The organism is Paenibacillus sp. BSR1-1, from assembly GCF_030403775.1.
Taxonomy (GTDB): domain Bacteria; phylum Bacillota; class Bacilli; order Bacillales; family Cytobacillaceae; genus Neobacillus.
The window spans coordinates 1-184,543 of sequence record NZ_JAQMWQ010000007.1 but is presented as its reverse complement, the minus strand read 5'-3'; the positions used below and the strand labels follow the sequence as shown (position 1 = coordinate 184,543).

Genomic DNA, 184,543 nt, shown 5'->3' with positions numbered 1-184,543 from the left:
TTGTAAAACAGAGGAAGAGTTAATACAAGCAATAGATACATATATGTATCACTACAATTATAAAAGATTCCAAAAACGACTAAACCATCGTGCTCCAGTTGAATATCGGATCACGATGGCTGCATAGTCTTTTTAGAGCTGTCTACTTGACGGGGTTAAGTCCAGGAATCTGGACACTTCCAGGCGGATTGTTAGAACTAGGAGAATCCGCAGAAGAAGCAGCAAGAAGAGAGGTGTTGGAGGAGACTGGTATTGAAATCGGCCAGCTGAAATTAACCGCTGTTTTTTCAGGTAAACAGTATTTTCGAAAGCTGGAAAATGGAGATGAATTCTATCCTGTTACAATTGCCTATTTTTCAAAAGATATTAAGAATAATACTCTCAAAATTGATGGGCAGGAAACGATTGATGCCGGATTTTTCCCAATTCAAGAACTGCCTGAACATACAAGCCCATTAGTTATGAAGATAATAGAAAGTATTGAAAAGGATTAAAAACCAAAAGCCGCAGATAAGGGAGTCAACTCCTGACTGCGGCTTATTTATTCTGAAACTACATGTAATCATAAACGATTTTAATCTATAAGTCTCACTTCAAAATCTTTAACGTAAACCGCACTTCCAGTGATTTCAATATCAAATTGATCTTTATTTTTCGTAACATGAACCATTACCCGGCCATCCTTATCCATTTCCTGACCCTGTTCTACCAAGAGTTCTAACGTTTTTTCAAAATGGCTGTTTATGTAAGAGGCAAAATAAGCTCCCATCACTCCTGAAGCAGTGCCAGTTACAGGGTCCTCGATTGTTCCGGAATAAGGGGAGGAAAAGTGCCGGGCATGCATATGGGCATTCGCATCATACGTTTCTAAGCAAAAGGGATGAAGTGATGCTTTGGGCCTTTCCTTTAACAGAGAAGGGAATAACTCATTATTCGGCTTCATCTTTTTAAAGGTCTCGAGTTTTTTTATTGGAAGCAATAAAGTCCAGACACCTGTACTGCCATATAGGATGGGCAAAGTGTCATCAATATCTTCTTTAACCAGCCCAATTGAGTCAGCTAAAGCTTCTACTGGTCCTGTAAAATCCGCAAATTGTGGTGAGGCCTGCTTCATTGTAATCTGAATGTCAGCATCTGAAAGGGCATCAATCTTTATGGGCAAAATACCTGCAAGTGTTTCGATTGTTAAGGGATCTTTTTGCTTTAGTAATCCCTTCTTTTTTAAAGCATAGATGGATGCCATTGTCCCATGGCCGCAAAGGTCCATCTCATGGCCAGGTGTAAAATAACGGATTCTAAGATCAGCTGCATCCGAATTCATGATAAAAGCTGTTTCATTAAAGCCTGCTTTAAAGGCTATTTCTTGCATTTCGTTATCTGTCAGGTCGTCTCCGTAAAAAACTACCCCCGCTGGATTTCCTTTATTAGGTTCTGTACTAAAGGCATCATAATGATAAACTGTCACTGATTTCATGCTTCATTTCCCCCTGGTTCATTTGTTAACCAAACACTATCGAACTATTATATTTTTTGTCAACATGTTTAATACATAGTGTCTGTCAAAACTAATCAATTTGTCCAACAACTATAAATTAGGTAAAATATAGAGACTATACTTCGAATAATTAGTGGGAGAGGGCATTAAATGAATAAAAGAGTAGTGATTACAGGTGTTGGAGCAGTCACTCCTTTGGGGAATGATGCTCATTCAACATGGGATAAGATTAAAAGTGGTGTGTCAGGTATTGGCCCTGCCACCATATTTGATGTGGAAAAAGTGGATATCAAAATCGCCGCGGAAGTAAAAGACTTTGCACCAGAAGCATTTATGGATAAAAAAGAATCGAGGAGAATGGGCCGCTATAGCCAATTTGCTGTGGCTGCAAGTAAAATGGCGGTAAAAGATGCAGGCATTCAAATCGGTGTCGATGTTCAACCTGAACGGGTCGGGGTTTGGATTGGATCAGGAATCGGCGGTTTAGGTGAGTTCGAGGAACAACATCAAAAATTTATTGAAAAAGGTCAAAGAAGGGTCAACCCGTTTACGATTCCGATGTTTATCCCGGACATGGCAGCAGGACAAGTATCTATTGAACTTGGAGCAAAAGGAATCAACAATTGTTCCGTTACGGCCTGTGCGTCCGGAGCGAATTCTATCGGGGATGCATTCCGCGTTATTCAAAAAGGGGACCTGGACATGATGATTGCCGGCGGTACAGAAGCAACGATTACAGCAATGACCGTTGCAGGATTTTCGAACATGACGGCTCTTTCAAAAAATCCAGACCCGAAAACTGCCAGCCGGCCATTTGATAAGAATCGTGATGGATTCGTCATCGGAGAAGGTGCTGGAATTGTCATTCTGGAAGAATTAGAACATGCCTTAGCCCGTGGAGCGAGCATCTATGGTGAATTGATAGGCTATGGGGCTACAGGTGATGCCCATCATATAACAACACCCGCACCAGACGGAGCAGGTGCCCAGCGAGCGATGCAATTAGCGTTAGACGATGCGGACATTTCCCCTGAACAAGTCGATTATATTAATGCTCATGGGACGTCCACTTATTATAATGATTTGTATGAAACGGTAGCGATCAAAGAAGTGTTTAAAGAACATGCTTATACGCTATCTGTAAGCTCCACGAAGTCGATGACAGGCCATCTGCTGGGCGCAACAGGTGCTCTAGAGGCTATTTTTTCTCTGTTAGCGATCAAGGAAGGGATTATTCCCCCAACCATCAACTATGAAACACCTGATGAGGAATTGGATTTAGATTATGTTCCCAACGTGGCAAAGAAGAAGGATGTCCAAGTGGTTCTTTCAAACTCATTAGGGTTTGGCGGTCATAATGCCACATTGATTTTTAGAAAGTTTACCGAATAACATTCGCCGGCACATAAGCTGAGGAAAGTAAAAAAAGAGGGTGTCTTTTTAGATACCTTTTTTTGTGATTTTGAAGTTCAATTTTTACATGCATCGACTTTTTCCACCTATAAAAAAACTAATTAAACGTTTGATTAAATAGCCTTAGCAGCCTAAAAATAAAGTCTTTTAACATAATAATGAAACAAAACTTTGTCGACACAGTAATGTTTCTCTTCTATTAAAATTAAAAAATAGGTCGATAAAAGGAATTCCTTCGGTAATTAATCACACTTCGACAAGTACTACCATCATTCCTTACTAATCAAACGTTTAATTAGAAAGTAAATAAATCCTTTTATCAAAAGGATTTTTCCCGGGAAATGGAGAAAAGAATGTCGAAAATCGTATCGACAAAATTTCCCGGATTTCTTTTGTCCTAATCAGGTACATACAATTACTTCTCGGATAAATGTCCCTTTTTTCGCAACAGCCCGATCGATTATCGTAAAACCTGCATTTAAAAGGATTTCATCGATCGGCTCAACCGTAACCACGACTACTTTGCTTGCAAACCTCCGTGCACTTTGGAGCATTTCCAGTTGTTCTTCTGGGTTTATCACCGAACACAAATTATATGGCAGATCAATAATAGCTACATCGTAATGTTTGGTGATATCACGAATATCGGCTCGATTGATTTCTGCAAAAAGTCCAAAGTGTGCCAAGTTTTTTCGTGCTCCAGGGAGAATCAGTGGATTTCGGTCGCTTCCGACAATATCAATTCCCATTGAGCATGCTTCCACAAGGACGGTCCCAATTCCGCAGCAAGGATCGATGGCCTTAACTCCGATTGGATTGGGGATGGCGATATTTACGACCGCTCTAGCAACACGTGTACTTAGAGCAGTAGAATAATCATTTGGTTTCTGTTGATGCCGAAACCATATGGACTCACTTTTCACATACTCTCCGAATATCCATCTTCCGTTTACATACATAATGCCAAGCAATTGATCGGGCTCGCGAAGATCTGCTTTCCCATTGACATGTAAACCAATCTCTCTTTCAATGGCCCGCCGATTTTCGAAGCTTTCCTGTTCATTTTTTACTTGACCATTGTTTTTCACATAAGTAACTTTAAACGTTTCGCCGCTTAGTTGAAAAGATTCAATCTGCTTCAATAGGCTCTCAAGGTTTTCCGCCTCATACCTCACCGAAATTCTTTCCTTAATAAAAGGGCTTCGACTTGGATCAATTTTTACGGAGCTTTCTAAGACGTTAGAGTTTGAATCCTGACCGAATAATGATCGCATTTCTAAAGCACAAAGAGAGCGTTCATCCTCATAGTGGGCATAAGTATATATATAGGTCGTGCCTTTTTGTGGAGTGATATCCAATTCGTTTTCTATTTCAACTTCACCTCAAATGTTAACTGATAAACATATTTCATTATATCAAGAAAAATGGTTGTTACGAAAACTTGTGCTTCCGGCGAATCTAATCATCTTAATGCCCGTCCATCTGTAGAAGTGGGGGGGAAGGGAATTAAGAGAGGTTTCTAATGCCCGTCCGGTTGTAAAAGTGGAGGAGAGGGGAATTAGGAGAGGTTTCTAATGCCCGTCCGGTTGTAAAAGTGGAGGAGAGGGGAATTAGGAGAGATTTCTAATGCCCGTCCGGTTGTAAAAGTGGAGGAGAGAAGAATTAGGAGAGGTTTCTAATGCCCGTCCGGCTATAAAAATGGAGGAGAAGGGAATTAGGAGAGTGTTCTAATGCCCGCCCTACCAAAAAAACGATAGTGACGGGCATTTAAAAAAAGGTTTCTTGATCCTAACTATCTTATTAAAAAGTACTCATGACTCTAGTAATCCATAATCCTTTAAGGTTCCAACAAGCGAATCTTTAGGTCCGAAACCCGTTATTCTCCCCACAAGCTCGCCATCCTGAAACAGCAATAAGGTAGGCAATCCCAGTACTTGAAACTCGCTGATAAACTCGGGATTTTCATCCGCATTTACTTTGACAATTTTCAAATCAAAATCTAGATCGATTTCCTCCAAAACGGCTCCAATTAACCTGCAAGGAGGACACCATGGGGCCCAGCAATCAACAAGCACCGACTTGCTTGATTGAATTTCCTTCAGAATGTCCTGTCCTTCAGCCTGTAAAATACTCATGAAGTTCATCACCTTTCATATCGTTTGATTGTAGTATATGACGGGTTGTGATATAAGTAAAATTAATACTTTGAATATTAAGTATTAGTAAATACTAATACATCGAAAAGAGGTGCCACATGACCTTATTTCAATTAGAGGTTTTCTTAAAGGTAGTGGAAACGAAAAGCTTTACAAAAGCTGGCGAACAAATCGGGCTTTCACAATCGGCTGTCAGTCAAGCTGTAGCCGCGTTGGAATCAGAACTGAATATTAAACTATTGAACAGGCACAGGAACGGAGTCAGCTTAACAAAAGTAGGCGAACGTATCACCAGCCTGATAAAGGATTTAATCACGATTAAAACAAAGATTATCAATGAAGCAACAGGAATCACAGAACTTGAAGCAGGAACGATTAGAATCGGGAGTATATCAGGCATGTCCGCTAAACTATTGCCAGGGATGATTAGCTCTTTTAAAAAACGGTTTCCGGGTGTAGAAGTTGTTTTATATGAAGGGAATTATGAGGAAGTAAAAAATTGGCTTAAATTATCAGCTGTAGATGTTGGTGTGGTAACGGAAGAGAAAAGTGAATTTGAATTTATTCCTTTGCTGCAGGATAAGATGGTGGTTTTTGTACCAGAAAACCACCTGTTGAGTCACCAATCCTATATCGAGGTAAGGGATATCGCTGGTGAACCCTTCATCATGCCAAAAGAATGCAGTCATATTATTCGAGACATTTTTAAAGAACATGGGTTATCTCCTAATACTCATTTCGAAGTAAGTGACATCGCAACAATCATGGCTATGGTTCAAGAAGGGGTTGGAAATACGATTCTTCCGGAGTTGGCCATTCCTTCAACCTTATCCAAAGTCACTGCTTCCTATTTAAATCCGCAAGTGTACCAAAATTTAGGGCTTGAGGTGCGTTCAACAGAATATGCGAACCCAGCCATAAATGCATTTATTCATGAAGCACAAGAATTCACCAAGAATTTGTCATTAAAATTGTTTAATAGCTATCATTCCGTAATTTTAAGAAAAGGTAAATAGTGGTTAGGGATTGTGAATATAAAATGCCCCAAAATTAACTTTTTGGGGCATTTTTGTGCTTGCATTTGTTTTTTCGAGAAATAATAAATTAGAAAAGTTTCTTAAGAAGTTACAATATAATCTTCAAACATTATAACGTTATATTGACCAAAGTGAAAATACGTGGTAACCTAATCGTGTAAGAAAAAAAGAAGTAGATGAAACCGAATACAAGTACCCATTTTATTAGGTTTACCGAAAAGGATGAGGGAAATGCAAGAATGTTACGTATTACAAAATGTAAAACTAGTTGATGGCAATTCTGTTGACATCATCGTAGAAAATAAAAAAATCCAAAATATTGTTCCAGCGGGAACTGGAAAAAGCGGGAATGTCATTGATTTCAAGCAGAAAGTAATGATTTCAAGCGGCTGGATTGATATGCATGTCCATGCCTTTTCAGAATTTGAGCCGTATGGCGATGATGTTGATGAAATTGGCTATAAAACAGGGGTAACAACGATTGTGGATGCCGGAAGTACAGGCGCTGATCAGTTGCCTGACTTAGTGAAAAGCTGTAAAAAGTCGAAGACGAATGTTTTTGCCTTTTTAAATATTTCACGAATTGGTCTAAAGCGAATCGATGAACTATCAAACCTTACATGGCTTGATGAAGACGCACTAAAAAAGACGATAGCCGAACACAAAGATTTTATTGTCGGACTAAAAGCGAGGATTAGTAAAAGTGTCGTCGGTCCAAATGGAGTCGAACCATTAAAAGTGGCCAGGAAGTTTTCAAAGGATACTGGGCTGCCGCTGATGGTTCATATTGGTTCCGGACCGCCGGATATTAATGAAGTCCTCGATTTGCTTGAAAAAAAGGACATTGTCACCCATTTCTTAAATGGGAAGGCTAACAATTTATTTGATAAAACGGGAAAACCTCTTCCGAAATTGCTGGATGCAATTAAACGGGGAGTACATTTAGATGTTGGGCATGGGAATGCCAGCTTCTCTTTCCAAACGGCAGAGCAGGCGAAAGCCCATGATATTCACTTTGATACCATCAGCACGGATATCTATCGCAAAAATCGCTTGCATGGTCCTGTGTATAATATGGCCAGTGTACTTACTAAATTTTTGTATCTCGGCTATTCCTTAAAAGAGGTCATTGATGCCGTTACGGTTAAGGCAGCAGAGTGGTTAAACAAGCCTGAACTAGGAAGAATTTCTCTGGGAGATCCAGCAAACCTCACACTGTTTTCAATAGAGGATTCCGAAACGAAGCTAATGGATTCTGAAGGAGAAGAACGAACGGCGGAACAGAAAATTGTCGTAAAAGGAGTGGTCATCAATGGAGAATACATTGAATGCTAAATATGGCTTAAAAAGGGTTATCAATGCTAGCGGCCGGATGAGTATTTTAGGTGTTTCGGCTCCAACAGATACCGTTATGGAAGCCATGAAAATAGGCGGGCAGAATTATGTTGAAATCGCTGATTTAGTCGATAAAGCAGGACAGCATATCGCTGGGCTCCTTCATTCGGAGGCAGCTGTTGTCGTGAACTCGGCATCGAGTGGAATCGCTCTTTCGGTTGCGGCAATCGTGACAGAAGGAAATAGAAGAAGAAGTGAAAGGCTCCACCAAGAAACAATTCAAAAAAATGAAATCATCATGCTGAAGGGCCATAACGTTCAATACGGGGCTCCAGTGGAAACGATGGTTTTCCTCGGCGGCGGAAAATTAGTGGAAGTCGGTTATGCCAATGAGGGCAAAGCGGAGCACATTGCGGATGCCATTACGGAAAATACGGCAGCAATTCTTTATGTTAAATCCCACCACACTGTTCAAAAAAATATGATTTCGGTGGAAGAAGCATGGGAAGTGGCGCAAGCGAACAATGTCCCATTGATTGTCGATGCAGCTGCAGAGGAAGACGTAAAGAAATATGTTCAAGTTTCTGACTTAGCGATTTACAGCGGCTCGAAAGCCATTGAAGGTCCGACGTCTGGAATCGTGGCCGGAAAACAAAAATATATCGATTGGGTAAAGGTGCAACTGCACTGTATCGGACGAAGCATGAAGGTCGGCAAAGAAACAACCTTTGGCTTATTGCAGGCTTTGGATGAGTATTTTGTCAAAACCGACAATAGCGAAAAGGAAAAAGCCAGCCTGGAGGTTCTCAAGTCACTGGATTCCATTGATGGTGTAAGAGTAACGATTGTTCAGGACGAAGCTGGCCGTGCCATTTTCAGAGCTCGCATTCAAATCGATCCGGCTGTGACGAAAACTACGGCGAAGGAAGTAAATGACAAACTAAGAAATGGTGAAATTGCGATTTATACCCGTGATTACGGAATTCGCCAAGGCTTTTTCGATCTTGATCCCCGTCCATTACAGGGTGACGACATTTACGTAATTGAAGCGCAACTAAGAGCGATTTTAGGAGGAAGCAAACAATGACAAACATTGAAAAACGTTTTTATCAGAACCGTGTCGCCTTAAATGTTCTAGCGAATAGCATTGAAAATGCTGTTGAAGTTTTTGAAGCGGCGGAAGGGCATGTACTAGTCGGGGTGCTTTCCAAGGATTACCCTACAGTAGAGGTTGCCGTTACTGCAATGAAGGATTACGGTGCAGCAATTGATGAAGCCGTATCAATTGGCCTTGGCGCTGGGGATAATAAACAAGCGGCAGTTGTAGCGGAAATCGCCAAATACTATCCGGGAAGTCATATCAATCAGGTGTTTCCTGCAGTTGGTGCAACTCGTGCCAATTTAGGAGAGAAAGATAGCTGGATTAACTCTTTAGTATCTCCAACAGGAAAAGTAGGGTATGTAAATATTTCTACCGGTCCTGTAAGTGCAGCAGCAGGTGAAACTGCTATTGTTCCCATCAAAGCAGCAATTGCGTTAGTCCGGGATATGGGTGGACAGGCCTTGAAATACTTCCCAATGAAAGGCTTAAAGCATGAGGAAGAGTTCCGTGCCGTTGCGAAGGCATGTGGTGAAGAAGGGTTTGCGTTAGAGCCGACTGGCGGAATTGATTTAGATAATTTTGAGACCATTTTAGATATTGCCTTGGAAGCAAAAGTGCCTAAAATTATCCCTCACGTTTATTCTTCTATTATCAATAAAGAAACTGGGAAAACAAATCCGGAAGATGTGAGGACCTTATTAGCTATTACCAAAAAATTGGTTGAAAAGCATGCCTAAACAAATTGTTGCTTTCGGGGAAGTAATGATGCGTTTGCAGGTGCCGGGATACGAATTACTGACTCAGGCTAACACATTACAATACTCTTTTTCAGGCACGGGAGTAAACGTTGCTTCTGCGATGACCAAGCTAGGCTATGATGGTTATCTTGTAACAAAATTGCCAGAAAACCCATTAGGTGAGGCAGCCATTTCCTTCTTACAGCGTTTGGGAATCAATCGGAGATTCATTTCCAAAGGCGGAAAATATCTGGGCTTGTATTTTTTAGAAAATGGTTTTGGACAGCGGGCAAGCAGGGTTACTTATACGAATCGCTTAGAAAGCAGCTTTAATACCGCTCACATTTCGGATTATGATCTCGATTTGATTGCAGAACAGGCAGATATCATTCACTTTTGCGGTATTACGCTTGCCATGACAGATGGTGTCCGTGATAGTATGAAAGTGCTGGCTAAAAAGGTTAAAGAAAAAGGCGGATTGGTTTGTTTCGACTGTAATTACCGCCCTTCCTTATGGGAGGGGGGCTACAGTGTGGCTAAACCCCATTATGAAGACATGCTGGCTTTGGCTGATATCGTCATGATGAACGAGAAAGATGCGATGTATATATTAGGAATGGAGACAGCAGAAACTTCCCGGGAGGAGCAGCTGAAGGACCTCATTCCTAAGGTGGCAAACCGATTTAATATTCAAACGATTGCAGGAACACACAGAGGGATTAATTCTGATAATACTCATTCTTTACGGGGATATTTGTATAAGGATGGGCTGTTACACTTCTCAGAAAAGATTTCTTTTTCCGTATATGATCGAATTGGAGCCGGAGATGCGTATACTAGCGGGATTCTACATGGCGAGCTGGCTGGATTTTCACAAGAGAAAACAGTCCAATTTGCAGCAGCAGCAGGAATGCTTGCCTGCACCATCGTCGGAGATACCCCGATGTCGACGGAAGCAGAAATCCTATCCGCCATGGCCGGAACCATTGATGATATAAAGAGATGAAGGAGCGAATAGGGAATGAATGTGAATCGAAAAAAGGGACCTATGTACTTACAAATTAAAGAAATTTTGAAGGATCGTATTTTACATGGTGTCTATGCGATTCACACGAACATTCCCTCTGAGCCCCAATTAGAAGAAGAATTTAATGTGAGCAAAATTACAGTCCGTAACGCCATTAAAGAATTGGTTCAAGAAGGATATCTGGAGAAGAAAAGCGGTAAAGGAACAAAGGTCATCGCGAATGTTTCAACTGCGAAGCTTTCAAAAGGGAAGCGCTTTACAGAATTATTAGTAGAAGAAGGCCACCATATCACCAAAAAGGTGTTAAGCATTAAGAGGCTGGAATTGTCTCCGGAATCCGAACTTTATTCTTTATTTGGGGAACATTGTATTCAAATAGAACGACTCTACTTATTGGACAACGAGCCTTATATTCATTTCACTCATTACATCCTATTGGACTTAACTGAGGATGAAGTAGAAGATGTCCGTATCGGATCGTTGTACCGCTTTTTAGAAGAGCAAAATATTCGACTGGAATCATTCCGAGATGAGTTTGCGGTTTCAAATGCACCAAGTCATGTTATTGAAAGATTACATTTGGAAAAAGAGACAGCAGTTTTAAAAAGGATTCGCCGTTCCAGTGATGATGAAGGAAATATATTGGAATACAGCGAGGGTTACTATAATACAGGGAAGCAGAATTATATTGTTACCTATAATGATTCCATTCAGTGACCAGCTTTTTTGTAAGTAATGTAAGCGATTACCTAGGGAGTGTGAAAAAGATGAGTTTATATTTAATAGGGATTACGTTAGTAGCCATTGTGATCGTCATTTTAGGAGTATCATGGTGGAAATGGCATGCATTCATCAGTTTAACAGTTGCAGGCTTGTTCCTAGCAGTGTTTTCGGGTGTGCCAATGGACAAAATTGTCACAGCCTATGAAACGGGAGTGGGCGCAGTCCTTGGACATTTGATTGGGATTTTAGCGCTGGGAACGATTTTAGGTAAAATGATGTCCGACTCAGGTGCGGGCATGCAAGTAGCTGATTTCTTTATCAAAAAATTCGGTGTGAAATACCTGCCATGGGCGATGCTTCTATCTGGCTTTATCATTGGGATTCCTGTATTTTTTGAGGTTGGTCTAGTAATCTTACTGCCTTTAGTTATTTCGATTCGCAAATCTACGAAACAAAACATTTTGTTAATTGGTATCCCGGTGCTTGCCGGATTGTCGATTGTACATGGATTAGTTCCTCCTCATCCTGGTGCGATGACGGCGATTGGAATTTATAATGCAAATCTAGGACATGTACTGCTTTATTCATTAATTATTGCTTTTCCGACTGCCATTATTGCCGGACCTTTATTTGCAAAGTTTATTCATAAACGAGTTACTCCTGAGGGTGAACCAGAGTTAATCCGTGTAGCGACTAAGTCAAGCGGATTACCAAGTACAGGGATTTCGTTTTTCATCATCCTGCTGCCTGTTTTATTAATGTTGTTAACAGTTATTGCTCCCTATCTTTCACTTCCAGGTGCAATAGAAAAATTCCTAGTGTTTATTGGAAGTCCGGTAATTGCCCTTCTAATCTCCTGTTTTGCAGCCTATTACTTCTTGGGCTACCGCCAGGGCATGGACAAGATGTTACTTAAAAAATTAACGGAAGAATGTTTATTGCCATTAGCATCGATTATTCTTATTATTGGTGCAGGCGGTGCCTTCAAGCAAATTTTAATTGAAAGCGGTGTCGGAAATGCTATTGCTGCAATGTCCGAGCAATTTTCTTTGTCACCGATTGTCCTTGCCTTCTTAGTTGCGGGATTAATCCGTGTCGCCACTGGTTCAGCAACAGTTGCATTAACAACAGCAGCCGGCATTGTTTCTCCAGTAGTGGCGCACATGTCAGGTGTTAACCTGGAATTATTAGTTATTGCGACTGGTGCAGGTTCATTAATGCTTTCCCATGTAAATGATGCCGGCTTCTGGCTGGTAAAAGAATATATGGGATTGACGGTTAAAGAAACCTTCAAGACCTGGACGGTCATGGAAACACTCCTTTCTTTTGTCGCCTTTATTCTGGTTTTAATTTTAGATGTGTTTGTTTAATGGTCATATAAATAATTGAATTTAAGAGGTACCCAAACTTGAAGTTTGGGTGCCTCTTTTCATTAAATATTACGAAAATCATTGACAGAATATTAATACGGCCTCTATAATACAAAGCATGCTTACTGTAGAGCGTAAATTATTCATATGATTGAGAAATAATTGAGCAATGAAGGGAATATAAGTAATGCTTATCTCACTGTTTTAGAGAGCTGATGGAAGGTGAAAATCAGTACAAAGATAAGGATGAATTTCGGTCCCGGAGCATTTTTTTCGAAGTAAAGGGCGACCTTTGTGAAGGAAAAAACGGTCAAACATGATCGTTAACAAAGTCGAGAGGCAGACTCAGTCTGCAACTAGGGTGGTACCGCGATAATTTCGTCCCTACTGATACAATCAGTAGGGACTTTTTTATGGAAAAAAATAAAGGAGCAAATCATGATGAAATTACAAAAAAGTTTATTGCCTCGTCATATACGATTGATGGCACTCGGAGGAGCAATCGGCACAGGTATATTTAAAGGTACTGCTGAAACAGTATCAATAGCGGGGCCCGCCGTTATTTTTTCTTATCTGTTTGCAGGATTATTGCTTCTTGTAGTTATGGGGGCAATCGCAGAGATGGCCATTGCTTATCCTGGAGTGAATATGAAAGGTTTTATTCATAAAGCATTTGGAACGAACGTGTCTTTTGTGATCGGATGGCTGTACTGCTTTATGTGGTTGGTTGTATGTGTCATTGAAGTGATTGCAGCAGGAAGCTTTCTGCAATATTGGTTTCCTTCCTTTTCTTTATGGTCCTTAAGCCTTATTAGTGCTCTTTTCATAGTGGCTATTAATTTAATGAATGTAAAGCGTTATGGAGAGATTGAATTTTGGTTTGCCGGTATTAAAATTACCATGATTGTTTTATTCGTTGTTTTAGGCGCTGGTATTTTATTCGGTTTTATCCCGAGCAATGAAACTGACTATGTGCAAAATTATGTACAGCACAAAGGATTTTTCCCTCATGGGTGGTCAGGAGTGTTTTCCGCACTGCTAATCGTCATTTTTTCATATGGCGGTACCGAGCTTATTGGATTGACATTAACCGAAACAAAAGAAGCAGAGAAGATATTGCCAAAAGTGATTAAAGGAGTAATATGGAGAATCGTGATATTCTATACGCTCCCAATCCTTATCATTTGCGGATTAATTCCTTGGAATGAAATCGGCAGCCAAGCAAGTCCATTTGTGCAAGTGTTATCTGCTGTCGGATTTGGTGGATCAGCTCACATTATGAACTTCGTCCTTATTACAGCCGTTTTGTCTGCTGCAAACTCAGGGATTTATGGCTGTACACGAATGCTGTATTCATTAGCTGCAGAAGGAGAAGCACCGAAACAGTTTTCGTTTGTTTCTAAAAACGGTGTTCCATTATATAGTGTAATCTTTAGCGCTATTATTCTGATTGGAGGTACATTTGTCGCGTACTTTTCACCTGACCGTGTTTTTGGGTATTTGATGGCCATTCCGGGGTTTACGGTATCATTGGTGTGGATCAGCATATGTTTAGCACAACTGAAGCTTCGGAAAACGTATACAAAGCTGCCGCATTTTAAAGTATGGGGATATCCATATGTAACCTCATTTACTGCAACAGCGTTAAGTATAAGTTGTGTCGTATTTGCTTTTAGCGAGCAGAATCGAGTGAGTATTTTTGTTTGTTTAGGTATTCTGCTTATCTTAATGCTATGTTCTGTATTTAGAGACAAAAAGTAGAATGGTTGAAGATAGGTGAAAAGAAGAGAAGCTGGAATGATAGCCGGCTCCAATTGTCGGATAACCAGCTCCAATTATCGGATAGCCGGCCCCAATTGTCGGATAGCCGGCCCCAATTGTCGGATAGCCGGCCCCAATTGTCGGATAGCTGGCCCTAATTGTCGGATAGCCAGCTCCAATTGTCGGATAGCCGGCCGTAATTGTCGGATAGCCAGCTCCAATTATCCGATAACTGTCTCCAATAGTCAAAATTGCAGTTGGCCAGTTAAGAAAAACCGTTAACCACTTTTCTTATTCGTAAACGATAACACCCTTTGTGACATGCATCCTTGGATAATTTACCATTGCATCTGGAATTTCATCCAATTGAAACGTATGGCTTATGGAACGGTTTACCCGAATCTTACCTTGTGCAATCAACGAAATCGCTTTTTCATGTGTATCCGGATTAATAAACGAACCGCTTATCTTTAACTCTTTTGCGAAGACTTCAAATGGTGAAATGGAAATTTTGGTATCAGGAGCGGCCACTCCGAAGAAGAGGATTTGGGCTCCTTTTTGTGAAGCTTTTACTGCCTGCTCCATGGTTTCCTTTCTCCCAACGCATTCAATAACAATATCGAATCCACCTGTTTGACTGACCCAATCATCAAACGTGCCGCTAAGAGGACTTACGACTTGATCGGCTCCGTAATCATAGAGGAGACTATGCTTCGTTTCATCCGGCTCACTGATAACGACAGGGTTGGCACCATACATTTTTGTCATTTGAAGCATAAGTTGGCCGATGAATCCTCCGCCAATGACAAGAACGGAACTGCCTGGCTGAATCTTAATCTGCTCGATTCCATGAATCACACATCCTAATGGTTCTATCAAACTAGCTTCTTCAAAAGAGATACTATTAGGAACTTTATAGCAATTTGCGGCCGGAACAACACAATATTCTGCCATTCCGCCGTTTCGGGTGACACCAAGAGCTTCAAGGTTTTCACATAGATGCTTCTTTCCATTTCGGCAATAGGAGCATATGCCACAGTAAATATTTGGGTCAATACTTACCCGGTCTCCCTGCTGTAAGCCCTTGACCTTTTCCCCGACAGAAACCACCTCACCTGAAAATTCATGTCCCAAAATAGTAGGGGGGACGACTTCTGCTGAACCGGGCTGTCCATGAAAAATATGCTGATCGGTCCCACAAATTCCACAAGCCTTGACCTTAATGAGGATTTCCCCAATCCCTGGAACGGGTACCTCCTGATTTTGTATTTCCAATTGATGTTTCCCTAAAAAAACTGCTGCTTTCATCTTCATACCCCCAGGCACTTAGTTATGAATTTCAAAAAAAGAGTTCTCATTTCTTAAAAGGTTAATCTATGTTTATGTCACTTAAGGGGGCACGTACCATTTCTTCTCTAATCCTTGTAAGGTGCTCTTCCATCAGTTGCTTCGCTTTATTAGAGTCCTTTAACGCGAAGGCGAGAAAGATTTCTTTATGTTCGTTCAGCGTATCATGAAAATTGCCTACTCGTAAATAACGATGATTGCGGGTGGTTCGAATGGTATTTTTCAATTGTTCACTAAGAGTTTGAATTAAGGCGGCAAAAATAGAATTATTGGAAGCTTGAATTTGCAAAATCCTTATAAAAAATATGAAAAAGTATAAAAAGAATGCGAACAGTGTGATTGACTGTTCGCATTTTAGCTATAGAGAGCCACACCCACTAAACCTGAAAGGATAATGACATATAGAGGATGCCAGCGGTATTTAATTAATACAAATAAGGATAGTCCAAAAATGACCAGCAGACTTACCATGCGAAATGAGATATGAAAAGTAAGCAAGTCATTTGATAACGCAAAACTTATAGAGGCATAAATGATTAAACTAGTAACAATAGGCTTTAATCCATAGAATAGGGATTGAACAAAGTGATTATCATGCATCCTTTTAAAAAATGAAGCGATTAGAATAACCAATATAATAGAGGGAATAAGAATAGCAATAGCCGATATGATGGCACCAGCTATTCCGGATGTTGAATACCCAACTAAAATGGCGCTATTGGTTGCAATTGGACCAGGTGACATTCCTGAAATGGCAATTAAATTGGTAAATTGTTTGGCCGGAATCCATCCGTAGCGGGTGACTTCCGAGTTTATAATCGGAATCATCGCATATCCCCCGCCGAAAGAAACCAGACCGATCCAAAAAAAAGTTTTAAACAGCTGCCACAAAACCATTTCGATTTCCCCCTATTTAAATTCCATCTCCAATAAAATAATCATGGCTGGTGTAGGATGTAACTTTGTCCTTGTCTTTTCTTGGCGTAATTTTGTAGCCAAGTTTTCTTTTTAAAAAAATGGAAATCGCTCCAGTTACAGCACCAAGGATAATGGCTAAGACTGGATGAATGAAGAATAATGCCGGCACGCCAATGAGCATAATAAAAAAAGTCGTTTTATCCACGATTGATGTTTTGATTGTTTTAATAGCTGCATAAACAATGATGGCTAAAATAGTAGCCCTGATGGAAACAAATGCAGCTTCAATCTTTGGATTATCATGAATGAATAGATAAGAAATTCCGAGAGTCAATACAATTAAAAAGGTAGGCAGCGAAACACCGATCATCGCCGCGACTGCCCCTTTGACGCCGCCTACTTTGTGTCCGATAAAGGAGGCCGAATTGATGGCGACTGCTCCCGGGACAGATTGTGCTAAGGCAAACAAATCCGTAACATCTTCACTTTCTATCCACTTTTTCTTTTCAACTATCTCCCGCTCTATTAGTGGAATCATTGCAAAACCACCGCCAAAGGTAGCGGGGCCGATTTTAAAAAAGGTCCAAAATAGCTGGAACAGCTTTCTCCATTCTTCTTTCATATTTACCCTTCTCCCTTAGTGTTATCTTTTTATATTAGAATAATATTTTTTGTAATTCTATCATACATCTATTATGTTATCAGATGAGTCAAGGGGAATAAATTGCAACAAAATTATAGGGTATAATAATTTGTTATACCCCAGTAAAAGTATCTGTTTTTTATACTTTGTGTGTTACCATATTTTATATTGAAACCCAAATACCAGGAGGAGATTGTTTCGTGAACATTGAAAATTTAAAAATGTTTTGTTTGGTAGTGGATGAAGGAAGCATAAGTCAAGCCGCCAGATTAAGTTATGTCACGCAGCCAGCTGTAACGAGACAAATCCACCAACTGGAAAATTATTATGGGACATTGTTATTCGACAGAACGGAAGGGAAGATGAGGGTTACTGAGGCCGGAAAGCTGCTCTATCCGTTTGCCAAATCGATCGTGAACGATTTTTATCGTTCAAGCGAAGTGATTAGACAGTCAACAGGAGAGCGAAATACCACCCTTCATGTCGGTGCTTCCTTTACTATCGGGGAATATTTATTGCCCAGCCTGCTTGGTCGATTCAAGAAAGATATGCCTGATATCAAAGTAACCTTAACGATTAAAAATACTCCTGGCATTATAGAGGATTTAACCAATGATGTCATCGACCTGGCCATGGTGGAGGGAATCGTCGACAACGGTAATCTGACGGTCGAGAAATATGCAGTTGATGAGCTTATTCTCGTTTGTTCGCCAGAGCATTCATGGGGAGGGCAAATTAACATAGAAGAGCTGGCAAATGAAAGAGTGATCTGGCGTGAATCGATATCTGGCACACGTCTGATCGTAGAAAATATGCTAAGGGAAAATGGAATTTTGGATAAAATTGAAAGCTATATGGAGTTAGGGAGTACCCAAGCGATCAAAAGCGCTGTAGAGGCTGGCCTTGGGATTAGTATCCTGCCGCGTTTAACGGTTGCTAAAGAATTGGAACAAGGGACATTACGAGAAGTGGTCATCATTGATGTAAAGATTATCAGGGATTTATGGCTGGTTAAAAAACACCACCGCTTCAACAAATTGGGCGTTTCTAAATTTTTGGATTTTATTCATCATAAATAATAGGCCTTTCGGGCTGCATTTCGTGGTGAAGCTGTCTATAAAACAAGTTTGGCTGTGAAGACCGGACACAGGTTGTCGTTACAGCACTTCGCAATGGAATGGTTAGATAAATCTTTTTACGTGACATTCACACGAAGTACCCGTTTTCGGCTTAGAAAAATGCAAGGTGTTTTCCTGTTGGTTTTACGATTCGCTGATAAATGGGCTGGAAACGCTGATAGAAGTTGAAAATTCGCTGATAAACCTAAGAAATTCGCTGATAAATCTCCGAAAAGCGCTGATAGGGTGTATTTTTACACTTTAATTAAGCGTTTTAAGAATTCAAACAGGGGATAGGAACACTAATTCAAGATTTATAGCCAAAATTGCTTGATTAAATAGACAAAAAACCTTGTCGAGATGTAGTATATCGCCTCCACAAGGTTTTTAATATTTCTAAAGTGAATATTAAACGTTAAGGATTCAAGAAGAACTTCCAAAAATGAAAGAGGGGATGGCTTAAATGTAAGGAGCATCCCTATTTCTTAATTTGTTTTATCATCTTTTTCCTCTAAGTGGTCTGATTTACTCTCCGTAATGACACGGTCAATATCAAGATAAGGCTTTCCTCGTACTGCTTCATTCGAAACAATATTCACCGTATTTTTCCGATGATCGTTCATCATCATTACCTCCAAAGGAAAATTTCAATACCTGCAATAGTTTCTCCAATTAATGTAGTTAAAACTCATTTTAAAAATATCTCCTTATTAAAAAGTACTTAGAGATTATGCCGTTCAAAAGTTTGTCAAAGGATTTCAAACAAACTGTGAACTTATCACTATAGCCATGTTTTTTATAGGAAAAAATAATATATTAATACCATAAAGAACAAACAAAATTTTGAAGGGCGGAATCATTTATGTTTAACAAATTTTTAAGGGAAAATAAGATTTCAGCAGTTATTTTAACAGTCTTACGTTTATACCTCGGTTATTCTTGGATTACAGCAGGGTTTCATAAATTAACAGGAGGCTTTGATGCTTCAGGCTTCTTAAAAGGAGCAATCGCAAACCCAGTAAAAGGCCCAGATGGTGCAGTGGTATTTGGCTGGTATGTAGAGTTCTTAAAACACATTGCCCTGCCAAACGTTGATGTATTCAACATATTAGTGCCTTGGGGCGAAACATTAATCGGCTTAGGCTTAATCGTAGGATGTTTAACAACAACAGCGATGTTCTTTGGACTATTCATGAACTTCAGCTTTTTCCTTGCAGGTACAGTATCTCATAACCCAAGAGACATCTTCTTAGGCTTCATCATCTTAACAGCTGGCTATAACGCAGGAAGAATCGGTTTAGACCGTTGGGTCGCTCCTTTTATCAGAAAAATGCGCAAAAAAGGTACTGAAAATGAAAAAACGAGAGTAACTGCTTAATTTTAATAATCAAAAGAATCGCCTCTAAAAATGAAAAAGCTTGCAGAGAAATGGATTGTTCTCTACAAGCTTTTTCTATATTCTTTATGCGTTATTTTTATACTCCTGAAGGCTGAATAACTCTTTGTAGTCAGGCCATCTCATTTTTGGCTTCACGTAATCGCGGAAGGAATAACAGACTTTTTCTTGAGGATTCTTTTCAAGGGATAAAATAAAGGATTCCAGGCGAACTTTCATCATAAAATAATAGGGATTATTTTTATCCATAACAGGGATGTCAATGATTTTCATCTTTTGTCCAGCTGAATTTTTGAATTCGAGGCTCTTAAATAACAAAATATCATCTTCTTTTTACCAGTTTTATACCATTATAGCGCATTAGAACACTAAAGCGTCAAAATATTGTTAAAATTTTATGAACAAATTATAAAAAACCAGATTCTAGTTTGAGAATCTGGTTTTTTATAAACTCTAGTATTTCTTTAAGCAAGTCTCATTTTAAAATCTTGATAGCCAAATTCACGTACGACCTTACAATCGCCATCTTTATCTTGTACGACGATGGATGGCAATGGCATGCCATTAAAGGTGGTGTTTTTCACCATTGTGTAAATCGCCATATCACCAAATACCAATCTGTCGCCGCTCTTTAATGGCTGGTCAAACGAATAATCGCCGATCACATCGCCTGTAAGACAGGTTTGGCCGCCAAGGCGATAAGTAAATGGCTTCTCGCCTGCTTCCCCTGATCCAAATAAAGGAGGACGATAAGGCATTTCCAGCACATCCGGCATATGACAGGTTGCGGAGGTGTCAAGAATGGCAATATCGATTCCGTTTTTATGAAGGTCAAGTACAGAAGTGATTAGATATCCTGCGTTGAGAGCGATAGCTTCTCCTGGCTCAAGATATACTTCTAATCCGTATTTTTCCTGCATTCTCTTAATGCATGCTTCAAGTCTCGGGATATCATAATCTTCCCGTGTAATATGGTGGCCGCCGCCAAAGTTGATCCATTCCATTTGCGATAGCCATTGTCCAAACTTTTCTTCCACTGCATTTAGAGTCGTCTCTAAATCGTCAGAGTTTTGCTGGCAAAGGGTGTGGAAATGCAGTCCTGAAACACCATCAAGTAATTCTGGACGAAAATCTTCCTGTTTTACGCCAAATCTGGAACCCGGTGAACATGGGTCATAGATTTCATGGCCAACTTGTGTTGAACACTCAGGATTGATGCGCAAGCCCACTTTTCTGCCAGCTTGAAGAGCTTTATCTTTAAATTTTTCCAACTGTGAGAAGGAATTAAAGATAATATGATCACAAATCGAGATGATTTCGTCGATTTCATCTTCACGGTAGGCAGGGGCAAAGACATGATTTTCTTTGCCCATTTCTTCGTGTCCCAAACGGGCCTCAAACAAGCCGCTAGCCGTTGTACCGCTCAAATATTCTCCAATGAGGGGATACATAGTTGTCATAGAAAATGCTTTTTGTGCCAAAACAATCTTAGCTCCTGTACGCTGCATTACGCCATTAAGGATTTTTAGATTTTTTTCTATAAGAGCTTCATCAACTACATAACAAGGCGTTGGTAATTCTTCAAACCGCATCTTATTAAACTAGCTCCAGCTCTTTTTCTTCTGCTTCTTCTGGCAATGCATCCACAAGTACAGGATTAAAGTCTTCTACCCATGGAAGACCCCATTTGTTTAACTCTTCCATGAATGGATCTGGATCAAACTCTTCAATATTGAATACGCCCGGCTTATTCCATTTGCCAGTCATGACCATCGCTGCACCAATCATTGCAGGAACGCCTGTTGTATAGGAAATAGCTTGAGAACCAACTTCTCTATAGCACTCTTGGTGGTCACAAATATTGTAAACATAATAGGTTTTATCTTTTCCATCCTTTTTCCCTTTGAAGATACAGCCGATGTTTGTTTTGCCGACTGTACGCGGTCCAAGGGAAGCTGGATCTGGTAATACCGCCTTCAAGAACTGAAGTGGAATGATTTGTTTTCCTTCGAATTCGATTGGCTCGATGGAAGTCATTCCAACATTTTCAAGGGCCTTAAGGTGTGTAATATAGCTTTGGCCAAATGTCATGAAGAAACGGATACGCTTAAGTCCAGGAATGTTTTGTGCAAGGGATTCAAGCTCTTCATGGTAAAGCAAGTACATATCTTTTTCGCCCACTTCAGCGAAGTCATAAACTCGTTTGATTTCCATTGGCTCGGTTTCAATCCATTCACCGTTTTCCCAATAACGTCCGTTAGCAGAAACTTCACGGATATTGATTTCCGGGTTGAAATTCGTAGCGAACGGATAGCCGTGGTCGCCGCCATTACAGTCAAGAATGTCAATATATTCAATTTCATCAAAATAGTGCTTTAACGCGTAAGCAGAGAATACACCTGTTACACCCGGGTCAAAACCGCTGCCTAAAAGAGCCGTAATGCCAGCTTTTTCAAAGCGCTCACGGTATTCCCATTGCCATTTATATTCGAATTTAGCCGTATCTTCCGGCTCATAGTTAGCTGTATCCATATAATGTGTTTTTGTTGCAAGACAAGCATCCATGATAGTTAAGTCTTGGTATGGTAACGCTAAGTTCATAACGATATCTGGTTTTACTTCATTAATTAATGCAATTAATTCATCTACGTTATCTGCATCAACTTGTGCAGTTGTAATTTTAGTTTTGCCGCCGTCAAGTTTTGCTTTTAATTCATCACATTTTGATTTTGTACGGCTTGCAATACAAATCTCTTCAAATACCTCGCTGTTTTGAACACATTTATGAATAGCTACTGATGCCACGCCGCCGGCGCCAATAATAAGTGCTTTTCCCATTCTCCTATCTCCTAACTTAATAGATTTTGATTTTGCAACAACAACAAAAAAAGCAAGTGAAAAACGCATACCTGCGCACAACACTTGCTTTAGATATAATCAATATTAATACCATGACAAAAAGTCATAGAAATCCGTCTATCACAAAAGTCCTAGGACCATTGGGCAGAAAGCATTTTAATATTCAAAATATATCTTAGTAGGATCAGAGTCTATATAGCAAATAATTACTTTTACCACTCTTATTGACCGTTTCACAAGTTGTGTGCATATGCACTGGTTGTAAAGTAACCAACTTATAAAATTTGAGCTTTTAACTCAATCAATAAGGCAACCAAAGTTGCCAATCGGCATTTGACCCGGCTGTCCGTATGGCCTTGACTTCCAAAAGGAGGTGGTCAAAATTATCTGCTTGGAAAGACTCAAAATTTTGAATATCAGCTTTCCAATTTCATGCTATTACATATTATCACATTTAAAAATAATAGCAATACTAAATACTAAAAAATTTATCAATAAATGTCGAAATGTTTTATTGGAAAAGTATTTTTTTGTTACAATGAGTTGCTCCACTAAGACGACGAGTGGATTTTTTACAAAAAATTAACAAGGATTTTATTCATTTTTGGCAAATTCTATACGTAAGTAATATAAAAGAAAGGAAGTGGAGTATGAGATATCAAAGAACGTTTTTTATGATTAATGATTTGGTCATTGAAGTCAAGAAACCTGAAATAACGCTAAAAAAAATTAAAGTGACCCAGACTAAAGTAGAAAATGAAGAATATAGAATACTCCGAAAAAAATTCGATGAAGATCTTTTCCATTTCGAAAAAAAACCTAATGGATGGTTTATAACAGAAAAAGAATAACTATTTTTTAAATCCTCTTATAGTAGAAAGCTTTCTACTATAAGGGGATTTTATTTTTTTAAAATTATACAAAAAACAACAAATTTCTACCAAAGTTTACACCTCCTTAATACTCCCTTTACAATTTTGGTTTATTATCAATTTTGCAAGGAAAACAGAATGTTACTACCAAATTAGTAGGGGGAAATAAGAATTGAAAAGCTTAAAAAAATTAAGTCTACTTACATTATTTGCAGCATTGATGGTTTTCATGGCTGCATGTGGAGGCGGAGCTTCTACAGATAAATCAGAAGGAACTGCAAAGAAAGAAACACCTAAAACGGAAGAAAAGAAAGAACTTTCTGGCTCATTAGTCGTTTCTGGTTCATCTGCAATGCAGCCATTAGTGGCAGCGGCAGCGGAAGAATTTATGGCAGCAAATCCAAAGGTTGATATTCAAGTTAATGCTGGCGGATCTGGTACTGGCCTATCACAAGTAGCTGAAGGATCTGTGCAAATTGGTAACTCAGACGTATTCGCTGAAGAAAAAGAAGGCGTTCCAGCTGATCAGCTAGTAGACCATAAAGTTGCGGTTGTTGGTATGACTGCTGCAGTTAACCCTAAAGTTGGTATTAAAGATATTAAAAAAGAAGATTTAATTAAAGTATTCACTGGAAAAATCACGAACTGGAAAGAACTTGGCGGAAAAGATCAAAAAATCGTTCTTGTAAACCGTCCTGACTCTTCTGGTACTCGTGCAGTATTCAACAAGTTCGCTCTTGATGGGGCAACTCCTGCTGAAGGAATTACGGAAGATTCTTCAAACACAGTTAAAAAGATTATTAACGAAACTGACGGTGCGATTGGTTACCTTGCATTCTCCTACTTCACTGATGAATCTGTAACACCACTTGCAATTGATGGCGTAGAACCGACTGCAGAGAATGTACAAACTGGTAAATTCCCAGTTTGGGCTTACGAACACTCTTACACAAAAGGTGAACCTACAGGCCTTGCAAAAGCGTTCCTTGACTATATGATGTCAGATGATATCCAAAACAACTTGTTAAAAAAACAAGGATATCTTCCTGTAACAAAAATGGAAGTAGAGCGTGACGCGAAAGGTAATCAAACGAATAAGTAAGAATACATTTATAAAAGTTTAATGGAATTTAAAAGCCGGCCAGTGATGGCCGGCTTTTTGTTTTGCAACAATATCGTACACATATAAAAGAGGAACATGCCTCTTTTATGTGTGTATTACTTATTGCGTCTTATCCAACAAAATGCAGCTGGAAGTTGGTAAGAACAAGAAAGATAAACTCCTTACTATTCTATATGTTGGGAAAATTTCTATTTTTAGTAATTCCTTACATTCCATCAACATTAGTGTGGTATTTTAGTGAGGAATACACAAAAGGGGAGTGAAAGGAATGACGCGTCCAAAGGTTCCAGTTTATTCGTTTGTACTTTTGCTTTTGTTTTCATCTTTCTTTTTTATGACAGCGTGTGTTTCAGCTGAAAATGCCCTCGATCCTGCACCACAGCTTCAGCCAGTGGGGACTGCAAATGACAAGAAGGTTTTGTTTGATAATACTCATGGACAAACAGCGGGAGCAGCAGATTGGGTTTTGGACGGGGGCTTTTCTGATTTTGCGAATGCCTTAGCCAACAAAGGCTATTATGCCAAAGAGCTTCGAAAAAGCACCCCCATTACGTATCAAGATTTACAAGGCTACGATGTGTTTGTCATTGGAGAAGCAAACATCCCTTACAAAACTACTGAGCAGGCAGCAATGATCCAATATGTACAGAACGGCGGCAGTATCTTTTTCATTGGCGATCATTATAACGCGGATCGCAACAAGAACCGCTGGGATGCATCCGAGGTCTTTAACGGTTTCCGCCGGGGAGCTTATTCTAATCCAACAAAAGGAATGGGAACAGAGGAAGCTTCTTCTGCAGCCATGCAAGGTGTAACAGGTTCTGACTGGATGTCAGCCAACTTCGGCATCCGGTTCCGCTACAATGCAATTGGAGATGTAACGGCCAATGATATTGTGGCTCCGAGTCAGGCTTTTGGGATTACCTCAGGCGTTTCGACAGTTGCTATGCATGCCGGTTCAACATTAGCGATAACCGACCCCAACAAAGCAAAGGGCATTGTTTATCTTCCACCAACCTCAACAGCCTGGGGCAGCGCAGTTGACCAAGGTGTATATAATGGGGGAGGGAGAGCAGAGGGGCCATATGCAGCGGTCTCCAAGCTTGGATTAGGAAAAGCGGCGTTTATTGGCGATTCCTCGCCGGTAGAAGATGCGACTCCAAAATATTTGCGCGAGGAAACGGGAGCAAAGAAAACTACGTACGATGGATTTAAAGAACAGAACGATGGTACTTTGCTGGTGAATATCATTGATTGGCTATCAAAGAAGGAAAGCTATACAGCCTTATCACAGGTCGGTGGATTACAGCTGGATCAGCCAACCGCCTTGCTAGCGATGGAAAACCCGCAAACATCGACTGAACCGGTGGCAGAACCTTGGGCTGCACCTGCAACAGGGTATAAATGGTATGATCCATCAACTTTCAAATCTGGGTCATATGGCTATGGCTCCAGTGGATCTGGTGGAACTGGAACGACAACATTAAATGAAAAGTTTGAGTCCGGAACCAAAACCGCCTATACGACAGGCAATGTGACGCTTGCGAGTGGTTCTTGGTATTTTGATAACGCCCTCATGGGTAATTTATCTGCGGATAAGAAAACAGGTTCACAGTCAGCACGTGTCCGTGCATCTGGATCCATTAAGATGAACTTCGATGTTAGCGGGGCAAAAAGCATTCAAATTTTCCATGCCAATTTCGGTACCGACAGCGGAGCGAATTGGCAGCTGCAAATGTCCACGAATGGCGGCTCGGCATGGACAAACGTTGGAAGTTCGAATACTAGTACAACCACTTTAACTGTTAAAACCTTTACGCTTACTCAAACAGCACCTGTCCGATTCCGAATAGTCGTTTCAGGGACTTCGGGAATGAGGATTAATTTTGATGATATAGTGATTAGTAATTAATAAATAGTGGCTGCCTCATTAGGGGAGAACAATACATTGTTCTCTCCTGAAAATGGAACCTTACACTTGTTTGTCTTCCCATGGTTCAAAGGAAAACGGAATTCCAATCATTTTAGCGGTCAATTCATCATAGGACACTAAATCCTTTCTTGACAACTCTTTTAAAGAGCGTTTTCCCATTGCTCTTAATGCCATTTTTATTTCTTCTGTACTTGCTGTTAAGAATTTTTCCGCTGCTTTTACCCCATCTTCAACCTTAAATTGATCCTTGAACTTCCCGTCATACCAAATAGCCTGTGTAGGCGGTTCAAATGGAAGTGCATTCAACACTTGATCATGTGCAAGAGCAAACAACATGGAAGAGCCTAGATAGACAGCGTCGGCTCCGAGGGCAAGAACTTTTAAGAAATGACCCGGGACCAAAAGCCCTCCTGAAACGATTAAACTAATCTTTCCCTTCATGTTTCTTTTTTCTAGATGATTAGCGGCTCTAACTACCGCATGCAAGGTCGGGATCCCAAAGTCATCAAATAAAATAGGCGGTGCCCCGTGCATGGCTGCTTGCCCGCCGTCAATGGCAATAAAGTCAACCCCCATAAAGAGTAAATGATCAATATCTTCTTCAATTTTTCCACCTGCACCAATTTTGACACCGATTGGAACGCCACCTGATATGACGCGAAGTTCCTCCAGAAGCAGCTTTAAATCTACAAGTGTTTGATTTTCACAAAAATGTTCATGAATGATCGCTTCCTGATTTTCCTTAAGTCCCATTACTTCACGTGCACGACCTTTTAAACTCTCCGGTGGGATTTTTTTGCCCATTCCTGCTAACGCGCCCTGACCTAATTTAATTTCAATCATGTCAGCACGTTTAATTACATTTTCATCCTTTGCCCATTCTGTTTTTGAAAACTGTAAAATATACTTTCCGGCAGTTTTTAATTCTTCAGGTAATATTCCACCTTCCCCAGAGTTTATTGCAGTTCCTGTTTTTTGGGCCGCTTCTGCCAATGAAAGCCTTGCTTGTTCACTAAGTGCAATCCCAAATGCCATTCCACTAATCATAAGTGGAATTTTTATTTCCATTGGTTTTTTTGCATTTGGCCCAATGGTCACGGCAACATCTACCTCTGCTTCACCATCAACTGGAAATGGAGAGGTTTGAGCGGGGATAAAAGTAATGGGCTCCAAATGCGGCCATTTTTTTGAAGAACCGCCAAGCGGGCGAAAAAGGACTGCTCCTGTTTCAGCACGCAAGCTATTTTCTAGCATATTTTGAATGCCCATATGCCGAAGTCCCGGCATCAGTTCGATAATATTTTCTTGATAACTGTCCGTTAAAATGATTTTCCCTGCCTTTTTCACTATTATTTTCATAATCCAACGCCAACCAACGAGCATGAATATAAGCACGACAAATAGAAGGGACATCATTGCAAAAGTCAAATAAAAAAATAAGTTTGCCATAGTCAGTTTTCTCCATTATTACAGAAAATGAGAAAGTCGGATCGAAGGGGTGAACAATTATGACTCCATTTGTTTGTTTTCCCATGGTTCAAACGAAAAAGGAATTCCGGTCATTTTGGCGGTCAATTCATCATAAGAAACCAGATCCTTTTTTGATAACTCTTTTAAAGAGCGTTTTCCCATTGCTCTTAATGCCATTTTTATTTCTTCTGTACTTGCGGTTAAGAATTTCTCCGCAGATTTTACCCCTTCCTCAATCTTAAATTGATCCTTGTATTTCCCTTGATTCCAAACAACTTGTGTAGGAGGTTCAAACGGCATGGCATTCAAGGATTGAGGATGTGAGACGGCAAATAACATAGCGGAGCCAACATATACAGCATCGGCTCCGAGGGCGAGCACTTTTAAAAAGTGTCCTGGTACTAGAAGGCCTCCACAGGCAATTAAACTTATTTTTCCCTTCATGTTTCTCTTTTCTAGATGATTGACAGCTCTGACAATCGCATGCAGAGTTGGGATTCCAATATCGTCAGATAAAATAGGCGGGGCACCTAGTGTGGCCGCTTGTCCGCCATCAATGGCAATATAATCAACACCCATATAAATTAAATGATCAATATCTTCTTCGATTTTCCCGCCAGCCCCCATTTTTACCCCAATAGGAACACCACCTGTCAGGCCCCGAAGCTCATCAACAAGTTCTTTCAAGTCGTCCAGCGTTTGATTTTCAACAAAATTATCATAAATTACAGCATCCTCATTTTCCTTTAATCCCATCACTTCACGGGCACGACCTGTTAAATTTTTAGGAGAAATTTTACCGCCCGTCCCGAATAATGCACCTTGTCCTAACTTAACTTCTATCATATCTGCCCGCTTAATTACTTCTTCTTCCTTTGCCCATTTTGTTTTGGAGAACTGTAAAATATACTTTCCGGCTGCATCTAGCTCCTCAGGTAAGACTCCCCCTTCACCAGAATTAATGGCGGTTCCTGCATTATTAGCTGCTTCTGCTAAAGAGAGTCTCACTTCTTCACTAAGGGCGATTCCATAGGCCATCCCGCTGATCATTAGCGGAATTTTTATTTTCATAGGTTTTTTTGCATTTGGCCCAATGGTTACCTGCACATCAACATCTTCTTCTCCGTCTATCGGAAAGGGTGTTGTTTGGGCAGGGATAAAAGTAATCTGATCTAAATGCGGCCATTTTTTTGAAGACCCCATCGGGCGGTGGAGAACGTCGCCTGTTTCAGCACGTAAGCTATTTTCAAGCATATTTTGAATGCCCATATGCCGGAGTCCCGGCATCAACTCCATTACATTTTCTTGATAACTGTCTGTTAAAATAATTTTTCCCATTTGCTTCACCATTCGCTTCATTAACCAACGCCACCCAAAAAGCATAAAAACAAAGAGTAAAAATATAAATGTTACCATTGCAAAGGTCAAATAATAAAAAATGTTCAACATATTTATTGCTCCATACTCAGCATATTTTCAATAAGGAAATCCACTATTCCTAGTATATCCAAAAACAGGAAAATCATATAAAAAGTACGGGAATGCTTTAAAATAGTTGAGCTTTTTTGTATTCCTGTTCGTATGAAATTGTTATTTTTCACCAAACTATGAACATATAAAAACAGGGGGATCTTTTCATGCATATAATGAATGATATTGTGCATCGTCCTTGGCCATTACCTTCGAAGTATTGGATTATGCGACAAACATGGAAAAATCTATTGTTTTTGCATTGGCCTATTCCGCTTGAAAAATTACGGCCGCATGTTCCTTCCTCTTTACAAATTGACACCTATAATGGCTCCGCCTGGTTAGGTGTAATTTTATTCGTGTTAGAAGGAATCTATCCTCGGGGAATTTCATCTTTGTCCGTAACCCCTAAATTTCCTGAGATCAATGTAAGAACTTATGTTAAATGCGATGGCAAACCCGGTATTTATTTTTTGTCTATTGATGTTCAGAACTGGGCTTCCTTAAATATTGCAAAGAGATGGTATTATTTACCCTATCATTCGGCGGAAGTTTCTTTTCGAAAAGAAGGACAATCCTTTCATTGCCAGAGTGTTCGTAAAGGCAATGAGAATGCTCTTATCACATTTAAGGGTAAATATTTTCCCGTATCGGAGGTATATTTTCCAAAGGAGGGAATGCTGGACCATTGGCTCACTGAGCGATATTGTCTCTATAGTTCAACTAACGGAGTCAACATCTATTGCGGTGAAATACACCATCAGCCTTGGCCGTTACAAAAAGCGGAGGTAGAAATAGACAGGAATACCCTTTTTACACCTTTTCATTTTGACCTTTCTGAAGTAAAACCGATTGCTCATTTCTCTGCAGGCGTTGATTCGTTGATCTGGAATATTAAGAAAAGACGGATTAAATAAAAACATAATTTTTGGTTTTTTATAGAATAATGAAATAGATTATATCAACTGAAGGAGTATCGAAATGGGTAAGAATAAGAATAATATAAAAATTGCATTCTCATTAGCAACATTAATTCTTCCTTGGTTAACCGTCCCTTTTATGGGGAAACGAAGTTTTTTTAGGTTTTTGCCTGTAGCAAGTTTTGTCAATTTGATCTTAAGTGTATTTAGTCTTTTCTGCTATAAGAAAAAATGGTGGATAACGAAGAATCCTCTATCACCTGGCCCAATAGATTTTACCTATATATTAGGGCCATATTTTGTAGCAACGCTTTGGATATTTAAATTAACTTTTGGAAATTTCCCCAAATACATAATGACAAATATGGTATTGGATCTAATTAACGCTTTTCCTTTGCCTTACATTGGGAATAAAGTTGGAGTTGTCAAATTTATTAAGATGAAAAACAGTACCTGGTATTTTATATGTGTATTCTTGGCAATTATTATCTATGGGTTTCAGTCCGTTGTGGAAAAATCAATTAAGATAGCAGATAGATTTAAAAACACAGAGTTATCAAGTAATAAAAATTAAGATGAGGCTTTAAGAAGATATTTTAGATATAGTTCCAAGAAACTACTACGGGTGATGAAGAATGCCGTGTCAAAAAACAGAGGAATTACAACGATTTGTGGAAGAAGCAAGAAGATATACAAAAGATGGCAAGGTTGCAGACTATATTCCTGAGCTGGGTAAAGCATGTCCTGGAGATTTATCCATTGCGATTAATTATCCAGACGGAAGATGTATCTCAGCGGGAGATATTGATAAAAAGATAACACTGCAAAGTATTTCAAAGGTTATATGCTTAGCTCTTGTTTTAATGGAAAGAGGATACCGCTATGTATTTGAACGGGTGGGGATGGAGCCGACGGGAGACCCGTTTAATTCGATTGCCAAGCTGGAAACAATGGCCCCGGCCAAACCCTTAAACCCAATGATTAATGCTGGAGCACTTGTTGTAACCCACATGTTAAAAGGGGATTCAGTGGAGGAGCGGTTCAATCGGTTATTAGTATTTATTCGGGAATTGGCAGGCGACTCTTCCATTGGTTACTGTGAAAATGTAGCCCGTTCCGAATTTGAATCGGCTAATCTAAACCGGGCGTTATGCTATTTTCTGAAGCAGCATAACATCATTACGGAGGATGTAGAAACCTTATTGGATTTGTACACTAAACAGTGTGCTGTTGAAATGAATTGTTTGAATTTAGCGAGGATCGGTATGATTTTTGCAATGGATGGTGTGGACCCTCTTAATGGGAAACGGATAATGCCTGATGATGTAGCAAGAATTTGCAAAACTTTCATGGTAACGTGCGGAATGTATAATGCATCAGGCGAATTCGCCATCAAAATAGGGATTCCGGCTAAAAGTGGCGTATCAGGCGGAATCATGGGGGCTGTTCCTGGTAAATTTGGAATTGGCATTTTCGGTCCTGCCTTGGATGAGAAAGGGAACAGTGTGGCCGGACTTAAACTTTTGGAACTTTTATCAAAAAAATATCGTCTGAGTATGTTTTAAAGTAATCCCATCTGGATGCCAGATGGGATTAATTATTTGTAATAAAACTAAGGTAATGGTTAGTCATTTAGATGAAAAAATGACTCCTTTAAAGATGTATCTCATTCATATAACGATCTCCAAAGATAAAAGGTAGCATACGCTTGCCAGCCATCCCAATTTTCAGCGAATTCTTTTATTTCTTCTATGGCAGGTTTTCTCTTAAAACCTAATAAACTTTTTAATGCATTATGAAGGCCGGCATCTCCGATTGGAAAGGAAGTGTTGTAGTTTAAACATTTCATCATCACATAATCCGCAGTCCATGCTCCAACCCCTCTGAACTCGGTCAATCTTCTTTTCACTTGATGATAATCCTGATTCAACAATGTTTCCTTCGACAGGTCCCTGTTCTTCATGGCCTTAGCGATGCCAATGATATATTCAGCCTTCCTTCCAGTAAACTGGAGTTTCTTTAAGTCCTCAACATCAATGGAAGCAATTTTTTCAAATGAAGGGAATATCCAAAAGGTATCCCCATTAAAAGTGAGACTTTCTCCAAATCGCTCAACAAAACGTTTTTTTAATTTATAAGCAAATGTTAGATTGATTTGTTGGCCAATTACAGCCCAAATTAGCGATTCAAATAAATCAGGAATACCTATAATCCGCAGACCGTAGTATTTATTGGAGATTTTACTTAAAATACGATCCTTGGCGGCCATTTCATAAAACCCTGCCAAATCTTGACCTAAATCAAGCCATTCCCAAATGTATTCAGCAGCTTGTTTTCGAGATTCTTCAGAAGGTGTACTTATGGGGAATTCAACGATGATGGAACGATTATTATATCCAACTTTCAACAAAATGAAGATTTTATTTACTTTAATCAGCTTATATACAGATCCGTCCTTAATTTGATGTAGCAGTTCTAGGCTGGATCTGCTTAAAAATACTAAGCACTCGTTAAAATTGAATTCCTCGGGAGGATAGATTTCAACGTAGGTCTCAAAATCATTCCAGTTCATTTTTTAATGCCCCTTACTATTTTTTCTATATTCACTAGGTGAACAATTTTTTAAATTGCGAAATGCCTTGTAAAAATTAGAAGGACTCTGGAAACCAACCTCATAGCATATCTCCAGGTTGGTTAGATCGGTAAATTTAAGTAGATGCAGGGATCTGTCTATCCGTATTTTTTCTAAATAGGTGCGTGGAGTTTCCATTGTTTCTTGCTTAAATATCCGTTCAAGATAATAGGGACTTAGACCGACAAAGTCCGCTATATCCTTTAATACGAGATTTTGTTTATAATGATTGACTAAAAATGTAATAACATCTTTCACAAGTCCCGTATAAGGTGAATGCTCCACTTCAGGCTGGCATCTTTTGCATGGTCGAAACCCAGCCTTTTCAACTTCCTTAATATCGAGGTAAAACTCAACATTTATTTTTTTGGGTTTTCTAGATCTGCAGGATGGGCGACAATATATTTTTGTAGTTTTCACGGCCGTAAAAAATAACCCATCATATTTTCGATCACAGGCGATAATTTTTTCCCACATTTCTTCAAATGAAAGATTGATTTTACTCATAATCTTATCCTTTCCGTTTCTAGCCTAGTCCTAATATAAATGAGATGGTATCCTTAAACCTCATTTTAACAAGAAGGGTAAAGTGATTTCGTCCTGATTCTTGCTCTTATGGTCTAAGAGAAATGGGCATTAACAACATTGAATGAAAAGCATGAGCCTGGAAACCAAAATTTAGGTGATAATGTAATCAGCCATTAGATTAATTTTAGTTGTTGACACATTGTAAGAATACTATTAAAATTAAAAATTATTCAACAATAGTTAAACTCAATCAAAAAAATGAATAATTTCGCAAGCTATGATTGCTATGGATCGAACTATAGCAGGAGCAGCTTCTGGAGAGACCGCAGGAATACCGCGGCGCCGAAGGGTTCATAATCTCAGGCAAAAGGACAGAAGAGTACTAAATATTATTTGATATGCTGACAATCGTTAGCGTAACAAATATTATTTATTATTCTTAGACCTAATAGATTGGAGGAACTCCAGTCTCTTTTTTTTATTGAGTTTACTATTTTGTTCAACGTTTCACATGAAACATTTTTAATCAATTTGAGAGGGAGATAGAAATGGAACAAAGAGAATTAAAGCGAAATTTAGAAAATCGCCACGTGCAGTTAATCGCCATTGGCGGCACCATTGGAACCGGATTGTTTTTAGGGTCCGGCAGAGCCATTCAGTTGGCAGGGCCATCTATCATACTTGCCTATTTAATCGTTGGAATCGCTTGTTTTTTTGTGATGAGAGCGCTTGGTGAACTGCTGCTGTCTAAAGCGGGCTATCAATCTTTTACTGACATTGCCGAAGACTATCTCGGTCCGCGGGCCGCGTTTGTCACCGGATGGACCTATTGGTTTTGTTGGATTATGACAGCTATGGCTGATGTGATTGCAGTTGGTGTATATGTTCGTTATTGGTTTGATATCCCACAGTGGATACCTGCGATTGCTTGCTTAATTATTTTATTAGGACTGAATCTATTAACGGTGAAGCTTTTTGGAGAATTGGAGTTTTGGTTTGCCTTAATAAAGGTCATTACCATTGTCGCCTTAATTGGTATTGGGGTCGTATTGCTGGTGATGGGATTCAAGACAGAGGCTGGAATGGTTTCAATTTCGAATCTTTGGAACCATGGCGGGCTATTTCCAAATGGGGTCTCGGGTTTCTTGCTTTCCTTCCAAATGGTTGTCTTTGCTTTTGTCGGTGTGGAATTAGTGGGGGTATCGGCAGCGGAAACAGCTAATCCGAAAAAAAACATCCCGTCTGCGATTAACAAAATTCCGTTACGAATTCTATTTTTCTATGTTGGTGCCTTGATCGTCCTTTTATGCATTAATCCTTGGACGCAACTAAATGCAGCTGAAAGTCCTTTCGTTAAAACGTTTAGCTTGGTCGGGATTCCGATTGCGGCAGGGATTATTAACTTTGTCGTCTTAACTTCCGCCGCATCTGCTTGTAACAGCGGGATGTTCTCCACAAGCCGGATTCTATTTAATTTAAGCAAAAAGAATCAGGGGCCAGCTAACTTTGTGAAGTTGAACAAAAATCATGTACCAAGTAATGCATTAATGATTTCTACGCTTGTTTTAACGGGAGGAGCTCTTTTAAGTAAACTGATCCCGGAGCAAGCTTTTGGAATCGTGACAACCATCAGTGCGATTTGTTTTATTTGGGTTTGGGGTGTCATTCTCATTTGTCATGTAAGGTATAAGAAAACACGTCCCGACTTACAGAAAAAATCAACTTTTAAAGCACCATTTACACCATTTATGAACTATGCTGTGCTAACTTTGTTTGCTGCGATTCTCATTATTATGCTGTTCGCTCAAGCTACACGCACAGCCTTATTGTTGACGCCACTTTGGTTTATTCTATTATTTGTATTGTATTCATATAGAAGTAGAAAAGATAAGGATCTAAAATTTACGGCATAGAATTCAACAATCGATTTGTGCTTGCAACTGATGTGTGATATGTCGGGGGCAGGCATTTTTTCTTTGTGTTATCATCTATTACTCTCTAATTATTTTCAAGCACCGCAATCCGAGATTGGAATTGCACCTTTATCCTGTTTAAGCTACTTTTTGTCCGATAATTATTTTTGGATTTAAGGAAATTAAAGGAATTATTAAGAATATATAAATATAGGTACTAGCCTAATATTTTAAGAAAGGGAGTCGTTAAGGTGTCAAAAAAAGTATTAATCCTGGCAGGAGATGCTGTAGAGGCATTGGAAGTTTATTACCCGTATTTTCGTTGTCTTGAAGAAGGCTACAATGTGCAGATAGCCGCACCATCAAAGAAGAAGCTGCAAACGGTAGTACATGACTTCATTGGATGGGATACTTATACGGAAAGTAAAGGATACTTAATTGAAGCACAGTTAGCTTTTGAAGAAGTAAATCCGCACGAATTTGACGGCCTGATTATTCCAGGTGGAAGAGCTCCGGAATACATTCGCTTAAATGAAAATGTTCCAAGAGTGGTCGCTCACTTTTTTGAATCAAATAAACCTGTAGCGGCGATTTGCCATGCAGGTCAGGTGTTAACAACCGTGCGCCAATACTTGGAAGGCCGTGAATTAACCGCTTATATCGCCTGCAAGCCGGATGTGGAAGCGGCTGGGGCAACCTTTATTGAAAATCACCTCCATGTTCAAGGCAATCTCGTTTCCGGACACGCATGGCCGGATCTTCCGGGTTTTATGAAAGAGTTTATAAAATTATTAAACCAATAAGACTGAGAAGAAGCTCGTAGAGGAATTTATTACTCTACGAGCTTTTTAATTTTGTTTATGTTGTCACAAAAAAACAGCCTCCTCCGTCTTGTTAATGAAAACCATATTGAAATGGAGGAAATGATGTGAAAACGTATGATGCAGCCATTATTGGCGGGGGGCTGGCTGGATTAACAGCTGCTATTGATTTGGCAAAGGGAAATAAGTCCGTCGTATTGATAGAAAAGGCAAGTCAGTGTGGAGGCCGGGCCATGACAATTGATAAAAATGGAGTATTGTTAAACTTGGGTGCACATGCCCTTTATAAATCGGGCCCTGCCGAAAATATATTATTAGAATTAGGGATTAGGATAGATGGGGGAAGTCCGTCGGCAAAAGGAACAGCCATTTGGAAAAACAAGGTAGTATCCCTTCCTCATTTGCTTTGGACGGAGCTTTCTTGGCCAGGAAAAGTGGAGTTCGGTAAAATCATGCTTAAGTTAAAAAAAATGGATACAAACACACTGGAGATCATGACTTTAAGAGATTGGGCTGAAAAAGAAATTCACAGCCCCATGGTACGCCATATCTTCTATGCCTTATGCAGAACAGCTACGTATACACAAGATCCGGATTATCTATTAGTCGGTCCCGTTCTTAAACAGCTGCAAAGAAGCATTACAAATGGTGTTTTATATGTAAATGGAGGCTGGCAAACGATTGTAGATCAATTGAGGGAGCTTGCCATAATATCTGGCGTTGAAATAATGAATGACAAAAAGGTTGTTGAAATTGAATACGATCAACAAGTAACAGGAGTTATTTTTTCAAACGGTGAAAAGATTTCTACTGCTAATGTCATCAGCACTGTTTCACCTGGAGAATTATACCGCCTGATTCGAGGTGCGGAAAAAACCTCCATCCTTACATGGAAAAACCAATCAAGACCAGCGATGGCCGCCTGTTTGGATCTATGTTTAAAAAAGCTTCCGGTAGAAGGGCGGAATGTATCTATCGGCATCGATCAACCGGTGTTTTTTACCAATCAATCCAAGTATTCTCGATTAAGTGACAATGGGTCACTCGTGATGCATTTAGTGAAATATAATGGAGCAGCCGGAGGTGATCCAATCGAGGATCAAAAATTTCTTGAAGCCACCATGAGCATGCTGCATCCTGGTTGGGAAAAAGAGGTTGTGGCCAAACAATATTTACCCAATATGACGGTGGCAAATGACTATTTGCACATGGCCAGGACCGATCGGTTTCCCGGCCCAGTTGTTCCGGAGATTGACGGACTATATATTGCAGGAGATTGGGCAAGTCATGGTGAGTTTTTAGCAGATGCAGTAATGGATAGTGCACGAAGAGCATCTTTGACGGTTTTAAAAGATCTGGAAGAGCAAAAAAACAGGCCCTTGCCTATATCATGATTGCCTGAATAAATGATGTTTTTATAGGAAGAAGGCATGTACGATGGAAAATATTGAGCAGTTATATTCCGAATACAAACCATTGTTGTTCTCGCTTGCCTACCGCATGCTTGGGAGCTTGATGGATGCAGAGGATATTATTCAAGAGGTATTTCTGACCATAAATAAAGGGATTCCTAAGGATATCCAAAACATAAAGGCCTATTTATGCAAATCTGTGACCAATCGCTGTATTGATCGATTAAGATCAGCAGCTAACCAGCGAGAGGTATATACCGGGCCATGGCTGCCTGAGCCTCATGTCATCGGAGATATGGCCAAAGACCCATTGGAAATTTATCTTCAAAAAGAATCCATTACAACCGCCTATTTATTATTGCTTCAGCAAATGTCGTGGGTGGAAAGGACTGTCTTTCTATTAAGAGAGGTTCTTCAGTTTAATTATGAGGAAATAGCTGAAATCGTTGGAAAAAGCAGCATCAATTGCCGTCAAATCTTTCATCGGGCAAAGCAGGGATTAGACAAGAATGCCTTGGAGATTATGAAAGAAAAAACACAGGATGTCCAAAATCAAACCAAAAATGTAATAGAAAGATTTGTGAACTTATTAACCTCCGGAGATACAGAAGGCATTAAAAATTTATTGGTATCTGAGGCCACTTTGATATCCGATGGTGGTGGAAAAGTAAAAGCAGCTCTTAGGCCTATTTATGGTTCAAATCGAGTTTGTACGTTCTTAGAAGGGATTTTGAAAAAAGTGCCTGAAGGTTTTTCTTTCAAAATCAGGGAAGTCAATGGAGTACCAGGAATCGTTTCCTATGTGAATGGTCAGCCGCTTAATGTGATTTCCTTTCATTTAGTTGAAAATAAAATTGTTGCCATCTATCTTGTTGCAAATCCAGATAAGCTTGGACATGTTCATTGAAGAGGAAGCTTTTTTCAAGAATAAAGAGGCTGACAGAAACACGATATTACTCGTGTACCTGTCAGCCTTTATTTAGCTGTTCCTGTACTTCTTATTACAAGAACCAAAATAGTTATTCCTGTTTCTAACTATTTGAATCTAGTCCAAATTCTTTAATTTTATTGTATAGAGTTCCTCTTGATATACCAAGTAACTTTGCTGCTGCACTTTTGTTTCCATACGTTTTGCGTAATGCTTCTTCGATCATTAAGGGTTCATCTTTAATAGTTAGGTCATTGTTCTTAACTAATGGCTCATCTGGGCTTGATACATCATTTGTGTGTATAGACTGGGAGAAGGTAATGATCCCTCTTGGAAGATGTTCAGTTGTAATTATTCCATCGTTGAGCAGGATAAAACGTTCTACAACATTTCGAAGTTCTCGCACATTTCCGGGCCAATCGTAGTTAAGTAAAGCTGTCATAACCGCGGGGGCAATATTCGGCATTGTTTTTTTGTACTTTATGGTAAATTCACGAATGAATTTTTGAACCAACTCTACAATATCTTCCATGCGTTCACGCAATGGAGGAATATCAATTTTGATTACCGATAATTGGTAATACAGATCTTTATGAAAATGACCTTCCTGTACCAATTCATCTATTCTAGGTGAAGCTGAGGCAATAATACGTGTTTGGGTTTGAACAGATTCAGTTGCCCCAATACGAAGGAATGATTGATGCTCCAAATAATCAGAAAGTTTTACTTGAATGTCAAACGGCATTCGATCGATGTCGGTAATGAACAAGGTTCCTCCGCTTGCTTGTTCAAGTTTGCCAGCTTGCCCTACTCGTTCTTCATTCGTAAAAGCTTTTCTTTGATATCCAAACAATTCCACTTCTAAAAGTCCGGAAGGAATAGATATGCAATGAACAGATAAAAAAGGCGCGTTCTTTTTTAAACTGCCATAATGGATAGCCTGTGCCAGCATCTCTCTCCCAGAACCGGGTTCACCCATCAATAGGACAGGGACTTCAGCAGAAGTTGTTTTCTGTGCAATTTGTAACGCTTCTTTTATCTCAGGACTAACCCCAATGATGGAAGAGAATGGTTTTTCAGGATGGACAAGCTGGGGCATCGAACCATACAATTCTTCATTGAGCCGAACAATTCGAGTAATATCATGTTCCGTTGCAACTCCTCCAATTATCGAATTATCTTGGATGATTGGCGAAGCGTTTATTAAAACATGCGTATTACTGTCAGGACGATGATAAGCTTGTCGAACAGGGAATCCTTCGTTTAAGATCCGATGTAACACGACATCTTCCGCCTCAAAATAATCCCCGATTTTCCGGCCAATAATATTTTCACGATTGATTCCGTACGTTTTTTCGGCAGTAGTGTTCCAACAAATTACTTTACCTTCTTGATCTACCGCTGTAACTGCATCATTAACGGTTTCTGCCAGTGTGTGAAAATATGCTGTTACTTTTTTGTTTTCAACTTGAAGGGTCTGAATCCATTCTTCAGCGGTTAAAATGCCGATAATTGCTTTCCTCTCAACATTCTCTATTAGAACAGGACGTCTCCAATCTGCTTTGGAATCAGGAATTTTTGACATTGTTAAGACAGTTGAAGGAATCCATTGTCTTTCTTTAAGAAAAGAAGCTGCAGACATAGTCTCGGGGCAAGATGTGATTAAATTTAATTCACTATTCGTAATGGTATAATGTACTTTCTCGGCAATAACGATGACAAAATGAAATTGCAGGAGCATGTTTTTTAGTTCCGCTAAAGCTGTTTGAGGCCCGGTCAATATAAAGGAGTCATCTAAATTGATCTGTCCACTTTTAAACATATAAAATTCCCTCTTTATAATGCAGTGATTTTAATCAATGTATCATATTTGTATAATATTATCTAGAATTAGAACAATAGAGTGAACATATTTAAACAGATTTGTCTAAATGGATGAGTCTGTAGATAAGTTGTACTTCAAAATAGTCCAATCTAATTATATTTTAATTTGTAAATAAAGTTAACTATTTATTTTTGAAAATACTAAATTGTCAAATAGTTTAATAAAATTAAACAATGTTGTTTAATTTTGAATTGAAATTGACAAATGTGAACATAGGTGTGTAAAATACGAATAAATAAAATTTTTGAAAAATTCGAATAGAAAGTGGAGGGCAAAGGGATTTGTAACATGACCATTTGTAAAAATTAGAAAACGCTTCCAAAGCTAATACTTTTATTTTAATGAAATTTAACAAGTATTTTATAAAGGATGTGTAGGAGATGAATCATCAGCAAACGGAGTTAAAGAAGGATTTGAAAATTCGCCATATTACCATGATTTCTCTGGGAGGAATTATAGGTGCCGGCTTATTTGTTGGAAGTGGATCACTCATCAATTCAGCTGGACCGGCTTCAATTTTTTCATATGTATTCGCAGGGCTGCTTGTGATATTGGTCATGCGCATGCTGGGTGAAATGTCCATCGTGAATCCTTCTATTGGTTCTTTTTCCACGTATGCCCGAGATGCATTGGGACCATGGGCTGGCTATACCATCGGCTGGTTATACTGGTTTTTTTGGGTCATTGTCATAGCTGTTGAAGCCATTGCGGGTGCAAACATCATTCAATACTGGTTTCCTTCTTGGCCATCTTGGGAGGTCAGCCTTGCCCTTACGTTTTTATTAACTCTAACAAACTTATATTCTGTTAAATCATTTGGCGAGTTCGAGTACTGGTTTTCGCTTATAAAAGTAGTGAGTATCGTCCTGTTTTTGATTCTCGGAGGGGCGATTATATTCGGGTTTATACCGGGGGTAGATTCACCTGGATCCTCTAACCTTCTACATAGGGGAGGATTTATGCCCAATGGAATAAGTTCCATATTTTTGGGAATTGCGATTGTCATGTTCTCTTTTATGGGGAGTGAAATTGTAGCGACTGCAGCAGGAGAAACACAACATCCTGAAAAAGCCATTAGAGTTGCAACAAACAGTGTTATTTATCGAATCTTAATTTTTTATCTGGGTTCCATTTTTGTGCTAGTGACGGTTCTCCCATGGGATTCTCATACCCTATTAAAAAATCCGTTTGTTTCCGTACTTGAGCTAGTAAACATACCTGGTGCTGCTCAAATCATGAACTTTATTGTGTTGACAGCCGTACTTTCTTGCTTGAATTCGGGTCTGTATACGAGCTCGCGTATGTTGTTTGCCATGGCAAACAGTGGTGATGCCCCTCGTGTGTTTTTAAAGGTGAATAAGAAGGGTGTGCCGGTTTATGCAATCCTGGGATGTACCGCTATATCCTATATTAGCGTGTTTTTTAATTACCTTTCTCCAGATAAAATATTTCTCTTTTTAGTGAACGCTTCCGGGGGTGTGGCACTTCTTGTTTATTTAGTAATTGCATTCTCCCAACTTCGTCTGAGAAGAAAATATGAAAAAGAAAACCCTCAGGCGTTGAAATTAAAAATGTGGTTATTTCCTTATTTGACATACGCGACTATACTTGCGATCACGACTATTTTTATATTTATGGCATTTATTGACTCATTGCGTTCACAATTTTATTTAACGGCACTTATTGCTGTGCTTGTTGTCGGTTCATTTTTTCTTACCAAGAATAAACAGCAGACGAATGTATTACAAGATAAAAAGAAACAAGCTATCTAGTAAATAGTATGAAAGCCTCGAATTCATTAAATTCGAGGCTTTTTTATGCGCTGTTATGATTCTAGTCTTAATAACAATTAATTGATTAATCGATACCAATAATTAAACATAAGTGTTCAATTTACTTGTTTAATTAAACAGTATTGTTGCGAAGGTGAAAAATTAAACATTTTTTTAAAAAATAATGTACAAAAGTGTTAAATCTCATTTATAATACAGTTATATTTAATATTGAAAATTTTCCAATAAAAAATAAAAGGGAGAGAATCATATGATCACAGAATATAAGAATACGATTAAGCCATACAAACATGAACCATTTACTGATTTTTCCATAGAAGAAAACAATCAGGCGTTTGAAAAAGCCTTATGGTTAGTCCAGTCTCAATTAGGTCAAGAGCATCCGCTTATTATCGGAGGCGAACGAATTAAAACAGAGAAACAGACGATCTCCATTAATCCTAGTAATAAGGAAGAAGTAATCGGCATTGTTTCTAAAGCGAATAAAGAGTTGGCAGAAAAAGCGATGCAGGCCGCACTTTCTACATTTGAAACGTGGAAAAATCATGACCCGGAGGAAAGGGCGAATATTTTATTCCGGGCAGCAGCTATCCTTCGTCTCCGCAAACATGAATTCTCGGGCTATCTTGTGAAAGAAGCCGGAAAGCCTTGGAAAGAGGCTGATGCGGATACAGCAGAAGCGATTGACTTTCTTGAATTCTATGCCCGCCAGATGATGCAATTAAAAGATGGAGTACCAGTAAACAGTCGCGAGGGAGAAAGTAACAAGTTTCAATACATACCACTTGGAGTAGGTATTATCATTTCGCCGTTTAACTTCCCACTAGCGATTATGGCAGGTACGGTGACGGCAGCGATTGTTTCGGGAAACACCGTCCTGCTTAAACCATCAGACAATACACCGGTAGTGGCAGCAAAATTCGTGGAAATCATGGAAGAAGCAGGACTTCCTCAAGGAGTAATAAACTATGTCCCAGGAGAAGGTTCGGAAATAGGTGATTACCTTGTTGATCACCCAAAAACCCGCTTCATCTCTTTTACAGGTTCTCGTGAAGTCGGCTGCCGTATTTATGAGCGGGCAGCAAAAGTACATCCGGGTCAAATTTGGTTAAAGCGTGTGATTGCCGAAATGGGAGGAAAAGATACAGTAGTCGTTGATAAAGATGCCGATTTGGATTTAGCAGCTTCATCGATTGTTTACTCCGCTTTTGGATTTTCTGGACAAAAGTGTTCAGCAGGTTCCCGTGCGGTGGTCCATAAGGATGTTTATGATGAAGTCCTTGAAAAAGCAGTTTCGTTAACCAAAACATTAACCGTTGGAAGCCCAGAAGATGCAAATACCTATATGGGTCCGGTGATCAGCCAGGCTTCTTACAATAAAATCATGAAATATATCGAAATTGGCAAGGAAGAAGGCAAATTGATGACGGGTGGGGAAGGCGACGACTCCAAAGGGTACTTTATTCAACCGACCATCTTTGTTGATGTTGATGAAAATGCACGTCTCATGCAGGAAGAAATCTTTGGACCGGTACTCGCTTTTTGTAAGGCTCGGGATTTCGACCACATGATGGAAATTGCAAATAATACAGATTACGGTTTAACAGGTGCTTTAATTACCAACAATCGTGACCATATTGAGCGGGCAAAACAAGAATTCCATGTTGGAAATCTTTATTTCAATCGCGGCTGTACAGGGGCGATTGTCGGATACCAGCCATTTGGAGGATTTAATATGTCAGGCACGGACTCTAAAGCAGGCGGACCTGATTACCTTATCCTGCACATGCAGGCGAAAACAACCAGCGAATCACATTAAAAACAGGTAGGCAGCTTTTTTAAGCTGCCTATTTAAAAAAATATTATAATATCAGGATTCATTGACTTAGGAGGATCATCTATGTTGGCAGAGGTTTCAAAAAATGTTTTCCTTTACGCCTCCCAAAGTAAGGGATTAAATAAAGCAGCAAAAAAATGGGGCCTTCGATTTGGAGCTTCCCAAGTTGTGGCAGGGGATACGATTGAAAGTGCCATTAAAAAGGTGGAAGAGTTAAATAAAAAAGGTTTGGTCTGCACACTGGACCATTTAGGGGAATTCGTTTCAAGCAGAGAGGAAGCAATTGAGGCAACAGAATATAATGTAAAGACGCTGGAAGCCATGGCAAAAGCCGGAGTGAATAGTAATTTGTCTGTTAAAATGACTCAGCTGGGGCTGGACATAGACCGGGATTTTTGCGTAAATAACATGCGCAGAATTCTTGCGGCAGCAAAAAAACACAACAATTTTGTCCGAATCGATATGGAAGATCACGCGCATTGTCAAATTACACTAGATATCCTGAGTGAATTACGCCAAACGTACGATAATGTTGGAACCGTTATCCAGGCCTATTTATTTCGGGCCCACGAGGACGTAAAAGAGTTAAAGGGAATTCCTCTTCGTTTAGTAAAAGGAGCATACAAAGAATCTCCTGAAGTCGCCTATCAAGAAAAAGAGAAGGTAGATGAAAATTATCTAAAAATCATTGAAGAGCATCTGCTGAGCGGAAGCTATACGGCGATTGCTTCCCATGATCACCAAATTATTGCCAAAGTGAAAGAATTCACACAAAAAAACAATATACCGCGAGATCAATTTGAATTTCAGATGTTATATGGATTTAGAACAGACATGCAGCTTAGCCTAGTTCAAGAGGGATACAAAATGCGTGTTTACATACCTTTTGGAAATGATTGGTTTGGCTATTTTATGCGCCGGTTAGCAGAAAGACCGCAAAATGTGGCTTTTGCTCTAAAGGGGCTCCTATCCAAGTAACTGTACCGTATCAAGATAAAATGCGGAAACAATAATTTAAGACCCTTCCATTACTCTTTTGAAAGAGAGGTTTTAATAATTGAAAGAAGTTATAGAAGCTATCTATAGTCCGTGTTGCGGGAAAATCGAAACCTTATTTGTTGACCAGGATTCTTATGTGTATGAATGGGAAAAGTTAATCTTAATTCATACAGAAGATCACAAAAAAGTAGAGGTCAGGGCTGGTGTAAGTGGTCATATTGTGTCATTGGAAGTAACTGAAAAGCAAAATGTCACTCATGAAACGTTATTAATAAAAGTAAAGGATGACCTGTTAATAACTGGAAGTGAATGATGAAAGAGTATAACTGTTAATGCCCCCTCCCTAAATTCCGGTGCCTGTCACGCCCGAAGTTAGGGAGGGGGCACTTTTTTCACAAAAGGACAGATGAGTTTTATATCTAGTAAATGTCGTTAATCCTGAAAATTATGTAGTAAGTTTCTGAAAATATGTCGTAAGTGGCCTAAAATATGTAGTAAGTATCTGAAAATATGTCGTAAGTGCCCTAAAATATGTAGTAAGTTCCTGAAGAAACGATGACGCTCCAAATTATATCCATTAAATGTGGTTGTTTTCGACGAATAGACGAATCCCATCTGGTGCACAGATGGGATTATTAAATACCTTATTTCAGCCGATCATCAAACCACCCAATTAAATGTTTTAGACGCTCTAAACGGTGCTTTGGTTTTCCAGAGCGTGAAAGGTCATGGTTTTCATCCGGGAAGCGGACGAACTTTGTTTCCACTCCCAAACGCTTAAGGGCAATATACCATTGTTCTGCCTGCTCCATTGGACAGCGTAAATCCTGTTCACTGTGCAGGATTAATATCGGAGTTTTAACATTACGAGCATGGTGGATAGGGGAAAGCTTTAATAACTTCTCGGCATCATCCCATAAATCAGCATGTCCGTGCTGCCATTCCGTGAAGAAAAATCCAATATCACTCGTTCCGTAGAAGCTGTGCCAATTACAAATACTGCGCTGCGTAACGGCTGCTTTGAAACGGTCTGTACGTGTGACGATAACGTTGGTCATATACCCGCCGTAACTGCCTCCCGTAACAAATAACTGGCTGTGATCGATATAATTAAAGTTTTCTAATGCATAATCTACACCAGCCATAATATCTTCATAATCCATTCCGCCGTAATCACCGATAACGGCATTGACAAAGTCATGACCGTAGCCTTGGCTTCCTCTAGGATTCGTGTAAAGGACTACATAGCCTTTTGAGGCCATTATCTGCATCTCGTGGTGAAGACCATTTCCATATGCCGTTGCCGGCCCGCCGTGAATCTGAAGGATCATCGGATATGATTTCCCTTTCTCAAACCCAAATGGCTTTAAGATCCAGCCTTCAATATCCCAGCCATCCGTGCTCTTGTAATGGAAATTTTCCGGAGTACTTAAATGAACCTGGTTATATAGCTCCTGGTTCCAATCCGTTAACTTATGAACGTTATTCACTTGGTTTAAATCTTGAATGACTAAATCTCCTGTTGAATGAGGAGCAGCGAGAACAAGGACTGCTTGATCATCACTGACGATATCATAAGAAGTGACGGTTGCTATGGAAGGGGATAGGGCAGCCGAAACCTCCCCATTCAGAGTTACCTTAAATAACTGACAATCGCCGCCAACTGTAGCAGTAAAGTAAATGCTAGAACTAGTGTGGTCCCATATTAATTGAAACTCCGCTGTGTCATACTTCGCATCAACACCTACCAGGTTTCCGATTGAGTAGTCAAAGCCCTCCGTTAAATTTGTTAATTTACCTGTTTCCAAGGAAAACAGGAGGACATTTGTATTTCCTTGACTTCGTTCACCACGTGTATGGCCAGCAATCGACAGCCATTTACCGTCTGGTGATACCGAAGGGGAGCTTATATATCCATTTCCTTGATAGAAAAGGGTCTCTTTCTTTACATCCAAATCATATTTCCAAATAGCCGGGAGGTAACCCCACTCTGTATCTTCGGCCTTTGTTCCAACATAGAATAAGCTTTTTCCATCTGGAGAGAAACGAGGCTGAGTAAAATCATGCTCTCCCTCTGTAATTTTCGTATAAGATTTTGTCTCCATGTCAAATAAGTAAACATGCTTGCGGTCGTTGTTATAAATACCAACTCCGTCTCCTTTATAACGAAGTCTTGTAATTACCTTCACATCACTTTTTTCTTCCTTCTTATCTTCGTCCTGATCAGAGGTATGCTTTAATTCTCCGTTAATAGTAATAGCCAGCTGTTTTCCATCTGGAGACCAGACAAATTCACCAATCCCTTGCTTTACGTCTGTTAGTTGAAGCGCTTCACCGCCATCCATAGGTAAAAGCCAGACTTGATTTTTTTCGGTGCGGTTTGAACGGAAGGCAAGCTTGCTGCCATCTGGTGACCACTTTGGAGAAGTGTCATTTACTAAGCTCTCCTTTGAATAATGAGAGGTAAACTGTCTGCCTTCATCTTTTAAAGATGTTACATAAATATAAGAATAGTAGCCATCTTTTTCTTTATCTACATGAGTCAGGACATAGGCAGCTTTGTCTTTGTTAGGTGAAACCTGAGGATCTCCGACAAACTTAAATTTACATAAATCTTCCGCCGTAATCGGACGCTTCGTCATGTTTTATCCCTCCATTATGTACTTGCTATAAGTCTATCTTAACATTTCGATAATCGAAGTAAATGAATTTTTTGTATTTTCATAATAGTTATGCGAGAGGAGGGTTCCGCTTGCTTTTTTTGAAAAAAACATTATTTCTACCAAACTTGTACTTTATTCCCCAAGAAATGATTAGATTCTTATTAATTTTACATTCTTCGACTTGTCCATTGTCGGAATCGAAACAATAAGCCAGACTTGAATTCCCGGAACAAAATATTTATCTTTATAATTAGTTGTAAAAAATTGGAGTGATGGAAATACGAAATGGATGGAATAGAAAAATCATATAATAATTTATTAGGGGATAGGAAGGAGTACAGAATGATAGAAAAGAAAGTTACATGGTTAGAGCTTTTTTATGATTTGTTATTTGTGGCGGCGGTTGCGTCTGCAACCCATGTTTTACTTCATGTTGAAGATGGATATATCCATTCAGAGTATTTATTTAAGTTTGTGTTAATTTTTATTCCTATCTGGTGGGCTTGGGTAGGGCAGACCCTGTTTGTAAACCGGTTTGGGGAGGATTTATTTCATCAACGACTATTTTTAATAGTACAAATGTTTTTTGTTCTAATTATGACATCAAGCTTATCAGTCGATTTTGATCAATATTATCTTTCTTTTTTAATTGGTTATATTGGCTTAAGAGCAGTGACAGCAATCCAATATCTTGTTGTCCAGCGTAAAGAAGAGGGATTTCGAAAAAAAGCAGCACGATATTTGGGAAGGTATTTTTGGATTGGAATCATTCTTTCATTATGCTCCGTCCTTTTTGATTCTTGGCCTCGTTATGCTGTGCTATATGCCGGTATTATTATCGATATTATGGTTCCAATTGCCGGACGAAAGTATTTAGTAAAGGTGCCCACAAATACAGCACACTTATTAGAGCGATTTGGTCTATTTACCATTATTCTCTTTGGTGAAGCTCTTGTCAGCACCCTTGCGGTAATTCAGCCTAAACAAGGAAATTGGAATTCAATAGGCTTTTCGGCCATTTCATTTATCCTAATCATATCGATGTGGTGGCAGTATTTCGATAATGTGGAGAAGAAAGTAGACAAGTCGCTCCAAACGATCGGCCAAACCATTATTTACGGTCACCTGTTTATTTTAATGTCTTTGAGCATGATTGCAGCATCCATCAGGCTAATGTTTTTAAATGAAATCCATTATTCATATATCCTGTATTTCGTCTTTTCTTCTGTATTGCTCTATTTCCTGTCAACTACTTTTGTTTTCCACCAATATAGACATGTGCACCACAGATTGAAAATTTATCATTTAGGGTTATTTTTAGGGATTTTAGCCGTCTTTTTTGCTATTAATCTAATTGTAGTAGTACCATATATTGTGGTAATAGGGGAATTAACTCTGTTTTTTGTCATCTATGCTAAATTAACTACCACTTGAATTTTACAAAATAAAGACTTTGGGCTAGTTCCCAAAGTCTTTAAGATTATGAAGATATTTATATTTTTATTTGCTGCTGTGCCCAAAATTTAGAACGTAATTCTACCTTTAGTATTTTTCCAGAAGGATTGCGCGGAAGCTCGTTCAGAAAGTCGACGGACTTCGGCTTTTTGTAGCTTGCCAATCTTCCATCGCAGAAATCGATAACGTCCTGTTCGGTTAAAACCACGCCTTCCCGCGGAACCACAATGGCTTTAACGGATTCTCCCCAAACGGGATCGGGAACGCCGATTACAGCTACATCAAGGATACCGTGATGGGAATAAAGAACTTCTTCGATTTCCCTCGGATAAATATTCACCCCGCCGCTTATGAGCATATCCTTTTTACGGTCAACGATGTAATAGTAACCTTCCTCATCCCTTAATGCCATATCTCCAACGGTAAAATAGCCGTTCCAGAAAGAGGCTTCATTTGCTTCCGGATTATTATAGTATTCATCCAAGAGGTAAGGAGCTTTTATATATAACTCACCGACCCCGCCATTTGCAACTGGATTCTTATTTTCATCTAATATTAAGCATTCAACCAGCGGGAAAGTCTGGCCAACACACCGATCTTTCCTGCGGATGTCCTTCGGTTTAATGTTAAGCGTAATAGCGCTCTCTGTTGATCCATAGAATTCATGTAAATCTACATCGTTAAAAAATTCGAATACATCCAATTTTGTTTGAGTCGGGAGAGGGGAACCTGCAGAAATTAACACCCTCATCGAACTTGAATCATACTTGGATTTCGTTTCGTTGTTAAGATTCACTAGGAAGTTAATCATTGTAGGTGCCATAAATGTATTTGTAGCTTTGTGCTTTTCGACATCCATAAGGAATTGCTCAGGGCTGAAGGATTCCTCAATGACAAGGGTCCCGCCGACAATTAACTGCGTCATCAAGAAAATCCAAGGTGCAGCATGATAAATCGGGCCAGCCACGATATGGACATCGGATTCATCAATTTTATATTCATATGCCGCTGTCATCCCGGTGAGCATGCGGGAACGATGAGAAATTACTACGCCCTTCGGTTTACCAGTCGTACCGGATGTATAACCGAGATATAGGGTGTCCGTTTCATCTACTTGGATGTCTGGTTCATCAGCGGAGCCTCTGGCTACAAAAGATTCATATTCTATTAAACTGGCAGAGGTAGCGCCATCGACCACCACAACGGTATCCAATTGAGGCAAGTTAGGAAGCAGCTTTTCTATTTCTCCAGCATATTCAGCCGTTGTAATGAATCCACGGCTCTCAGAATTTAATACGATATATTCAATCTCAGAACCTATTAATCGGAAATTGATCGGGACAATGATGACTCCAATCTTGGATAATCCGAGGATAATTTCAATATAGGCGGAGTGGTTTTTCATCATAACGGAAACTTTATCGCCCTTCTTATAGCCAAGAGATAAGAAAGCGCTTGCAATTTGGTTCGCACGTTTATTTAACTCACCGTATGTCCGTTGTTTATCTTTAAAAATAACTGCAGGTTTATCGCTGTACTTGTCCGCATTTTGCTTCATAATTGATCCAAATGTAAGCATTTTGAGCACATCCTCTCCAAAGTGAAAAAAGTCTGAATCTTCTTATATTTAATATTGTACAATATCTTCCAAGTTGATGCAAGGTAACGGCTTTACTGCTGCAAAACCAGAAGAAACTGTCAATCTGTTTTACGATTCCAATAAATTTAAGTATAATGCATTATAAAAAGTTGATAGGATGGAGGGGATTGGGTGAAGAAAATAACCGTTGAAAACCTGATTCAAAAGTTTTCATTGAAGGTAGTGGCCGGTGAAAATCAACTGCAGAAAATGATTACGCAATCACGAGTGCACCGTCCAGGACTGGAATTTGTCGGTCATTTTGATTTTTTTCCAACCGAACGAGTTCAAATTCTAGGAAAAAAGGAAATTACCTATTTACATAAATTAAGTCATGAGGAACGTAAATTTCGAATCGGAAATATTGTTCAATATCAACCGCCATGTTTTATCGTTACGGCAGGTGAAGAAGGGCTTACCTATTTAAAGCATCATTGTAATGAACAGGGGATTCCCCTGTTACTAACTAATCAGCCTGAGACCACTTCAGAGTTTATCATTAAATTGGATGCCTATTTGATAAAGGAATTGGCACCGGAAATATCGGAGCATGGAGTTTGTATGAATGTATCCGGTATAGGAATTCTCATTCGCGGCAATTCGGGGGTAGGGAAGAGCGAGACCGCGCACACATTAATTCGCCGAGGACACCGCCTGATAGCGGATGATATGGTTGTCCTAAAGAAGCTGAGCCCGCAAACCATTCTAGGGACTCATGATGGAAAAAACAAGGAATTCTTGGCACTAAGAAGTATTGGATTGCTGAATGTGGTTCGCTTGTACGGCCGCAAGGCTTTTCAAGATGAAACACGAATTGCTCTTGATATTCATTTGAAGAAGTGGGAAAAAGATGCCTTATATAATGATTTGGAACAGGAATTTCACTATACCGACTATATGGGTGTTAAAATTCCTTCCCTTGAAATCCAACTTCAGCCTGGACGTGATGTCGCAGGACTAATTGAGGCAGCTGCAAATAACTGGTATTTGAAGCAGCAAGGCTACAGCGCAGCAGAAGAGTTCATGAGCAGGATTGAGGCTGATATTTCGAATTCGGGTATGAATTAACTTTTAACTTTTATTGGAAAAAGTTAAGATTTAACGAAAGAAGCACCTTCCTTGTAGTAAGTGAGGTGCTTCTTCGGTTACAAAAAATTGAACCTATTCTAAATTGGGTATTATTGATCTAATGTACCTGTTACTTGGTTAGCTTGCAGTCTTTGTTTTTTGGCTTTCCGGAAATGGAATAATTCATAGAATGTCGGAATTACAATCAGCGTCAAAAGAGTCGACACGATCAATCCGAAGATAACAACAACAGCAAGTCCCTTTGAAACAAGATTTAGGCTCATAGCCGATTCATGCGCAAACAAAAGCGGCAGCATGGCAAATACAGTTGCAAGTGCAGTCATTAGAATCGGCCGTAAACGTACCGTTCCTGCTTCCAAAATCGCTTCGCGAATACCCATTCTTTCTTCATTTTGACGGATTCTGTCAACCAGCACGATGGCATTTGTTACCACAATCCCAACGAGCATCAGCATTCCGATTCCAGAAGAAATATTGATGCTGGAGTGAGTAATCACCAGTCCTAAAAGCGAACCGATGGCAGCAAGCGGCAACGAGATCAAGATGGCAATGCTGGCCCGGAAAGACTTTAAGGTAACAAGCAGAATCATAAACACGATTCCAATTGAGAACATGGCAAGTTTAGCGAGTTCACCTAATTGATCGGATGACTGCATGGAAGAACCAGTAAGTTCTGCGCTTGTTCCTTTTGCAAACGTATTATCGTTGCTCCAAGTTACAAGCTGCTTCTGAATTTTGCCGGCCACGTCCACCATTTTGTCTGGGATAACTTGAGCGGTGACTTGTAGATAATGATGTCCGTCCTTGGTAAAGATGGTACCTTGTTGTTTGCTTTCTTCAACCTTCGCTATGCTTGATAAAGCAACAGGCCCATTTGGCGTTATAAGCTGTAGATTTTTTAAATCGTCCGCCGTTTGAATCTCTTTTAGTGCCCCCAATTTTACGGCAGTGGTTCTTCCATCCATTTTGATGTTTCCGATTACAGCAGGCTGAATCATCGCATTAATCGCCTGGGAGATTTCCTGCGCATTTGCAACTTTTGAATCCACCTGAATGGTAATGGTTGGCTTTGTATTTTGATCATTGCTTTCTACTTTTTCCACACCATCAATGTTTCCTATTTTTTCCTTTACAATATCCGCCGCTTTTTTAATGTCATCATCATTTTTTCCAATGACGTCAACGGAAACAGTCGTTTTATTGGTTCCCATCAATCCAGCTGTGTCAGCAGTCAGCTCCGCACGTGGAAACTGATCTTTTGTCTTTCGGATGTCTTTCACGAATTTGGCTGAATCGGTCCCCTCTTCAGGAAAAACCATAATTCGAACTTCATTAGCAGCTTGCAGATTACCGTATTGTGCAGCATCCTCATTAACTCCTGCTATTGTGATATGGGTTTTTACTCCCTCTTTTTCTGAAAGAATGCTTTCCATTTTCGCAACACCTTCTTGCATTTCGCTAAATGGAGTTCCGTTTTGATAGCGAAGACTGATTGCTATGTAGGCGGAATCCTTTTGGTCGACAGACCCTTTAGGCATGCTCACAAATAACCCGACAGACCCGGCCACAACAAGCACTGCGATGGTAATTGGCAGCCATTTATGGTTAAGCGACCATTTCAACAGTGATGGGTAGAAGGAATTCTGCTTGTGTTCTTTCACCTTTACCTTTGCCATCATACGGGCGCTGAGTGCTGGTACCACTGTCAGTGATACAAGCAGTGAAGACAGTAATGAACAAGTGATTGTAATGGCAAACGGGGCAACAATATCTCGTAAACCTCCAGAAACAATCAGCATTGGAAGGAATACTGCCACCGTTGTGAGAGTGGATGATGTAATCGCTGCTCCGACTTCTTTTACCGCCTCTACCAGAAAGGCAGGGGTAAGTTCATTATTGTTCCTTCTTCGGTAAATATTTTCTACTACAACGATGCTGTCATCCACTAGACGACCGACTGATACCGCAATTCCTCCGAGTGTGAGGATGTTTAAAGTAACGCCAAAGAAGGAAAGTAGAATCATCGTTATGCAAAGTGAAAGTGGAATGCTGACAATCGTGATTAGGGTCATTCTAAAACTGCGAAGGAATAACCAGATTATGAGCGTAGCAAATAGTGCTCCGGTCAATACTTCCCTTGTCATCGAATTAATGGAATCAAGAACGGTATCCGCTAAGTTCATCACAATCGTTGCTTGCAGTGTTCCTTTGTAGTCGTTATTTATTTTTTTAACCGTTTCTTCTACCTGTTTTCCAAGGGTTACAGCATTGGAAGTGGAATCCTTCTGTATGACGACATCGATAAATTGCTTCCCGTTCAAATGGGTGATGCTTTCCGTATCTTTTTGCATGGAAATCTCGGCAACATCTTGCAGTTTGGTGTTACTGTTTAGCTGGATGTTCTTGAGCTCATCAAGTGATTCTAATTTTCCTGTTACGATAATGTTTGTTGCTTCGTTGTTTAGCGTTTGTTCGCCCATCGCAACAGAGGCATTTTTTCCTTGAAGCAGAGTGTAAAGTTTTTCTAGCGGGAATTGTGCCGCCGCTAATTTGGCGGGATCGACTTTGATTATTACTTGTTGATTTTTTCCGCCGTTAACGATAACATTGCCGACACCTTTTAGGTCTTGGAACATCGGCATAATCTCGTTTTCTACGATATTTAGTTCATTATTGCCAATCTCCTTATCAAAGGTAAGACCTAATTCCACTATTGGAATTTCAGATGTGTTGAGGTTGACTACGTATGGTTTCATGACCCCATTAGGGAGATTGACCATCGAAATTCTTTCTTGTATTTGCTGTTTTGCTTCTTTTACATCGATGCTGGATTCAAAGGTGACCGTCAATTGGGTAAAATTATTCCCTGTTTGGGCTACTACATTTTGTTTTCCTTTAACGCCGTTTATTGCTTTTTCAATTGGCTGTGTTACCTGTTCATCCATGCTTACAGCATCGATGCCGTTTCCAACGACTGAAATGGTAACGTATGGCTGATCAGCCGAGGGCATTAACTCCATTGGAATAGTAGTGTAACTGAAAATACCGAAAATCATGGAGGCAATTACAGAAAAAGCTAATGCGGCTTTGTTCCGTAACGCCCATTTAGTAAACCAAGTCATAAAGTACCTCCCTAGTGCTAAAGTATTACAAACAGGTAAATTATAACTTTTTTATCACATATTGGATATAGTGTTTTTCTAAATTTTACAAAAAAAATAATTTTCATAGTAAAAGTGCCTGTCACCATCCGCATTCTATCGAATTCTTCGACATTATTCGGGACGGAACAGGCACTGTTTTTAATTGTATAAAAAAAGACTTTGGGTTGTTTCCCAAAGTCAATATTTTTATTTATGGGACGGCCTCCCATATCCTAATAAACAACAACAGGCTCATAGGTGCTGAGATTATCATACACGGTTTTCATTATGCTTGGCGGAGTGTTGACACAGCCGTGCGATCCTGCCGCAAGATAGGCTTTACTTCCCCAATTGCCTCGCCAGCTGGCATCATGGAATCCTTGGCCATCATTTGTAAAAGGAGCCCAATAATTAACATCTACCTGATAAGTGATTTTTCCATTTTCTCTGCCGGTTAGCACGGCAGGTGTCTGCTTATAGAGAATATACCACACTCCTGGTGATGTATCATGATGGGTACTATGTGTGCCAGTAACGACATTCGTTGTGACGACTAATTTTCCGTTTTTGTAAATCCAAATTCGCTGCTCTGCAATGGAGACCTCTGCATACGAACCACCGATACCATTGTTCGTAATCGCTTCATATCCGTAGCCTTCACCTTTCCAGCCATTTCCGTAAATATTAGCGGCGGCAACCGATTTCTCTCCCTTTTCTAAAGCTTCCATAATACGTGGTACTTCTTTTTCAACATCTATGGCCCAGCCATAGCCTTTACCTTTAACCGATATCACCGAACCTGAATGAGTTTTAAATGAGAAATTCTTATTTAAGGTGGATTGGGAATTGTTAATTTCAGCGATCTTATCCTTTATAACACCCGCATCATTAATCTTAATCTGCAAATCTTTTGAAATAGAAGCATTTTTAATTAAGTCGCCCGTCTTTAACGTAAAAACTTTATCCTGCACTTTATAATCGACGGTCTGAGCAAGGAATTCTTCCAGCCTTTTCTGTTGATTCTTGATAAACTCGCTGTCTTCTTTAATTGGCTGTATGTATACTGGATTGAGACGAATTTCACTAATATATTCGTGCTTTTCGTAGTCCTTTAAAAGACTAGTGACATCATATTGCTCTCCGCTAATGCTGTTAGCGACAACAATTTTGCCTTGGTCCAAACGAACCACCGCATCCTGTGGCGCTTTTAAAGCCTTATTCATGGCTATCAGCTTTTCTTCCACCTGTTTTTTCAATGTCTGGTTTCGAAACTGATCCTGACTGCGGGGAATTAATGAATAAGTTTTAGTTTTTGAAGAAGGAAAAAACGTCCACTGGCTCTTTAATAATTTTTTGACATCGGGAAGATCCTTTTCCGCAAATCCCATCTTTGTATCTGTTCCATCTAAAATCTGTTGATTTCCAACAAATACTACATTTTTTAATACGGTTGTTTTTAATTTTTTTAGTGCCTGCTCTGCCGTCATTCCACCGACATTGATGTCATTAATTTTGATTTCTGAATTGAAGTGGTTTGCCTGATAGTAGCTGCCTGCCGCAATGATGAGTGCGATAATAAAGATGATACTTGCTGTGATAAACTTCCAATTAGCATACCACTTAGCTGGATTTACGCGTTGTTTCTCAATTTCTTGAATATTTACCGTGCTCTCCATAAAGATTCCCCCCATATCTGATCATCCAGCTATTAACATCTAAAAGCTTTGAACTAATGATGCATCATATATTACCTAATATTTAGAAAAGATAGTAAATTATACTACAATTGTACTAAATGTCTTGATCGAATATTGTCGGTTTTTGTGCCTGCTAAAATTTTATATTTCAATCAATAAATGATAAATTTGAAAATTAAAGGCACAAAAGAGATTTCAACGCATAAAAAAAGGGCTGCAGATTGATCTGCAGCCTTTCCTATTTGAGAAGTTAAAGCACTGTTCTAAAGGAATGCCTAATGACATCGCCTCGGCTAATGATTCCAACTAATACTCCGTTTCGCTCAACAGGTAGTTTTTTTATTTGTTTGTTTCCTAAAATGGAAGCGATGGTTTCTATGTCTTCATCCCAGGACACTTTATAAACCTTTCTTTTGGCAATGCTCATTACATTTAATTCTAGCAGCTTTCGGATTTTTTGCTCAAAATCTTCTTGATCATCATGGATAACGGAAACGAATTGGAGGGAATTAATGAATCGATACTGATGTTTACCGATATACCGCATGATATCCCCATCACTAATATAGCCAACCATTTCATTTCTTTCGTTGACTATTGGTAGTCCACTGATACGTTTTTCAATGAATTTTTCGATTACATAACGAACTGTGTTTGTTTCCTTTACTTTAATCACGGGGGTGATCATTATCTCATAAGCTTGCATCACTCACCATCCTAAACACTAAGATTTGTTCATTTATCTCAAGTTTATTTTGGTTCCTTATAAAATCCTTTTTTAAGTAATTCAATCTCCAACAAAAAGGTTTTCATAACATCATTAATCTGCAGCTCCTTTGCAAAAGCATGGATCAGATTTTGAAACGACACAGCCATCATCATTTTGAAGATGTGGTAAATTTCTTCCTCATTCGTTACGTTTAAATTTCCGGGGTTTATATTGGTAATAATTTCAAAAAATCTGCTTTTTCTTTTTTCCTCATACATATTCTGGGTAAATGCTTTTTCGACTTTATAATTCATATTTAAAAAGGCATTTTTAAAATATTGCCGATTTTCTGGTTCCTCAAACATTATGAGAATGCCTTTAAACCAATCAACTATGGTTGCAAAGATATCTCCATTGTTCATTTTCATGGTGGAAATCAGCCGCTCGAAATTCCGTTGGGAATGCTCATGCAGTAAAAAGTAGAATATATCTTCTAAACCGTCAAAATATTGATAAAAGCTTCCCCGAGGGATACCGGCATCCTTGATTATATTTGAAATCGACGCTTCATATAAAGGAACCCTCGAAAACTCCTTCTTAGCAGCATCTATTAATGATCTTTGTTTTTCCGTTGATAAATTAAAAAAGGTTGGCTTAGGCATCTATTAACTCCTTTTATCATATGATAAGGTGTCATAAAATATTTATATTCATGATAATTTACCTATATTCATATGTCAATATTCCATATGACGATGTGTCATATTATTTATTGACGCTTAAGGATTCTCTCTTTATAATTTATTCCTGAAAGTGCTGTGCCCTATACATGGGCAAAAGAAGGGAGAGTGTGACAGGCGGACAAAGAAATCAAAGGCAGATCACTAAACCGGACCTTTTAAAATAATCATCCATCTAGGGAGGAAAAATGAATGAGCACTAAAAAATTGCTATTATTGAATATAATTATTCTGCTTATATTAGTGGGTGGTGGTGTTGGTGGATATGCCTACTATAATGGAGCAGTAAATTATTTATCGACGGATAATGCCCAAATAGCAGGACAACAAGTAACGATTGCGGCTCCGGCCAATGGAAAATTGACTGATTGGAAGGGCAATCTCGGGGATCATTTTTCAAAGGATTCTAAAGTTGGGACCATCACAGCAACCGATGAAAATGGAAAACCGATAGAAATGAACGTGACGATGCCAACTGATGGAACAATTGTTCAAAGTAGTGGAGTCCAAGATTCATTTGTGGCAGCAGGAACACCATTAGCGAAAGAATATGATTTGAATAATCTTTGGGTTACAGCAAATATTGAAGAAACCAAAATTGATGAAGTGACAATCGGTCAAGATGTCGATATCTATGTGGATGCTTTTCCAAATAACACGTTAAAAGGAAAAGTACAGCAAATCGGTTTAGCGACGGCTGGAACATTTTCTCTGTTACCAAGTTCGAACAATACAGGGAACTACACCAAAGTGACTCAAGTAATTCCGGTAAAAGTTTCTATTGATGATAATAAAGGTGTAGCGATCGTTCCCGGTATGAACGTAACAGTACGGATTCATAAGTAGGTGATAACATGTTAATTTATATCACTGTTTATGTTGTCTTAGGCCTTTTGCTGCTGCTTTTAATAAATTTTACTATCATTAATAAAAAGAAGTCGCGTAGAGCACAAAAAGAAAAGATGAATGAAGAGGTAATTGAGAAGGCTGTTCATTCTGAGATAAAGGCTGAAGAGATTGAGCAAATTTTACCACTGAATGAAAACAAGGACATAAAGGCAGAAAAAATTACCTCGCAGGAAGTGCTGAAGGATTCTGACGAAATGGAAGCAGATTTGGAATCTGTAAAGGAGGATGCTCAGCCGAAAGAAAGCATGAAAAAGCAGAAAGAACCATCTGTTTCGGATGCTGAAAAAGAATCAGGAAACGGAAAAATTCTTGTGGCTTTAATGCTTGGTGCTTTTGTTGCCATTCTGAATCAAACACTGCTGAATGTGGCGATTCCTCATATTATGAATGATTTGGGAATCTCAGCCAATACCGTACAATGGCTCTCCACAGGATATATGTTAGTAAACGGAATTGCGATTCCTATAACGGCCTTTTTAATAGAGAAGTTTGGAACAAGAAAACTGTTTATTACCGCCATTTTCTTATTTACATTGGGTTCGGTAGTTTGTTCAGTGTCAGCCAACTTTAGTATGCTCATGATTGGAAGGGTCATTCAGGCTTGCGGTGCAGGTATTATTATGCCCCTGTTAATGACTGTATTTTTTGCATTATTTCCTCCGGAAAAACGCGGCAAGGCTATGGGGATTATGGGGATAGTCATGATATTTGCTCCTGCGATTGGTCCGACATTATCCGGCTGGCTTATTGGCCATTTTTCATGGCGGTTATTGTTTGATATTGTTATCCCAATCGGTGTACTTGATTTAATTCTTAGCTTCATGTGGATGAAGGACGTTACGAAAGTAACCAATCCTAAATTTGATTTCCCAGGATTTTTATTTTCAACCCTAGGTTTTGGGTTCTTGTTATACGGATTCAGTGAAGCGGGTAATGATGGCTGGTCCAGCCAAACAGTAGTTATCTCCTTAATCATAGGAATAATTTCTTTAATCTGTTTTGTTTGGCGCGAACTGACGGCAGAAAAGCCAATGCTTGATTTACGGGTATTTAAATATGATATTTTCGCCTTAACAACCGTTATCAGTATGATTGTTAACATGGCTATGTTTGGTGCCATGATCTTACTTCCGATTTATTTGCAAAACATTCGAGGGTATACAGCATTACAATCAGGTCTGTTAATGCTTCCAGGTGCCATCGTGATGGGCATAATGTCCCCTATCTCAGGAGCTCTTTTTGATAAAATCGGGGCAAGATGGCTAGCCGTTACTGGATTAGCGATTACTGTACTTACCACATGGGGATTTACCAGTCTAAGTATGACAACCAGTTATGGCCATATTCTGTTTTTATACGTGATGCGGATGTTTGGAATGTCTTTTATCATGATGACCGTCATGACAGAAGGATTGAATCAGTTACCACGCCATCTTGGAGCTCATGGGACAGCTGCCTCCAATACAGCCAGGCAGGTAGCAGGAAGTATTGGGACCGCCTTCCTAGTTACAGTTATGACGACAAGACAAGGGTTCCATTATAGTGGGTATGGGGATGCAATCTCAAGTTCCAATTCTTTTATAGACAGCAGCTTATCCCAGCTGGGTCAAGGTCTGTCAGCTTTAACGAATCTGCCGGCTGCAGCTGGAAAAGAGCTTTCCACCTATTTAATTTACGGTCAAACCATGCAGCAAGCTACGATTGAAGGGATTAATGATGCCTTTATTGTTGCAACCGGTATTGCATTTGTAGCATTAGTTCTATCATTCTTTATAAAACGGTCCCGGGTAAATCAACAGTAAAAAGTAGTAAGTTAAATGGGGCTATACGGCATAATAATGTAGGGCTATCGTCTTTGAAAGAAGGGGTAGAAATGGTTAGTTTAGGACTCTTGATTATTCGATTGGCTGTTGGAATGACGTTCGTGGGGCATGGATGCCAGAAATTATTCGGCTGGTTTGGCGGTCCAGGGGTAGTCAAATTTGGTGAATATTTAGGGTCGATTGGAATCAAGACAGGCGGCAAGACATGGGCGGTTTTAGCAGGATTATTCGAATTGGCTGGCGGACTGCTGTTTTCAGCGGGACTGCTTACCTGGCTAGGGGCAATCCTTATCATTATCGTTATGATTGATGCCATCTTCACCGTCCATGGCAAGAATGGCTTTTGGCTGACCGAAGGCGGTTTTGAATATAACTTTATTTTAATCGCTGTCGTCCTTGGAGTGGCGCTTATTGGACCGGGTGATTACGTATTAATTTATAAGCCATAAATGGTGTGCGGCTTTTCCCAAGCCGAATTGGCCTTCATCACATGATGAAGGCTATTTGTATTTTTAGAGATTAACCACATATTCATCCACAGCATGAAAAGGATAATAGCGGAGTTTTAACTTTACATCTTTTGGCATTTCAAAAGCCAGCGTACCAGTAATGCTTTCCCCTGCCGCTAAATCTCCAGACGGAAGCGTGGTATCGATATCGATCATGATGAATGGCTGTGGATAAGAATTTCCTTTATTATCGAGCACATCGAATAAAGCAGGATCGTAACGCATCGGTTCTTTTCCTGTATTTTTTAGTTGAACTGTTACAATGATAAACTCACTTCCCGCTCTTGGTTTCTCTGTAGCATTCCCTTCCGATTTTTCCACCTTTCTCACAGTCAGAGTGGAGCCAGATATTTCAATCTCTTCCCCCACGGCATGAGGTCTTTGCTCCATTGGATCAGAAGCTGTTTGAGCATTAGGCACATTATTATAGACCAGTTGAGAAGGTTTCTTCTCATTGTTTTCAGCAGCTGACTCCGTATTTGAGGTCCTTCTTCCGGGGTTATAAACAACCATTACCACCAATAACATCACGGCTAATGCCACTACGAGAGCTTTCTTGCCAATAAACTTTTTCTGAGGCCTTACTTTTTCTGCATGAGCAGCTCCCTTTAATAACTCATCACTTTCAACAAAAACAAACTGCTCCATCAAGGGTTGGCTGGAAATAGAGATAGTGGACTCTGATTTTTCTTTTTTCTTTTTTATAAATAAAGCACCATTCAAATTTTCTTCTAGTTCTTTTTTCATCATATTCACAATTAAGATAACAAATAGAAAACCAAAAATAGGGCCAAAAATGATCCAGGGTGCTTGAATAAAGTCATTAAGATTTTGTCCAATTAAGCCAGCCCACTCATTAGAAAGGGAGGCCGGTTTTGGCGGGTCATCATACCCGAAAATTCCCCCAACCGTTTGGCCTCCAAGGAAATATCCGAATATCCCAAGATGCATCGTCAACTGTAATGTACTTAATAGCTGTTGGATGGTAAAAAGGACTCCATACGATTTGAAATAGGGCATCAAATGTCTTTTTATAATATGAAACTTATTAGCCCCCATTAAGTACGAGCTCCTTATAAAGGATGTCTTAGTCAATTCATCTGTCAGTTCGGATGCAAAAATCGTTGCCGACGGAAAACCCAAAAACACAAGCATCAAAATCTGATAAGCAATAACAGAAGAAACCGGTTTTTCAAACATCCCGTGCACCGGCAGCATGACCACAATTCCTAATAATACAGTGGGTATGTATCGAAAAATGATGAAGAAATCTTTAAAGTATTTTTTTAATAATGGAGCATAAAGAGATAGAAATACCCCCATTAATCCTCCGAACAAAACCCTTAAGAAGGCAACCACCAATGCGGTGATCAGGGTATATTTCGCACCATACAATAATAAAAGATGCATATCCGCTCCGTTTCGGTCCGTTCCTATGATATGTTCCAAAGAAGGTGGAAACGGTGCCCTGCCAATCACCTTAGACTTTTCATCCATAATTATAGTCTGCTTATTAAAGTCCTCCGGTCCGTAAAGGGGATAGAAATAACTTGCCAGAAAAAGAAGGATAAGGATGGCAGCGCCAATTGTTGTTTTTCTATATGTCCTCATAAACTAGCACTCTCCTTCCCTTTATAAAACCTCGACACCAAGTAGCCAATTGCTTCAATTAACAGCAGAGGCAGGGTAAACAGCAGCAGGCAAATAACTAGCATTAAGATTTCTCCGGTTCCAATAGCTATCACAAAATTTTTCGTAAAGCCGGGAATGTTAAGCATAAATTCTAAAAGATAAATAGTGGATAGAATGATCCAAATACTCGTTCTTAGCTGAATAATATAAAGCGGAAAAATGTTACGAAGCATATGAACCATTAATAGTCTAAACTGGCTGAGCCCCTTGGCTTTTCCGTATAGAACATAATCCCGTAACCCTTCCTCTTCCAAAACCTTTATGAAAAATTGGATTAAAAACAGGGTCGGGAGGAAGGAAACGGTAATGATCGGTATTACATAAGGTTTATGACCAAAGTTACCGTACAACTGTAAAAACTTAAGCCCAGTCGTTTTATATAGTGTAATAACGAAAAACTGAAAAAGAAAAAGGATAAGCAGGTCTGGAACGGCTTCAAAAAAATTGATCCCTTTCTTAAAGAGGTTTCCTAGTCTTTTAGGAGCCATTTGTACCAAAATCGCCGCGGCCAACCCAACAAAGACGACCACCAATAGAGAACTGAAGACAATCGTCATCGAATAAAGATAGCTTTCGGCCAGATTCATTTGTTCATATAACCGTATGAAACTAGTGCTGCCTAATTGGATTATCTTTTGAAAATTGGCTTCGACATATTCCCAAAAGGGTTGAAAGTTAATCGTGAGTGTATCCCTTATGCCGACTAACGAGGGTAAAGCAAACACAAAGAGGATTCCTGAAACCATAAGAAAAATTCTAAAAGGAATTTCTAAAAATTTATACATGTTGTCACCTCGGCTCAAAAATGTGAATGTTCCTAACCTAATTAGACGTAACTTCCCTGACTTTTTATTCAAATTTTTCCAAAAAAGTTAAAAAAAGATGATAAATTTCCACTGTGAAGGCTTGTCCACAAAATTGACACATTTAACGAATTTTGTTATTGTAAAATAGTTACCTTTGATAACTATTATCCTCGATAACTATTTTGGATGGTGATTCACATTAATTATTCACGGAAATTTTTCCATCAACTTTTAATGCTTTATCGGCCTTTTGAAAAAAGACTCAATACAGAGCTTGCCAAGCACGAGCTGCACAGGGCTCAATGGACGATCATTTATTATTTGGAAAACATCAATCCTGCTACCCTAGTTGAACTTTCCAACTACCAAGGCGTAGAGAAACCGACGATTACTAGGACGGTCAGTCAATTAGAGGAGAGGGGAATAGTCGAGCAGGTTCCTGGAAAGGATAAGCGCGAAAAGCGGATGCAATTGACGAAGGCTGGCAAGCAGTTTTACCAAGAGATCCGCAAAACGGTTGATGCCTATGAAGAGGAAATATTAATGGGAATTTCAGAGGAAGAACTGAAAACGGCCATTGTTATAATGGATGATATTCGAAAAAACATAATTCAATCGGGAGATGGAGAAGTTGGAACAAACAAGAACTAGATTGTGGACGAAGGATTTTATCATTATTTCGGCAGCAAACTTTTTCTTATACTTAATCTTTTATTTATTATTGGTGACCATCGCGGTTTACGCCGTCGATCATTATCATGCAAGTGAGAGCCAGGCAGGACTTGCCACAGGGATATTCATTATCGGAACCTTGATTGGCCGTCTCGTGATCGGCCGTATCATCGAATCAGTTGGAAATAAGAAAACGATGTTTTTTGGTCTCATCTTTTTTATTTTGACGTCCTTACTATACTATATCGATGCTGGAGTTACCTTCTTACTATTAACCCGCTTTTTACATGGATTAGCGTTAGGGGTAGCGAGTACCGCAACAGGGACGATTGTCGCCCAAATTATTCCGGCCGCACGCAAAGGCGAAGGGATTGGCTACTACAGCATGAGTACCACTTTGGCCACCGCCATCGGGCCTTTCATCGGAATATACATGAGCCAGCACACAAGCTATTCAGCCATTTTTAGTTTCTGTTTAGCATTGGGTGTCATCAGCTTCATTATTGCCTTGTTTATGAAAGTGCCGGAAGTCAAAGCGTCTGCCAAAACAGCAGGCTCCAAAGGATTCAAGCTTTCAAACTTTATTGAGCCAAAAGCGCTTCCGATTGCTTTGGTCACATTAATTGTCAGCTTAGGATATTCAAGTGTTTTATCTTTTATTAATTTCTATGTTATGGAAATCAATCTCGTAAATGTGGCCAGCTTCTTCTTTATTGTCTATGCTGTTGCGATTTTAGTATCACGCCCATTCACGGGACGGCTTATGGACATGAAAGGCGCTAACTATGTCATGTATCCCACTTTTATTCTTTTTGCAGCAGGCTTATTCCTGTTAAGCACAACTAACAGCGGCATCAGCTTACTTGTGGCCGGAGTCCTGATAGGATTAGGGTTCGGAAATATGCAATCCTGCACACAGGCCATAGCGGTAAAAGTAACGCCGCTTGAAAGAATGGGATTGGCCACATCAACATTCTTTATCGCGCTGGACGCCGGCTTGGGATTCGGCCCTTATGTGATCGGCTTCATCATCCCGCTAACCGGCTACCGCAAGCTTTATCTCATCATGGCCATCATTGTCCTAGCCAGCACGGTTCTTTACTACTTTATGCATGGAAAAAGAAAAAAAGCCAATGCAGAAGTCGGAGCGGATGCGGCTTAAGGGTGACCGGCACCGCAGGAAGAGGCAAAAAAACCGCCCCCATGCATCAAGGGGGCGGTTTTTTTGCAACTCGCTCTAATAGGAATTTGCTGCAACCCTACATTGACCTGTCATTGTTTTGATGGGAGATATATTTTTCAGGTATCGCATCATTATACGGCATTTTGCTATGCCCGTAGCTGCGATGAATCATCATATACAGTAAACCAGCAGCGACAACTACGATTCCCGAAACGAGCACGATATAGTTATCATACCAAGCTGCACCTGGCGTTCTTGGCCAGCACATGTTGATCATGGCAATTATTCCATAGACAAGTGCACCAATATTGATAGGCAGTCCCCACTTGCCCAATTGGTACTTGCCACTTGGCTTCCATCCTTTTAACCTAGCCCGAAGTGCAGCAAGGACAACCATTTGGAATCCAATATAAATTCCAAGCGACGCAAAACTGATGATCTTTGTGAGCGCGTCTGTAGATACTTTTGAGCCAAGAACAATAATAGCTGGAACAATAGCTGCAAGAAGCAGCGAATAAGGTGGAATGTGACGGGCAGGTGAGAACTTTTTTAAGTATCGGCTTCCTACAATCATGTCATCACGCCCATAAGAATAGGCAAGTCTGCTGGCGGCCGCCTGTAAACTTATGGCACATGAAAGGAAAGAAATCAATACAATACCCATTACGATCTTTGCACCAACATGACCAAATGCGTTAGTTAATATCGTATCAACTGGTGTAACGTCTTTACCAGCAATAACTGCCGGAATATCAGCAATGGAAAGTACTAATGCAAGGCTAACAAAAACTGCGGCAGCGCCACCAATGTAAATCGTCCTGCGCATTGCCTTTGGAATCAGAGCACCTGGATTGGGGACTTCTTCCGCAACATCACCACAAGCTTCGAATCCAAAATATAGAAAAATTCCGATTAGTCCAGCTCCAGCAAATGCATAAAAGTAGCTATGGCCGCCTTGGGCACCAAAAGAATCAAAGAGCACATTAAGACTGTGATGCCTTTGAGTAAAAAGGAGCCAAAAACCAACTGCAAGCGCGCCAATAATCTCAGCAGTAAAACCAATTATTGCTGCAGCTGCGAGAACCTTTGTGCCCAGGAAATTGATGATTGTCGATAGGGCAAGAATGACGATTGCACAAAGAATAGTTGAGTCCACTGATACTTCGAAACCCAAAACCTCTGCCAGAAATGGTCCAGCTCCATATACCACACTGGCAATCGTAACAAACAAAGCTATTAAGTAAACCCAGCCAGTCATCCACGCATACTTTCGCCCCCATAATCTACGGGCCCAAGGATAAACTCCTCCTGCAACAGGGAATTGTGCAACAATCTCACTAAAGACAAGGGCGACTAGTAATTGTCCGAGACCACAGATGATAAGACTCCAAATCATGGGTGGGCCGCCTTGAGCAAGTGCGTATGCAAATAATGTGTACACACCTACTACTGGAGAAAGATAGGTGAACCCAAGCGAAAAGTTTGCCCATGGACTCATGTCGCGACGAAATTCTGATTCATATCCAAGCGATGCCAGATGGGCAGCATCACTATCATGAAGTACTGATGCAGATAGGTCCATTTTTTTGTTAGGATTCTCTTGCATGTTTTTAAGCCCCCTTAAAATAGAAAATAGTTACATTTTCTTACATGCAAATATCGTGCCGGTATATGGAATACTAGAAATATTCTGAAAAATAAACGCAGACTTCACTATTAATCTTCAACTATGTAATAACTTTACGATGGGGAAGATAGGGGAATCGAGATAGGCGAAAAAATGCTTTTTATTCTTTTCTGCATAAGTTATTCATCGCTTCATAAGAACCCGGCTTTTTTTAATTGGAATTCTAGGAAATGAGTATTCAAATAAAAAACCTCATTTAGATCGTTCACGGTGAACCGTACTCGTGTTTCTATCGATGTTATACTATTTAAAAGGGGTGATTGCTTTGGAATTAAACGATGTAATCTTCGGGCACAGGTCTATACGAGAATATGAGGATAGGGAAGTAAGTCAAGAACTGTTGGATCAAATCTTAGATGCGGGCATCCGTGCCTCTTCTAGTGGAAATATGCAGACGTATTCGATTATCGTCACAAAAGACAAAGAACTAAAGGAAAAATTGTACACCGCACATATGGAGCAATCGATGGTAGTGGATGCACCTATTCTATTAACGTTTTGTGCCGATTTTAATAGAATGCGAAAATGGCTTGCTCTTAATGATGCACCAGTGCATTTCGATAACTTTATGAGCTTTATGATTGGCGCCATTGATGCCACATTGGCCGCACAGAACTGTGCTTTAGCAGCAGAGAATGCCGGGCTGGGCATTTGCTATATGGGATCAACACTTGCAAATTGCGATCAAATTGGTGAGCTGCTTAACTTGCCGCCCAATGTCGTACCTGTTGTGGGTTATTCATTAGGATACCCTGCGGAAAACCCTGCTCCGCGCGATCGTTTGCCTAGGCATGGACTTGTTCACTATGAACAATATAACGATTATTCAGTTGAAGACATTCTCGAAATCTACAATGATAGAAATGAAAAGGGTTGGAACCGGTACATGGCCAATCCTAGGCTGAAGGAAATGACCGAAAGATTGGGATTGAAAAACCTCGCCCAAATCTACACCATTGCTAAATACACGAAGGAATCTCACCTCGAGTATTCGCAAACCGTGCTGAAATACTTGGAAAAGCAGAATTTTATGGTTAATGAGTGATGTTTCCCAACTTGAAAAAAGGGAAAATATTATGTTGCAGTAAAGATAGACCATTTTCATCATGAGCGGATCCAGTAATAAAGTCTTCAAGCCAATTAAAATATATAAAAAAAGGATAGATAGAGCATTTATTATGCTCCACTATCCTTTTTATTTCTGACTTAAAACAAGGGTTACTTCTTTTTAAGAATTAAACTCCCATTTTCCCTTGAATGACAACCTGTTCCGCCGCCTGCTTTTGCTTCTTATTTACAAGATAGATACTGGCCACGATCAGGACAATTCCTAAGAATAGTAGTTTGGTAAAGGGTTCATGTAATAATACAGTTCCGATGATAACTGCAAGCATGGGAACCAAGAATGTAAATGTTGCCACAACACTGGCATCTCCTGTTTTCACAAGTATAACGTAGAGAATCCATGATAACGCAATCCCTAGAATCGTACCAAAGGAAAGACCCCATATAAACGTATCATTCCAAACAATACTGGACCAATTCTCAGACGAAAGTCCGGCTATCATCAGAACACATCCGCCAATTAAACACTGGAATGCCACCATCCAAAGAGAATCAACCGAGTGAGAATTTTTTTTTGTGTAAACTGTACCCAGTGCCCAGGAAAGCGCGGATAATATGCCAAGTATAATACCGAAAATGGAAACATGGCCGGAAAATCCTTCTGCGCTTACAGAAATCACTCCAAGAAACCCAAGAATTAGGCCCAATACTTTAGGCAGGGTCATCGATTCGCCTAACCATAGCCATGCAAGCAGACCTACTAAAATTGGTTGAAAATAAACAATGACTGAGAATAAGCCTGATGGTACTAATTTAAGCCCCACAGTCTGAAGCCCATAGAACAAAGCAATATTTAAAGTGCCTGTTACGACATATATTTTCCAGTTCTTTCGCCACTGGATCCGATCACGTGTTTTCCAAATGACCGCACCAAGGAGAATACCGCCAAACAAACACCTCATCCCGGCAAAAAGCAAAGGAGGTGTATACACTAATGCAAGTTTATAAATTGGCCAAGAAACACCCCAAATCATAATTAAACCTGCCATCATTAAAAACCATTTTAATTTCATCAGATCTCTTCTCCCTCAGTTTAATTGAACTAACTGACTGGCTCATAGACCTTAAATTATTGAGCCTAACATCTATTTTTCTATAAAAAACTAACTTTATAAGAATACGCCCCTATGTAAAAAATTTCAATTAAGAAATCTTGGATAAAAATCTGGAAGGTGTTTTACGCCCATAGAAAAAACGAGGTAGGTAAGGAATGTTTTTTCCACCCAGCCTCGTTTTGTTTAATGAATTACAGTTGGACCTGTTAATTCTCTTGGAGGATTTCCTAATGCCAGCTTGCTGATATTAGCATAACTCACCTGTTGATACTCTTTAAGCAGCTGTTTAAGTTCATAGAACTTTTCGTCGCCTTTTAACTTTTCGATTTCTTTTTGATAGACAGACAAAACATACTCATCTTGTCCTGCAGGTTTAAATTCGCTTGGGTCTTCATCCATGAGCAATGCTCCCATGTATTGATATCCATAATTAAGTTGTCGGGTTAGTTCAATGATATTTAAGAACATGTGATAAATAGATGGTTTAGTTTGACCTAAGTGTTCAATGGCCATTTTTGCGTCGTTCAAATCATCATAATTTGCTGAGACTAACATGTCATCAACCCCTTAATCCCATACTTTGTCCGAAGAAAGTCTGGATACAAGTTCTTTATTTTGCTCTCTTTTGAGTTTGCGGATTCTTTCGCGTTCTTTTCCGGTCTCGTACAGATATTTTTCTTCCTCTGTTTCTGGGATGACTTCAGGCACTTCCAATGGTCTTTTATTTTCATCTAGAGGAACGAAAGTAAAGAAAGCAGTAGCGGCAATTCTTCGTTCCCCCGTATCAAGTTCTTCAGCAACCACTTTGCAGAAAATCTCCATCGACCTTTTACCCGTATAGCAAACAAATGATTCGATACCGACCGAATCGCTTTGCCGGATGGGGTGAAGAAAATTAACGGAGTCTGTCGATGCTGTAACGCATTGTTTTACACGTGAGTGCCGGCGAGCCGAAAGTGTCGCACAGGCATCCATCTTCTTCATTAGAACCCCGCCAAATAATGTATCATAATTATTCAAATCATTAAGCAACACCTGATCGGTATGAATAACGCGTGTTTCACTACTTTTTTTGGCTTCCATTTTATCACCCTATGTTGAGCAATTTCTTTATACTTGTTTTCCGCTTTTAAATTAGTGTAGGGAGATGTTATCTCATTTAAACCAGTTAGATATTTCCTGAAATGTTGAGAAATCTGAAAATTAAAGTAAATTCCTAAGATTCTAGAGGATTTTCAAGCACATAAAGTCGGCAGCCTTTTCCATTACATTTTCTTATTTTTCTTGAAAAATACTCCATAAGTATTAGTGCCTGTCAGCACCCAATTACTGTCGAATTCTTCGACATTATTCGAATGGTGAAAGGTTTTGTTTTGTATATAAAACGTAGTTTATTTTTATTAGAAATCTCGTTGACAAATATATTCTGAAAATTATAAAATTGTTTTATATTAAAAATATTGTTTTAAATATAAAACAAAAATACAAGGGGGGTATTAAAATAGAAACTGAGTTGAAAGAGTACAGCTGGCTATGTGAAATAAATTTATAGGCAATTTATTGAAGGTCTTTTCAAAGTTATAAAGTTGGACGAGAAAATCGTAAAAATCTTGTAGAAGGAAATTCTTACTGTTTTACTTAAAGACTTTATGACAAGGCAACTACTGTAAGTTAGAGCATAAAAAAGTTTAATGAAATTAGGTGATATTCAATGAACAATAGAAACACATCAATACAAAGATGGTTAGGTGTAATAACCTTATTAGCCATTGTTATTATTTCCTATATCGATAGAATAAATGTCTCTATTCTTATTACCAATGAGGAATTTTTAAATGTATTCAATATTTCAAATGATCGAGTAGCTCAAGGAGAATTGATGACCTTATTCTTGGTTGGGTACGGGATAGCAGCTATGTTTTTAACCCCAATGTATGAAGCGTTTTTAGGTGTAAGAAAAGGACTAATCGTTAGTATTTGTATTTGGGCAATATTTACCATTATTTCACCATTTTCCGGATCGCTATTCTTATTACTTTTTTTTCGTTTTATTCTCGGTGCAAGTGAGGGACCGTTATTTTCTCTTAAAACGATGTATATCAAAGATGAGTTCGGTGAAACTGAACGAGGTAAACCCAATGCGGTAAGTTCGATGGGGGTTTCGATGGGATTAGCGCTTGGGTTTCCACTAATTACATATTTCATTTTCCAATTTAATTGGCATACCTCATTTTATCTTTTGGGTTTTCTTAACCTTGTAGTTGGTTTACCTCTTATTCTAATGTTTATTAAAACAAAAGAGAGAGAGGGGAATAAAGTTAAGCTTAAAAAGCGAATACAATCAGACGAACCTATAAAAACCTTTATATCAGCGTTGAAAACACCGGGACTCATTTGGATTCTGGTTATTGAGATCACAACATTAAGTTATTTGTGGGGAAGCAGTTCATGGTTACCAACCTATCTTTTAAACGAAAGACACTTTTCCATAAAACAAATGGGCTTTATCTCTTCGCTGCCATTTATCGTTAGTATTGGTTCAGGCTTTTTAGGCGGCTATTTAATTGATAAAATTTCAATTCGAAAAGCTTCACTTTTGTTTGTAGTTGGAGGCGTTTTAACCGCATTATGTGTAACCATTACTGTTATTTCACCTAACCGGACGATCGCTGCATTGGGTTTGGTTTTAGCAAATGGTTTCTGGGGAATTCAAGGTCCGGTTATTCCAACTATGGTCCAATTTTTATCTAAGGGAAAAAATGTTGGCAGCACTTATGGGATTGTAAATGGAATTGGAAACTTAGTTTCAGCCTTTATGCCCGTTATTATGGGTGCGTTGATTGCCGGCCAAGTAAAAGACAACTTTGCTGCAGGATTTTCTCTTCTTATAGGGACACAAGTAGTTACAGCGATTTGCGGCATCATCTTTTACTTTTACAAAAAAAATTTATTGCTTGGAATAAAAAAAGATATTAGGCAAAAAATTATAAGCTAATAGATTCATAGAATTTACAACAGCATTCATGAAAGGGAAAAACGAGGGCAATATTGCTAAAAATGTAGTTAAAAGCAACTGCACCATTACGAGTTTTCTTCCTATTTCCAATCACTATAAAAAATAAAACAAAAGGGGAAACATAGATGTCTACTTTACGTGAAGAAGCATTAAAGATGCATAAGGAGAATAAAGGGAAGCTGGGTGTTCACTCTAAGGTTCCAGTACGAAATGCAAAAGATTTGAGCCTTGCCTATTCACCGGGTGTAGCTGAACCGTGCATTGACATTTATGAAGACGAAAGAAAAGTATATGAATATACAATGAAAGGGAACCTCGTAGCCGTTGTTTCAAATGGAACAGCTGTACTAGGTCTTGGAAATATCGGCCCGAAAGCCGCAATGCCGGTTATGGAAGGAAAATCATTGTTATTTAAATCATTCGCGGATGTGGATGCTTTCCCGATTTGCTTGGATACGACCGATCCGGATAAAATAGTCGAAGTTGTCAAACTATTAGCACCGACTTTTGGCGGAGTTAATCTGGAAGACATTTCAGCACCGCAATGCTTTGAAATTGAGGATCGCTTACGAAAAGTTTGTGATATCCCTATATTCCATGATGACCAGCATGGTACGGCCATTGTTACAGCAGCAGGGTTAATTAATTCGCTAAAATTGGCTAACAAAAATATCGAGGATATTCGTGTTGTGACCAACGGTGCTGGAGCGGCAGGTGTGGCTATTGTGAAAATCTTGCTTCGTATGGGGGTAAAAGATGTCATCTTATGCGATACAAAGGGGATCATCTATGAAGGTCGACCTGTCGGAATGAATCCGTTCAAAGAGGAAATGGCCTGTATAACTAATAAAGAACAAAAGCAAGGAACACTGGCGGATGCACTTGTGGATGCTGATGTCTTTGTTGGTGTATCGGCCGCAGGTGTCGTAACGAAAGAAATGGTTCGTTCGATGAACCAACAACCGATTATTTTTGCCATGGCAAATCCGGTACCGGAAATCATGCCGGAAGATGCAAAAGAAGCAGGGGCGCTAGTCGTGGGGACAGGACGTTCTGATTTCCCAAATCAGGTCAATAATGTACTTGCCTTCCCAGGAATTTTCCGTGGTGCGTTAGATGTTCACGCAAAGGAAATTAATGAAGAAATGAAACTGAAGGCTGTTTATGCCCTTGCTGAATTGATTTCAGATGAAGAACTTCATGCCGATTATGTCATTCCGGATCCGTTCGACCGAAGGGTAGTGGCACATGTAGCAGCAGCTGTTGCTAACGCTGCGATAGAAACCGATGTTGCACAAAAAATTGTAAATATAGAAGAAATCAAAAAGCATCTATTAACAATCGTAGAAGAAAACCAAACTGCTTTAGTATAAATCTAGTGTAACTGATGTTTCAGTAAAACTATTTCACATCAATTTGTAAATTCCTTTACTGTTCTTCTTTCAAAAATTACTTATTTTTTCAGGCTGTTGGGATAATAATTCTTAACAGCTTGTTTTTATGTCTTCTCCCCTAATCTGTGCAAAATTAAAGTAAAAATAAGTGCCTGTCACCACTCGCATTTTGACAAAACTCGGGTAAATGGCGAATGAAAAAGAAGGAGGTATTTAACAATGGACTCCTATAATCTTTAAGGGCTTCGGGCTCATCTAAAGTGTTGATAAATTTGTGACGCTAATTACAAAGCTGGCATTAAAGAGATTAGTTCCTTCTCCATATGGAGTAATCTCCATTTTTTGAGCATTATTATGGCACAGAAGTAGGTACTTTCAGCGGGCTTTAAATAACGGCGATTGTAATAAATGCTAAAATAGGATAGCATTAATAAACAATAAAATAGGAGGAAGTGAACGTAAATGATAAACATAACCATTCCCAAACCAGATGTTACGATTACCAAACAGAATAATCCTGAGCTAAGTAATATTTATGGGTTTACTGATTTCCATCTAATCCCTAGAGATAAGGGTGGAATTTTTATGTTCTATAACAATAATCAAGAGCTATTATTCGTTGGTAAAGCAAGAAAGTTAAGACAAAGAATTAAAAAGCATTTTGAAGATACTGTGTCCCCTATCAAAATGCATAGAGATGAAGTCACTAAAATTGAGGTTTGTGTGGTTGAAGACCCAGTACATAGAGAAATTTATGAAACATATATTCTTAATGAACAAAAGGCGAAATACAATATAGACAAGGTTTTTTATAAGTAAAATTCTATTAATAAAGGCAATAGGTACAGTCAAATTAAATAAGTACACCACTCGAAGTTTGTCGAACACGGTTGAAAACGAAAAGGTCCCTTAAAGGGACCTTTTCGTTTGTTAATAAAGACCTTATATTTTCCAGCCCTTCTCATTGGCATAAAACTCCAATATTTTTTGATATTTTTTACCATATTTCTCCTGTAGCTCTGCTTTAAAATCTTGCTCAATATGTTGCATGATAAGATCATGGTAAAAAGCAGTTTTTAGCATTCCAACAACAGATGGATGGTCGGTCTCTAAGGCAGAGAGTTTTTGTTCCCCCCAAAAACCGCCGACTAAGGCTATATGGTCCTGTTTTTTTGGATGCCCAGGAGCAAATTACTGAGCTTCTACATCATTTTGAAAATAGGATTGATTTTGTCCTTAAAAAAATAACAAAGGAAATGACAGGGTATGAAATTTCACAAACACTATTTACAGACAGAAATAGTGTACTGGAACAATGGATTGGAATTGGAGCGACCAATGCTTTTCTACAATATATGGTTTCTAAAGGTGAAGTAAGAGTAGATAAGGTTGGGAAACAATATAAATATAAAAGGGTCTAAAAGAGGCGCAATCATTTGTTCTCCCCGATTATGTGCTTGTGAATACTAATAAAATGCCGGATTCATCATGGTGTGAATCGGGTATTTTTTTATCTATTGATTTCATTTAAGACCGTCTCTAGATTTAGTTTCACGGAGTTGATCATCCGTTTATACAAGTCTAAACTGGATTGTACATTTGGGGTGCATGGCACTGCCTATTAGCTGAATTTGATCCTTACACTATTTATATATTGATCTTGAAGCAAAAAGGATAGGGGGGAGAACCTCCTTTTCCATTAAAAGATCAAAATGTTTTGGTCAAATTTTGGGGAATACGACTATATATAATCTTTGTTGTAATCTATGTAGAAATCTATGGTATTGCTTTGGTCAATCTGACCACATGTTAGCTGGCCAGATTGACCAATACCGTGGGTCAGATTGTCCAATAGATTCGGTCAGAGTGCCAAGCAAAATTAGTCAGGTTGGAATAAATAAATACACGTTGTTTTTACGGATTTTAATCAATTCCAATCGTATTTGTTCACACATGATTAAAAAATATTGGGTAATATTTTGTGAATGAACTTGTTATGTTGAACAGTGCCTGTCACTGTTCGCTAAGGCGTTGTATGATTAAAATTTGTGAAATACTTTTTCAAGTCAAATTTGTTTATTCCTCCCAGAACAGCTCTTTTTATATAACTTAAGAAAGATAAACGCCTTCACACAAAAAAAGGGTAAAAAATTACCGAAATTGCAAAAAACGCCTTCGAAAATCATTTTTTGAAGGTGTTTTTTGATGTTTGGCTCTAAAAATGCCCTCAAAAATGAAAAAAGGAAGTTCGCTTTTCCCTGCCATTCTCGATATCGTAGAAGTGCTAAAGGTGGGGATATGGAAATGGTGATGAAAGTGTGTCATAAAGCATCACTTTCTAAATGAAAAACATATAACCCTTTTCTTCATGTATTTATATATCAAGTATGAAGGAATTTTATAAGAAGAAAGGCAGTGGTTAAGATGGCAAAGTTTAGAATGGTACGTACTGATTTTTGGAAGAATCCGATTGTATTAGAAGAAATGACCCCGGAGGACAAATTTTTTTACCTTTATCTTCTTACGAATCCACTTACGACTCAAACTGGCATCTATAAAATTACGAAAAAACAAATGGCTTTTGATTTGGGCTATTCGATTGAGAGTGTTCATTCGTTAATGGAACGATTCATCGAGCATCACAAGTTGATACGGTACAATCCTGATACGAGAGAACTGGCAATGAAAAACTGGTGGAAGGATAACCTGGTTAAAGGGGGGAAACCGGTGATGGACTGTATTTTTTCCGAGCTAAAGGATGTGGAGGATCTTTCACTTATTCAATATGTTTCGGAATCCATTCAAAATCAGGAAATTCGCAGCCTATTTGAATCATTTTATGAACAAAAAGAGAAAGTTTTCAGTTACGAAGTTAACGACCAAAATGAAAATAATACATATCAAGATACTGAATGTGGAGAGCCTGACGATACGTTGTCGCTTCGTTATACGACACGGGGACAAAAAGAAAATAAAAAAGAAAATAAAAAACAACAACAAGAAGCTTTTAATCCAAAAATAGAGGAAAATCTAGACATCGAGAACCCATTACAGAACGATCAAAAAGATGTGAAAGAAATTGTAGAGTTTTGGGACAACAATGGATTTGGTTTTTCGAACGTGAATGCCAAACAGCAGCTGTTATCTTGGTTAGAGGATTCTAGCTTTTTACATCCGAAAGATGTGATTTTAAAAGCGATGAATATTGCCTGTTCCAATAACAAGCGAAGGCTGAGCTATGTGGAGGGGATTCTGAAAAACTGGGTAAATGATTCCTTACTTACCGTAGAAGAAATTGATTCCTTTTATAAAAGTCAGAAATGCGCACCAAAGTATAGAAGATCAAGCGAATCGTTTCCTGCCGGAAGAGCTATTCCAGGTGGATTTGAACTTGACCTTATGGCAGGGGAAGATTGATGAATACAGCTAAATAAAAGGATTTCTTAACCTTTTAGCAGAAGGAATCTCATGTTCACTATCCATCTTGTGAAAGAGTTTTTGTTTTTTGTTTTTTACCGAATGGGGCTAAATAAGGTGGAGGTAAATGTTATTTTTGTTGACTGAATTGATACCCTAAGTTTTAGGAATGAATATTTGCAATTTAATCGTAACTATTTATGATACGGTGAACCGTACCATAAATAGAGGCAGTTTTTTTACAATTTGTGATGAACCGAACCGAATCATAAGCGATAATAAAGTAGAAGTTGAATTGGTCATTGAATACAGTCTATTTTAAGTGCTAAAAGTAGAGGAGAGCATCCATTAATTGATGCTCTCCTAAATATTATAGCCCTGCCATTTATGTGCTAACTCTGACATGAAAAAATTCTTTCCAAAGACGAGTAGAGTTAATGTCCAAAGCAATATTATACTCTTTTTTGAAACGATCATATACTTCCGAACAACAATCATCAATGAATTTCCCTAATTCAGTAATTGCGTTCACAGCAGTCTCTACAGCAGGGTCATCTGTGTTTGGAGTTATATAACCCTCATCTTCACGGAGTTGACCCAGACCTTCAAACTTACGTACATCTCTCCGAATATCTTCATCTGCATATTCTGGGTAGAAGTCATTTCTTCTAGAGTAATGGTATATTGTACTACTAACAAAATCATGTAAGCTGTTGAAAGCTGTTCCTGTTTCTTCTAAATGTTCAATTAACTCGTCATATTGTTGATTAATATCATCTTCCTCGCTAGCAGATGCGACTACAGTTGGTTTGGCCATTTTTTTTAAAACATTACTCTGAAGATCATTTGTGAAAATGGCTTTTTTCGTTTCTGCTTTTTTTGAGGTTACTTGCGCTTTTGTAGAATTGAGTAGGTCGCTAATTTTCGCACGGATACCCTCCACGATATTTAAATAGGCTAAATCGCGGTCATCCCACATTGTTACAGGTTTACCGTCTTTCGGAAGACCTTGGATTTTACCAAAGAGAGTGTGTTTCCAATCACACGATCTAAGAATTATAGGAATAACTACCGCTTCCATATTAGAGTGTTTTTCTATAGCAGTTTTCATTTCAACTTCATAGCAATAATCTGATGCGATAAAATCAGAACTAACAAGAAGAAGAATTACTTGGGCATTCACTAAGTTATTGTCAATGTTCTTTCCCCAATCATCCCCAGGTAGCAATTTTCGGTCATGCCAATGACTTATTAAACCATCTCTCCGCATACTGCTCAAATGGGTAATTAATTCTTCGCACATTCCTTCATCTCGATGAGAGTATGAAATAAATACACTAAGTGGTTTATCCATATGTACTATCCCTTTCTAAATTCGCTAATAGAATTAATTATATCATGATTTAAAGTGGTCTGTAGATATATTTACCTATTAAGGGATGTCTTGGGAAATGCAATTAGCTGCTCTATCAAAAAAATAGGATAAAAAAGAAGGTTGCTTATTCGAAATTAGAGACTTTATTTTTTATCGTCAAATTCTTTAAAAACCGTTGCTTGAATAAAGGCGGTTTGTGTACATCTATTTCCTCGTCTTACTAAGTGAGTAAATGTTTTTAAAAGCCAGATAATGATTCTAGATTGAAATCGATAAAATAGGTAATAACTGACCAGACCAATTAGAAGAACTGTTTTTTTATTTTATGAAACTTCGAAAAATAACAATTATGTTATAATATGTAAAGGAATTAAATGGTAATCTGAATTATATCAATCTGAAATTGGAAACCAAAAAACAAAATCTTGATGATTAAGCAGTTGCTGATGAGCTAAAATTTATCTTTAGTATGTTAACCATTTCAAAGATGTAAATTAATGATAAATGCACAGTTATCCATAATTTAAGGAACGAATAAATAAACCTTGCTCTAAATTTGACATCCGCTTTGAGAGTTACTGAAAGTTGGAATTATCTAATGGCGCTATTTACTGAAAATGATTTACTTAATAAATCTTATAAAACAATTCAAAAAAGCTATAGCTTTAATGAAAATTTAGAAGCAAAAAAACTGTTAGAACAAGCATCTAATAACTTCCCTAAAGAAAAAACATATGATATTTTTTTATCCCATAGTTTCCTAGATGCAAGAAAGATTTTGGGTTTAAAAAATTTTATTGAGGAACTGGGTTATTCAGTGTATGTTGACTGGATAGAAGATAATCAATTAGACCGTTCTAAAGTTTCAAAAGAAACTGCTGATGTATTAAGGACACGTATGCAAAATTGTAAGTCGCTATTTTTCGCAGTATCTGAGAACTCTGATAATTCCAGTGGATGCCTTGGGAATTGGGATACTTCGATGGTATTAAACAAAAGGTTGCAATTTTGCCTATTTTAAAGAGTAGTTACGATGACAATTATAATGGACAAGAGTATTTGGGTTTATATCCATATGTCGCAAAAGGAACAATAAAGAATACAAATAATGAAGCGCTTTGGATTCATAATTCTAAAGACCAATATGTCCAACTAAAAAATTGGTTACAAGGTCGTGGAATTTATCACATAGTTAAAGGATATGAAATTTAAATATCAGGGAGATGGATACTGAATGTTTAATGCTAAGATAAGGGAGTTTATAAGAACTTATGTTAAAGCAATTAGTGAATCGAACGTTGCTGTTTTTGCTGGGGCAGGTTTATCTCAGCCTGCTGGTTATGTCAACTGGAAGGAATTAATGCGAGAAATTGCTGAGGACATTGAACTAAATATTGACTTGGAGTCAGATTTAATAGCCTTAGCTCAATATCATGTTAATGAATTTGATGGTAGAGGGAAAATTAATCAAATACTAATTGAAGAGTTTACCAAGAATGCTCAAATTACAGAGAACCATAAAATCTTATCTCGTTTACCAATCAAAACATTCTGGACAACCAACTATGATAAATTAATTGAAGCAAGCTTGGAATCAAATAATAAGAAAGTTGACACAAAAATAGTCCCTGAAAATTTAGGACATACAGCACAAAATACTGATGCAATTGTTTACAAAATGCATGGGGATATTACTTTAGCCCATGAAGCTGTTTTAACTAAGGACGATTACGAGGGGTATGACCTAAAACGCAAATTATTTAGTACAGCGCTGCAAGGAGACTTAGTTTCCAAAACATTTCTTTTCATAGGATTTAGTTTTGATGATCCGAATTTATCTTATATCCTTAGCAGGATCCGAATTCTATTAGGTGAAAATTCAAGAAATCATTACTGTTTTATGAAAAAGGTAAATAGAGTTGATTATACAACCGATGATGATTTTCGTTATGCTGAAATAAAACAAGAGTTAAAGATAAAAGACCTTAAACGTTATAGAATAAATGTACTTTTAGTAGATGAGTATCAAGATATCACATTGATATTGCAGCACGTCGAGAACATTGTAAAAAGAAAAAATATTTTTATATCTGGTAGTGCAATTGAATATGGACATTGGAGTGAAGCAGGTGCTTTTAAATTCACTTCAAATTTGAGTAGGGCAATTATTAAGAATAGAAATAACATTGTATCTGGATTTGGGTTAGGAATTGGAAGTTGTATTATATCTGGTGCCTTGGAGGAGTTATATGAAAGGAATGAAAACAAGATAGAGGAAAGATTAAAGCTGAGACCATTCCCTCAAAATACGGTTGGTAGAATACCACTGAATGATTTGTGGACTAAATATCGCACTGAAATGATGGAAAATGTCGGTATCTCTATATTTGTTTTTGGAAATAAGGAAGACAAAGAGACTGGTAAAATTACTTTAGCGAACGGAATGATTGAAGAGTTTAATATAGCTATAGACAACGGTATCATTCCTATACCGGTCGGAGCAACTGGCTTTACAGCTGAGAACTTATGGAAAACAGTAATGGATGACTTTGATAGATATGTAGGAATAGAGTCATTAAAACAATTGTATATTAATTTGAATAATCATGAGAAACAGCCTGAAGAATTAATTGAGGTGGTTTTGTACATAGTTAACGAATTAATTAAACATTAATAACTTTCTATTTATAAAGAGGGCACTTTTTAACAAAAATATTTTTGGAGGATTATTGGATGGGAAGGAAAGTATTTTTTAGCTTTCATTACAATGAGGATAATTGGCGTGCGGCACAGGTAAGAAATATGGGGGTAGTTGAAGGAAATACACCTATTAGGGATAATAATTGGGAAGAGGTAAAGCGGAAAGGTGATTCGGAAATTAAGAAGTGGATAGATAATCAATTGCATGGATCTTCATGTACAGTTGTATTGGTAGGGGAGAAAACAGCAGGTAGGAAATGGATAAAATATGAAATTCAAAGGTCATGGGAGCTTGGAAAAGGAGTAGTTGGAATTCGTATTCATAACTTAAAGAATAAAGACGGTGAACAATCTCCTTTAGGAAGGAATCCGTTCGATGATTTTACTTTCAATGAAGAACCATTCTCCAAAGTGGTGAAACTTTATAATCCACCATATAAGGTAAGCACTAATATATATAATAATATAAAGGAAAATATCGAAGAATTAGTTGAGCAGGCAATCAAAACAAGAAAACGTTATTAGTGTTGTAATCTAAAGACAGTCTAAAATAATTTGAAGCTAGCCAAAATTATATCTTATTATTTTTGTATTTTTGAATGTTTTTTTTTGAGAAAAATAGTTTTATAATCCGGAGCACTTCCATACCTAACAAATGAATTGAATCAAATAATTAAGAGTGCGAAAACAGTCATTATCGTACTCTTATATTTTAAAATTTAGTATATTATTTAAATGCTTAATTAATGTTTGGGCTATAGAGTACATATGTAGTTGCTTAATCAAAAAAATTTAGGTGATAGAACAAAGGAATCTATCTTTAAAAAATCCTTTAATTGGAAATCGTTTAATTAATCCTGTAATTGACTATCTTACACAAAATTATCAGGTTATAAAACATAGGAGTGAATGCGTATTGTTTCTTAGTGAAGTCACTATAAAAGGCTGGAAGTCTTTTAATAGAAATGAAGGGTTTGTTTTAGAGGACTTAAAGCCAATTAACATTTTAATAGGACCAAATAATATTGGTAAAAGTAATTTTATGAAATACTTACATGACCTGATGCTACGTTTTTCTGTTACATCAGAAAATCTTAGTTCAGATACTTACATAGAGTGGCTGGATAATGTTCAGACACAAAAGATTTCCCGGACTAATAGGTGGGGATTCAATGGCTATGTATATAGCAAATTGAAATTTCGTAGTAGTGTATTAGGAGATGATAAAGAAGATTTGTTGATTTCTCTAGTACATGGGTACAGTAAAAATGTAATATCTTTAACTAATACTTCTGGTAAAAAGCGAGCTAACTCTTATAGTGCATTTAAGGTGTGTAATCAGATTTTTAATTCATTCGACTTAGTACATAGTATTAGAGATGCTGATGTTAGTAGGGAATCCAAGAAACCAGTGGGCTACGATGGAAGTAGTTTTATAAGACAATTAGAAGAACTACATTCCAACAATCATTTAATAAAACTATCAGAATTATTATCATATATTCTTAATGAAAGAATAATTGTGGAAATATTTAACAATAGGGTTAATATAAAGCAAAATAGGTTCATGGATGAAGTTGATTCATTGGAGTTAACTGAACACATTGGTACTGGAGTTTCAGAAGTATTGATGATATTAACGTTATTAGAATTTAGAAGAATGAATAACAAGCCTTTAATATTTCTATTGGAGGAACCTGAATTACATATACATCCAACAATGTTAATAAGATTAATGGATCTAATCAATAAGAGATATACAAAATTCCAATTCTTTATTACAACACACTCTAATGTATTAATTGATCAACTAGATACTAACTGTGGTTTGTATAGGCTTTCTAAAAATGATGATGGATCTTCTAAAGTAGAGAAATGTACTAATTCTTTAATGATACAAAGAAACTTATTAGATGATTTAGGCGTGACACCAGCTCAGCTATTATTGAGTAATTTAGTTATATGGATTGAAGGTCCTAGTGATAGGATATATATTAAAAAATGGATTGAAGATAATATTCCAGGTGGATATAAGATTAAAGAAGGTAAACATTACAGATTCCAGATGTATGGAGGATCTAATTTAACTCATTATGGTATAGATGAAGAAGACTTAGTTGATATTTTTACTTCAAGCAGCTACTCAATAATTGTTTGCGATAAAGATTTACCTGATGATAAATTAAAGAAAGCAGTAAATAACCTAAAGGATAAAATAGATTCAGATATAGAAATAAAGAAGAGAGTATTTCTTTGGATTACCGAGGGTAAAGAGATTGAAAATTATGTCCCTCATGATTGTTTTATTAATGCAATGCCAAGTCTACGTCAAAGAATAAACACTGCCTCAGGACCAATATATGTTCAAATAAAAAATCCTAAATCCTTAAATTTTAATGCTAAACCAGAATATGAATTTGATGTATTCTTCTCTAATTTATTTGTTAGGTCAGACGGCAAACGTATGAAAAAGGAATTCAAAAACAGAATTAAAAGAGGCCTATCTAGCAATAAAACAGATGTAGCGATAGAGGTACTAAAACATTGGCAATTAAGTTATTATGATAAAGAAAATTTTTTATTTGACATTGCAAGTTGTATTAATATGATTATTAAGACAAGTAATCTAAAAACTTCAAATTGTGATGATTAAGGCTTGCTATTACAATAAAAGCATAAAAGTATAAAGAAAAAAGAGTGAGAAAATCCATTATTGCACTCTTTTGGCAATTTAGTTGATTTTATACAACAGTAATGATGTAATGTTAATTTTGTCAAAACCAGCTGAAGGTAATTATGGATAAAAGTAATAGAAGTAAGACTGGACTTGAAGAAAACTTAATACGAATTAGTGATAATACAGTTCGTTCGATTGCTCTTCATTAAAAGGAATGAAGCAAGAGGATATATCAAAAAGATTATGTATTCCTAACTAGTATAAGTGCCTGTGTCACCACCCACATTCTGTTGAATTCTTCGACATTATTCGGGACGTAACTGGCACTTTATTTAATAAAGAAAAAAGTGGTGGAAATGCAACCACTTCGAACAAGTATGAGAGTTGGTATTAAATTTTCCTAAATAAAGCACTTGATTAAAGACTTGATTTGGTTTATGCTGCTTAAGTAGGGATAGTGAAGGAACGTACATTCCCCTTATTTGAACCAGGAGATGAATTATTATGGATGTTTCAAAACCAAAAATTAAATTACTCGATTTATTTGCGGGGGCTGGGGGCTTAAGCAATGGTTTTGAACAGACTGGATGTTTTGAAGTAGCTGGTGCTATAGAGATTAATAAGGCTGCACAAAAAACATATATTAGAAACCATAATAATAATGAAAGTATTATTATTAAGACCCAGGAACATGGAGAAAGTGATATAACTAAAATAGACTTTAGAAAAGTTATACAAGAACGAAAATTAGCAACTCAGAAATTGGTTGTAATCGGAGGACCGCCTTGCCAAGGATTTTCTAATGCTAATAGACAAAAGAATTATTTAATTTCAGGTAATAATCAACTCGTAAAAGAGTTTGCGCGTGCTATAGATGAAGTAAGACCTGAAGCTTTTTTAATGGAAAATGTTAAAACTATGAATTCATCTACTCATAAGTTTTTTGTAACAGAGCATCTAGATGATTATACTTATGCTTATAGCTCAGAGCAACATTTAAAGGAAATTAATGATTCTGATGAACCGTTTTGGAAAACGGATCAGTTAATTTTACTTGAAACAGATAGAGTAGGATATAATGAATTAATTCATCGAATCATTGAAATAGGAAATGTTAATCCACTAATCATAAGTGAAGAAGGGCTTTCAAGAATAAGAAGTGTTGTACGGAAGTTAAAGAAAAAAACACTTTATAATCCAACCTCAATAAAAGAAAAGAAAGAAATATTTGAGATAAAACAGATTATAAATTCGCTTTCAGAATATGAATTTGGGAAGCTAAGTACTGAAGAATGTCTGAAGGATATAGTGGATAGAGCTATTCAAACATTTAATGCAATAGCCGAATGTAAGAATACTGACAACAAAAATATGTTGAACAATCTTCAAGGTCTTATTGAGATAAATCAGTTATTAAGATTTTTGAAAGAAATTAAAGATGAAAAAATCCTGTTGTTTGGAAAACCAAAAGTGCTTGTTGATAAAAATTTAAAAGTAGTCGTTGATGTTATGTCTTATAACATTGTTGTCTATTTAGAAAAGTTCTTTAATCATTTAGGATACAACATAACTTCTGGAACTGTTCATTCTAATCATTTTTTTGTTCCTCAAAAACGCCAAAGGTTTATGATCTTGGGTTTGAAATCAAGCTCAACTGATTGTAAGAAAATTGTATTCCCAAAAAAATACACTGAAAAGGATTTTACTGTTAAGGATGCAATTAGTGATCTAGAAAATATTGAGCCTATTCAGAGCATTGATGAAAGTGGTCTATTGTATGATGTTAAACTCAATAAAACAGTAATGCAAAACTATTATAGATCAGGTAACGAAGAAAATTTTATTTATAATCATATCAATACTGCCAGTGAGCCGCTAAGTAAACAAAGATTTGAAGAAATAAAGAAAAGTGAAGGAAAAAATTTCCATAGTTTATCCCAAGAGCTTCAAGAAGTATCTTACACGGATGCATCTAGGACTCAAAATACCGTCTATCTAAGATTAGATTATGATGCTCCTTCACCAACAGTAATCAATGTTCGAAAATCTATGTGGCAGCATCCGACAAAAGCAGTTGCCATTAGTATAAGAGAGGCCGCCAGATTACAATCTTTTAAAGATAATTATATATTTAAAGGGACTAAGGATAAACAATATCAACAAATCGGTAATGCTGTGCCCCCATTAATGGCTAGGGCAATGGCTGAACAGATTCTGTTTTATTTAGGGGAAAAACCAAATATATATTTAAAAGATGAATTTTTATAGGACAAAAGCAGCAATCCACTGGAATGGGTTGCTGTTTTTTCTTTGTCAATTTGTTAGAATGATATAAAGTAAAAAAAAGTAAAAAAACTAGGTGAAAATATGGATACAATTAATACACGTCCCTCTGCAGCTCCTGTGATTCAAGCTCTTAGAAGTATTGGTTATAATTCACAAACAGCAATTGCCGATATTGTTGATAATAGTATTGATGCAAAAACAAATTCTATCAATATAGAATTTGAATATGATCTGGGAAACGGTTTTATAAGAATAGAAGATAACGGAATAGGAATGACAGAGGAAGAATTGCAAAAAGCGATGACAATTGGTTCAAAGGATCCTAGAGAACAGAGAGCTAAGGAAGAACTAGGGCGATTTGGAATGGGGTTAAAAACAGCGTCATTTTCTATGGGGAAAAGATTATGTGTTATTACCAAAAAGGATGGACTAGTTTCTGAGCGTTGTTGGGATTTAGATTATGTTAGTAATAAAAATGAATGGCTCCTGTATAAAACTATTCCTAGTGAAATAAGAGATAAAATCGGACAACCAGAGGGAAATAGCGGAACCATTGTTTTTATTGATAAACTGGACCGATTTTGTGGTTTTGGTACTCAAAAAGTCTTGAAACAAGATAGCTATTATTCCAAAGTAAAACGTATACAAAAATATTTAGAAATGGTCTTTCATGTGAAACTAGAGAATGGCTTAATAATGACGATTAACGGTAATAGTTTATACCCTTGGAATCCATTTCTAGAAGGAAATCCAAGGCGGATTGAAGGAGAAGAGCAGGTAATTAGAATTAACAAAAAGCTAGTAAGAATTACTCCATATGTATTACCTCATCCAAGTGCATTTAATCAAGTGGATTACAAATATACTGGTGGAATAAAAGGATGGAACGATCAGCAAGGCTTTTATATTTATAGAGAAAATCGCATGGTTAGCTTTGGTGATTGGTTTGGTATGTTTCCTAAGGATGCTGCATCCCAACTCGTTAGAATAAAAATTGAATTTACAAATGATGCTGATGATGATTGGAAAATTGATGTTAAGAAATCTACAATAACTATTCCTGAAGGTGCAAAACAAGATTTGTATGGGGTTGCAAAATATTATAGGCAAGTATCACAAGAAATAATGTTATATCGTACAAAAGCAACCCGAACAGGCGGGAAAATAAAAGGAACCTTAAATACTTGGGAGCTTGCAACCGACGACATAAATAGTGCCTACGTCTTAAATAGAACACACCCTGTATTAAATGAAATCCTTAAGGCTGTTGATACAGATGTACGAAAGAAAATTAACTTATACCTTAAATTGGTTGAATTAGGTTCACCTAATAACCTATTAAAAACTTCCAATATGGCCAAAAAAGATGGGCAGCAAATTGATGAAAAATCGAGGAAATTAGTAATCGATTATGCGGAAATTTTATTTAGCGCCGGGTTTGAATTGGATATTGAAAAAGTTGCCGAAACAATCTCTATAATGGCTGGATTTGAAGGCATAGAGATTTCTACAATTAAAACCATCATTGAGAAAGAAGTGAACATAAATGTATCAAGTAATACGTGAGGAATACCTAGGTACAGTTGATAATTTATATACAGCCTTTAAGAATTCTGGTTTTGATAATCCGTTAGATGCAGCAATGGAAAATGCTAAGGAAAAGATAATTAAGGATTATGGTGATATTGATTCAAAAGTTTGGGAGAGCCTATCTCTTGAGGCTTTTTCAAAATATGGTTCGATAAATGTACGAAAAGCTAATTCAATAAGAAGTCATGATAACATTCCTTGGTTCGAAGATAGGCACCCGACTTACTCATATTTCTGGCCAAGATATGAAAAGTATCTAACAGAGATTAAGGAATGGTCACGCGATACAGTAGAAACTATTGATGACACTACTAATGAAATTTTAAAAAGCATTGGAAATCCTAAAAGTGGACAAGAATTTGATAAAAGAGGTTTAGTTTTAGGGCATGTACAATCAGGTAAAACAGCGAATTTTACGGGGTTAATTAACAAAGCTTTTGATGTTGGGTACAAATTAGTAATAGTTTTGGCCGGTATGCATAATGATTTACGTTCTCAAACGCAATTACGTTTAGAACGAGAGGTAATTGGAACGGTTGATAGCATAACTGGTGAAAAAAAAGGTGTTGCACTTGTTAAAACTGGTGGAACGCAAATCGAGACTTGGACCACCGTGCAGGATGACATTTCTGCTAGTAATGCTATCGGTATTAAAAATTTAGATAAACCAATTTTATTAGTTGTAAAGAAGCAAAAAGATGTACTTCCCGCATTAATTGATTTATTAAGAAACAGTATTAAGCATTCGGAGATCAGCCCACCAGTTTTAATCGTAGATGATGAGGCAGACCAAGCTAGTGTTGACGCTTCAGGGAAAAATACCGATAATCCTACTAAAATTAATAAGTTTATTAGAGATCTGTTGAGTCTTTTTAATCAAAAATCATATGTTGGGTATACAGCTACACCGTTTGCTAATCTATTAATAAAAGCTGATGCAAATCATGATGAGGTAGGAAAGGATTTATATCCAAAAGATTTTGTTATTGCATTGCCTAAACCAGATGGTTATTGTGGGCCTGATGAATATTTTAATACTACGGGTTATACAGAAGACAATAAACCGATGTTCATTAGGTACTTAGGTTTAGATGATATTACTATACTTGATAAATTGAGAACAAAAGATGATGCTGGGCTATTTACAGAAGTTCCTAAGTCCATGCAGGAAGCCATACTAGCATTTTTACTTTCGGTTGCAATTAGGAATTTAAGAGGTCAGATTGGTGATCATAATTCAATGTTGATACATTCATCAAGACTTACAGATGTTCAGGACACAATGTGTATTGTAATAAAAGAGTTCTATAAGAAATTATCCAACGATTTACTGTACAATTCAAAAAGTGAGTATATAACCCAGCTTAAAAATCTATATGAAGAAGATTTTATTGAAGTGCAAAAAAGCTTCGAACCTTCAAAACATTTAGGTGAATTTGCATGGGAAGAAATCTATAAACAAATTAAATTAATAGTAGGCAAGATTGAAGTAATGGAGATAAACGGAGAGAGTGAAGATGCCCTTGAATATGATAAATTCAAAGAAAGCGGACTAAATGTTATTGCAATTGGCGGAAATAAATTATCGCGTGGGTTAACCTTAGAGGGCTTAACGATTTCATATTATTATCGTGGTAGTTCAATGTATGATACGCTCATGCAGATGGGGCGTTGGTTCGGCTTCCGAAATGGGTATATGGACCTGTGTCGAATATATACAAGTGAAGACATTGCTGAAAACTTCGAATATCTTGCTGTTGTTATGAGTGAATTAAGAGTAGAGTTTGAAAAAATTGCAAAAGAGGGTTTAACACCAGAAGAATATGCGGTTAAAATGAAAACACATAACACTATGACAGTTACGAGTCCAGCAAAAATGGGGACGGCTGAGTCTCCTATTTCCTATACGGGAACGATGCAACAAACACGGAGCTTTGAAAAAAATAAGGAATTCTTTATAAATAATATGGAGGCTACGGTCGAATTTATTAATAGTATTGAACAACAATTTAAAACGAGTATTACTGGCACTAAATATCATATTTCTAAAAATATTCCTAGCCAAATTATTATTGATTTCTTAAAAAAATATAGGACTATTTCTTCTGCAAGAATTGTTAATAGCAAAAAAATCACAGATTATATTTATAACATGAATAAAAAGAACATGTTAGAAAAATTTAATGTTGCTGTTGTGGATGTGACAAACAGTACACTAAAAAGCCAAAAGGCAATAGATAATGGGATTACTAAATGGAAAGTAAATTTAGGTAAAATACAGATTGAAAGCGCGGTAATTCGTAGTATGGATCAGGATAAAAGTAAAGGAATTGGTGTCGTAGACTTAGGTGCTATAGTTGCAGCAAATCAAGAATTTATTGATATTGAAAATCGATCGGCCGATAAAAAAGCAAATATAGAGCAGAGAGCAAATGATAACCCGCTAATTTTAGTTTATCCATTACATCCGCAAGTCAAATCGTTTAGGAAATTAAATATAGATTTTAATGAGAATCTTGTTCCGATTGGGTTAGCATTCTCATTTCCAGATATTGTAGAAGTACCAGTTATTGATTCAAAGGGGAGAGTAATGAAAGAAGGAGATTATATATACAACAATACGGTTGGTAAGGGTGGCTCTAATGATTAATATCTCAGAAAGATTCAGATTACTAATTGAACAATCGAAAAATGAGGAATCAGAAGATATTTATCGCTTAGAACCAATTTACTTTCAAGAGCCATTTTTATTAATTGGTATTGATTTACTTAATCTGCAGCGGCGTATTTATATAGATATTACAGGTGAAAATTGGGAAGATGATCAATTAAAGTCTTTCCCAAAATGGCGGGGAATTGACATAGGCCAAGAATATTTTTCACAAGTAGGTCCATTAAAAGAAAAGAATTTTTTAGTAATCTCTCAAATAGTAGAGGATAGTGAAGAGATTTTTGAAAGGGTGCTGCAAAGTTTAGTAGACCATATATTAATGAAAGAAGAGTTGTCACTTTATACAGTAGTATATAAAGTTTTAGACCGATGGCATAACTTTTTCAAGAGAAAATGGGATACTAAATTAACAATTGAAGAGGAATTGGGATTATTCGGTGAGCTTTATTATATTAATAAATGGCTTGAATTTTTTCCGCAAGAGCCACCATTGATCATTAAAGATTGGAAAGGTCCCTTAAAAAACCGGATTGATTTTGTAACTAAAAATAGTGGAGTAGAAATTAAGACAGTAACGCCTAAAATAAGAGAAGAAATTAAAATTTCAAATGAAAAGCAGCTAGAAATTAATCCAGTTATAGATACATTGTTTTTATACGTATTAAAGGTTGAGGTAAATGATACCACAGGTAAATCTCTTCAAAGTATGATAGAAACAATAGAAGAACAGCTCGTTAATAGAGCGCCGTCTTTGGCAGTGAAATTTAAGGATTTACTATTGGAGGCTGGCGTAATAAGTGATGATTATGATAAAAACTATTTCTATGTACATGAGGAATTAGGGTATATTGCAACTGAGGAATTTCCTAAACTTACTTCGAAAAACTTGCCTACTGGTATAAACAATGTTTCATACTCTATTGATCTGTCACATTGTAAAAGTTTTAAGGTTCCATTAGATAATGTATTCAATTTGAATAAACAAGGATGATCCATAATGAATGAAACCAAAAGAAAGCTGGATTTTTTTTATGAATTTATTGATACGGTTGAACAAAAGGGTAGGTTATCGGGGAGTCGGCAAACGCCTTTCATACAGGAGGTTTTACCTTTTATAAACTCTGAAGATGAGCCGGCTTTAATTTTTTTTAGCAAGAAAGATTTGAAGATCCAGCTTAATGGGTATTTATATCAAGAAGATATTAATACTTTAAACTTGTACGTAGTTGAGTATGAGCCTTTTTTTGTAGAAAATGAATTGCCGATTGCTAATATGACATCCTTAAAGGAGTTTGCAAATAAAGCCAAACGTTTCTTTACGAATGCTGAAACAATTCTGCAATTAGCGAATCGTTCGATGGAGTATTTTGATTTAGCTAAAATGATTGTAGAAAAAAAGGATGAAATTGAAGAAGTAAATATTTATGTGATTACAAGTAAGTTTTATCTATCAAATAAGCCCATTGATTTAAATATTCCTGGTGTAGAAACAGTAAATGTACACGTTTGGGATATGGATCGCATTTATAAATTATCTGAAGCAGAGCAGGGAATTCGAGAATTTGATATAAATTTTGAATCAGAATATGGAAATGCAATTGAAATGATGCATGTTCCTAGTAATACTGAAAATGGTCTTATCAATTGTTATGTTGGTGTTATCCCGGCAAAACTCTTAGCTGAACTCTATGATGATTGGGGGCCAAAGTTGGTAGAGCGGAATGTACGTTCTTTTTTACAATCCCGAGGAGGAACCAATAAAGGAATTAGAGATACTCTTAAAGATGAGAGACAACGTGAGTTATTTGTTGCTTATAATAACGGAATTTCAAGTGTTGCAAAAGCAGGAGATATTAAGCAAATTGGGAATTCCAGTCTTTATAAGATTAATACATTAACAAGTTGGCAGATTGTTAACGGCGGCCAAACAACGGCTTCCATACATCAAGCTTATAAAAATGATGTTAACTTAGAAGGGGTATATATTCAAGCAAAATTAACTATTATAAATGTTCAAGAAGAAATAGAGAATCACCGTGTTCAAATGGATCGTCATGCGCTAGAAGATGAAATGATTTCTAAGATTTCAGAGTATGCAAATACCCAAAATAAAATTAACAAATCAGACTTGCTTGCAAATACCCGCTTTATGTCTAATATAGAGAAACTTTCTCGAAATGTCTTTATCCCAACACAAGATAATCGTAAAGAGGAGTCAAAGTGGTATTTTGAACGTGCACGTGGACAATATATGGTTGATATTAGTAGGCGATCAAAAGGAAAAGAACAAAATGCTTTTAAAAAGATGTATCCAAAAGAAAATGTGATAACAAAAGTGGAGATGGCAAAATATTTTATGTCATGGGAAGGCTATCCTCATGTATCTAGTAAAGGCGGAGAGGAAGCTTTCAAACGGTTTATGGATTTGAATAGCCAATATTGGAAACAAAGTACTGTTACCAATGATGAAGGTGAAGTAACGAAGAGTATCCTTGATATTGATAGTGACTATTATAAGAGACTTATTACAAGAAGAATCATTAATGCATTTGTAACTAATATAGTGGAAAGTATGAATTTAAAAGGGTATAAAGCAAATGTTATTTATTACACTGTATCTATGCTAAATCATTTATACGGACAAGAAATAGATTTACTGGAAGTATGGCAACATCAAGCACTTTCTACTAAGTGGGAGGATATTGTAAGGGCCATTGCAGCCAATGCATTAAATTATTTAAGGGAATCCGCTGGAGATCAAAATGTTACACAATGGGCTAAAAAAGAAGACTGCTGGAAAGGGTTCATTAAAGAATCTGCAATTGTATTAAGTGGACTTGTTTAGTAGAAGAGAAAACATTATTTGAATCCGTGATTTCATTATTCAAATAGTCCTATTGCCGAGGTTGAAATCTTAAAATAGAGTGAAGGGGTGCATAAGCAAGGAAACTATGCATCCTTTTGTGAGTATTTCATGGTCTTTTTTGGGAAAAAATTAAGCAAATTTTTTAATAGCTTATCAAAATCCACTTTGACTTCATAATCCCATTCTCTTAAGATATTCCACCCATTATCTTATTTATATATCTTGTACCTTTGAATTTGTCTTCCCTTTGAAACTTTGTAAAGTTATTTCTTTTTGGCGTTTTCAACGAATTCAATAATACTGTCTATAACATGGTCAAAGTCCTCTTTAACCTGATGATCCCATATCCTCATAAGGTTCCACCCATTTTCATAATAGTAGCTATTAACGACGTAATCCCTTTTCACGTTTCTATACAATTTTCTCTGCCAATAATCAACATTGCTTTTCGGTAGATTTCCGTGTTTAGGGCAATAGTGCCAAAAACAGGAGTCCAAGAAAATGACGACTTTGTATTTTTTTATGGCAATATCAGGTGTACCAAATAAACCTCGTACATTCCTTCTGAATCGAAGACCACGATGCCATAAGGATTTGCAAACAATTTCTTCAAGCTTGGTTGTCGACCGAATGGAACCCATAATCCTGCTACGTACTTCTGGGGCAAACTTGTCAGGCATCGATAAAACCTCCCATTAATTTTTATAATAAATGTTATAGTATTACCTATTTTGCTCGAAAAATTGACGCTAAACAAAATTCTCATTAACATAAACTCAAAGTTAATACCTGATAGGGGACTGATTGGATGAAAAAGGTTATGAATTGTCGGAGGTATCGGACCGGTAGCAACAGTCGATTATTACCAATCCATCATTTCCAAATTTCAAGAAAAGATAGGAATTAAAGAAAAATTGCCAGAAAACTTTGGTAAACAGCATTAATATGTACAAGATGTTCCGTAACTTATGAAAGAGCAGACAGAAGAGGTAATTCATTATTTGACTGAAGCTGTTCAAAAATTAGAAAGCATTTCTTTAGTCCTTATTATAAGGAAGTTTAGAACGATTTCGGATTGTTAATGTAACTCAAGGGAATTAATCTAAATGAATATCTAAAATTTGGGCAGTTTAATAATGGAGGGCATGTTAATGATTGTATATCATGGTTCAATAAAGAAATTTAACCATTTTAATAAAGAAACGGTTGTTCAAAAATTAAATAATGATATCGACACGATTGGATTTTGGTTTACTTCGGATATCGCATCGGCGAAACCTTTTGCTATTGGAACTGAGACCGTTATTCAAAAATCAGAGACGGAATTTTGGGAGGACGGAACCCCTAAAATGGTGCAAGTTGAAAAGCCGGTCAGAGGATTTATTTACAAAGTATTTATGGATGAACCAAACCTTAAGGAATACCAATCAGATTCTGAGGATTCCTATGATTTGTTTATGAGGGAACGCGACCAATACTGTGATTATTTCGAATCCAGTAAAAGGAACCCCACCTGGAGGGACAATGCTGCCCTGTTAAATAAAGAAGAAGCCAATTCGGCGTTTCGAAAAAATCTTATGAACCAGAGATACGATGGATTAGTTATACGAAACACTAAACTGCATAACAGTGTTACCGACCTATATTGCTTTTTTTCGGAAAACTCTCTTCACATTGCAGATGTGATATCAGTAGATATTTTTTAATATTCAGATAATCAGCTTTGTAGAAGAAACATATGTATAGGATCAAATGATAAATAGAGACCGAATACAAGGGATTATATTGGCCACGCATATGTAGGAAAAGAATCTAGCGCTTATTTTTAAACCATCTACCAACCACATAAATAATAAGCAGTAACCCCCCAATTTCGATAGCATGGTCGGCCAAGTTAAGAATTCCGCCAGAGCGAATGATGAAATCTGTCACCTGACCAAACAAAAGTCTATCGATACCATTTCCAATTGCTCCTCCTACAAGGAATCCAAAACTACAATCGATCAGAGCACCCTTCATTTCTCCGGTTCTACGAAAATATAAAACAGCTAACACGAAAAACACAGCCACAACTCCGAAGAGCCGTGCATTGCCTTGAAATAAACCTCCTGCCATTCCGCTATTTTCGATATGTGTGAGTTGTATTCCCCACAATGAAAATGTTTCATTGATATCAATGTAGGCACGAATTAGATATTTAGAAAGCTGGTCCATTACAATAACGAGGATTGCAATTACATAAAATAGCATTTAATAGTCCTTCTCTCTTGCAGAATAACTTGCATCCTAATCATCATTATAATTGGAAGCTTTTTTCTATTCTATTATGAAGCTCGCTTTTTTACATTAAACTTCCGATTGTCCATTAAGGAACCACTCAGTGGTTACAAGCGTCCCTATAGAAGGAATCAATAAAATAATCTATATGTTCTCCACGCAGGTGCAGATAGTTATTTGTTATGCCCGATATATTGAAAGGAGTGAATATGAGTTTTCGTTAGTTCAATGACTTCTTGGATAAATTCTTCTGGCGTTTCTTTAAAGCCATTTTGGATCCAAGTATGAAGGAGACCGTAAAAGCCATAGGCTGTATACCGTTTAAAATAATCCATATTAACTGGGATATTATTGATGGTTTCAAAAATAAATTGTTCTTTATAGACTTTTAAGATTGTTTGAGGGAACCGTGTATGCAATCCAGGTAGCGTGTCATCGTAGTTTATTAATGTAAAAAAACTCTGGTTTTTATAGATGTAAGAAACGATATTAAAAGAAGGTGCATTTAGCTTGGCTGAATAAACCTTTTGACCAGGTACATAGGCTTTGCCTACAGAATCTTCTAATTCCTGAAGCATGGAAACAAGTAAATCCTCAGCCAATTCCATTTTATCTATGTAATGGATATAAAAGGTGCTGCGATTATAAGCGGCGTGATCGACAATGTCTTTTACAGTAACGGAATGATACCCCTTCTCTTTTATGAGTTCAGTCAATGCTTGCTTTAAATGCGCTTTTGTCCGGTTTTGTCGTTGAGACTTTGTATTTTGTTCATTATTCATGAAAAAACCTTCCTCAATATAGACAGATTTAGCGTAAGTGTCTACCTAGTAGACACTTAATGATATCTTAATGATTGTTAGTTGTGAACAAAATAGTACAATTAAATTGTGAACAATAAAGCACAGATAATAGATATATCTATTATTTTTCTCTAGAATGTGCTAAAGAATTCTTGATACTACGAGGAGGATTTAGGATGGGAAAATTACAAGACAAAGTAGCTGTAATTACAGGTGGAGCATCTGGGATTGGGGCAGCAACAGCACGCTTATTTGTTTCAGAAGGAGCCAAAGTGGTTCTAGTTGATTTGAATGAGGAAAAAGGGAAGGCATTTGAGGCAGAGTTGAAAGCGGTTAATGCTGAGGCTCTTTTTATAAAAGCAAATATTACGAGTGAAGAAGAAGTCGCAAATATCTTTAAACAAACCGTTGAAACGTTCGGCAAAGTGGATGTAGTCTTCAACAATGCGGGGATTGGCCGCGTTCATCCTTCACATGAGTTAGAGTACTCAGAATGGCGCAACACCGTAAATGTTGACTTAGATGGCGTGTTTTTAGTAGCACGTGAATCCATCCGTGAAATGCTAAAAACAGGCGGCGGTACGATTGTTAATACGGCATCTATGTACGGTTGGGTTGGATCACCAGGTTCAGCAGCCTATAATGCGGCAAAAGGCGGCGTGGTTAACTTAACTCGTTCCCTTGCTCTTGAATATGCTGAACAAAATATTCGTATTAACGCATTATGCCCTGGTTTTATTGACACACCAATTATTCCGGAAGAAAGCAAGCAGGCTTTGGCTGAAGTCACACCAATGAAACGTCTTGGTAAGGCAGAAGAAATGGCAAAAGCAGTGCTGTTCATGGCTTCTGATGATTCTTCATTCATGACTGGCAATAGTTTGATTGTGGATGGCGGGTATACAGCGCAATAATAAATCATAGGAACTAAGTAAAAAAGATGGCATTTCATAAGTATATATACTTAATATGAGATATTTTAATTAAAGATAAATGCGCTTTAGACCTTGAAACAAAAAAAGGAGGAAATTTCCAATGAGTAATCGTTTTGATGGAAAAGTGGTATTAATTACAGGTGCAGGTTCTGGTTTAGGACAAGCCTCTGCCTTACAAGTAGCAAAAGAAGGAGCGAAACTATCACTTGTTGATTTAAACGCTGCTTCATTAGAAGAAACGAAAAGCAAAGTACTAGAAGTGGCACCAAACGCAGAAATGCTGCTGATCACTGCGAATGTGGCAGATGAACAAGCAGTTGAAAACTATGTAAATGAAACGGTTGAGAAATTTGGGAAAATCGATGGTTTCTTCAACAATGCAGGGATCGAAGGAAAACAAAACCTAACAGAGGATTTTGGCATTGAGGAATTCCAAAAAGTAGTTAGTGTTAATTTAAATGGTGTGTTTTATGGCATGAAACACGTATTGAAAGTCATGAGAGAACAAGGTTCTGGCTCTATTGTTAATACTGCTTCTGTTGGTGGTATTCGCGGGGTTGGAAACCAATCTGGTTATGCTGCTAGTAAGCACGGCGTGGTTGGGCTAACAAGAAACTCTGGAATTGAATACGGTCAATACGGAATCAGCATCAAAGCCATTGCACCTGGAGCAATCATGACACCGATGGTCGAAGGTTCATTAAAACAAATTGATCCAGATAACTGGGAAGAGGTAGGAAAACAATTTGTTCAGCCAAACCCAATGAAACGTTTCGGTAAACCAGAAGAAGTGGGCTATTTGGTAGCATTCCTACTATCTGACCAAGCCAACTTCATCAACGCAACTGTTATTCCAATTGATGGCGGACAATCTTATAAATATTAAGAAGTGTGGCGAGATTTCTCCTGTTTCATCTAATCTAACCGCAAATTCATAACATGCTAAAACAAAGTAAGCGACTGTTCAATAAGAGCAGTCGCTTTTTTGTGATGAGTTTACATTTGGGAAAAACCTAAAAGATTTTTTGATTACAAAAGAAACCAAATCATTATTATTCCGTCTAAGAGTTTAGGGTCTTTATACGTCTTTAAAGATTTACTATTTGTATCTGTAAGAAATATAAAACCAAAGGAGAAATCATATGAGAACTTTTCAAGAAAAATTAGAGAAATACGCTGCTCTGGCCGTTGAAATCGGAGTAAATGTTCAAAAGGGGCAAATTTTATTTATCTCAGCTTCTATTGAAAGTTATGAGTTTGTTAAATTAATTACAAAAAGAGCCTATGAAATCGGTGCAAGCGAAGTCATTTATGAATGGAATGATGACGCTTTAACCCGAATGAAATATGAATCGGCAGCCGATGAAGTTTTTACCGATTTCCCCAAATACCGTGTCATGCAGCGTGAAGAGTTAGCTGAAAAGAATGCAGCCTTTATCGTGATCGATTCAAAAAACCCTGATTTATTAAATGGAATTGACCCAGAGCGAATCTCGAATTTTAATAAAGCATCAGGTAGAGCACTTACCAAGTTTCGAACCTATATGGTGAGTGACAAAATTGCCTGGACGATTGTCGCCTATCCTAATCAGGCTTGGGCCGATAAAGTGTTCCCGAATATTGATAAAACAGAACGAATCAATGAGCTTTGGGATGCTATTTTTTCTGCAACGAGAATTGACCATGAGGATACAATTGGGGCATGGAAAGAACATATAGCAGCTCTAGATAGTAAAGCTGGTTATTTAAATGAACGAAAATACAAATCACTACATTACCGTGCCCCAGGCACCGATTTAACCGTGGAACTGCCTGAAAAACATAAATGGATGAGTGCAGGAAATCATAATGAAAAAGGGACACTTTTCATCGCGAATATGCCTACTGAAGAAGTATTCACTTCTCCTAATAAATACGGGGTAAACGGCATTGTTACCAGTACAAAACCGTTAAGTTACGCAGGAAATCTGATCGAGAACTTTACCTTAACATTTAAAGAAGGAAAAATCGTAAATTTCACCTGTGAAAAAGGGTATGACACACTTAAAAAATTGATTGAAACAGATGATGGCAGCAGGTATCTTGGGGAAATAGCTCTCGTTCCGCATCAGTCGCCAATTTCAAATTCAAACAACATTTTTTATAACACGCTTTTCGACGAAAATGCATCCAATCACTTAGCCATTGGTGAAGGATTTCCGTTTTGTTTAGACGAAGGAAAAACGATGTCTAAAGAAGAACTTGCGAAAATCGGTTTGAATGAAAGTATGACACACGTAGATTTTATGATTGGCTCTAGTGAAATGGATATTGATGGTATGCTTCCAGACGGAAGGATCGAACCTATTTTTCGAAATGGAAACTGGGCGTTTTAATTCCCCTTTTTGAAACGTGATGAAATGTTCAAGGACAATAAACGCCTCTGTCACCTTTGTGTGGCAGAGGCATTTAATTTATAGCTTTTATCGTTCTTAAGTATTGCTTTAAGTCACCAGAGGATTTTATATCTTCCAGCTTCTTTTTAGACACCTCGTCACGAGAATCATAGGAAAAATGAAAGAGATAGTCTCTGCTTTTGAGGTGTTTGTTTAAAAAAGCTTGGTAATTAAGCTTTTTGTCTTTGTCAGAGATTTTTAGTTCAAGTTTTTCGTTAAAGTAATTAATATCAATGCTGAAATACTCTAACTCCTGGGCCTTCAAGTACTGGAGCAATTTGTAAACTTTTTCAAACTGATCGTCCATTTCATTGGAAGAGTTAAGCATTACATTGGCAAATACAATATTTCCAATCCCTTTATGCTCTTGTTCAAAAATTTCTTGATAGGTGTTAGAGATGTTGTATTTAGTAAAAGTTTCTTCCGGAAATGAGACATTTACCATATATGAATAATGTTCATGGGATTCATACAGCCCTTTATATACTGAACCAAATTGTTTGTTAAGCTCAGCACGCCATTTCATGTCTAAGTAATCGTCCGACATTGGTTCCATATCTTCCGTAACTGAAATATGAACAGTTAGGTTGGGGTTTTTCTTAGGGTGAGAATCAATCCGGTAAGTACCCGCATCATCGCCTAGTGGTTTTGAAAAGCTTGATCCATCAATAACAAAGTCTTCGTTGTATTTTTCTTCGAGATGCTTTTCTGCAGCTTTTTCAGCTTTAGAACTAATGAGTGGGAAATAAATATAGTCAAACAAAACTAGACCAAATATGAACAAAAAGATAATTGGAAAAATTAGCGAGATAATAAGTACTTTAGGCATTTTTACATCTCCTAAAAAAATAGGTATTATTACATAATACAAGACGTATAGAAACACCTAAATGTTTCATTGATGATAAAAAGGGTTTAATATCTGCACAGTTACTGACCCCGCCAACATTGGCAGGGGTTTTTGTGTGTGCTAATATCAACTATTGTTGATGAGAAAAAACTCGGAATCGAAGTCACAACATTAGCTCTCATCAACTTATCACCCATGAATAGGGAAAACATTCATTAATCAAAAGGGAAGGTATGTGTGAAGGAGAAAATTTGATAAGTATAAAATTTATGAAAAATATTACGATAAGATTTATAATCGAGTGAAATATGACCCATATGCTCGGTCGTTAGGTATTCAGTTAATAAAATTTGAAGCTGGTTTTGCGGAAGCAATGCTAGAAGTACAAAGCCATATGGTAAATGCATATGGAACTGTTCATGGGGCTGTTATTTATGCTTTAGCTGACCATGCTTTTTCCGTAGCCTGTAATGCATATGGAAAAACTTCATGAGGACTTTCGACAACCACTCAGTTTATTGAACAGTCGTATCGTATGGTTCATTATTTTATTGAACTTGAGGAGTTTATATAGACAAAGAGTAAAGATTATTGGAGGTACTGGAGTGTCACAAAAAATTTCTTTTATATTAATTTTAGGTTTTATGCTATTTGCATTGTTTTTCGGAGCAGGAAATTTAATTTTCCCACCCATGCTTGGGCAATCAGCTGGTACGAATGTATGGATAGCTAATGCAGGGTTCTTAGTTACTGGTGTTGGCTTGCCATTGCTAGGAGTTACAGCTTTTGTTTTTTCAGGTAAAGATGATTTGCAATCTTTTGCAAGTCGTGTACATCCGTTATTTGGGATTGTTTTTACCGTTGTTCTTTATCTAGCAATTGGTCCTTTTTTTGCAATACCCAGGGCTGGTAATGTATCTTTTGTTATTGGCGTTAAACCTTTTCTTTCTAACCATACGGGTTACATCCCTTTATTAATATTTACAATTATATTTTTTACCATTGCATGTCTTTTATCACTCAATCCCACTAAAATTGTCAATATAATTGGAAAAATCTTAACGCCTATTAAATTAACATTTATTGGAATGCTTGTAGTGATTGCTGTTATTAATCCAATTGGAACCTTTCAAGCACCATCTAAAGATTATACTGTAAATGCCTTTTTTAAAGGTTTTCAAGAAGGTTATTTAACACTGGATGCACTTGTTGCTTTTGTTTTTGGCATTATTATTGTCAATGCTGTTAAGGAAAAAGGGGCAACTACTAAAAAGCAAATTATTAATGCTTGTGCAAAAGCAACGTTAATTGCTGCTACACTCTTAGCTCTTGTTTATACTGCCCTTTCGTATATGGGTGCTTCTAGTGTTGGAAAATTAGGTCGTCTAGAAAATGGTGCTGAGGTATTATCTAAGGTTTCTGACTATTATTTCGGCTCTTATGGTGAAATTATATTGGGATTACTTATCACAGTGGCATGCTTGACGACAAGTGTAGGACTTATTACTGCGTGCTCTTCTTTTTTTCATAAATTAATTCCGGGCATCTCTTACAAAAGATTGGCTATTATTTTGTCTGTTTTTAGTGCAATTGTTGCAAATATAGGATTAAATGAACTAATTGCGATTTCAATACCTGTATTACAGACCTTGTATCCAATAGCGATAGATTTAATTTTCCTAACATTTTTACAATCTACATTTGGTGGCAGGTCAGAAGTATATCAAGGAAGTTTGTTATTAACATTTTTTGTGAGTGTGTTTGATGGTTTAAACACAGCTGGATTAAAAATTGAAGTAATTAATAATTTTTTTACTAGGTTCCTCCCAATGTATAGTGTAGGTTTAGGTTGGATTATTCCAGCTCTAGTAGGAGGTATATTAGGCTTCATTTTTAGTGGGTTAAGGAAGAAAAAACTTTGGCCTCGTGTAATTCGATTGAATAATAATAAGTGAATTACAAAATCATATTTCCATTCCATTTTCCTTTTTTATAGGGGCGTTTGAAATAAACGCTCCTGATAGTGTTATGTTTGACTTTATTAAAGGCTTTTTTGGGTCAGGCAATACCACTTGTTTTGCTAATTATTAGCTTACTGAGGATATTAATGAAGTCAAGAAGATTAAAGAAAAGTAGTACCGGGGAGTTTTAAAATGGATATTCAACATCTTAAATATTTTGTAGAAGTAGCCAAACAAAAGAATTTTACCAAGGCATCTGAGAGCCTTCATGTATCTCAGCCTTCCATCAGTAAGATGATAAAAAGCCTAGAAGTGGAGCTTCAAGTGACGTTGCTAGATCGTTCGGAGAGAAAAGTGGAGATGACAGATGCGGGGAAGATTGTTTATGATCAAGCCTTGAAAATTTTGCAGATAGTAGAAGATATCCATTCTTCTGTAAACGAAGTCGTTCATGTAAAAAAGGGAACGATCAAAATGGGATTAATGCCGACTTTGGGAGTGATGTTATTTCCGAACGTTCTTGCTAATTTTAAAAAGGGTTATCCGCAAATTGATATGCAAATGGTTGAATTTAGCGGGAAACAACTAGAACGAAAGGTAGTACAAGGGGAAGTGGATGTGGGGATTACCGTACTACCAGTTGACTCTGAAGTGTTTGGATACATCCCCTTATTAAAAGAAGAACTAGTTGTCATTGTTGACAGGGATCATTGGCTGTCGGAAAGAAAATCAGCATTTTTATCCGATTTAAAGGAAGAAGCCTTTATTCTTTTTACCGAGGATTATATTCTGCATGATGTGGTAATGAAGGCCTGTTTGCAATCGGGATTTGAACCTAATTTAGTCTACAAAAGCTCCTTATGGGATATCGTTGGAGAGATGGTAGCAGCACAATTTGGGATATCTATCATTCCTAAGTCGGTAGCAAACCGATTTAAGGATCAGGTTTCTATTGTTGCTATTACTTCACCTCAGGTTGATTGGGAATTGGCATTGATTTATAAAAAAAATAAGTATCTATCCTATGCAGTTCGAGAGTTCATTGCATATATTCAGGAAGGAAAACCCTAACTATAACTTCTAAGAATAGTTTTGATGACTTTTATATATTTTATGAATTGTGATTCTCCAAGTAGAATGATTTATATTACATATTGTTCTATTTCGGAGGTGTTGCTCTTGAAAAAGGGCTTAATGATTTTATTTCAAATTGGAGTTATTATTGTGTTCACCTGGATTGGTAAATATATTGCCTCTCTTCTTCATGTACCTATTCCAGGAAGTATTATTGGGATGATTTTATTATTCTTCGGTCTTCATTCAGGCTTAATTAAATTAAATTGGGTGCAAGCGGGGGCTGCGCTTATTATTTCCGAGATGATGTTATTTTTCATACCGGCAGTCGTTGGATTTATGCAATATTCATGGATATTTGGCATCAAAGGCCTAAGTATTTTATTCATTGTTGTTAGTGGTACAGCACTTATGATGATAGCAACAGGTGTCATCTCCGAAAGGATCCAAGAAAGAAAAGGCGGTGAAGTAAGGAGATGGTTACCAAGATTTTTTATGTAATTATTACTGTCCTTTTTTATTTTTTTGCGAAAAAGGTCAATCGGAAAAAGCCAGGATTGTTATTTTCACCAATCATTCTCACTCCTGTTATGCTCATTGTTCTCCTTTTGATAATGGATATACCATACAAAGAATATGCAAATGGCACTTATCCACTAAATGAATTGTTAGATGTTGTAACCGTTGCATTAGCTATTCCATTGTATCGAAACTGGTCGTTTCTGGCGAAAAATTGGCGCGTGATTGTATGTAGTCTTGCCGCCGGCTCCCTGATTGCTGTTGTTTCGGGCATTTTATGTACTTACCTGCTTGCAATGGGGAAGGATTATATGCTCAGTATTATTCCTCGCATTGTCACCATTCCAATTGCTGTCAGTTTGTCTGAATCCATTGGAGGGACTCCTGCCATAACTGTTCTTTTTAGTATGTTGACATGCTTTGTAGGTGTCTTCATAGGACCAGCTATAATGAAGCACTTTTCCATTAAGCATCCATTGTCTATCGGCATGATGTATGGTTTGGGTGCACAGGCACTTGGGACTGCAAAAGCATTTCAAATCGGGGAAAAAGAGGGAACAACCTCCAGTGTATCCTACATTCTGACTGCCATCCTTACAGTCATCTGGGCATTAATCCTAACACCTTTTATCCATACTTTGAACGTGTAGGAAAATAGGTCCCTCATCTTACTGAGGGACCTATTTTTTTTCAAAGTTGATAATTAGCTATCTGCAGGAATTCTAACGGAGTTGTTATGGTTGTTGTAGGCACAATGCTTACAAGGTTTCTCCCATTCGTCGTATTTCCATCAGGTAAGCCCACGCCGAATTATATACAGTTGCCCATGAGTATCTAGATAATATTAAGCTTGTTATGTGACGGTTGTATAGGTTGCAATAAGTAAAAAGCCTTTATCGTAGTAATTATCGATAAAGGCTTTTATATTTGATACTTATTGGTACTTGAATAAATTTAAAGTAATGTCCAGGATTTTTTATAATTGTAATGCTGATTTTTTAATAACTTCGTAATTTTTATGATTGATAACGGTTACATTATTTTCATAAAAAATATCCGTAGGATTTATATGTATTTTAATCATTACCGAGTTTTCATAAACGTTTTCCACAATCCCGATAATTCCTTTTTTAGATCGAATCTGATCATTTACCTCTGCAATATTCATGATGTTTCACCCTTTTTAACTATAATTTACAGAAAATTCCCTAATATTGCAACCCTTTATTGCAATGAAGAGTAAAAAAAACATACAGCAGAATATGCACGCCAGTCGGTAAGAAAACAGCAAAGAACAAATTATATAACATACGCTTTGAAGTCCAAACAGTTGGAATGATCCGGCATGCAATATAACCAAATAACAAAGGGTTTATCTATGATATTAACATATGGAAATATTACCCAGTGTGTAGCTATGGCAAGCAATGGAGGCCGTGATGTAGTAGTTAATCGCCTTGTTATTAAACTTTGATGTTGTTTTTTTATGACCTAAGCTGATAAAAGATACATTAAAGAAGGCAAGCCAGTTTATTATAGAGGCTTACCTTTATTTATATTATGAAGTTTAAACATCGCAGTACGTTATCCGCGTCTTCCGCCTCTACCGCCTTGCTTTGCTCCAGTGTTACGTTTGAGAGTAGACAAATTCTCTTCACTAGTCTTTAAAAAACGAGCTATTTTATCTTCGAAATTTTCCTTGGGTTTAAAATTGCCTTTTGAACGACTATCAACTCTTTTCTGTCGTGGAGGGCGTTGTGAAAAAGAAGAGGTTTGTCCTTCGGGTCTATCAATAGCTTTTTTGATGGACAAGGCAATTTTTCCATCTTTCTCACTAATCACTTTTACTTCAATCAGGTCGCCTAATTTGAGATGGTCATTAACGTCTTTTACATAGCTATCTGCAACCTCACTGATATGAACAAGACCTGTTGAGCCTCCCGGTAATTCTACGAAAGCTCCGAAATTTGTGATACCTGTGACTTTACCTTGTACCTTGCTTCCTACTTCGACTGACATAAAAATAGTTTTCCCCCTCAATATTGTTAAAAACACTTTATTATAACAAATTATTGAGTGAAATAATACAATCTGGAATTATTTTCCTAATGCCCTTCACATTCCTCCTCATCTAATCCATTTTTCCAGTTAATGATCCAGCTGCCAATTTAGCGGCTTTTCTTATTGGACTAACTGGCAGTTTGGTGAAAAAAGGAAATTACGTGAAGTAGATATTAGTTTATTGTTTCTATACAATTGTATGGGTGACTGGAAGGGTGTTATTTATTGCAATATGTGTGGTTAATAACCGAGTAAAATGATTAAAACTAACCAGATAGGTAACTCAACCTAGAATAATAATGGGGTGATTTTATGAGTAAAGCTAAAGGAAAAGGTGGAACAGGGAGAGGAACAGACAAGAAGGGTTGGAATCGTTGGCAAGCTAGTGCAAACAAAAAGAAGAGTGCAAAACCGTATATAAGTAAAGGTACAAAAAAAACGGATGTTGAAAATGACCCCACGAGCAATAGTTAAATTCACTTAACCGAAATATAGCGAATACTGAATAAATACAATTATTTAATGACCCAACGTGTGCGAGCTCCTTAAAGGAGTTCGCTTTTTTCTTTTTCAGCTAACAATGTATTTAATTTAAGACCATAGAATAAGTATTAGGAGTGAAAAGTAGCTTTCTATTTATTTTTTCATCTTGTTTTCTTACTTGAAAAACAGGAAATTTCAATCTCATGAACTTCTTTTTAAAAGATATCAAATTTCTTTCCTGCTTAAATAATACTCAAAGGTGAGTGAACATGATAAATAGAATAAGAACAAAAATGATAAAAATACTAAGTGGAAACAGGGAAACTATTTTAACCGTTCATGTTGCAGATACTAAAAGAAAAATAAAAAAGGGCTTAATGTTTGTTGAAAAATTACCCGAAAACGAGGGGATGTTATTTGTGTTTTCAGAAAAAAGATATGGCGGCTTTTGGATGAAAAACACATTAATTCCTTTATCTATTGCTTTTATTGATTCAGATGGGAAAATTCTAAAAATACTAGATATGGTTCCGTGTGAGGAGGATGAATGTCCTAGTTATAATCCGGGACATTTTTATCTTTATGCTATTGAAGTGAATCTTGGATGGTTTGAAAAGAATCAAATCAAAGAAGGAGATTTTGTAAAGCTTGATTAATATCATCTCACCTTTATGAGTTCATAAAGGTGAGGTGATTTTTTAATAGATATTTATGCTAATATTACTGAAAAGTCGTAAAGTTATGTACTTAAACAAATGGGTGCTTTACTTCACGAACGGGTCGCTGCCGCCTTGAATTCTCAAAGATTTATTCTCCGCGCAAATCAGGTATCCATATCCAAGGAAGGGATAGTGCCGATACTTCGCGAAATTGTTTTTTGGGATGGTTCCCTGACGATGGGCAAGCGCTCCAATTTTAGTGTTCATTTTTATTTTTTGGAAATAACGACCGAAAGTAAATGTGATTTTAACAAAAAAAGAGCCGTGCGTTTTTACCGGCTTATTACTTATTATTTGATTGAAAATAATCCAGTAATCCTAGGTAAACGCCTTTAGCTACTTTATCACGGTAAGCAGAACTTTCCACAACCGAATCATCATTTTTATTTGAAAGGAAGCCAAGCTCGATCAGCGTACTAGGTTGTGAATTGTTGCGTAATACACTCAAGTTATCGAATCTTGTTCCATCGTTATTTAACCCGGTTGCTTGGACGACTTCATTTATTATATCAGAAGCTAAAGGGTTACTTGTTTGCTGGTAGTAAAAATTAGTTATTCCATTTACTGATGGATCGCTTGACCAATTATAGTGAAAACTGATAAAAGCATCCGCATGGTTTTGGTATGAAACAGCTACCCTTTGTAGTAAAGGAACATAAGTATCACCGGTCCGAGTCATAATGACATTGGCACCTGCGTTTTCAAGTATTTGTTTAACTGCTTCCGCCGTGGATAAGGTTAATGATTTTTCATGAGTTCCTGCAATGCTTGTTGTCCCATCATCCTTTCCTCCATGACCTGGATCAAGCACAATTGTTTTCCCTTGAAGGGGATCAAAACTATTTTGGGCAATGAACGGGACGGTTGTCTGAATACCTGAAATTGATTCTGTCGATTGAATTTGTCCCTTTTCGTTGAAACGAACTATTTTCCTTGTTGATGGTAGACTTGCAATAGCACGTTTTGCTTCGCTAGATGAGTCTTTAGTGATGTAATATCCATACACCCATCCCTGAATACCAGAAGAAGACACCATTTTTGCCCATCCAGATTGCTCTTCTTGGATAGTTATTTTTGCTCCCATTTTTAATCTGCCTACAACCTTGCTAAATAAACTTGGATTCTCTCGAACTCGCAAAACAGTGGCTTCTACGGTTGCTACTATATTTTCATTGGATGTTGCATTTACTTGAGGAGAAAACATATTTGCATAAGCCGTATGCTCCCTTTGAAGGGGAATAAAAAATATGAGTAATAGGACAAAAACACTTAGAACCGCCAATATGTTTTTCATACGGGTTGTTATCATTGTAGTAACCTCCATCCTTTTTAAACTATCAAAATTAGGATGGACAGGTTTCTATAAAAATATAATCTATCTACAAAATATTGTTTGCAGTGTAGTTTAATCATTTTTCGTTCTTAACAAACCGGAACATCCAATAGGATTGCGCAAGGACAGTAGCGTTAGAAGTTACATTAATATTTAAAGGAACTCCGGATTATTCCGAAGTTCCTTTTTTCATGTTTTATTATGAGCCTTTAAACCACATTATTGATGTGGTATAGACTGAACCTCCAATCATTTCAGTAATACACAAAAATGTTAAACAAGAGTAAGGGAAAACCAGCAGATTGTGAAGCATTGTATTAAACTAATGGGTGCAAGAGTTAAACAGGAGGTTGCTGCAGCGGCGTCTTGTTTTCTTATTGAACTTACGAAACAGGATAGTTAAATAAGGTATTTACAATTACAAAGATGAATCCCCAAAAAAGTATTCTTTTCTATTGATTTTAGAGGATTTTGAGTATTTTTTTAACTTGATGTGCATTAGATGCTGCCTTAATATAAACAAGTGCAAAAGTTTCTAAATAAGAGGTGTAATTATGAAGTTTGATGAGTTTACAGTTGGACAGGTGTTTGAAACTAAGTCCTTCAAAATGACAAAAGCGGATATTATGAGATTTGCAGGAGAATTTGATCCTCAATATATGCATTTAGATGAGGAAAAAGCAAAGCAGGGGAGATTTGATGGAATCATCGCTTCCGGACTACATACATTAAGCATTTCAGTAAGGCTTTGGATTGAACAAGGTATCTATGGTGATGATATCATCGCTGGAACAGGGATGAATAATTTGAAATTTATAAAACCGGTGTATCCTGGTGATGAATTGTATACCATCGCCGAGGTTATCGATAAGAAAGAGACGAAGAATGAATCGGGAATCATTACTGTATTGTTATCTACTTACAACGATAAAGAAGATAAAGTATTAGAAGTAGACCTGTCGGGGTTGATTAAGCGATGATGTGTTGTAATTGAAAATAAGTGAAATAATCTACACAAGTCAATTACGGCTTATGGGTTGAGTATTTTCGTAATTACATTTTTTGGAAAGGGTCTTATTCCACTAACGGGTGCAAGAGTTAAGGATTAGGATGGCTTTGGCGATTATATTTTGGGTAAATATTTTTAAGAAGTTGCCCCTCTCAAAAGAGAAGGGCTTTTCATTTATTTTAAACCGTTCCGTCCTTGGTCATATTTCTCTTCATGCATATGGTCGACATAATCATCAGAAATCTCGCCTAAATGCAGCATGTCTTCCCCATTCATTAGACCTTCCAGTGAATCAAAATACGATTTAGGAATGTTGAAATCAATTAAAAGGTCCCCTGAGTTGCTATAGACACTCGCTGATAAATTACCTGGAGGCTCTGACATCTTCAACAAATCCTTTAACGTTATAGCTTTACCGTCTGCTTTCAAATTGACCTTTACTTCATAGAGGGCAATAGTATCCTCCAAGATTTGAACCATTTTGTTCAGTTCTTGGTCACTTAATTGGGAAGGATCTTCGATATTGAGAAATTTTTCCCAAAGCGTATCGTTTGTTGCGATTTGGTCAAGTTGGTCTTTATTTTTTTCTTCGACTTCGCTCAAATAGTTAAAAAATCTCTCTGCTTCTTCCTCTGTTATGCCAAATTCCGATAGTGCATTTTCGGTTTCGGCCATGTATTCATCATAATTGACATAATACTCAAGTGATGCATCCAAATCCTCAATAAATTTATAGTCATTTAAGGAGTCGCCGAAATGGTCCATGAGGTCATTAAACTCTTTATCTGTCAGACCATATTTCGTTAATAACTCCTGCAAATTTTTTGAGTTAATAGGGGTTCCCAGAACTTCTTTAAGCTCGTCCACTGTACTATAATCATCCAAAGGGATTTCATAATAGTCCAGATAATCCATCAAGTCCTGTTTTGTCCAACCAATACTGGCCAAATATTGGTTCAATTCATTTTCTGGAGGAGCAGCCTGAGCGACTGGAACATTGAACAGGAATGGAAAAGAAAGCAAACAAACCAGGAATGCTTTAATGTAAACCATCGGAAACCCTCCTTTTATTTGGTGCATAAATATTTTTCCCCCTACCGACTCTAATTAAGAAAAGCAAATATTTCTAATAAAATTTAGACTTTTAATAAATTTGCAGGAAAGCGTCTCATTGACCATGGATGCTGCATTTTTTTATATTTCGATAAATGTAGAGCTTTTCACTATAGGGTAACTACGACAACTCTTTTTCTTGTTCCACTAACGGAGCAGGTTACTTGAAGAAGGTAAAAAGGTTTATTACGTGGAATTATGTCTTATACAAGTGGACTTTAGGGTGTGATTAAAATGGAAAGTAGGCTTTTAGAAATATTTGTTGGATGGGAAGATAAATTAGAAGATGACGAGTGGTATTTTAGTAATTCCTTCGAATCAATTTACAACGGAATGTCTCCAGAAGAAGCCTTTAACTACATTCCGAATGTGATTGAGGTGTTATTTAAATTAGACGATGACTATTTGATATGGTAAACCCTTTATTTTTTAATGCAACTGTATAGTATTGCGGATACCACACAGATACATCCATTCCTCGAAAAAAATTGGTCTCTGTTAAAACAACATATTATGAAATATGAAGACGCTTATGCTACTCCATTTAAAGAACTATCGAGACAGCTAAGAATAAAAGAATGAGGTTCCACCCTTGTTGAACTGATATGAACGAAACTGTCAACCCACCACACCCAAAATGTTTTTATTTGGTGTTTTATTCAGTATGAATAGAGTTATTCCTTGTTCAACTTATAGACCAACAATCCTTTCGGATTTAGCTTGTCAAGGGCGTACTTTCCCTTGATAAGCTAAATCCGAAATGGATACAATGCAGAAAGTTGAACAGGATAACCTTAAAAACTTGGCACGAAGGCAAAAACGCTGACGGTGGTATACAAACTGATATACGTGGGTTGGGTACCACATTTCACTCCATCCGTCACGGAGCTTCCTCGGACTAACGGCGCACGTTAAGTTCTGGACCTAGTGCATAGTTCAACATGAGGGTTCTCCTTCACGGGGATTTGCCTTCGAGCCAAATCTTCAATTTACAACCTAAAAGTAATTACTTCATAAGAAAACTCCATTAATTTCTTACTTTCAATCTACTTAAGCAACATTTAATTTACTTCCTTGTTTATCTTCAATAAAACAAGCGATAGCCCAGATAAAGCCAAGCAATTCTCTAGCAACGGCAACAACAGCTACTTTTCCACCTTTTCCTTTAGCAGAGATACGATGGTATTTCAAATGAAGACGGTGTTGAGCTTTCCAAGCAATACGCTTTGCCTCTGGATCTTGACCTTCTTGGCGTTTTAACAATTCACCTTTAAGAGATGGTCGATGACGATAAGACCAACAAATTTCTACTATGGAACGTCGAATTTGTGAGTTTCCTGTTTTCGTAATCGAACCTTGCCAACGACTTGATCCACTAGAGTATTCTTTAGGAACAAGTCCAGCATAGGACATCAATTGTCTTGGGCTAGAAAAACGAGAAAAATGTCCAATTTCAGCTACCAAGGTAACAGCAGTTACTTCTGCAACTCCTCTTAATGTTTGAAGTGCTTGAATAACAGGGGCGTGTTCACTTTGAAGTGCTTCTTCATGGATTTGATCTTCAATTCTTTTCATACGATCTTCTACTTCATTGATTGTATGGAGATATTCTTGAAAAACAATACGGTGGGCAGCTCTTTTAAATGTTAACTGTTTTAACCATTCACGATGTTTTACAGACCAATTTCGAACTCCTTGTGGAGGACGTATTTCATGGCGAAGTAAAAAATGAATAAGTCTCTGGCGAGAACTTTGTAAATCTTCACGAGCATCATGTCGAGCACGAATTAAGTCTCTCAATGCTTCATGATCTTCATCTGGAACCCATACAGAAGTAAGCTCTCCAGCACGAAGTAGCTGAGCTAATCTAATAGAATCTCTTTTATCTGTTTTGACACGATCGCCAGATCGCTTTGGGATAAGAGAGGGTGCCACAACCAAACATTCAATTTCCATTGAAAGAAGTAATCGGTATATTCCATACCCACTAGAACCTGCTTCATAACATACTAATAGATTTTCAGGATTACCTAACTTTTTCATTAGTTTGCGAATGTCTTCTGGTTTATTTTGAATAGTTCCATGAAATCTTGGTTCACCACGACCAGGATCAGCAATAGCAACAGCAATTGTATCTTTAGATACGTCTAAACCAACAAATTTTTGTACATCCTTCATATTATACGGCTCCTTTTCGTGTGTAGCTCTACACTTGGTTTATTTTTGGCTAGTAACATTATGACCAAGTGCAACCTACGTTAAGCGATGGGAGCCGTTTCGTTCATTATGACTAACGGGGTGCTTTAGTAAAATTTGATGATCGCTGTGGCGGTCATTTTTTCTTGTTGAACTAACGAGGCATTAAAGTTGAAGAAGAAAAGATGATAATATAATTGCTAAGTCGTTTTATTTGGAGGATATATGGCTTATTTTCTAAAAGGAAATCAAATACTATTTGTATTCGATAAGATAGATAATGAAAAGTTGCTTAGTTTAATTTTTGAGAAGGATTTAGTTTTATATAAAAACCAAGTTGACTTCGTTTCTCAACAAATTCCGATTGAAAATATGGACAATATTGATAATAATTACCCCTATTATTGGATTGTTCCAAAAGCTGAAATTCCCTTGGTTAAATGGGAAACTGTAAAATTAGTAAAAGGTGGAGAAACCTTCCCACTGGACAATCTAAATTCAAGGGCAGTTCAATTGATACTACCCACACAGTCTCCTAACATAATTGGTACAGGTAGAATTGCAATTACCACTGAATGGGAAGATGACGAAGGTAACATACAACAAGCATCTTTTGAAAAAGATGTATATAAAATCTTGCAGAGTATTCTTCGAAAACTTTCAGTAGGTAAAATAGGAGGACTTTTCGTCGGTAAAAATGCCTATTCACTTTGGGAGGATAATCAGGTAGAACTTTGCTACGATACATATGGAAACCTATGTTACAGTAAGGATAGATTTAAGTATATTCGAAAAAAGAAATAAGAACTTGAGTTTTCTTATTCAACTACCATGACAGTACAAAACAGTGAAAATATAAAAAAGACAATGCTAAAGTAGACCCAGCAATTTTAATTTTAAAAAAAGCTGAGCCTAAAATTAAACCTCATGTCGCAATATCAGTATGACCACAAAAACCCTACTTTCATTCTTTGTGGTGAAGAGATGACTTTTTCGATTCATGGATGGCTAACGGGTGCATTTGTTAAAGATGAGATCGCTGCGGCGGTCTTTTTCTTGTTCAGCTAACAGGGCAGTTTAGTTGAAGAAAAGAGGAATTTCTTATTCTGTATAGAATTTTCAAAGAAAGGATAAAAATGTAATTTTTTTTTGGGGGGTTATTAGTGAATTTTTTGGTCAGTGTTATATCAATCTGTTGTGGATCTTGGATGTCCATTTATTTATATGGTTTATATGCAACACACTCAGCAAAATACAGTCATGGTCTCATAATATTTCCATTATTACTGTTTTCTATTGTCATCTATTGTGTTTATTCAGAAACAAAAAAACTTGAAAAAACACAGTAAAGTTAATTACTGTGTTTTACTATAAAGTATGTTAGCTTCAGCAGACATTTTAGGAAGGTTTGTGAATAATTTTCTTCAACTACCATGGAAGAACGGTTTAAAATTCCATCCTTTGTGGTGAAGCAGTGCTTCATGGATGGCTAACGGGTGCTATTCTTAAAGAAGATAATATCTATTTGTTAAAGGGGAATCCGTATGCCTATCCCAGAAATAACCTTAAAAGTGATAGAGAATATTGCCGACGAAAAGGATGAAATTTATAGAAATTATTTATATTCTATTGATGATATATTTACTTTGTATTCAGTATATATAAATGAAAATGAAGTTGCTGTATGTAATATTAAGAAAATAGAAACTGGATACGCAATTGTTGATTTTATAGTTCTCATAGTGTAATTAAATTAATTGAAAAGAAACTTGAAAATTGGAAGTGATTTCTTCTTCAGCTAACTGGGGGCAAGAGTTAAAGACGGAGATCGCTGCGGCGGTCTTTTTTCTTGTTCAACTATTGAAGCAGTAGAGTTGAAGAACGGATAAAGTTTCTATGTTATGGAGGTGTTGGAATGAAACTTAACAAAATAAATGTCTTAGGTTGGTTCATTATTATATTTTTGGGTATAAGTGAATTCTTTTTTAAAGAAGAACTATCAATGATAACGTCGGGTTTAGGTGGACTTATTTGTGTAATTATTGGTTCAACGTTAATTTTCTATAAAGGTAAAAAAGGAACAGTCAAACATTAGAAAATATGTATATCGTTCTAAGTTTGTGAAGAAATGTACTTAAACTAACGGGGTGCTTGAGTTGCATATGGGATTCCGGAAATGATCGCTGCGGCGGTCTTTTTTTGCTTGTTGTACTAACGGGGTAGGTTAATGAAACAATCATTAAATTAAAACAAAATCAAATTCAATTCTCACTATATATGATTAAGTTGACTATTATACTTGTCCAATTGATATTATAGTAATCTGCATATTATATTACTAGAAAATAGAAAGGAGGCGGATTTAAATATGCCGCTAGTTTTTATTCTACCGGACCTCTTGAAAACCAAATAGATGCTACAGCAGCAAAGTCATCAACCACAGTCTTTACCAAAGTTTTAAACAACCATGAACATACGACAATTACTGCTAAGATTGAAGTTTTTCGTTTAGATGGAACTAAAACATTAATAGACACAGCCACATTAACAATTTCACCAAATTCCTCAGGATTCCTTGTTTCTGATGTTTCAAATGCTTTTGAATTTGAGGTCCAAATCCAAATCAAACCTAGTCGAGATAAAGATGATGTTTTAATTGGAGTTTTTGGAAAAGATGCAGCAGGAAACCTTAACCCAAGTCACCGTTTAGTTCATAAAGAATTAACTCGAATCGATGAACTAACAATTGAATAAAATTAAACACCCAGTATGTATAAAGTAAATAATAAGGCTGTAGAAGTTTTAAAAGAAGGTTCTTCCTCAGCATTTTTGCTCCTTTAACTATAAGTTTGTGAAGAATTGCACTTAATGTAAAGGGTGCTTGAGTTAAACAAGGAGCTGCTACGGCGGCTCCTTTTCTTATTGTGCTATCGGGGCAGGTTAGTACAAGAAGGATAATAGACTTGAAAGTGGAATTATTGACCTTAGTTATGGTTTTCAGTAGTTGAAAAAATTTTAAGGAGAGATAATTCAATGTTAGAGGAAAATAAAAAAATAACATATTCTGGTGAAGAAATAATTGAGGTGTTAAAGGAAATTGAGCTTATCAGGGTATCATTGGCTCAAATGGGTTCTTACTATGGGTCTGTAAAGGGAGGAGATAAAGAGGAAAATAAGAAAAAGAAGGCAGAGTACGAAAAAGAAATACCTAAATTTATTGATAGATATAAAGTATACAAGAGGTTAGCAAAAGCGAGTCATATATTATCGCTTAAATTTGATGATACCTTGGGAAATGATGATATGGGTGACCTCGAAAGAGCAATGGAAGGTCTAAAATATTGGACTAAACCGAATGATAAACCATAAAATAAACCATTTTCTAATTAATCTAATGGGTAAGATTTTTCGATCTGCAATATTTTCAAAATACCGTCATATTCATAAAATAATATATTCTTTATACAACTAACGCAGTGTGTTAGTTGAGGATTAGAAGCTGCCTATGAGGCGGCTTTTTTTATCGCACTAAAGGAATTCAATTGTTTCTTATTGGACATGAAACGGTAACAATAAAGTGTTAATATACCAATAGAACAGAGGTGGTATATTGTTTATTAAGTTAAAAATCTATTGGCATAAAATCAGGGGAATGTACATTAAGGCTTTGTATGACAGCTGCCTTGACCATGAGATAAGGCAAAGGTTACTTAAAAACATGATATACCACGAAGAACCGTTAAAACGACTATCCAGCTAACGGAGTGTAGGAAATAAAGCAGTCATAAATGGCTGCTTTTCTAATTCAACTAACGGTGCAGTTTTGTTGAATAAAAAAAAACTCTTAATTCGTATTTGATGCATAATGTACACCAAGATGAACAAGCCCAAAGTTAAACATTGGGCTTGTCCCAAAGATGGGATTTAGTTAATTTTCGCTTTGGTCAGCATCTACCACATTTGCAAATCCTGCGGGTCCAGGTAAAGCCTTTTTATGGTTACGACATTCACCACAGTTAGCAACACCAGGGTCTGCACTCTCGGCAACCAAAGGACGGACTTGACCCCCGTGTGAAATGAATAAAGGACATGATTCTGTTGAATCTACACATGTCACGATGATTTCACCAGGGTTTGTACCAGCATAAAAACAACATTTTACAGGAGTTGTCGGCATAATTATCACCTCCAAAATTAAACTAGTATATAAAATTCGAGGAGAGATAAAACTGCTTGTACTCAAGTCTATTAAAATTCATTTTGAGTAATATGACTATTTCAGAAATGTAGGGAGTCATTGATTATCTAAGGATAATTTAATTCTTCTTACGAGGGTACTGGGAAGAAATGAACTTAAACTACCATGAAAGTACAAAACAGTGAAAATCTAAAAAAGACAATGCCAAAGTAGACCCAGCAATTTTAATTTTAAAAAAAGCTGAGCCTAAAATTAAACCTTATGTCGCAATATCAGTATGACCACAAAAACCCTACTTTCATTCTTTGTGGTGAAGAGATGATTTTTTCGATTCATGGATGGCTAACGGGTGCTTATCTTAATGATCTGGCTGTTAAAAATGCAGCCTTTTCTTATTGAGCTAACGGAGCATTTAGCGGAAAAAGGTGAAATTTCCCAAGCTACAAAAAACATTATGTTAGGTATAATTAATTTATTAAATAAGGTATCGCTATTAATAGGGTGAGATAATGGATTTATTAGGTGGATTGTCTGTTTTGATTGGTTTGGCATTGATATGGGGCGGAATAGTATATGATAGAGAAAAACATGAAAACGATAGCACTGCACCTGATGTCGATTCATTGATTGGTGCAATAATAACTTTTTTAGCTTTATCGATATTGAGACTGTTGCCATATCAGGTTACCAAAACATTGTTATTTGTATTTGCTTTTATTTGTTTTTGTTTTAGTGTTTATGCATTTACTCACTTGCACTAGTAGTGCTTTAATTTCACAACAAATGGGCTGTTCGGCAGTCCTTTTTTTCTTGTTGTTATTCAACTAAACCAGCTAATAGTTTGTCAATATTTTTCAATAAAAAATAATATTTAGCCATGATATACTAAAAATAAGCATGCCAAATAACCTTCCGCTAACTGTAATCTTATATTCTTCAATTTCCTTTGCCCATCTTATTGAACGACTTTTACATAATTCCTTGATTTTATTAGTCAATGTTACTTCGTTAACAGCTAAAATATCTTCAGATGCTGGGTATGCTTGCAGAGTAAGCAACGACACAACAGAATATAAGTCCCAAAAACACCGTTATATTCAGGGAATATTTGATCTAGAACAGCTTGAAATTGCAGTTTAGTTTGAACATACATCCCCGTTATATTCTCATGTTGCCTTGTAAGATTACGAAGGTTTAAGAGTCGAATTCCACGTTTTTTGTACGGCTCTAAATCCTCTTTATAGTAAAGCTCACAAAGACGATAGGCATCGATGGCATCCGTTTTAACTTTTCGTAAACTAGCACTTTTAGCTCTGTGAGAGATTAATGGATTTACGATATTAATAAATATTGATGTTGCTCTAGAAACTGAACAACTGGTGTATGGTAATGTCCTGTAGCTTCTAAAACCACTGTAGGTTGAATACCAGTTTTATCTTTCATACCTTCCAGAAACTCAAGTAATGATCCTAGCCCATCAAGATCATGATTGATACTAAAGCTTTTACCGTAAGGTTTTCCCTTATCTAAAAAAGCCTGAACTTCACTTTTTCCTTTTGAAACATCCAGACTAACGACTGGATTCATTTTAAATCTCCTCCTAAAATTGAACTTACCAGTAACCCCTAATTCCTCCAGTAGTATCATAGCTTCGCTTGTAATACGAGATCATTGTCCCAACCAGCCTCAAACATGTTTAAACTAGTAGGGGGCGAACGGTTTAGCTGACGGAATCAAGTCCCACGGGTGCGGACGTTCTACCCTGGCTACTGTTATAATAAGACCATATAAATAAAGGTCAACCAGAAATATTTTCTTATCTGGTTAACCTTATAATACGAATGGGTGCGTTTGTAAAATAATAAATAGATTCCGAATTGGATTTCATAGTTCATAAAATTAGCCATAAGAAGTCCCTGACATCATCTAATATGAAAATAGTAGGGACTTCAATCTAATTATTATGGCTTCGATTCGACCATTTCATCGTGGACTATTATATCTAAATAAAATTTCGTTTTTTTTGGCGGCAATAACTCGAGAAACCGTTCAAATGGCATTTGGCAAGATTCGAATTTTTCTATAAGATCGAGCATGGTTATTCCTTTGTTTATCACTAGTTCTTGATAGACTCCTTCCACCAGCAAGGCTTCAAGTTCACGCTTATGCGGCGGGCAAACTGTAAACGAAGCTAGCTCACGTAGTTGTTTTAGTGTTGCGGCTTGCTCCAAGTCAACAAAATGACGAAGCAGATAATCAATACGGATTGGTTGATTTAATGGGAAATGACGTAAATTACTATTTGCTGATGACAAAATGACAAGATCATCATGAGTGATTCCATATCTTTGTAAAGCCCTATTGATGTTTACGCAGCTATTTGCAGAAAACACATCGAGATAATCCCCATGATGAAAGGTAACCTCATCAGCTTTTGCTATTAGTTGCTTACTGCTAACATTTACAATAAGTTTACAGTCGTTTAGTACGATTTCGTACTTACCATCCATAAGTTTATCCTCTGATTTGTCGAGGTACCGAATAGTTAGTTTGTCTGTTGTTTCCTTTTCTTTTTTAATCAGTGTCAGCCTGAAAGTATCGATGGCATCCGACCACATCTTTTTTTTCCATTCTTCCACTTGGTAATCAAAATTACCACTGGCATCCGCCTCGCCTCTCTCCGAAAACCTAGAGGCACCTTTCGCTGCGAGCATTTCGTCAATCAATCTTGGGACCTTCTGATACGTACTTGCCCAGTTGCGGTCGCCGCAGCCTAACACTGCGTATTGAACCCCTTTTAGAGAAGCTGAATCGGCTTGTTCTAGCCATTGGACAAACTTTCGAGCATTCTTTGTCGGATTTCCGTTATAAGAGGAAGTAACGATTATAACGGCCCCATTTGTGGGCAGGTTTCCAACGTAATCATTTAATTCAGCCGCTTTACTTTCGACACCATAGCTGCTGGCCGTTTGGGCAAGTTCTTTTGCAATTCGCTCTGCTACACCCAGATTTGATCCGTAAAGGACGTGTAATGTCCGATTGTTAACGCCGCTGATGGTAACAGGTTGAACTTGGTGATCGTATATACTGGGCAGTTGACTTTCAAAAGGACTTTTAACCTTTTTATCCCGTGCTTTAACACGCAGTCTAAACATATCAGGCTTTAATGTTAAGGTTTGTTTCACCTTTAATTGATAGTTGGTGTCATCAATTAACTCAAAATGCTGTAAAATCATACCTAATACTAATGTCGCCTCATGAAGGGCAAATTGCATCCCAATGCAAGCACGCTGACCATTTCCAAAGGGCTTATAGGCATGGGGTGGAATTTTGCTGGGATCTGCAAACCGCTCGGGACGAAATTCTTCTACATCATCTCCCCAGGCTGATTTATCCCGATGAAGCTGCGGCAAAAGTATGGCAATATTTTCACCTTTATTTATTTTGTATTTACCGCCAATAACCGTATCTTCTTTTGCATATAAGGCGAATTGCGGAGCTGTCGGATATAATCTCAAAGACTCGTGTAAAATCATTCGAATGTATTTTAACTCAAGAACCTGCTGATAGCTTGGAGCAGACTCAGTTAGAACATGATCAACCTCCTCATAGGCCGTTTTTAATACATCTGGATTCTTTAACAAAAGGAATAAGGCAAATGATAATAAACCACTAGTTGTTTCATGGCCGGCAATGAGAAAGGTGATGATTTGACTCCGAATGTTTTCATCATCCAGATGATCACCTGTTTCAGGATCTTTTGCATAGAGCATTCGTGCTAGTAAATCGGTTTCACCTTGGTCGCCACCCGTTTTTCGTTCCGCAATTAACTGATCTACCAAGGCAGACATAACATCAATGTCCTTGGCGAATTGCCGATTAGTCAGTACCTTGAGTTTTTGTTGAATCGGAAGCCTTGTGCTTCGATGCATTGCTTCATCCAACGCCCTAACCATGCTAACGATAAAAGGATCATGCTCTTCCCGGTAAAAGCTGTTAAAGCGATAGTTAAAACCACATAAACCAATCGTATCCAAAGTGAGCCTCGTCATATTATCGGGAATATCAATACTATCTTTTGGGTTTAACCGTGCCCATTTATCTACAAGCTGCTGAGCGATATCGACCATCATAGCGTGATATCCTCTCATTGCCTGCTGACTGAAAGCAGGAAGCAGGATATTATGAGCCTTTTTCCAGTTAGGATCTTTGGTCAGTGATGTAAAAAGGCCGCCGCTGCCTAGCGCACGTAAATGATGCAAGGCAACCGCAATGCTCTTGTCAAAGCGGGATTCATCACAAAGCTCTGCGACTAATTCATGGCCGGAAACGAAAAGAAGGGACAAACTAAAAGCCTGGAAGCGATAAATCGGACCAAGTTCTTCCGCAATTTTACAAAATGATTGTGTCGGGGCATCTTTATCAATTAATGGCAGGTTTCCTAGTGGTCCAAACGTTTTAGGCTGAGGGATTGGCAAGTATTCTTCCATAATCCATAAAATCTCCTTTCTATTTTAAAAAAGCAGAATCCTTGAACTAAACAATCAGAAATGTTTTAGCAGTTACTTGTTTCCTAGAATCCCGTATAGGATAACATTAGCAATTTCTTCCTCTAGATTTTCCGCCGGTATCTTCTCTGAAATTAAGTCTGCCTGCATTTTTTCGAAATTAAGAATTGACCAAATCGCTGTGGTGATGCCCAGTTCATAGAGTAGAGTTTGTACTGGCGACAACTCTTTATTAGATAGAGTTTTTAGCAAATGTTTCATATTTTGATCATTCGTATAGACCTGATTTAAAAACATTTTGGCCAGCTCTGGATGATTAGGCGCCTCCCTAAAGAGAATATTAAAGCTGTCCAGATTGCGCCGTACAAGTTCCACCCTTTCCTTTACAATTTCTCTAACCTGCTCAGGGGTGTGGTCAGAATGGTTGACGGTGCTGTTATACAAGGCAGGAGTAATGCAGGCAAGGAAAATATCTTTTTTTCCTTTAAAGTGTTTATAAAGAGCAGCCTCCGATACGCCGACTCTTCTTGCAATCTCTGCTGTTGTTGCACCGTTGTACCCGCGTTCGGCAAATATTTCTCGTGCATTTTGAATAATTTTATCTTTTGTCTCCAATTGTGTTCCCATCTTAAGACCACCTTACAGGTTAGTGAATACTCACTAACTTTACACTATTCAGAATATTTATAGTAGTGAAAAAATGACTATTTTTTATTTTGAAATTTAGAAACGTCAAAGTAGAATGAGGCTGCTTTGTTTCGTATATGTGGTATTCGATGAGGGTAAATAGAGGAGCTAAGACACATTGTAAAAACAATAAATAATCTCTAAGTTTCTCCAATTAATGGTGCGTTTCTAGAATGCGTGTAAGACGTTTTTTTATGTACCCGTAAGGGTTTGTACTCGACGCTTTTAGAAATGATGATTTAACCGCAGATGGTGATAAGTTGAATGACACATGTTTTTATACTTAATGTCATAAAGTTTAAAATTGTGAATGATTATACTTAAACTAAAGGGTGCTAGAGTTTAAGGGGGATTGCTGCGGAGATCCCTTTTTCTTGTTGTGCTAACGGAGTAGGATTGTTGAAATGGGATGGAAATCTCTTTGGGTTAAATGGTAAAGTTGATTTTGAAACAATATTATTTGTTTAGGCTTGGATCTTTTTTACATAATAGGATATTATCTGCCATATGCCCAAGGAGGATTTGTTTTGATTACTGATTTACTAAAGGAAGCTGAGGAATTTATCCGGACCTGTTATAGAGAATTAAATAAAACAGAGCAGGAAGTGGAACATAGATTGAATGAATTGAATGAACAGATACGGAATAAAGGTTTTTATGAACACACCAATCTAGAGCTTGAATATGGGGCAAAAATGGCTTGGCGTAATAGTAACCGTTGTATAGGAAGATTATTTTGGGATCAATTAAACGTGATCGATAAGAGGAACCTAAAGACAGAAGAAGAAATTATCGAAGCCTTATTTGAACACATTGAATATGCAACGAATAAGGGTCGAATACGCCCTACAATCACCATTTTTTCACAAAAAGCTTCGAACCAAAAAGTTCGTATATGGAATCACCAATTAATTCGCTATGCAGGTTACAAAACGGAACAAGGTGTTTTAGGGGATCCACACTCCATTTCCTTTACCGAGACCTGTATAGATTTAGGATGGGAACCGAAGTTTGGAAATTTCGATGTTTTACCCTTAGTCGTTCAAATAAATGATCATCATCCAAAAGTAGCCCAGATTCCAGAAAAGCTTCTTCTCGAAGTGCCAATTCGTCATCCCAATTACAAATGGTTTAATGATTTAAATTTGAAATGGTATGCAGTACCGATGATCTCGGATATGATTTTAGAAATTGGCGGCATTACGTATACCGCAGCACCTTTTAATGGCTGGTATATGGGGACTGAGATAGGGGCAAGGAACTTTGCGGATGAATCGCGGTATAATATGCTTCCTCAAATAGGAAAATTAATGGGGTTGGACATAAAAAGTAATATATCTTTATGGAAGGATAGGGCACTCTTAGAATTGAATACTGCAGTTTTACATTCCTTTAAGGAGGATGGGGTTAGTATTGTAGACCATCATACGGCTGCACAACAATTCAAAAAATTCGAAGAAAAAGAAAGGGCAAGTGAAAGGTCTATTACAGGCGACTGGACGTGGCTTATTCCACCACTGTCACCAGCTGCAACCCATATTTTCCACAAACCATATAATAATGACATTAAAAAACCCAATTATTTTTATCAACCTAACCCATATTAATTTTTTAGTGTAGTCCACAAAAATCTTCGTTTTATAATTTAATATTCTGGTTTTTCAATGGTGCTTATTAACTAACAGTGTAGGATGCCTAAATAATGCATCTACTCTTCCTTGTTCGATTAGCGAGTTAGATTGTGAAATACTGTACTTAAAGTAACGGGTAGCAAGAGTTGAACGATTACGAAGGTAAGGCGCCGTGTTTAATATAGAGTTGGTGTCGGAGGAGGAATTGTTCGAAAACTTTTTTTAATAGTAATAAATATCCGCTGGCCATTCCTGGTCAGCTTTTTTGTTTTAAAAACAGGATGCAACTGATTATAGGCTGGAAAATATTTGTTTTAAACAATTGAAACATTTGATACAATTAGTGTAAAATTACACTATAAAAATAGATTGAGCGAGGAGGCCTTCATATCAAGAAAATTGTTTGCGTGATCATTTTTCTTGTTGCTTTCACTTTTTCCGCTTCATTTGCTTGTTTCCAGTATTCATTAAGTCATTATGCTGATGACATGTACCAAAACCATACCATCCAGGATGTCGGCAGACTCCTGCCAACGAAAATTGAACGGATTGAAAAAGGGAAAGAAGCAGACCAGATTGCCCATATCCTAAAAAAAGCCCAAAGCGAGGGATTAAAGGTCAGCATTGCTGGGAAAAGGCGCTCCCAGGGCGGACATACTTATTACCCGGATGGGGTTGTGTTGGATATGACGAGTTTTAATAGAATTCTAGAAATCGATAAAAAGAGAAAAACCATCCATGTCCAAAGCGGGGCGACATGGGATGACATCCAAAAAGCCCTGGCACCGGAAGGGCTCGCTGTAAAAGTCATGCAAAGCCAGAATATTTTTACTGTCGGTGGAGCGGTCAGCGTAAATGTGCATGGGAGGGACATTAAGAACGAATCCCTTAGCAATTCAATTAATTGGTTTCATTTATTGCTTCCAAACGGGAAAATTGTCAAAGTCGACCGGCAAAGCGAACCGGAATTATTCAAGGATGTTTTAGGCGGATACGGTCTATTTGGTATCATTTTAGATGTGGAATTGCAGGTGACGGATGATGAAGTGTATGAGATTAGTTCGAAAAAGGTAAGCGTTGAGGAATTTCCGGAATATGTCCAATCCATAAGGGAAAATCCCGAGGTGAAAATGGCTTATGCGCGAATTTCAGTTGCACCGAAAACCTCGATGGACAGCATGTTTGTCGTCGAATACCATAAAACGAAGCAGCCCCTGACTGAAAAACTTCGAAAGTTGAAAGAAGACCAACAGCCATTTTTGACCTACTCCTTTTTAAATCTGTCCCGCAAAACCAGCTTCGGAAAAGACTGGCTTTGGTATCTGCAGGAAAAATACATCCTATCCCTTGATAAAACGCTGATATCAAGAAACAATGCCATGCGTTCGGAAAGTGATTTTTTGCTATATAAAAACCAAAAGAACACCGACACACTGCAGGAATTTTTTATCCCCATCGATGAGTATCCTTCCTATGTCAAAGACATGAAGGAGTTTCTGAAAAAAGATGACATTAATCTGCTTAACTTCACCATCCGCTATGTATCTAAGGACGATTCATCGAGACTTTCGTATGCCAAGACCGACATGATTGCCCTTGTGGCATTATTCAACCATGGGAAACAAAAACAGGATATGGAAAAAGCGCAGCAAGCCATTCAAGAGATGATTGATATTACCTTAAGGCACAATGGAACCTTTTATTTACCTTATTACCCATACGCTTCGAAAAAACAATTGCTTGAAGCCTACCCTAACTTTAATGAATTCGTTAAAGAAAAGGAAAAATACGACCCGAATGAGAATATCACAAGTCTGTTTTATGAGAGGTACCGCAATGAAAACTAAACTGATGATCCGGGGAAGCGTACTTGTTATTCAAACTGCGGTATTCCCCTACTACTTGCTCTTTTTGAAAAATATAGGGGAAACTTACAGCGCTTTTTCTGTGCTTTACGCCATATTCGCTTTATCATCAGCAGCCTGTTTCTTTGCACTAACCTGGATTCCACATCAAATTCCGCTTCATAAAATGTACAGCGTTTCGTTGTTCGGACTAGGGATGTCGATGATTTCGGTGCCGTTCGCCCATAATATTTTCCACGTTTGCTTCATCCAATGCTTTATGGGAATCTGCCTAGCTCTTTATAAATTATCGGAAAAAGAATTTGATAAAAAAGACAATCTAAGCTGGAAAAAGGAAAATATCCATCAATTCATTTTGCAGCTGATCATCGTGGCAAGCATATTTGGTGCAGGCTTTATATTTGACTGGTTCTCCGTCCACATGCTGTTTTATCTGGCGGGAGCATGGTATTTGGTCAATGGTTGGCTGGCAAGGACCATGGGGGGGAGCGAAAGAAGAAAAGCAGTCTCTATTAAAAGTACAGGCATAAGAAAATTCAAAGACATATAAAAGGCTGACCAATTGGTCAGCCTTTTTTCATAACCTAAGGAAATTTGTTGGATTACCCATCATGGCCCGGAATCAAAGAAAATAGGCCTTTGAATCAGTTGCAATACCTATACAATTACATAATTTGTTGAAGAGAAGACTTTAGGTATTAGTGGATATATCTGTAAGCCTATTGTTTTCTTGTCATGATGTCTCTGTCCCTTTTTCATGTGGCCGGCAAGTCATGTCGATTTTATATACTATACGGAGGTATGAAAATGAATCCTTGGCAAAACGAACTCCAAATGTTGAATGTTGGTGATTTCCAGGCGAGCGAAGCCGTTCCTTTTGACTTAAACCAGTACTATATTGATCAGGCGCGTCAATTAGGTGGCCTTGGCGGAATCGGTGGTATCGGCGGTATCGGTGGTATCGGCGGTTTTCATCGCTGTTCTAGCTGTTTTAGTTGTTCTAGCTGCTTTAGTTGTTCTAGTTGCTTTAGTTGTTCTAGCTGCTTTAGTTGTTCTAGTTGCTTTAGTTGTTCTAGTTGTTTTCATCATTGCGGCGGTCATCGCTGTGGAGGCTGTGGAGGCTGTGGCCGATGCGGCGGCCACCGTTGCGGCGGTTAAAAGCTCTAGTTTTGGAACAATACAGTGGTCCCCCCATGTAAAGAGAACGCCCCTGCCTGAGTTTTTGCAGGGGTGTTCTGTTTTAGATAGACATATGGGACAACTGGAGATACATAGGATGATAGTGATGAATTGATGCAGATTTGGGGACAATTGCGGCTAAGGAGGAACGATATGACAAGTTTGAACCCTTCTATGCGTTTGAAAATAAAAAGGGACACTTTTTATCTTCCTGATTCTAACAATGGTGTGTATTTTCGGAACAACTTAAGCTCGTTCCGTATGGAAGGCAGTTCGATTAATCAGTGGGTTGAAAAGCTGATTCCGATGTTCAACGGAGAGTACACGCTAGAGAATTTAACAGACGGATTACCGGGCCCATACAGGGAACGGGTGTATGAAATTGCGGAAGTGCTGTATCGAAATGGGTTTGTCAGCGATGTAAGCAAAGACCATCCACATCAATTGGAGGATCACTTGATTAAAAAGTACGGTCCCCAAATTGAATTTGTGAACAGTTTTGTCGATTCGGGGGCATACCGTTTTCAAACCTACCGGCAGGCCAAAGTGCTGGCAGTTGGATCGGGTCCTTTTTTTAGTTCGTTAGTTGCATCGTTGCTGGAATCGGGTTTGCCTAAATTCAAACTGCTAATCACGGATAAAAAACCGACTAATAGACGGCAGATAATGGAACTAGCAGCGCATGCTCGTAAAACAGATTATGAGGTGGAAGTAGAGGAAATGGCATTAGAGGAGAATGGGGTTAGATTTTGGAGGGAAATCATCCAATCATTTGATGCCGTTTTATATGTGTCAGAGGAAGGTGATCTCGAGGAACTGCGGCTTCTTCATTCGGTTTGCCTGGAAGAGAAGAAGATTTTTCTCCCCTCTATTTGCCTGCAAAAGGTCGGGATAGCTGGTCCGCTAGTACATCAGGACTCTGACGTGTGCTGGGAGTCTGCGTGGAGGCGATTGCACCATTCTGTGCTTATGAAAGACAGGCAATTAGCCGGATTCTCTTCCAAAGCGGGAGCGATGTTGGCAAATGTAATTGTATTTGAATTGTTTAAAGAGATTACTGGAGTGACCAAATCAAAACAAAATAATAATTTCTTCCTGCTTGATTTGGATACGATGGAAGGAAAATGGCATTCGTTCTTTCCGCATCTACTCGTGACTGGACGAAAATCGGCTAAATGGGTGGAGGATACCGAGATACTGGCCGAACATGGCTTGAGAAAAGGTGAGCCAAGTGAATTGCTTCTTTACTTCCACCAGTTAACATCAAAGGAATCAGGAATTTTTCATATTTGGGAAGAGGGGGATTTAAAGCAGCTTCCGTTAGCTCAATGCCGCGTCCAAGCCGTTAATCCATTGTCGGAGGGCCCTGCCGGATTACTGCAAGAGATAGTTTGTACAGGTCTGACACACGAGGAGGCAAGAACAGAGGCAGGGTTTGCTGGGATTGAATCATATGCAGCTCAAATGGTCGATTTGATTGTTCCAACACTATCATCACATACAGCTGGTAATAGTTTGATAGAATCACAAGAATTCTTCGGCATTGGTGCAGGGGAAACCGTTGCGGAAAGTGTATCTCGCGGATTGCAAAAGTGTTTGGAAGAGGAACTGCGCAAGCAGCATCTTGATAAAAAGAATTTTGTCGCACAAGTGCAGATTAGAAAAATGGAAGACGAAAGGTGCAAGTTTTATTTGCAGTCATTGACTACCTTGCAGGGAACGCCAATGATCGGATTAGGCAAGGAAATACTGGGTTTCCCTGTGGTATGGGTTGGAACGAATGATGGATGGTATCGCAGTGTTGACTTGAATATAACGCTGGCTTTACGGAAAGCGTTACAAAACGCTGTTTTTGGAGTTCAAAACCAATCATCATTCAGCCCGGCGCTGCCACTGAAGCATAGTTCAGTCCATCTCGAGGACAAGGAGCCGCAGAATATTGATATCCCTGCCAAAAATGAAAGGGTCGAAGCTCAGACTCTAAAGTCTGCATTAGAAGTGCTGGAACGAAACCATAAGCGGCTTTTGGTCTTTGAGCTGGAGCTTGAGCCTTTTATAAAAGAGAAATTGGCAGGAGTGTTTGGTGTATTGCTTAAAGGGGAGGAATCCAGGTGAACCCAGTTGTATTGGTTGTCGGAGAAGGGGTGGTGGCGGACCGTGTGTGCGAAGAATTATTCACCCATTACCATGTAGTACGTCAAACCCAATTTGGGGCATTTATACCGAAAAAAATGGATTTAGCTCTGGTGTTGCAGGATGCCTGGAGTCCCTCTGACCATCAAAAGGCAGATGAGGTTTTTAGGAGAACCGGCACCCCATGGCTGCGAGGCTTCGTTTCATTTGGAGAGGGTATCGTCGGGCCATTTGTTCAACCGGGGAAACCGGGGTGTTCTCATTGTTCAGATATACGGCGTTACATGGCAATGGCAGGACGCGACCGGAAAGAGATGAGGGAGATGCATGGGAGGCTGAAGGAGGTCGGTGGAATACAGCAGGATGCCTGGGCATCTTATACAGGGCTTTTGCAACTGGCCCATTTCATTGGGGCAGAAGTAGACCGAATTTTGCAAGGTAACGAGGCCCGCTCGGAAAGTCAGATAGGTTTAATCAATTTGAAAACCTTAACGAGTTCATGGCACACCTTCCTGCCTGTCCCATTGTGTCCGGTTTGCAGTGGTATCCCCGACGATACGGAGGAGGCTGCCCGCATTTCATTGCAGCCAAGTCTTAAGGTCAGTGCTGACAGTTACCGCAGCCGATCATTGGAGGAACTGAAGGAGGTGCTGGTTAAAGATTATCTGGATCATCGGACTGGCTTGTTAAATGAAAAAATGGTTTATCTCGTGCCGCCATTTGCCGATGTCAGTGTCAATCTGCCTTTGCTGCAGGGGGATGAGGGAACTGCAGGCAGAACCAATTCGTATGAAGTAAGTGAGTTAACCGCCATTTTGGAAGGGCTAGAGCGGTACTGCGGACTAGAACCCCGCGGGAAACGGACAGTAGTCTACGATAGTTTCATGAATTTGAAAAATAAAGCACTCGATCCTATCAAAGTTGGTGTGCATGGAAAGGAACAGTATGAGCGGAGTGGATTTCCATTCCAAGCTTTTAATCCTGAACGACCAATGAATTGGGTTTGGGGTTATTCATTTTTGGAAGAGCGTCCCATTCTTGTACCCGAATTGCTTGCTTATTACAGTTTGGGATGCGGGCAGCATGAATTTGTCTATGAAACTTCAAACGGATGCGCATTAGGCGGAAGCCTGGAAGAATCGATATTCTACGGAATTATGGAAGTGGTGGAGCGTGATTCATTTCTGATGACCTGGTATGCGCAGTTGCCCTTGCCTCGTCTGGACCCAACTTCCTCAGACGATCAAGAATTACAGTTGATGATCGATCGCATGCGGGCCGTTGCGGGATATGATCTGTATTTATATAACTCGACAATGGAGCATGGAATTCCAAGTATTTGTGCTATTGCGAAAAACAGAAAGCAAAAAGGATTGAATCTCATCTGTGCAGCTGGAGCCCATCTCGACCCGTTGCGTGCGGTTAAAAGTGCGGTTCATGAGCTGGCCGGCATGATGCTGACTCTTGATGAGAAATTTGAGGCAAACCAAGAGGAATATTTAAGAATGTTACAGGATGCATCCTTGGTGAAAAAAATGGATGATCATGGCATGGTCAACGGTTTACCGCAGGCAGAGGAGCGTTTTAGTTTTTTACTGGATGATAATCGGCCATTGCGAACGTTTGCTGAAGAGTTCCATTGGAGGTCGAATCATACGGATCTTACTGAAGATCTGAAGGATATTCTTCAAGTATTTCGCCAATTGAATCTTGATGTGATTGTGGTAGACCAGACGACACCGGAATTGATACGGAACGGATTGTTTTGCGTAAAAGTGCTGATTCCTGGGATGCTGCCGATGACTTTCGGACATCACCTTACCCGCGTAACGGGTCTGGAGCGGGTGCTTAAGGTTCCGGTGGAACTTGGATATTTGAAAAATCCTCTGACAGTTGATCAGCTCAATCCACATCCGCATCCGTTTCCATAAGGGGTGGCTAGGATGTCCAGGTCCCCATCAGTTTTTACCGAAATCGCCCTTGGTTGAAGGGGAGTTTGAATAGTTAACTATTAAAAACCTTGCAGATTAACCCAGCAAGGTTTTTGCTATAATGGGAGAGAGAAATAATTGGAAAAATTAATTATACAATAAGGCTGGCTGAATACCGTTATAAGGAGGGATAGATATCATGTATGAACTAAAAACAAAAGAAACGGAAAACAGTGTTATTGAGTTTATTGAGAAAGTGGATAGCCTTAAGAAACGGGAAGACGCGTATAAACTTTTAGATATTTTTACCGAAACCACTGGTTATCCAGCAAAGATGTGGGGACCGAGTATTATCGGATTTGGTTCCTATCATTATAAATATGAATCTGGCCACGAGGGCGATGCCCCGCTTGTTGGCTTTTCTCCTCGAAAAGCCAAAATCAGTTTGTATTTTGCACCGGGTGATACAAAGCGAGAGGAACTGTTAAAGGACTTCGGAAAATATACAACAGGAAAAGCGTGTGTATATATCAATAAGGTTGCCGATATTGATGTAGAAGTTTTAAAAGAGTTAATTAACCAATCTGTTTTGTTCTTGAAAGAAACCTATCCGAATGAATAAAGGGGAACAATGCCAGCTGCTGTTCCTCTATCTGAAAGGAGATAATTGAAATGTCAGGCACGATACGAGAAAATATTAAACCCGGAATTAAAGTACGGGTTGTACAAAAACAAGACCAGCGTACCGGGAAATTAACAGAGGGTGTGGTCGCAAAATTACTAACCAAATCTGCCACACATCCGCACGGTATTAAGGTAATGCTGGAGAGCGGTATTGTTGGCAGAGTGAAGGAAATCGTGAATTAATCGGTCATAACAGTAGAAAGAGAAGGCCATTTTATGAGAGTAATCGGTATTGATTTGTCCGGACCTAGCAATCATAGGGATACGGTTCTTTCAGTGTTTGAAACACAAGGGAGCTATATAAAATTTGTTAAATGGATTAGTCCTGTAAGTGATCAGGGAATCTTGAATGAGATTTTAGAACAAGGTCAATTAGACGAAGTCGTTGTAGGCATTGATGCCCCATTATCCTATGAAGATGGGGGAGGAGACAGGCAAGGTGACCGTGAACTTAGAAAGTTTATTACAGCATTAGGGATGAAGCAGGGATCCATCATGACGCCCACTATGACCAGAATGGTCTATCTAACCGTAAGAGGAATTAAGCTCAGCAGAGAAATTGAAAGTCTTAAAACTCCTAATCCTATTTCGATGGTAGAAGTGCATCCTGGGGCTGTTATTGGCTCAAGGATTTCTCCAGATGATTTGAAGTATGTTTTGATCTACAAACAAAATCTATCAGCGAGAAAGTTTATTTGGGACTGGCTCGGAAAGCAAAACTTAACAGAACTCCCCATATTAAAAGAAGAGCAAAGTCATTTTATCGATGCTTGTGCAGCAGCATTGGGTGCGTGGCATTGGAAGGATTCTTCATTAGGACCGAAATGGATTTTCCCTGCAACTCCTCCTTTGCATCCCTATGACCTTTGTTGTTGATTTTCCTATTAATGTTGATTAAAAATGATGACCTTGCTGCCATGCAGCAAGGTTTCTTTAATATAAAAGTGGCTATTTAGTTGTGAAATTCCCTTTCGAATGATGAAAGGAGCCATTTCATTATGTACTTTGGGAAATTTGTTCATTCCCTGATTTCTTATATATCAATCTTCCAAGGTAAGGCGTAAGCCAACGATCCAATCCAAGTTTTCCTGCATTCATACCTGCTGCAAGAATAATCAATCCTAATAAAACCATCTGTGGATTTGTACTTGTTGTTCCTGATAACATATAGGCAAAGTTCATTGTAAGCCCCATAAGCAGGGAAAATGAAGTGAAAATGCCTAAAATTAATCCAAGTCCTACTAAAAATTCTCCCCAAGGAACCATTACATTAAAAAGATCGACATATGGAATGGCAACCTCTTTTAGAAAATTGCCCCACCAAGGCTGCACTGCAGGATGGTCACCAGACATATTATTAACTGCGCCATTCAAAAAGCCGGCTGCATCAAAATTTCCACTAGAGATTTTCCCCCAGCCAGCATTTAACCACTGCCAGCCAAGATAGAGCCGAAGTACAGTAAGTATTAAGGATACATAACGGTTTTCCTTTAAAAGTTGAATAAACATATTCATACCCCCTGAGTTAATTGATAACAATTATCATTGATATCGATTATCATTATCATTTAATACTCTGATATTATCAATGAGGAATAGGTACCAAAATTATTTTCCAATTGTAGATAAATATTCCTAAACTAGTAGATAGTTATAATGCAAACAAGACGGCAGGAGCCGTCTCGTTTTTTTCTATGTTGATATTCCTTATTGACCAGAGTTACCATCGTCACTTTGTGACCCATCATCAGTTTGTTGGGTATTGGGATCATCCGTTTTCGAGCTAGTGTCTGAGCATGCAGTAAGCGCGCCAAGTAACATCAATGCTGACATCAGAGCAAAAAACCACTTTTTGAAAGATTTCATTTTTATTCCTCCTTGAATGCTTGCATTTGGTATTACAGTTCTATCTTACAAGTTTTAATAGAAAAAAGAATACGATTTTCCATTTCTTAACATATCTTAACCGTTTCATTAAATACCTGAAATATTCATTGTTCAAAATTTACAGATTATTAATGAAATTCACATTCATTTATTTGATGTGTAAAGATTATTTCTTTATCGAATTTTTTGAATCCGTCCTTCAATTATGGGAGTAATCGGAACTGTAAACTGTAATAGGTATTTTTTAAACACAGCAACATCTATAGAGCCAACAGATTTATGAGTCCCTTCAAGCAAAACCTTGAAATTGTCACCGCCCTCGGCAAGGTAGTCATTTATCGTAACGGTGTATGTTTCTTTCAGATTAATCGCCATTCCTTTAGTAGTGAAAATATCAACCACTTTGTTGCCAACAGGTTTCGTGTTGTCCCAGGTATATTTCAGCCCGGAAATTTGCAGTATTCTCAATTTATCGGGCTGCCATTGCTGATTTAAAAGGAGGCAGATTTGATCGCCAGTCAGCGTCATTTTCACTAGTTTTCGTTTAAAAGGCAGGATGGTTAATAATTCCTCATAAGTGATGTTTCCGCCATGAACGTCAGCACGAATTCCACCGAGGTTAATAAACGCGAAATCTGAATGCATCTCTTTCCTCATAGAATCAGCTATGAGATTACCCAACGGGGATTCTCCATTTTTGTTTCGATGGCTAGAAATATCGTTAGCTGCCTTGCCAACGACTTCATCAACAAAGGAAGAAACATCGGCTTCATACTTATCTACCATTTTCTTGATTTCGACATCCGGTTTAATCGAATCCTGATAGACCATCACAATTTCCGCTTTTTTGCTCACAATGTCCTTCGTAAGGGGATCAATCTCTAAGGAAACATCGGAGAAAGCCGTTCCATAAGAATAGGCTTGAACAAGCAGCTTTCCATCGACTACTGTATTAAGATACGTATGGCTGTGTCCGGCGAACATTACGTCAACTTCCTTGTCTACCTTTTTGGCCATTTCTACGATTTCACCGGCAGCGGGACTATCGGGACGAGCCTGCCTGCCCTCATTATGAGCCAATACAACGATCGCTTTTACACCTTGTTTTTTTAACTGTGACACCGCTTTATTAATGGCGGTTACTTCATCGACGAATTTAATGTCTTTGATTCCATCAGGATTAACCATCGATGGTGTATCATCTAAGACAACGCCAATAAATCCTATTGGTATGTCATTTACTTTGAAAATTTTATAGGGAGGAAGGAGTGGATTACCTGTTTTGATGTTAATAACATTGGCACATATATAGGGGAATTGAGTACCTTCAAAATATCCAGTATTGGGGTAGAATCCTCCTTGAATCAAGCGCATCATTTCTTTCACACCTTGGTCAAATTCGTGATTTCCCAAGGTTCCAACATTGAAGCCTAATTTGTTTAACACTTTGATCGTTGGTTCATCCTGCAGGAGCGAGGATACGGGGGGACTCGCCCCAACCATGTCACCGGCATGAACCAAAAGGGTGTTCTTATTCTTCGCTTTCCTTTCCTTCAAATAGGCTGCGAGATAATCCACTCGGCCGACATTTTTTCCATTGAATTTTCGGGTGACGTTTAGTTGTCCGTGAAAGTCGTTTACGCCGAGTAAATGCAATTGAATGAAACGATTCTTATTATTCGCGTTGCTTTGGGGGACGCCTTTTTTATCCGGAATCCCAGAGGCAATAACAATGCTCGCCGTCAAAGAAGATGTAAGAACAAAAGCAAGAACTGCTTTGCTCATGGCGTTCTTTTTCAATGATCCTTTCACTCTTTTCTTCGCCTCCCAATCCTCTAGTTTGTTACAACTAAAGCATAAGGAAGGAATGTTAAGTTCGATTTACATTTTTGTCAATTTTCAGTTAATTTAAATGGCGTTCGATTAAATAATGGCAACTGAAAATGATTTGTTTAAAACACTTGCCGCATGGTAAAATTTAACTGCTTAGAATTGAAACGAGGTGGGATGAAAATGGGTATTGATTTTCATAGTAAAAAAAATCGTGTTACCTATACAACCAGAACGGCTGATTACACCTGGACGGAGGCCATAAAAGACCTTGTGCCTATCGAAAAAATTTCTAAAGCTGTAGATATAGGCTGCGGAGGAGGAATTTATTCAATGGCACTATCAGACATGGGTGCAGCCACGGTTACGGGTGTCGATTTTTCCGAACCTATTCTTGAAGGAGCAAGAGAAAACTGTAAAGAATATAAAAACATATCCTTTAAGCATGGAAGTGCTTTTGCATCAGGTTTAGAGAGTAATAGTTTTGATTTGCTGCTGGAAAGAGCATTAATTCACCATTTTAAGGATTTACCAGCCTGTTTCAATGAAGCAAATAGAATTCTTAAGGAGGATGGTGTCTATATCGTTCAGGACCGTACTCAAGCTGATTGTTTACTAGAAGGAACTAATAGCCATATTAGAGGATATTTCTTTGAACTTTTTCCACGATTAATTGAAACGGAAACAAAGCGCCGGCACGATTCCCAAACTGTTGTCTCAGCTCTTAAGGAAGCTGGATTTAAAGATATTCAAGAGATAACATTATGGGAAACAAGAAAAGTGTATGAAACGAAAGGTCAATTACTTCAAGATTTGAGTGAAAGAACAGGCAGAAGTATTCTACATGAATTAGATGATAACGAATTAAAAGTATTAATAAATCACATTGATAAGTCACTTAAATCAGAGACGAATATTGTTGAAAAAGATAGATGGACCATTTGGAGGGCCGTGAAATAAGCTTTCAAAAGTATGATAAATAATCTGTTCATTGCTAGTGAAAAATATGAATCATCACACAAATTAAAGCAGGTGATCACAATGAAAGATGTAGAGAGAGATTTATTGGCTGAAGCCCTTGAGAGGTATGAAAGTTTGGAAGCACAGGCAGTTGATGGCATCACAATCGAACAAATGGAAGATTTACTAAAGCAATGTTTTGAATGAGCTTGGGATACAATCCTAGGCTTTTTATTTTTGGGCTGTGTTAAAGGATAAAACTGGAATGTAAACGTTTTATATGCGATAATTTCAGTTGATGAAAAAGGGGGGTTGATCTAAATGTTAGTAAGAGAAGTAACGGAAGCTGAATTCTTAGATTCAATGAAACTATCAATGTATGCCTTTCAATATAAGGTTCCGGAATCTGAACTGCCAGCCAGAAAAGAAGCAGTAAAAAATCATAGGATTTTAGGAATATGGGATGAAAACCTTCTAGCGGCCAAATTACACATTATTCCGCTAAACATTTACATGAACGATACCGTATGGAAAATGGGAGGCATCGCTGGGGTCGCCACGTATCCTGAATATCGGCGAAATGGGTATGTAAAGGCACTCATGATTGATTCCTTGAAACAAATGCGTGATAACGATCAGATTGTATCACTGCTGCATCCCTTTGATATTTCTTTTTATCGGAAATACGGATGGGAAATATTAAGTGAAAAGAAAAAAATCACGATTGGAAAAATTGATCTAAAGTTTCTAGAACCGCAGGAAGGTTTTATTAGGAGATATTCCAAAGAGACCCATAACGAAGAAATAGAACAAGTTTACGAGCAATTTTCTTCCCGATATACAGGTATGCTGAAGCGCGAGCCAAATTGGTGGAAACAAAATGTATATGATGAAGATTCGCAGCTTGCTGTCTACTACAATTCCGCGAGTGAGAGTAAGGGTTATATTTTGTACCATGTGAAGGATAAAAAAATGGATATTGAAGAGCTGGTTGCCCTTGACCACGAAGCAAGGATAGGGCTTTGGAATTTTATCTGCCAGCATGATTCCATGGTGGAAACAGTAACAATAAATCTCGCAAGTCACGATCCTTTTCCTTATTTTCTAAAACAGCCTAGGGTAAAAACAGAGTTATTTCCATATTTTATGGCAAGAATCGTAGATGCCGAGGAATGTTTGCAAAGATTTTCGTTTAACAATGAAGATGAGTCCCTATTCCTTCATCTTGAAGATACACATGCACCTTGGAATAATGGAAGCTATTTACTTGGAAATGGCGAAACAAAGGTATTTAAGGAAAAAGCCGGGGCTCAATGTGTTCACCCTCCTAAAAAAGGGATTCAATTGAATATCAATTCTCTTTCAGCGATTCTATTTGGCTGCAAACGGCCGATGGAGCTTTATGAAATGGGATTCTTAACTGGAGCTAAGACAGAGATTGATCTATTCGAAAAAAAGGTTCCCGTGATGAAATCAGCGTTTTTTGATTTCTTTTAATACGAATGAAAAAAGCTGGCCTCAATCAATGAAGCCAGCTTTCTTTCTATTTATTATCCCCATAAGGGTCTATTGTTTGAATTGTTCCGTCATCATTATATTTCAGTTCTGTGTATTTTACAGATCGCTTATGGTCGACGCCATCTGATAATGAGCAATCGTGATAGAACAGATACCACTTATCCTTGAATTGGACAATCGAATGATGGGTAGTCCAGCCGATTACAGGTGTCAGAATGGTCCCTTTGAACACAAACGGGCCCTGTGGATTTTCACTAACCGCATAAACAATTTTATGAGTAGTACCTGTCGAATAGGATAAATAGTAAAGACCATTGTATTTATGAACCCATGGGCCTTCGAAATATCTCCGGTCTTCGTCACCTGCAAGAATCGGGTTGCCTTCTTCATCAATAATGGAAATTTCCTGCGGTTCGCCTTTAAACGTCAGCATATCTTCATTTAATTCAGCTACTCTTGGTCCTATTGCCGGTTCTGATGGAGCTGGACCTTCAGCATCAGGATTGAATGTACCTGTCTGCCACTTTTCCAGCTGCCCACCCCATTGGCCGCCAAAATAAACAAATGCTCTTTCATCGTCATCTACTAGCACCGCGGGATCAATACTGAAGCTGCCCGGTATATAATTTTCCTCTGGTGTAAAAGGTCCAGCTGGATTAGGGCTTGTCGCGACGCCAATTCTGAAAATCCCATCCTTATCTCTTGCTGGGAAAAATAAATAATACGTGTTATTTTTATATGCCGCATCGGGTGCCCAAAGCTGTTTGCTTGCCCAAGGAATATCTCTTAAGTGAAGCGCTTCTCCGTTGTCTACACATGGTGCGCTGACATCGTCCATTGATAAAATATGGTAATCTTCCATTGCATATTGATCACCACTACCATCATCAATAGTTTTTCCACTATGTTCAATATCATGGGAAGGATAAATATAAAGTTTTCCTTCAAAAACATGTGCAGAAGGATCTGCCGTAAAGATGTGTGTAACTAAAGGTTCATTAGGTTTAGAGTTTTTTTCCATAATATCCTCTCCATCAAATAGAATCGGTACTTATAAAATCATTATACCTGAAGTTGGTTAACTTTGTACATTCATTAAACTAACTTTTTGTTGAATATTTTTTATTGAGAGCGTTCATGAGGACAAAAAAGGCCAAAAGGAGGCAGAGGTTGTCCTCATAGAGCCTTCATGAGGACAAAAAAAGTCAAAAGGAAGCAGAAGCTGTCCTCATAGAGCCTTCATGAGGACAAAAAAAGCCAAAAGGAAGCAGAAGCTGTCCTCATAGAGCCTTCATGAGGACAAAAAAAGCCAAAAAGAGACAGAAGCTGTCCTTATAGATCTTATCCAAAAAGGGCATTGAAATACAGCTATAGTAAAAAAACAGCCCTGCCTTCATTAAAGGGCAGGGCTGGACGATTTCGCCAGTAATATTCGATTTAGGAGGTTCTTGCTTCTTCTTTGATAAAGTTCTCAACAACAAAAGCAGTTACACCCAATACAGTAGAATATTTTCCGAGCTTGGAAAAGTCTAATTGCAATTCTTTTTGATGGTGCGAGAGTGTATGATTTTCAATAATCGTTCGGATAGGCTGCACCATCCATTCTTTTGCCAAGGCTAATCGGTTTCCGATGATCACCTGGTCCGGGTTAAACGTATTAATAATGTTATTAATACCAAACCCGAGGTAATTGCCGATTTCTCCAAATAGATGCTTAGCTGCTTCATCACTATTTTCAGCCCGCTTAATCAATGCCTCAAGTGAATCCGTGTTTTTGCCAGCCATCTCCAACAGAGCATTTTCAGATGAATATGCCTCCCAGCAGCCTCTGCTGCCGCAACTACACAGCTTACCGTTGAGATCAATGATCATATGCCCCATTTCGCCGGAAAAACCATTTCTCCCTTGATATAACACTTTGTTTAAGATAATCCCCACGCCAATTCCAATTCCAGCACTAATATAAATAATATTCTGGTAGTCTTGACCTGCCCCAAGCTGCTGTTCGCCAACAGCCCCTGCATTTGCTTCGTTTTCAATCATGACAGGGACACGGAACTCATTCTCAAGATCGGTTTTTAACTGAACATTTTTCCATCCTAAGTTCGGAGCCAAAAGGACAGACCCCTCTTTGTTAACTATCCCGGGCACACCTGCTCCGATCCCGACAATGCCATATCTGCTGCCCGGCATCTCATTGATGAGCGATTGAATCATATTTTTAACGGTGCTCATGACTTCAGAATAGACAGTTTGTGCAAGGGGTTGATTTTTTTCAATCAGAATATTGCCTTTTAAATCCGTTAAAACACTTAGAACATAATTAACGCCAATATCAATCCCAATTGCAAACCCGGCGACTTTATTGAAATGAAGGATAACAGGGCGACGGCCGCCGCTTGACTCACCTGGTCCTGATTCATAGATAAGTTCTTCCTCTAATAGTTCATTTACTAAAGAAGAAACGGTTGCCTTATGCAAGCCGGAAACTTGGGCAATGTCAGCTCTTGAAATCGGTTCTTTTTCGATAATTAATTGCAATACGAGTGCTTTATTATTTTTTTTAACAATCTGTTGATTCCAGGTCATCGTTTCCACAATAAAACTCCTTATTCGGTAGTAAATTTATTTTAACACAAACTTAGTTTAATGAATATACAAATGGGGATTCTGATGTTATAATCAACTTAATTTAATGGATATACAAAGATAGATGGGGGGTGAGATAGTTGAGAAGGATTCGATGGGGAGTCATTAGCACAGCAGATATTGCTAAAACAAAAGTAATTCCAGCGATTTTACACTCAGACTATGCTGAAGTTGCGGCGATTGCCAGCAGGGGTGACAAAGCGAAGGAAATTGCGGAGAGATTCTCAATCCCGAAATTTTATGATTCCTATCATAAGCTGCTTATGGATCAAGAAATTGAAGCCGTTTACATCCCGCTTCCCAATCATTTGCATAAACAATGGGTGATGGAAGCTGCTAAACATGGGAAGCACGTCCTTGTCGAAAAACCGGCTGCCTTAACTGCTAAAGAAACACAAGAGATGGTGGAGTGCTGCCGTGAAAATAATGTGATATTCATGGAAGCTTTTATGCATCAATTTCATCCTCAACATCATAGAGTTCGAGAAATAGTAACATCAGGTGAGATTGGTGAAATCAAATTCATGCGCGCATGTTTTTCTTATTTCTTAAAAGATGAGCTAACCAATATCCGTATGAAAAAGGAAATGGGCGGCGGAAGTATTTATGATATCGGCTGCTACTGTATTCATGCGATCCGTAACATCTTGAAATCTGAACCTGTCAGAGTTGAAGCGTTCGCGGAACTCGATGGGCGAAATGGAATCGACCGATCGGCGATTGTCTATATGAAGCTGGAAAATGGAATAAACACTGTATTTGATTGCAGTTTCGATATGTCTTTTAGACAGGAATATGAAATTGTTGGAACAAAGGGTAGAATTACGGTTCCAGCTGCCTACAGACCAGATGTGGCAGACAATGAGGGAGTCATTCTAATTGAATCAGAGAATGGGACACGTTCTGAAATGATTACCGCTGATCAATATAAAATGCAAATCGACCATTTTTCACAGGTTATTATAGAAGGTTCCGCCCCTTCTTATTCAGCAAAAAATACACTTCAAAACATGAGGGTTATTGATGCATGCTACCAATCGATTGAAAGTCGAGCTGCAGTGGCGTTAGTTTAATAGTCTGAGCTTAAACAGGCAGCCCTTAAAATTAATTTTAAATAAACTTAGTTTATTGAATAGACAAACAAAGTTTAGGGTGCTATAATTTGATTAAACAAGGGTTACAGATTTTTCAAGATTAGCAGCCCTTTTTGTAAGCAGTTACAATCTGAACCAACAAACTACTAGGAGGCATACCCCCATGGCATATTTCGAAACGGTAAACAAAATTCAATTTGAAGGCGCTTCATCAAAAAATCCATTGGCATTCAAATACTATAACCCTGAGGAAAAAATTAACGGCAAAACGATGGAAGAAATTCTTCGTTTCTCCGTAGCATACTGGCACACCTTTACTGCTGACGGAACAGATCCATTTGGGGTAGGTACAGCCATCCGTCCATGGGATCGTTTTACAGGATTAGACTTGGCAAAGGCACGTGTAGAAGCAGCATTTGAACTTTTTGAAAAATTAAATGTACCTTTCTTCGCTTTCCACGACGTGGATATTGCTCCAGAAGGAAGCACGTTAAAAGAATCGAACGAGAATCAAGATGTTATCGTGGCAATGATTAAAGAAAATATGAAAACAAGCAAAACAAAATTGCTTTGGAATACAGCGAACATGTTCACAAATCCTAGATATGTTCATGGTGCTGCGACTTCTCCAAACGCAGACGTGTTTGCTTACTCCGCGGCCAAGGTGAAAAAAGGCTTAGAAGTAGCAAAAGAACTTGGTGCGGAAAACTATGTATTCTGGGGCGGCCGCGAAGGCTATGAAACTCTTCTTAACACAGATATGAAGCTTGAACAAGACAACTTGGCACGCTTCTTCCATATGGCAGTTGACTATGCTAAAGAAATTGGCTTAAATGTTCCATTCTTAATTGAGCCAAAACCAAAAGAGCCTACAAAGCACCAATATGATTTTGATGTGGCTACTGGACTCGCATTCTTACAAAAATATGATCTAACCGATTATTTCAAGTTTAATATCGAAGCCAACCACGCGACACTTGCTGGTCATACCTTTGAGCACGAGCTTAGAACCGCACGAATTAACGGTATGCTTGGATCTGTTGATGCAAACCAGGGTGATACATTACTTGGCTGGGATACAGATGAATTCCCAACTGACTTGTACACTAATACTCTTGCAATGTATGAAATTCTGAAAAATGGCGGACTAGGCAGCGGCGGCTTAAACTTCGATGCAAAGGTGAGAAGAGGTTCGTTCGAGCCTGAAGATCTATTCTACTCACATATTGCTGGCATGGATGCATTTGCTGTTGGTCTGAAAGTAGCAAACAAATTAATTGAAGATAAAGTACTAGATAGCTTTATCGAAGAACGCTATAGCAGCTTTACAAAAGGCATCGGTTTAGAAATCGTGGAAGGCAGAACAAACTTCCGTGAGCTAGAAGCTTATGCCCTTCAATTAACAGAGATTAAGAATATTTCAGGCAGAACAGAACGCCTTAAGGCTACAATCAATCAATATTTACTAGAAACTCTTTCAAGTGTAACCGTTTAATAAAAAGGCTATTTTCGCAAAGATAGTTGTTTTTCGTATAGGTTCATCAACCCGTATCACTAGATTCTTCGTGGCATCTTTTCGTAAGAACATTTGCGAAAATTGCCTAGAAACTTTGTAAATGACCTTTAATAATTTCCAAAAACAACAAAGCTTACGAAAAGAGCTATTAATAATGACGAAAAAAGTGCTGGCAGCCAATTACTCCAGCACTTTTTTTAGAAAAGGATGATAAGGATGAAATACGTAATTGGTGTTGACCTCGGAACGAGTGCGGTAAAAATCTTACTCGTCAATCAGAATGGTGAAGTGTGCAAAGAAGTATCAAAAACCTATCCCCTCATTATTGAAAAATCAGGCTACAGCGAACAAAACCCGGAAGAGTGGGTCGAAAAAACCACTGCAGGATTAGCTGAACTAATCGGGCAATTCGATGGAGATGTAAACGATATCGAGGGTATCAGCTTCTCCGGGCAGATGCATGGCCTTGTTCTTTTAGACCAGGATAATCAGGTGCTGCGAAACGCGATTTTGTGGAATGACACGAGAACAACGAAACAATGTCAAGAAATCTACGAGGTGGTTGGCAAACAGCGTTTATTGGAAGTAACCAAAAACCCCGCCTTAGAGGGTTTTACCCTGCCAAAAATTCTTTGGGTAAAAGAAGAAGAGCCTGAAATCTTTGAACGTGCACATGTATTTATGCTTCCGAAGGATTATCTCCGTTACCGAATAACCGGAAATATTCACATGGAATATTCTGATGCGGCGGGAACCTTGCTGTTAAATGTAGCAAATCGTAAGTGGAGCAGTGAGGTTTTAGAACGATTTGGTCTTTCCGCTGAATTCTGCCCTCCATTAGTGGAATCTCATGCTTTTGTTGGAACGATTACGGCTGAATTTGCCGGAGCAACTGGATTATCGGAAGCAACCAAAGTATTTGCCGGCGGTGCGGACAATGCCTGTGGCGCCATTGGTTCAGGGATTCTTTTTGAAGGCAAAACGTTATGCAGCATCGGCACTTCAGGAGTCGTTCTTTCTTATGAAGAAAGAAATGACCTGGATTTTGAAGGGAAGGTTCACTACTTTAATCACAGCGAAGAAAATGCTTACTATACAATGGGTGTAACCCTGGCGGCGGGTTACAGTCTAAGCTGGTTTAAAGATACATTCGCCGGCACTGAAGCCTTTGATCAGTTTTTAGAAGGTGTTGAGGATGTACCTGCAGGAAGCAATGGATTACTATTCACTCCTTATTTAGTAGGGGAAAGAACTCCTCATGCAGATTCAAATATTCGCGGAAGCTTTATTGGCATTGATGCAGCACATGAGCGGAAGCATTTTGCCCGGTCTGTACTCGAGGGGATCACCTTCTCCTTAAATGAATCAATTGAAATCTTTAGAAATAACGGCAAGACAATTGATTCCATTATTTCGATCGGCGGCGGGGCCAAGAACGAAACATGGCTGCAAATGCAGGCAGACATCTTTAATGCAAAAATTGAAAAACTTACAAGTGAACAAGGACCTGGAATGGGAGCGGCTATGTTAGCGGCATATGGCTGCGGCTGGTATCCATCCTTAAAGGAATGTGCACAAGTATTTATTCAAACTGCCAAAACCTATTACCCTGTTCCGGAAAATGTGGAAACTTACAAGAAACTATTTACCATCTATCAACAAGTTTATTCACAAACAAAGGAACTAAATGAGCAATTACGAGCATTTAGAAAGTAACAAATAAAGCCACTCAAGCTGTTCCAGCTTGGGGGCTTTATATTTATCAACTAAACTTTTCGGGTTAGAAGAGGATAATTACAAATGAATAAATCCCAAAAAAACATTTCCCCACAATTAAGCTTATTTACGATTACTTGGCCCATTTTCGTCGAATTATTTCTGCAAGTAGTTATGGGCAGCTCCGATACGATTATGCTTTCGCATATTTCAGATGATGCTGTTGCAGCTGTGGGTGTGGCAACTCAACTCATATTTTTATGTATTCTAATCTTTAACTTTGTCTCGAGTGGAACCGCTGTTGTTCTTTCACAGTACTTAGGTGCAGGCCTAAAAAATGATGCCAGGACGGTCACAGCTATCTCCATTTCTCTAAACCTTGTTATGGGCATTGTGATTAGTTTATTAATGGTTATTTTTAAATCAGAACTGTTACTGTTATTTCATCTTCCGGAACAGATTGCTGAACTTGGGGAACAATATCTGACTATTGTGGGAGGAACAGTATTTATCCAAGCAGTATTAATAACAGTTTCAGCTATTTTAAGGGCAAATGGTTACACCAGGGATGCGATGATGGTTTCGATTTTAATGAATATAATCCATTTAGCTGGAAATGCACTCTTCATTTATGGATTGCTGGGGATTCCGAAATTGGGTGTGATTGGAGTTTCGATTTCAACTGCTGTCAGCAGGACAATCGCACTGGTCATTATTATGAAGTTTATGTATGCACGAATCCCGATTAAGCTTAAATTGAAAGAATATGTATCGATTGATTCTCTTCAAATTAAAAAGATATTGAAAATTGGAATTCCGGCTGCAGGAGAACAAATTTGTTATAATCTCAGCCAGCTGGCCATCACTGCTATCATTGCTATTTTGGGAGCTGCATCATTAACAACGCGAGTTTATACGCAGAACATTATGTCCTATATTCTTGTGTTCGGTCTGGCCGTGGGACAAGGGACGCAAATCCTAATTGGCTACAAAGCAGGGGCCAGGGATTTTGATGGTGCCTATCGGCAATTATTGAAAAGCTTGAAGTACAGCCTATTTATGACGGTGGGAATAGCTATATTCATCGCTTTCTTTAGGGAAACACTGATGAGTTTTTTCACATACGATCAAGAAATTGTTACCTTGGGAAGTAAATTATTATTGTTGTGTCTGATCCTTGAGCCGGGCAGAACATTTAATTTGGTGGTGATAAACGCTCTGCGTGCGACCGGGGATGCCAACATTTCGCTGGTAATGGGTGTTATATCAATGTGGGGAATAAGCGTTTCATTAGCTTATTATCTAGGGATCCACCTTGGATATGGATTGCCGGGGATATGGATTGCCTTTATTGCAGATGAATGGTTTAGAGGAATTACCATGTATTTTAGGTGGAGAAGCAGGGCCTGGGAAAAGAAAGTATTGATTCAAAACCAGGTTACCAATTCGGCCTAAGACACAGCTAAATGAAATATGGGGGGAAAGTTTTTGAAACTTGAACAAGGTCAAAAACTATTATTTATTGGCGACTCCGTGACAGATTGTGAGCGTACAAAGCCAGAAGGAGAAGGATTGTTTGGCGCCCTCGGCAAGGGCTATGTTTCTTTTGTTGATGGGCTTTTGCAAGCAGTTTACCCGGAACTGGGAATCCGCGTGGTAAATAAGGGGATCAGTGGCAACACCGTTCGTGATTTGAAAAGCAGATGGCAGGAGGATGTAATTAGCCAAAAGCCAGACTGGTTATCCATTATGATTGGCATTAACGATGTATGGCGTCAGTATGATACCCCGTTTATTAAGGACTGGCATGTGTACCTTGATGAATATGAGGATACGCTTCGGAATCTTGTAATGGAAACCAAGCCGTTAGTAAAAGAAATGGTTCTAATGACTCCATTTTATTTGGAAAGCAATCAGTTGGATTCCATGCGCCAGTCAATGGATCAATACGGTCAGGCTGTCAAAAGAATTGCGGAAGAAACAAATTGTATATTCGTTGATACGCAAGCTGCCTTTAATATGGTTTTAAAGGACCTCTATGCTGCAACCATTGCTTGGGATCGTGTCCATCCTTCAACTGCTGGACATATGGTCCTGGCCCGGGCATTCCTGAAAGCAATTGGCTTTGATTGGAAGCGCGCTTAATCTACTTGAAACGGGAGTGAAAAAATTGAAAGTCATTCATGAGAGTTTTGGTCAAATTGATCACCAAACTGTCTCATCTTTTACGATGGTTAATGATAACGGAGTAGAAGTTACAGCGATCAATTATGGATGTATCATAACGAAAATCGTTGTTCCTGATAAAAACGGAAATTACGAAAATGTTGTCCTTGGACATGATTCACTGAACGATTATTTAAAGGATCCCTATTTTCTCGGTGCAGTCGTTGGCAGAGTGGGCGGCCGGATTAAAGGCGGATCTTTTGAGCTGGATGGCCAAAATTACACTTTGGCGAAAAATGACGGTAACAACCATTTGCATGGCGGGATAAAAGGTTTTGATAAGGTTGTTTGGGATGCAGAAGTCATGGAAGAAGGAGTGCGTTTTTCCTATTTAAGCCCCGATGGCGAGGAAGGGTACCCTGGGAATTTGCATATACAGGTTACGTATACACTAAATAACAATAATGAATTCACCATTCACTATTCAGCCCAAACTGACAAAAAGACACTTTTAACCGTTACAAACCATGCTTATTTTAACCTAAGCGGCAGCTTGAAAAGGGATATCGTGAATCACACCCTGACAATTAAGAGTGATCAATTTTTAGAACTCGATCAAGAGTTTATTCCAACAGGCATTTTAGTGGACGTTAAAAATACGCCATTTGATTTTACAAGTGAAAGAATAATAGAAACAGGTATTGCATCAGACGATCCACAAAACGTATTAGTTGGGAATGGTTACGATCACCCGTTTTTATTAAATACCAATCATGATAATGAAATTGTTTTGAAGGATCCTGACAGCGGACGTGTCCTGACGATTGAGACAGATGAGGCCGGGGTTGTAGTATATTCGGGTAATTCTTTAAAAACGGAAGGAGAATTCCGGGGAACGCCATCTGGAAAACACCTTGGTATTTGCTTGGAGACTCAAGGGATGCCTGATGCCATCCATCATCCTCATTTTCCATCAATCATTTTAGACAAAGAACAGCAGTATTCATCTAAAACAGTTTATAAGTTTGAAATTGAAAAGGAATAAAAAAGGAGTTTTGAAAATGAATTATCGTGAACTAGGTAATACAGGAATCATGATTAGTGAAGTAAGTTTTGGTACATGGGCGATTGGTGGTTCATGGGGAAGGACGAGTGACGCAGAAGCACTAAAATCCCTGGAATATGCCATTGAACAGGGTGTGAACTTTTTTGATACAGCAGATGTGTATGGGGATGGACATAGCGAAGAGTTATTGGCAAAAGCTACAAAGGGCAAGGAAAATCAAATCTATATTGCAACCAAGTTCTGCCGGCAGGGTGATATATTTGATCCGAAAAATTACAGCTACGAACAAGTATCCGCCTATTGTGAAGCCAGTCTGCGCCGCTTAAACAGAGAAGCGATTGATTTGTACCAAATTCACTGCCCTGTCACTGAAATTTTGAAAGATGGCAGGGTATTTGAGGTACTCGATCGTTTACAGAAGGAAGGGAAAATCCGTCACTACGGTGTCAGCGTCGAAACCGTAGAAGAAGGTTTAATTTGTTTGGAATATCCGAATGTAAAGAGCCTCCAGATTATCTTTAATATGTTCCGCCAAAAGCCATTAGAAACATTAATCCCTGAGGCATATCAAAAAGGGACAGGCCTGCTCGTTCGATTGCCGCTTGCCAGCGGGCTGCTAACAGGTAAATTTACTGCTGAACATGTTTTTGAAGCCGATGACCACCGTCGTTTTAATGAAAATGGCGAGGCATTTAATGTAGGGGAAACGTTTGCCGGTTTGGGATTCCAAAAGGGTGTAGAATTGGCAGACCAGTTAACATGGATTGGCGAAGGCCGGAAATCGATGGCTAGTGCCGCACTGCGCTGGATTTTGGACCAAAAAGAAATTACTTGCATTATTCCTGGTTTTAAAAATGTTAAACAGGTTGAGGATAATCTTACAACCCTTGAGACAAAACCATTCTCAGAGGAAGAAAAGCAAGCCGTACAACGATTCTATGAGGAAAATGTAAAGGATTATATTAGGGGTCCTTATTAATTTGAGGGGAGCATTCCAAATGATTAATGAAGTACCTGCATCAAATAAGGTTGTTGCGATTACGTTTGACGACGGGCCCAATCCCATTTATACACCACAAGTATTAGAGATTTTTTCAGAAGCAAGCGGAAAAGCCACTTTCTTTATGATTGGCGAGCAAATGGGTAAATTTCCAGAGGTAGTAAAAAAAGTCGCAGCACAAGGACATGAAATAGGAAATCATACTTACACGCATCCTTATCTGTCTCAATTAACGCAGGAAGAATGTTTAGAGGAAATTGAACGGAATGAGAGTCTGGTAGAGGAGTTGGTTGGACGAACGCCTGTCGTCTTTCGTTCTCCCTATCTAGATTATAATCATGAAACACTCTCCTTACTCGAGCGAAAGAGCTATCCAATGATTGGGGCGCTAAATCTTGAAGCTCAAGACTGGGAACAGCCCGGGGTGGATCATATTCTTGCCAAAACCAGAGACTGTGTAAGAAATGGGAGTATCCTGCTTTTCCATGATGGCTACGGGGACCGATCTCAAACAATAGAAGCGGTCCGTATTCTAGTGGCTGAATTATCATCCCAAGGCTATCAATTTGTTACCGTAAGTAGTCTATTAAATGGACAGATTTAAAGTAAAAAAGGGAGCCCATATTTAAATGGTTTGTGCTCCCTTTTGTTTCTTTTCTATTTTTTGAAAGGATAGATAGCAGCAAGCCATAATAATTCCTGCTGTTATGCTTCCGCCAAAGAAAAATAATAGTCCAGGTATTACTTTTACCACAAAGTATACAGCAATTACTCCAAGCAGCATGACAATGTTATTTATCGGATTGATCAGCATAATGAAAAGAGCATTTTTAAATAGTTGGATAAACGTAACATTGTAATGGACGTATACTGGAAAAATATACAAAAGGCTCATAATGATTGCAAAGATAATTAAGTATAAAGGTATGTGAGTTAATTGAAGTAAATGGCTGGCATCGATTTTCATGTAGTACAAATCAGTGAAAATAAGACCTGCGAATAAAGCCAAAATAATCCCTAATCCATTGCTTCTAAGAAACTCTTTTTTATAGGCAGTTCTGAAGGTTTGAAACACGGGAATATCACTTTGTCCCATCATCCATTTACGCAGGACCGTAAACATGGCCACTGTTGCAGGGGATAATCCGAAGAACACTAACCCAATTATTGAAAAGCCAATCCATAAAAAATTGAGATAGGCAAACTTGGTAATCCATTCGGTAAGGGAGTAAAGACCTTTCATTGATAGTTTATTCATAAAAACCTCCCCTTCATTTATTGAACTTACAATTTTACTTGATTATAGCCCATTGAATCATAATTGAACATTGGTTAGATTTTCTAAAATTTTGTATATTCAAATAATATTTATTATCCCATAAGAATACGTTATAGTAAATGAAAAACTATTCTAAAATAAATAGGTGATTCATAAATGTTTTCACTTTTATATAAATGGAACACGTTACGTAATCAAATACTTGTCGTTTTTTTAGTAGTAATGCTGATTGTCTTATTAATTGTTGGCTTCCTAACATTTAATCAGGTGTCCGCATTGCTGAAAAATAACGCAGAAAAACAAATGAATCAGACTGCCGTTGAAGCAAATGGAAGATTAGAGTCTTTATATAAACAAATTAGTACGGCATCTAAACTAGTTATGACCAATGATAATAGCCAAAGAATCCTGACAAAGGGATATGAAGGAAAGGTGATTACCTTTTCAGATCGACAGGAATTGAAAGGCATTGTGAACACAATTCAGGCGAATACGGAAGGGATATTTGCTTTTGAGCTTTATACGAATAATTTGACTCGAATACTTCCTTTAGATGATACGAATTTAATCACGAGAATTGATGGCAAGTGGATTCATGAGGCTAATGAAGCAAAAGGCCGGCTGGTTTGGATTGGAGATGACCCGAGTAATTCAGATAATATACTAGCACTAAGGCGTGTGAATTTAATGAGCCATGGCTATGCGAATGGCGGTTATCTCCTCATTAGTGTCTATCGAAGTTATCTACAATTTGCCAACCAAGATGAAACCACGATTCCCAACCAGTATTCCATTCTTTTAGACAGAAACTCTAAGCCGATCCTATCCAACTACAAAAAATCTCTCAAGCCTATCATAACAAATAATTTACTTACCCTTTCATTGGATAAGCAGGAATACATGGTAACCAAACAGACGTCGAACGAAACAGGCTGGACTTTGATTATTCTAACTCCAATAAAAGCTTTTACCGAGGGTATTAGTGTACTAAAGGCTGGGATTATTATTTCGGGTATTATTGGATTTATTATCTTTTTTTTCAGTTCACTATTTCTATCTACTTTTATTTCAAGACCAATAATCAAATTGACGAAAACGATGCAGCGGGCCAGCGCAGGCTCATTAACAATGAACCCTGGTGTGACATCGGTAAATGAGATCAAAGAATTAAATAGTACCTATAATCAACTCGTAAAAGAAACCAATCATCTGATTCAAATGGTTTATCAAAAAGAAATTACTCGAAGCAGAAGTGAATTAAAAGCATTGCAGGCTCAAATTAATCCTCATTTTCTATTTAATACATTAGATGCTCTTAAGTGGACGCTTGAGGATAAGGATGAGGAGGAACTTGCCGAGTTTGTCGTTGCCATGTCTGAATTATTCCGTTATACGATAACTAAACAAACGGATGGAGACTGGGTCACAATTAGAGATGAAATTCACCATATCGATAATTATATGGAAATTATGAAAATGCGATTTGGTGACCAGCTAAAATGGAAGCTTAATATGCCATCTGAATGGGAATGGGTAAAAATCCCAAAATTGTTAATTCAACCGTTAGTAGAAAATGCTGTCCTCCATGGTGCCGGGAATACGTCGAGGCCATGTACGATAAGCGTTTCTATTCAACCTGCGGCGAATCTGGAGTACCTGGAAATACGTGTAACAGATGATGGGCCCGGAATCGACCAAGAAAAGTTGGAATCAATTAAACAGGCGATGCAATCAGGTGGTGTTATGACGATAAAAAAAGGCAGTGGAATGGCAATTTCCAATGTGCATAAACGCTTGGAATTATACTATCAAGATCGTTTGAAAAGTGGACTTGCCATTACAAGTGAAGTAAATAGGGGGACAACAGTTTCTTTTGTCATACCTGTGAGGGGAGAGGGAGAACTTTGTTGAATACAAAAACCATTTTGGTTGTGGATGATGAGCCAAGAACCCGTCAAGGGCTAAAAAAAACATTGGATACGTGGGCAAATGGGAATTTTCAAATCTTTACTGCTTCAAATGGAGAAGAGGCAATTGATGTAATGCAGAAACAAAAGGTCCATATTCTTATCACAGACATCCGGATGCCGGAGATAACAGGCCTGGAATTACTAAAAATGACAAAAACACAAAATCACTATCCCATCATCATTGTTATTTCTGCTTACTCTGCGTTTGAATATGCCCAGGAAGCCCTTCGTTTAGGCGTTATTAACTATTTACTAAAGCCGATCAGCAAAAAAGCACTAATTGAGGCTGTGGAAGATGCTGTACAAGCTGTTGAAAAACAAGAGCGGGCAGGAATGATAGAAAAATTCGTAGACCAGAAGCTGATGGATGTTAATGCCCAAAACCCTTCGAATCGTGTACCGATAAGGGAAGCAATCGATTATATCAACAAAAATATCAAGAATGAACTGACTCAGAAAGAAGTGGCTGATCATGTTCATTTAAACCCAAGTTATCTAAGCGTCTTATTTAAGGAACATGTCAAGCTCACCTTTAGTGAATATGTAACGAGACGAAGAATTCAACGTGCGAAGGAATTATTGATCTCTACTAACCTCCCGATCAATGATATCGCTGAAGAATCGGGGTATAAAACGGCTAAATATTTTATTAAGATATTCAAAGAATTAGAGGGTCTGACACCAAGTGCATATCGGAAAATCAACAATGAAAAGGCTTTCTAAAAATAGTAGTATTTTTCCTAATCGCCGTGACCTATTTTTCAGAACAATCTGACTGTATTCTATAAATGTAAGGAAAATCAAAGAAAAGGTCATAGGGGGAATTACATTGTTTAAAAAGAAAACGGTTGCAATGATAATATCTGTAATCATGCTTGTCTCTCTAGCACTTGCAGGTTGTTCTTCCTCAAGTTCGACTGAGGAAAAAAGCGCAGATGGTAAAAAGGTCATCAAATTCATGCATTTATGGCCTGAAGGCAGTTCCAATGCCCAATTCTCCATCGTTAAAGATATTATTGGAGAATATGAAAAAGAACATAAAGATATCAAAATTGAAACTGAAATCCTCAATCCGGATCAATATAGAGAAAAGCTTAAAGTTTTAGCTTCCTCAAACGAACTTCCTGATATCGGTATGACTTGGTCAGATGGATTCATTAAGCCATATGTAGATGGCGGCATGTTAGCGCCTTTAGACGATGTAGTAAATAAAAATCCAGATCTTAAAGATGCATTTATTCCTGGTGTAAAAGAGTCCTATGCAGTTGATGGAAAAACATATGGTCTACCTTTAGAGTTAAACATTTCATACGTTTTCTACAACAAGGAAATCTTCAAGAAGTATAACCTTGAAGTGCCAAAAACTTTTGAAGAGTATAAAAAAGTGGTTAAAACGTTAGCTGATAACGGAGTAGTTCCTGCTACTGTGGGAGCGAAGGATGGATGGCCGGCATCATTCTGGTTTATGTATCTTGCAGACCGTATCGGCGGACCTACTATCCTAACAGATGTTATCCATGGAAAAGCAAAAATGGATGACCCGGCTATTGTAAAAGCAGCTCAAGAAGTACAAAACCTTGTAGATATGGGCGGATTTGTAAAGGGTGCCAGCGCTTTATCTAACGACGATGCAAAAGGTTACTTTATGAATGAAAAGGCAGCAATGTTCCTAACAGCTACTTGGGAACTGCCAAACTATACAACAAGCCCTGATGTTAAACAAGAATTTAAAGATAAAATCGGCTATTTCAAGTTCCCAACTTATGAAGGCGGTAAGGGTACCGATATCAACAGTTATGTTGGCGGTCCTGGTGTAGGTTTATTCGTTGCAAAGGATTCTAAGGTTCAAAAAGAAGCAAAAGATTTCGTTGGCTACCTAGTGAAGAGATGGGGAGAAAAATCAGTAACAGATGCTGGTGTTATCCCTGCTACGAAAGTTGATACATCAAAATTAAAACTTGCTCCAATGTACATTGATATCTTAAAAGATTTGAGTGAAGCATCAAACGTTACAACTTATTTTGATACTCAATCAAGCCCAGCTGTATCAGAATTACACCACGATTTAGTCACAGCTCTATTCGGAAAACAAATTACGCCGAAGGATTTTGTTAAGCAGCAAGCGGATGCACTTGCAAAAGAACAAAAGTAATCACGTGTAATGAAGGTGCTATAAGTTATAGAGGGCATATCGGATATGCCCTCTATCTATTTAGGAAGGGAGTATAGAACATGAAAAATGTAATGTCTAACAAATTCGTCATCACCCTTTACGTACTTCCTGCTTTAATTCTAATTCTTCTCTTAATTTATATCCCTATCGTCTTAACTGGTTATTATGGATTAATGGACTGGAACGGTATCGGCAAGATGAAGTTTATCGGTTTAGATAACTATATCGAGTTAGTCAAGGATAAATTATTTTGGCAGAGTACATGGCACTCCCTGCTGCTTGGTCTTTTTTCTACGGTCAGCTTGGTAGGTTATTTAATTTTATCGCTGATCCTGGCAAGTAAAATCAAAGGTGCCAACTTTTTACGAAAAATTTATTTAATTCCCATGCTATTATCTTCGGTTGCTATTGGACAGCTTTGGGCAAAGATTTTTGACCCTACAAATGGCATGATCAACAGATTGTTAATCATATTTGGAGTTGATAATCCTCCTGTTTGGTTAGCTGATTCTAAGATTGCGCTATATGCCCTCTTCTTTCCAATCGTTTGGCAATACGCGGGCTTCTATATCATTATTTTCTACGCAGCCTTAAAGAATGTGCCGGAAGAATTGATTGAAGCGGCGAAAATTGATGGAGCAACTTCCATTCAAATTGCCTATAAAATAAAACTTCCTCTCATTGCCGGTGTCATCAAAGTCATGGTTATTCTAGCAATTGTCGGCTCATTAAAGTATTTTGACTTGATTTTTGTCTTAACTGGCGGCGGACCTAACCATGCGAGTGAGGTTATGGCCTCTTATATGTATTCCGAAGCTTTTAGTAAGTATAACTTCGGATATGGAAGTGCGATTGGATTTGGATTATTGATCATCTGTCTTGTGATGACTTGGCTGATTCAAAAATTATTATCTTCTAAAGAAGTTGAATTTTAACAAAAGGGAGTGAAAAAGATGAGTAAAGCAGCAATGGAAACAAAAATCAATACGACCTTGTCGGTTCCTTATAAAACTAGTAAATCGTTCGGAAATAGAATCGGATACGGAGTACTTTACGTTATTCTGGGAATCATTGCGATTATTCAAATTTACCCGTTAATTTGGCTGCTCCTGTTTTCCCTAAAAACCAATCAAGAGGTTTTTGGCATGTCACCGTTCTCACTGCCACAAAATCCACAGTGGGGCAACTATGCAAAGGCATGGTCAGCAGGCCATATTGACGTTTACTTTTTTAATAGTGTGCTATACACCGTTATAGCTGTTGTACTTACTGTTATTCTTGCAAGCTTTGTAACGTTTGCCATCACCAGAATGCATTGGAAATTGAGCGGACTGGTTCTTGGTTTGTTTATGGCGGGGTATATGATTCCCCTTCATTCAACCTTAATTCCATTATTCAACATCTTTAAATCGACACATCTCATTGATAACCCAGTTTCCGTGATTTTATCTTATGTGGCGTTTAATTTACCGATCACGATTATGATCCTAGCAGGATTTTATAAAACACTCCCACGGGAAATTGAAGAGGCAGCTGTTATGGATGGGTGTTCCATCCACAGAATCTTCTTCCAAATCACATTGCCAATGACTATACCTGTTCTTTCAACAACCGTAATTATAAACATGATTTATAACTGGAATGAATTCGTGTTTGTCAATACATTCCTAAGTTCCGATAAATGGAAGACCATTACCGTTGGTGTGAACAACTTTGTCGGCCAATACTTAACAGATTGGGGCGCGATTGGCGCAACCTTAATGATCAGTATTATTCCAGTATTAATTGCATACTTCATTCTGAGCGATCGAATTGTTGAAGGAATAGCAGCTGGATCTGTAAAAGGATAAGAATTAGGAAGAGGCATTAGTACCAACCAGAGTGATCGATATCAAATACCTCGAATCATGATGCTTCAGAACATACTTTGGACGAGTGTATTGGAATGGTTACAATTGGGGACTAGAAGCTAGGAGATTATTAGTTTGTCAGATTTTGAAAAACTTTTTCAAAATATATTTCTTATAAAGGAGATAGAAACATGCTAAAAGTCTTACGTAGACCCGTTATTTCAGGATTAGCCTTAGCTTTATTATTACCTGTAGGTATGTCAAGCGTATCTGCATCTGATACAGCATCCTATGCAAAAAAACCAGCGATTAGTGGATTAGAAGCACCACAGCTCGACCAAAGATATAAAGATTCTTTCACGATTGGTGCAGCGGTTGAACCTTCGATGTTACAAGGAAAAGATGCGCAAATGTTAAAGCGTCATTTTAATAGCATCGTTGCAGAGAATGTCATGAAGCCGGCAAGCTTGCAGCCAGCCGAAGGCCAATTTAATTGGGGGCCTGCTGACCAAATCATTAAGTTCGCAAAAGAAAATGGTATGGACGTACGCGGCCATAACCTTGTATGGCATAGCCAGGTACCAAATTGGTTCTTCCAAGATAAAGATGGAAAGCCAATGGTCGTTTGGCAGGATGGTAAGCAAGTGGTTGCCAATCCAGCAAATCTTAAGGCAAACAAAGAGCTTTTGTTACAGCGCTTACATGACCATATTAAAGCAGTGGTATCACACTATAAAAATGATGTAAAATCTTGGGATGTCGTGAATGAGGTCATCGATGAATGGGGGGGAGATCCAGATGGTTATCGTCAATCACCATGGTACCTCATTACCGGCCTAGACTATATCAGAGTTGCTTTTGAAACCGCACGAGAATATGCTGCTCCAGATGCCAAGCTTTATATTAACGATTACAATACTGAAGTAGAACCAAAAAGAACGTACCTCTATAATTTAGTTGTAAAATTAAAAAATGAAGGTGTACCAATCGATGGTGTTGGTCACCAATCACACATCCAAATCGGCTGGCCATCTGAAGCGGATATTGAAAAGACGATTAACATGTTTGCGGATCTTGGGCTAGATAACCAAATTACCGAGCTTGATGTAAGTATGTATGGATGGCCGGTATATGCGTATCCGACATATGCTGCCATTCCGGAACTGAAATTTATGGATCAAGCAGACCGTTATGATCGTCTGTTCAAGTTATATGAGAAATTGGGAGATAAAATTAGTAATGTTACATTCTGGGGAGTTGCTGATAACCATACTTGGCTGAATGACCGTGCAGATGTTTATTATGATGCAAACGGAAACCTTGTTTTAGATGGCAACACTCCTGCTGAAAAGTCATCAGAAAAAGGCAAAGACGCACCATTTGTTTTTGATCCTGATTACAATGTAAAACCAGCTTATTGGGCAATTATCGACCATAAATAGGATAAAAAAATCAGCTCTGAGGTTTTGGAGCTGATTTTTTAATAGTTTCCTTATCTTAGGAAAGAAATCAGAAGCTGAGCCGTTTTCCAATTGAGGACATTTCTGTTGATTATTAAACTAGTTTTGTCCTCAAGAAGCCCTATTGAGGACATTTCTGCTGATTTTTAAACAAGATTTGTCCCCAAGAAGCCTTATTAAGGACATTTCTATTGATTTTTAAACTAAATTTGTCCCCAAGAAGCCCTATTGAGGACATTTCTATTGGTTTTTAAACTAGATTTGTCCCCAAGAAGCCCTATTGAGGACATTTCTGTTGATTATTAAACTAGATTTGTCCCCAAGATCTTATTAATGTAAGAAAAGGAATTGTTCATATGATAATTCCTTTTTTTAATATCTATTCATGGTCCATAAGAGTTGTGGTTGTTTTCTGGAGGATATTCTTTTATTTTTCCCCTAAGTTGCACTTCATCCGGCGGATTCGACCCAGATCTTTTATCAAAATAAATAGCAATTCCGCCTAATATAATGACAGGCAGCAGTATATATAACCAAATCATTATGATACCTCCAAAAGCTTATTATAATTATTATATTATAAAATTAGCATTTATTTACAATTTTTTGGAAAATGAAATTGCTGTTGACAGAAAATTTATTACTATCATTACAGGAAAATCATATATATAGTGTAAAAGTTAACAGGAGTAAAGAACATTGGACAAACAAAATAGCCAATTTAGATGGGTTGTATTTGCTTCGGTATTGTTCACTTATTTGTTAATGTCGAGTCAACGGACCGCACCGGGATTGATTACGGACCAAGTAATGAGTGATTTTCATGTAACAGCTTCAACGATTGGGATGCTGACAAGTATGCAATTTTTTGTATACACTGGTTTGCAAATTCCGATGGGTATTTTGGCTGATCGTTATGGCCCCAATTTTTTTCTAATAGCAGGTGCAACACTTACAGGCATTGGCACAATCATTTATAGTTTAGGTACTAATGAATTTGTCCTGTTTTTTGCCAGAATATTGACTGGGACTGGTGATGCAACCATCTGGGTCAATATGGTGTTAATAATGAGCCAATGGTTTAATGCAAAGGAATTTGTTCGATTAATTGGTCTGGCTGGAATGACAGGAAGCCTTGGGTTCCTATTGGCGACAGTCCCTTTCTCCGAATGGATTGATTTGCTTGGTTGGAGGGCAGCCTTTTTTTCAGCGGGACTATTATTATGTTTTTGTGGCATTCTCCTTTATTTTGTCCTGTTAAAAAAAACAAACGAATCGGCATTTGTAAAAAATGAAATACAACGTGAAAAAACGTTCGAGTTATTGCAAAGGATATTTTCGAATCGGCAGGCCTGGGCTTTATTCCTTTGTCACTTTGGGGTTGTCGGCGCGTATGTAGGATTTATCAGTTCCTGGGCAGTTCCCTATGGGATGAATGTGTATGGGATGACACGTTCCGGTGCGAGTCAGCTTATTATGATTGGTCTGATCGGGGCCCTAATAGGTGCTCCCCTAACCAGCTGGATTTCAAGTCGGTTAGAAACCATTAAACGTCCCTATGTCATTGTCCATTTCATTATGTTATTGAGTTGGTCTAGCTTTCTATTATTTAAAGGGAATCCGCCTCTTTTTGTTCTCCATATGCTTTTCTTTATCATAGGCTTTGGGTATGGTGCAAGTGCGTTAACGTTTGCTGTCGTTCGTCAATCTTTTCCGATAATAGAATCTGGCATTGTCTCTGGGGTTGCGAATACCGGTGGTTTTCTAAGTGCTGTACTGCTTCCAAGCATCTTTGGAAATGTATTGGATCATTCTCAGTCTGCTTCAGGCAGTATTAGTGATGGATACTACTTCGGTTTTTTCACCCCAGTAATCTTCTCCATGATTGGCTTGATTGGAGTGATTTCTATTAAGGAAAAGCGTCAGGATTCAGAACATAAAACCAATATCCATTTATCTTAAATAAAAAGGGAGATCGTTTTTAAAACAATCTCCCTTTATTATTAGTTGTTTTTCAGAATAGTGTTAGCTTCCTGCTGCAGGAAATCCTCGGCCGAAATGACATGAGCATAAATTCCGTTAAGTGCACTGATAAACGCATAATGAACCTGATCAGCCGGCACTTTCTGTTCTTGATAAGATAAGTCCCTTGTCGTGCATGCATCTTCAATAAGCGTAACTTCAAAACCTAGGTCCCTTGCAGCCCTGACCGTGGCATCAATGCACATATGCGTCATCATTCCACAAATCACAAGCTTAGTGACTCCATTTTCTCTTAATTTGTTTTCTAATTCTGTCTTGAAAAAGCTGTTGGGTCTATGTTTTACGATAACACTTTCATGCTGTAACGGTAAAACCGCTTCATTTATTTTGGCCCCATCTGTGTCTGGAAGAAAGAAGGTTGCTCCTTCTTGAATTGAGATATGCTGAATATGAAAAATAGGATGATTCTTCTGTCTGAACCAATCAAGGATTTTACCTGCATTAACAGCTGCTTTTCTTGGATTGCTTAATTCCATTTTTCCATTTGGAAAGTAATCATTTTGAATATCAACTAAGATTAAAGCTGTTCTCATTTTTTTCCACCCCATCAAAAATTGATTATAATAATATCATAGATAATCTCTTGATTTTAATCGATACTTTGATGAAACACTATTATCCAAAATAATTTCATGGTGAAAGGAATCTATATGGAACTCGATCAAATTGATTTTCAAATCCTCCGATTATTAACCGAAAATTCACGTATTCAATGGAAAGACCTTGGAGGAAAAATTCATATGACTGGACAGGCAGTGGGGAATCGTATTAAAAAACTTGAAGAAAGCGGCGTCATTAAAGCCTACTCCCTCATAGTCGATGAAATGAAATTAGGGCTCATGTTTACTGCGTTTGTCATCATTCATATGAAAACGGCCAATCATGATTCGTTTATCCAATTTATTAAAGAGCGAAATGAGGTAGTGGAAGCACACAGAATATCAGGGAAAGGATGTTACCATTTAAAAGTAATCGTTAAATCCCAAGATCAACTGAATCTGTTTCTTAATAAACTTCTCGAGCATGGGAACTATAGTTTAAATCTATCCATTCAAGAGATCAAACAGCAGAATACGTTGACAGCTACTTTTTAATAAGTCATAAAACAAAAAACAGGAAATCATTATCGATTTCCTGTTTTATATTTTAATAGATGACTACCGGCTCGTACGTGCTTAGATTCTCATACACGGTTTTCATAGCATCTACCGGTGTATTGACACAGCCATGCGATCCTGCTGCTAGATAGGCATTGCTTGCCCAGTTTGACCGAAAGCTGGCATCGTGGAATCCTTGCCCATCATTCGTAAAAGGAGCCCAATAATTAACTTGTACTTGATAACTAGGTTTTCCACCAAGTTCTCTGCCCGTTAGTATGGCTGGTGTACGTTTATAGAGAATATACCATACTCCTTTTGAAGTATCATTACCAGTACTGTGTTTGCCGGTTACGACATTTGTTGTGATGGCTAATTTCCCATTTTTGTAAATCCAAATACGCTGCTCGGCAATGGATACTTCAGCATACGTATCGCCAATGCCATTGTTCGTTAACGTGTCAAAACCGTAGCCTTCACCTTTCCAGCCATGGCCGATAACATTGGAAGCCGTAACGGCTTTCTCGCCTTTTTCAAAAGCGGCCTGAACCAATGCTGATTCTTTGTCCACATCTAATGCCCAGCCATACCCTTGTCCTTTAACCGAAACGACTTTGCCTGAATGGGTCTTAAAGGAGAAATTTTTATTTAATGTGGATTGAGTACTATTAATTTCGGCAATTTTCTTGTTAATATCGCTTGGGTCAATGGTCACCTTCATGTCTTTTGACACAGAGGCAGTTTTAATTAGTTCGCTGGCTTTTAACGCATGAACTTTATCCTGTACCTTATATTCAACCGTCTGGGCAAGGATTCCCTGAAGCTTTTTCTGTTCATTTTTGATAACCTGGCTGTCCTCTTTGATTGGCTGCATAAATATAGGTGAAAGACGGATTTCACTCGTATATAAATGCTTCTCATAGGCTTTTAAAAGGCTGGCAACATCATACTGCTCACCGCTGCTGCTTTTTGAGACAGCGATTTTACCCTGTTCCAAATGAACCTCTGCATCTTTCGGAGCTTTTAAGGTTTTATTCATAGAAATAAGTTTTTCTTCCACTTGTTTTTTCATAGTTTCGCTGCGGTACTTATCCAAAGTGCCTGGCATTAATGAAAAACTCTTTGCTTTTGAAGAAGGAAAAAAGCTCTGCTGGTCTTTTAATAATTTTTTGACTTCAGAGAGATCTGAACTCGTAAATTTCATTTCTGTATCGTTTCCATCTAAAATTTGCTGTTGTCCGACATAGACTACGTTTTTTAATACGGAAGTTTTTAATTTTTTAAGGGCTTGCTCAGCCGTTAGTCCCCCGACCTTTGTGCCATTAATCTTGATATTGGCGTTAAAGTGTTTTGCCTGATAATAGCTGATTGCCGCTATTATGATTGCAATAATAATGATGACACCTGTTGTTATGAACTTCCAGTTGGCAAAACCTTTCTTTGAGCTGCTCTGACGTTTACCCAATTCTTCTACTGATTGATTTAATGCACTTTCCAAAAAAATTCCCTCCCGCAACGGTGATCCAGCTGCCTGCCCACCGTTTTAAAACTTTAGGTCTTACAACCAAAGATTATTACAATTATATTACTCTATTATTACATGATAAATACTATTCTACTAGTTTTTTAAGTCGAACTTTGTCACTATTTGTACACTTGGAAAAATTTATTTTAAGATTACTGACTAAACCTAAAAAAAGCCCCTTTTTGGGGGCTAAAGAAGGGGGGAAATCCGAGTCATACATATATTTAAACTGAAGTCATATCCTTTTGAGATATTCTCCTCTTCCGATAGGCTTTTGTAGAAATAGAGGCAAGAAGGAAAATAGCAATAAGAATATAGGCAGCACCGCCAATCAACCCTAAAGAACGCGGTAAAAGATAATGCAGTGCAAATCCAGCTAAAAACATGGAAATACCCAAAATCGTGTTACCGATTGTTGCCAATAGTCCAAACATCGTTCCATGATGCTCCTCAGGAATCTCTTTCATTAGAACGGTGTCAAAACTGGCATTCCCAATGCCAGACATAAATGCCACACCACAAAACAAGAGAAACGCAAAAACAACGAAATGGGTCCAACTTAATAATAATAGAAACGTTCCTTCAAGCATTAAACAGAGTAGGCCAGTGACTAAAAAATTTTTTCGTAACCGATTCGCCACGGAGTAGCTTAACACCAGGCCAATCCCCAATCCCCCATAGAACAGCCCAACACCGACATCTCCAAGGTGATACTCATTAACAGCATACACGCTGATAAGAATGTTATCGATACCATTCATGAAAGCAATTAATACTTCGCAGATTAATAGGATTTGAACGGGAACCGACAGGCTAATGACTTTCTTAAACACGAACCAAGGCGATTCTTTTTCGAGAAGCTTTCCATCCGTATCCTGTTTATGCTCTGGGAACGCAATGGTCGAGATGACCGCTGCTGCGCCTAAAAAGGAGAGCGCATTGAACCAAAAGGTAATATGGGGACCAAAAATAAAGGCCACGATTCCTCCAGAAAAAGCGCCGCCTATTAATACAATGCCAATTAAGACTTGTTCCAAACTGTTCACTTTCATGAGCTGCTCTTTTTTTACCAGCAGCGGTATGGCTGATTTTCTTGCCGGGGCATAAATGGCTTCTCCTGCGGCTAAAAGAAAGGAGCTTACATAAACAATCCAAAGATCTTCTTTGCTGTCCACCAACAAGAAGGTTAAGGCAAATATAATCCGAATTAAGTCGGTTGCGATCAATATCAATTTTCTAGGAAAGCGGTCAGCAAGCCTGCCGCCAATTGGTCCAAAGATGACAAACGGTATCAGCCGGATGGCCAGTGTGATGCCCACCGCAAAGCCTGAGCCTGTTAACTGCAGCAGCATTGCTAATACAGCAACAGAACTAAAGCGGTCGCCAATTCCGTTTACGACTCCGGCGAGAAATAGTTTTCTATATTGTTTTTCTTGTCCCAGTAACATTCCATCACCTTCTTTAATATTTATCTAATTTTATGTTTATCTAATTAGTAAGGTAAAAAAATACGGTGCACCTGGACACCTGAAAACTACTTTAATAGATATCTAATTAGATGATAATTGAATTACCTTTGGTAATCAAGTGTTTTATAAAGATTTAAGTGCAATTTTTAAGATTGCGGTTACTGTGAAGGAGCCAAAGTGCCCGCCGGATACAATTTAAAGTGTCAGAGGTCATTGTGAAGGAGCCAGAGCGCCTGCCGAGTACAATTTCAGAAGACAGCGGTCACTGTGGAGGAGTCAGAGTGCCTGCCGAGTACAATTTCAGAAGACAGCGGTCACTGAGGAGGAGTCAGAGTGCCCGCCGGATACAATTTCAGCTTTTCAGCAGTCACTCTGAAGGAGTCAAAGTTCCCACTGAGTACAATATCTAAACTCAACGTTCATTGTGAAGGAAACACAGCGAATCTTACATTTGATCTAAGTCAGATTTCTTAACTAGGAGAGCCGAAAATAGTATAATATTTCGTGTTCCTAAAGTATTATTGTAGTTATTTTCGAAAAGGGCGTGACATATATTTGCTTCAGTTAAATAATTCAATTCTCCGTCAGCCATCTTTTGCAAAATTTTGGTTCTCGCGCATCTTGGCCTCTACATCTTTTCAGATGTTGTCCGTGGCAATTGGATGGCAAATGTATGACTTGACGCACGACGCTTTTAGTCTCGGTTTGGTGGGACTGGCTCAGTTTATCCCAATGGTCTTGCTCACATTAGTTGTCGGGCAAGTGGCAGATCGCTTTGATCGAAGAAAAATTGTTTTTTGGTGTTTACTCATTGAAGGCATGATGGCAGGTCTTCTTCTCTATGGAAATCATGCAGGCTGGCTGGGGCGTGAACAGATTTTGCTGGCAGCTGCGATCATCGGAGCATGCCGTGCTTTCGAGGGGCCGGCTTCATCAGCCCTATTGCCGCAGTTGGTACATAAAAAGATTCTCCCACAGGCTATATCTTTAAGTACGACGGCTGGGCAAACAGCTCAAATCCTGGGTCCGTCCCTTGGCGGAGTGCTTTTTTCGTTAGGACCCGCATTCGTGTATAGTACCGCAACGGCAGCATTGCTTGCTGCAGCCATCTTAACCTATTTAATCACGGGCTTGGAGCAAGCAGTCCGAAGGGCGGAACCGGTATCAATACGATCCATTCTATCGGGATTGGTATTTGTCTATCGTAATCCTGTCATCCTTGGAACGATTTCATTGGATCTTTTCGCAGTCTTGCTTGGCGGAGCGACAGCCCTTTTACCAATATTCGCGCAGGATATTCTTCATACTGGTCCTTGGGGATTGGGATTAATGCGGACAGCACCAGCGGTTGGGGCACTAATCGTGTCAATTATTTTGGGCTATTTTCCCTTAAAGAAAGCCTATGGTCTAACATTGTTTGGGGCACTCGCCATTTTTGGATTGTCTACCATGCTTTTCGCTATTTCAACAAATTTAATTGTATCGTTGGTTGCCTTATTTCTTATCGGTGGATCAGACGTAATCAGCGTTGTCATTAGGTCCTCACTCGTGCAGCTGCAAACTCCAGATGAAATGCGTGGCCGGGTAAATGCGGTGAATGCTTTGTTTATTGGAACCTCGAACCAACTGGGGGAGTTTGAATCTGGCACGTTGGCAGGTTTTATGGGAGCAGTTCCAGCAGCCTTCATAGGTGGTCTTGGAACGGTCCTTGTCGCCGGGCTGTGGATGTATTTATTTCCTTCCATCAGAAAGCTCCGTTCTCTCTCATAAAGTGCAAGGAAGTTAGTACTAAACAAAAGGGTCTGCCTTCTACGATTAAATAGTAGAAGGCAGACCCTGTTTTTTTAATCAGAAAGTTGTGCCCAGAGCATGGACATCGCTAAGTATTCCGAGCGGAGCGAATCCTTCGCACGGGGACTTTGTAAACAAACTGTATTAAGATGCAGAGTCTCTTTCCAAAGAATGTGACTTTATTTTCGCTTTTGATAGATTCACATTCCCCGCTGCAATTCCGCCTAATATCAAAACAACTCCGAGCCATTGGGATATGCTTACATGTTCTGCCAAGAAAAGCGTCGATAAGATGACCGCAATCGGAAGCTCAGAGGCTGTTAAAATGGTGCCAAGTCCAGGCTCGATATACCTCATGCCAATTGAAAATAACAGCGGAGGCAGGGCGACCCCTAATAAGCCAAGAAATAATCCATACGGCGCGATCCCAATCAAAATAGGTAAATGGAATAACTCCGTTGGCTGAAACAAAATGAAAACTGTAATCATCCCGCCAGTGGAAAAAATGGCGCTTTTCTGCACAGGCGGGAGATCTCTTTCCACCGTGCCGCTAAGAAAAATAAACGAAGTATAGGATACAGCGGATAGGAGTCCCCAAATGGCCCCCTGCCATGTGATCATCCCGTTGTCTACTGCGAGAACGCCAGCCGCAAGAATAGAGCCAAAGATGAGAATACTGATTGAAACTATTTTTCCAATGGTAGGTATTTTCTTATAAAAAAACCATTCAAAAAATGTGCCAATCCAGACAAATTGAAATAAAAAAATGATCGCAAGCGAAGCATGAAGGGTTTGCAGTGATTGATAATAAAATACACCCGTTAAACCGAGTGGTAATCCAGATAAAAGGAGTTTACCTATTTTACCGAGTGTCAATTTCTTTTTTTTCGAAAAAAGTGCAACCGTCCAAATCAGTAAAGTACCAAGTAAGTATTGACTCCCCGTCACCACTTCCACCGTAAAACCTGCAGCATAAGCGAGCTTTACAAAAGTGGATAATGCTCCGTAACAGCAACCACCTAATAAAACAATAAATGCGTATTGCCAAGTCCTCATTTTCACTTCCCCTTTCAATCTATTAAAAAATGATGGATCCATTAATTGACTTTGTAATCCTCTGGCACTTTTCAAAACAAAAAAGCCACACAGCCTATAGAAGCTGTGTGGCGAAAATAGAGATTCCTCTAGAAAAATCCACAAACAAATAGATTTTAGTATTCAAACTACTTTTATTAATTTAAACCAAATAAATAGTGAATGTCAACGTTCATGTTGGATCTTATTTTTCAAAAAAAGAAGTTAGGCTGGGGCATAAATAATATCCATTGCATTCTTTAACATTGACTTTACAATTTCTTAATGTTGGATTAATGTGGGATTAACATTGTGGATTTATGATTAAACCGTAACAAACAGTAAACAACATTACAAATTCCACATTGGGGAGAGATACTTTTTATGAATGTTAAGAAATGGTGCAAGTCGATTCAAGTTGTGATGTTAGGAATGAGTGTACTTGGATTAGCCGCGTGTGCAGATACAAAGGAACCGGTTGCATCAAGTATTAAGGATCCGAACTCGTTAACCCTTAATGAAATTGAAACAAAGGCCAAAAAAGAAGGGGAAGTCAATAGTGCCGGTATGCCTGATTCATGGGCCAACTGGGGAGAAACGTGGGATGAAATAACAAAAAAATACACTTTGAAACACAATGATACAGATTTATCGAGTGCTGAAGAGATTGCCAAAATGGAATCGGAAAAAGAAAATGCCACCGCGGATATCGGCGATGTAGGGATGTCCTTTGGACCGGTTGCTGAACAAAAGAAATTAACACTGCCCTATAAAACTTCCTATTGGAATGATGTACCTGACTGGGCAAAAGATGACAACGGGGACTGGGTTGTCGGGTACCAAGGAACGATTGCCTTCTTAACGAATAAAGAATTGGTGAAAAATCCGCCAAAATCTTGGGATGACATCCTAAAAGGTAATTACAAAGTAACCGTTGGAGATGTACAGCGAGGAACACAGAACCAAATGGCCGTTCTTGCTGCGGCTATGGCTTACGGGGGAGATGAAAAACATCTTCAACCAGGAATTGACTTTTTTAAGAAGCTTGCAAAGCAAGGACGTCTTAGCTTAACGGATGCTAAGCCAGCGAACATCGAAAAAGGGGAAGTAGAAGTGGCTCTTGTTTGGGATTTCAATGCCCTTGGTTATGCAGAACAAATCAATCGTGACCAATTCGATGTTACCATACCGAAAGAAGGTTCAGTCGTAAGCGGCTATACCACGATTATTAACAAATATGCGAAACATCCTTACGCCGCAATAGCCGCTAGAGAATATATCTTGAGTGACGAGGGACAAATTAACCTGGCTAAAGGATATGCCCGTCCTATCCGTGATAACGTGAAGCTCCCGAAAGAAGTAGCGGATAAAATGATACCAAAAGAAGAATACAAAAATGCCAAACCAATTAAGGATTTCCAAGCCTGGGAAGAAACGGCTAAAACACTTCCGCAGCTTTGGCAGGAAGAGGTGTTAGTCAATGTCAAATAAAGTAATCGCTATTGTTGTAGATGGAATGAGATACGATAAAGCTTGTGAGACTCTGGGATATATTCAGCATCTTGTAGAAACCAATCAGGCAGCACTTTATAAGGTTCGGTCGGAGCTGCCTAGTCTTTCCCGTCCATTATATGAAGTGCTGCTTACTGGTACACCTGCTTCGATGAACGGTATTACCTCGAATCAAGCTGTGCAGCTTTCCACCGAGAAAAGTCTCTTTCATCTGACGAAGGAGAACGGGTTAAGGAACGGAGCAGCAGCCTATTACTGGGTAAGTGAACTGTACAATCGTGCTCCATTTGTGTTTGTTGAAGACCGCGAGCAAGAGGATTCAACTAAGCCTATTCAATACGGGAAATTTTATTGGGACGATGATTATCCAGACAGCCATGTGTTGATGGATGCGGAAGCATTGCGCCGAAAGCATGACCCGCACTTTTTATATATTCATCCGCTTGGTGTTGACGTAAAAGGGGAAGTGTTCGGTTCGGAATCGAAAGAATACCGTGAACAAATCTTAAAGATGGGAAGCTTGCTCGCACAGCTTTTGCCAATTTGGATGAAGGAAGGATACCATATTTTAATTACATCTGATCATGGTATGAGTGAATATGGAAATCACGGCGGGATAACTGATGGTGAGCGTGATGTCCCACTCTTTATCATTAGTCCAAAAGTGGAGCCTGGCGTCCACAGTGAGGGCGTCCCACAATTGGCGTTTGCCCCGCTCGTTTGTGAACTATTAGAGATCGAACCGTCCGATAAAATGATCAACTATTCATTGCCAGGCCTTAAGGGGAACGTGTCCGTTTAATTTTCGAAAAAAGACTGCCGGGAAATGGTTTTACAATAAAACCCATTTCCCCCATTGTTAGCGAAATAGAGGAGAGGGAAGTCTTGCGAAAAATAAAAAAACAAAAATTTTACTTATTAGCACTTTTACTGCCGTTTATTTTGTTTGTGGTCGGGTTTGAAATCGGCCCATTAGTGGCCATGCTGAGGGATAGTTTTCACGCAGATGATGGAATTCAAGTCACGATTCAGCAGTATGTAACGATTTTTAAAAGTAAATTTTACTTGCAAGCGATCCAAAATAGTCTTGTCATTTCGTTGGTTTCTGCTGTGATTTCTGTAATCATTGCTGTTATTGCCGCTTATTCTTTTACAAAGTTTTCACAAAAGGTCCAAAATCGCTTAGTGATGATTGCCAATATGACTTCCAATTTTGAAGGAATACCGCTTTCTTTTTCATTTATTATTTTGCTTGGAAACAATGGATTGTTTACGCTGCTTTTTTCCAAGCTGGGTTTAGATGTGTTTGCAGGCTTTAATTTGTATTCTTGGACAGGTCTCATTTTTGTGTATATATATTTTCAAATTCCGCTGGCTGTAATGCTGATTTATCCATCTTATCAAGGAATTAAAAAGCAATGGAAAGAAGCATCTTCTTTATTGGGTGGAACCAAATTATCTTTTTGGCTCCACATCGGGATTCCGGTTTTGCTTCCTAGCATAGCAGGTACCTTCAGTATTTTGTTTGCCAATGCTATGGGCGCTTATGCAACTGCCTATGCACTGGTCGGAAGCAACTATAATTTATTGTCATTGCAAATTGCCTCTTTAGTCTCGAGTGACGTGACCTTAAAGCCGCAGCTAGGCAGTGCTATGGGCGTTCTTTTAGCTTCGGCCATGATCGGGGCGATGTGGTTCAATAACCGAATGATGCGCCGCATTAGGAGGGATTTACGATGAAAACTTCACTGAGCTTTCATAAAGTAATCGTTGGTTTACTTGTGATTTATTTAGTAATCCCGCTGGCAGCAACGCTTTTATTCTCGGTAGCCGGCAAATGGGATCATACCATTCTCCCTGAGAGTTTTACGATGAAATGGTATATCGAATTATTTCATGATGAACGGTTTTATGGTGCACTCCAGCATACATTGTTTTTAATTTTTGTAACGGTTGGTCTTGGTGTGGTGATAATGCTGCCAACGATCTTTATCATTACCGTCTATTTCAGCAAATGGGAAGGATGGCTCCAAACAGTTGCTATGCTTCCTTATGGAATACCTCCGATCGTTGGGGCTGTAGGCTTGATCAAGGTCTATTCGAATGGGCCTCTTCCTATTACCGGAACACCGTGGATTTTAGTTGGTGCATATTTCATCACAATATTACCTTTTATGTATCAAGGGATTCGTAACAGCCTTCGCACGGTGAATGCGGTCCAGCTTGTTGATGCAGCTGAATTACTGGGAGCTACAAAATTTCAGGCGTTTCGCACCGTCGTGTTCCCTAATATAATCTCTGGTATTTTGGTGTCTACGTTATTATCTGTTGCGCTATTATTTAGTGAGTTTGCGTTTGCCAATTTGCTTGTCGGGGGCCGATTTGAAACGATTCAAATTTATCTTGCTGACAAACTTAACAGCAGTGGTCATTTAACAAGTGCTATTGTGATAACGTATTATTCGATCATTTTACTGGTAACGGGAACGGTATTAAAACTAACGTTTAAAAAAGATAAAGTTCCTAGCCCTTCTTCTAAAAAACGATCAGTTTTCTTTATTAATAAACCATTCCGTCAAAAAAATACAGCTTTAGAGGGTGAAAATTCATGAGCTATGTAACGATTGATCAAGTGACGAAGGGGTACCATCACCAAGTCGTGTTAGAAAATATTTCGTTGACCTTAAAAAAGGGAGAATTTGCGACACTTCTTGGACAAAGCGGATGCGGAAAAAGTACCTTATTACGATCGATTGCCGGACTTGAAGACGTGGATTCAGGAAGCATCTTCATTGATGGGAAGGATATCACTCATATATCACCGCGTCAGCGTGAAGTCGGTATGGTGTTTCAGTCCTATGCACTGTTCCCGAATATGAATGTTTTTGATAATATCGCCTACGGTCTTAAAATGAAGAAGGCAAAAAATATTAAAACAAGAGTAACCAAGATGATCGAACTCGTAGATTTAGTCGGAAAAGAACAATCTTATCCACATCAATTATCTGGCGGTCAGCAACAAAGGGTGGCTCTTGCCCGCGCCCTTGTCATGGAACCAAAAGTACTGCTTTTGGATGAGCCGCTAAGTGCATTAGATGCGAAAATTAGAAAAAACTTGCAAAAAGAATTAAGAAGAATCCAGAAAGAATTAGAGATCACCACGATTTTTGTGACTCATGATCAGGAAGAAGCCATGACGATGTCGGATCGGATATTTGTTATGAATAAAGGAAAAATTGTTCAATCCGGTTCTCCAGTTGAAATTTATACTTCTCCAGTCAATACCTTTGTGGCGAAATTTATCGGAAATTACAATGTTTTGAGTATGGAAGTTTTCCACAAACTTGTTCACAGTACAGAGTTAAACGGGAAGGAAATCGCCATTCGTCCAGAAGTTTTGCAAATCGTTTCTGCTAATGAAGGTCACTTAGGTTTACATGATAACTGGGGAATTAAAGGGCTTGTTAAAGATGTTTCGATGACAGGGAATGTACTAAGATATGAAGTAGAAACAGAAGGGGCCGCTTTCCTGGTGGACAATCTTCATCACAAAGGGAAAATGTTTGAACAAGGGGCGCAGGTTCAGATTTTTGTGCCGAAAAAAGAATGCATTATTTTATAGTCTATCAATGATTCCGGAGGAAGAAATATGTCCGTTTTGCCAGAAGAACGAAAGAATGAAATTTTAAAAGAATTAAATAGAGAGGGAAAAGTAAAGGTCATCGATTTAGTGGAGCAGTTTCAGGTTTCAGAGGAAACAATCCGTCGTGACTTGATGCTTTTAGAGGAAAAAGGGCTTTTAAAGAGGGTTTACGGTGGAGCGATTAAATCGGTTTTTCCATTTGAGGAGCCTCCATTCGCACATCGTACAACAGTAAACCAGGAAGCGAAAGTAAAGATTGGAAAAAAAGCAGTAGAACTCATTTCGAACGGCGATGTCATTGCCATTGATGTAGGGACCACCATGCTTGAATTTGCACAATGTATTCAAGATAAGAAGGATATTACCATCATCACCAATTCACTTCCTGTTTCAGCTCTATTGACGGAATCTCTCAATCAAAATAAGTTTACAGGGCAAATTTTATTACTAGGCGGGCTATTGGACCCGAAGCAGCAGTCGATCAGCGGCAGTCTGACGGAACAAACGTTACAACAATTTAATATTAATAAAGCGTTTATTTCTGCTGGCGGTGTTTCGATTCAAAATGGGGTTAGTAATTATCATTTACAGGAATCTTTGGTTTCACGCAAGATGGTCGAGGTATCCAAGCAAGTGATCTTACTGACCGATTCTTCTAAAATCGATGTTGATACTTTTTGTAAGGTTTGTCCTTTCGAAAAAGTCGATGTGTTTGTTTGTGAGCAATCATGGCCGGTGGGATGGAATAATCAACCGGAATTAAAGAAACTCAATTGGATTCAGGCATAAGTGATCAAGAGCAGGAAATATAGTGACTAAAAAATGGGTCTTCCTTTAAAAAAATGAGTAAAGGAGTTTTCGAAATATGAGCTTCATTGCGATAGATTTGGATGGGACATTATTAAACGGTCAGAATGAAATTAGTGAAGAAAATAGAAATGCGATTCATTATGCTCAAGAACAAGGTTTTGAAGTCGTCATTTCAACAGGGCGGGCTTATTTTGATGTTCAGACCATTTGTAAAAAGGCCGGGATTTCCCCCTGCATTATTGGGACAAATGGTGCAACGATTCATTCGAATGATGGAAAGATGCTTTCCTCTATTCCGATATCGAAAGAGCGTGTAGAGTCGATTCTAAAGTGGTTGGATGAACGGGATTTTTATTATGAAGTGTTTACTGACAAAGCGATTTATACGCTTAAGAAGAGGAGAGAATTTTTTTATCATGAGATTCAACAATTGAAAAGCGCGGATTTGGATAGGGATCAGAAAAAGATAGCGGCAGAAGCGGAAAGACAATTTGATCAGTTTGGCTTTGTACTTGTTGAAAACTATCCTGACATCCTAAAACAGAAGGAAGAAGTATTTAACATTGTAGCCTGTTCGTTTAATCAAAAGAAACTAGCTGAAGCCTGGAACCGATTCGACATGATTGGTGAGTTGGGGGTAGTTTCATCGGCTGACCATAACATTGAAATTACGAATAAAGGTGCTTCAAAAGGAAATGCCCTTGAAAAAATGGCTTTCTTGATGAATGTATCCTTAGAACAATCTATGGCAATCGGGGACAGCAACAATGATTTATCCATGTTCCGGAAGGTCGGATACAGTGTAGCGATGGAAAATGCGAAAGATGATATTAAAGCTGTGTGTACAACAACAACCCTTAAAAATGATGAAAATGGGGTGGCTCACGCGATATATCAATTTATGGAGAACTTCGCTCTTCAAAATTAAGTGTCATGTGTTGAAGGAGAGAACAATATGGCATGGATTTATATTTTAATAGCAGGATTATTGGAAATTATCTGGGTGATAGGTCTTAAATATTCACATGGATTTACCATCATAATCCCTAGCATCATAACTGTAGCTATCATAATCCTAAGTTTCTTTTTGCTTTCAAAAGCGTTACATTCCATTCCCTTAGGTACAGGTTACGCCATTTTTACTGGATTGGGAACGGTAGGTACAATCGCAGCCGGGATTCTTCTATGGGGAGAGACTATTAATCTATCGAAAGTATTTTTTGTGACGTTAATGATTGCAGGGATTATTGGATTAAAAATAAGCCCATCAGAACCTAAAACATCCAAGAACATGACTGATAGGTTAAATGTTAGGGGATGATTCAATGGCTTGGTTTTTTCTTGTTATTGCGGGCTTTGCCGAGATAGGCAGTGTGATCAGCATGAAACGTGCAGATGGGTTTAAACGATGGCTTCCTACCATAGCTTGTTTAATTTGTGGGAGTTTAAGCTTTTATTTTCTTTCATTAGCTGTAACTTCCCTTCCATTGGGGACTGCCTATGCAATATGGACTGGTATGGGCTCCATTGGAAGTGTTTTAGCCGGCATGTTCTTCTTTCATGAACCTAAAAGTTTGAGATCAACTTTATGGATTTTGTGTATTATTGCAGGGGTTATAGGTATTAAAATGGCGTCTGGGTAGTAAGGATCCCTGAGCATTGGGAACTTTTTTGCGTCCATTGCTGGATTTTTTTTAGAAAAAAGAACCATTGGTGCCAATCATCGAACGAAAATTGTAGAAGATCTAAGATTAATAGATAGGTACAGAAAAAACACCCTTTGCTGTCACAGCAAAAGGGTGGTTCTCTAATGTTTCCATTCTTCTATGAAAAATAAATACGGTAAGTGAATCCCTCAAATACTCCTTTTTATTTAAAAAAAATTGGGTAAAAAAGGAAGGGCGAATCCATTATTTTATTTTATGTAAATATCTATAGATAGTCGCTTCTGATACATCTAGGTATTTTGCAACTTCACTTACCCCGCCTTTTAATAAAAAGGCACCTTTTTCATTGAGTTTTTTTACTACATCTATTTTTTCTTGTGGAGACATCCGCTCTGCTGGGATGTCATATTCAGATAAAACCCCTTTAATAAGAGAGGAGAGAAGATCTTCTATATTTTCTTCGAAATTTTCATAAAGATTCGGATCATGAACCGGCTTTATTTGCTCGACAGAATCATTTTTGGGATTTTCAAACATAATGACTTGATCTAAAATGTTCCGCGCCTTAATAAAGTCGGTGATATCAACATTAACACAAATCATTCCAATAATTTGGTTACTTTCATCTTTAATAAAATAGCTGGAAGAACGAAGTGTATTAATCGTTTTTGAACTGCTTTTATAATTGCAGATATAATCCCGATCTTTATAGCTTTTTTCTTTAATTATTTTCAAAGCAAGATCCGTAATGGGACTATTTATCTTTCTTCCGCTAATTTGTCCATTCACAATTTCAATAATGGAATGATCAGGGTTCGTTACATCATGTAATACAACCTCGCAATTTTCTCCCATTATTTCTGCAATAAAATGCACCATGGGAATATACTGTTTCAGTTTTTCGGTATTTGTCAGCATTACCATCATCCATCCAACCTTTTCTACATATCAATTTTAGTTTAACAAAGATTTAATAAAATTCAATAAGATAAATTTCTGAATTTTTAGTTGATGTGATAAAAAAAATACATTATAATAATAAAAAATCATCATAATAATTTTTTATCACAGGAGGTTTTTCAATGCTCAATTCTATTTCAACCAAAAATGCTCCAGGCGCAATCGGTCCTTATTCTCAGGCAGTAAAAATGGGGGACTTTCTTTTTGTATCTGGACAACTTCCGGTTCACCCAGTCACAAATGTAATGCCGGAAACCATTGCAGAACAAACGAAACAATCATTGGAAAATGTAAAAGCCATTTTAGAAGCGGCTGGAAGCGATTTACAACGTGTAGTGAAAACAACTGTCTTTTTAGACGATATGAATGCTTTTACACAAGTGAATGAAGTATATCAATCGTATTTTAGCGGAAACTATCCTGCTAGAAGTGCAGTAGAGGTAGCGCGCTTGCCAAAGGATGCTTCAGTGGAAATCGAAGTCATTGCATGTGTATCAAATAAGTAAGAGATTTATTAATCTATAAAAATAACAATCGATTAGGTTAACTGTCGTTTAAGTAAAGGCTTCTGCATCGATGTCACAAGGAGGTGAGAGAGTTTTAATTAACCATTTGTGTAAGCCTTTTCATCCTATATTTTCTACTTGAAATATCTATTTTAGGAGGGACATGACATTGACGAATCAAAATAATAACACGAAAAAATGGTTTACGCTTGCCGTATTAATACTTGGCGGGGGAACGGTTTTTAAGCTTCCCTGGTTAAAAGATGCCTTTTATGTCCCTATGATGGATTATTTCCATTTAACCCACACGCAGATGGGTTTCACGTTATCTGTTTATGCATTTATCCAGACCTTCGGTTACCTTATCTCGATGTATGTAGCCGATCGATTTTCTAAGAAAAAATTGATGCCAGTTGCTTTAATTGGAATTGGAGCAACTGGATTCTACTTAACCACATTTCCAAGTTATTATGAAATATTAGTCATTTGGGGGCTTTTCGCTTTATTTGCTGAAATTGCTTTTTGGCCGGTCTTAATCAAATCTGTAAGATTATTAGGAGACTCAGATGAGCAGGGGAGAATGTTTGGATTCTTAGAGGCGGGAAGAGGAGTCATAGATACGGTTATTGCATTTGCTGCTCTCGGAATTTTTAAATGGCTCGGAGAAGGGGCAGCCGGTTTAAGAGGTGCAATTCTCTTCTTTTCGATCACCATGATTGTAATTGCTATTATTTTATATTTCCTTCTTGAAGATGATGTTATTTCAGCTGTAGATGAGCAAGGGCAAAAAGTAAACAAAAATAAGGCAGCATTAGAAGGCGCATTAAAGGCAGTAAAAATGCCAGAAATATGGGTTGTCGCTTTTACTATTTTTTCAGTGTATTCCGTTTATATTGGCTTAACCTACTTTATTCCATTTTTAAAAGACATTTATGGAATACCTGTCGCTTTAGTTGGAGCATATGGAATTATCAATCAATATGGTTTAAAAATGTTAGGTGGACCTATAGGAGGATTCCTTGCAGATAAAAAGTTTAAATCTCCTTCAAAATATTTGCGAGTAGCTTTTGCTGCATCGATCATAGGAATGATTATTTTTATTCTCTTGCCTCATCAACATCTGAATGTATATTTTGGCGTAATTTTTACACTAGCTTACGGTGCTATCATCTTTACACAAAGAGCGGTCTTTTTTGCTCCAATTGAAGAAGTTGGCATTCCGAGAGAAATAAGTGGTGCAGCAGTTTCTATAGCTTGTTTAGTAGGATATGCACCTTCTATGTTTGCCTTCACACTATATGGAAGCATGTTGGATCGATCGCCAGGTATGGAAGGATATAGACATGTCTTCTTGACCATGATTGCCTTCGCTGCTTTAGGTTTTCTTATTAGCAGCTATTTAGTTAAAGTCGTAAATAAGAAAAAAGCACTCCAGCAAGATCTGGAGAGCAGCCAAATCAAAGCGTAATTTTTTCATTAATAGATAAATTGACGTAAGGGTGGATAAAAAATGAAAATTGGATTAGAGACAGAAAGCTTTCACTTACAGTTTATAACTGGTCGAATGGATATCTTCGGTTTTATCAGAAAAACAGCCGAATTGGGATTAGATGGAGTAATGATCAATATCGTCCCATGGCCGGGGTTACCAGGAAGAGGCACCTTAGAGTCGTTTGAACCTGAGTATTTAGATAGGGTAAGAAAAGAAATTCAAAAGTATGGATTTTTCGCTGAAATTGATACAAATGGAACCGATCCTGGCCATTTAAAAGAGGTCATTCAGGCAGCCCATAGAATAGGAGCGGATGTGATACGCACGTATGCATGCATGGATGAGTATGATCAGGAAAGATTGAAAAAAGCACCAGGGGATATCAAACAAATTGTTCCTTTGCTAGAAAAATACAGAATCAAACTTGCTGTGGAAAATCATGAGGAAGAATTAACAGATGAAGTTATTGAAATTATTAAGGAAGTAAACAGCCCTTGGGTTGGCGCGCATTGCGATGTAGGCAACGGAATGATGGCATGGGAGGACCCAGTTGAAGCCGTTAGAAAATTAGCGCCTTATGCATTTACAACTCATTTTAAGGATCATATTATCGTTCATGACGGCGAGAATTACAGGGTATGCGGCGTACCTGTAGGGACAGGAAATATCGATACGGAAGAATGTTTTAAAATATTGGTCGAGAAATCTTCCCTAACTAGGATCAATGTTGAAATGTGTTTCCCATATGCCATTCATTTTAAACGAGAGCTAGGTGCAGGAGGAGTTTTTGCTCTTGGTGAAGGAGCATTTAAAGTAGAGCAGCCTCCTTATGATTTAAATGTTATTAAACCATTGGATTACTATTATCCCCCAAAAGAACTTTTAGAACAAATGATTGAAGATCAAGAAAAAGGTACAGAGCAATCGGTTAAGTATACACTTGCTTTGCGCGATAAATATTGCCGTTGAGCTTAAGGGATAAAAGAGAAAAATAAAAATTGTCCTAAAACAAAAAGGCCGGATTCTTACTCCGCCCTTTTTGTTTTAATAAAATTTAGAAATTTATCTAAATATCTAAAAGGATTCATTGACTAATATAAAAAATTTCCATATTATATATTTAGATAATTTTCTAAATATCTAAAATTGGGATGTAAAGGAAAAGGGTGTTGACATGAATGAAGCTTTTAAGGCGTTGTCCGATCCAAGCAGGAGGAAAATCCTCCATTTATTGAAAAAGAAGGACTTATCCGCAGGGGAAATTGCTGATCATTTTAATATGACAAAGCCAAGTATTTCACACCATTTGAATTTATTAAAGCAAGCGAACTTGGTGGACTCAGAAAAAAAGGGACAGCAAATTATTTATAGCCTAAATACAAGTGTGTTTGAAGATGTCATTACCTGGTTTATGGATTTCTTAAAGAAAGAAGAAGGGGAAGAGATAAAATGAAAAAAAACTGGTTTGGCCTGTTTTTACTTATAATCATCATCATCGGAACCTGTATTTCCTATCCGTATTTACCGGAACAAATTGCGGTGCATTGGAATTATAAAGGTGCCCCAAATAGCTATGCGGATAAATCCTTCGGAGCCTTTCTTTTGCCGGGGATCATGTTAGTCTTATATGTATTTAGAATACTATTGCCTAAAATCGACCCAAAGAAACAAAATTATCAACGATTTGAAGGGACCTATAAATGGATTATGAATGGAATTCTATTGTTCCTGTTTTTACTTCAAATTGTGCAAATTACGAGTGCAATGGGGATTATTAATCCCGCAATGGTGGTTCCTGAATTAATTGGCTTATTATTTATCTTTATTGGCAACCTAAGTCCAAAATTCAAACCGAATTACTTTGTTGGAATTCGCACACCGTGGACTTTAGCGAGCGAAGATGTATGGAAGAAAACCCATAGATTTGGCGGAAAGGTATTTGTTATTCTAGGATTATTGATGTTATTGGTCCCCGTTATTCCGGCAGCAATCCAAGTTTACTATGTAATTACTGTCATAGTGGTTAGCTTAGGACTTATTATGTTTTCTTCTTACTATTTTTTTATCAAAAATTAATCTAAGGGACGAAATTTATATTTCTAAAAAAAAAGCCAGGCTTCTACTACGATTATGTTGTAGAAGTCCGGCCCTTTTTTTCGATTTTTAACTCACTTAAAAAAGTGGCGCCAAGAACAAGGACGCCGCCGAGTATTTGAATCAACGACATGCTTTCATGCAAGAAAATCGCAGCAATGAGGACGGCAGAAATCGGATCGATATAGCTAAGGACTGCAATCGTTTGGCCCTTTAATTCTTGAAGAGATGTGAAATATAAAAAATAAGCCAGTCCCGTATGGATAATACCAATTATTAATATGAAAATGACCGAAGTAGAATTGATACCTGAAAAATCCAGATGACTTTGCCATACTACATAGGGAAGCAGGACCAATGAACCTGCCATTAATTGAACTAATGTGATTTCAAAGCCTGATAAGTTTTTAATAAATTTGTTCATTAATATCACACTGGCATAAAAGGCTGCCGCTGACAGGCCATATAAAATACCAACTACGTTATTCTCAGAACCGCTTGAATTTCCGGAACCAGGATTAACGATTAAAAATAGTCCAATCATAGCCATAATAATGCAAATAACCTTCGTGCTCGTCAATTTTTCTTTCAAAACCCATGGTGCTAATATCATCACAAAAATCGGAGCAAAATAATAGCTAATTGTGGCATTGGATATAGTTGTATACCGATAAGACTGAAAAAGAAAGATCCAATTAAGGCCAATGGCAGCACCTGAAACCAAGAGTAGAATGGCATTTTGTTTTAACGCTTGAAAGGATGGCTTATGTTTGACGATGAAACTTACAATCAGCAAAAATAAACTGCCGATTATCCCTCTTAAAAAAGCAATTTCACTGGATGTCAGGTCTATCTTTTTGACAAATACTCCGATGCTTCCGAAAATGAGCATCGTTATGATGAGCTTCAGTTTTCCGTTCAAGTTGATCCCCCCTAGTTCTTAATCCAATCATAAAATGAATGAATTCTCAACAAAAAAATACTATTAAACATGTAGAAGGTGACCACCATTTTGGGGCCACCTTCTACATGTTTAATGTAAGGATGCTAAAATTTCCTGCATTTTTTGTGTCACTAACGGATAGAAATTATTTTTTGCACTGGCAGTGGAATTACCGCCGAAAAATCCAGTACCTGGGCATGTTTTAATGGCATGGCCTGCACTGTTATCTAATACTCTTTCTCCCGAATTCACATCCCACCAATGATGATAAGTGACACTGTCTACTGTAGGAGTTAACCCGTACTTGATCATAAGAAGGGCAGTGATGGTAACAATTGTTTCCCTTTGCTCCGCTGTCATTTTTTCCGCATCGAAGTTCCCAATATTTTCGATGGCTAACGCATCAGCCTCAATAGCATGCATGGCCTCTTTATTGAGTAAACCAAATGAACCTTCAGGAGCGATGTTAAATGGACGGCCAACGACAACTCTGCCGTCTGGGAAGGTAGTTAATTGCTGACTAATCATGCTCCATTTCATCCCATTTACATGATAATCCTCCATACCCTTCATCAAGGCAAAATGGTTGGAACCATTGAATTGCTTGTATGATGGCTGATAAGTATGATGCTGTTGGACTTTTCCAACCCTTCTCGTAAACTTTTGGTTAAAAATCCAATCTTTAAATTCCTCCCTGGTCATAAGAATAAATTTTCCATCCATGGTCAGTTTTTTGGGAGGAATTTTTAATATTTGCCCTACATAAAGCACATCGGATGAAAGACTGTTAGTTGTTGTGATTAAAGAAACTGTCGAATTAAAGGCTTGTGACAGTTTCCAAAGTGTATCCCCGGGAGCAACTTGGTACATGATGGGAACCCTTAATTTCTGGCCGGTTAAAAGTAAATCTGATTGTAATCCGTTGATGAGTTTAAGATCCTCAATAGTAGTCCCATAGGTATTTGCAATCTTCCACAGATAATCCCCAGATTTCACTTCATAAGTATTTCTCGGGTTATTTGCTGCATGAGCTGGAGATAAATGCATTTGCATGACTAGGATTAAGGTAAATAAAATCACAAATTGTTTTTTCATTAATGAATTCCTTTCATGATGATTTGACAAAACAACTCTTTTTATGTTTTGTAAATCAAGACATTTGAATTCATTGTGGTGCCCGACGGGACAAATTTTTGCATCCAGACAAAAAAACGAACAGTGACTTGCACTGTCCGTCTTTTAAATATACCGATCTCGGCCCGATATCATCCCAAATAGCATCACGACTACAGAGACTAAAATAAGGGTGATGAGTGGAATGGTCCACAAATGGGTCGTATCATATAAGAAGCCAATAAACATGGGGCCAACTGCTGCAAGGATATAACCGGTTGATTGTGCCATACCTGATAATTCAGCAGCCTGTGCGGCATTCCTTGCACGGAGTCCGATGTAGCTTAAGGCTAATGGAAAAGTTCCGCCTAATCCTATCCCAATTAAACCAATACTGATAATGGCAATAGGATAGGAAGAGCTAAGCAGTAATCCGCCATACCCAGCAAAGGAGCAAATGTTTAAAAGTAAGGCAATCCATGATTGTGAGCGGAACCGACCTGCAATAACAGGGATGAAGAAACTAGCAGGCAACCCGACTAATTGGGAAAACGAAAGCATCCATCCTGCCGTGCTGCTGCTCATTCCACGGCTTTGCAGGATTTCAGGCAGCCAAGAAATTGTGACGTAAAATAAAAAGGACTGAAATCCCATAAAAATCGCGATTTGCCAGGCAAGCGGCGAGCGCCAAACTTGATTAGAATTGGAGCTGACTTTTTTGATGGAATTTTGACTTCTTTGATTGGATTTCACAAGAAGTACCCACACAATGATCGCAATTACAGCGGGGATTCCCCATACAATTAAGGCTCCCTGCCAGCCAAGATTCAAGCCGTCCGCTAAAGGAACACTTAACCCTGATGCTAATGAAGCCACTAATCCCATAGAGGTTGAATATACACTTGTCATTAAGCCGAACTTCTGAGGAAATTTATCCTTAACGACGGCTGGCAAAAGAACATTGCCAATCGCAATACCCATTCCTGCCAAAAGGGTCCCGGCGAAAAGAAAAAACGTGATGGGAATAGAACGGATGCCTATTCCGATTAACAGTGAGAACAAGCCGATCAGCATTGTCCTTTCATTTGAAAACCGACTGGCTAATTTTGGAACGATCGGTGACATGGCGGCAAAAACAAGTAATGGCAGACTCATAAGTAAGCCGGCACTCCAGTGGGCTAGTCCCACATCAGCCTGAATTTTTCCTACCAACGGTCCTACCGAGGTAATGGCTGGGCGCAAATTAAAAGCTACAAGGACAATTCCAGCTATGAGTAAAAATATATAGGTCGAATTCGATTCTGATTTGGTATGAGCAATTGACTTTCGTAATTCCACAAATAGAACTCCCTTTCTTACAAGCAAACTTTCTTAAGTATATCATACTGAAGAAAGAAAGAGCTAAAGGGCGAACAGCTGCCAACTGTTCGCCCTTACAAATTTATCTTCTTTTTTAAATACCAATAACATTCAAGGATTGACGGAGACCTTCAAGCGCAAACATTCTAATAAATCTGAAGGCGAATAAGGCAATAATTGGTGAAAAATCAATAGGGCCTAGAGGGGGAATAAACCGCCTGAACAAGCCTAAATAAGGATTAACTATCCTAGAAATCCAACTTCCAAGTTTTGATGAATGAAATTGAGGAAACCAAGAGCCAAAAATCGAAATCAAGATTAACCAATAATAAGCCTCAAAAACATATTGTACAAATAGAAAAATGTTAGAGCCCAATGTATATCTTCCATTCTCTTTTTAATTTTTTTTAAACCGAACAAACCCAAACTCTTGTCCAGATGATACATATACGATTAAGATGCAAAAAGGTTTCAAAATTATTATGGAGAAAAGAGCAAATATTATCAACTCTTAATTTTTTTGCACTGTTAAACTTGATTGTTGATTTGCGCTCCAGGCGCGAGCGGTTCGCGGGCGTGCCGGGGAGCCTCCTGATATGAACGAAACTTTCAAGGCCCCCACTCTACATCAGGTTTTGATCTACTTTTGACCAACTCTAAGAAGAGAAGCTGTTCTCGCTTCTTCGCTTGCTTGGTTAGATATTTAGCCGTACTGGCTTGAGTATCTCCTTCTTTAGCTTACTGACCACTTCTCACCTCTTGGAATAGCTGTCAAGTGCTTTCCTTGACAGTTATTCCAAGAGGTGAGAAACTCTTTTAAGCTAAAGATGGAATAATCTTTCCTCCCTCATCCTTTTTAGAATAGATGTTAAGGACACGGCACGAAGGCAAAAATATCTACTGCGGTTAGCGTTCTGATATTCGTGGGTTCTCACATTTTATCTTTCCGTATAAAGGCCGTATCCACTAACTCGGGACGTGCGTTAATCTACATAGATATAGCACAGAGGAGGCACGTGGGTTTTCCTTTCCGGTTTTTCTCTTTGCCTTCGAGCCCTATTCTCATCCATCTATTTCTTTCTAACGTACTGTTCATTATAGAGAAAATGAACTTCTTTAAGCTGTTGGTACTACTTCATCTTGTTCCTGCGTGATGGCCCAAATAA

The 184,543-nt window shown here is 38.2% G+C and carries 167 protein-coding genes, 4 pseudogenes, 1 riboswitch and 1 other annotated feature; of the genes and pseudogenes, 112 read left to right on the top strand and 59 right to left on the bottom strand.

Going from position 1 to position 184,543, the window contains the following annotated elements:
• The first annotated feature begins 43 nt into the window (after positions 1-43).
• Both PH210_RS29770 and PH210_RS13705 read left to right on the top strand, forming a co-directional pair.
• Positions 44-127 (top strand): hypothetical protein, encoded by an 84-nt coding sequence (locus PH210_RS29770; protein ID WP_354669989.1) that lies wholly within the window; start codon positions 44-46, stop codon positions 125-127.
• On the top strand, positions 105-494 hold the full coding sequence (locus tag PH210_RS13705) for an NUDIX domain-containing protein (RefSeq protein ID WP_289986167.1): 390 nt from the start codon (positions 105-107) through the stop codon (positions 492-494). The genes PH210_RS29770 and PH210_RS13705 overlap by 23 nt, the downstream gene beginning before the upstream one ends.
• 80 nt (positions 495-574) lie before the next feature.
• On the opposite strand, the gene PH210_RS13700 is transcribed toward PH210_RS13705, so the two are convergent.
• Complete coding sequence (locus tag PH210_RS13700) at positions 575-1,474, bottom strand: PhzF family phenazine biosynthesis isomerase (protein WP_289986155.1); 900 nt, start codon at positions 1,472-1,474, stop codon at positions 575-577.
• Between the two features lie 171 nt (positions 1,475-1,645).
• Here PH210_RS13700 and fabF point away from each other — a divergent pair, with 171 nt between their 5' ends.
• On the top strand, positions 1,646-2,887 hold the full coding sequence (fabF, locus tag PH210_RS13695; protein ID WP_289986153.1) for a beta-ketoacyl-ACP synthase II: 1,242 nt from the start codon (positions 1,646-1,648) through the stop codon (positions 2,885-2,887).
• Between the two features lie 422 nt (positions 2,888-3,309).
• Here the strand turns inward: fabF and PH210_RS13690 are convergent, their stop codons facing one another.
• Positions 3,310-4,083: a TRM11 family SAM-dependent methyltransferase gene (locus PH210_RS13690; protein WP_289986151.1), complete on the bottom strand. Its 774-nt coding sequence runs from the start codon at positions 4,081-4,083 to the stop codon at positions 3,310-3,312.
• Positions 4,084-4,719: 636 nt separating this feature from the next.
• The gene (locus PH210_RS13685) at positions 4,720-5,043 is read right to left on the bottom strand and encodes a thioredoxin family protein (RefSeq protein WP_289986149.1); all 324 of its coding nucleotides are present in this window, start codon (positions 5,041-5,043) and stop codon (positions 4,720-4,722) included.
• A gap of 119 nt (positions 5,044-5,162) precedes the next feature.
• On the opposite strand from PH210_RS13685, the gene PH210_RS13680 reads away from it, so the two are divergent.
• The 8 genes from PH210_RS13680 (at position 5,163) to PH210_RS13645 (ending at position 14,156) form a co-directional block, all read left to right on the top strand.
• Positions 5,163-6,080, top strand: coding sequence for a LysR family transcriptional regulator (locus PH210_RS13680; RefSeq protein WP_289986148.1), 918 nt, complete (start codon positions 5,163-5,165; stop codon positions 6,078-6,080).
• Positions 6,081-6,332: 252 nt separating this feature from the next.
• Entirely contained in the window at positions 6,333-7,436 is a 1,104-nt protein-coding gene (locus tag PH210_RS13675) for an amidohydrolase/deacetylase family metallohydrolase (protein ID WP_289986147.1), read from the top strand.
• The gene (locus PH210_RS13670) at positions 7,414-8,523 is read left to right on the top strand and encodes a DgaE family pyridoxal phosphate-dependent ammonia lyase (protein ID WP_289986145.1); all 1,110 of its coding nucleotides are present in this window, start codon (positions 7,414-7,416) and stop codon (positions 8,521-8,523) included. The genes PH210_RS13675 and PH210_RS13670 overlap by 23 nt, the downstream gene beginning before the upstream one ends.
• Positions 8,520-9,275, top strand: coding sequence for a 2-dehydro-3-deoxy-phosphogluconate aldolase (gene dagF / locus PH210_RS13665; RefSeq protein ID WP_289986142.1), 756 nt, complete (start codon positions 8,520-8,522; stop codon positions 9,273-9,275). The genes PH210_RS13670 and dagF overlap by 4 nt, the downstream gene beginning before the upstream one ends.
• The gene (locus tag PH210_RS13660) at positions 9,268-10,281 is read left to right on the top strand and encodes a sugar kinase (RefSeq protein ID WP_289986141.1); all 1,014 of its coding nucleotides are present in this window, start codon (positions 9,268-9,270) and stop codon (positions 10,279-10,281) included. Before dagF ends, PH210_RS13660 begins: the two co-directional genes overlap by 8 nt.
• A gap of 15 nt (positions 10,282-10,296) precedes the next feature.
• On the top strand, positions 10,297-11,019 hold the full coding sequence (locus tag PH210_RS13655; protein ID WP_289986140.1) for a GntR family transcriptional regulator: 723 nt from the start codon (positions 10,297-10,299) through the stop codon (positions 11,017-11,019).
• Between the two features lie 50 nt (positions 11,020-11,069).
• Entirely contained in the window at positions 11,070-12,395 is a 1,326-nt protein-coding gene (locus PH210_RS13650) for a GntT/GntP/DsdX family permease (protein WP_289986139.1), read from the top strand.
• 160 nt (positions 12,396-12,555) lie between these two features.
• Positions 12,556-12,784 (top strand) — a binding site (T-box leader).
• Positions 12,785-12,836: 52 nt separating this feature from the next.
• On the top strand, positions 12,837-14,156 hold the full coding sequence (locus tag PH210_RS13645; protein ID WP_289986137.1) for an amino acid permease: 1,320 nt from the start codon (positions 12,837-12,839) through the stop codon (positions 14,154-14,156).
• Here the strand turns inward: PH210_RS13645 and PH210_RS13640 are convergent.
• From PH210_RS13640 to PH210_RS13620, 5 genes are all read right to left on the bottom strand, one after another.
• On the bottom strand, positions 14,127-14,405 hold the full coding sequence (locus PH210_RS13640) for a hypothetical protein (protein ID WP_289986135.1): 279 nt from the start codon (positions 14,403-14,405) through the stop codon (positions 14,127-14,129). The two genes, PH210_RS13645 and PH210_RS13640, sit on opposite strands and share 30 nt — an antisense overlap.
• A gap of 42 nt (positions 14,406-14,447) precedes the next feature.
• Complete coding sequence (locus tag PH210_RS13635) at positions 14,448-15,464, bottom strand: zinc-dependent alcohol dehydrogenase family protein (protein ID WP_289986134.1); 1,017 nt, start codon at positions 15,462-15,464, stop codon at positions 14,448-14,450.
• 61 nt (positions 15,465-15,525) lie between these two features.
• Entirely contained in the window at positions 15,526-15,792 is a 267-nt protein-coding gene (locus PH210_RS13630) for an FCD domain-containing protein (protein WP_289986132.1), read from the bottom strand.
• A gap of 65 nt (positions 15,793-15,857) precedes the next feature.
• A complete protein-coding gene (locus PH210_RS13625; protein ID WP_289986130.1) occupies positions 15,858-16,400 on the bottom strand; it encodes a chromate transporter in 543 nt (180 codons plus the stop codon).
• Positions 16,401-16,416: 16 nt separating this feature from the next.
• Positions 16,417-17,043, bottom strand: a complete 627-nt coding sequence (locus PH210_RS13620; protein WP_289986129.1) for a chromate transporter — start codon at positions 17,041-17,043, stop codon at positions 16,417-16,419.
• Between the two features lie 221 nt (positions 17,044-17,264).
• Between PH210_RS13620 and PH210_RS13615 the strand changes: the two genes are divergently transcribed.
• Positions 17,265-18,143, top strand: coding sequence for a LysR family transcriptional regulator (locus PH210_RS13615; protein ID WP_289986127.1), 879 nt, complete (start codon positions 17,265-17,267; stop codon positions 18,141-18,143).
• A 524-nt stretch (positions 18,144-18,667) separates the two neighbouring features.
• Here PH210_RS13615 and PH210_RS13610 read toward each other — a convergent pair.
• Positions 18,668-18,805: a hypothetical protein gene (locus PH210_RS13610; RefSeq protein ID WP_289986125.1), complete on the bottom strand. Its 138-nt coding sequence runs from the start codon at positions 18,803-18,805 to the stop codon at positions 18,668-18,670.
• A 239-nt stretch (positions 18,806-19,044) separates the two neighbouring features.
• Between PH210_RS13610 and PH210_RS13605 the strand changes: the two genes are divergently transcribed.
• On the top strand, positions 19,045-19,560 hold the full coding sequence (locus PH210_RS13605) for a DoxX family protein (protein WP_289986123.1): 516 nt from the start codon (positions 19,045-19,047) through the stop codon (positions 19,558-19,560).
• 84 nt (positions 19,561-19,644) lie between these two features.
• Here PH210_RS13605 and PH210_RS13600 read toward each other — a convergent pair whose 3' ends face one another.
• From PH210_RS13600 to PH210_RS13590, 3 genes are all read right to left on the bottom strand, one after another.
• On the bottom strand, positions 19,645-19,896 hold the full coding sequence (locus PH210_RS13600) for a DUF2535 family protein (protein WP_289986122.1): 252 nt from the start codon (positions 19,894-19,896) through the stop codon (positions 19,645-19,647).
• Positions 19,897-20,042: 146 nt separating this feature from the next.
• On the bottom strand, positions 20,043-21,170 hold the full coding sequence (gene nspC / locus PH210_RS13595; protein ID WP_289986121.1) for a carboxynorspermidine decarboxylase: 1,128 nt from the start codon (positions 21,168-21,170) through the stop codon (positions 20,043-20,045).
• Between the two features lie 4 nt (positions 21,171-21,174).
• On the bottom strand, positions 21,175-22,416 hold the full coding sequence (locus PH210_RS13590; RefSeq protein WP_289986119.1) for a saccharopine dehydrogenase family protein: 1,242 nt from the start codon (positions 22,414-22,416) through the stop codon (positions 21,175-21,177).
• A gap of 671 nt (positions 22,417-23,087) precedes the next feature.
• Here PH210_RS13590 and PH210_RS13585 point away from each other — a divergent pair.
• The 3 genes from PH210_RS13585 to PH210_RS13575 all read left to right on the top strand — a co-directional run bounded on the left by PH210_RS13585 (position 23,088) and on the right by PH210_RS13575 (position 26,344).
• Positions 23,088-23,288, top strand: coding sequence for a hypothetical protein (locus tag PH210_RS13585; RefSeq protein WP_289986118.1), 201 nt, complete (start codon positions 23,088-23,090; stop codon positions 23,286-23,288).
• Positions 23,289-23,481: 193 nt separating this feature from the next.
• Positions 23,482-24,411, top strand: coding sequence for a phosphate ABC transporter substrate-binding protein (locus PH210_RS13580; RefSeq protein WP_289986116.1), 930 nt, complete (start codon positions 23,482-23,484; stop codon positions 24,409-24,411).
• Positions 24,412-24,700: 289 nt separating this feature from the next.
• On the top strand, positions 24,701-26,344 hold the full coding sequence (locus PH210_RS13575; protein ID WP_483312112.1) for an Ig domain protein group 2 domain protein: 1,644 nt from the start codon (positions 24,701-24,703) through the stop codon (positions 26,342-26,344).
• Between the two features lie 60 nt (positions 26,345-26,404).
• Here the strand turns inward: PH210_RS13575 and PH210_RS13570 are convergent, their stop codons facing one another.
• Positions 26,405-27,814 carry an FMN-binding glutamate synthase family protein gene (locus tag PH210_RS13570; protein ID WP_289986114.1) on the bottom strand — a complete coding sequence of 470 codons (1,410 nt, stop codon included), beginning with the start codon at positions 27,812-27,814 and terminating at the stop codon, positions 26,405-26,407.
• Between the two features lie 57 nt (positions 27,815-27,871).
• Entirely contained in the window at positions 27,872-29,284 is a 1,413-nt protein-coding gene (locus PH210_RS13565) for an FMN-binding glutamate synthase family protein (protein ID WP_289986112.1), read from the bottom strand.
• A gap of 188 nt (positions 29,285-29,472) precedes the next feature.
• Between PH210_RS13565 and PH210_RS13560 the strand changes: the two genes are divergently transcribed.
• From PH210_RS13560 to glsA, 3 genes are all read left to right on the top strand, one after another.
• Positions 29,473-30,222 (top strand): YqjF family protein, encoded by a 750-nt coding sequence (locus tag PH210_RS13560; protein ID WP_289986111.1) that lies wholly within the window; start codon positions 29,473-29,475, stop codon positions 30,220-30,222.
• Between the two features lie 64 nt (positions 30,223-30,286).
• Positions 30,287-30,799 carry a hypothetical protein gene (locus PH210_RS13555; protein ID WP_289986109.1) on the top strand — a complete coding sequence of 171 codons (513 nt, stop codon included), beginning with the start codon at positions 30,287-30,289 and terminating at the stop codon, positions 30,797-30,799.
• Positions 30,800-30,860: 61 nt separating this feature from the next.
• Positions 30,861-31,790 (top strand): glutaminase A, encoded by a 930-nt coding sequence (glsA, locus tag PH210_RS13550; RefSeq protein WP_289986107.1) that lies wholly within the window; start codon positions 30,861-30,863, stop codon positions 31,788-31,790.
• A gap of 101 nt (positions 31,791-31,891) precedes the next feature.
• On the opposite strand, the gene PH210_RS13545 is transcribed toward glsA, so the two are convergent.
• Positions 31,892-32,797 carry a DNA-3-methyladenine glycosylase 2 gene (locus PH210_RS13545; protein ID WP_289986105.1) on the bottom strand — a complete coding sequence of 302 codons (906 nt, stop codon included), beginning with the start codon at positions 32,795-32,797 and terminating at the stop codon, positions 31,892-31,894.
• Positions 32,798-32,800: 3 nt separating this feature from the next.
• Positions 32,801-33,364 carry a bifunctional transcriptional activator/DNA repair enzyme AdaA gene (locus PH210_RS13540; RefSeq protein WP_289986102.1) on the bottom strand — a complete coding sequence of 188 codons (564 nt, stop codon included), beginning with the start codon at positions 33,362-33,364 and terminating at the stop codon, positions 32,801-32,803.
• A 325-nt stretch (positions 33,365-33,689) separates the two neighbouring features.
• A riboswitch (glycine riboswitch) is annotated at positions 33,690-33,770 on the top strand.
• Positions 33,771-33,933: 163 nt separating this feature from the next.
• Between PH210_RS13540 and PH210_RS13535 the strand changes: the two genes are divergently transcribed.
• The 4 genes from PH210_RS13535 to PH210_RS13520 all read left to right on the top strand — a co-directional run bounded on the left by PH210_RS13535 (position 33,934) and on the right by PH210_RS13520 (position 38,438).
• A complete protein-coding gene (locus PH210_RS13535) occupies positions 33,934-35,298 on the top strand; it encodes an amino acid permease (RefSeq protein WP_289986101.1) in 1,365 nt (454 codons plus the stop codon).
• Positions 35,299-35,549: 251 nt separating this feature from the next.
• Positions 35,550-36,101 (top strand): DJ-1/PfpI family protein, encoded by a 552-nt coding sequence (locus PH210_RS13530; RefSeq protein WP_289986098.1) that lies wholly within the window; start codon positions 35,550-35,552, stop codon positions 36,099-36,101.
• A 125-nt stretch (positions 36,102-36,226) separates the two neighbouring features.
• Positions 36,227-37,513 carry a phytoene desaturase family protein gene (locus PH210_RS13525; RefSeq protein ID WP_289986095.1) on the top strand — a complete coding sequence of 429 codons (1,287 nt, stop codon included), beginning with the start codon at positions 36,227-36,229 and terminating at the stop codon, positions 37,511-37,513.
• 43 nt (positions 37,514-37,556) lie between these two features.
• Positions 37,557-38,438: an RNA polymerase sigma-70 factor gene (locus PH210_RS13520; protein ID WP_289986093.1), complete on the top strand. Its 882-nt coding sequence runs from the start codon at positions 37,557-37,559 to the stop codon at positions 38,436-38,438.
• A gap of 124 nt (positions 38,439-38,562) precedes the next feature.
• Here PH210_RS13520 and PH210_RS13515 read toward each other — a convergent pair whose 3' ends face one another.
• Positions 38,563-40,281 (bottom strand): sigma-54 interaction domain-containing protein, encoded by a 1,719-nt coding sequence (locus PH210_RS13515; RefSeq protein WP_289986092.1) that lies wholly within the window; start codon positions 40,279-40,281, stop codon positions 38,563-38,565.
• Positions 40,282-40,724: 443 nt separating this feature from the next.
• On the opposite strand from PH210_RS13515, the gene PH210_RS13510 reads away from it, so the two are divergent.
• The 4 genes from PH210_RS13510 (at position 40,725) to PH210_RS13495 (ending at position 45,286) form a co-directional block, all read left to right on the top strand.
• Positions 40,725-42,116, top strand: a complete 1,392-nt coding sequence (locus PH210_RS13510) for an amino acid permease (RefSeq protein WP_289986090.1) — start codon at positions 40,725-40,727, stop codon at positions 42,114-42,116.
• 271 nt (positions 42,117-42,387) lie between these two features.
• A complete protein-coding gene (gene pruA / locus PH210_RS13505) occupies positions 42,388-43,956 on the top strand; it encodes an L-glutamate gamma-semialdehyde dehydrogenase (RefSeq protein WP_289986089.1) in 1,569 nt (522 codons plus the stop codon).
• A gap of 81 nt (positions 43,957-44,037) precedes the next feature.
• A complete protein-coding gene (locus PH210_RS13500) occupies positions 44,038-44,952 on the top strand; it encodes a proline dehydrogenase family protein (protein ID WP_289986088.1) in 915 nt (304 codons plus the stop codon).
• Between the two features lie 79 nt (positions 44,953-45,031).
• The gene (locus tag PH210_RS13495; protein ID WP_289986087.1) at positions 45,032-45,286 is read left to right on the top strand and encodes a biotin/lipoyl attachment domain-containing protein; all 255 of its coding nucleotides are present in this window, start codon (positions 45,032-45,034) and stop codon (positions 45,284-45,286) included.
• 331 nt (positions 45,287-45,617) lie between these two features.
• Here PH210_RS13495 and PH210_RS13490 read toward each other — a convergent pair whose 3' ends face one another.
• Positions 45,618-47,615 carry a S9 family peptidase gene (locus PH210_RS13490; RefSeq protein ID WP_289986085.1) on the bottom strand — a complete coding sequence of 666 codons (1,998 nt, stop codon included), beginning with the start codon at positions 47,613-47,615 and terminating at the stop codon, positions 45,618-45,620.
• Positions 47,616-47,978: 363 nt separating this feature from the next.
• Here PH210_RS13490 and PH210_RS13485 point away from each other — a divergent pair, with 363 nt between their 5' ends.
• Positions 47,979-49,070 carry a low temperature requirement protein A gene (locus tag PH210_RS13485; RefSeq protein ID WP_289986084.1) on the top strand — a complete coding sequence of 364 codons (1,092 nt, stop codon included), beginning with the start codon at positions 47,979-47,981 and terminating at the stop codon, positions 49,068-49,070.
• Between the two features lie 58 nt (positions 49,071-49,128).
• Here PH210_RS13485 and PH210_RS13480 read toward each other — a convergent pair whose 3' ends face one another.
• On the bottom strand, positions 49,129-50,670 hold the full coding sequence (locus PH210_RS13480; RefSeq protein WP_289986082.1) for a class I adenylate-forming enzyme family protein: 1,542 nt from the start codon (positions 50,668-50,670) through the stop codon (positions 49,129-49,131).
• A 192-nt stretch (positions 50,671-50,862) separates the two neighbouring features.
• On the opposite strand from PH210_RS13480, the gene hprK reads away from it, so the two are divergent.
• The gene (hprK, locus tag PH210_RS13475; RefSeq protein WP_289986077.1) at positions 50,863-51,798 is read left to right on the top strand and encodes an HPr(Ser) kinase/phosphatase; all 936 of its coding nucleotides are present in this window, start codon (positions 50,863-50,865) and stop codon (positions 51,796-51,798) included.
• Positions 51,799-51,908: 110 nt separating this feature from the next.
• Here the strand turns inward: hprK and PH210_RS13470 are convergent, their stop codons facing one another.
• From PH210_RS13470 to PH210_RS13455, 4 genes are all read right to left on the bottom strand, one after another.
• Positions 51,909-54,941 (bottom strand): efflux RND transporter permease subunit, encoded by a 3,033-nt coding sequence (locus tag PH210_RS13470; protein WP_289986076.1) that lies wholly within the window; start codon positions 54,939-54,941, stop codon positions 51,909-51,911.
• Positions 54,942-55,195: 254 nt separating this feature from the next.
• On the bottom strand, positions 55,196-56,638 hold the full coding sequence (locus tag PH210_RS13465) for a L,D-transpeptidase family protein (protein WP_289986074.1): 1,443 nt from the start codon (positions 56,636-56,638) through the stop codon (positions 55,196-55,198).
• 271 nt (positions 56,639-56,909) lie between these two features.
• Complete coding sequence (locus PH210_RS13460; RefSeq protein ID WP_289986071.1) at positions 56,910-57,365, bottom strand: CBS domain-containing protein; 456 nt, start codon at positions 57,363-57,365, stop codon at positions 56,910-56,912.
• Positions 57,366-57,409: 44 nt separating this feature from the next.
• Positions 57,410-58,030 carry a TetR/AcrR family transcriptional regulator gene (locus tag PH210_RS13455; protein ID WP_289986069.1) on the bottom strand — a complete coding sequence of 207 codons (621 nt, stop codon included), beginning with the start codon at positions 58,028-58,030 and terminating at the stop codon, positions 57,410-57,412.
• 270 nt (positions 58,031-58,300) lie between these two features.
• Here PH210_RS13455 and PH210_RS13450 point away from each other — a divergent pair, with 270 nt between their 5' ends.
• From PH210_RS13450 to PH210_RS13440, 3 genes are all read left to right on the top strand, one after another.
• The gene (locus tag PH210_RS13450) at positions 58,301-58,954 is read left to right on the top strand and encodes an HlyD family secretion protein (protein WP_289986067.1); all 654 of its coding nucleotides are present in this window, start codon (positions 58,301-58,303) and stop codon (positions 58,952-58,954) included.
• Between the two features lie 8 nt (positions 58,955-58,962).
• Positions 58,963-60,819 carry a DHA2 family efflux MFS transporter permease subunit gene (locus tag PH210_RS13445; RefSeq protein WP_289986066.1) on the top strand — a complete coding sequence of 619 codons (1,857 nt, stop codon included), beginning with the start codon at positions 58,963-58,965 and terminating at the stop codon, positions 60,817-60,819.
• A 71-nt stretch (positions 60,820-60,890) separates the two neighbouring features.
• On the top strand, positions 60,891-61,289 hold the full coding sequence (locus PH210_RS13440) for a DoxX family protein (RefSeq protein WP_289986064.1): 399 nt from the start codon (positions 60,891-60,893) through the stop codon (positions 61,287-61,289).
• A gap of 63 nt (positions 61,290-61,352) precedes the next feature.
• On the opposite strand, the gene PH210_RS13435 is transcribed toward PH210_RS13440, so the two are convergent.
• Together PH210_RS13435 and PH210_RS13430 are read right to left on the bottom strand one after the other, a co-directional pair.
• Positions 61,353-62,960, bottom strand: coding sequence for a DUF4352 domain-containing protein (locus tag PH210_RS13435; RefSeq protein ID WP_289986062.1), 1,608 nt, complete (start codon positions 62,958-62,960; stop codon positions 61,353-61,355).
• Positions 62,957-63,826 carry an ABC transporter permease subunit gene (locus tag PH210_RS13430; RefSeq protein WP_289986060.1) on the bottom strand — a complete coding sequence of 290 codons (870 nt, stop codon included), beginning with the start codon at positions 63,824-63,826 and terminating at the stop codon, positions 62,957-62,959. Before PH210_RS13430 ends, PH210_RS13435 begins: the two co-directional genes overlap by 4 nt.
• Before the next feature lie 210 nt (positions 63,827-64,036).
• Here PH210_RS13430 and PH210_RS13425 point away from each other — a divergent pair, with 210 nt between their 5' ends.
• Both PH210_RS13425 and PH210_RS13420 read left to right on the top strand, forming a co-directional pair.
• Positions 64,037-64,498 (top strand): MarR family winged helix-turn-helix transcriptional regulator, encoded by a 462-nt coding sequence (locus tag PH210_RS13425; RefSeq protein WP_354669988.1) that lies wholly within the window; start codon positions 64,037-64,039, stop codon positions 64,496-64,498.
• On the top strand, positions 64,479-65,681 hold the full coding sequence (locus PH210_RS13420) for an MFS transporter (protein WP_289986058.1): 1,203 nt from the start codon (positions 64,479-64,481) through the stop codon (positions 65,679-65,681). The genes PH210_RS13425 and PH210_RS13420 overlap by 20 nt, the downstream gene beginning before the upstream one ends.
• A gap of 97 nt (positions 65,682-65,778) precedes the next feature.
• Here PH210_RS13420 and PH210_RS13415 read toward each other — a convergent pair whose 3' ends face one another.
• Positions 65,779-67,308 (bottom strand): APC family permease, encoded by a 1,530-nt coding sequence (locus PH210_RS13415; RefSeq protein ID WP_289986056.1) that lies wholly within the window; start codon positions 67,306-67,308, stop codon positions 65,779-65,781.
• Between the two features lie 346 nt (positions 67,309-67,654).
• On the opposite strand from PH210_RS13415, the gene PH210_RS13410 reads away from it, so the two are divergent.
• Complete coding sequence (locus PH210_RS13410) at positions 67,655-68,434, top strand: nitroreductase family protein (RefSeq protein WP_289986054.1); 780 nt, start codon at positions 67,655-67,657, stop codon at positions 68,432-68,434.
• Positions 68,435-68,624: 190 nt separating this feature from the next.
• On the opposite strand, the gene PH210_RS13405 is transcribed toward PH210_RS13410, so the two are convergent.
• The 3 genes from PH210_RS13405 to PH210_RS13395 all read right to left on the bottom strand — a co-directional run bounded on the left by PH210_RS13405 (position 68,625) and on the right by PH210_RS13395 (position 70,652).
• On the bottom strand, positions 68,625-69,527 hold the full coding sequence (locus tag PH210_RS13405; RefSeq protein WP_289986053.1) for a DMT family transporter: 903 nt from the start codon (positions 69,525-69,527) through the stop codon (positions 68,625-68,627).
• 225 nt (positions 69,528-69,752) lie between these two features.
• Complete coding sequence (locus tag PH210_RS13400; RefSeq protein ID WP_289986052.1) at positions 69,753-70,124, bottom strand: hypothetical protein; 372 nt, start codon at positions 70,122-70,124, stop codon at positions 69,753-69,755.
• A gap of 12 nt (positions 70,125-70,136) precedes the next feature.
• The gene (locus PH210_RS13395) at positions 70,137-70,652 is read right to left on the bottom strand and encodes an acyl-CoA thioesterase (RefSeq protein WP_289986049.1); all 516 of its coding nucleotides are present in this window, start codon (positions 70,650-70,652) and stop codon (positions 70,137-70,139) included.
• A gap of 628 nt (positions 70,653-71,280) precedes the next feature.
• On the opposite strand from PH210_RS13395, the gene PH210_RS13390 reads away from it, so the two are divergent.
• The 5 genes from PH210_RS13390 to PH210_RS13370 all read left to right on the top strand — a co-directional run bounded on the left by PH210_RS13390 (position 71,281) and on the right by PH210_RS13370 (position 77,396).
• Positions 71,281-72,564, top strand: a complete 1,284-nt coding sequence (locus PH210_RS13390; protein WP_289986048.1) for an MFS transporter — start codon at positions 71,281-71,283, stop codon at positions 72,562-72,564.
• 146 nt (positions 72,565-72,710) lie between these two features.
• Positions 72,711-73,958: an NADP-dependent malic enzyme gene (gene ystJ, locus PH210_RS13385; protein WP_289986047.1), complete on the top strand. Its 1,248-nt coding sequence runs from the start codon at positions 72,711-72,713 to the stop codon at positions 73,956-73,958.
• 483 nt (positions 73,959-74,441) lie between these two features.
• Positions 74,442-74,798, top strand: a complete 357-nt coding sequence (locus PH210_RS13380; RefSeq protein WP_289986046.1) for a nucleotide excision repair endonuclease — start codon at positions 74,442-74,444, stop codon at positions 74,796-74,798.
• 275 nt (positions 74,799-75,073) lie between these two features.
• The gene (locus PH210_RS13375) at positions 75,074-75,400 is read left to right on the top strand and encodes a hypothetical protein (protein ID WP_289986045.1); all 327 of its coding nucleotides are present in this window, start codon (positions 75,074-75,076) and stop codon (positions 75,398-75,400) included.
• Positions 75,401-76,403: 1,003 nt separating this feature from the next.
• Positions 76,404-77,396, top strand: coding sequence for a DnaD domain protein (locus PH210_RS13370; protein WP_289986042.1), 993 nt, complete (start codon positions 76,404-76,406; stop codon positions 77,394-77,396).
• Positions 77,397-77,781: 385 nt separating this feature from the next.
• Here the strand turns inward: PH210_RS13370 and PH210_RS13365 are convergent, their stop codons facing one another.
• Positions 77,782-78,750, bottom strand: coding sequence for a toll/interleukin-1 receptor domain-containing protein (locus PH210_RS13365; RefSeq protein WP_289986040.1), 969 nt, complete (start codon positions 78,748-78,750; stop codon positions 77,782-77,784).
• 619 nt (positions 78,751-79,369) lie between these two features.
• On the opposite strand from PH210_RS13365, the gene PH210_RS13360 reads away from it, so the two are divergent.
• The 9 genes from PH210_RS13360 to PH210_RS13320 all read left to right on the top strand — a co-directional run bounded on the left by PH210_RS13360 (position 79,370) and on the right by PH210_RS13320 (position 93,540).
• The gene (locus PH210_RS13360) at positions 79,370-79,792 is read left to right on the top strand and encodes a hypothetical protein (RefSeq protein ID WP_289986038.1); all 423 of its coding nucleotides are present in this window, start codon (positions 79,370-79,372) and stop codon (positions 79,790-79,792) included.
• Between the two features lie 213 nt (positions 79,793-80,005).
• A complete protein-coding gene (locus tag PH210_RS13355) occupies positions 80,006-81,445 on the top strand; it encodes an SIR2 family protein (RefSeq protein WP_289986037.1) in 1,440 nt (479 codons plus the stop codon).
• Positions 81,446-81,504: 59 nt separating this feature from the next.
• Positions 81,505-81,996: a TIR domain-containing protein gene (locus tag PH210_RS13350; protein WP_289986036.1), complete on the top strand. Its 492-nt coding sequence runs from the start codon at positions 81,505-81,507 to the stop codon at positions 81,994-81,996.
• 391 nt (positions 81,997-82,387) lie between these two features.
• Positions 82,388-84,124, top strand: coding sequence for an ATP-dependent nuclease (locus PH210_RS13345; protein ID WP_289986035.1), 1,737 nt, complete (start codon positions 82,388-82,390; stop codon positions 84,122-84,124).
• A gap of 528 nt (positions 84,125-84,652) precedes the next feature.
• Positions 84,653-86,416 carry a DNA cytosine methyltransferase gene (locus PH210_RS13340; RefSeq protein WP_289986034.1) on the top strand — a complete coding sequence of 588 codons (1,764 nt, stop codon included), beginning with the start codon at positions 84,653-84,655 and terminating at the stop codon, positions 86,414-86,416.
• Positions 86,417-86,515: 99 nt separating this feature from the next.
• The gene (locus tag PH210_RS13335; protein WP_289986033.1) at positions 86,516-88,000 is read left to right on the top strand and encodes an ATP-binding protein; all 1,485 of its coding nucleotides are present in this window, start codon (positions 86,516-86,518) and stop codon (positions 87,998-88,000) included.
• The gene (locus PH210_RS13330) at positions 87,981-90,674 is read left to right on the top strand and encodes a Z1 domain-containing protein (protein WP_289986031.1); all 2,694 of its coding nucleotides are present in this window, start codon (positions 87,981-87,983) and stop codon (positions 90,672-90,674) included. The genes PH210_RS13335 and PH210_RS13330 overlap by 20 nt, the downstream gene beginning before the upstream one ends.
• Positions 90,667-91,686 carry a PD-(D/E)XK motif protein gene (locus PH210_RS13325; RefSeq protein ID WP_289986029.1) on the top strand — a complete coding sequence of 340 codons (1,020 nt, stop codon included), beginning with the start codon at positions 90,667-90,669 and terminating at the stop codon, positions 91,684-91,686. Before PH210_RS13330 ends, PH210_RS13325 begins: the two co-directional genes overlap by 8 nt.
• Before the next feature lie 6 nt (positions 91,687-91,692).
• Positions 91,693-93,540 (top strand): AIPR family protein, encoded by a 1,848-nt coding sequence (locus PH210_RS13320; RefSeq protein ID WP_289986027.1) that lies wholly within the window; start codon positions 91,693-91,695, stop codon positions 93,538-93,540.
• 284 nt (positions 93,541-93,824) lie between these two features.
• Here the strand turns inward: PH210_RS13320 and PH210_RS13315 are convergent, their stop codons facing one another.
• Positions 93,825-94,241: a very short patch repair endonuclease gene (locus tag PH210_RS13315; RefSeq protein ID WP_289986025.1), complete on the bottom strand. Its 417-nt coding sequence runs from the start codon at positions 94,239-94,241 to the stop codon at positions 93,825-93,827.
• Positions 94,242-94,712: 471 nt separating this feature from the next.
• Here PH210_RS13315 and PH210_RS13310 point away from each other — a divergent pair, with 471 nt between their 5' ends.
• On the top strand, positions 94,713-95,267 hold the full coding sequence (locus tag PH210_RS13310) for a hypothetical protein (protein ID WP_289986023.1): 555 nt from the start codon (positions 94,713-94,715) through the stop codon (positions 95,265-95,267).
• 106 nt (positions 95,268-95,373) lie between these two features.
• Here the strand turns inward: PH210_RS13310 and lspA are convergent, their stop codons facing one another.
• Together lspA and PH210_RS13300 are read right to left on the bottom strand one after the other, a co-directional pair.
• On the bottom strand, positions 95,374-95,811 hold the full coding sequence (gene lspA, locus PH210_RS13305; RefSeq protein ID WP_289986021.1) for a signal peptidase II: 438 nt from the start codon (positions 95,809-95,811) through the stop codon (positions 95,374-95,376).
• A gap of 200 nt (positions 95,812-96,011) precedes the next feature.
• Positions 96,012-96,620 carry a TetR/AcrR family transcriptional regulator gene (locus PH210_RS13300; RefSeq protein WP_289986020.1) on the bottom strand — a complete coding sequence of 203 codons (609 nt, stop codon included), beginning with the start codon at positions 96,618-96,620 and terminating at the stop codon, positions 96,012-96,014.
• Positions 96,621-96,817: 197 nt separating this feature from the next.
• Between PH210_RS13300 and PH210_RS13295 the strand changes: the two genes are divergently transcribed.
• The 3 genes from PH210_RS13295 (at position 96,818) to PH210_RS13285 (ending at position 99,951) form a co-directional block, all read left to right on the top strand.
• Complete coding sequence (locus PH210_RS13295) at positions 96,818-97,555, top strand: SDR family NAD(P)-dependent oxidoreductase (protein WP_289986018.1); 738 nt, start codon at positions 96,818-96,820, stop codon at positions 97,553-97,555.
• Between the two features lie 121 nt (positions 97,556-97,676).
• Positions 97,677-98,462 (top strand): SDR family oxidoreductase, encoded by a 786-nt coding sequence (locus PH210_RS13290; RefSeq protein ID WP_289986017.1) that lies wholly within the window; start codon positions 97,677-97,679, stop codon positions 98,460-98,462.
• 256 nt (positions 98,463-98,718) lie between these two features.
• Positions 98,719-99,951, top strand: a complete 1,233-nt coding sequence (locus PH210_RS13285) for an aminopeptidase (RefSeq protein WP_289986016.1) — start codon at positions 98,719-98,721, stop codon at positions 99,949-99,951.
• 73 nt (positions 99,952-100,024) lie between these two features.
• Here PH210_RS13285 and PH210_RS13280 read toward each other — a convergent pair whose 3' ends face one another.
• Positions 100,025-100,840: a murein transglycosylase gene (locus PH210_RS13280; protein ID WP_289986014.1), complete on the bottom strand. Its 816-nt coding sequence runs from the start codon at positions 100,838-100,840 to the stop codon at positions 100,025-100,027.
• 147 nt (positions 100,841-100,987) lie between these two features.
• Here PH210_RS13280 and PH210_RS13275 point away from each other — a divergent pair.
• From PH210_RS13275 to PH210_RS13245, 7 genes and pseudogenes are all read left to right on the top strand, one after another.
• Positions 100,988-101,077: pseudogene (locus tag PH210_RS13275) on the top strand (ArsR family transcriptional regulator); the annotation flags it as partial.
• An 85-nt stretch (positions 101,078-101,162) separates the two neighbouring features.
• Positions 101,163-101,354, top strand: a complete 192-nt coding sequence (locus PH210_RS13270; RefSeq protein WP_289986012.1) for a PaaI family thioesterase — start codon at positions 101,163-101,165, stop codon at positions 101,352-101,354.
• Positions 101,355-101,466: 112 nt separating this feature from the next.
• Positions 101,467-102,816: a branched-chain amino acid transport system II carrier protein gene (gene brnQ, locus PH210_RS13265; RefSeq protein ID WP_289986010.1), complete on the top strand. Its 1,350-nt coding sequence runs from the start codon at positions 101,467-101,469 to the stop codon at positions 102,814-102,816.
• Positions 102,817-103,014: 198 nt separating this feature from the next.
• The gene (locus PH210_RS13260; protein ID WP_289986007.1) at positions 103,015-103,893 is read left to right on the top strand and encodes a LysR family transcriptional regulator; all 879 of its coding nucleotides are present in this window, start codon (positions 103,015-103,017) and stop codon (positions 103,891-103,893) included.
• 108 nt (positions 103,894-104,001) lie between these two features.
• Positions 104,002-104,397 (top strand): CidA/LrgA family protein, encoded by a 396-nt coding sequence (locus tag PH210_RS13255; protein ID WP_289986006.1) that lies wholly within the window; start codon positions 104,002-104,004, stop codon positions 104,395-104,397.
• Positions 104,373-105,065: an LrgB family protein gene (locus tag PH210_RS13250; RefSeq protein ID WP_289986004.1), complete on the top strand. Its 693-nt coding sequence runs from the start codon at positions 104,373-104,375 to the stop codon at positions 105,063-105,065. The genes PH210_RS13255 and PH210_RS13250 overlap by 25 nt, the downstream gene beginning before the upstream one ends.
• Before the next feature lie 86 nt (positions 105,066-105,151).
• A pseudogene (locus PH210_RS13245) lies at positions 105,152-105,235 on the top strand (branched-chain amino acid transporter AzlD); the annotation flags it as partial.
• Positions 105,236-105,391: 156 nt separating this feature from the next.
• Here PH210_RS13245 and PH210_RS13240 read toward each other — a convergent pair.
• Positions 105,392-105,583, bottom strand: a complete 192-nt coding sequence (locus tag PH210_RS13240) for a DUF2187 family protein (protein ID WP_289986001.1) — start codon at positions 105,581-105,583, stop codon at positions 105,392-105,394.
• A 416-nt stretch (positions 105,584-105,999) separates the two neighbouring features.
• Positions 106,000-106,434, bottom strand: coding sequence for a S1 domain-containing RNA-binding protein (locus tag PH210_RS13235; RefSeq protein ID WP_289985999.1), 435 nt, complete (start codon positions 106,432-106,434; stop codon positions 106,000-106,002).
• A gap of 354 nt (positions 106,435-106,788) precedes the next feature.
• On the opposite strand from PH210_RS13235, the gene PH210_RS13230 reads away from it, so the two are divergent.
• A complete protein-coding gene (locus PH210_RS13230) occupies positions 106,789-106,950 on the top strand; it encodes a DUF3934 domain-containing protein (protein WP_251528308.1) in 162 nt (53 codons plus the stop codon).
• Between the two features lie 278 nt (positions 106,951-107,228).
• Positions 107,229-107,615, top strand: coding sequence for a DUF192 domain-containing protein (locus PH210_RS13225; RefSeq protein WP_289985996.1), 387 nt, complete (start codon positions 107,229-107,231; stop codon positions 107,613-107,615).
• A gap of 346 nt (positions 107,616-107,961) precedes the next feature.
• On the opposite strand, the gene PH210_RS13220 is transcribed toward PH210_RS13225, so the two are convergent.
• Entirely contained in the window at positions 107,962-108,987 is a 1,026-nt protein-coding gene (locus PH210_RS13220) for an N-acetylmuramoyl-L-alanine amidase family protein (RefSeq protein WP_289985994.1), read from the bottom strand.
• A 578-nt stretch (positions 108,988-109,565) separates the two neighbouring features.
• Between PH210_RS13220 and PH210_RS13215 the strand changes: the two genes are divergently transcribed.
• Positions 109,566-109,991 (top strand): MaoC family dehydratase, encoded by a 426-nt coding sequence (locus PH210_RS13215; protein ID WP_027323056.1) that lies wholly within the window; start codon positions 109,566-109,568, stop codon positions 109,989-109,991.
• A gap of 203 nt (positions 109,992-110,194) precedes the next feature.
• Here the strand turns inward: PH210_RS13215 and PH210_RS13210 are convergent, their stop codons facing one another.
• A complete protein-coding gene (locus PH210_RS13210) occupies positions 110,195-111,073 on the bottom strand; it encodes a processed acidic surface protein (protein ID WP_289985991.1) in 879 nt (292 codons plus the stop codon).
• 294 nt (positions 111,074-111,367) lie between these two features.
• Here PH210_RS13210 and PH210_RS13205 point away from each other — a divergent pair, with 294 nt between their 5' ends.
• Positions 111,368-111,550: a hypothetical protein gene (locus tag PH210_RS13205; RefSeq protein ID WP_289985989.1), complete on the top strand. Its 183-nt coding sequence runs from the start codon at positions 111,368-111,370 to the stop codon at positions 111,548-111,550.
• 633 nt (positions 111,551-112,183) lie between these two features.
• Here PH210_RS13205 and PH210_RS13200 read toward each other — a convergent pair.
• Positions 112,184-113,311, bottom strand: a complete 1,128-nt coding sequence (locus PH210_RS13200; protein ID WP_289985988.1) for an IS110 family RNA-guided transposase — start codon at positions 113,309-113,311, stop codon at positions 112,184-112,186.
• Positions 113,312-113,554: 243 nt separating this feature from the next.
• Between PH210_RS13200 and PH210_RS13195 the strand changes: the two genes are divergently transcribed.
• From PH210_RS13195 to PH210_RS13180, 4 genes are all read left to right on the top strand, one after another.
• Positions 113,555-114,133, top strand: coding sequence for a hypothetical protein (locus PH210_RS13195; RefSeq protein ID WP_289985987.1), 579 nt, complete (start codon positions 113,555-113,557; stop codon positions 114,131-114,133).
• Positions 114,134-114,873: 740 nt separating this feature from the next.
• Positions 114,874-115,077, top strand: coding sequence for a hypothetical protein (locus tag PH210_RS13190; RefSeq protein WP_289985986.1), 204 nt, complete (start codon positions 114,874-114,876; stop codon positions 115,075-115,077).
• Positions 115,078-115,244: 167 nt separating this feature from the next.
• The gene (locus PH210_RS13185; RefSeq protein ID WP_289985984.1) at positions 115,245-115,424 is read left to right on the top strand and encodes a hypothetical protein; all 180 of its coding nucleotides are present in this window, start codon (positions 115,245-115,247) and stop codon (positions 115,422-115,424) included.
• Positions 115,425-116,362: 938 nt separating this feature from the next.
• Positions 116,363-116,698: a hypothetical protein gene (locus PH210_RS13180; protein ID WP_289985982.1), complete on the top strand. Its 336-nt coding sequence runs from the start codon at positions 116,363-116,365 to the stop codon at positions 116,696-116,698.
• A gap of 559 nt (positions 116,699-117,257) precedes the next feature.
• Here PH210_RS13180 and PH210_RS13175 read toward each other — a convergent pair.
• The gene (locus PH210_RS13175; protein WP_289985980.1) at positions 117,258-117,506 is read right to left on the bottom strand and encodes a hypothetical protein; all 249 of its coding nucleotides are present in this window, start codon (positions 117,504-117,506) and stop codon (positions 117,258-117,260) included.
• Between the two features lie 530 nt (positions 117,507-118,036).
• Between PH210_RS13175 and PH210_RS13170 the strand changes: the two genes are divergently transcribed.
• Positions 118,037-118,288 (top strand): hypothetical protein, encoded by a 252-nt coding sequence (locus PH210_RS13170; RefSeq protein WP_289985978.1) that lies wholly within the window; start codon positions 118,037-118,039, stop codon positions 118,286-118,288.
• A gap of 254 nt (positions 118,289-118,542) precedes the next feature.
• On the opposite strand, the pseudogene PH210_RS13165 reads toward PH210_RS13170, so the two are convergent.
• From PH210_RS13165 to PH210_RS13155, 3 genes and pseudogenes are all read right to left on the bottom strand, one after another.
• Positions 118,543-119,114, bottom strand: a pseudogene (locus PH210_RS13165) (IS110 family transposase).
• Positions 119,115-119,533: 419 nt separating this feature from the next.
• Positions 119,534-122,017, bottom strand: a pseudogene (locus PH210_RS13160) (cytochrome P450); the annotation flags it as partial.
• Between the two features lie 72 nt (positions 122,018-122,089).
• Complete coding sequence (locus tag PH210_RS13155) at positions 122,090-122,662, bottom strand: TetR/AcrR family transcriptional regulator (protein WP_289985975.1); 573 nt, start codon at positions 122,660-122,662, stop codon at positions 122,090-122,092.
• A 587-nt stretch (positions 122,663-123,249) separates the two neighbouring features.
• On the opposite strand from PH210_RS13155, the gene PH210_RS13150 reads away from it, so the two are divergent.
• The 9 genes from PH210_RS13150 to PH210_RS13110 all read left to right on the top strand — a co-directional run bounded on the left by PH210_RS13150 (position 123,250) and on the right by PH210_RS13110 (position 133,021).
• Positions 123,250-124,329 carry a nitric oxide synthase oxygenase gene (locus PH210_RS13150; protein WP_289985973.1) on the top strand — a complete coding sequence of 360 codons (1,080 nt, stop codon included), beginning with the start codon at positions 123,250-123,252 and terminating at the stop codon, positions 124,327-124,329.
• A 431-nt stretch (positions 124,330-124,760) separates the two neighbouring features.
• Positions 124,761-126,200: an FAD-binding oxidoreductase gene (locus tag PH210_RS13145; protein ID WP_289985970.1), complete on the top strand. Its 1,440-nt coding sequence runs from the start codon at positions 124,761-124,763 to the stop codon at positions 126,198-126,200.
• Positions 126,190-126,768, top strand: coding sequence for a hypothetical protein (locus PH210_RS13140; RefSeq protein ID WP_289985968.1), 579 nt, complete (start codon positions 126,190-126,192; stop codon positions 126,766-126,768). The genes PH210_RS13145 and PH210_RS13140 overlap by 11 nt, the downstream gene beginning before the upstream one ends.
• Positions 126,769-126,953: 185 nt before the next feature.
• Positions 126,954-127,376 carry a heterocycloanthracin/sonorensin family bacteriocin gene (locus PH210_RS29765; RefSeq protein WP_354669987.1) on the top strand — a complete coding sequence of 141 codons (423 nt, stop codon included), beginning with the start codon at positions 126,954-126,956 and terminating at the stop codon, positions 127,374-127,376.
• A 174-nt stretch (positions 127,377-127,550) separates the two neighbouring features.
• Complete coding sequence (locus tag PH210_RS13130; RefSeq protein WP_289985963.1) at positions 127,551-129,512, top strand: putative thiazole-containing bacteriocin maturation protein; 1,962 nt, start codon at positions 127,551-127,553, stop codon at positions 129,510-129,512.
• A complete protein-coding gene (locus PH210_RS13125; RefSeq protein WP_289985961.1) occupies positions 129,509-131,461 on the top strand; it encodes a TOMM precursor leader peptide-binding protein in 1,953 nt (650 codons plus the stop codon). The genes PH210_RS13130 and PH210_RS13125 overlap by 4 nt, the downstream gene beginning before the upstream one ends.
• Positions 131,462-131,660: 199 nt before the next feature.
• Positions 131,661-132,083, top strand: a complete 423-nt coding sequence (locus tag PH210_RS13120; RefSeq protein ID WP_289985960.1) for a DUF1801 domain-containing protein — start codon at positions 131,661-131,663, stop codon at positions 132,081-132,083.
• 50 nt (positions 132,084-132,133) lie between these two features.
• Positions 132,134-132,328 carry a YwbE family protein gene (locus PH210_RS13115; RefSeq protein WP_223589028.1) on the top strand — a complete coding sequence of 65 codons (195 nt, stop codon included), beginning with the start codon at positions 132,134-132,136 and terminating at the stop codon, positions 132,326-132,328.
• A gap of 33 nt (positions 132,329-132,361) precedes the next feature.
• Complete coding sequence (locus PH210_RS13110; protein ID WP_289985957.1) at positions 132,362-133,021, top strand: DUF429 domain-containing protein; 660 nt, start codon at positions 132,362-132,364, stop codon at positions 133,019-133,021.
• A gap of 120 nt (positions 133,022-133,141) precedes the next feature.
• On the opposite strand, the gene PH210_RS13105 is transcribed toward PH210_RS13110, so the two are convergent.
• The 3 genes from PH210_RS13105 to PH210_RS13095 form a co-directional block, all read right to left on the bottom strand.
• Positions 133,142-133,654, bottom strand: a complete 513-nt coding sequence (locus tag PH210_RS13105; RefSeq protein WP_289985955.1) for a DoxX family protein — start codon at positions 133,652-133,654, stop codon at positions 133,142-133,144.
• 198 nt (positions 133,655-133,852) lie between these two features.
• On the bottom strand, positions 133,853-134,011 hold the full coding sequence (locus PH210_RS13100) for a hypothetical protein (protein WP_289985953.1): 159 nt from the start codon (positions 134,009-134,011) through the stop codon (positions 133,853-133,855).
• 195 nt (positions 134,012-134,206) lie between these two features.
• A complete protein-coding gene (locus PH210_RS13095; RefSeq protein ID WP_483312113.1) occupies positions 134,207-135,817 on the bottom strand; it encodes a bifunctional metallophosphatase/5'-nucleotidase in 1,611 nt (536 codons plus the stop codon).
• Between the two features lie 228 nt (positions 135,818-136,045).
• Here PH210_RS13095 and PH210_RS13090 point away from each other — a divergent pair, with 228 nt between their 5' ends.
• From PH210_RS13090 to PH210_RS13080, 3 genes are all read left to right on the top strand, one after another.
• On the top strand, positions 136,046-136,822 hold the full coding sequence (locus PH210_RS13090; protein ID WP_289985951.1) for a class I SAM-dependent methyltransferase: 777 nt from the start codon (positions 136,046-136,048) through the stop codon (positions 136,820-136,822).
• An 81-nt stretch (positions 136,823-136,903) separates the two neighbouring features.
• A complete protein-coding gene (locus PH210_RS13085; RefSeq protein ID WP_289985949.1) occupies positions 136,904-137,029 on the top strand; it encodes a hypothetical protein in 126 nt (41 codons plus the stop codon).
• 114 nt (positions 137,030-137,143) lie between these two features.
• The gene (locus PH210_RS13080; RefSeq protein ID WP_289985947.1) at positions 137,144-138,319 is read left to right on the top strand and encodes a GNAT family N-acetyltransferase; all 1,176 of its coding nucleotides are present in this window, start codon (positions 137,144-137,146) and stop codon (positions 138,317-138,319) included.
• Between the two features lie 46 nt (positions 138,320-138,365).
• Here the strand turns inward: PH210_RS13080 and PH210_RS13075 are convergent, their stop codons facing one another.
• Both PH210_RS13075 and PH210_RS13070 read right to left on the bottom strand, forming a co-directional pair.
• On the bottom strand, positions 138,366-139,361 hold the full coding sequence (locus PH210_RS13075) for a glycoside hydrolase family 43 protein (RefSeq protein WP_289985944.1): 996 nt from the start codon (positions 139,359-139,361) through the stop codon (positions 138,366-138,368).
• A 416-nt stretch (positions 139,362-139,777) separates the two neighbouring features.
• Complete coding sequence (locus tag PH210_RS13070) at positions 139,778-140,929, bottom strand: ROK family protein (RefSeq protein WP_289986163.1); 1,152 nt, start codon at positions 140,927-140,929, stop codon at positions 139,778-139,780.
• A 140-nt stretch (positions 140,930-141,069) separates the two neighbouring features.
• Here PH210_RS13070 and PH210_RS13065 point away from each other — a divergent pair, with 140 nt between their 5' ends.
• The 8 genes from PH210_RS13065 (at position 141,070) to PH210_RS13030 (ending at position 150,151) form a co-directional block, all read left to right on the top strand.
• A complete protein-coding gene (locus PH210_RS13065; RefSeq protein ID WP_289985943.1) occupies positions 141,070-142,062 on the top strand; it encodes a Gfo/Idh/MocA family protein in 993 nt (330 codons plus the stop codon).
• 184 nt (positions 142,063-142,246) lie between these two features.
• On the top strand, positions 142,247-143,578 hold the full coding sequence (xylA, locus tag PH210_RS13060; protein WP_289985942.1) for a xylose isomerase: 1,332 nt from the start codon (positions 142,247-142,249) through the stop codon (positions 143,576-143,578).
• Between the two features lie 237 nt (positions 143,579-143,815).
• Positions 143,816-145,315 carry a xylulokinase gene (gene xylB, locus PH210_RS13055; protein WP_289985941.1) on the top strand — a complete coding sequence of 500 codons (1,500 nt, stop codon included), beginning with the start codon at positions 143,816-143,818 and terminating at the stop codon, positions 145,313-145,315.
• An 84-nt stretch (positions 145,316-145,399) separates the two neighbouring features.
• Positions 145,400-146,770, top strand: coding sequence for an MATE family efflux transporter (locus PH210_RS13050; RefSeq protein WP_289985940.1), 1,371 nt, complete (start codon positions 145,400-145,402; stop codon positions 146,768-146,770).
• Between the two features lie 33 nt (positions 146,771-146,803).
• Positions 146,804-147,460 carry an SGNH/GDSL hydrolase family protein gene (locus tag PH210_RS13045; protein WP_289985938.1) on the top strand — a complete coding sequence of 219 codons (657 nt, stop codon included), beginning with the start codon at positions 146,804-146,806 and terminating at the stop codon, positions 147,458-147,460.
• Positions 147,461-147,485: 25 nt separating this feature from the next.
• Positions 147,486-148,526 carry an aldose epimerase family protein gene (locus PH210_RS13040; RefSeq protein ID WP_289985936.1) on the top strand — a complete coding sequence of 347 codons (1,041 nt, stop codon included), beginning with the start codon at positions 147,486-147,488 and terminating at the stop codon, positions 148,524-148,526.
• A 16-nt stretch (positions 148,527-148,542) separates the two neighbouring features.
• Positions 148,543-149,526: an aldo/keto reductase gene (locus PH210_RS13035; RefSeq protein ID WP_289985934.1), complete on the top strand. Its 984-nt coding sequence runs from the start codon at positions 148,543-148,545 to the stop codon at positions 149,524-149,526.
• Between the two features lie 19 nt (positions 149,527-149,545).
• Complete coding sequence (locus PH210_RS13030; RefSeq protein WP_289985932.1) at positions 149,546-150,151, top strand: polysaccharide deacetylase family protein; 606 nt, start codon at positions 149,546-149,548, stop codon at positions 150,149-150,151.
• A 21-nt stretch (positions 150,152-150,172) separates the two neighbouring features.
• On the opposite strand, the gene PH210_RS13025 is transcribed toward PH210_RS13030, so the two are convergent.
• On the bottom strand, positions 150,173-150,805 hold the full coding sequence (locus PH210_RS13025) for a YesL family protein (protein ID WP_289985931.1): 633 nt from the start codon (positions 150,803-150,805) through the stop codon (positions 150,173-150,175).
• A 177-nt stretch (positions 150,806-150,982) separates the two neighbouring features.
• Here PH210_RS13025 and PH210_RS13020 point away from each other — a divergent pair, with 177 nt between their 5' ends.
• The 6 genes from PH210_RS13020 (at position 150,983) to PH210_RS12995 (ending at position 158,261) form a co-directional block, all read left to right on the top strand.
• Positions 150,983-152,737, top strand: coding sequence for a sensor histidine kinase (locus tag PH210_RS13020; RefSeq protein ID WP_289985930.1), 1,755 nt, complete (start codon positions 150,983-150,985; stop codon positions 152,735-152,737).
• A complete protein-coding gene (locus tag PH210_RS13015) occupies positions 152,734-153,519 on the top strand; it encodes a response regulator transcription factor (protein ID WP_289986161.1) in 786 nt (261 codons plus the stop codon). The genes PH210_RS13020 and PH210_RS13015 overlap by 4 nt, the downstream gene beginning before the upstream one ends.
• Before the next feature lie 130 nt (positions 153,520-153,649).
• Positions 153,650-154,948: an extracellular solute-binding protein gene (locus tag PH210_RS13010; RefSeq protein WP_289986159.1), complete on the top strand. Its 1,299-nt coding sequence runs from the start codon at positions 153,650-153,652 to the stop codon at positions 154,946-154,948.
• 80 nt (positions 154,949-155,028) lie between these two features.
• Positions 155,029-155,904, top strand: a complete 876-nt coding sequence (locus PH210_RS13005; RefSeq protein WP_223589061.1) for a carbohydrate ABC transporter permease — start codon at positions 155,029-155,031, stop codon at positions 155,902-155,904.
• 33 nt (positions 155,905-155,937) lie between these two features.
• Positions 155,938-156,819 carry a carbohydrate ABC transporter permease gene (locus tag PH210_RS13000; protein WP_289986156.1) on the top strand — a complete coding sequence of 294 codons (882 nt, stop codon included), beginning with the start codon at positions 155,938-155,940 and terminating at the stop codon, positions 156,817-156,819.
• A gap of 191 nt (positions 156,820-157,010) precedes the next feature.
• Positions 157,011-158,261, top strand: a complete 1,251-nt coding sequence (locus PH210_RS12995; protein WP_289985926.1) for an endo-1,4-beta-xylanase — start codon at positions 157,011-157,013, stop codon at positions 158,259-158,261.
• A gap of 401 nt (positions 158,262-158,662) precedes the next feature.
• Here the strand turns inward: PH210_RS12995 and PH210_RS12990 are convergent, their stop codons facing one another.
• Positions 158,663-158,821: a hypothetical protein gene (locus PH210_RS12990; protein ID WP_289985924.1), complete on the bottom strand. Its 159-nt coding sequence runs from the start codon at positions 158,819-158,821 to the stop codon at positions 158,663-158,665.
• Positions 158,822-158,978: 157 nt separating this feature from the next.
• On the opposite strand from PH210_RS12990, the gene PH210_RS12985 reads away from it, so the two are divergent.
• A complete protein-coding gene (locus PH210_RS12985; RefSeq protein WP_289985922.1) occupies positions 158,979-160,241 on the top strand; it encodes an MFS transporter in 1,263 nt (420 codons plus the stop codon).
• A gap of 41 nt (positions 160,242-160,282) precedes the next feature.
• Here PH210_RS12985 and PH210_RS12980 read toward each other — a convergent pair whose 3' ends face one another.
• Positions 160,283-160,855 carry a cysteine hydrolase family protein gene (locus PH210_RS12980; protein ID WP_289985920.1) on the bottom strand — a complete coding sequence of 191 codons (573 nt, stop codon included), beginning with the start codon at positions 160,853-160,855 and terminating at the stop codon, positions 160,283-160,285.
• A gap of 117 nt (positions 160,856-160,972) precedes the next feature.
• Between PH210_RS12980 and PH210_RS12975 the strand changes: the two genes are divergently transcribed.
• Positions 160,973-161,416: an Lrp/AsnC family transcriptional regulator gene (locus tag PH210_RS12975; protein ID WP_289985919.1), complete on the top strand. Its 444-nt coding sequence runs from the start codon at positions 160,973-160,975 to the stop codon at positions 161,414-161,416.
• Positions 161,417-161,468: 52 nt separating this feature from the next.
• On the opposite strand, the gene PH210_RS12970 is transcribed toward PH210_RS12975, so the two are convergent.
• Both PH210_RS12970 and PH210_RS12965 read right to left on the bottom strand, forming a co-directional pair.
• Complete coding sequence (locus tag PH210_RS12970; protein WP_289985917.1) at positions 161,469-162,917, bottom strand: L,D-transpeptidase family protein; 1,449 nt, start codon at positions 162,915-162,917, stop codon at positions 161,469-161,471.
• 251 nt (positions 162,918-163,168) lie between these two features.
• On the bottom strand, positions 163,169-164,392 hold the full coding sequence (locus tag PH210_RS12965) for an MFS transporter (protein WP_289985915.1): 1,224 nt from the start codon (positions 164,390-164,392) through the stop codon (positions 163,169-163,171).
• A 525-nt stretch (positions 164,393-164,917) separates the two neighbouring features.
• Between PH210_RS12965 and PH210_RS12960 the strand changes: the two genes are divergently transcribed.
• Positions 164,918-166,183, top strand: a complete 1,266-nt coding sequence (locus PH210_RS12960; protein WP_289985913.1) for an MFS transporter — start codon at positions 164,918-164,920, stop codon at positions 166,181-166,183.
• Between the two features lie 165 nt (positions 166,184-166,348).
• Here PH210_RS12960 and PH210_RS12955 read toward each other — a convergent pair whose 3' ends face one another.
• Positions 166,349-167,260, bottom strand: coding sequence for an EamA family transporter (locus PH210_RS12955; protein ID WP_289985912.1), 912 nt, complete (start codon positions 167,258-167,260; stop codon positions 166,349-166,351).
• 402 nt (positions 167,261-167,662) lie between these two features.
• Here PH210_RS12955 and PH210_RS12950 point away from each other — a divergent pair, with 402 nt between their 5' ends.
• From PH210_RS12950 to PH210_RS12910, 9 genes are all read left to right on the top strand, one after another.
• Positions 167,663-168,769, top strand: a complete 1,107-nt coding sequence (locus PH210_RS12950; protein WP_289985911.1) for an ABC transporter substrate-binding protein — start codon at positions 167,663-167,665, stop codon at positions 168,767-168,769.
• Positions 168,759-169,592: an alkaline phosphatase family protein gene (locus PH210_RS12945; protein ID WP_289985908.1), complete on the top strand. Its 834-nt coding sequence runs from the start codon at positions 168,759-168,761 to the stop codon at positions 169,590-169,592. Before PH210_RS12950 ends, PH210_RS12945 begins: the two co-directional genes overlap by 11 nt.
• Positions 169,593-169,675: 83 nt before the next feature.
• Positions 169,676-170,530 carry an ABC transporter permease gene (locus PH210_RS12940; protein WP_289985907.1) on the top strand — a complete coding sequence of 285 codons (855 nt, stop codon included), beginning with the start codon at positions 169,676-169,678 and terminating at the stop codon, positions 170,528-170,530.
• Positions 170,527-171,402: an ABC transporter permease gene (locus tag PH210_RS12935; RefSeq protein WP_289985906.1), complete on the top strand. Its 876-nt coding sequence runs from the start codon at positions 170,527-170,529 to the stop codon at positions 171,400-171,402. The genes PH210_RS12940 and PH210_RS12935 overlap by 4 nt, the downstream gene beginning before the upstream one ends.
• Positions 171,399-172,412, top strand: a complete 1,014-nt coding sequence (locus PH210_RS12930) for an ABC transporter ATP-binding protein (protein WP_289985905.1) — start codon at positions 171,399-171,401, stop codon at positions 172,410-172,412. The genes PH210_RS12935 and PH210_RS12930 overlap by 4 nt, the downstream gene beginning before the upstream one ends.
• Positions 172,413-172,439: 27 nt before the next feature.
• Positions 172,440-173,222: a DeoR/GlpR family DNA-binding transcription regulator gene (locus PH210_RS12925; RefSeq protein WP_289985902.1), complete on the top strand. Its 783-nt coding sequence runs from the start codon at positions 172,440-172,442 to the stop codon at positions 173,220-173,222.
• A gap of 76 nt (positions 173,223-173,298) precedes the next feature.
• Complete coding sequence (locus tag PH210_RS12920) at positions 173,299-174,171, top strand: Cof-type HAD-IIB family hydrolase (RefSeq protein ID WP_289985900.1); 873 nt, start codon at positions 173,299-173,301, stop codon at positions 174,169-174,171.
• A 27-nt stretch (positions 174,172-174,198) separates the two neighbouring features.
• Positions 174,199-174,564 carry a DMT family transporter gene (locus PH210_RS12915; RefSeq protein WP_289985898.1) on the top strand — a complete coding sequence of 122 codons (366 nt, stop codon included), beginning with the start codon at positions 174,199-174,201 and terminating at the stop codon, positions 174,562-174,564.
• A 4-nt stretch (positions 174,565-174,568) separates the two neighbouring features.
• Entirely contained in the window at positions 174,569-174,886 is a 318-nt protein-coding gene (locus PH210_RS12910; protein ID WP_289985896.1) for a DMT family transporter, read from the top strand.
• A gap of 267 nt (positions 174,887-175,153) precedes the next feature.
• On the opposite strand, the gene PH210_RS12905 is transcribed toward PH210_RS12910, so the two are convergent.
• The gene (locus PH210_RS12905; protein ID WP_289985895.1) at positions 175,154-175,828 is read right to left on the bottom strand and encodes a helix-turn-helix transcriptional regulator; all 675 of its coding nucleotides are present in this window, start codon (positions 175,826-175,828) and stop codon (positions 175,154-175,156) included.
• A 164-nt stretch (positions 175,829-175,992) separates the two neighbouring features.
• On the opposite strand from PH210_RS12905, the gene PH210_RS12900 reads away from it, so the two are divergent.
• From PH210_RS12900 to PH210_RS12880, 5 genes are all read left to right on the top strand, one after another.
• Complete coding sequence (locus PH210_RS12900) at positions 175,993-176,376, top strand: RidA family protein (protein ID WP_289985893.1); 384 nt, start codon at positions 175,993-175,995, stop codon at positions 176,374-176,376.
• Positions 176,377-176,545: 169 nt separating this feature from the next.
• Complete coding sequence (locus tag PH210_RS12895) at positions 176,546-177,844, top strand: MFS transporter (protein WP_289985892.1); 1,299 nt, start codon at positions 176,546-176,548, stop codon at positions 177,842-177,844.
• A 42-nt stretch (positions 177,845-177,886) separates the two neighbouring features.
• Entirely contained in the window at positions 177,887-178,837 is a 951-nt protein-coding gene (locus PH210_RS12890) for a sugar phosphate isomerase/epimerase family protein (protein WP_289985890.1), read from the top strand.
• Positions 178,838-179,042: 205 nt separating this feature from the next.
• Positions 179,043-179,321 carry an autorepressor SdpR family transcription factor gene (locus PH210_RS12885; protein ID WP_289985888.1) on the top strand — a complete coding sequence of 93 codons (279 nt, stop codon included), beginning with the start codon at positions 179,043-179,045 and terminating at the stop codon, positions 179,319-179,321.
• On the top strand, positions 179,318-179,944 hold the full coding sequence (locus tag PH210_RS12880) for an SdpI family protein (RefSeq protein WP_289985886.1): 627 nt from the start codon (positions 179,318-179,320) through the stop codon (positions 179,942-179,944). Before PH210_RS12885 ends, PH210_RS12880 begins: the two co-directional genes overlap by 4 nt.
• A 52-nt stretch (positions 179,945-179,996) precedes the next feature.
• Here the strand turns inward: PH210_RS12880 and PH210_RS12875 are convergent, their stop codons facing one another.
• The 4 genes from PH210_RS12875 to PH210_RS12860 form a co-directional block, all read right to left on the bottom strand.
• Entirely contained in the window at positions 179,997-180,884 is an 888-nt protein-coding gene (locus PH210_RS12875) for a DMT family transporter (RefSeq protein ID WP_289985885.1), read from the bottom strand.
• A gap of 111 nt (positions 180,885-180,995) precedes the next feature.
• On the bottom strand, positions 180,996-182,000 hold the full coding sequence (locus tag PH210_RS12870) for a peptidoglycan recognition protein family protein (protein WP_289985883.1): 1,005 nt from the start codon (positions 181,998-182,000) through the stop codon (positions 180,996-180,998).
• A gap of 144 nt (positions 182,001-182,144) precedes the next feature.
• Positions 182,145-183,356: a CynX/NimT family MFS transporter gene (locus PH210_RS12865; RefSeq protein WP_289985881.1), complete on the bottom strand. Its 1,212-nt coding sequence runs from the start codon at positions 183,354-183,356 to the stop codon at positions 182,145-182,147.
• A gap of 115 nt (positions 183,357-183,471) precedes the next feature.
• Positions 183,472-183,753: a YggT family protein gene (locus PH210_RS12860; RefSeq protein WP_289985880.1), complete on the bottom strand. Its 282-nt coding sequence runs from the start codon at positions 183,751-183,753 to the stop codon at positions 183,472-183,474.
• Positions 183,754-184,543: the final 790 nt, after the last annotated feature.

Excerpts from the sequence above, each read along its gene's own strand:
- PH210_RS29770 (WP_354669989.1), top strand. The coding sequence starts at position 44 with ATGTATCACTACAATTATAAAAGATTCCAAAAACGACTAAACCATCGT.
- PH210_RS13700 (WP_289986155.1), bottom strand. The coding sequence starts at position 1,474 with ATGAAATCAGTGACAGTTTATCATTATGATGCCTTTAGTACAGAACCT.
- fabF (WP_289986153.1), top strand. The coding sequence starts at position 1,646 with ATGAATAAAAGAGTAGTGATTACAGGTGTTGGAGCAGTCACTCCTTTG.
- PH210_RS13685 (WP_289986149.1), bottom strand. The coding sequence starts at position 5,043 with ATGAGTATTTTACAGGCTGAAGGACAGGACATTCTGAAGGAAATTCAA.
- PH210_RS13680 (WP_289986148.1), top strand. The coding sequence starts at position 5,163 with ATGACCTTATTTCAATTAGAGGTTTTCTTAAAGGTAGTGGAAACGAAA.
- PH210_RS13675 (WP_289986147.1), top strand. The coding sequence starts at position 6,333 with ATGCAAGAATGTTACGTATTACAAAATGTAAAACTAGTTGATGGCAAT.
- PH210_RS13670 (WP_289986145.1), top strand. The coding sequence starts at position 7,414 with ATGGAGAATACATTGAATGCTAAATATGGCTTAAAAAGGGTTATCAAT.
- dagF (WP_289986142.1), top strand. The coding sequence starts at position 8,520 with ATGACAAACATTGAAAAACGTTTTTATCAGAACCGTGTCGCCTTAAAT.
- PH210_RS13660 (WP_289986141.1), top strand. The coding sequence starts at position 9,268 with ATGCCTAAACAAATTGTTGCTTTCGGGGAAGTAATGATGCGTTTGCAG.
- PH210_RS13655 (WP_289986140.1), top strand. The coding sequence starts at position 10,297 with ATGAATGTGAATCGAAAAAAGGGACCTATGTACTTACAAATTAAAGAA.
- PH210_RS13650 (WP_289986139.1), top strand. The coding sequence starts at position 11,070 with ATGAGTTTATATTTAATAGGGATTACGTTAGTAGCCATTGTGATCGTC.
- PH210_RS13645 (WP_289986137.1), top strand. The coding sequence starts at position 12,837 with ATGAAATTACAAAAAAGTTTATTGCCTCGTCATATACGATTGATGGCA.
- PH210_RS13635 (WP_289986134.1), bottom strand. The coding sequence starts at position 15,464 with ATGAAAGCAGCAGTTTTTTTAGGGAAACATCAATTGGAAATACAAAAT.
- PH210_RS13625 (WP_289986130.1), bottom strand. The coding sequence starts at position 16,400 with ATGGTTTTGTGGCAGCTGTTTAAAACTTTTTTTTGGATCGGTCTGGTT.
- PH210_RS13620 (WP_289986129.1), bottom strand. The coding sequence starts at position 17,043 with ATGAAAGAAGAATGGAGAAAGCTGTTCCAGCTATTTTGGACCTTTTTT.
- PH210_RS13610 (WP_289986125.1), bottom strand. The coding sequence starts at position 18,805 with ATGAACGATCATCGGAAAAATACGGTGAATATTGTTTCGAATGAAGCA.
- PH210_RS13605 (WP_289986123.1), top strand. The coding sequence starts at position 19,045 with ATGTTTAACAAATTTTTAAGGGAAAATAAGATTTCAGCAGTTATTTTA.
- nspC (WP_289986121.1), bottom strand. The coding sequence starts at position 21,170 with ATGCGGTTTGAAGAATTACCAACGCCTTGTTATGTAGTTGATGAAGCT.
- PH210_RS13590 (WP_289986119.1), bottom strand. The coding sequence starts at position 22,416 with ATGGGAAAAGCACTTATTATTGGCGCCGGCGGCGTGGCATCAGTAGCT.
- PH210_RS13585 (WP_289986118.1), top strand. The coding sequence starts at position 23,088 with ATGAGATATCAAAGAACGTTTTTTATGATTAATGATTTGGTCATTGAA.
- PH210_RS13575 (WP_483312112.1), top strand. The coding sequence starts at position 24,701 with ATGACGCGTCCAAAGGTTCCAGTTTATTCGTTTGTACTTTTGCTTTTG.
- PH210_RS13570 (WP_289986114.1), bottom strand. The coding sequence starts at position 27,814 with ATGGCAAACTTATTTTTTTATTTGACTTTTGCAATGATGTCCCTTCTA.
- PH210_RS13565 (WP_289986112.1), bottom strand. The coding sequence starts at position 29,284 with ATGTTGAACATTTTTTATTATTTGACCTTTGCAATGGTAACATTTATA.
- PH210_RS13560 (WP_289986111.1), top strand. The coding sequence starts at position 29,473 with ATGCATATAATGAATGATATTGTGCATCGTCCTTGGCCATTACCTTCG.
- PH210_RS13555 (WP_289986109.1), top strand. The coding sequence starts at position 30,287 with ATGGGTAAGAATAAGAATAATATAAAAATTGCATTCTCATTAGCAACA.
- glsA (WP_289986107.1), top strand. The coding sequence starts at position 30,861 with ATGCCGTGTCAAAAAACAGAGGAATTACAACGATTTGTGGAAGAAGCA.
- PH210_RS13545 (WP_289986105.1), bottom strand. The coding sequence starts at position 32,797 with ATGAACTGGAATGATTTTGAGACCTACGTTGAAATCTATCCTCCCGAG.
- PH210_RS13540 (WP_289986102.1), bottom strand. The coding sequence starts at position 33,364 with ATGAGTAAAATCAATCTTTCATTTGAAGAAATGTGGGAAAAAATTATC.
- PH210_RS13535 (WP_289986101.1), top strand. The coding sequence starts at position 33,934 with ATGGAACAAAGAGAATTAAAGCGAAATTTAGAAAATCGCCACGTGCAG.
- PH210_RS13520 (WP_289986093.1), top strand. The coding sequence starts at position 37,557 with ATGGAAAATATTGAGCAGTTATATTCCGAATACAAACCATTGTTGTTC.
- PH210_RS13515 (WP_289986092.1), bottom strand. The coding sequence starts at position 40,281 with ATGTTTAAAAGTGGACAGATCAATTTAGATGACTCCTTTATATTGACC.
- PH210_RS13510 (WP_289986090.1), top strand. The coding sequence starts at position 40,725 with ATGAATCATCAGCAAACGGAGTTAAAGAAGGATTTGAAAATTCGCCAT.
- pruA (WP_289986089.1), top strand. The coding sequence starts at position 42,388 with ATGATCACAGAATATAAGAATACGATTAAGCCATACAAACATGAACCA.
- PH210_RS13500 (WP_289986088.1), top strand. The coding sequence starts at position 44,038 with ATGTTGGCAGAGGTTTCAAAAAATGTTTTCCTTTACGCCTCCCAAAGT.
- PH210_RS13490 (WP_289986085.1), bottom strand. The coding sequence starts at position 47,615 with ATGACGAAGCGTCCGATTACGGCGGAAGATTTATGTAAATTTAAGTTT.
- PH210_RS13485 (WP_289986084.1), top strand. The coding sequence starts at position 47,979 with ATGATAGAAAAGAAAGTTACATGGTTAGAGCTTTTTTATGATTTGTTA.
- PH210_RS13480 (WP_289986082.1), bottom strand. The coding sequence starts at position 50,670 with ATGCTTACATTTGGATCAATTATGAAGCAAAATGCGGACAAGTACAGC.
- PH210_RS13470 (WP_289986076.1), bottom strand. The coding sequence starts at position 54,941 with ATGACTTGGTTTACTAAATGGGCGTTACGGAACAAAGCCGCATTAGCT.
- PH210_RS13465 (WP_289986074.1), bottom strand. The coding sequence starts at position 56,638 with ATGGAGAGCACGGTAAATATTCAAGAAATTGAGAAACAACGCGTAAAT.
- PH210_RS13460 (WP_289986071.1), bottom strand. The coding sequence starts at position 57,365 with ATGCAAGCTTATGAGATAATGATCACCCCCGTGATTAAAGTAAAGGAA.
- PH210_RS13455 (WP_289986069.1), bottom strand. The coding sequence starts at position 58,030 with ATGCCTAAGCCAACCTTTTTTAATTTATCAACGGAAAAACAAAGATCA.
- PH210_RS13450 (WP_289986067.1), top strand. The coding sequence starts at position 58,301 with ATGAGCACTAAAAAATTGCTATTATTGAATATAATTATTCTGCTTATA.
- PH210_RS13445 (WP_289986066.1), top strand. The coding sequence starts at position 58,963 with ATGTTAATTTATATCACTGTTTATGTTGTCTTAGGCCTTTTGCTGCTG.
- PH210_RS13440 (WP_289986064.1), top strand. The coding sequence starts at position 60,891 with ATGGTTAGTTTAGGACTCTTGATTATTCGATTGGCTGTTGGAATGACG.
- PH210_RS13435 (WP_289986062.1), bottom strand. The coding sequence starts at position 62,960 with ATGAGGACATATAGAAAAACAACAATTGGCGCTGCCATCCTTATCCTT.
- PH210_RS13430 (WP_289986060.1), bottom strand. The coding sequence starts at position 63,826 with ATGTATAAATTTTTAGAAATTCCTTTTAGAATTTTTCTTATGGTTTCA.
- PH210_RS13415 (WP_289986056.1), bottom strand. The coding sequence starts at position 67,308 with ATGCAAGAGAATCCTAACAAAAAAATGGACCTATCTGCATCAGTACTT.
- PH210_RS13405 (WP_289986053.1), bottom strand. The coding sequence starts at position 69,527 with ATGAAATTAAAATGGTTTTTAATGATGGCAGGTTTAATTATGATTTGG.
- PH210_RS13400 (WP_289986052.1), bottom strand. The coding sequence starts at position 70,124 with ATGTTAGTCTCAGCAAATTATGATGATTTGAACGACGCAAAAATGGCC.
- PH210_RS13395 (WP_289986049.1), bottom strand. The coding sequence starts at position 70,652 with ATGGAAGCCAAAAAAAGTAGTGAAACACGCGTTATTCATACCGATCAG.
- PH210_RS13390 (WP_289986048.1), top strand. The coding sequence starts at position 71,281 with ATGAACAATAGAAACACATCAATACAAAGATGGTTAGGTGTAATAACC.
- ystJ (WP_289986047.1), top strand. The coding sequence starts at position 72,711 with ATGTCTACTTTACGTGAAGAAGCATTAAAGATGCATAAGGAGAATAAA.
- PH210_RS13380 (WP_289986046.1), top strand. The coding sequence starts at position 74,442 with ATGATAAACATAACCATTCCCAAACCAGATGTTACGATTACCAAACAG.
- PH210_RS13375 (WP_289986045.1), top strand. The coding sequence starts at position 75,074 with ATGGATGGTCGGTCTCTAAGGCAGAGAGTTTTTGTTCCCCCCAAAAAC.
- PH210_RS13370 (WP_289986042.1), top strand. The coding sequence starts at position 76,404 with ATGGCAAAGTTTAGAATGGTACGTACTGATTTTTGGAAGAATCCGATT.
- PH210_RS13365 (WP_289986040.1), bottom strand. The coding sequence starts at position 78,750 with ATGGATAAACCACTTAGTGTATTTATTTCATACTCTCATCGAGATGAA.
- PH210_RS13360 (WP_289986038.1), top strand. The coding sequence starts at position 79,370 with ATGGCGCTATTTACTGAAAATGATTTACTTAATAAATCTTATAAAACA.
- PH210_RS13355 (WP_289986037.1), top strand. The coding sequence starts at position 80,006 with ATGTTTAATGCTAAGATAAGGGAGTTTATAAGAACTTATGTTAAAGCA.
- PH210_RS13350 (WP_289986036.1), top strand. The coding sequence starts at position 81,505 with ATGGGAAGGAAAGTATTTTTTAGCTTTCATTACAATGAGGATAATTGG.
- PH210_RS13340 (WP_289986034.1), top strand. The coding sequence starts at position 84,653 with ATGGATGTTTCAAAACCAAAAATTAAATTACTCGATTTATTTGCGGGG.
- PH210_RS13335 (WP_289986033.1), top strand. The coding sequence starts at position 86,516 with ATGGATACAATTAATACACGTCCCTCTGCAGCTCCTGTGATTCAAGCT.
- PH210_RS13330 (WP_289986031.1), top strand. The coding sequence starts at position 87,981 with ATGTATCAAGTAATACGTGAGGAATACCTAGGTACAGTTGATAATTTA.
- PH210_RS13325 (WP_289986029.1), top strand. The coding sequence starts at position 90,667 with ATGATTAATATCTCAGAAAGATTCAGATTACTAATTGAACAATCGAAA.
- PH210_RS13320 (WP_289986027.1), top strand. The coding sequence starts at position 91,693 with ATGAATGAAACCAAAAGAAAGCTGGATTTTTTTTATGAATTTATTGAT.
- PH210_RS13315 (WP_289986025.1), bottom strand. The coding sequence starts at position 94,241 with ATGCCTGACAAGTTTGCCCCAGAAGTACGTAGCAGGATTATGGGTTCC.
- PH210_RS13310 (WP_289986023.1), top strand. The coding sequence starts at position 94,713 with ATGATTGTATATCATGGTTCAATAAAGAAATTTAACCATTTTAATAAA.
- lspA (WP_289986021.1), bottom strand. The coding sequence starts at position 95,811 with ATGCTATTTTATGTAATTGCAATCCTCGTTATTGTAATGGACCAGCTT.
- PH210_RS13300 (WP_289986020.1), bottom strand. The coding sequence starts at position 96,620 with ATGAATAATGAACAAAATACAAAGTCTCAACGACAAAACCGGACAAAA.
- PH210_RS13295 (WP_289986018.1), top strand. The coding sequence starts at position 96,818 with ATGGGAAAATTACAAGACAAAGTAGCTGTAATTACAGGTGGAGCATCT.
- PH210_RS13290 (WP_289986017.1), top strand. The coding sequence starts at position 97,677 with ATGAGTAATCGTTTTGATGGAAAAGTGGTATTAATTACAGGTGCAGGT.
- PH210_RS13285 (WP_289986016.1), top strand. The coding sequence starts at position 98,719 with ATGAGAACTTTTCAAGAAAAATTAGAGAAATACGCTGCTCTGGCCGTT.
- PH210_RS13280 (WP_289986014.1), bottom strand. The coding sequence starts at position 100,840 with ATGCCTAAAGTACTTATTATCTCGCTAATTTTTCCAATTATCTTTTTG.
- PH210_RS13260 (WP_289986007.1), top strand. The coding sequence starts at position 103,015 with ATGGATATTCAACATCTTAAATATTTTGTAGAAGTAGCCAAACAAAAG.
- PH210_RS13250 (WP_289986004.1), top strand. The coding sequence starts at position 104,373 with ATGGTTACCAAGATTTTTTATGTAATTATTACTGTCCTTTTTTATTTT.
- PH210_RS13240 (WP_289986001.1), bottom strand. The coding sequence starts at position 105,583 with ATGAATATTGCAGAGGTAAATGATCAGATTCGATCTAAAAAAGGAATT.
- PH210_RS13235 (WP_289985999.1), bottom strand. The coding sequence starts at position 106,434 with ATGTCAGTCGAAGTAGGAAGCAAGGTACAAGGTAAAGTCACAGGTATC.
- PH210_RS13230 (WP_251528308.1), top strand. The coding sequence starts at position 106,789 with ATGAGTAAAGCTAAAGGAAAAGGTGGAACAGGGAGAGGAACAGACAAG.
- PH210_RS13225 (WP_289985996.1), top strand. The coding sequence starts at position 107,229 with ATGATAAATAGAATAAGAACAAAAATGATAAAAATACTAAGTGGAAAC.
- PH210_RS13220 (WP_289985994.1), bottom strand. The coding sequence starts at position 108,987 with ATGATAACAACCCGTATGAAAAACATATTGGCGGTTCTAAGTGTTTTT.
- PH210_RS13215 (WP_027323056.1), top strand. The coding sequence starts at position 109,566 with ATGAAGTTTGATGAGTTTACAGTTGGACAGGTGTTTGAAACTAAGTCC.
- PH210_RS13210 (WP_289985991.1), bottom strand. The coding sequence starts at position 111,073 with ATGGTTTACATTAAAGCATTCCTGGTTTGTTTGCTTTCTTTTCCATTC.
- PH210_RS13205 (WP_289985989.1), top strand. The coding sequence starts at position 111,368 with ATGGAAAGTAGGCTTTTAGAAATATTTGTTGGATGGGAAGATAAATTA.
- PH210_RS13200 (WP_289985988.1), bottom strand. The coding sequence starts at position 113,311 with ATGAAGGATGTACAAAAATTTGTTGGTTTAGACGTATCTAAAGATACA.
- PH210_RS13195 (WP_289985987.1), top strand. The coding sequence starts at position 113,555 with ATGGCTTATTTTCTAAAAGGAAATCAAATACTATTTGTATTCGATAAG.
- PH210_RS13190 (WP_289985986.1), top strand. The coding sequence starts at position 114,874 with ATGCCTATCCCAGAAATAACCTTAAAAGTGATAGAGAATATTGCCGAC.
- PH210_RS13185 (WP_289985984.1), top strand. The coding sequence starts at position 115,245 with ATGAAACTTAACAAAATAAATGTCTTAGGTTGGTTCATTATTATATTT.
- PH210_RS13180 (WP_289985982.1), top strand. The coding sequence starts at position 116,363 with ATGTTAGAGGAAAATAAAAAAATAACATATTCTGGTGAAGAAATAATT.
- PH210_RS13175 (WP_289985980.1), bottom strand. The coding sequence starts at position 117,506 with ATGCCGACAACTCCTGTAAAATGTTGTTTTTATGCTGGTACAAACCCT.
- PH210_RS13170 (WP_289985978.1), top strand. The coding sequence starts at position 118,037 with ATGGATTTATTAGGTGGATTGTCTGTTTTGATTGGTTTGGCATTGATA.
- PH210_RS13155 (WP_289985975.1), bottom strand. The coding sequence starts at position 122,662 with ATGGGAACACAATTGGAGACAAAAGATAAAATTATTCAAAATGCACGA.
- PH210_RS13140 (WP_289985968.1), top strand. The coding sequence starts at position 126,190 with ATGAAAACTAAACTGATGATCCGGGGAAGCGTACTTGTTATTCAAACT.
- PH210_RS29765 (WP_354669987.1), top strand. The coding sequence starts at position 126,954 with ATGATGTCTCTGTCCCTTTTTCATGTGGCCGGCAAGTCATGTCGATTT.
- PH210_RS13130 (WP_289985963.1), top strand. The coding sequence starts at position 127,551 with ATGACAAGTTTGAACCCTTCTATGCGTTTGAAAATAAAAAGGGACACT.
- PH210_RS13120 (WP_289985960.1), top strand. The coding sequence starts at position 131,661 with ATGTATGAACTAAAAACAAAAGAAACGGAAAACAGTGTTATTGAGTTT.
- PH210_RS13115 (WP_223589028.1), top strand. The coding sequence starts at position 132,134 with ATGTCAGGCACGATACGAGAAAATATTAAACCCGGAATTAAAGTACGG.
- PH210_RS13110 (WP_289985957.1), top strand. The coding sequence starts at position 132,362 with ATGAGAGTAATCGGTATTGATTTGTCCGGACCTAGCAATCATAGGGAT.
- PH210_RS13105 (WP_289985955.1), bottom strand. The coding sequence starts at position 133,654 with ATGTTTATTCAACTTTTAAAGGAAAACCGTTATGTATCCTTAATACTT.
- PH210_RS13100 (WP_289985953.1), bottom strand. The coding sequence starts at position 134,011 with ATGAAATCTTTCAAAAAGTGGTTTTTTGCTCTGATGTCAGCATTGATG.
- PH210_RS13095 (WP_483312113.1), bottom strand. The coding sequence starts at position 135,817 with ATGAGCAAAGCAGTTCTTGCTTTTGTTCTTACATCTTCTTTGACGGCG.
- PH210_RS13090 (WP_289985951.1), top strand. The coding sequence starts at position 136,046 with ATGGGTATTGATTTTCATAGTAAAAAAAATCGTGTTACCTATACAACC.
- PH210_RS13085 (WP_289985949.1), top strand. The coding sequence starts at position 136,904 with ATGAAAGATGTAGAGAGAGATTTATTGGCTGAAGCCCTTGAGAGGTAT.
- PH210_RS13080 (WP_289985947.1), top strand. The coding sequence starts at position 137,144 with ATGTTAGTAAGAGAAGTAACGGAAGCTGAATTCTTAGATTCAATGAAA.
- PH210_RS13075 (WP_289985944.1), bottom strand. The coding sequence starts at position 139,361 with ATGGAAAAAAACTCTAAACCTAATGAACCTTTAGTTACACACATCTTT.
- PH210_RS13070 (WP_289986163.1), bottom strand. The coding sequence starts at position 140,929 with ATGACCTGGAATCAACAGATTGTTAAAAAAAATAATAAAGCACTCGTA.
- xylA (WP_289985942.1), top strand. The coding sequence starts at position 142,247 with ATGGCATATTTCGAAACGGTAAACAAAATTCAATTTGAAGGCGCTTCA.
- xylB (WP_289985941.1), top strand. The coding sequence starts at position 143,816 with ATGAAATACGTAATTGGTGTTGACCTCGGAACGAGTGCGGTAAAAATC.
- PH210_RS13050 (WP_289985940.1), top strand. The coding sequence starts at position 145,400 with ATGAATAAATCCCAAAAAAACATTTCCCCACAATTAAGCTTATTTACG.
- PH210_RS13035 (WP_289985934.1), top strand. The coding sequence starts at position 148,543 with ATGAATTATCGTGAACTAGGTAATACAGGAATCATGATTAGTGAAGTA.
- PH210_RS13030 (WP_289985932.1), top strand. The coding sequence starts at position 149,546 with ATGATTAATGAAGTACCTGCATCAAATAAGGTTGTTGCGATTACGTTT.
- PH210_RS13025 (WP_289985931.1), bottom strand. The coding sequence starts at position 150,805 with ATGAATAAACTATCAATGAAAGGTCTTTACTCCCTTACCGAATGGATT.
- PH210_RS13020 (WP_289985930.1), top strand. The coding sequence starts at position 150,983 with ATGTTTTCACTTTTATATAAATGGAACACGTTACGTAATCAAATACTT.
- PH210_RS13010 (WP_289986159.1), top strand. The coding sequence starts at position 153,650 with ATGATAATATCTGTAATCATGCTTGTCTCTCTAGCACTTGCAGGTTGT.
- PH210_RS13005 (WP_223589061.1), top strand. The coding sequence starts at position 155,029 with ATGAAAAATGTAATGTCTAACAAATTCGTCATCACCCTTTACGTACTT.
- PH210_RS13000 (WP_289986156.1), top strand. The coding sequence starts at position 155,938 with ATGGAAACAAAAATCAATACGACCTTGTCGGTTCCTTATAAAACTAGT.
- PH210_RS12995 (WP_289985926.1), top strand. The coding sequence starts at position 157,011 with ATGCTAAAAGTCTTACGTAGACCCGTTATTTCAGGATTAGCCTTAGCT.
- PH210_RS12990 (WP_289985924.1), bottom strand. The coding sequence starts at position 158,821 with ATGATTTGGTTATATATACTGCTGCCTGTCATTATATTAGGCGGAATT.
- PH210_RS12980 (WP_289985920.1), bottom strand. The coding sequence starts at position 160,855 with ATGAGAACAGCTTTAATCTTAGTTGATATTCAAAATGATTACTTTCCA.
- PH210_RS12975 (WP_289985919.1), top strand. The coding sequence starts at position 160,973 with ATGGAACTCGATCAAATTGATTTTCAAATCCTCCGATTATTAACCGAA.
- PH210_RS12965 (WP_289985915.1), bottom strand. The coding sequence starts at position 164,392 with ATGTTACTGGGACAAGAAAAACAATATAGAAAACTATTTCTCGCCGGA.
- PH210_RS12955 (WP_289985912.1), bottom strand. The coding sequence starts at position 167,260 with ATGAGGACTTGGCAATACGCATTTATTGTTTTATTAGGTGGTTGCTGT.
- PH210_RS12950 (WP_289985911.1), top strand. The coding sequence starts at position 167,663 with ATGAATGTTAAGAAATGGTGCAAGTCGATTCAAGTTGTGATGTTAGGA.
- PH210_RS12945 (WP_289985908.1), top strand. The coding sequence starts at position 168,759 with ATGTCAAATAAAGTAATCGCTATTGTTGTAGATGGAATGAGATACGAT.
- PH210_RS12935 (WP_289985906.1), top strand. The coding sequence starts at position 170,527 with ATGAAAACTTCACTGAGCTTTCATAAAGTAATCGTTGGTTTACTTGTG.
- PH210_RS12930 (WP_289985905.1), top strand. The coding sequence starts at position 171,399 with ATGAGCTATGTAACGATTGATCAAGTGACGAAGGGGTACCATCACCAA.
- PH210_RS12925 (WP_289985902.1), top strand. The coding sequence starts at position 172,440 with ATGTCCGTTTTGCCAGAAGAACGAAAGAATGAAATTTTAAAAGAATTA.
- PH210_RS12920 (WP_289985900.1), top strand. The coding sequence starts at position 173,299 with ATGAGCTTCATTGCGATAGATTTGGATGGGACATTATTAAACGGTCAG.
- PH210_RS12915 (WP_289985898.1), top strand. The coding sequence starts at position 174,199 with ATGGCATGGATTTATATTTTAATAGCAGGATTATTGGAAATTATCTGG.
- PH210_RS12910 (WP_289985896.1), top strand. The coding sequence starts at position 174,569 with ATGGCTTGGTTTTTTCTTGTTATTGCGGGCTTTGCCGAGATAGGCAGT.
- PH210_RS12905 (WP_289985895.1), bottom strand. The coding sequence starts at position 175,828 with ATGCTGACAAATACCGAAAAACTGAAACAGTATATTCCCATGGTGCAT.
- PH210_RS12900 (WP_289985893.1), top strand. The coding sequence starts at position 175,993 with ATGCTCAATTCTATTTCAACCAAAAATGCTCCAGGCGCAATCGGTCCT.
- PH210_RS12890 (WP_289985890.1), top strand. The coding sequence starts at position 177,887 with ATGAAAATTGGATTAGAGACAGAAAGCTTTCACTTACAGTTTATAACT.
- PH210_RS12885 (WP_289985888.1), top strand. The coding sequence starts at position 179,043 with ATGAATGAAGCTTTTAAGGCGTTGTCCGATCCAAGCAGGAGGAAAATC.
- PH210_RS12880 (WP_289985886.1), top strand. The coding sequence starts at position 179,318 with ATGAAAAAAAACTGGTTTGGCCTGTTTTTACTTATAATCATCATCATC.
- PH210_RS12870 (WP_289985883.1), bottom strand. The coding sequence starts at position 182,000 with ATGAAAAAACAATTTGTGATTTTATTTACCTTAATCCTAGTCATGCAA.